Source organism: Kitasatospora cheerisanensis KCTC 2395, from assembly GCF_000696185.1.
GTDB lineage: Bacteria > Actinomycetota > Actinomycetes > Streptomycetales > Streptomycetaceae > Kitasatospora > Kitasatospora cheerisanensis.
Map to the genome: position 1 here is coordinate 1,111,695 of NZ_KK853997.1, position 225,284 is coordinate 1,336,978.

The 225,284-nt window shown below is 74.5% G+C and carries 203 protein-coding genes, 1 tRNA gene, 16 pseudogenes and 1 riboswitch (1 of these 221 only partly in view); of the genes and pseudogenes, 105 read left to right on the plus strand and 115 right to left on the minus strand.

What is annotated here, in order from left to right; translation table 11 throughout:
• Positions 1-106: 106 nt before the first annotated feature.
• The 8 genes from KCH_RS04890 to KCH_RS04925 form a co-directional block, all read right to left on the minus strand.
• Positions 107-2,539: a hypothetical protein gene (locus tag KCH_RS04890; RefSeq protein WP_157031903.1), complete on the minus strand. Its 2,433-nt coding sequence runs from the start codon at positions 2,537-2,539 to the stop codon at positions 107-109.
• A gap of 317 nt (positions 2,540-2,856) precedes the next feature.
• Positions 2,857-3,441 carry a hypothetical protein gene (locus tag KCH_RS04895; protein ID WP_035859359.1) on the minus strand — a complete coding sequence of 195 codons (585 nt, stop codon included), beginning with the start codon at positions 3,439-3,441 and terminating at the stop codon, positions 2,857-2,859.
• 195 nt (positions 3,442-3,636) lie between these two features.
• A complete protein-coding gene (locus KCH_RS36830; RefSeq protein ID WP_051652747.1) occupies positions 3,637-4,659 on the minus strand; it encodes a PstS family phosphate ABC transporter substrate-binding protein in 1,023 nt (340 codons plus the stop codon).
• A 356-nt stretch (positions 4,660-5,015) separates the two neighbouring features.
• On the minus strand, positions 5,016-5,414 hold the full coding sequence (locus KCH_RS04905) for a hypothetical protein (RefSeq protein WP_035859362.1): 399 nt from the start codon (positions 5,412-5,414) through the stop codon (positions 5,016-5,018).
• Between the two features lie 5 nt (positions 5,415-5,419).
• Entirely contained in the window at positions 5,420-5,788 is a 369-nt protein-coding gene (locus tag KCH_RS04910) for a YegP family protein (RefSeq protein ID WP_035859365.1), read from the minus strand.
• A 237-nt stretch (positions 5,789-6,025) separates the two neighbouring features.
• A complete protein-coding gene (locus KCH_RS04915; RefSeq protein WP_035859367.1) occupies positions 6,026-7,189 on the minus strand; it encodes a serine hydrolase domain-containing protein in 1,164 nt (387 codons plus the stop codon).
• Between the two features lie 80 nt (positions 7,190-7,269).
• A complete protein-coding gene (locus KCH_RS04920) occupies positions 7,270-8,364 on the minus strand; it encodes a serine hydrolase domain-containing protein (protein ID WP_341865344.1) in 1,095 nt (364 codons plus the stop codon).
• Between the two features lie 270 nt (positions 8,365-8,634).
• Complete coding sequence (locus tag KCH_RS04925) at positions 8,635-9,279, minus strand: GNAT family N-acetyltransferase (RefSeq protein WP_035859374.1); 645 nt, start codon at positions 9,277-9,279, stop codon at positions 8,635-8,637.
• A 269-nt stretch (positions 9,280-9,548) separates the two neighbouring features.
• Here KCH_RS04925 and KCH_RS04930 point away from each other — a divergent pair, with 269 nt between their 5' ends.
• Positions 9,549-10,199 carry a response regulator gene (locus KCH_RS04930; protein WP_035859383.1) on the plus strand — a complete coding sequence of 217 codons (651 nt, stop codon included), beginning with the start codon at positions 9,549-9,551 and terminating at the stop codon, positions 10,197-10,199.
• Here KCH_RS04930 and KCH_RS36835 read toward each other — a convergent pair whose 3' ends face one another.
• From KCH_RS36835 to KCH_RS04955, 6 genes and pseudogenes are all read right to left on the minus strand, one after another.
• On the minus strand, positions 10,200-10,829 hold the full coding sequence (locus tag KCH_RS36835) for a hypothetical protein (protein ID WP_051652748.1): 630 nt from the start codon (positions 10,827-10,829) through the stop codon (positions 10,200-10,202).
• A gap of 182 nt (positions 10,830-11,011) precedes the next feature.
• A pseudogene (locus KCH_RS04940) lies at positions 11,012-13,395 on the minus strand (beta-xylosidase/alpha-l-arabinosidase).
• A 174-nt stretch (positions 13,396-13,569) separates the two neighbouring features.
• A complete protein-coding gene (locus KCH_RS04945; RefSeq protein WP_244305151.1) occupies positions 13,570-14,430 on the minus strand; it encodes a carbohydrate ABC transporter permease in 861 nt (286 codons plus the stop codon).
• Positions 14,431-14,433: 3 nt separating this feature from the next.
• Positions 14,434-15,408 (minus strand): carbohydrate ABC transporter permease, encoded by a 975-nt coding sequence (locus tag KCH_RS04950; protein WP_084223273.1) that lies wholly within the window; start codon positions 15,406-15,408, stop codon positions 14,434-14,436.
• Between the two features lie 2 nt (positions 15,409-15,410).
• On the minus strand, positions 15,411-15,686 hold the full coding sequence (locus KCH_RS42305) for a hypothetical protein (RefSeq protein WP_167574002.1): 276 nt from the start codon (positions 15,684-15,686) through the stop codon (positions 15,411-15,413).
• Positions 15,671-16,681 carry an ABC transporter substrate-binding protein gene (locus tag KCH_RS04955; RefSeq protein WP_167574003.1) on the minus strand — a complete coding sequence of 337 codons (1,011 nt, stop codon included), beginning with the start codon at positions 16,679-16,681 and terminating at the stop codon, positions 15,671-15,673. Before KCH_RS04955 ends, KCH_RS42305 begins: the two co-directional genes overlap by 16 nt.
• 289 nt (positions 16,682-16,970) lie before the next feature.
• Here KCH_RS04955 and KCH_RS04960 point away from each other — a divergent pair, with 289 nt between their 5' ends.
• Positions 16,971-18,002 carry a LacI family DNA-binding transcriptional regulator gene (locus KCH_RS04960; protein WP_035859384.1) on the plus strand — a complete coding sequence of 344 codons (1,032 nt, stop codon included), beginning with the start codon at positions 16,971-16,973 and terminating at the stop codon, positions 18,000-18,002.
• Between the two features lie 326 nt (positions 18,003-18,328).
• On the opposite strand, the gene KCH_RS04965 is transcribed toward KCH_RS04960, so the two are convergent.
• The 4 genes and pseudogenes from KCH_RS04965 to xylB form a co-directional block, all read right to left on the minus strand.
• A complete protein-coding gene (locus tag KCH_RS04965; RefSeq protein WP_157031904.1) occupies positions 18,329-18,973 on the minus strand; it encodes an ankyrin repeat domain-containing protein in 645 nt (214 codons plus the stop codon).
• 202 nt (positions 18,974-19,175) lie between these two features.
• A complete protein-coding gene (locus KCH_RS04970) occupies positions 19,176-19,622 on the minus strand; it encodes a DUF6210 family protein (protein ID WP_035859386.1) in 447 nt (148 codons plus the stop codon).
• Positions 19,623-19,684: 62 nt separating this feature from the next.
• Complete coding sequence (locus tag KCH_RS04975) at positions 19,685-20,929, minus strand: ROK family transcriptional regulator (protein ID WP_244305152.1); 1,245 nt, start codon at positions 20,927-20,929, stop codon at positions 19,685-19,687.
• Positions 20,930-21,003: 74 nt separating this feature from the next.
• Positions 21,004-22,442, minus strand: a pseudogene (xylB, locus tag KCH_RS04980) (xylulokinase).
• Positions 22,443-22,741: 299 nt separating this feature from the next.
• Between xylB and xylA the strand changes: the two are divergent.
• The 5 genes from xylA to lanL all read left to right on the plus strand — a co-directional run bounded on the left by xylA (position 22,742) and on the right by lanL (position 30,253).
• On the plus strand, positions 22,742-23,908 hold the full coding sequence (gene xylA, locus KCH_RS04985; RefSeq protein WP_035859388.1) for a xylose isomerase: 1,167 nt from the start codon (positions 22,742-22,744) through the stop codon (positions 23,906-23,908).
• 656 nt (positions 23,909-24,564) lie between these two features.
• A complete protein-coding gene (locus KCH_RS43990) occupies positions 24,565-24,768 on the plus strand; it encodes a protein-tyrosine phosphatase family protein (RefSeq protein WP_244305154.1) in 204 nt (67 codons plus the stop codon).
• 256 nt (positions 24,769-25,024) lie between these two features.
• A complete protein-coding gene (locus KCH_RS04995) occupies positions 25,025-27,283 on the plus strand; it encodes an MMPL family transporter (protein WP_035859389.1) in 2,259 nt (752 codons plus the stop codon).
• A 196-nt stretch (positions 27,284-27,479) separates the two neighbouring features.
• Entirely contained in the window at positions 27,480-27,641 is a 162-nt protein-coding gene (locus tag KCH_RS42310; protein WP_167574004.1) for an SflA family class IV lanthipeptide, read from the plus strand.
• A gap of 2 nt (positions 27,642-27,643) precedes the next feature.
• Positions 27,644-30,253 (plus strand): class IV lanthionine synthetase LanL, encoded by a 2,610-nt coding sequence (lanL, locus tag KCH_RS05000; RefSeq protein ID WP_035859391.1) that lies wholly within the window; start codon positions 27,644-27,646, stop codon positions 30,251-30,253.
• Between the two features lie 46 nt (positions 30,254-30,299).
• Here lanL and KCH_RS05005 read toward each other — a convergent pair whose 3' ends face one another.
• Positions 30,300-30,707: a nuclear transport factor 2 family protein gene (locus tag KCH_RS05005; RefSeq protein WP_035859394.1), complete on the minus strand. Its 408-nt coding sequence runs from the start codon at positions 30,705-30,707 to the stop codon at positions 30,300-30,302.
• A 188-nt stretch (positions 30,708-30,895) separates the two neighbouring features.
• Between KCH_RS05005 and KCH_RS05010 the strand changes: the two genes are divergently transcribed.
• Complete coding sequence (locus tag KCH_RS05010; protein WP_167574005.1) at positions 30,896-31,849, plus strand: outer membrane protein assembly factor BamB family protein; 954 nt, start codon at positions 30,896-30,898, stop codon at positions 31,847-31,849.
• Positions 31,850-31,881: 32 nt separating this feature from the next.
• Here KCH_RS05010 and KCH_RS05015 read toward each other — a convergent pair whose 3' ends face one another.
• Positions 31,882-32,715 (minus strand): SAM-dependent methyltransferase, encoded by an 834-nt coding sequence (locus KCH_RS05015; RefSeq protein WP_035859398.1) that lies wholly within the window; start codon positions 32,713-32,715, stop codon positions 31,882-31,884.
• 349 nt (positions 32,716-33,064) lie between these two features.
• On the opposite strand from KCH_RS05015, the gene KCH_RS05020 reads away from it, so the two are divergent.
• The 4 genes from KCH_RS05020 to KCH_RS05035 all read left to right on the plus strand — a co-directional run bounded on the left by KCH_RS05020 (position 33,065) and on the right by KCH_RS05035 (position 35,683).
• A complete protein-coding gene (locus KCH_RS05020; RefSeq protein WP_035859400.1) occupies positions 33,065-33,601 on the plus strand; it encodes a hypothetical protein in 537 nt (178 codons plus the stop codon).
• Between the two features lie 258 nt (positions 33,602-33,859).
• Positions 33,860-34,063 carry a hypothetical protein gene (locus tag KCH_RS05025; protein ID WP_157031906.1) on the plus strand — a complete coding sequence of 68 codons (204 nt, stop codon included), beginning with the start codon at positions 33,860-33,862 and terminating at the stop codon, positions 34,061-34,063.
• 154 nt (positions 34,064-34,217) lie between these two features.
• The gene (locus tag KCH_RS05030) at positions 34,218-34,649 is read left to right on the plus strand and encodes a hypothetical protein (RefSeq protein ID WP_035859404.1); all 432 of its coding nucleotides are present in this window, start codon (positions 34,218-34,220) and stop codon (positions 34,647-34,649) included.
• 221 nt (positions 34,650-34,870) lie between these two features.
• On the plus strand, positions 34,871-35,683 hold the full coding sequence (locus tag KCH_RS05035) for an SAM-dependent methyltransferase (protein WP_035859406.1): 813 nt from the start codon (positions 34,871-34,873) through the stop codon (positions 35,681-35,683).
• A gap of 35 nt (positions 35,684-35,718) precedes the next feature.
• Here KCH_RS05035 and KCH_RS05040 read toward each other — a convergent pair whose 3' ends face one another.
• The 6 genes from KCH_RS05040 to KCH_RS44010 all read right to left on the minus strand — a co-directional run bounded on the left by KCH_RS05040 (position 35,719) and on the right by KCH_RS44010 (position 42,617).
• Entirely contained in the window at positions 35,719-36,594 is an 876-nt protein-coding gene (locus KCH_RS05040) for a Scr1 family TA system antitoxin-like transcriptional regulator (RefSeq protein WP_035859408.1), read from the minus strand.
• 192 nt (positions 36,595-36,786) lie between these two features.
• Complete coding sequence (locus tag KCH_RS05045) at positions 36,787-37,035, minus strand: DUF397 domain-containing protein (RefSeq protein WP_244305156.1); 249 nt, start codon at positions 37,033-37,035, stop codon at positions 36,787-36,789.
• Positions 37,036-37,329: 294 nt separating this feature from the next.
• Entirely contained in the window at positions 37,330-39,177 is a 1,848-nt protein-coding gene (locus tag KCH_RS43995) for a DUF3883 domain-containing protein (RefSeq protein WP_244305158.1), read from the minus strand.
• A gap of 1,105 nt (positions 39,178-40,282) precedes the next feature.
• On the minus strand, positions 40,283-40,441 hold the full coding sequence (locus KCH_RS44000; RefSeq protein WP_244305160.1) for a hypothetical protein: 159 nt from the start codon (positions 40,439-40,441) through the stop codon (positions 40,283-40,285).
• Between the two features lie 7 nt (positions 40,442-40,448).
• Positions 40,449-40,700, minus strand: coding sequence for a hypothetical protein (locus KCH_RS44005; RefSeq protein ID WP_244305161.1), 252 nt, complete (start codon positions 40,698-40,700; stop codon positions 40,449-40,451).
• Between the two features lie 75 nt (positions 40,701-40,775).
• On the minus strand, positions 40,776-42,617 hold the full coding sequence (locus KCH_RS44010; protein ID WP_244305163.1) for a sacsin N-terminal ATP-binding-like domain-containing protein: 1,842 nt from the start codon (positions 42,615-42,617) through the stop codon (positions 40,776-40,778).
• Between the two features lie 233 nt (positions 42,618-42,850).
• On the opposite strand from KCH_RS44010, the gene KCH_RS44015 reads away from it, so the two are divergent.
• The 5 genes and pseudogenes from KCH_RS44015 (at position 42,851) to KCH_RS05070 (ending at position 47,709) form a co-directional block, all read left to right on the plus strand.
• Positions 42,851-42,991: a MerR family DNA-binding transcriptional regulator gene (locus KCH_RS44015; RefSeq protein ID WP_244305165.1), complete on the plus strand. Its 141-nt coding sequence runs from the start codon at positions 42,851-42,853 to the stop codon at positions 42,989-42,991.
• 9 nt (positions 42,992-43,000) lie between these two features.
• Positions 43,001-43,291: a MerR family DNA-binding protein gene (locus KCH_RS05055; protein WP_244305167.1), complete on the plus strand. Its 291-nt coding sequence runs from the start codon at positions 43,001-43,003 to the stop codon at positions 43,289-43,291.
• Positions 43,292-43,480: 189 nt separating this feature from the next.
• Positions 43,481-45,681, plus strand: a pseudogene (locus KCH_RS05060) (MMPL family transporter).
• A 127-nt stretch (positions 45,682-45,808) separates the two neighbouring features.
• Positions 45,809-47,035, plus strand: a complete 1,227-nt coding sequence (locus tag KCH_RS05065; protein ID WP_051652750.1) for a sensor histidine kinase — start codon at positions 45,809-45,811, stop codon at positions 47,033-47,035.
• On the plus strand, positions 47,032-47,709 hold the full coding sequence (locus KCH_RS05070) for a response regulator transcription factor (protein WP_035859412.1): 678 nt from the start codon (positions 47,032-47,034) through the stop codon (positions 47,707-47,709). The genes KCH_RS05065 and KCH_RS05070 overlap by 4 nt, the downstream gene beginning before the upstream one ends.
• A 13-nt stretch (positions 47,710-47,722) precedes the next feature.
• Here KCH_RS05070 and KCH_RS05075 read toward each other — a convergent pair whose 3' ends face one another.
• The 3 genes and pseudogenes from KCH_RS05075 to KCH_RS46450 all read right to left on the minus strand — a co-directional run.
• Positions 47,723-48,175, minus strand: coding sequence for a universal stress protein (locus tag KCH_RS05075; protein ID WP_035859415.1), 453 nt, complete (start codon positions 48,173-48,175; stop codon positions 47,723-47,725).
• Positions 48,176-48,217: 42 nt separating this feature from the next.
• Complete coding sequence (gene adhP, locus KCH_RS44020) at positions 48,218-49,234, minus strand: alcohol dehydrogenase AdhP (protein ID WP_035870807.1); 1,017 nt, start codon at positions 49,232-49,234, stop codon at positions 48,218-48,220.
• 267 nt (positions 49,235-49,501) lie between these two features.
• Positions 49,502-50,230: pseudogene (locus KCH_RS46450) on the minus strand (universal stress protein); the annotation flags it as partial.
• Positions 50,231-50,486: 256 nt separating this feature from the next.
• Here KCH_RS46450 and KCH_RS05085 point away from each other — a divergent pair.
• On the plus strand, positions 50,487-51,341 hold the full coding sequence (locus KCH_RS05085) for a universal stress protein (protein ID WP_035870808.1): 855 nt from the start codon (positions 50,487-50,489) through the stop codon (positions 51,339-51,341).
• A 151-nt stretch (positions 51,342-51,492) separates the two neighbouring features.
• Here KCH_RS05085 and snpA read toward each other — a convergent pair whose 3' ends face one another.
• Positions 51,493-52,119: a snapalysin gene (gene snpA, locus KCH_RS05090; protein WP_035859417.1), complete on the minus strand. Its 627-nt coding sequence runs from the start codon at positions 52,117-52,119 to the stop codon at positions 51,493-51,495.
• A gap of 218 nt (positions 52,120-52,337) precedes the next feature.
• Here snpA and KCH_RS05095 point away from each other — a divergent pair, with 218 nt between their 5' ends.
• The 4 genes and pseudogenes from KCH_RS05095 to KCH_RS05110 form a co-directional block, all read left to right on the plus strand.
• Entirely contained in the window at positions 52,338-53,354 is a 1,017-nt protein-coding gene (locus KCH_RS05095; protein ID WP_051652752.1) for a LysR family transcriptional regulator, read from the plus strand.
• Positions 53,355-53,641: 287 nt separating this feature from the next.
• Positions 53,642-54,031, plus strand: a complete 390-nt coding sequence (locus tag KCH_RS42315) for a hypothetical protein (protein WP_167573914.1) — start codon at positions 53,642-53,644, stop codon at positions 54,029-54,031.
• Between the two features lie 380 nt (positions 54,032-54,411).
• Positions 54,412-55,245 carry a PP2C family protein-serine/threonine phosphatase gene (locus KCH_RS05105; protein ID WP_035870810.1) on the plus strand — a complete coding sequence of 278 codons (834 nt, stop codon included), beginning with the start codon at positions 54,412-54,414 and terminating at the stop codon, positions 55,243-55,245.
• Between the two features lie 264 nt (positions 55,246-55,509).
• Positions 55,510-56,163, plus strand: a pseudogene (locus tag KCH_RS05110) (MASE1 domain-containing protein); the annotation flags it as partial.
• A gap of 260 nt (positions 56,164-56,423) precedes the next feature.
• On the opposite strand, the gene KCH_RS39200 reads toward KCH_RS05110, so the two are convergent.
• Positions 56,424-57,128, minus strand: coding sequence for a flavodoxin family protein (locus KCH_RS39200; protein WP_084223285.1), 705 nt, complete (start codon positions 57,126-57,128; stop codon positions 56,424-56,426).
• A 102-nt stretch (positions 57,129-57,230) separates the two neighbouring features.
• Positions 57,231-59,563 (minus strand): annotated as a pseudogene (locus tag KCH_RS05120) (heavy metal translocating P-type ATPase).
• A 191-nt stretch (positions 59,564-59,754) separates the two neighbouring features.
• Here KCH_RS05120 and KCH_RS05125 point away from each other — a divergent pair.
• Both KCH_RS05125 and KCH_RS05130 read left to right on the plus strand, forming a co-directional pair.
• Positions 59,755-60,246, plus strand: coding sequence for a glutathione peroxidase (locus KCH_RS05125; protein WP_035859425.1), 492 nt, complete (start codon positions 59,755-59,757; stop codon positions 60,244-60,246).
• A 128-nt stretch (positions 60,247-60,374) separates the two neighbouring features.
• Entirely contained in the window at positions 60,375-60,953 is a 579-nt protein-coding gene (locus KCH_RS05130) for an isochorismatase family protein (protein ID WP_035859427.1), read from the plus strand.
• Positions 60,954-61,023: 70 nt separating this feature from the next.
• Here the strand turns inward: KCH_RS05130 and KCH_RS05135 are convergent, their stop codons facing one another.
• Complete coding sequence (locus tag KCH_RS05135) at positions 61,024-61,275, minus strand: hypothetical protein (protein ID WP_035859429.1); 252 nt, start codon at positions 61,273-61,275, stop codon at positions 61,024-61,026.
• 183 nt (positions 61,276-61,458) lie between these two features.
• On the opposite strand from KCH_RS05135, the gene KCH_RS05140 reads away from it, so the two are divergent.
• Positions 61,459-61,869, plus strand: a complete 411-nt coding sequence (locus KCH_RS05140) for a YkvA family protein (protein WP_244305169.1) — start codon at positions 61,459-61,461, stop codon at positions 61,867-61,869.
• A 69-nt stretch (positions 61,870-61,938) separates the two neighbouring features.
• Here KCH_RS05140 and KCH_RS05145 read toward each other — a convergent pair whose 3' ends face one another.
• Complete coding sequence (locus KCH_RS05145) at positions 61,939-62,505, minus strand: GNAT family N-acetyltransferase (protein WP_051652753.1); 567 nt, start codon at positions 62,503-62,505, stop codon at positions 61,939-61,941.
• 264 nt (positions 62,506-62,769) lie between these two features.
• Between KCH_RS05145 and KCH_RS36840 the strand changes: the two genes are divergently transcribed.
• On the plus strand, positions 62,770-63,570 hold the full coding sequence (locus tag KCH_RS36840; protein ID WP_051652754.1) for a TRADD-N-associated membrane domain-containing protein: 801 nt from the start codon (positions 62,770-62,772) through the stop codon (positions 63,568-63,570).
• Here the strand turns inward: KCH_RS36840 and KCH_RS05155 are convergent.
• Complete coding sequence (locus tag KCH_RS05155; protein ID WP_051652755.1) at positions 63,531-64,394, minus strand: metallophosphoesterase family protein; 864 nt, start codon at positions 64,392-64,394, stop codon at positions 63,531-63,533. The genes KCH_RS36840 and KCH_RS05155 overlap by 40 nt on opposite strands.
• A 323-nt stretch (positions 64,395-64,717) precedes the next feature.
• On the opposite strand from KCH_RS05155, the gene KCH_RS05160 reads away from it, so the two are divergent.
• Positions 64,718-65,572, plus strand: a complete 855-nt coding sequence (locus tag KCH_RS05160; RefSeq protein WP_035859431.1) for a lysozyme — start codon at positions 64,718-64,720, stop codon at positions 65,570-65,572.
• A 66-nt stretch (positions 65,573-65,638) separates the two neighbouring features.
• On the opposite strand, the gene KCH_RS05165 is transcribed toward KCH_RS05160, so the two are convergent.
• The 4 genes from KCH_RS05165 to KCH_RS05180 all read right to left on the minus strand — a co-directional run bounded on the left by KCH_RS05165 (position 65,639) and on the right by KCH_RS05180 (position 68,733).
• Positions 65,639-66,586, minus strand: coding sequence for a GNAT family N-acetyltransferase (locus KCH_RS05165; protein WP_035859433.1), 948 nt, complete (start codon positions 66,584-66,586; stop codon positions 65,639-65,641).
• 197 nt (positions 66,587-66,783) lie between these two features.
• A complete protein-coding gene (locus KCH_RS05170) occupies positions 66,784-67,677 on the minus strand; it encodes a YwqG family protein (RefSeq protein WP_051652756.1) in 894 nt (297 codons plus the stop codon).
• Positions 67,678-67,877: 200 nt separating this feature from the next.
• Positions 67,878-68,447: a DUF3885 domain-containing protein gene (locus KCH_RS05175; protein ID WP_244305171.1), complete on the minus strand. Its 570-nt coding sequence runs from the start codon at positions 68,445-68,447 to the stop codon at positions 67,878-67,880.
• 202 nt (positions 68,448-68,649) lie between these two features.
• Positions 68,650-68,733 (minus strand) — tRNA-Leu (locus KCH_RS05180).
• A gap of 112 nt (positions 68,734-68,845) precedes the next feature.
• On the opposite strand from KCH_RS05180, the gene KCH_RS05185 reads away from it, so the two are divergent.
• Positions 68,846-69,934: a hypothetical protein gene (locus tag KCH_RS05185; RefSeq protein ID WP_035870824.1), complete on the plus strand. Its 1,089-nt coding sequence runs from the start codon at positions 68,846-68,848 to the stop codon at positions 69,932-69,934.
• 68 nt (positions 69,935-70,002) lie between these two features.
• Here the strand turns inward: KCH_RS05185 and KCH_RS05190 are convergent, their stop codons facing one another.
• The 3 genes from KCH_RS05190 to KCH_RS05200 form a co-directional block, all read right to left on the minus strand.
• The gene (locus KCH_RS05190; protein ID WP_035859436.1) at positions 70,003-70,899 is read right to left on the minus strand and encodes a Gfo/Idh/MocA family protein; all 897 of its coding nucleotides are present in this window, start codon (positions 70,897-70,899) and stop codon (positions 70,003-70,005) included.
• Positions 70,900-70,901: 2 nt separating this feature from the next.
• Positions 70,902-71,585, minus strand: a complete 684-nt coding sequence (locus tag KCH_RS05195) for an O-methyltransferase (RefSeq protein ID WP_035859438.1) — start codon at positions 71,583-71,585, stop codon at positions 70,902-70,904.
• A 149-nt stretch (positions 71,586-71,734) separates the two neighbouring features.
• Entirely contained in the window at positions 71,735-72,400 is a 666-nt protein-coding gene (locus KCH_RS05200; RefSeq protein ID WP_035859440.1) for a DedA family protein, read from the minus strand.
• Positions 72,401-72,741: 341 nt separating this feature from the next.
• Here KCH_RS05200 and KCH_RS05205 point away from each other — a divergent pair, with 341 nt between their 5' ends.
• The gene (locus tag KCH_RS05205; protein ID WP_035859442.1) at positions 72,742-73,644 is read left to right on the plus strand and encodes an aldo/keto reductase; all 903 of its coding nucleotides are present in this window, start codon (positions 72,742-72,744) and stop codon (positions 73,642-73,644) included.
• A gap of 2 nt (positions 73,645-73,646) precedes the next feature.
• On the opposite strand, the gene KCH_RS05210 is transcribed toward KCH_RS05205, so the two are convergent.
• The 4 genes and pseudogenes from KCH_RS05210 to KCH_RS36845 all read right to left on the minus strand — a co-directional run bounded on the left by KCH_RS05210 (position 73,647) and on the right by KCH_RS36845 (position 78,047).
• Positions 73,647-74,588 carry an ADP-ribosylglycohydrolase family protein gene (locus tag KCH_RS05210; RefSeq protein ID WP_035859444.1) on the minus strand — a complete coding sequence of 314 codons (942 nt, stop codon included), beginning with the start codon at positions 74,586-74,588 and terminating at the stop codon, positions 73,647-73,649.
• A 56-nt stretch (positions 74,589-74,644) separates the two neighbouring features.
• Positions 74,645-75,472 carry an alpha/beta fold hydrolase gene (locus KCH_RS05215; RefSeq protein WP_035859446.1) on the minus strand — a complete coding sequence of 276 codons (828 nt, stop codon included), beginning with the start codon at positions 75,470-75,472 and terminating at the stop codon, positions 74,645-74,647.
• 210 nt (positions 75,473-75,682) lie between these two features.
• Positions 75,683-76,258 (minus strand): annotated as a pseudogene (locus KCH_RS05220) (glycosyl hydrolase 2 galactose-binding domain-containing protein); the annotation flags it as partial.
• A 118-nt stretch (positions 76,259-76,376) separates the two neighbouring features.
• A complete protein-coding gene (locus KCH_RS36845; RefSeq protein ID WP_051652757.1) occupies positions 76,377-78,047 on the minus strand; it encodes a cellulose binding domain-containing protein in 1,671 nt (556 codons plus the stop codon).
• Positions 78,048-78,332: 285 nt separating this feature from the next.
• On the opposite strand from KCH_RS36845, the gene KCH_RS05230 reads away from it, so the two are divergent.
• Both KCH_RS05230 and KCH_RS05235 read left to right on the plus strand, forming a co-directional pair.
• Entirely contained in the window at positions 78,333-80,300 is a 1,968-nt protein-coding gene (locus KCH_RS05230) for a HEAT repeat domain-containing protein (protein ID WP_035859448.1), read from the plus strand.
• Positions 80,297-81,589 carry a polysaccharide deacetylase family protein gene (locus tag KCH_RS05235; protein ID WP_051652758.1) on the plus strand — a complete coding sequence of 431 codons (1,293 nt, stop codon included), beginning with the start codon at positions 80,297-80,299 and terminating at the stop codon, positions 81,587-81,589. The genes KCH_RS05230 and KCH_RS05235 overlap by 4 nt, the downstream gene beginning before the upstream one ends.
• 18 nt (positions 81,590-81,607) lie before the next feature.
• Here KCH_RS05235 and KCH_RS05240 read toward each other — a convergent pair whose 3' ends face one another.
• Entirely contained in the window at positions 81,608-83,551 is a 1,944-nt protein-coding gene (locus KCH_RS05240) for a transglycosylase domain-containing protein (RefSeq protein ID WP_244305172.1), read from the minus strand.
• A gap of 337 nt (positions 83,552-83,888) precedes the next feature.
• Here KCH_RS05240 and KCH_RS36850 point away from each other — a divergent pair, with 337 nt between their 5' ends.
• Positions 83,889-84,416, plus strand: coding sequence for a hypothetical protein (locus tag KCH_RS36850; RefSeq protein WP_051652760.1), 528 nt, complete (start codon positions 83,889-83,891; stop codon positions 84,414-84,416).
• Positions 84,417-84,423: 7 nt separating this feature from the next.
• Here KCH_RS36850 and KCH_RS05250 read toward each other — a convergent pair whose 3' ends face one another.
• Positions 84,424-85,437 carry a LacI family DNA-binding transcriptional regulator gene (locus KCH_RS05250; protein ID WP_035859519.1) on the minus strand — a complete coding sequence of 338 codons (1,014 nt, stop codon included), beginning with the start codon at positions 85,435-85,437 and terminating at the stop codon, positions 84,424-84,426.
• Between the two features lie 107 nt (positions 85,438-85,544).
• A complete protein-coding gene (locus KCH_RS05255; protein ID WP_035859523.1) occupies positions 85,545-86,171 on the minus strand; it encodes an SGNH/GDSL hydrolase family protein in 627 nt (208 codons plus the stop codon).
• 352 nt (positions 86,172-86,523) lie between these two features.
• Here KCH_RS05255 and KCH_RS05260 point away from each other — a divergent pair.
• Positions 86,524-87,488, plus strand: a pseudogene (locus KCH_RS05260) (ROK family protein).
• 952 nt (positions 87,489-88,440) lie between these two features.
• The gene (locus tag KCH_RS05265; RefSeq protein ID WP_051652761.1) at positions 88,441-90,753 is read left to right on the plus strand and encodes an ATP-binding protein; all 2,313 of its coding nucleotides are present in this window, start codon (positions 88,441-88,443) and stop codon (positions 90,751-90,753) included.
• A 37-nt stretch (positions 90,754-90,790) separates the two neighbouring features.
• Here the strand turns inward: KCH_RS05265 and KCH_RS05270 are convergent, their stop codons facing one another.
• The 3 genes from KCH_RS05270 to KCH_RS05280 all read right to left on the minus strand — a co-directional run bounded on the left by KCH_RS05270 (position 90,791) and on the right by KCH_RS05280 (position 92,746).
• On the minus strand, positions 90,791-91,450 hold the full coding sequence (locus KCH_RS05270) for an NAD(P)H-binding protein (RefSeq protein ID WP_035859526.1): 660 nt from the start codon (positions 91,448-91,450) through the stop codon (positions 90,791-90,793).
• Positions 91,451-91,625: 175 nt separating this feature from the next.
• Positions 91,626-92,021 carry a winged helix-turn-helix domain-containing protein gene (locus KCH_RS05275; RefSeq protein ID WP_084223289.1) on the minus strand — a complete coding sequence of 132 codons (396 nt, stop codon included), beginning with the start codon at positions 92,019-92,021 and terminating at the stop codon, positions 91,626-91,628.
• Positions 92,018-92,746: a hypothetical protein gene (locus KCH_RS05280; RefSeq protein ID WP_035859529.1), complete on the minus strand. Its 729-nt coding sequence runs from the start codon at positions 92,744-92,746 to the stop codon at positions 92,018-92,020. The genes KCH_RS05275 and KCH_RS05280 overlap by 4 nt, the downstream gene beginning before the upstream one ends.
• 172 nt (positions 92,747-92,918) lie before the next feature.
• Here KCH_RS05280 and KCH_RS05285 point away from each other — a divergent pair, with 172 nt between their 5' ends.
• The 4 genes and pseudogenes from KCH_RS05285 (at position 92,919) to KCH_RS05300 (ending at position 95,844) form a co-directional block, all read left to right on the plus strand.
• A complete protein-coding gene (locus KCH_RS05285; RefSeq protein ID WP_035859533.1) occupies positions 92,919-93,317 on the plus strand; it encodes a DnaJ family domain-containing protein in 399 nt (132 codons plus the stop codon).
• 54 nt (positions 93,318-93,371) lie between these two features.
• Positions 93,372-93,857: a GNAT family N-acetyltransferase gene (locus tag KCH_RS05290; protein ID WP_035859535.1), complete on the plus strand. Its 486-nt coding sequence runs from the start codon at positions 93,372-93,374 to the stop codon at positions 93,855-93,857.
• 234 nt (positions 93,858-94,091) lie between these two features.
• Positions 94,092-95,236 (plus strand): annotated as a pseudogene (locus KCH_RS05295) (Cmx/CmrA family chloramphenicol efflux MFS transporter).
• 116 nt (positions 95,237-95,352) lie between these two features.
• Positions 95,353-95,844: a hypothetical protein gene (locus tag KCH_RS05300; RefSeq protein ID WP_035859537.1), complete on the plus strand. Its 492-nt coding sequence runs from the start codon at positions 95,353-95,355 to the stop codon at positions 95,842-95,844.
• Between the two features lie 46 nt (positions 95,845-95,890).
• Here the strand turns inward: KCH_RS05300 and KCH_RS05305 are convergent, their stop codons facing one another.
• The 3 genes from KCH_RS05305 to KCH_RS05315 all read right to left on the minus strand — a co-directional run bounded on the left by KCH_RS05305 (position 95,891) and on the right by KCH_RS05315 (position 99,601).
• Entirely contained in the window at positions 95,891-96,667 is a 777-nt protein-coding gene (locus KCH_RS05305) for an SDR family oxidoreductase (protein ID WP_035859542.1), read from the minus strand.
• A complete protein-coding gene (locus KCH_RS05310; RefSeq protein ID WP_244305174.1) occupies positions 96,664-98,019 on the minus strand; it encodes a cytochrome P450 in 1,356 nt (451 codons plus the stop codon). Before KCH_RS05310 ends, KCH_RS05305 begins: the two co-directional genes overlap by 4 nt.
• A 91-nt stretch (positions 98,020-98,110) precedes the next feature.
• Entirely contained in the window at positions 98,111-99,601 is a 1,491-nt protein-coding gene (locus KCH_RS05315) for a hypothetical protein (protein ID WP_051652763.1), read from the minus strand.
• Between the two features lie 222 nt (positions 99,602-99,823).
• On the opposite strand from KCH_RS05315, the gene thrS reads away from it, so the two are divergent.
• The 4 genes from thrS to KCH_RS05335 all read left to right on the plus strand — a co-directional run bounded on the left by thrS (position 99,824) and on the right by KCH_RS05335 (position 103,625).
• Entirely contained in the window at positions 99,824-101,035 is a 1,212-nt protein-coding gene (thrS, locus tag KCH_RS05320) for a threonine--tRNA ligase (protein ID WP_035859546.1), read from the plus strand.
• 357 nt (positions 101,036-101,392) lie between these two features.
• Positions 101,393-102,163, plus strand: coding sequence for a hypothetical protein (locus KCH_RS36855; protein WP_051652764.1), 771 nt, complete (start codon positions 101,393-101,395; stop codon positions 102,161-102,163).
• A 48-nt stretch (positions 102,164-102,211) separates the two neighbouring features.
• Positions 102,212-103,006 (plus strand): DsbA family protein, encoded by a 795-nt coding sequence (locus KCH_RS05330; RefSeq protein ID WP_035859549.1) that lies wholly within the window; start codon positions 102,212-102,214, stop codon positions 103,004-103,006.
• Between the two features lie 4 nt (positions 103,007-103,010).
• Positions 103,011-103,625, plus strand: coding sequence for a vitamin K epoxide reductase family protein (locus KCH_RS05335; RefSeq protein ID WP_035859551.1), 615 nt, complete (start codon positions 103,011-103,013; stop codon positions 103,623-103,625).
• 58 nt (positions 103,626-103,683) lie between these two features.
• On the opposite strand, the gene KCH_RS46455 is transcribed toward KCH_RS05335, so the two are convergent.
• The 4 genes and pseudogenes from KCH_RS46455 to KCH_RS05350 all read right to left on the minus strand — a co-directional run bounded on the left by KCH_RS46455 (position 103,684) and on the right by KCH_RS05350 (position 106,633).
• Positions 103,684-104,109: a TetR-like C-terminal domain-containing protein gene (locus tag KCH_RS46455; RefSeq protein ID WP_341865471.1), complete on the minus strand. Its 426-nt coding sequence runs from the start codon at positions 104,107-104,109 to the stop codon at positions 103,684-103,686.
• A pseudogene (locus KCH_RS44035) lies at positions 104,094-104,294 on the minus strand (TetR/AcrR family transcriptional regulator); the annotation flags it as partial. The pseudogene KCH_RS44035 and the gene KCH_RS46455, both read right to left, overlap by 16 nt.
• A gap of 43 nt (positions 104,295-104,337) precedes the next feature.
• Positions 104,338-105,192: an alpha/beta hydrolase family protein gene (locus KCH_RS05345; protein ID WP_063750119.1), complete on the minus strand. Its 855-nt coding sequence runs from the start codon at positions 105,190-105,192 to the stop codon at positions 104,338-104,340.
• 139 nt (positions 105,193-105,331) lie between these two features.
• Positions 105,332-106,633, minus strand: coding sequence for a tetratricopeptide repeat protein (locus KCH_RS05350; RefSeq protein ID WP_244305176.1), 1,302 nt, complete (start codon positions 106,631-106,633; stop codon positions 105,332-105,334).
• A gap of 301 nt (positions 106,634-106,934) precedes the next feature.
• Here KCH_RS05350 and KCH_RS05355 point away from each other — a divergent pair, with 301 nt between their 5' ends.
• Together KCH_RS05355 and KCH_RS05360 are read left to right on the plus strand one after the other, a co-directional pair.
• A complete protein-coding gene (locus tag KCH_RS05355; RefSeq protein ID WP_035859565.1) occupies positions 106,935-107,441 on the plus strand; it encodes an SRPBCC family protein in 507 nt (168 codons plus the stop codon).
• Positions 107,442-107,572: 131 nt separating this feature from the next.
• A complete protein-coding gene (locus KCH_RS05360) occupies positions 107,573-108,007 on the plus strand; it encodes a hypothetical protein (RefSeq protein WP_051652767.1) in 435 nt (144 codons plus the stop codon).
• A 230-nt stretch (positions 108,008-108,237) separates the two neighbouring features.
• Here the strand turns inward: KCH_RS05360 and KCH_RS46460 are convergent, their stop codons facing one another.
• The 4 genes from KCH_RS46460 to KCH_RS05385 form a co-directional block, all read right to left on the minus strand.
• The gene (locus tag KCH_RS46460) at positions 108,238-109,626 is read right to left on the minus strand and encodes a GNAT family N-acetyltransferase (protein ID WP_341865346.1); all 1,389 of its coding nucleotides are present in this window, start codon (positions 109,624-109,626) and stop codon (positions 108,238-108,240) included.
• Between the two features lie 230 nt (positions 109,627-109,856).
• On the minus strand, positions 109,857-111,314 hold the full coding sequence (locus tag KCH_RS05375; RefSeq protein WP_035859569.1) for an endo-1,4-beta-xylanase: 1,458 nt from the start codon (positions 111,312-111,314) through the stop codon (positions 109,857-109,859).
• 237 nt (positions 111,315-111,551) lie between these two features.
• Complete coding sequence (locus KCH_RS05380; protein WP_035859571.1) at positions 111,552-112,058, minus strand: GNAT family N-acetyltransferase; 507 nt, start codon at positions 112,056-112,058, stop codon at positions 111,552-111,554.
• A 21-nt stretch (positions 112,059-112,079) separates the two neighbouring features.
• Positions 112,080-112,481: an ankyrin repeat domain-containing protein gene (locus KCH_RS05385; protein WP_035859572.1), complete on the minus strand. Its 402-nt coding sequence runs from the start codon at positions 112,479-112,481 to the stop codon at positions 112,080-112,082.
• 352 nt (positions 112,482-112,833) lie between these two features.
• On the opposite strand from KCH_RS05385, the gene KCH_RS05390 reads away from it, so the two are divergent.
• The 3 genes from KCH_RS05390 to KCH_RS05400 all read left to right on the plus strand — a co-directional run bounded on the left by KCH_RS05390 (position 112,834) and on the right by KCH_RS05400 (position 115,419).
• Positions 112,834-113,028: a hypothetical protein gene (locus KCH_RS05390; RefSeq protein WP_014134294.1), complete on the plus strand. Its 195-nt coding sequence runs from the start codon at positions 112,834-112,836 to the stop codon at positions 113,026-113,028.
• A 131-nt stretch (positions 113,029-113,159) separates the two neighbouring features.
• Entirely contained in the window at positions 113,160-114,812 is a 1,653-nt protein-coding gene (locus KCH_RS05395) for a membrane protein (RefSeq protein ID WP_035859573.1), read from the plus strand.
• 232 nt (positions 114,813-115,044) lie between these two features.
• The gene (locus KCH_RS05400) at positions 115,045-115,419 is read left to right on the plus strand and encodes an RNA polymerase-binding protein RbpA (protein ID WP_035859576.1); all 375 of its coding nucleotides are present in this window, start codon (positions 115,045-115,047) and stop codon (positions 115,417-115,419) included.
• A gap of 186 nt (positions 115,420-115,605) precedes the next feature.
• Here KCH_RS05400 and fxsA read toward each other — a convergent pair whose 3' ends face one another.
• The 4 genes and pseudogenes from fxsA to KCH_RS05420 form a co-directional block, all read right to left on the minus strand.
• Positions 115,606-116,175: an FxsA family membrane protein gene (fxsA, locus tag KCH_RS05405; protein WP_051653884.1), complete on the minus strand. Its 570-nt coding sequence runs from the start codon at positions 116,173-116,175 to the stop codon at positions 115,606-115,608.
• Between the two features lie 192 nt (positions 116,176-116,367).
• A complete protein-coding gene (gene lnt, locus KCH_RS05410; protein WP_425268734.1) occupies positions 116,368-117,972 on the minus strand; it encodes an apolipoprotein N-acyltransferase in 1,605 nt (534 codons plus the stop codon).
• Positions 117,973-118,018: 46 nt separating this feature from the next.
• Positions 118,019-119,655 (minus strand): annotated as a pseudogene (locus KCH_RS05415) (amidohydrolase).
• A 31-nt stretch (positions 119,656-119,686) separates the two neighbouring features.
• The gene (locus tag KCH_RS05420; protein WP_035859581.1) at positions 119,687-120,127 is read right to left on the minus strand and encodes an Lrp/AsnC family transcriptional regulator; all 441 of its coding nucleotides are present in this window, start codon (positions 120,125-120,127) and stop codon (positions 119,687-119,689) included.
• 207 nt (positions 120,128-120,334) lie between these two features.
• Between KCH_RS05420 and KCH_RS05425 the strand changes: the two genes are divergently transcribed.
• From KCH_RS05425 to KCH_RS05440, 4 genes are all read left to right on the plus strand, one after another.
• Positions 120,335-120,736 (plus strand): hypothetical protein, encoded by a 402-nt coding sequence (locus KCH_RS05425; RefSeq protein WP_035859584.1) that lies wholly within the window; start codon positions 120,335-120,337, stop codon positions 120,734-120,736.
• Positions 120,737-120,810: 74 nt separating this feature from the next.
• Complete coding sequence (locus tag KCH_RS05430; protein WP_035859586.1) at positions 120,811-121,434, plus strand: uridine kinase family protein; 624 nt, start codon at positions 120,811-120,813, stop codon at positions 121,432-121,434.
• Between the two features lie 313 nt (positions 121,435-121,747).
• Complete coding sequence (locus tag KCH_RS05435) at positions 121,748-123,556, plus strand: AAA family ATPase (protein WP_244305616.1); 1,809 nt, start codon at positions 121,748-121,750, stop codon at positions 123,554-123,556.
• Positions 123,557-123,618: 62 nt separating this feature from the next.
• On the plus strand, positions 123,619-124,257 hold the full coding sequence (locus KCH_RS05440) for a DUF4230 domain-containing protein (RefSeq protein WP_244305178.1): 639 nt from the start codon (positions 123,619-123,621) through the stop codon (positions 124,255-124,257).
• A 39-nt stretch (positions 124,258-124,296) separates the two neighbouring features.
• Here the strand turns inward: KCH_RS05440 and KCH_RS05445 are convergent, their stop codons facing one another.
• Both KCH_RS05445 and KCH_RS05450 read right to left on the minus strand, forming a co-directional pair.
• Positions 124,297-124,860: a hypothetical protein gene (locus tag KCH_RS05445; protein ID WP_035859592.1), complete on the minus strand. Its 564-nt coding sequence runs from the start codon at positions 124,858-124,860 to the stop codon at positions 124,297-124,299.
• Between the two features lie 219 nt (positions 124,861-125,079).
• On the minus strand, positions 125,080-125,745 hold the full coding sequence (locus tag KCH_RS05450) for a TetR/AcrR family transcriptional regulator (RefSeq protein WP_035859595.1): 666 nt from the start codon (positions 125,743-125,745) through the stop codon (positions 125,080-125,082).
• Positions 125,746-125,813: 68 nt separating this feature from the next.
• On the opposite strand from KCH_RS05450, the gene KCH_RS05455 reads away from it, so the two are divergent.
• Together KCH_RS05455 and KCH_RS36860 are read left to right on the plus strand one after the other, a co-directional pair.
• A complete protein-coding gene (locus KCH_RS05455) occupies positions 125,814-126,701 on the plus strand; it encodes an SDR family NAD(P)-dependent oxidoreductase (protein WP_035859596.1) in 888 nt (295 codons plus the stop codon).
• A gap of 181 nt (positions 126,702-126,882) precedes the next feature.
• Positions 126,883-127,404 carry a hypothetical protein gene (locus tag KCH_RS36860; protein WP_051652769.1) on the plus strand — a complete coding sequence of 174 codons (522 nt, stop codon included), beginning with the start codon at positions 126,883-126,885 and terminating at the stop codon, positions 127,402-127,404.
• A gap of 46 nt (positions 127,405-127,450) precedes the next feature.
• On the opposite strand, the gene KCH_RS05465 is transcribed toward KCH_RS36860, so the two are convergent.
• From KCH_RS05465 to KCH_RS05505, 9 genes are all read right to left on the minus strand, one after another.
• On the minus strand, positions 127,451-128,500 hold the full coding sequence (locus tag KCH_RS05465; protein WP_035859598.1) for a hemolysin family protein: 1,050 nt from the start codon (positions 128,498-128,500) through the stop codon (positions 127,451-127,453).
• On the minus strand, positions 128,497-129,840 hold the full coding sequence (locus KCH_RS05470) for a hemolysin family protein (protein ID WP_035859602.1): 1,344 nt from the start codon (positions 129,838-129,840) through the stop codon (positions 128,497-128,499). Before KCH_RS05470 ends, KCH_RS05465 begins: the two co-directional genes overlap by 4 nt.
• Before the next feature lie 216 nt (positions 129,841-130,056).
• Positions 130,057-130,500 carry a PH domain-containing protein gene (locus tag KCH_RS05475; RefSeq protein ID WP_035859606.1) on the minus strand — a complete coding sequence of 148 codons (444 nt, stop codon included), beginning with the start codon at positions 130,498-130,500 and terminating at the stop codon, positions 130,057-130,059.
• A 60-nt stretch (positions 130,501-130,560) separates the two neighbouring features.
• Positions 130,561-131,409 carry an ATP phosphoribosyltransferase gene (hisG, locus tag KCH_RS05480; RefSeq protein ID WP_035859609.1) on the minus strand — a complete coding sequence of 283 codons (849 nt, stop codon included), beginning with the start codon at positions 131,407-131,409 and terminating at the stop codon, positions 130,561-130,563.
• 41 nt (positions 131,410-131,450) lie between these two features.
• Positions 131,451-131,723, minus strand: a complete 273-nt coding sequence (locus KCH_RS05485) for a phosphoribosyl-ATP diphosphatase (protein ID WP_035859611.1) — start codon at positions 131,721-131,723, stop codon at positions 131,451-131,453.
• 139 nt (positions 131,724-131,862) lie between these two features.
• Positions 131,863-132,348, minus strand: coding sequence for a 6,7-dimethyl-8-ribityllumazine synthase (gene ribH / locus KCH_RS05490; protein WP_035859614.1), 486 nt, complete (start codon positions 132,346-132,348; stop codon positions 131,863-131,865).
• A gap of 46 nt (positions 132,349-132,394) precedes the next feature.
• On the minus strand, positions 132,395-133,678 hold the full coding sequence (locus tag KCH_RS05495) for a bifunctional 3,4-dihydroxy-2-butanone-4-phosphate synthase/GTP cyclohydrolase II (RefSeq protein WP_035859617.1): 1,284 nt from the start codon (positions 133,676-133,678) through the stop codon (positions 132,395-132,397).
• The gene (locus tag KCH_RS05500; protein ID WP_035870850.1) at positions 133,675-134,304 is read right to left on the minus strand and encodes a nicotinamide mononucleotide transporter family protein; all 630 of its coding nucleotides are present in this window, start codon (positions 134,302-134,304) and stop codon (positions 133,675-133,677) included. Before KCH_RS05500 ends, KCH_RS05495 begins: the two co-directional genes overlap by 4 nt.
• 5 nt (positions 134,305-134,309) lie before the next feature.
• Complete coding sequence (locus tag KCH_RS05505) at positions 134,310-134,969, minus strand: riboflavin synthase (RefSeq protein ID WP_035859619.1); 660 nt, start codon at positions 134,967-134,969, stop codon at positions 134,310-134,312.
• Between the two features lie 187 nt (positions 134,970-135,156).
• Positions 135,157-135,284: riboswitch (FMN riboswitch) on the minus strand.
• A 148-nt stretch (positions 135,285-135,432) separates the two neighbouring features.
• Here KCH_RS05505 and KCH_RS05510 point away from each other — a divergent pair.
• The 3 genes from KCH_RS05510 (at position 135,433) to KCH_RS05520 (ending at position 137,968) form a co-directional block, all read left to right on the plus strand.
• Positions 135,433-135,681 (plus strand): SCO4226 family nickel-binding protein, encoded by a 249-nt coding sequence (locus KCH_RS05510; protein ID WP_035859620.1) that lies wholly within the window; start codon positions 135,433-135,435, stop codon positions 135,679-135,681.
• A gap of 72 nt (positions 135,682-135,753) precedes the next feature.
• A complete protein-coding gene (locus KCH_RS05515; protein ID WP_035859624.1) occupies positions 135,754-136,392 on the plus strand; it encodes an MSMEG_1061 family FMN-dependent PPOX-type flavoprotein in 639 nt (212 codons plus the stop codon).
• Positions 136,393-136,579: 187 nt separating this feature from the next.
• On the plus strand, positions 136,580-137,968 hold the full coding sequence (locus KCH_RS05520; protein WP_035859628.1) for an FAD-dependent oxidoreductase: 1,389 nt from the start codon (positions 136,580-136,582) through the stop codon (positions 137,966-137,968).
• Between the two features lie 700 nt (positions 137,969-138,668).
• Here the strand turns inward: KCH_RS05520 and KCH_RS05525 are convergent.
• Both KCH_RS05525 and KCH_RS05530 read right to left on the minus strand, forming a co-directional pair.
• Positions 138,669-139,139 (minus strand): NUDIX domain-containing protein, encoded by a 471-nt coding sequence (locus tag KCH_RS05525; protein ID WP_030458344.1) that lies wholly within the window; start codon positions 139,137-139,139, stop codon positions 138,669-138,671.
• A gap of 4 nt (positions 139,140-139,143) precedes the next feature.
• Positions 139,144-139,887, minus strand: coding sequence for a helix-turn-helix transcriptional regulator (locus tag KCH_RS05530; RefSeq protein ID WP_035859632.1), 744 nt, complete (start codon positions 139,885-139,887; stop codon positions 139,144-139,146).
• Positions 139,888-140,028: 141 nt separating this feature from the next.
• Here KCH_RS05530 and KCH_RS05535 point away from each other — a divergent pair, with 141 nt between their 5' ends.
• From KCH_RS05535 to hemC, 5 genes are all read left to right on the plus strand, one after another.
• Positions 140,029-140,499, plus strand: coding sequence for a DUF7848 domain-containing protein (locus KCH_RS05535; RefSeq protein ID WP_035859637.1), 471 nt, complete (start codon positions 140,029-140,031; stop codon positions 140,497-140,499).
• A complete protein-coding gene (locus KCH_RS05540; RefSeq protein WP_035859640.1) occupies positions 140,496-140,732 on the plus strand; it encodes a hypothetical protein in 237 nt (78 codons plus the stop codon). Before KCH_RS05535 ends, KCH_RS05540 begins: the two co-directional genes overlap by 4 nt.
• 217 nt (positions 140,733-140,949) lie before the next feature.
• Positions 140,950-141,120 (plus strand): hypothetical protein, encoded by a 171-nt coding sequence (locus KCH_RS40975; RefSeq protein ID WP_157031908.1) that lies wholly within the window; start codon positions 140,950-140,952, stop codon positions 141,118-141,120.
• 102 nt (positions 141,121-141,222) lie between these two features.
• Positions 141,223-141,714, plus strand: coding sequence for an NUDIX domain-containing protein (locus KCH_RS36865; protein ID WP_051652770.1), 492 nt, complete (start codon positions 141,223-141,225; stop codon positions 141,712-141,714).
• Positions 141,665-142,636, plus strand: coding sequence for a hydroxymethylbilane synthase (gene hemC / locus KCH_RS05550; RefSeq protein ID WP_035859645.1), 972 nt, complete (start codon positions 141,665-141,667; stop codon positions 142,634-142,636). Before KCH_RS36865 ends, hemC begins: the two co-directional genes overlap by 50 nt.
• Positions 142,637-142,684: 48 nt before the next feature.
• Here hemC and KCH_RS05555 read toward each other — a convergent pair whose 3' ends face one another.
• Complete coding sequence (locus KCH_RS05555) at positions 142,685-143,335, minus strand: ABC transporter ATP-binding protein (RefSeq protein ID WP_035859648.1); 651 nt, start codon at positions 143,333-143,335, stop codon at positions 142,685-142,687.
• Complete coding sequence (locus KCH_RS05560) at positions 143,332-144,444, minus strand: ABC transporter permease (RefSeq protein WP_035859650.1); 1,113 nt, start codon at positions 144,442-144,444, stop codon at positions 143,332-143,334. Before KCH_RS05560 ends, KCH_RS05555 begins: the two co-directional genes overlap by 4 nt.
• 106 nt (positions 144,445-144,550) lie before the next feature.
• On the opposite strand from KCH_RS05560, the gene KCH_RS05565 reads away from it, so the two are divergent.
• Together KCH_RS05565 and KCH_RS05570 are read left to right on the plus strand one after the other, a co-directional pair.
• The gene (locus KCH_RS05565; RefSeq protein ID WP_035859652.1) at positions 144,551-145,144 is read left to right on the plus strand and encodes a TetR/AcrR family transcriptional regulator; all 594 of its coding nucleotides are present in this window, start codon (positions 144,551-144,553) and stop codon (positions 145,142-145,144) included.
• Between the two features lie 17 nt (positions 145,145-145,161).
• A complete protein-coding gene (locus KCH_RS05570) occupies positions 145,162-146,133 on the plus strand; it encodes a phosphotransferase family protein (protein ID WP_035859655.1) in 972 nt (323 codons plus the stop codon).
• A gap of 6 nt (positions 146,134-146,139) precedes the next feature.
• Here KCH_RS05570 and KCH_RS05575 read toward each other — a convergent pair whose 3' ends face one another.
• Complete coding sequence (locus KCH_RS05575; protein WP_051652771.1) at positions 146,140-147,567, minus strand: FtsW/RodA/SpoVE family cell cycle protein; 1,428 nt, start codon at positions 147,565-147,567, stop codon at positions 146,140-146,142.
• A 152-nt stretch (positions 147,568-147,719) separates the two neighbouring features.
• Between KCH_RS05575 and KCH_RS05580 the strand changes: the two genes are divergently transcribed.
• The 4 genes from KCH_RS05580 (at position 147,720) to KCH_RS42320 (ending at position 151,707) form a co-directional block, all read left to right on the plus strand.
• Complete coding sequence (locus KCH_RS05580; RefSeq protein ID WP_035859658.1) at positions 147,720-148,670, plus strand: cytochrome c oxidase assembly protein; 951 nt, start codon at positions 147,720-147,722, stop codon at positions 148,668-148,670.
• A 139-nt stretch (positions 148,671-148,809) separates the two neighbouring features.
• Positions 148,810-149,202: a DUF302 domain-containing protein gene (locus KCH_RS05585; RefSeq protein ID WP_035859662.1), complete on the plus strand. Its 393-nt coding sequence runs from the start codon at positions 148,810-148,812 to the stop codon at positions 149,200-149,202.
• 135 nt (positions 149,203-149,337) lie between these two features.
• The gene (locus KCH_RS05590; RefSeq protein ID WP_035859665.1) at positions 149,338-151,506 is read left to right on the plus strand and encodes an MMPL family transporter; all 2,169 of its coding nucleotides are present in this window, start codon (positions 149,338-149,340) and stop codon (positions 151,504-151,506) included.
• A 30-nt stretch (positions 151,507-151,536) separates the two neighbouring features.
• Entirely contained in the window at positions 151,537-151,707 is a 171-nt protein-coding gene (locus KCH_RS42320; protein WP_167574006.1) for a hypothetical protein, read from the plus strand.
• A gap of 59 nt (positions 151,708-151,766) precedes the next feature.
• Here KCH_RS42320 and KCH_RS05595 read toward each other — a convergent pair whose 3' ends face one another.
• The 3 genes and pseudogenes from KCH_RS05595 to KCH_RS47060 all read right to left on the minus strand — a co-directional run.
• Positions 151,767-152,426, minus strand: coding sequence for an HhH-GDP family DNA glycosylase (locus KCH_RS05595; RefSeq protein ID WP_035859669.1), 660 nt, complete (start codon positions 152,424-152,426; stop codon positions 151,767-151,769).
• Between the two features lie 97 nt (positions 152,427-152,523).
• The gene (locus tag KCH_RS05600) at positions 152,524-153,219 is read right to left on the minus strand and encodes an HAD family hydrolase (RefSeq protein ID WP_035859672.1); all 696 of its coding nucleotides are present in this window, start codon (positions 153,217-153,219) and stop codon (positions 152,524-152,526) included.
• Positions 153,220-153,644: 425 nt separating this feature from the next.
• A pseudogene (locus KCH_RS47060) lies at positions 153,645-154,492 on the minus strand (ADP-ribosylglycohydrolase family protein); the annotation flags it as partial.
• A 155-nt stretch (positions 154,493-154,647) separates the two neighbouring features.
• Here KCH_RS47060 and KCH_RS05610 point away from each other — a divergent pair.
• Both KCH_RS05610 and KCH_RS05615 read left to right on the plus strand, forming a co-directional pair.
• Positions 154,648-155,439, plus strand: coding sequence for a phytanoyl-CoA dioxygenase family protein (locus tag KCH_RS05610; protein WP_051652773.1), 792 nt, complete (start codon positions 154,648-154,650; stop codon positions 155,437-155,439).
• Positions 155,440-155,572: 133 nt separating this feature from the next.
• Positions 155,573-155,782 (plus strand): hypothetical protein, encoded by a 210-nt coding sequence (locus tag KCH_RS05615; RefSeq protein WP_035859674.1) that lies wholly within the window; start codon positions 155,573-155,575, stop codon positions 155,780-155,782.
• Positions 155,783-155,815: 33 nt separating this feature from the next.
• Here the strand turns inward: KCH_RS05615 and KCH_RS05620 are convergent, their stop codons facing one another.
• Positions 155,816-156,559, minus strand: a complete 744-nt coding sequence (locus KCH_RS05620) for an SOS response-associated peptidase (RefSeq protein WP_035859678.1) — start codon at positions 156,557-156,559, stop codon at positions 155,816-155,818.
• A 61-nt stretch (positions 156,560-156,620) separates the two neighbouring features.
• Positions 156,621-157,592 (minus strand): aldo/keto reductase, encoded by a 972-nt coding sequence (locus KCH_RS05625; protein ID WP_035859681.1) that lies wholly within the window; start codon positions 157,590-157,592, stop codon positions 156,621-156,623.
• A gap of 259 nt (positions 157,593-157,851) precedes the next feature.
• Between KCH_RS05625 and KCH_RS05630 the strand changes: the two genes are divergently transcribed.
• Positions 157,852-158,421, plus strand: coding sequence for a (2Fe-2S)-binding protein (locus tag KCH_RS05630; RefSeq protein ID WP_244305180.1), 570 nt, complete (start codon positions 157,852-157,854; stop codon positions 158,419-158,421).
• A 19-nt stretch (positions 158,422-158,440) separates the two neighbouring features.
• Here KCH_RS05630 and KCH_RS05635 read toward each other — a convergent pair whose 3' ends face one another.
• Together KCH_RS05635 and KCH_RS05640 are read right to left on the minus strand one after the other, a co-directional pair.
• Positions 158,441-159,544, minus strand: coding sequence for an EstA family serine hydrolase (locus KCH_RS05635; protein WP_035859685.1), 1,104 nt, complete (start codon positions 159,542-159,544; stop codon positions 158,441-158,443).
• Positions 159,545-159,648: 104 nt separating this feature from the next.
• Complete coding sequence (locus KCH_RS05640) at positions 159,649-160,425, minus strand: helical backbone metal receptor (RefSeq protein WP_244305182.1); 777 nt, start codon at positions 160,423-160,425, stop codon at positions 159,649-159,651.
• Between the two features lie 275 nt (positions 160,426-160,700).
• Here KCH_RS05640 and KCH_RS36870 point away from each other — a divergent pair, with 275 nt between their 5' ends.
• Positions 160,701-161,204 carry a hypothetical protein gene (locus tag KCH_RS36870; RefSeq protein WP_051652774.1) on the plus strand — a complete coding sequence of 168 codons (504 nt, stop codon included), beginning with the start codon at positions 160,701-160,703 and terminating at the stop codon, positions 161,202-161,204.
• A 133-nt stretch (positions 161,205-161,337) separates the two neighbouring features.
• Here KCH_RS36870 and KCH_RS05650 read toward each other — a convergent pair whose 3' ends face one another.
• Positions 161,338-161,691 carry an ATP-binding protein gene (locus KCH_RS05650; protein ID WP_035859687.1) on the minus strand — a complete coding sequence of 118 codons (354 nt, stop codon included), beginning with the start codon at positions 161,689-161,691 and terminating at the stop codon, positions 161,338-161,340.
• 146 nt (positions 161,692-161,837) lie between these two features.
• Here KCH_RS05650 and KCH_RS44050 point away from each other — a divergent pair, with 146 nt between their 5' ends.
• Positions 161,838-162,065, plus strand: coding sequence for a hypothetical protein (locus KCH_RS44050; RefSeq protein WP_035859689.1), 228 nt, complete (start codon positions 161,838-161,840; stop codon positions 162,063-162,065).
• A gap of 46 nt (positions 162,066-162,111) precedes the next feature.
• On the opposite strand, the gene KCH_RS47620 is transcribed toward KCH_RS44050, so the two are convergent.
• A complete protein-coding gene (locus tag KCH_RS47620; RefSeq protein ID WP_482793288.1) occupies positions 162,112-163,764 on the minus strand; it encodes a PucR family transcriptional regulator in 1,653 nt (550 codons plus the stop codon).
• Between KCH_RS47620 and KCH_RS05665 the strand changes: the two genes are divergently transcribed.
• Positions 163,645-164,079 carry an SsgA family sporulation/cell division regulator gene (locus tag KCH_RS05665; RefSeq protein ID WP_035859692.1) on the plus strand — a complete coding sequence of 145 codons (435 nt, stop codon included), beginning with the start codon at positions 163,645-163,647 and terminating at the stop codon, positions 164,077-164,079. The genes KCH_RS47620 and KCH_RS05665 overlap by 120 nt on opposite strands.
• A 146-nt stretch (positions 164,080-164,225) precedes the next feature.
• Here KCH_RS05665 and KCH_RS05670 read toward each other — a convergent pair whose 3' ends face one another.
• From KCH_RS05670 to KCH_RS47065, 3 genes are all read right to left on the minus strand, one after another.
• Positions 164,226-165,020 (minus strand): hypothetical protein, encoded by a 795-nt coding sequence (locus tag KCH_RS05670; protein WP_035859694.1) that lies wholly within the window; start codon positions 165,018-165,020, stop codon positions 164,226-164,228.
• Positions 165,021-165,121: 101 nt separating this feature from the next.
• The gene (locus KCH_RS44055) at positions 165,122-166,129 is read right to left on the minus strand and encodes a transglycosylase SLT domain-containing protein (RefSeq protein ID WP_051652776.1); all 1,008 of its coding nucleotides are present in this window, start codon (positions 166,127-166,129) and stop codon (positions 165,122-165,124) included.
• A gap of 244 nt (positions 166,130-166,373) precedes the next feature.
• Positions 166,374-168,062 carry a tetratricopeptide repeat protein gene (locus KCH_RS47065; RefSeq protein ID WP_425268735.1) on the minus strand — a complete coding sequence of 563 codons (1,689 nt, stop codon included), beginning with the start codon at positions 168,060-168,062 and terminating at the stop codon, positions 166,374-166,376.
• A gap of 210 nt (positions 168,063-168,272) precedes the next feature.
• On the opposite strand from KCH_RS47065, the gene KCH_RS05690 reads away from it, so the two are divergent.
• The 4 genes from KCH_RS05690 to KCH_RS05705 are packed head-to-tail and all read left to right on the plus strand — an operon-like array spanning position 168,273 to position 172,495.
• Complete coding sequence (locus tag KCH_RS05690; RefSeq protein ID WP_035859704.1) at positions 168,273-169,391, plus strand: S-adenosylmethionine:tRNA ribosyltransferase-isomerase; 1,119 nt, start codon at positions 168,273-168,275, stop codon at positions 169,389-169,391.
• Between the two features lie 10 nt (positions 169,392-169,401).
• Positions 169,402-170,517 (plus strand): hypothetical protein, encoded by a 1,116-nt coding sequence (locus KCH_RS42325; RefSeq protein ID WP_051652777.1) that lies wholly within the window; start codon positions 169,402-169,404, stop codon positions 170,515-170,517.
• A gap of 53 nt (positions 170,518-170,570) precedes the next feature.
• On the plus strand, positions 170,571-171,611 hold the full coding sequence (locus KCH_RS42330; protein WP_167574007.1) for a polysaccharide pyruvyl transferase family protein: 1,041 nt from the start codon (positions 170,571-170,573) through the stop codon (positions 171,609-171,611).
• On the plus strand, positions 171,608-172,495 hold the full coding sequence (locus KCH_RS05705; RefSeq protein ID WP_051652779.1) for a glycosyltransferase family 2 protein: 888 nt from the start codon (positions 171,608-171,610) through the stop codon (positions 172,493-172,495). Before KCH_RS42330 ends, KCH_RS05705 begins: the two co-directional genes overlap by 4 nt.
• 327 nt (positions 172,496-172,822) lie before the next feature.
• Here the strand turns inward: KCH_RS05705 and KCH_RS05710 are convergent, their stop codons facing one another.
• Positions 172,823-173,620 (minus strand): NmrA family NAD(P)-binding protein, encoded by a 798-nt coding sequence (locus KCH_RS05710; protein WP_035859706.1) that lies wholly within the window; start codon positions 173,618-173,620, stop codon positions 172,823-172,825.
• A 105-nt stretch (positions 173,621-173,725) separates the two neighbouring features.
• Here KCH_RS05710 and KCH_RS05715 point away from each other — a divergent pair, with 105 nt between their 5' ends.
• On the plus strand, positions 173,726-174,145 hold the full coding sequence (locus tag KCH_RS05715) for a winged helix-turn-helix transcriptional regulator (RefSeq protein ID WP_035859709.1): 420 nt from the start codon (positions 173,726-173,728) through the stop codon (positions 174,143-174,145).
• A 40-nt stretch (positions 174,146-174,185) separates the two neighbouring features.
• On the opposite strand, the gene KCH_RS05720 is transcribed toward KCH_RS05715, so the two are convergent.
• Positions 174,186-178,898: a multicopper oxidase domain-containing protein gene (locus KCH_RS05720; protein WP_208865923.1), complete on the minus strand. Its 4,713-nt coding sequence runs from the start codon at positions 178,896-178,898 to the stop codon at positions 174,186-174,188.
• Between the two features lie 302 nt (positions 178,899-179,200).
• Here KCH_RS05720 and KCH_RS05725 point away from each other — a divergent pair, with 302 nt between their 5' ends.
• The 15 genes and pseudogenes from KCH_RS05725 (at position 179,201) to KCH_RS05780 (ending at position 195,204) form a co-directional block, all read left to right on the plus strand.
• A complete protein-coding gene (locus KCH_RS05725; RefSeq protein WP_035859710.1) occupies positions 179,201-179,869 on the plus strand; it encodes a response regulator transcription factor in 669 nt (222 codons plus the stop codon).
• A complete protein-coding gene (locus KCH_RS36885) occupies positions 179,856-180,953 on the plus strand; it encodes a sensor histidine kinase (RefSeq protein WP_051652780.1) in 1,098 nt (365 codons plus the stop codon). The genes KCH_RS05725 and KCH_RS36885 overlap by 14 nt, the downstream gene beginning before the upstream one ends.
• Positions 180,954-181,307: 354 nt before the next feature.
• A pseudogene (locus KCH_RS46475) lies at positions 181,308-181,835 on the plus strand (AfsR/SARP family transcriptional regulator); the annotation flags it as partial.
• Between the two features lie 215 nt (positions 181,836-182,050).
• A complete protein-coding gene (locus KCH_RS46480) occupies positions 182,051-182,947 on the plus strand; it encodes a hypothetical protein (RefSeq protein ID WP_341865347.1) in 897 nt (298 codons plus the stop codon).
• A gap of 75 nt (positions 182,948-183,022) precedes the next feature.
• Positions 183,023-184,105, plus strand: a complete 1,083-nt coding sequence (locus KCH_RS05740; RefSeq protein ID WP_035859713.1) for a radical SAM protein — start codon at positions 183,023-183,025, stop codon at positions 184,103-184,105.
• A 394-nt stretch (positions 184,106-184,499) separates the two neighbouring features.
• Positions 184,500-184,832, plus strand: a complete 333-nt coding sequence (locus KCH_RS44065) for an iron-containing redox enzyme family protein (protein ID WP_244305186.1) — start codon at positions 184,500-184,502, stop codon at positions 184,830-184,832.
• A complete protein-coding gene (locus KCH_RS05750) occupies positions 184,829-185,041 on the plus strand; it encodes an aroma-sacti cluster domain-containing protein (RefSeq protein WP_035859716.1) in 213 nt (70 codons plus the stop codon). Before KCH_RS44065 ends, KCH_RS05750 begins: the two co-directional genes overlap by 4 nt.
• Positions 185,028-188,093 carry an adenylate/guanylate cyclase domain-containing protein gene (locus tag KCH_RS05755; protein WP_051652784.1) on the plus strand — a complete coding sequence of 1,022 codons (3,066 nt, stop codon included), beginning with the start codon at positions 185,028-185,030 and terminating at the stop codon, positions 188,091-188,093. The genes KCH_RS05750 and KCH_RS05755 overlap by 14 nt, the downstream gene beginning before the upstream one ends.
• Complete coding sequence (locus tag KCH_RS05760; protein ID WP_035859717.1) at positions 188,093-188,947, plus strand: S8 family peptidase; 855 nt, start codon at positions 188,093-188,095, stop codon at positions 188,945-188,947. The genes KCH_RS05755 and KCH_RS05760 overlap by 1 nt, the downstream gene beginning before the upstream one ends.
• 40 nt (positions 188,948-188,987) lie before the next feature.
• Positions 188,988-189,566, plus strand: coding sequence for a GAF domain-containing protein (locus tag KCH_RS05765; RefSeq protein WP_035870874.1), 579 nt, complete (start codon positions 188,988-188,990; stop codon positions 189,564-189,566).
• Between the two features lie 113 nt (positions 189,567-189,679).
• Positions 189,680-189,841: a hypothetical protein gene (locus tag KCH_RS40985; protein WP_157031910.1), complete on the plus strand. Its 162-nt coding sequence runs from the start codon at positions 189,680-189,682 to the stop codon at positions 189,839-189,841.
• Between the two features lie 100 nt (positions 189,842-189,941).
• Positions 189,942-190,094, plus strand: a complete 153-nt coding sequence (locus KCH_RS40990) for a hypothetical protein (RefSeq protein WP_157031911.1) — start codon at positions 189,942-189,944, stop codon at positions 190,092-190,094.
• 106 nt (positions 190,095-190,200) lie between these two features.
• Positions 190,201-192,777, plus strand: coding sequence for a class III lanthionine synthetase LanKC (lanKC, locus tag KCH_RS05770; protein WP_035859719.1), 2,577 nt, complete (start codon positions 190,201-190,203; stop codon positions 192,775-192,777).
• Positions 192,778-192,781: 4 nt separating this feature from the next.
• Complete coding sequence (locus KCH_RS05775) at positions 192,782-194,188, plus strand: MFS transporter (RefSeq protein WP_051652785.1); 1,407 nt, start codon at positions 192,782-192,784, stop codon at positions 194,186-194,188.
• A complete protein-coding gene (locus tag KCH_RS05780) occupies positions 194,110-195,204 on the plus strand; it encodes a helix-turn-helix transcriptional regulator (protein WP_063750123.1) in 1,095 nt (364 codons plus the stop codon). Before KCH_RS05775 ends, KCH_RS05780 begins: the two co-directional genes overlap by 79 nt.
• A 21-nt stretch (positions 195,205-195,225) precedes the next feature.
• On the opposite strand, the gene KCH_RS05785 is transcribed toward KCH_RS05780, so the two are convergent.
• Complete coding sequence (locus KCH_RS05785) at positions 195,226-195,900, minus strand: TetR/AcrR family transcriptional regulator (RefSeq protein WP_244305188.1); 675 nt, start codon at positions 195,898-195,900, stop codon at positions 195,226-195,228.
• A 108-nt stretch (positions 195,901-196,008) separates the two neighbouring features.
• Here KCH_RS05785 and KCH_RS05790 point away from each other — a divergent pair, with 108 nt between their 5' ends.
• The 3 genes from KCH_RS05790 (at position 196,009) to KCH_RS05800 (ending at position 199,231) form a co-directional block, all read left to right on the plus strand.
• The gene (locus KCH_RS05790; protein WP_035859723.1) at positions 196,009-197,004 is read left to right on the plus strand and encodes an aldo/keto reductase; all 996 of its coding nucleotides are present in this window, start codon (positions 196,009-196,011) and stop codon (positions 197,002-197,004) included.
• Between the two features lie 85 nt (positions 197,005-197,089).
• Positions 197,090-197,641, plus strand: a complete 552-nt coding sequence (locus tag KCH_RS05795) for a GNAT family N-acetyltransferase (protein WP_035870880.1) — start codon at positions 197,090-197,092, stop codon at positions 197,639-197,641.
• A gap of 186 nt (positions 197,642-197,827) precedes the next feature.
• Entirely contained in the window at positions 197,828-199,231 is a 1,404-nt protein-coding gene (locus KCH_RS05800; protein WP_035859725.1) for a uracil-xanthine permease family protein, read from the plus strand.
• Positions 199,232-199,262: 31 nt separating this feature from the next.
• On the opposite strand, the gene KCH_RS05805 is transcribed toward KCH_RS05800, so the two are convergent.
• Both KCH_RS05805 and KCH_RS05810 read right to left on the minus strand, forming a co-directional pair.
• Positions 199,263-199,913 (minus strand): response regulator, encoded by a 651-nt coding sequence (locus KCH_RS05805; protein WP_035859728.1) that lies wholly within the window; start codon positions 199,911-199,913, stop codon positions 199,263-199,265.
• Complete coding sequence (locus KCH_RS05810; protein ID WP_244305190.1) at positions 199,910-201,040, minus strand: sensor histidine kinase; 1,131 nt, start codon at positions 201,038-201,040, stop codon at positions 199,910-199,912. Before KCH_RS05810 ends, KCH_RS05805 begins: the two co-directional genes overlap by 4 nt.
• A 132-nt stretch (positions 201,041-201,172) precedes the next feature.
• Here KCH_RS05810 and KCH_RS05815 point away from each other — a divergent pair, with 132 nt between their 5' ends.
• Positions 201,173-201,838, plus strand: a complete 666-nt coding sequence (locus KCH_RS05815) for a class I SAM-dependent methyltransferase (RefSeq protein WP_035859733.1) — start codon at positions 201,173-201,175, stop codon at positions 201,836-201,838.
• Here KCH_RS05815 and KCH_RS05820 read toward each other — a convergent pair.
• Positions 201,835-202,944 (minus strand): LLM class flavin-dependent oxidoreductase, encoded by a 1,110-nt coding sequence (locus KCH_RS05820; protein WP_035859737.1) that lies wholly within the window; start codon positions 202,942-202,944, stop codon positions 201,835-201,837. The two genes, KCH_RS05815 and KCH_RS05820, sit on opposite strands and share 4 nt — an antisense overlap.
• A gap of 372 nt (positions 202,945-203,316) precedes the next feature.
• Here KCH_RS05820 and KCH_RS05825 point away from each other — a divergent pair, with 372 nt between their 5' ends.
• Positions 203,317-204,027, plus strand: a complete 711-nt coding sequence (locus KCH_RS05825) for a lytic polysaccharide monooxygenase (RefSeq protein ID WP_035859741.1) — start codon at positions 203,317-203,319, stop codon at positions 204,025-204,027.
• Positions 204,028-204,130: 103 nt separating this feature from the next.
• On the opposite strand, the gene KCH_RS05830 is transcribed toward KCH_RS05825, so the two are convergent.
• The 5 genes and pseudogenes from KCH_RS05830 to KCH_RS46485 all read right to left on the minus strand — a co-directional run.
• On the minus strand, positions 204,131-205,576 hold the full coding sequence (locus KCH_RS05830; protein ID WP_208865924.1) for a cytochrome P450: 1,446 nt from the start codon (positions 205,574-205,576) through the stop codon (positions 204,131-204,133).
• A gap of 40 nt (positions 205,577-205,616) precedes the next feature.
• Positions 205,617-206,233: pseudogene (locus KCH_RS05835) on the minus strand (GTP-binding protein).
• Positions 206,214-206,567: a DUF742 domain-containing protein gene (locus KCH_RS05840; protein ID WP_035859743.1), complete on the minus strand. Its 354-nt coding sequence runs from the start codon at positions 206,565-206,567 to the stop codon at positions 206,214-206,216. The pseudogene KCH_RS05835 and the gene KCH_RS05840 overlap by 20 nt, the downstream one beginning before the upstream one ends.
• Before the next feature lie 133 nt (positions 206,568-206,700).
• Entirely contained in the window at positions 206,701-207,108 is a 408-nt protein-coding gene (locus KCH_RS05845) for a roadblock/LC7 domain-containing protein (RefSeq protein ID WP_084223303.1), read from the minus strand.
• Between the two features lie 547 nt (positions 207,109-207,655).
• A pseudogene (locus KCH_RS46485) lies at positions 207,656-208,834 on the minus strand (ATP-binding protein); the annotation flags it as partial.
• A gap of 611 nt (positions 208,835-209,445) precedes the next feature.
• On the opposite strand from KCH_RS46485, the pseudogene KCH_RS05855 reads away from it, so the two are divergent.
• A pseudogene (locus KCH_RS05855) lies at positions 209,446-210,895 on the plus strand (CehA/McbA family metallohydrolase).
• Between the two features lie 27 nt (positions 210,896-210,922).
• Here the strand turns inward: KCH_RS05855 and tyrS are convergent.
• Positions 210,923-212,332 carry a tyrosine--tRNA ligase gene (gene tyrS / locus KCH_RS05860; protein ID WP_035859747.1) on the minus strand — a complete coding sequence of 470 codons (1,410 nt, stop codon included), beginning with the start codon at positions 212,330-212,332 and terminating at the stop codon, positions 210,923-210,925.
• Positions 212,333-212,697: 365 nt separating this feature from the next.
• Between tyrS and KCH_RS05865 the strand changes: the two genes are divergently transcribed.
• Together KCH_RS05865 and KCH_RS05870 are read left to right on the plus strand one after the other, a co-directional pair.
• Positions 212,698-213,504, plus strand: a complete 807-nt coding sequence (locus KCH_RS05865) for an alpha/beta fold hydrolase (protein WP_035859751.1) — start codon at positions 212,698-212,700, stop codon at positions 213,502-213,504.
• Between the two features lie 106 nt (positions 213,505-213,610).
• A complete protein-coding gene (locus tag KCH_RS05870) occupies positions 213,611-214,279 on the plus strand; it encodes a DUF5995 family protein (RefSeq protein WP_035859754.1) in 669 nt (222 codons plus the stop codon).
• 108 nt (positions 214,280-214,387) lie between these two features.
• Here KCH_RS05870 and KCH_RS05875 read toward each other — a convergent pair whose 3' ends face one another.
• The 7 genes from KCH_RS05875 to KCH_RS36910 form a co-directional block, all read right to left on the minus strand.
• On the minus strand, positions 214,388-215,827 hold the full coding sequence (locus KCH_RS05875) for a GuaB1 family IMP dehydrogenase-related protein (RefSeq protein WP_035859755.1): 1,440 nt from the start codon (positions 215,825-215,827) through the stop codon (positions 214,388-214,390).
• Between the two features lie 204 nt (positions 215,828-216,031).
• On the minus strand, positions 216,032-216,661 hold the full coding sequence (locus tag KCH_RS05880) for a hypothetical protein (RefSeq protein WP_035859758.1): 630 nt from the start codon (positions 216,659-216,661) through the stop codon (positions 216,032-216,034).
• Positions 216,662-216,726: 65 nt separating this feature from the next.
• A complete protein-coding gene (locus KCH_RS05885; RefSeq protein ID WP_035859761.1) occupies positions 216,727-217,371 on the minus strand; it encodes a response regulator in 645 nt (214 codons plus the stop codon).
• Positions 217,362-218,591 carry a sensor histidine kinase gene (locus KCH_RS05890; RefSeq protein WP_425268736.1) on the minus strand — a complete coding sequence of 410 codons (1,230 nt, stop codon included), beginning with the start codon at positions 218,589-218,591 and terminating at the stop codon, positions 217,362-217,364. Before KCH_RS05890 ends, KCH_RS05885 begins: the two co-directional genes overlap by 10 nt.
• A gap of 46 nt (positions 218,592-218,637) precedes the next feature.
• Positions 218,638-219,300, minus strand: coding sequence for a DedA family protein (locus KCH_RS05895; RefSeq protein ID WP_035859764.1), 663 nt, complete (start codon positions 219,298-219,300; stop codon positions 218,638-218,640).
• 209 nt (positions 219,301-219,509) lie between these two features.
• Positions 219,510-219,731, minus strand: a complete 222-nt coding sequence (locus KCH_RS36905) for a transglycosylase SLT domain-containing protein (RefSeq protein WP_244305192.1) — start codon at positions 219,729-219,731, stop codon at positions 219,510-219,512.
• Positions 219,728-220,303, minus strand: coding sequence for a hypothetical protein (locus KCH_RS36910; protein WP_051652789.1), 576 nt, complete (start codon positions 220,301-220,303; stop codon positions 219,728-219,730). Before KCH_RS36910 ends, KCH_RS36905 begins: the two co-directional genes overlap by 4 nt.
• A gap of 634 nt (positions 220,304-220,937) precedes the next feature.
• On the opposite strand from KCH_RS36910, the gene KCH_RS05905 reads away from it, so the two are divergent.
• The 3 genes from KCH_RS05905 to KCH_RS05915 all read left to right on the plus strand — a co-directional run bounded on the left by KCH_RS05905 (position 220,938) and on the right by KCH_RS05915 (position 223,949).
• Positions 220,938-221,879 carry an AEC family transporter gene (locus KCH_RS05905; protein WP_051652790.1) on the plus strand — a complete coding sequence of 314 codons (942 nt, stop codon included), beginning with the start codon at positions 220,938-220,940 and terminating at the stop codon, positions 221,877-221,879.
• Positions 221,880-221,979: 100 nt separating this feature from the next.
• Positions 221,980-223,479 carry an SDR family NAD(P)-dependent oxidoreductase gene (locus KCH_RS05910; RefSeq protein ID WP_035859771.1) on the plus strand — a complete coding sequence of 500 codons (1,500 nt, stop codon included), beginning with the start codon at positions 221,980-221,982 and terminating at the stop codon, positions 223,477-223,479.
• Positions 223,476-223,949: a nucleotide triphosphate diphosphatase NUDT15 gene (locus KCH_RS05915; RefSeq protein WP_035870888.1), complete on the plus strand. Its 474-nt coding sequence runs from the start codon at positions 223,476-223,478 to the stop codon at positions 223,947-223,949. Before KCH_RS05910 ends, KCH_RS05915 begins: the two co-directional genes overlap by 4 nt.
• A gap of 13 nt (positions 223,950-223,962) precedes the next feature.
• Here KCH_RS05915 and KCH_RS05920 read toward each other — a convergent pair whose 3' ends face one another.
• Positions 223,963-224,616 carry a DUF6348 family protein gene (locus tag KCH_RS05920; RefSeq protein ID WP_035859774.1) on the minus strand — a complete coding sequence of 218 codons (654 nt, stop codon included), beginning with the start codon at positions 224,614-224,616 and terminating at the stop codon, positions 223,963-223,965.
• Positions 224,617-224,852: 236 nt separating this feature from the next.
• Between KCH_RS05920 and KCH_RS36915 the strand changes: the two genes are divergently transcribed.
• Positions 224,853-225,284: the beginning of a WXG100-like domain-containing protein gene (locus tag KCH_RS36915; RefSeq protein ID WP_482793289.1), read on the plus strand. 1,236 nt of this gene lie beyond the right edge of the window; 432 of the gene's 1,668 nt are visible here — the first part of the coding sequence; its start codon is at positions 224,853-224,855; its stop codon lies beyond the right edge, outside the window.

Here is a 225,284-nt window from a genome sequence, read left to right on the forward strand (position 1 = left end):
GGTCAGCCGTTGCGGCCGAACAGGCGGGCGCGGATCCGGCCGGTCCGGCGGCGCAGTTCGGCGCCGGCGGGGGTGCCGCCGAGGAGCAGGGCGGCGGGTCCGCCGATCAGCAGCACGGCGCCGGTGGCGAGGACGACGGGAAGCAGCAGCCGGGCGAGGCCGGCCCGGTCGGCGGCGGTCCGGCCGACCGCACTGGCGCCGAGGGTGGGCGAGGCGCTGGCACTGCCGGCCTTGGCGCCGTTGCCGGTGCCCGGGCCGCCCGTCGGGTCGGCGCCGGAGCTGCCGGCGGGGCCGTCGGCGAGGTACGTGCCGCTGCCCGTACCGGAGTTGCTGCCGCCGCCGTCGGTGCCGGCCCGGCCGCCCGAGCCGGGCCGGTGGTGCCGTTCCCGCCGCTGCCGGGCGGGGTCTGGTTGCCGGGCAGGGCGCCGTCCTGGGCGGCGGCGTGACCGGCGGCGGCCTTCGCGGCGGCGACCTGGCTGTTCGTCAGCCCGGCAAATCCGGCGGCGAGTTGGCCGGGCTGGCGGCCGTAGATCTGGCCCTGGGCGGGGTCGGTGACGGTGCGCAGGAAGCGGGCGACGGCGTCGGCCTTGCTCTGCGGCAGGCCCTCGGTGGGCACCATCGCGTACTGGACCATGGTCAGCGGGTAGGCCTTGGCGTCCTTGGCGTACGCCGAGTCGGCGTTGCCGTACGGGAGTTGCTGGGTGCCGGTGGCCGCGTCGAGCGGCATGTCGTTGACGGCGGCCTGCATGGCGCCGATCGTCGGGGTGGTGAACCCGCCGGCGGGGTTGGGTAGTTCCGCCTCGGGCAGGCTCATCGCCTGGGCCTGGCCGGTGTCCATGACGGCGAACAGGGCGCGCTTGCCGTTGTCCTGGCTGATGCACTTGGCGTGCTGGCCGGCGACCTCGTCGGGGTTCAGGCAGGACGGCCGGGTCTCCAGGGTCATCCGCAGCACCTGGCCGAGTCCGCCGAGGACCGGGTTCCACTCGTACTGCTTCCAGTTCTTCGGACCGGTGAAGTCCTGCGGCTGGAAGGCGTCGACCGGGAAGCCGGGGTAACTGGAGCGCAGGTACTTGGTGTTGAGGTGCATGCCCCACGGGTCGGCGGCGCCCTGGAGGAACTGGGCGGCGTCCGGGTCGGCGGCGATCCAGCTGGTGAGCCGGTTGACCAGGTCGGTGGTGCCGCCGACCACGACCGGGGCGGTGGCGGCGAAGGTGCCGCCGGCCAGGCAGCCGGGCCAGGTCGGGCCGTTGTCGGTGCTGGGGTTGAGCCGCAGGAACTCGGGGTCGGCGAACAGGCACACCGGGTTGCCCTTGACGCTGTCGGTGTCGTCGCCGGTGTCGAGCCGGTAGCTCTGGGTCAGCATCTTGGCCAGCAGCCGCTGATTGAGCCTCAGTTTCCGGATCTGCCGGTGGCTCTCGCCGTCGTCGACCAGGTAGACCACCGAGATCGCGCTGTTCGCCAGCGGCGCGTACACGTACGGGCGGGTCGGCACCTCGCGGTCGGGCACCGAGGTGAGTGCGAGGTCGCCGCCGGAGCGGCGCAGGAACGCGGCCCGGGCCTGCGGCTCGCCGCCGCCGGAGGTGTACTGCACGGTGAGCGGGTTGCTGCCCTGGCACAGGCCGGTGCGCCACTGCTGGACGGCGCGGTCGGCCATCTCCAGGCCGATCGCGGAGAAGTCGGCGTTCTTGGCGGCGCAGGCCGCGGGGGTCGGGCCGAAGGACAGCGGCACCACGACGTGGTTGCCCCAGGAGCAGGCCTCGCCGCTGGCGTAGCGCTTGCCGCCGGTGTTCTCCACCGCCACCACGTTGTCGCTGGCGGTGTTGAACAGGCCGTCGGAGTCGGCCGAGTGGTCCTCGCAGTTGATCTCGCCGGGCGTCGCCTGGTAGGCGCCGACCGAGTCGCCGCCGTAGTTCGCCTCGATCACCAGCGAGCACTTGTGGGTGGGGTCGCAGCCCAGGGTCTGGCTCTGCTGCGCGGTCCACACCTCGATGTCGGCCTCGCCGGTGCCGTCGGGGCGGGTCGCGGCGATCACCATGTTGGACGGGAACTCGGGCGTGGTGGTGCCGGGTGCGGGGAACGGCTGCAGGAAGCCCTTGGCCGGGTCGGCGTTGTACAGGCTGGAGCCGTAGCAGTCGGTGACCTTCGGCTGCTCGCCGCGGCACTGGTAGACCCGCACCGGGTAGCGGGCGACCTTGTCGAAGCCGGAGTTCCCGTGCGGGTTGAGCACCACCGGGACCGGCTGGAAGTCGGCGTCCACGGTCGGCGTGAACCCGGACCAGCTGACGTGCAGCACCTGGTTCCCGAGGCCGCTGGTCGGCGACACGGTGACGGAGCCGAGCGGGCCGCTGGACCAGGTCAGCGGATCCCAGCGGGCGGGCCCGGGCACGGTGGTGCCGGACGCGGCCTGTGCCGGCCGGACGCCCGGCCCCGCCAGCGGCAGGAACACGGCGGCGGCGCCCAGCGTCCACACCAGGACGGCCGCCAGCCAGGCCTGCCACGGGCGTGATCCGGTTCTCGGCCCCGACGGGCGGACTCTCATGGGCACGGCACCTCCGGCGACGGGCGCACCGGAGCAGGCACGCACGGATGACAGGGAGCGGAGCTGCGGCGTTCGGCGGCTCCGACGATATTCGGCCAGTGACGTCTGACCGGGTGCTGTCCACCAGGTGTACGAGGCCCCAATTGGTGCTCGAATCAAGAGAACTGACGCTCCATCAGTCATCGGAACGCGCGCACCGCCCGACCGGGAGGGTCGGGCGGTGCGGGTGTGGCGCCTGGTGCTGGGGCGGTCCGGCGCCGACCGGTGCCGGGAGTGCCGCCGGGGCGACGGCGGGGCGACGGCGGGGTGATCGGACGTCAGGAGGCGGGGGTGTAGCTGACCCTGAAGGAGCCGACGCTCTGGCCCGCGGCGAAGAAGGAGGTGCGCAGCTTGCCGTCCAGGAACTGCGCGCCGGCCGGGTCGAGGGCGAGCGAGGCGGCGGACAGGTTCTGGGTGGCGCCGGTCCGGGTGACCACGGTCTCGCCGGCCGGGGCGAACAGCGCGACGGGGGTGGTGGTGCCGTCCGGGACGCCGGTGACCTGGTAGGTCTCGGAGGAGAACGCCAACTGGTGGAAGGCGACCGCGCTGCCGGTGCGGGCGTCGACGAACAGCAGGCCGCCGCCGAACTGGACGCTCCCCCAGAACTCCGCGATGCTGCCGGAGCCGTCCGTGACGGGGAAGCTCGCCGACAGGCCGGTGCTCGGGTCGTACCCGGCGGTCGCGGTGGGCAGCGGCACGGCCACGATGCCGGCCTGGGCGGCCTGCTGGAAGAACGCGTTGCTCTCGTGGATCACCGCGTTGCCGGCGGCGGGCGCGGCCGAGGCGGTGGTCGCGGAGGCGGCGGTGAGGGCGAGCGCGAGGCCGGCGGCAGCGGCGGCGATCCGGGCGAACGTGCGGGACATCGTGGCTCCTTCGAGCTGGGTGCGGGGCTGGTCGGTGCGAGGTGCGGGGTGCGGGGTGCGTCGGGCGGGGTGCGTCGTACGGGGCGCGGGGTGCGTCGTGCACGGCGGGTGTGCCGCCAAGGGGCCGCCGCCCGTCCCCGGTGACTGCGGGACGGGCGGCGGGGTGGCGCAGGGAAGGGCGCGACTGACGGGACGTCAGTGGATGATCACGCCACAGCCGGTGGTGGGCAGGTTCAGGAAGCCGAAGCTGGAGATGTCGTTGCGACCGGCGGTGGAGCAGATCCAGCCGGTGTTGCTGAAGATGTTGCGCAGCGCGGTGCCCTGGGTGGTGGCGGCGGTGTAGTCGGCGTCCCGCACGACGTTGAACAGCACGCGGCCGAAGCTGCCGCCGGCGAACGCCGGGTTCAGGGTGTTGGTCGCGGTCAGCGGGGAGACGCCGTTCAGGTTGCGCAGCGTCAGGTTGCCGGGGGCGTCGGTGGCGGTGGTGTGGCCGTTCAGCTGGCCCACGTAGTGGCCGACGGAGTACGGGATGACGGCGTCGACGTTGGTCAGCAGCAGCGGGTCGGTGCCCTCGTTCTCCTCCGGGCCGGAGACCACGCAGGAGCCGGGGGTGATGTTGCCGAGGGCCTGCAGGAAGAACGAGCGGGTGCCGGAGCCGCTCTGCGGCAGGAACGGCTGGATGGTGCCGGCGGTGCCGCCGAACTGCGACCAGTTGGTCTTGGCGCAGGTGTAGATGTCGACCAGGTTGGCGGTGGTCAGGTTCGCCGGGGCGTGGCCGCCGCTCACCGCGGACCAGGTGACGGCGTCCTTGGCGAAGGCGATGAAGTCCAGGCCGGTCGGGTCGGTAGCCTGGGCCGCGCGGGAGGACCGGGCGAAGTCCAGCGTGGTCTTGGTGGTGGTGTTCAGCGCGCCGATGCCGGCGCCGGAGCCGTTGGGGCGGGCGATCGTGGAGCCGCCGGCCTTCGGGGTGATCGGGCTGGTGCCGGTGGCGTCCCAGCTGTACAGGCGCGGCGTGGTGGTGTCGCCGGCCGGAATGGTCGCGTTGTAGTCGGCGGAGAACTTGGTGAACAGCGCCTGCGTGGTGTCCGAGCCGACGCCCACGATGTCCTTCGCGGCGGGCAGGGCGGCCGGGTCGGCCATGGCGGGAACGGCGGCGACAGTGGTCAGGGCGGCGGTGAACGCAACGGCCGCGAGCGCCTTGGCAGCGGTGTGACGCATGGTCCTCTTCCTCCGAGGGGGATCGTGCCTCGCTGGACCGGTCCTGGCGGGGTCCGGTACCGGGAGGCTCCGCGGCGTCCCGGCGGAGCGATCCTGCATGCCGCCGCCCGCCGCCCGGAAGGCTCGTCCCGCTCCCCCGGCTTCCCGCCCACCCGCCTGCTTCGGCCTCAACCCCGCTGGTGGGGCGGCGGATTGACCGCCCTTCACGCGCTCTCCCCGCCATGGACACGTTCTTCTCCAGGTGTGCTCACGGGGGCACCTCGGCCATCTCCGCTTCACCCCCGCACCACCCGCCACCGCTCGGACGTGTACGAACCCTCCGGGCCGGGGCCCGCCGCCTTGGGAGGGGGTTCGACTCACCACGGGCTGCCGGGCGTTCGCCGCATCCGCTGGACGTGCTCGACGCCCTGGAGGAACCCGGTCACGCTCTGCCGGCACTGGTCCCGGCGCAGGTAGCCGCGGGCGCTGCGGGCGACCGCCTCGCCGCCGCCCGCCCCCGCCCGGGTGCTGCGGGCCGGCAGGTAGGCGGTCCAGGTCCACTGCCGGTCCTCGCGCTGACTCAGCACGAACCGCAGTGCGGCCCGCTCCGCCAGCAACTCGGCCACGCCCGAGACGAGTTCATGCTCCGAGCGGTAGCCGCGGACGGCGGCGGCCAGCCGCCGCCCGTTGGCGGCCACCAGCGACCAGCCGGCCCGCCCGTCCGCACCGCGCAGCGGCACCAGCCGCGGGCCGCGCCCGGCCTCGGCGCCGCCCACCGCCCTCACCGCCCGGCCCCGGGCGCGCCGCCGGCCACCGCCGCGGCCTCCGACAGCCGGGCCAGCAGCGCCATGAACCGGCGGAACGCGTTCTGGCAGGTCGCGTAACGCTCGTACGCCCGGCTCGACTTGACCAGCGGATTGCCGCGCGCCCCGGGCACCACCCAGGTCCAGCCCAGCCCGTCCCGGACATGGGTGATCCGCGCCACCAACGCCGGTCCCAGCGCGAGCAGTTCGGCGAACGCGCGCTCGGCGTCCCCGGCGCTCTCGTAGACGGCGGCGGACACCGCCACCACCCGCCCGTTCATCGCCTTCAGCTGCCACTGGAACCGTCCGTTCGGCGCCCGCTCCGTGAACAGGCCCTCCCCGCGCACCGCCCGCTACCCCCCGGGTCTCCGCCGGCCCGAGGCCCGTCCTCGGCCGCAGCACCGCATGCCCGACCGGCCCGGGCACTTCACGATCCGGACGCACATCGTCACGCCGCGAACGCTATGTGTGCACGGACAATGTCCGGAAGTGGAATCCGTCCCGAGCTGCCTCTGTTCGCCCCGAAGTTCTCCCTTGTTAATGCACCGCCCCTGCCCGCCTCCTGACGCCCCGTCGGCACGCTCTCAGCGGCAGAGGGCCGCGTCGACCGCGTCGGTCATGTGCTGGGCGGTCTGGGCGTCCGGGATGGTGGTGACGGTGATGTTGACGGCGCGGCCGTCCTCGGTGACGCCGCCGCGGGATCGGTAGCTGACGATGGTTCCGCCGTGGCCCCAGACCAGGCCGCCGCAGGAGAGCGGCCTGCTCTGGAGACCGAGGCCGTAGCGGACACCGGGGCCGAGGAGCTCGGTGGGGACGGTGGTGCGCATCTGGGCGAGCTGGGCGGCGGGCAGCAGACGGCCCGTCAGGAGCGCGCTGTAGAAGGCGTTGAGGTCGGTGTTGGTGGACACGACCATGCCGGCGGCCCAGGCCATCGAGGTGTCCATCTCGGTGTAGTCGATCAGCGGCACGTCCGGCCCGGTGGTCAGGTAGCCGTGCGGGTGCGGCTCGCGGAGGGCGGTCTCCCCGGTGGCCGGGACGTAGGTGTGGCGCAGGCCGATCCGGTCGATGATCCGCTTGGTGACCTCCTCGCCGTAGGGGCGGCCGGTGACCTTCTGGATCAGCAGGCCGGCCACCAGGTAGTTGGTGTTGCTGTACATCCAGTCGGTCCCGGGGGCGAACAGCGCCTTCTGGGCCAGCGCCCCGTCGAGCAGTTCGCGCGGTTCGAAGTAGCGGTACTGGATGGTGGTGAAGTCGGCCATCGCCGGGGCGTCCATGTAGTCGGGCAGACCGCTGGTGTGCTGGAGAAGCTGACGGACCGTGATGTTCCGGCCGTCGATGCCCTCGCCGCGCAGGAGCCCCGGCAGGTAGGTGTCGACGGTGGCGTCCAGGCCGACCTTGCCCTCGGCGACCAGTTGCAGGACGACGACGGCGGTGAACGCCTTGGTGTTGCTGCCGGCCCGGATCTGCCCGTCGACCGGCACCTTCACCCCGGTCGCCAGGTCGCCGACGCCCGCGGTGTACGTGCGGCTGCGGCCGTCGCGGCCCTTGACGGTGGCGAGGGCGGCGGGCATCCCGTCCTGCTTCACCAGCGCGTCCAGACGCTGCTGCACCACGTCCGGGCGCGGGGCCGCGGAAGCCGCGGTCGGGGTGAGGGCGGTCAGCGCGAGCCCGGCGGCGACCGTGGCCGCCGTGGCGTACCGCGCGGTGCGGGTGCGGCGCGCCGTGCGCCGCTGGGTGTGTTCGTGCATCGGAACTCCAACTGCTCGGAACTGAAGGGGAGGCGGTGCGGCCGGGTGGCCGGCGACCGGCGCGGGCCACCCGGCGGCGGTCAGCGGCAGAGCACCGCGTCCACGGCCTGGTCCCCGTGCTCGCTGGCGCCGCCCTTGCCCGGGAACGCGGTCACGGACAGGCTCACGGTGCGGCCGTCCTCGGTGGCGCCGCCGAAGGTCTCGTAACCGGGGATCGCCCCACCGTGCCCCCAGGCGACGCCGCCGCACGAGAGCGGGCGGCTCATCAGGCCGAGACCGTACCGGACGCCGGTGCCGAGCGCGTCGGCGGCGACGGTGGTGCGCATCTGGGCGAGCTGGGCGGCGGGCAGCAGCCGGCCGCCGAGCAGCGCCTCGAAGAAGCGGGTGAGGTCGGTGTTGGTCGACACCATCGCGCCGGCCGCCCAGCCCCAGGACGGGTCCAGCTCGGTGTAGTTGCGCAGCGACCCGTCCTCGGCCCGCAGGTAGCCCTGCGGGTGGGCCTCGTGGATCGTCATGTCCCCGGGGGCGGGGAAGTAGGTGTGGCGCAGGCCGACCCGGTCGACGATGCGCTTGGTGATCTCCTCGCCGAGCGGGCGGCCGGTGACCTTCTGGACGATCAGGCCCGCCAGCAGGTAGTTGGTGTTGTTGTACTCCCACTGGGTGCCGGGCGCGAAGTGGGCCTTCTGCACCAGTGCGGCGTCGAGGAGTTCGCGCGGCTCGAAGTACCGCTTGGGCTCGCGGAGCACGGCCGCGGTGTCCACGTACTCGGGCAGGCCGCTGGTGTGCTGAAGCAGCTGACGGACCGTGATGTTCCGGCCGTCGAAGCCGTCGCCGCGCACCAGGCCGGGCAGGTAGGTGTCCACGCTCGCGTCCAGGTCGACCTTGCCCTCGCCGACCAGTTGCAGGACGACGACGGCGGTGAACGGCTTGGTGTTGCTGGCGATCCGTAGCTGCCCGTCGACCGGCACCTTGGCCCCGGTCGCCACGTCGCCGACACCGGCGGTGTAGGTGCGGGCCCGGCCGTCGCGGTCCTTGACGGTGGCCAGGGCGGCGGGCGCGCCGTCCTGCTGCACCAAGGCGTCCAGCCGCTGCTGCACCACGTCCGGCCGCGGCCCGGCGGACGCCGTGGCCGGCGCCAGCACCCCGGCCACCACGGCCGCGGCCACGGCGGTCACCGTCGCCGCCACCGCGCGCCGGCGACCGCGGAGACGGCTCGGACGGTCGTGCTGCGATGCGTTCACGTTCACAGGAATGCCCCTCTGGGTAGGGCGCCGGAGTCTTCCCGGCGCCCTCCAAGACCATCACCTGACGCCCCGTCAATCCGTCCGCGCGGAGGACGAGATCGCCCCCGGGAACCTGCCCCGCCCCGGCCCCGCACCCGGGACCGTGCTCCCAGGGCCCTGCGGCTCCCGAACGCGGGGGCGAGCAGGACCGGCGGGCGGCTGTCAGGCCAGGCCGAGGACGGGGAGGCACTCCTCGACGCCGAGCAGCTCGATGTCGGTGCGGCGGGCCTGCTCCCAGGCGGCGCGGGTCAGCAGCCAGCGTTGGATGGGCGCGGCCTCGCCGCGGCGGGTGTCCCAGGTGGTGCCGTTGGGGCGGTAGCCGAGGCTGCGGGAGACCTTGTTGGAGGCCCGGTTGTCGGCGAAGGCGTCGCTCTCGGCCTCGCGGGCGCCGAGCCCGGCGAAGGCCAGGTGCAGGACGGCGGCGCGCATCTCCGCGCCGAGTCCGTGGCCGCGGTGGCCCGGGGCGAGCCAGGAGAAGGAGGTGACCGTCCCGTACTTGGCGAAGTCGACGCCGATCAGGTCCTGCATGCCGACCGGCTCGCCGTCCAGCAGGACGACGAAGTACAGCCGCCAGAAGCTCTCGTTCACCCGGCCGCGGCCCGCCCAGACCGCCCGCAGCCAGCGCCACTCGCGGTCGGGGCTGTCCTGGTAGAACGAGCTGGGGTCGTCGAACGGCCACGGCTCCGCGTCGGCGACTCCGGCCCGGACGGTCGGGACCAGCCGCTCCAGCAGTTCGTCGCTCGCCCCGGCCAACGTCAGCCGCGGGGTGCGCACTTCGAGGTTCAGCGGGGGGTAGCTGTGGCTCACCCCCGGACCGTATGCGCGAGCAGCGCCCGCCGCCACCGAATTTCCCGTCCGGCAGAGCGACTTCAGGACGTCACGGAACTCTCCTTGATCACGGGCGAACCCGCTCCCTAGGGTGAGGCCATGACCGGGGACACGGGGGAACGTTCAGGCGCGCGCGGCCGTCCGGCGGGGCGGGCACGCACCACAACCGTCCGGGCCGGTGCCGCCGCCGGCGAACGGCGGCTCGCCGTAGCGTTGCCACCCGCCCCGACCAGCCCCGCGGAGAAGCCGTGACCATCCGGATCCTGCTCGCCGACGGCCACCCGGACCTCCGTTCCGGGTACCGGACCGTCCTCGACGCCCAGCCGGACCTGCGGGTCGTCGGCGACGCGCCCGACGGCCGCACCGCGCTCCGACTCGCCCGCGGGTTACGGCCGGACGTCGTCCTCGCGGACATCCGCCTGCCGCAGCTGGACGGCCTGGACCTGACCCGGCAGCTGGCCGGCCCGGAGGTCGCCGACCCGCTCCGGGTGGTCCTCCTCACCACCTTCGAGCTCGACGAGTACGTCCACGCCGCGCTCGGCCACGGGGCCGCGGGCTTCCTGCTCAAGCGCTCCGGTCCGGCGCTGCTCGTCGAGGCGGTCCGTGCCGCGGTGGCCGGCGACGCCCTGGTCGGCCCGGAGCCGACGCTCCGTCTGCTGCGCCAGTACGCCCCGCCGGAGCCCAGCCAGCAGGCCCCGCGCGAGGCGCTCAGCCCGCTGGAGCGGCAGATCGCGGCACTGGTCTCGGACGGCGCGACCGACCCGGAGATCGCGGCCGAGCTGCTCCTCTCCCCCGGCGCGGTCGCGAGCCACCTGGCCGCCATCGAGCGCAAGCTCGGCACCCGCAACCGGGTCGGCGTCGCCGCCTGGTCGCTGGCGCACCGCAGCCGGCTCGGGTGATCAGTCGAACAGCTTCCGGCCGGCCGGGGTGAGCGCCCAGTCGCCGAGCGGGTTCTCGCCGATCCGCACCGCGTACAGCACGCCGCGCGCCCCGAAGTGGAACGCGACGACGGGGGCCTCGCGGTCCCCGCCCGCGTAGCCGAGGGTCTTCGGGGCGTCCGGCGCGGGGTCGCCGTACACCACCGAGGGGTCGCCGAACTCGGCCAGCACCTCCGCCAGTCGGCGGCTGTCCTCGGACCAGTCGAGGGCCCGGTCGAGCAGCGCCCGCAGTTCCTCGCCGCTCAGCGTCCGGTCGAGTCGCAGCCAGCCCCGCCGGTGGGCGTCCTCGCCGTACTGGGAGGCGACCAGCGGCGGGTCGGCGTCGCCGAAGCTGCCGCGCAGCAGGGCGGAGACGGTGGGCGCGTCGGTGCCCGGGGTCCACGCCGGGCTGCGGTCGCCGTCCGGGTCGGCGGCGGCCAGCGCGTCGAGCAGTTCGACCACGGCCGCCGGTCCGCCGAAGCGTTCGGGCTGCCGGACGGCCTCGTTGAGCGAGTCGAGCAGCTCGGCCCGCCGGGTGTCGGTGAGCGGCCGGCCGTCCGGTCCGGTGGTCGGGGCGGGCTGTTCGGCGGCGGCGCTGGTGACGGAGCTCATGGGGTCCAGTCTGCCTGCTCGCCGTCCGGCGGGCGGCAACGGGGCAGCTCATCGGCCTTCTAGGCGCCATCTCCCGGCGGGCGGCCCGGAGTTGGCGCGGGGCGGCGCGGCGGCCGGGAATGGGCCCGCCGGGCCTCGGGGAGCGGCTCCCGGGGCCCGGCGGGTGCACGGGCGGCGGGCTGTCAGTCCACCGTCACGGCGCAGCTCATCCGCCGCCGGTGGTCCAGTTGCCGTTCCGGGCCGGTGAGTTCGAGCGTGACGGTGTGTCGGACGTCGGCGCTGGACGCGGCCAGCCGGAGCTGCAGCTCGCCGGGTTCGACGATCCGCCGGCCGTCCGGGCCGGTGTACGAGGCGAGGTCGGCGTGGAAGCGGAACCGGACCCGGCGGCTCTCGCCGGGCGCGAGCGGGACGCGGGCGTAGCCGACCAGCCGGGCGTCCGGGCGGGTGGTGCGGGCGACGGGGTCGTGCAGGTAGAGCTGGACGGTCTCGATGCCCGCGCGGTCGCCGCTGTTGCGGACGGTGAGCTGGAGGTCCGTGCTTGCGTGGGTGGGGAGTTGGGGCAGCGGGTCGGGCCCGGGCGTCCACTCGAAGGCGGTGTAGGACAGGCCGTGGCCGAACGGGTGGAGCGGCGTCGGGTCGAGGTTGCTGACGCCGCTGGCGAGGCCGAGCGGCGGCTGCAGGTACGTCCAGGGCTGGCCGCCGGGCTCGCGCGGGATGCTGACGGGCAGTCGGCCGGACGGGTTGACGGCGCCGGTGAGGGCGGCGGCGAGGCCGGCCCGCCCTCCTCGCCGGGGAAGAACGCCTGCACGGCGGCGGCGCAGCGGCCGTCCCAGCGGCCGAGCGCGTAGGGGCGTCCGGTGAGCAGGACCAGGACCACGGGGGTGCCGGTGGCGAGCAGGGCGTCGATCAGTTCCCCCTGGACGCCCGGGAGTCGGAGGTCGGCGGCGTCGCAGCCCTCGCCGGAGGTGCCGCGTCCGAACAGTCCGGCGCGGTCGCCGAGAACGGCCAGGCACAGGTCGGCGCCGGCAGCGGCCCGGACGGCGTCGGCGAAGCCGTCGGTGGCCGTCCCGTCGACCTCGCAGCCGGGGGCGAAGTCGAGTTCGGCGTCCGGGAGTTGCTCGCGCAGGGCGTCGAGGACGGTGGGGATGTCGAGGCCGAGCGGCACCTCGGGGTGGCTGGTGCCGACGTGGCTGGGGAAGGAGTAGCAGCCGAGCATGGCGAACGGGTCGTGGGCGCGCGGGCCGACCACGGCGATCCGGCGGGTGCCGGGGGCGATCGGCAGCGCGCCTGCCGGGTTGGCGAGCAGCACCACGGACTGTTCGGCGATCCGGCGGGCGAGCGCGCGGTTGACGGGCGGGTCGAGGTCGATGCTGCCGCGGACGTCCTCGGGCGAGGTGTCGGTGCCGCAGTCGGCGGGCAGGGCGGCCGGCAGCGGGCTCCAGTCGGGGTCGAGCAGGCCGAGCCGGCACTTCTGCAGCAGGACGCGGCGCAGCGCCCGGTCGACCAGCCGTTCGGGGATCCGGCCGTCGCGGACGGCTTCGACCAGGGTCTCGCCGTAGGCGCGGACGGTGGGCAGTTCGACGTCGATGCCGGCGGTGAGGGCGAGCCGGGCGGAGTCGGCGCGGTCGGCGGCGACCCGGTGCAGGGTCTCCAGGAAGCCGATGCCGAAGTAGTCGGCGACCACGGTGCCGGTGAAGTTCCAGGTGTCGCGCAGGAGTTCGGTGAGCAGGGCGGGGTCGGCGGCGACCGGCAGGCCGTCGATCTCGGCGTAGGAGTGCATGACGGAGTCCGCGCCGCCTTCGTGCACGGCCATCTCGAACGGGGGCAGCAGGACGTCGGCGAGTTCGCGGGCCCCGGCCCGGACGGGCGAGAGGTTGCGGGCGCCGGCGGAGGCGGAGTAGCCGACGAAGTGCTTGAGGGTGGCGACGATGCCGGCCGAGCGCAGTCCGTGGACGTAGGCGGTGCCGATGGTGGAGACCAGGTAGGGGTCTTCGCCGATGGTCTCCTCGATGCGGCCCCAGCGCAGGTCGCGGGCGACGTCGAGGACGGGGGCGAGGCCCTGGTGGATGCCGACGGCGCGCAGGTCGCGGCCGATCCGGTGGGCCATCTCGGAGATCAGTGCGGGGTCGAAGGTGGCGCCCCAGGCGAGCGGGACGGGGTAGGCGGTGGCGCCCCAGGTGGTGAAGCCGGCCAGGCACTCCTCGTGGGCGAGCGCGGGGATGCCGAAGCGTCCCGCGTCGGCGAGCTGCTGCTGGGCGCGGGCCAGTGCGAGGGCGCCGACGGCGGGGTCGACGGGGGCGGTGCCGAACGGGCGGGTGAGCTGGCCGAGACCGTGCGCGGAAAGCGCTTTCAGGTCGACCGGGTCGCACATCTCGTTCTGGTGCGGGGCGACGCCGTCGCCGCCCGCGTCGGCGCCGACCCACACGCCGTACAGCTGGGCGGTCTTCTCTTCCAGGGTCATCCGGCCGATCAGGTCCTCGACCCGGAGGTGCGGGGCCTGCGCGGGGTCGCGCCAAGGGGCGGCCCGGTGCGGGTCGGTGGCGGCCGGGGCGGGGTGGGTCGTCATCGGACGGCTGGTGTCCTTCCTGTGCTGGGTGGTTGACGTCGCGTCGGTGCGTCGTCAAGGGCGCCGCCGGGCGGTTCGGCGGGCGGGCCGGGGGCCGCCCTCGGGCGGTTCCGCGGGCGGGCCGTGACGCGCCGTCGGGCGGCGGCCCGGCGGGCAAGGCCGCCGGCCGGGTTCTCAGCCCTTGACGGCGCCGGCCATGCCGCCGACGATGCGGCGTTCGGCGAAGACGAAGAAGCCGAGCGCGGGCAGCATCGACAGTGCGGTGTAGGCGAGGATGCTGGCGGTGTCCTGCGAGTACTGGGACTGGAAGGTGGCGACGCCGAGCGGCAGGGTGAAGTGCGACTGGTCGTTGAAGACCAGCATGGGCAGCTGGTAGGCGTTCCAGGAGCCGAGGAAGGCGAGCACGGCGACGGTGACCAGGGCGGGGCGGGCCAGCGGCAGCATGATCCGCCACAGGAAGCCGAGCCGGGTGCAGCCGTCCACGGCGGCGGCGTCCTCCAGTTCCGCGGGGATCGCGGCCATGAACGGCCGCAGGATCACGATGGTCACCGGCAGTCCGAACGCCGCCTCGGCCAGTGCCACGCCGAACCAGCTCTCCAGCAGGTTCAGTTGACGCAGCAGCAGGTACACCGGCAGCGAGGCGACGCCGAGCGGGAAGAGCAGCCCGGCGGAGAACAGGGTGTAGACACCCTCCCGGCCGCGGAAGCGGTAGCGGGCCAGCGCGTACCCGGCCATCGCACCGAGTCCGCAGGTGAGGACGGTGGCGGTGACGGCGATCAGGGCGCTGTTGCCCATCAGCCGCCAGAACAGCGAGGAGCCGAGGATGGTGCGGTAGTTGCCGAGCACCCAGGGGTGCGGCAGCCCGGTCGGGTCGGCGTTCAGCTGCGCGTTGGTGCGGAAGCCGCCGAGCACCACGAAGGCGATCGGCACCAGCGTCACACCGACCACCAGCAGGGCGGCCAAGTACCGCCCGGGGATCGCCAGTTGCCGTCCCGACAGCTTGCGCGGCCGGGTGGTCGCGGGGTGTGCGGTCACAGGTCAGTCCACCCTTCCGGTGAGCGCGCCGTCGGTGTCGCGGCGCAGCGCGAACCGCTGGTAGGCGAGCGCGAAGGCGAAGCAGACCACGAACAGCACCACGGCGACGGCGCTGCCGTAGCCGAACTGGTAGCGGCGGAAGCCGCGGTCGATGACGTAGGTGGCCATGGTGGCGGAGGAGCCGGCCGGCCCGCCGAGCGTCATGATCCAGACCAGTTCGAAGAGTTGCAGCGAGCCGATCACCGACAGGAAGATCCAGATCCGGATGGTCGGGCCGAGCAGCGGCAGCACCACCTTGGTGGTGGTCTGCCAGGCGGAGGCGCCGTCCAGGGCGGCGGCCTCGCGCAACTCCGTCGGCACGCCCTGGAGTCCGGCGAGGAACAGGATGATGCCGAAACCCAGGTACTTCCAGGTGGAGACCACGAACAGGGTGTAGAGCACCAGGTTCTGGTCGGCCAGCCACTGGTGGACGAGCCCGTCCAGGCCGACCGAGCGCAGTCCCTGGTCGACGGCGCCGCCGGGCTGGAGCATCACCAGCCAGGCAACGGCGGTGATCGCCTCGGAGAGCACGTACGGGGTGAAGGCGATCAGCCGCAGCACGGCCCGGCCGCGCATGCGGCCGTTGAGCAGCAGGGCGAGCGCGACGGTCAGCGGCAGTTGGACCGCCACGGACAGCAGCGCGAACACCACGTTGTGCCGGATCGCACCCTGGAAGACCGGATCGGCCAGGGCCTTGCGGTAGTTGGCGAAGCCGACCAGCTTGCTGGGCGGCCCGAAGCCGTTCCACTCGAAGAAGCTGTAGTAGAGGGCGGCGGCGATCGACACCAGGACGAACAGCGAGAACAGCGCGAGCGCGGGGCCGAGCAGCAGGGTGAGTTCGGCCCGGGTGCGGGTGCTGGTGCGCCGCCGGACGGGGCGCTTGCGGGGAGGTTCGGCGGAGCGGGCCGGGGTGGCCCGCTCCTCCTCGACGGTGCTCACGGTCAGCCTGCCGAGTTCACCGCGCGGGCCACCGAGCCGGCGTCGCCCTTGCCCGCGAACAGGTCCGCGGCCGCGTCGTTGAGGGCCTGGCCGGCGGCGGTCGGCAGGGCGACGTCGAAGTACACCTGCACGTAGCTCGCCTTGGCGTTGTAGTCGTAGATCTGCTTCACCAGCGGGTCCTTGATGGCGCCGACGGCGGCCGGGTTGACCGGGATGGTGGCGGCGCCGGAGTTGAGCAGTTCGGTCTGCACGTCGGCGCTGGTCAGGTACTTGAGCACCTGGGCGCAGTCGGCGGCGCGCTTGACGGTGCAGGAGAAGCCGTCGCCGCCGCCGAGGGCGACGCTCGGGTCTCCGGCCCGCCGGTGACGGCCGGGAACGGGAACCAGCCCAGCTGGTCCTTGTAGGACGGGTCGGTGGCCAGCGCCTGCATGACGCTGGGGTTCCAGTCGCCCTGGAGTTCCATCGCGGCCTGCCCGGCGGCGACCATGCCGGCCGAACTGCCGGTGCCCTGCTGGGCGGGCGTGCCGTTGAAGCCGTCCTGGAAGGGCTTGAGGGCGATCAGGTCGAGCACGTCCTGGCCGGCCTTGGTGAAGCACGGGTCGGTGAACTTGGCGGCCTTCACCGAGGACTTGAGGGTGTCGACGGAGCACTCGCGGACGGCGAAGTAGTCGTAGTAGAAGGCGTCGGGCCAGCGGTCCTTGCCGCCGACCGCGATCGGGGTGCTGCCGGCCGCCTTGAGCTTGCCGATGTCGGCCTTCAAGTCGTCCATGGTGGCGGGCGGCTGGGTGATGCCGGCCTTGGCGAAGAGGTCCTTGCGGTACCAGAAGCCGACCACGTGCGAGTCGTAGGGGACGCCGAGCTGCTTGCCGTCGGCGGCCCAGCCCTGGGCGGCGGGGCCGAGGTCCTTGATCCAGTCGGCGGTGAGCGCGGTCAGGTCGGCGACCCGGCCGGACTGCGCCTGGGTGGCGAGCAGGCCGCCGCCCTGGTTGAAGTAGATGTCCGGCGGGGTGTTCGACTGGAGGGCCAGCGGCATCTTGGTGGGGAACTGCTCGTTCTGCATCGGCACCACGTCGATCTTCGAACCGGCGTGGTCCTTCTGGTAGTTGGCGGCGGCGTGGTCCCAGACGGTCTTCAGCGGGTCCTGGTTGCCGTTGTGCCACCAGGTCAGCGCGCCGCCGCCGCTGCCCGAGCCGTCACTGCCGCAGGCGGTGAGCAGGGTGAGCGCGGTCGCGGCGGCCAGCGCGGCAATGGGCAGGCGTCTGCGGACGAACATGGTGGGGGCCTCCAGGGCAGGGAGCTGCTCGAAAGTTTCGGTGACGGCGACGCGGGCGGTGCCGGGCGGGACATCGCCGACGTCGGCGTGGTGGTGCTGAGCTGCGGAGAGTCCCGCCGCGCGGGGGCGCAGCGCGGGACGGGTCGAACGAGCCGAATGTTTCGGTTGTTGTTCGAATGTTGCGAGGAAGCTACGGCGGCCCGGCAGGCAAGTCAAGGCTTCCGACCGAACCGGTCTCCGCGCCCCGTGCCGCTCCGCGCCGACGGCCGGGGGCGCTACTATCCGTGCCATGAGCGCCGCAGAACTCGAACCCGACCCCGCGCCGACCCTCTCGGAGATCGCCCGGGCGGCCGGCGTCTCGGCGCCGACAGTTTCGAAAGTCCTGAACGGACGATCCGACGTCGCGCCCGCGACCCGCGCCAAGGTCGAGGCGATCCTGCGCCGCACCGGCTACCAGCGCCGCCGCACCACCGCGCCGCCGTCCCGGCTGCTCGACCTGGTCTTCCACCAGCTCGACAGCGCCTGGGCGGTGGAGGTGATCCGCGGCGTGGAGAACGTCGCCCGGGACGAGGGCCTGAGCATCGTGCTGTCCGAGTCCGCCGGGCGGCTCACCCCCGGCCAGACCTGGGTGGACGGCGTGCTCGCCCGCCGCCCCGCCGGGGTGGTGCTGGTGCTGTCCGACCTGGACGCCGCCCAGCGCGACCAACTCACCAGCCGCGACATCCCGTTCGTCGTCCTCGACCCGGCCGGCGACCCCGCCGACGGGGTGCCCGCCGTCGGCACCGGCAACTGGCAGGGCGGCCTCGCCGCCACCCGCCACCTGCTCGACCTCGGACACCGCCGGATCGCGATGATCTCCGGCCCGTCCGGCATGATGTGCAGCCGCGCCCGGGTGGACGGCTACCGCACCGCGCTGGAGACCGCCCGGCTGCCGGTCGACCCGGAGCTGATCCACGAGGGCGACTTCCACCACGAGGCCGGGTACGCCGCGGCCCGGACGCTGCTGGCCCGCCCCGACCGGCCCACCGCGGTCTTCGCCGGCAACGACCTCCAGGCGCTCGGCGTGTACGAGGCCGCCCGCGAACTCGGCCTGCGGGTGCCCGAGGACCTCTCGGTGGTCGGCTTCGACGACCTGCCGCTGGCCCGCTGGGTCGGCCCGCCGCTGACCACCGTCCGGCAGCCGCTGGTGGAGATGGCCGAGACCGCCGCCCGGCTGGCCGTCGAACTCGGCCGCGGCGAGCACCCCGCCACCACCCGCGTCGACCTCGCCACCAGCCTGGTCGTCCGCGCCTCCACCGCGCCGCCGCCCGAACTGCCCTGACCGCCGGAACTCCCCGACCGCCGGAACTCCTCCGACCGCCCGAGCTTCCCGACCGCCCGGAGCCTGCCGATTCGTCAGCTCCGGCAGTCGCCGAACGGTTGACGCCACCGCCCGCCTCCCCTACCGTCGTCGTCCGGAGCCCGCCGGAACATTCGCCGACAGCCCGAAACTTTCGTCCCCGCAGCCGGCACCCCGCACCCGGCGCCCCGCTCCCCACCCGCTCCGGTGGCCGGGCACACCCGCCCGGCACGACGCCCGGCCACCGGCAGCTCTGCCACCCGACCGGCCGTCAACCCGGCGTTCTCGTACGGGAGTCGACCGGACCGCTACCAGCCGGACTCGATCAGCGCGCAGCCGTCCGCGGTGATGTGATGGGTCTGGCCCGAGTAGCCGACCACCCGGCAGTGGCTGCTCACCCGCAGCCGCGGCGAGGTCGCGGCCTCCTCCAGGACGATCGCGAAGCCGCCGTACATGCCGGGCACCGCGAACCAGAGCTTCCCGTCCGGCAGTTCCGTCAGGACGCCGATCTGCGGGAGGTTCAGCTTCAGCTCGACCCCGAAGTCCGCGGTGCGGATCCGGACCAGGGCGTGCAGGTACTGCTCCATCGCCCGCTGGGCCCTGTCCTGCAACGGGTGCACCGGCTCCGGCTCCAGCAGCGGCACCAGGTCGCGGCGGCCCAGCCGGGTGGCGACGTCCACCGGACGCTCCCCGTCCGCCGCCCGCAGCGTCCGCCAGCCACCGGCGTCCACCAACTGCCGGACGACCGCGCCCGGAGCACCGTGCCAGGCGGCCTGGTGCAGCGGGGCCCAGCCGCTGCGCCCGCCGGTACGACGGGTGTTGACCAGGCCGGGCGACTTCTCGACGGCGGCCAGCACCGCCGTCCAGTCGCCCCGGTAGGCCGCGTCGGCCACCTCGTCCAACTGGGCCTGGTGCTGCTCCTTGTACTGGCCCGCTCCGCCACGCCGTCCCACTCGGCCATCGGCCCCCCTCGCTCCGCAGTCGCCCCATGCTAGGCCCTGCTGCCCGCCCCCGGCCGGGCCTGCGGGGTCGGCCGGGCGAGATCATGAACCCCGCTGCCGCAGGCGCGAGTTCTCCTTCCGGCGGGCGGCGAGTTCTCGTTCCCGCAGGCGCCTCGCTCCGGCAGGCCCGGGCCGGGGTTCGGCGGGGCGGGCGCTAGTCGGAGTTCTCCCACACGAGCACCCCGGGTCCGTCCGGCGTCAGTACCGGCACCCACGCCTCGTCGACCTCGGAGAGGCGGGATTCGTCGAGCACCAGCGGCGTGGGGAAGGTGTCCTCGTGGCGCCCGGAGCCGTACACGCCGTACTGGTCGACCGCCATCCGCAGCCGGTCGAGCAGGGCGGGCGGCCAGTCCAGGCGCCTGGATCCGCAGCCCTTCAGCTCGCCGACGAAGATCTCCTGCAGCGCCTCGTCCAGGTCCGGCCCGAACAGCGGTATCAGGTAGCCCTCCTGCTGATACTGGAGGCACCCGTACCCGCCGCCCTGGTTCTGGTAGACCACGCCGGTCGGGGCGGCCACGATGACGAACATCCAGCCCTGGTCCGCCCCGCAGCCGTCGGGGTCGAGGACGATGTGCCGCTTGCCGGCCTCCGCTTCGGTCATGGGCGTGAGCGTCGCACAGTCCGGCCGAATGATCGCCCCGTTTTCGAAGCGGCCCCGGATCCTCAGGCGGCGTCCGGCTGCCAGAGCGAGGCGGGGTCGGTGCGCAGCCGGTGGACGGTGGTGAGCGCGGCGCCCAGGACGGGGCCGCGGCGGGCCAACGGCGAGGCGCGCAGGGCGTCTTCGGGCCAGGGGCGGACCCGGATCAGCGCGGCGAGTTCGGTGCGCATCGCGGGCAGCAGCCAGTGCGCGAGGTCGGCGTAGGCGCCGCCGAGGACCAGAGTGGCCGGGTCGACCAGGTTGACGGCCGCGGCGAGCGCGGTGCCGAGGGCGGTGCCGGCGTGCCGCAGGGCGCTCAGCACCACCGGGTCGCCGGCGGCCGCGCGGGCGGCCAACGCCGCCACGGCGTCCTCGGGTTGATGGTCCGTCAGTTCCGCGGCGTGCAGGACGGCGGCGAGGCCCGCGTACGGTTCGAGGCAGCCGCTGGCGCCGCAGGAGCAGGCCCGGCCGCCCGGGCGGACGGTGAGGTGGCCGAGTTCGCCGGCGAAGCCCAGGACGCCCCGGAACAGCCGGCCGTCCAGCACCAGCGCGCCGCCGATGCCCTCGCCCGCCGAGATGTGCACGAAGGTGCCGGTGCCGACGCCCTGCCAGAGTTCGGCCAGCGCACCGAGGTTGGCCTCGTTCTCGAGCGCGGGCGCGGTGCCCGGGCCGGGCCACGCGGCCGGCAGGTCGAGCTGGTGCCAGCCGAGGTTCGGGGCGTGTTCGAGGTACCGGCCGGGCCCGTCCACCGGGACGCGCACGCTGCCCGGGACGGCGAGCACCCGGCCGACCACGCGCAGTCCGAGCGCGACGGCCTCCGCCTCGGCCTGCGCGGCGAGTTCGGCCAGTTCGGCCAGGGTCTCGTCCGCAGACCGCTCGGTGTTCGGCGCGCTCCGGTGCAGTTCCACCCGGACCTCGCCGCGCAGGTCCAGGACGCACGCGCCGAGGTGCTCGACGCCGACCTCCAGGCCGAGCCCGGCCGGCCCGCGGTCGTTCAGGACCAGCGCCCGGCCGGGCCGGCCGACCCGGCCGCTGCGCTCCAGCTCGCCCTCCACCAGCAGCCCGCCGCCGATGAGTTCGTCGACCAGGCTGGACACGGCGGTGCGGGTCAGCCCGGTCCGCCCGGCCACGTCGGCGCGCGACAGCGGGTGGGCGTCGGCGACCGTGCGCATCACCAGGGCCAGGTTCTGCCGCCGCATGTCCTGCTGGGACGCGGGGCCGCGCCGCGCCGCCGGCCCGCTGTCGGCCGGCTGCTGCCCGTCCGCTGCCACGATTCCCTCGTCTCCGCTCCGCTGCCGCCCGGGCCGCCTGGTGTGCGGCCCGGGGCTGTCCGACCTTCAGCCGTTCACTGCCGCGGACCGCTGCCCAGCAGGTCCGCCGCCTGCGAAATGGTAGTCGCGATCCGTTCGAGCGCCGCCTCGTCGCGTTCGAGCGCGGGCAGCACGGGGCCGTCGGCGGTCCCCCAGCGGCGCGCGACGGCGTCCGCGCGCTCGCCGGTCAGCAGCGCGGCGGCCTGCGCGGCCGCGCCGAGGGCCACCAGCTCGCCGGCGGCGGGCAGTTGGACCGGCCGGCCGGACAGCCGCCGCACCGTGTCCTGCCAGGCCCGGCCCTGCGCGCCGCCGCCGATCAGCAGCAGCGGCTGCGCGACGTCGGGCGCGCCGGCCGCCGGGCCGGCGTCGACGGCGAGGACGTCGTCGAGGGCGGCGAGCAGCGAGTACGCGGCGCCGTCGTACGCGGCCTGGAGCAGCTGGCCGGCGGTGGTGTCGTGCCGCAGGCCGTGCAGCAGTCCGCTGGCCTGCGGGAGGGCGGGGGTGCGTTCGCCGTCCAGGTAGGGCAGCAGGACGGCGGTGCCGCCGGGTTCGACTGCCTGGCGGTCGCGGCCCAGCAGGGCGGCGATCCGGTCCACGGCCAGCGTGCAGTTCAGGGTGCAGGCCAGCGGCAGCCAGCCGTCGAGGGCGTCGGCGAAGCCCGCCACGGTGCCGGTGGGGTCGGCGGGGCGGTTGCGGGCGACGGTGTAGACCGTGCCGGAGGTGCCGAGGCTGAGCACGGGCGTGCCGGCGGCGAGGCCGAGTCCGAGCGCGGCGGCCATGTTGTCGCCGGTGCCGGTGGCGACCGGGGTGCCGGGGCGCAGCGGGCCGCCCGGGCGGGCCAGGCCGCGGCGGAGCCGGCGGGGGCGACGGCGGGGAGCAGGGCGGGGTCCAGTCCGATCCGCTTCAGCACGGTGGCGTGCGGGCCGTCGGGAGTCCACCAGCCGGTGCCGGAGGCGTCGCCGCGGTCGGTGACGGCGTGGCCGGTGAGGCGCTCGGTCAGGTAGTCGTGCGGGAGGCGGACAGCGGCGGTGCGGTCGGCGTTGGCGGGTTCGTTGGCGCGCAGCCAGGCCCACTTGGCGGCGGTGAAGGACGCGCCGGGGACGCTGCCGAGCTCGGCCGCCCACCAGTCGGCGCCGAACTCGCCGACCAGCTCGGCCGCCTGGGGTGCGGAGCGGACGTCGTTCCAGAGCAGCGCGGGCCGGACGGGGCGGCCCTCGGCGTCCAGGGTGACCAGTCCGTGCTGCTGACCGCCGATCGACAGCGCCTGCGCGCGGTCGGCCCAACCGGTGGCGGCGACGGCGGTGTTGAGGGCGTCCCACCACTGCTCGGGGTCGCTCTCCTGCCCCTGCCGGGAGTCGACGCGGTGCGGGGCGCGGCCTTCGCCGAGGACCTCTCCGGTCTCGGCGTCGACGGCCAGGGCCTTGGTGGACTGGGTCGAGCTGTCGACGCCGATCACCACCTGGGGGTGTGCCATGGGCGTGCTCCTGTTCTCGCGTCTGGTGCTGCGGCTGGTGCTGCGGCTCTGTGCTGTGGCCCTGTGCGGCGGCCTGGCGCTGTGGCCTTGTGCTGCGGCCGGTCGGGTTTGTTCTCGGCGGGCGGTGCTTGCCGGGACTGGCGGAAAGCGCTTTCCGGAGACTGGTTCCGGAGCGGGCTTCCGCGCGGGGCTTCCCTCGCGGGCCGACCCATATTAATTTGTCTTCCGGCCTGACGAATAGACTCTTCGTCGAACCCCTTGTCGATCCCCTGGTCGACTCCCAGCGTTTGGAGTACGCGATGAGCCCGCTCACCCCCACCCCCGCCGACAAGTTCACCTTCGGCCTGTGGACGGTCGGCTGGCAGGGCCGCGACCCGTTCGGCGACGCCACCCGCCCGGCCCTCGACCCGGTCGAGACGGTCGAGAAGCTGGCCGCGCTCGGCGCCTACGGCGTGACCTTCCACGACGACGACCTGATCCCGTTCGGCTCCTCGGACGCCGAGCGCGAGGCGATCGTCAAGCGGTTCGCCGCCGCCCTGGAGTCCACCGGCCTGCGGGTGCCGATGGCCACCACCAACCTGTTCAACCACCCGGTCTTCAAGGACGGCGCGTTCACCGCCAACGACCGCGACGTCCGCCGCTACGCGCTGCGCAAGACCATCCGCAACATCGACCTCGCGGTCGAGCTCGGCGCCACCGTCTACGTCGCCTGGGGCGGCCGCGAGGGCGCCGAGCACGGCGCGTCCAAGGACGTCCGCACCGCGCTGGACCGGCTGAAGGAGGCGTTCGACCTGCTCGGCGACTACGTCGTGGAGCAGGGCTACGACCTGCGCTTCGCGATCGAGCCGAAGCCGAACGAGCCGCGCGGCGACATCCTGCTGCCGACCATCGGCCACGCGCTGGCGTTCATCGAGCGCCTGGAGCGCCCCGAGCTGGTCGGCGTCAACCCGGAGGTCGGGCACGAGCAGATGGCGGGCCTGAACTTCCCGCACGGCATCGCGCAGGCGCTGTGGGCGGGCAAGCTGTTCCACATCGACCTGAACGGCCAGTCCGGGATCAAGTACGACCAGGACTTCCGGTTCGGCGCGGGCGACCTGCGGCAGGCGTTCTGGCTGGTCGACCTGCTGGAGTCGGCCGGCTACCAGGGCCCGCGCCACTTCGACTTCAAGCCGCCGCGCACCGAGGACTTCGACGGCGTGTGGGCCTCCGCGGCCGGCTGCATGCGCAACTACCTGCTGCTCAAGGAGCGCGCCCTCGCGTTCCGCGCCGACCCCGAGGTCCAGGCCGCGCTGCTCGCCGCCCGCCTCGAGCAGCTCGCCCTGCCCACCGCCGAGGACGGCCTGGCGGCCCTCCTCGCCGACCGCACCGCGTTCGAGGACTTCGACGTCACCACCGCCGCCGAGCGCGGCATGGCCTTCGAGCGCCTCGACCAGCTCGCCCTGGAGCACCTCCTCGGCGCCCGCTGAGCCGCGGCGACGCGGCTGGCCGGCGCCCGCCGACCCGCCGCTACGCCGCTACGCCGCTGCCGCACGACTCCCGGACTGCACTCCGGCCCACGGACCACTCCCCCGGGCCGGGGCGCAGCACCGCATTCACGCCCTCGCCACGCGCGCCTCTCGGCCCGGGACTGCCTGACGGTCGGGCAGTTCCCCGAGTCGGACCGCCCGCACGTCCGCTGACCTTCCGTCAGTCCGGGTGCCCCGCCGGGGCGCGTGGGCCGGCCCCGATGGCGTCTGCGTCACCCGGCCCTGGCATGCTGGTGCGGTCGATCCGATGCCCGACGGCATCGGTGCGCACCGCGCGGTGCGGACCCCACCCGTCTCTCCGGGTGCCCGTCCCCCGGGACTCCTGCTGCCGGCCGGCGTTCTCGCCCCGGCCGAGCCCGCCCGGCCGTCCGCGCCCGCAGTGCCGAGAAAGCCGCCCAGCCGAGTCGTCGGCCCAGCCGAGAGGTTCCGTATGCGTCCTGCCCTGTTCACCGTTGAGCGGTCCGGGCCCGGTCGGGTCAGTACGATGGCCCGGCCGCGCGGCGGCGACTGGTTGGCCGAGGAGTTGGCGGGGCTGGCCACGGTCGGGGTCCACGGATCTGGTCAGTGCGCTGACGCCGCCGGAGTGCGCCGAGCTCGTGCTGGCCGAGGAGCCGGAGCTGGCCGTCGCGGCGGGGCTGCGGTTCCACTCCCTGCCGATACCGGACCGGACCGTTCCCGCGCATGCCCAAGTCCGCCCGGCGCTGGACGTGTTGACCGGAAGGCTGCGGGCCGGCGGCCACCTGGTGTTCCACTGCCGGGCGGGCATCGGCCGGTCCTCGCTGCTCGCGCCGCCGTGCTGATCCTGGACGGCATGGACGGCGACACCGCCTGGGAGCGGATCGCCCGCCGCCGCGGCCTGGCCGTCCCGGACACCGCCGAGCAGCGCGCCTGGACCACCGCCCTCCCCGTCTGAGCGCCGCTTCCCGGTCGCGGACCCGGCGTTCGGGTGGTTCGGGAGTGTCGCACCGCAGGCACACGCGGGGGCGCGGTCCCGGTCCGCCTACCGTGAGGCTCCCGGTCACTGCGCGTGGTGACGGTGCGCCCATGGGAGGGTTGATGTCCGCGTCGGACCGGTCCGAGCACCGTGCGGCGGCGCCGCGCCGCGGGTGGCTGTGGCGGGTGGGCGGGTGGTGCGCGCGGCATCCGGTGCTGGTGATCGTCGGGTGGCTGCTGGTGCTGGCGGGTGTGCAGGCCGCGAACCGCACCGTGGGCGGCGGGTATTCGGACGACTTCTCGCTGCCGGGCTCCCAGGCGCAGGACGGCCGGGACGTGCTGCAGGCGCACGAGCCGGCGGCGGGCGGGACGAGCGCGCAGGTGGTGCTGCACGACGGCCAGCCGCTGACGTCCTTTCAGGCGCAGGTCGACCAGGCGGTGACGTCCCTCCAGCACCTGCCGCACGTGCTGTCGGCGCAGGATCCGCTGCCGCCGCCGGGGCAGAGCGCGCCGCCGGGCGGCGCCCTCTCCTCGGACGGACGTACGGCGTACATCACCGTCCGGTTCGACGAGAATCCGTCCACCCTCGGCACCGGCTACCTGTCGCAGGTGGATGCCGCGGTGGCGCCCTTGCGGCAGGCGGGGGTGCAGGTCGAATACGGCGGCCCGCTGGGCGAGTTGGCGCGTCCGGCAGCGGACGACCGGGTGAGTGAGCTGATCGGGTTCGCGGTCGCGGTGCTGGTGCTGCTGGCCGGGTTCGGCAGTGTCGTCGCGGCGGGGCTGCCGCTGGTGAGTGCACTGGTCGCGGTGGTGGTCGGCCTCGGCCTGCTGGGTCTGCTGGCGGCGCTGACCGCGTTCGCCACGGTCGCGCCGACCCTGGCGACGATGATCGGTCTGGGCGTCGGCATCGACTACGCGCTGTTCCTGTTGACCCGTCACCGGCAGAACCTGATGGACGGCGCCGATCCGCCGGCGGCGGCCGGTCACGCGGTGGCGACCAGTGGCCGGGCGGTGCTGATCTCCGGCTGCACGGTGGTGATCGCGCTGGCGGGCCTGTCGGTGTCGGGCATCGGCTTCATGGCGAAGCTCGGCCTGGCGGCGGGCGTCACGGTGGTCACGGCGGTGTGCGGCGCGCTGACGCTGCTGCCCGCGATGATGGGCCTGATCGGCCGCCGGATGGATCGTTTCACCGTGCGCACTCCGGTCGCCGAGGGCACGTCCGCCGGGGCGAGCACGGATTCTGACGGGCCGTCGGGGGGCGGCATGTGGCACCGCTACGCGCGGCGGGTCGAGCACCGGCCGTGGTGGTACCTGGCGGCGGGGCTGGCCACGGTGGTGGTCCTGGCGGTGCCGCTGCCGTCGATCCAGCTGGGGCACATCGGCGACGGCGCGGACCCGACCTCGTTCACCGACCGGCGGGCGTTCGACCTGATGTCCGCCGCGTTCGGCCCGGGTTCCAACGGTCCGTTGACGGTGGTGGTCGACCAGACGGCCGTCCCGTCCGCGGACCGGCCGGCGCTGGCCTCCTCCGTGCAGCAGGCGCTGACGGGCGTGCCGAACACGGCGTCCACCGCGCCGTTGCAGACCAGCGGCGACGGCGCGGTGCTGTTCACCACCGTCGTCCCCGCCCGGGCGCCGCAGGACCGGGCCACCACCGACCTGGTCGGGCACCTGGCGGACACCGTGCTGCCGGACGCCGTCAAGGGCACGGCCGCCGCCACGTACGTCACGGGCACCACGGCGGCGCAGGTGGACTTCCTGGACCTGGTGGCGAGCCGCCTGCTGCTGATCATCGCGGTGGTGGTGGCGCTCGCCTTCCTGATCATCCTGGTGGTGTTCCGGGCGCCGCTGGTCGCGTTGAAGGCGGCGGTGCTCAACCTGGTGTCGATCGCCGCCTCGTACGGGGTGCTGGTCGCGGTGTTCCAGTGGGGGTGGGGCGGGCCGGCGCTGGGCGTGTCGGGGAAGGTCCCGATCGAGAGCTACGTGCCGATGATGATGTTCGCGATCGTGTTCGGCCTCAGCATGGACTACGAGGTGTTCCTGCTGTCCCGGGTGCACGAGCGCTGGCAGGCGACCGGTGACAGCCGGGGCGCGGTGGCGCACGCGTTGGAGACCACGGCGCGGGTGATCGGTTGCGCCGCGCTGATCATGGTGAGCGTGTTCGCGGCGTTCGTCGTCAGCGACAACGTGGTGATCAAGATGATGGGCCTGGGCCTGGCCGTGAGCGTGCTGATCGACGCGACCGTGGTGCGGCTGCTGATGGTGCCCGCCGCGATGACGCTGCTCGGCGGGGCCGCCTGGTGGACGCCCCGGTGGATGGACCGGATCCTCCCCCACATCGACGCCGAGGGCGACAACACCGCGCCCGTGGAAAGGAGTTGACGCGCCGCATCCGAACGGCACGCCGGCCTCCCAGTTGTGAGCGTTCTGTGAAACGGATGCGGCCCGCCCTCTTGTCAGCCCCACCGTTGCTCCCTACCTTCGTGGTCCAGGACGCCTGCCCCCACCCGGGCCGGCGGTCCGCGGCGGCCGCCCACCCGCGGCCCCGACGGAGCACCACACGATCTGGAGGCGTCACATGCCCGTTGCCACCCTCGCCGAGATCCGCGACGCCGGTCCGCTGCTGGTCGACGACGAGATCCTCGTCTTCGAGGACGACGACCGCGCCGACCACGACCCCACCGCCTGCCTGGTCGAGCCGTGGGTGACCGCCACCACCCGCATCGCCTGCGACCGCTGACGGTGACCGGGCCCATCGCCGGCCGCCGCCCCTGGTCCGACGACACCTGGTCGTACCTGCACGATCCGCGGATGCCGGCGATGGAGCACGGCTGGAAGCTGCACGTCTCCGCCCGCCCCGACTCCCTGGACGCCGTCACCGCCGCCGTCCTTCCGGTGCTGGAGCGACACGTCTGCCACGCCAAGTGGGCCCGTGACGCGGCCACCCTGCGCGCCCTCAACTCCGGTACGGTCAACGCCGCTTCGGTCGGCAAGGCGCTCACGCTCTACCCGGCGCCGGAGGACCTGGTGCCGCTGGCCCGGGCGTTGGTCGCCGCCCTGCGCGGCCGGCCCGGCCCGCAGATCGTCAGCGACCGCCGCCTCGACCCCGACGCCCCGGTCTACTACCGGTACGGCCCGTTCACCGGCGACTACCGCACCGGACGCAGCGGACGCCTGGAGTCCGTGATGACCGGGCCGGACGGCCGCGTCTTCGACGGCCTGGCCGGCACCGCCTACCGCTGCCCGCCCTGGGCCGAGGACCCGTTCGCGCCGTCCGCCCGGCCGACCGACTCCGGTTTCGGCGGCGGCCGTTACCGTGTCACCGGCGGCATCACCCGCAAGCCGCAGGGCAACCTCTACCGGGCGCTCGACCGGGCCACCGGCGCGTCCGTGGTGGTCAAGCAGGCCCGGGCGTACGTCGCCGAGGACGAGCACGGCGCCGACACCCGGGACCGCCTGCGCCACGAACACGCCGTCCTCGCCCTGCTGTCCGACACCCCCGGGGTGCCGCGCGCGCTCGACTACTTCCGGCACCGCGACGACGAGTACCTGGTGATGACCAGCTGCGGAGACCGCGACCTGCGCCGCGAGGTGCACACCCACGGGCCGTACCGCGACGCCGAGTTCGGGCCGCGCGGCGCGCTGCCGCTCGGGCGGGAGCTGCTCCGGGTCCTGGACGGGATCCACCGGCGGGGCGTGGTGGTCCGCGACCTCAAGCCCGACAACGTGGTCCTCGCCGCGGACGGCCGTTGCCGGCTGGTCGACTTCGGCACCAGCGCCGTCCACGGCACCGGCCCGGCCGGCTCCACCCCGGGCTACTCCGACCCCGTCGTGCACCCGGGGGTGCCGGCCCGAGCCGCCGACGACTACTACGGCTTGGGCATGACGCTGTCCTTCGCGGCGACCGGCCTGGACCCGGTGATCCTCGACCCCGACCCGGCCGTCAACCGCGAACGCACCCTCGCCGCGCTGGAGTTCGCCCTCCCCGGGCCGGAACACCGCCGGCTCCGCACGCTGATCGCCGAGCTGACGGACCTCGACCCGGACGCGCGCACGGCGGGCGCCGAACACCTTCGCGCCTCGGACCAACGACCCTCCCCCGCACCCGGATTGATCCGCCCAGGGCCGCGCCTCTCCCCCGACCTGCTCGCCGAGCTGACGGACCTCGACCCGGACGCGCGCACGGCGGGCGCCGAACACCTTCGCGCCTCCGACCAACGCCCCTCCCCCGCACCCGGATTGATCCGCTCCGGGCCGCGCCTCTCCCCCGACCTGCTCGCCGAGGTCCTCGACCACACCGCCGCGTACTGCCTCGCCGAGGCCCGCCGGATCGCCGATCCCGAACTCGCCGCCCGCGCCGCCGTCCCGACCCCGATCGACCTCTACGGCGGCAGCGCCGGCCTCGGCCTGGAACTCCTCCACCACCTCGACCGCCCCGGCGCGCCCGAAGCCGTCGCCGCGCTCGCCGCCTGGACGGCCCGCCAATCCCGCACGCTGTCAACGGGGTTGTACTCCGGCCGGACGGGCGTCGACCTGTTCCTCGCCGCCGCCGGACAGCCGCCCGCCGCCGCCCTCGCGCTCCCCGAGTGCGGCCCGGACGGCGGCCCGCCGGAGGCCGACCTGATCGACGGCCTCGCGGGCATCGGCCTCGGCCACCTGCTGCTCGCCGAGTTCGACGAACGCCGGCTCGCCACCGCCACCGCCTGCCACCAGCTGCTCACCACCGGCCGCGCCCGGCTCACCCCGACCACCGCCCCGCGCCCCGGGGACGCCGCCCTCGCACAGGGCCTGGCCCACGGGGACGCCGGGGTGGCGTACTTCCTCCTCGCGTACGCCCGCACCACCGGCGACCCGACCGCCCTGGCCCACGCCCACCGGGCCTGCGAACGGCTCGCCGCCGCCGTCCCGGCGATCATCGACGCCGCCAACCACCCCGCGGCCACCCGCCGTTACGGCTCCTGGTGCCGCGGCCTGGCGGGCATCGGCACCGTCCTGGCCCGCGCCGCCGACCAGCTCGCCGAACCCGCCTACCGCACCCTCGCCGAGGGCTCCGCCCGCACCTGCCTCGCCCTCGCCCCGCGCATGCCCCTGGTGACGAGGTGCTGCGGCCTGGCCGGCGTCGGCGAGCTGATGCTCGAACTCGCCCCCGCCGACGAGGAGTTCCGGAATGCCGCCGGCACCGTCGCCACCCTCCTCCTCACCCGCGCCGCGGGCCCGCCGTCCCGCCCCGTCTTCCCGGACGCGGGCCTCACCCGGCAGTCCTTCCCCCACGCGACCGGCACCGCCGGCGTCCTCACCTTCCTCCGCCGCCTCGCCGACCCCACCGACCCGCGCCCCTCCGTGCTCCCCTGACGCCGCGAATCCCCCGCAGCCTGGTCCCGAAAGGCCCGCCGACCGCTCAGCCCCGCGCCGCCGCGATCATCCGCAGCAACCCGGACAGGTCCTTCTCGAAGGTGAACTCCCGGAGCAGGGTGGTCCATCGGCCGCCCTCCCAGCGCCACACGTAGCTGTAGCGGGCCTGGATCCCGCCCTCCTCGCGGTACATGACGACCGTTCCCTGGTCGCCGTGCCGGCTGGTGGCCACGAACCGGACGTCGTCCGTGCTGTCGCCGACGCGCGCGCCCCGCTCGCGCAGGCCGCGGAAGCGGGTCATGAAGTCGGCCTTGGTCAGCACCACCACCTGCCCCGCCTCGTCGACCCGCACGTTCTCGAACTCCGGGTCGTAGAGCGCGTCGAGCGTCTCGACGTCCATCTCCAGCCCGGCCGCCAGGTACTCCCGCATCCGCCCGACCAGTGCCTCGTCCATGGTGTCTTCCCCTCCCTCGCGGCCAACCACCCGGTGCGGTCGTCCCGTTGACCGGAACGATGCCGCCCGCCGCCGTCAGCCCGCCGTCACGCCACCGTCAACTCGCTCTCACGGTCTGGCGTATCCTGTCCGGTTCGCCACTGGGGCGCACGCCGACGGGAGTGTCGGCCGAGTGGCGGGAGGCCGACGTGGTCACGGAACTGTGGGACCGGGTGCTGCACCAGCGGGGCGAGCAGGCGGCGCTGGCGGTGACGGACGGATCGATCCTGGTGCACGAGCGGCGCACCCGGCTGGTTCGCCTCGACCCGGCCGACGGTTCGGTCGCCTGGGACGTTCCGGTCCGGACGTGGCCGCGTGCGCTGGTGGCGGCCGGCTCGCGCGTGCTGGTGCTGCCGCAGGACCGGTCGGCGCTGTCCTGCCTCTCCCTCGCCACCGGGGCCACCCGCTGGCAGGCGGACCTGGCGAGGTTCACCGGGCACGTCACGGTCGCGGACGGTGCGGTGCTGACCGGCGGGTGGCGCGGGTACACGCCGCTGCGCGCCTTCGACCTGACGGACGGCCGGCTGCTGTGGCAGACGCCCGAACGGGCCGTCACCCAGCGCCCGGTGGCCTGGGCCGGCGGCCTGCTGCTCGGCGACGGCGCCCGGGCGTGGCTGATCGATCCGCGCACCGGCCACGAACGGCAGTCCTGGCAACTGGCCGAGGCCATGGCGGACGCCGACCTGCGGGGCCTGTTCACCGTCCTCGACGCCGACCGCTGCGCCGTCCGCTGCGGACCCTCCGCCGTCGCCGTCCTCCGACGCACCACCGGCCGGGCCGAGTTGCTGATCGCCGACGAGAACCCGCTGCACCCCGAGGCGCCCCTGCTCGCCCACGGCCTGCTCTGGCTGCGCCGGTACCGGACGCTCGGCGGTCTCGCGGTCGACCCGGCCGACGGCTCGACCGTCCACCGGGCCGATGCCCGCATCCACCTCGCCCGCGGCGTCCTCCCGCCGGCCTCCTTCGTCACCGCGGCGGGCACCGCCGTCCGGCCCGACGGCAGCACCGTCCGCCTCGGCACCCGGATCACGGCCGTCCGTCCGCTCGGCCCCGGCCGCGTGCTGGCCGTCACCCGCAACAGCCTGCGCGCGTACCGCCTTTGAGCAGCTCCGCCGGATCCGGGCCGCAGGGCGGACTACGGCTTGCGGGCCACGCCGCCGGCGATGCACCGCTGGGCCGTGGTGAGCTCCCGGCCCGGCGGGCGGTCGGGCCGCCAGTCGACGCACCGCACCAGGCCCGGCTCGACCGGCTCCAGACCGTTGAACATCCCGGCGATCTCGGTCGCGGTGGAGAAGGTTCCGCTGCCCATCATGCTGTGCAGGAACATCTCCTCCATCGCCCGGGCGGCGGCGCTGTACTCGTCCTCCGGGTCCAGGAAGTGACTGAGCGCCAGGTAGGAGCCGGGCGGCAGCGCGTCGGTGTAGGCGCGCACGATGTCCCGGCGGGTGCGTTCGGCCTCGCCGTTGTAGTGGTGCAGGGTGCCCAGTTGGAGCAGGGCGATCGGCCTGCTCCAGTCCAACTCGGTCCGCACGACGGTGTTTTCCAGCAGGTGCTCCGGCCGGAAGATGTCCGCGGAGACGATGACGGCGTTCCGGTCGTGCGCCAGCAGCGCGCGGCTGTGCGCCACCACCATCGGGTCGTTGTCCACGTAGACGACCTTCGCGCCGGGGTTGGCCCGCTGCACCACGTTGTGGGTGTTCTCCGCGGTCGGCAGGCCCGAGCCGCAGTCCAAGTACTGGGTGACACCGGCCTGTTCGGCCAGGTAGCGGCAGGCGCGGATGAGGAACCGGCGGTTCTCCACCGCCAGGTCCGGGGCGTCGGGCGCGACCGTCCGCACCCGCCGGACCACCTCGCGGTCCACCTCGTAGTTGTCGGTGCCGCCGAGGAACGCGTCGTACACCCGGGCGATGCTGGGTCTGGTCGGATCGACGTACGGGGGAACGGAGTTGTCGGACTTCGCACCGGACATGGCGCCTCACAGGCAGTCTCGACGAAAGGGAGCGGACGTCGGAGCGGAACGGGCGTCGACAGGGGACGGGCACAGTGGCGCCGGCCCGACCGCCCGGTCACGGACTCTAGCCCGGCCGGCGCCCCGAAAGCCCCGGAGAGCGCGGGACCGGCGGCGGATCCCACTCGTTCGTGGGACCGCGACGGCGCGCCGGAGCCGGGGACGGGCGGCGGCCCCGGCGGCCCGCCCGTGCCGCCGATCGGCCCATTCCGCCACCCGTACGGAGGAGTTCCGGAAACCGGCGCCCGCGAACGCCGTTGTTGCTGCGAATCCGCCACCCCCGAACCGGGACCTCAGGAGGCCTCCGTCGATGAAGACCGCTGCCCGCGGCACCCTGTTGGTCACCGCTCCGCTGTTCGCCGCCGCGCCGATGATGGTCGACGCCTCGGCCCGCTTCGAGGCCTTCGTCCCCACCGTTGACGCCACTTGCGTCCTGCACGCCCACCGGGCCGCCGCCGGCGGTGCCCACCGCGCGGACACGTCGACCACGACCGGGACGGTGACCTGCCTGGACGCCGCCGGCGCACCCGGCCTCACCGGGACCTTCGAGCCGGCCGCGGTGCCCGCCGACGCGTGCACCGGCGACGGGTACGGGGACGAGTACGGGGACGGCACCGCCATCCGCTGGAGCGACGGGACCGCCTCCACCCTCCGCTTCGCGGACCCCGAGCCCACCAGGGTCGGCGGCACCGCCTCACTCGTCGTCAACGGCCGTGTCACCGACGAGAGTTCACGCTTCCCGGCCGACACCGTCCACGCGGTGGGCACCAGCTCCGCGACCGGCTGCGGCACCCCGGCCGGCGCGACCGCGCTCGACTCGACCCTGGTGCTCAGGCTGACCCACTGAAGACCCGGACAAGCCCGACATTCCGGGCCTTCTTTTGCCTGCGTTTGCACGGGAGGCCTTTTCGCGCGATCGGCCGAGGCGCCGGAGGTAGCGTTCCGTGTCCGGGCCGCGACTCACCGCGTGGGTGGGTTGTCGTGGCCGGTGATGCGAACACCGACCACGACGAAGGGCCGATTCGAAGCAAGGAATCCGAAGATGCTTGAACGACCCGCTCGGGATCGAGCGATCATGCCGTCGATGGCTCCCCACGCTAGCAGGGTGTGGAGGTTGCGTGACGACCTGCCCCGGCTGTGCGCGGCCGGTTTCTCGGCGCGGCTGGGCGCGCTGCTGGTGGTTCCGGTGCTGCTGTGGGCGACCCTCGGCGACGGGCCGATCGGCTGGGAGCGCGTGGCCTTGATCCTGGCGCTGCTCCGGATCGCGCAGGACGCGCAGGTCAGCGGGGTGCTGCTCGGCCGGCGCTGACCGGTCCGGCGGCCGGCCGGGCCTCCCGCCCGGCCGGCCCTGCGCCCCGGCATGCCCGGAGCGCGCCCGCCGCCGCTCGCGCGCCGGTCGTGCACCCCCGCGCCCCGCCCGAACGGCGGCCCCGTCCCACCGAGTTGACGTCGAAGGAGTCACGGTGCCCGGTCACCGGCCCGCGATAGCAATCGGGTACGCGGCGTTCGTCCAGCTGCGCCGCCGCCCCTACGAGCAGTACGTCCGCGCCCGGCTGGGCGACTGCGAACTGAGCCGCCGGGTCGTCGAACACGCCCTGCGCCGCACCGAGTTGAGCTGGCCCGCGGTGCTGGCCGCCGATCCGGCGGTGTTCGCCTGGCGGGTGCTGGGCGAGAGCGTCGCGGACGCCCTGGCGCGCTCGGCCCGCCAGGGCGCGGACGCGCTGCACCGCGCCCTGCCCGCCCGCGCGGCGGACGCGGCGCTCCTGCACGAGCGGCTCGGGATGCCGGCCGGCGCCGCCGCCGAGCTGATGGGACTCGCCGAGCCCGAGCTGCAGGTCGAACTCCGCACCGCCCGCCGCCTGCTGGCCGCCACGAGGAGCCGCCCCACCCCCTGACCCGCGACAACAGCCCCCGCCGGACCCGCCCGTCGCCGCGCGCGCCCTCCGCCCCCGGAGGTGCGCCGGCGCGGAACGCGCCACCGTCCGCCCCGGGCGCGCCATGCTTGCGCCAGGCACCACCTCAGCGGGTGATGCCGCTGCGCCATGCCCTGCCGCTAGCATGACGGACCGTCACATTCGACGAGGGCGGCGCACCGGGGCGACGCGAAGGGGGACGCGTGAGCGAGTCAGTGCCCGCGGGGATCGACGTCAGCAGACCGACCGCCGCCCGGATGTACGACCATCTGCTGGGCGGGCGCTTCAACCACCCGTCCGACCGGGCCGCCGTCGAGCAGCTGCTGAAGATCGCCCCGAGCACCAAGGAACTCGCCCTGAACAACCGGGCGTTCCTGTGCCGCGTCGTCGAGATCATCGCCCGCGAGTACGGCATCCGGCAGTTCGTCGACCACGGCTCCGGGCTGCCGACCCAGGACAACGTGCACCAGGTCGCCCAGCGCGTCGACGAGTCCTGCCGGGTCGTCTACATCGACAACGATCCGCACGTCCACGCCTACGGCGGCCTGCTGCTGGACGAGAACCCGCGGGTCGCCCTGGTGCAGGCCGACATGACGCGGACCGAGGACATCTTCGCCGACCCGGGCTTCCGGAACCTGATCGACCTGCGCGAGCCCGCCGCGGCGCTGTTCGTGTCGGTGACGCACTGCCTCACCGACGAGCAGGATCCGTTCGGCATGATCCGGCGCACCGTCGACGCGCTCCCGGCCGGCAGCGTCGTCGTGGTGTGCCAACTCGTCAGCGAGGACGCGAAGGTGCGCGAGGACGTGACCCGGCTGATGCGGGACGGCACCGGCAACAGGTGGGGCCGGGTGCGCACCGAGAGCGAGGTGCGGGCGTTCTTCGACCTCGACCGGCTCCGGATCGAGGACCCGGGCCTGCTGGACGTGACCCACTGGCGGCCGGACCGCGAGGTCTACCCGCGGCAACGCACCGACGAGTGGATCGAGTTCGGCGGACTCGCCACCGTCCGGTGACCCCGCACCGCCGCCCGCCGCCTCCCCGCCGCCGCTCACTGCGGCGGCCGGCCCCGCATCCGCTCGGTGTGCCAGACGATCGCCGCCCGGATCAACTCCCGGCTGGGCTCGCGGGGTCGGGCGCTCAGCACGACGTCGTTCAGGATCTCCTTGTAGTCCTCGAACCCCGTCGGGTCCTCCTCGCGGTCCGGGTAGTAGTAGTGCCCCTCGCGGTCCCCGGTCTCCACGTAGATCAGCTCCGTGATCGTGCCGGGCGCCTCGAAGTCCAGCTTCGTCAGGTTCGTCACGTGCAGCGCCAGCGGCAGCTCGACCGGGACGATCCGGACGCCGATGTTCGGCGTCTCGGTGTACTCCAGCAGCTTCTCCAGCTGCTCCACCATCAGCTCGTGACTGCCCATCACCCGGTACAGCGCGGCCTGCTGCACGCAGAACACCGCGCGGATCCCCGATTCGAGCACCACCCGCTGCCGCACCAGGCGCGACCTGATCACCCCGGGCGCCTCGTGCTGCCGGCTGCGCACCAGCGTGGCCCTGGTGACGGCCTCCATGTACGCCCTGGTCTGCAGCGCCCCGGAGATCACCTGGGAGTCGACCGCGATCATCCGGCAGGCGTGCTGCACCATCCCGGACAGCCGCTGCTGCGCGCCCGCCCCGGCGTCCCGGTGGAAGCCGGTCTGGTTCTTCTGCGACGCGGCCGCGGCGAGTTCCATCAGCCGCGCCCGGTGCGGCCCGCGCTCGACCTCCAGCGCGTCGAGGATGCGGGCCACGTCCTGCGGGTTGTGCAGCCGGCGCTGGCCGTTCTCGATCCGGCTGAGCTTCGACACCGAGACGAGGGCCCGCGTCGCCACCCACGACAGCGTCTTCCCGCCGCGCAGGTCGCGCAGCTCGTTCCCGAGCTGCGCGGCGGGCACGGACCACTCCGGCGCGCCCGGGTCACGGCCCCGGCGAATCGCGATCACATTCTCGTTCGAATATTCGCCGTCGGAGACGTCGACGACCACGATGGCCCCCCTTGCAAATAACCGATCAGTTCGGTCAGCTTGGCACAAGGAGGGCCACTGCGTCATGCCGGGGGTTTCCCGGAATTGGGAAACCCCCGTCGATCAGGCCAGCAGGTGGTCGAACTCGGCACGCTTCGCACCGTCGAGCCAGGCGTCGATCTCTCCCCTCGTGAAGATCAACGCCGGGCCGGACGGATCCTTGCTGTGCCGCACGGCCACCCGACCGTCCGTCAGGCGGCGCAGCTCCACGCACTCGCCTGATCCCTGGCTCTTGCGGGCCACCTGCCAGGGGTGGGGCGAGTCGATGCCGTCCGCCGGCATCCCGTTGTAGAACTCGTCAGCGACATCCACGCCCGTCTCCTCGTCCACGAAAACCGACCGCCGGCCCACCGGTCATACTTTTTTGGGCCCCCGCAGGTCAGCGGCCCGTGCAATCCCACGTGCAATTGCCCGGGGCGGCGAAGTGAATCATTGCGCCCAGAAATCGAACAATGCCACTCCCCGATCGGGTGATCCCGGAAAGAAGCCGAAAAACGACGATCCCATTGCTGATATCACCGTCATTACCCGGCTCCGGCTCCGGCGCTCCGTCGTCGAACCGCCGCCCCCGCCGCGCACCGCACAGGCCTTCCGTGCGCGGCGCCCTCAGGTCCGGTAGGAGAAACGCAGCGCGCCGCCCTCCTCGCGGTAGCGGCCGCGGCCGCGCGGGCCGTACGGATTGGGCAGGACGTCGACCCGCAGCGCGGCGGGGTCGAGGACGTTGGTGACGGCGAGGATCCGCCAGCGGTCGCTGCCGCAGTAGCGCTGGGCGGCCTTGACCTCGCTGGGGCCCAACTCGAAGTCGCCGCCGTCGCCCTGGGTCGCCTTCACCTCGAAGAGCAGGGGGTGGCGGCCGGTGCCGACGGAGAAGTCGTAGCCGAGCGTGTCGTCACCGGGCGCGCCCGGGAACACGTTCCGGCGGTTGGCGGACATCCAGCTGTCCTCGGTGGTGGTCGGGTGGTTCTCCCGCAGCCACCGGTAGGCGATCCACTCGCCGACGAAGCCGATGGCCTCCCGCTGGGCGGCCGACAGGCCCCGGTCCGCCGCCGCGAACCCTCCGGGCCGGGCGGGGCCGGCCGCTCCCCTCCGGCGCGGGGCCCTCGGCTCCTGGAGCACGGCGAAGGACCTGCGGCCGCGGACGCTGCCCGGGTCCTGCGCGACCATGCGTTCCAGCGCCTCCACGAGTTCGGTGAAGTCGCCTGCGGCGACGTCGAATTCGGTACCGGCGAAGGTGATGACGCGCTGCCGGCGGACCCGTTCGGCCCGGGCCTGGGCGGCGCTGTCGCGGGCCCGGTCGAGGTCCTCCTGGGTGAGCCCGTGGTCCGCCGGGTCGAGCGACTCGGGCATACCGGCCGGCCAGTGGCCGAGCACCGCCAGCCAGGGCGCCAGGTCCGTCTCGTCGAGCTGCCGGAAGTCCAGGGCGCCGGCGCCGTCCAGCAGCGCGAGGACGTCCGCGGCGGGGTCGGCGGCGGCCAGCGCCGGCGGCAGCGGCTTGCCCGCGGCTTTCAGCAGCGTGGCGATCGGCGCCGCGAGCCGCCGGGCCAGGGCGCCGTTGCGGGTGCGCAGCGCCTCCAGGGCGGGCAGGCGCTCGCCGCTGCCCGGCGCGGGGCGGCCGAGCCTGGCGGTGAGCTCCGCCTCGACGTGCGCGCGCAGGGCCGCCGCGTCCACCTGATCGACCGTCAGGGCCCACTCCTCGGGGGCCGTCAGCCAGGCCAGCGAGCGCAGGTCGGCCCAGCCGGGTATCGGCTCGCGGCGGTCGAAGGCCGCCAGGTGCGCCCGGCGCAGGCGGTCCACCAGGCCGGTCCGGTGCAGGTCCACGTGGCTGCGGACGGCTTCCTCGTGCTCCTCGGCCCGGCTGGTCGGGCGGTACTGCGGGGCGAGCGCGGCCAGCGTCCGGTTGAACTCGGCGAAGCCGATGCCGAGGGCCGCGCGCAGCTCGTCGACGCCCCGGGCGGTGCGCACGGCGGCGAGCAACTTGTCGGCGTCGACCGGGAGTTCGTCCTCGTGGGCGGCGAACAGGGCGCGCAGGTCGCGGAGGTCGGCGGGCGGCGGGTCGGTGAGCCCGCGGGCCCGCTGCTCGCCGAGCAGGTGGACCAGCACGGGCAGGCAGCGCTCCAGGAGTCCGGCGACCGAGCCGTCCAGCCGCTGCCGGGTCTCCTGGAGTTGAGCGGTCGTCAGGTGCAGGGCCGCCGCGAGGGCGTGGTCGTCGGGTGCGGCGAGGTCGGCGTGGGCGGCGCGCAGCTCGTGGGCGGCCAGCCGCAGCCGGACGGCGAACGGCTGCCGCCGGACGGCGTGCGCGGCGGCGTCGGCCAGCGCCCCGACGCCGTCCCACTCCAGCGGGTCGGCGAGGGCGGCGGGGGCGAGGATCAGCGGCCGTCGGCGGTCGGCGAGCGGCAGCACTCCGGCGAGGCGCCTGGGCAGCTCGATCGGGTGGCCGTCGAAGGCGAGGGTCATGTCGCGGTAGCCGTGCAGGCGGACGGCGCGGACGGCCGTGACCAGGGGCGGTCAGGGTGGCTGTCGGGTGGGCCCGGATGCCGCCGCCGGCGTGGTCGGCGAGGGCGGCCAGGGCCAGCGGCAGCCAGGGCAGGCGCTCGGCCAGCGGGCGGCCGAGCTGCCGGAGGGCGGCGGCGCCGTCCACGTCGACGGCGAGCCTGGCCTCCTCGACCAGCAGGGCGGCCTTCGGGTCGAGGTGCCGCAGCAGGCCTGCGGCCTCCTTGGCCGCGCCGGGGGGACGACCAGCAGGCTCGTGCTCGGTCTCCGCGGAGCAGCTGGACCGTCAGGGACTCGGTCCGCTCGGTGACGTAGATCCGCCGGTCGCCGCTGCGCAGTTCGTCGACGGGGACGGCGCCATGCCCCGGCCGGTCTCGATCAGCAGGGATTCGCCCCGGATCCGGCGAACCAGCGTCTGCGGGCGCGCGGTGCGCCTCGGGCAGCCCGGTAAGCGCTTTCCAGGCACGCTGGTTGGCGCGCTGGGCGACCGGCCGGTCCTCCGCGCCGAGCTCGCCCGCGGCGGCCAGCCGGCCCAGTTCGGTGAGCATCCGGGCGCTGTCCTCGGCCCGGTCCAGGTGGGCAGGCCGAGCTTTCCGCAGCCGGTCCAGGACGGTGCCGTGTCCAGCCGGCCGCGCAGCGGGCGGGCCACGGTCCGCAGGAACGCGGGCTCCTCCTCCGGGGCGCGCCCCGGTAGTGCCAGGCGTCGGCCGGGCGGGCGAACGCGGTGGCGCGGTCGCGGCCGCGCACGGGGAGCCACGGCTGTTCGCGGACGAACGCGGCCAGCGGGTGAGCACGTGCTGCGGGTCCTGGTTGCCGGAGCGGTCGCGGGTCCACCGGCTGGCGAACCTCTCGTCGTCCCAGTGCGACAGTCCGTGCAGCACCAGCCGCGCGTAGGCGAGCCGGCCGGGTTCGCTGAACTGGGCCCACCACGTCCTGACCGGGCAGCCGCCAGGCGGGAGTTCCGGTGTACGGGGTCTGCGGGTACTGGGCGTCGTAGCGGCTGTTCGTGAGGTGCGGGGCCCACCTGCTCGACGATCTCGGCGGTGGACCTTCGCCATCCGGACCAGGTTCACCAGGGGCAACTGTTGCCGTTCGCGGTGGTGGTCGCCCCGGCGGTGCGCACCGGCAGCAGGCCGTCCCGGACGCCGACGGCGGTGAGGAAGGCGCGCCACTCCTCGGCGGTCCCTCCTTGCGGCCGACGAACTCCGACGGCGGCGCGAGCAGCCACCCGGCCGTCAGGCGCAGACTCGGCGAGACCTCCGCGTCCCTCCTCCCACCACCGCGGCCAGGTCGTCGCCGTGGGTGCCCTCCAAACCGGCCCCGAAGACCGCCGTGTTGGCCGCGACGGTGGGGCCGGCGGCGCTGGGGACGTGCAGTCCCAGGCCCGCGAGCAGGTACCGGGTGGACGGGTGCGCGCGGTGCAGTCGGAAGACGAACTTGAGCGCCTGGGCGCGCAGGCGCTGGGAGTTGCTCTCGGCGAGCGCCAACTTGACGTGTTCCAGCAGCTGGTTGGGGGTCGAAGGCGCGCACCAGGTCGTGCCACGTCAGGAACTCCCGGACGCTCAGGGCGCGTTCGCCGCGTTCCGTGACGCAGGCCAGGCCCGGGTGCAGGTGGAAGAGCCGTCTGCGCAGCGCGTCGGGCACCGTGATCCCGCCGTCGGCGCTCGGCGCGGGCGGGAGGAAGGCCTCGCGGCGGGCGCTGCCCTTGCCGGTGGCGGCCCGCCGTTGCAGCGGCCGAGCCTTCCGTCGTCGGTGAGCAGCAGTCTGCGCCCGCGCAGGGCGGCGTGGTCGAAGCGGAAGAGCGACGCCAGGTCGCCGTAGAGCCCGTCCCAGATCTCGACGGACTCGCCCTCGCCCGGCAGCGGCAGGGTGGCGGCGATGCGTTCCACGTGGTCGGCGCGGTCTCTGGTGCTGGGCTCCAGCGGGCACTTGAGCTGCGCGCAGATCCGTGCCAGGCGGCGCAGCCGGCCGGGCCGACGCCCGGGTCGGCGACGGGTATGCCGGCGGCGCCGGCGGCTGCGGCGGTCAGCGTGGTCAGTTCGTCGGCGGGCCAGAGCACCGCTTCCTCGGGCTGCGCCAGGCGTCGGCGGTGTCCCCGTCCAGCACCGGGACGAGCGGGACCTCCGCGAAGGGGCGCCGGTGGACGTGGCCGGCGGCGGTGGCGAGCAGGCCGGCGGACTGGGCGTTGGGCTCCCAGCCGAGGATGTCGACGGCGGCGTGGCGGTGGCCGTCGCCGGGGGTCGTCCGCCACAACTCGGCAGCCAGCAGGCAGGTTTCGGCGAGGGCGTGGAGCAGCATCGCGTTGAGCGGGTGCTCGCGGTCGAGCGCGGTGCGGTCCATCTTGGTGAAGAACGGCGCGTTGACGTGGGCGCGCAGTGGTGCGGCGACGTCGTCGCCGAGCGGCAGGAAGGTGTAGTAGTGGCCGCGGCGGTCGCTGTCGGCGCCGATCGGGAGGGCGATCTCGACGGCCGCCTCCTCCTGCCAGTCGAGCCAGGTCTCGTCGAGGCTGCCGTTCTCGACGGCGTCGGCGAGGGTGCGGCGCAGTCTCCGTTCGGGCAGCGCGCCGCGGGCGACCAGGAACTCGCCGAGCGCGCCGAGGCTGACCCGGGCCGTCGAGAGCGCGGGGGTGAGCGGGGCGTTCGGCCGCGTCGGCTGCGCGGTGACCGGCTCCTCGTGGCGGAGCAGTTCGGTGAGGTCGGTGGTGCCGTCGCCTGCCGGTGTTCCAGGACGAGTCGGCCGAGGCGTCCGAGGAAGAGCATGACGGGCGTCCGGGCGCGGGCCATCTCCTTCAGCCGCCGGGCGGCCTGGTCCCGGGCGGCCTTGGAGCGCAGCGCCAGGCGGATCACGGTGACGTGCCCGGCCTCGCCCAACTCTCGGCAGGTGGGCGGGAGTTCGTCGATCGGGAAGGGCAGTTGGAGCGGCGGGAACTCCTTCTCCGCCTGGGCGGCGAGGGCTTCGTCGCCGAGCAGGGTCCGCAGGTCGGCGGGGGTGGCGAAGCGGAACCGGTAGCCGTCGAGGCGTCCGGCCGGGCCGTCGGGCCGGTCGTCGCTGTAGATCTCGGGCGACTCGGTGATCTCCAGCACGCTGCGGAAGCCGAGGCCCTTGTTGCCGATGCCGTCGCCGACCCGCTTGTCGCTCTGCGCGAGCTTGCAGACCCGGGTGACCTGCTCCCAGCCGAACAGGCGGCCGGCGTTGGCGACGTACAGGGTGCCGTGCGGCCCTTCGCGTTCGTCGAGCAGGACGTGCACCCGGCCGTCGGTGCGGTCGGCGGGGTGCGCGTCGTGGCCGTTCTGCAGGAGTTCGAGCAGGAACCGGCCGGCGTAGTCCCGGGAGCTCATCAGCGAGACGGCGCGCAGTTGCTGGCCCGGCCGCCAGGTGGGCGTTCCCTGCCACTCGCGAAGCACGGTCTCGCTGTACGTCCGCAGTTCGCGCGCGTGCCGTCCGTCCGGACGCCCCTCGTCACCTTGCACCGGCAAGTCCGCCGCCCTCCCACGAGCCCGGGCCCCGCCCGCGGAGGCCCCGGTTCCACGCTAGTCGGACGGTCCGACAGGCCCGTTCTGACGCCGGCTCAGCTCCCGCGGACGGCGGGGAGACCGCCGTGGGGCCTCCCGCGGGGTGGGCGCCGAGGGGGGATCCCATGACGGGCTTTCGACCGGACGACCGGCTCGGCATCGGCGAGGTCAGTGCGCGGACGGGGGCGGCGGTGTCCGCGCTGCGGTTCTACGAGGAGCCCGGGCTGATCGCCTCCGAGCGCGACGCCCGCAGCCGGCGGCGCTAGCCGCGGCACATGCTGCGCCGGATCGCGCTGATCTCGGTGGCCCGGCACATCGGCATCCCGTTGCAGGACCTGCGGGAGGCGTTCGCGGACGTGCCGCCGGCCCGTCCGCCGAGCCGCCAGTGGCAGTCGGCCTCGCGCGGCCGGAAGCTCCGCCTGGAGGAGCGCCGGCGGACCGTCGAGCGGCTGGAGGCCGAGCTGACCGGCTGCATCGGCTGCGGCTGCCGGTCCATGCGGGCCTGCGCCCTGCTGAGCCCGGGCGACGCCCTCGGCGAGGACGGCGCCGGCCCCCGGCGGCTCTGACCGGGCGCGGCCGCCTGCCGGGGGCCTACTGCGGATGCAGTACGCGGCGGCCTGCACAGGGACGACGACGCGGGCGGGGCCGGTCACCAAGGATGGGGATGCTGCGGGCGGACCGCGCCGGATCCGGCGCGGGGCCGCCCTCGGCGTGTTCCGCGACCGTGCACCGAACCCGAAGGAGGCCGCTCCCCCGTGGCCACGTTCCTGTACCGCCTGGGCCGATGGGCCTTCGACCGGCGCAAGCTGGTGACCCTGCTGTGGGTCGCCGTGCTGGCCGTCGGCGGAGTGCTGGCCGCCAAGGCGCCCGCCGCGCCCGACGACGGCTTCGCGATGCCCGGCACCGAGGCGCAGCAGGCCTTCGACCTGATGAACGAGCGCTTCCCCGGCGGCCACGCGGACGGCGCGCAGGCCCGGATCGTGTTCGTCGCACCCGACGGCCAGCAGATCACCGCCGGGCCGAACCAGCAGACGGTGCAGCGGACGGTCGGCGAGCTGGCGCACGCCGACCAGGTCACCGCCGCGGTCGACCCGTTCCAGGCGCACGCCGTCTCCCAGGACGGCACCACCGCGTACGCGACCGTCAGCTACTCCGTCAAGGGCGGCGAGCTGTCCGACAGCGCCAAGGCCACCCTGGAGCAGGCCGCCCAGCACGGCCGGGACGCCGGGCTGAAGGTCGAGATCGGCGGCACCGCGCTGATGTCCAAGGGCGAGGCCGGCGGCAGCAGCGAGGCGATCGGCATGGCGCTGTCCGCGGTCGTGCTGGTGATCACCTTCGGTTCGCTGGTCGCCGCCGGGCTGCCGCTGCTGACGGCCGTGGTCGGCGTCGGCCTCGGCATGGCGCTGATCACGGCGCTGGGCAGCACCCTCGGCCTGTCCGCCACCACCGGCACGCTGGCGATGATGCTCGGTCTGGCGGTCGGCATCGACTACGCGGTGTTCATCGTCTCGCGCTACCGGGCCGAGCTCGCCGAGGGCCGGGCCCGCGCGAGGCGGCCGGGCGGGCGGTGGGCACGGCGGGCTCGGCGGTGGTGTTCGCCGGTCTGACTGTGGTGATCGCGCTGGCCGGCCTGTCGGTGGTGGGCATCCCGATCCTGTCGAAGATGGGCCTGGCCGCGGCCGGGACGGTCGTGATCGCGGTGCTGGTGGCGCTGACCCTGGTGCCGGCGCTGCTCGGCTTCATCGGCCGCCGGGTGCTGCCCCGCAAGGTGCGCAAGGCGCCCGCGGGCGGCGCCCGCCGGGCGGCCGGCGACAACGGCGGCGCCCGCTGGGCCCGGTTCGTGCTGCGCCGCCCGCTGCTGGTGCTGGTCGGCGGCGTGGTCGGCCTGGGCGTGCTCGCCGCGCCGGCGCTGGACCTTCGCCTGGGTCTGCCGGGAGACGAGGCGAAGCCGACCTCGACCACCGAGCGGCGCGCCTACGACCTGCTGTCGGAGGGCTTCGGTCCGGGCTTCAACGGCCCGCTGACCGTGCTGGTCGACACCAAGGGCACGCCGAACCCGAAGGCAGCCGCCGACAAGGTCGTCGAGACGGTCCACGGCGTGCCCGGCGTGGTCGCGGTCACCCCGCCGGTGTTCAACCCGGCCGGGGACACCGCCCTGGTCAACGCGATCCCGGCGACCGGCCCGGCCGAGGCGGCGACCACGGACCTGGTGAAGACCATCCGCGGCCAGGCGGCCGGCCTGAAGGCCGACACCGGCGCGACCGTGCTGGTCACCGGCACCACCGCGATGAACATCGACGTGTCGCAGAAGCTCAGCGACGCGCTGCTGCCCTACCTGGCGCTGGTGGTCGGCCTGGCCGTCGTCCTGCTGCTGCTGGTGTTCCGCTCGGTGCTGGTGCCGCTGAAGGCGGCGCTCGGCTTCCTGTTCTCGGTGGCCGCCGCGCTGGGCGCCGTGGTCGCGATCTTCCAGTGGGGTTGGCTGGCCGGCCTGATCGGCGTGGACCAGACCGGCCCGGTGATGAGCATGATGCCGATCTTCATGATCGGCGTGGTGTTCGGCCTGGCCATGGACTACGAGGTGTTCCTGGTCACCCGGATCCGCGAGGCGTACGTGCACGGCGAGAGCCCGGCCGAGGCGATCGTCACCGGCTTCCGGCACAACGCCCGGGTGGTGACCGCCGCCGCGCTGATCATGATCTCGGTGTTCGCCGGCTTCATCGGGATGAACGAGCCGATGATCAAGATGATGGGTCTGGGCCTGGCCGCGGCCGTCGCATTCGACGCCTTCGTGGTCCGGATGGCACTGGTCCCGGCGGTGCTGGCGCTGCTCGGCCGCCGCGCCTGGTGGCTGCCGAAGGGCCTCGACAAGGTCCTGCCGGACGTCGACGTCGAGGGCAGCAAGCTCCAGGCCCTGGACGCCGAACCGGCCGCGGAGCGGGAGCCCGTGACCGTCTGACCTGCGCCGCCGCGCTCCGGGCCCGGACGGTCGTTCGGGCCCGGACCGTTACCGTTGCAGAGCGGGGCCGCCCGGCCGGGCGGCCCCGCCGCCGCACCCCCTCCGCTTCGAGAGCCAAGGCCCCGTGATGACCGATCTGTGGCAGCGCCTGCGCCGCGACCACCCCCGGCTGCTGAACGCCGCCGGCGGCGTCGCCCTGCTCGCGGTCGTCACCCAGGGCGTCTATCCGGACCAGCACGGCGCCGTGCCGACCCTGTCCACCCTGCTGCTCGCCGCAGCCTCCACGGCCGCCGTCTTCTTCCACCGCCGGCACCCGCGCGCGGTGGTCGCCGTCACCCTGGTGTGCACGGTGGCGCTCGCCGCGACCGGCGTGCGGCTCACCGCCGCGCTGGCCTGGCCGCTGCTGGTGACCCTCTACTGCCTGGCCGTCCGCACCGACCGCACCACCTCGTTCCGGGCCTCGGTCGCCTCGGCGGTGCTGCTCACCGCGACCACGCTGGTCTTCGGCCCGGACGGCTCGATCGGCGAGCGGATGAGCGTGCTCGCCTGGGCGCTGCTGCCCGGGGCGCTCGGCGACTCGGTCCGCAACCGCCGCGCCCAGCTCGCCGCGATCGAGCGGCGCGCCGAACGCGCCGAACGGACCCGCGAGGAGGAGGCCCGCCGCCGGGTCGCCGACGAGCGGATCCGGATCGCCCGCGACCTGCACGACGTGGTCGCCCACCACATCGCGCTCGCCAACGCCCAGGCCGGCATCGCCGTCCACCTGATGGACCGTCACCCGGACCGGGCCCGCGAGGTGCTCAGCCACCTCACCGACGCGACCGGTGCCGCCCTCCAGGAGCTGCGCGCCACCGTCGGCCTGCTGCGCCGCGCCGAGGAGCCCGCCCCGCTGGAGCCGGCCCCCGGCCTCGACCGGCTGCCGGACCTGGTCAACGCCTTCGAACAGGCCGGGCTGCCGGTCCGGCTGACCGTCACCGGCGAGCCGCGCCCGCTGTCCCCCGGCGTCGACCTGACGGCGTTCCGGATCGTGCAGGAGGCGCTGACCAACGTCGCCAAGCACGCCCGCGGCGCCGAGGCCGACGTCACCCTCGCGTACACCGGCAGCCGGATCGCGCTGTCCGTCGCCAACGGGCGGACCGGCAACCGCCCGCTGCCGGCCGCGCCGCGCCGGGACGGTCCCGGCGGCTTCGGGCTGATCGGCATGCGCGAGCGGGCGGGCGCGGTCGGCGGCCGGCTCAGCGCGGACCGCCGCCCGGACGGCGGCTTCCTGGTCACCGCCGACCTGCCGCTGCGCACCGGCAGCCGCGACACCCCCGCCTTCGCCGAACCCGAGGACAAGGACGCCCTGCGATGACCATCCGCGTGCTGCTCGCCGACGACCAGGCCCTGCTGCGCGGCGCCTTCCGGATGCTGATCGACGCCGAGGACGACATGGAGGTGGTCGGCGAGGCCTCCAACGGCCGCGAGGCGGTCGAGCGGGCCCTCGCCACCCGGCCGGACCTGGTCCTGATGGACATCCGGATGCCGGGCGGCGACGGCCTCGCCGCGACCGCCGAGATCTGCGGCAGCGAGGAGCTGTCCGGCACCCGGGTGCTCATCCTGACCACCTTCGAGATCGACGAGTACGTCGCGCAGGCGCTGCGCGCGGGCGCCGACGGCTTCCTCGGCAAGGGCGCGGCCCCCGCGGAACTGCTCGCCGCGGTCCGCGCGGTCGCGGCGGGCGACGCCCTGCTCTCGCCCGCCGCGACCCGCGCGATGATCGACCGCTTCCTGGCCCGGCCGGGCCCGGCCGCCGACCCCGCCGCGGCTGGGCGGCTGGACGTGCTGACCGCCCGCGAGCGCGAGGTGATGGCGCTCGCCGCGACCGGCCTGGCCAACGAGGAGATCGCCGAGCGCTTCTTCGTCAGCCCGTTCACCGTCCGCACCCATATCCACCGGGCGATGGCCAAGCTGGACGTCCGCGACCGCGCCCAACTGGTCGCGCTGGCCTACCAGTGCGGCCTGGTCCCGCCCGGCCCGCCCGCCTGACCGCGGCCGGCGGTCAGCCGCGGTGCTCGGTGTCCCGGACGACGACGACCGGGCAGGGGGCGTGCTGGACGCAGTGCTGGCCGACCGAGCCGAGCAGCGCGCCGGTGAAGCCGCCGTGGCCGCGGCTGCCGATGACCAGGAGTTCGGCGCCCTCGGCGGCGTCCAGCAGGACGCGGGCCGCGTTGCCGCACTGCACCCGGCGGCTGATCGTGACCGGGTGGGCGGGGTCGTTCTCCTCCTCGACGAGCTTGGCGAGGGTCTGCTCGGCGGCGGCGGTGAAGTCCGCGTCGGTGAGGGTCAGGCCCCAGCCGTAGACGGCCGGGTACTCCCAGGTGATCACCGCCTCCACGGTCGCCCCGGTCAGGGCGGCCTGCCGTACCGCCCAGCGCAGGGCGGCCCGGGACGAGTCCGAGCCGTCCACGCCCGTCACGATGCGCCGCTCCGCGGTGCTGCCGGTCCCGTTCATGGTGGTGTCCTTCCGATCGGTGGGGTGGTCGGGTGGCGCGGTTCAGCCGCGCAGGTCGAAGACGAGGCGGGCGGCGACCTTTCCGTCCAGCACCTCGGTGATGCAGGCGTTGACGTCGTCCAGGCGGCGGCTCTCCCGGATCACCCGGGTGCGGCCGAGCGCGTGCAGGGCGAAGACCTCGGCGAGGTCCTGGCGGGTGCCGACGATCGAGCCGACCACGCCGGTGCCGTTCAGCACCGTGTCGAAGACCGGCAGGGTCAGCTCGCCCTCGGCGGGCAGCGCGACCAGCACCAGGGTGCCGCCGCGGCGCAGCGCGGCGTAGGCGGCGCGGAAGGAGTCGTTGCTGACGGCGAGGGCGATCGCCGCGTCGGCGCCGCCGAGCTTCTGCACCTCGGCGGCGACGTCCTGGGTGCGGGCGTCGATGACGTGGTCGGCGCCGAGGTCCCGGGCGAGCTTCAGCTTGTCGTCGGTGACGTCGACGGCGACGGTCTCGGCGCCGAAGATCCGGGCGTACTGGAGGGCGAGGTGGCCGAGGCCGCCGATGCCGGAGACCAGCACCCGGGTGCCGGGGCGGGCGCCGGAGACCTTGAGCGCCTTGTAGGCGGTGACGCCGGCGCAGGTGAGCGGTGCGGCGTCCAGCGGGTCGATGCCGTCGGGGACGGGGACGACGTAGTCGCCGTGGGCGACGGCGTACTCGGCGTAGCCGCCGTCGACCGAGTAGCCGCTGTTGTGCTGGGCCGGGCAGAGCGTCTCCCGGCCGTCGACGCAGTGGTCGCAGCGGCCGCAGGCGTCGGCGAGCCAGGGGATGGCGACCCGCTCGCCGACCCGGACGTGCCGGACCAGCTCGCCGGTCGCCTCGACGACGCCGACGCCCTCGTGCCCGGGGACGAACGGCGGGGTCGGCTTGACCGGCCAGTCGCCGCGGGCGGCGTGGATGTCGGTGTGGCACAGTCCGCAGGCCTCCAGCCGGACCAGCACCTGGTGCGGCGCGGGAGTCGGCACGGGCCGGTCCTCGATGACGAGCGGTGCGGTGAAATCGCGGACGACGGCGGCCTTCATGGTGTTTCCTGCCCTTCGTACGGCGCCGCGGAGGTCTCCCGTCCGCGCCGGCTTCGCTGTGTCTCCATCCCACCGCCCGGGCCCGGCCGTGCGCAGGGGCCGGGCGGGGCATCCGCGGCGGGCTGAAGGTCCCCGGCCCGCGGGCCTTCGGTCACCGCGCCGGGTCGTGCGGGACGACCGCCACCGGGCCGCGGGCGTGGTGCAGGACGGCGTGGGCCAGGTGTCCGAGGTGCGGCGCGGCCATCGGGAGGCCGGGGCGCGGCGGCCGAGGACCACCAGGGCGGCGCGCTGCGAGGCCTCCAGCAGGGCCCGGGAGGCGCCCCAGCCGGTCGCTTCGGCGACGGTGCGCACCGCGGGGTACGTCTCCTGCCAGCGGGCGAGGGCGTCCTGGAGGCGGACCGTCTCCGCCTCCACCAGGGCCCGGCGGATCTCCTGCGGTTCGATCGGGGCGTCGGTCCGCAGCGTGCCGTGCGGTTCGGCGCCGCCCTCCAGGGCCCGCAGCACGGCGCCGCGCCGGGCGGCCTCCGCGAAGGCGAAGCGGAGGACGGCGCCGGACGGCCGCTCGGCCCGCATGCCGACCACGACCTCGCCGGGGCCGTCCGGGGCGGCGGCGCCCTCCGGCACCAGGACGACGGGGCAGCGGGCCTCGGCGGCGGTGCGCAGCGCGACGGAGCCGAGCAGCCGGCCGGCTAGCCGGCCGGTACCCCGGGTGCCGAGGACGAGCAGCCCCTGCTTCTCGCCGACGGCGGCCAGCACGGACCACGGCTCGCCGGGGAGCGTCTCGCACTCGACGTCCAACTCGGGCAGGGCGTGGGCGAGTTCCGCGAGGAGGGCGGTCGCGGGCGCCGGCTGCCCGGCGGCTCCGTGCCGCCCGAGCGGTGCGACGTGCACCAGCCGGAGGGCGACGCCGCGGCGCAGCGCGTCGGCCGCCGCCCAGCGGGCCGCGGCGGCGCTCTCCTCGGAGCCGTCGACGCCGGCCACGACGGAATCGCACATGGGGGACCTCCAGGGGGTGCGGGTGGTCCGGGCGGTGGGCGCCCGGCTCGTACTCCGAGCAGCGTCGTCCCCGCCGGGGGCGCCGGACAGGGGCCGGGCAGCCCTCGACCGGTCCCGAAGGTCCCGCGGCCGGGGCTTCGGGACCTTCGGCCCGGCGGGCGGGCCCGCCGGCCCTGGGGCCGGGGCGCTCGGGCGGCGAGGCTGGAGGCGAGCCCCGGCTGGCGTGCCGGGGCCGCCCGAGCAGTGGGAGACCGCGATGAGCACGTTCGTCCTGGCCGGCACCGACGGTTCGGCCGAGAGCACCGCCGCGGTCGGCTGGGCCGCCGAGGAGGCACTGCGCGGCGGCCACGCCCTGCACCTGGTCCACGCCTGGACCTGGGAGGACGACCTGCACGTCGACGCCGACCGGTCGGCGTCCGTGCGGAGCCTGGCGGAGCGCGCGCTGGCCGACACCGCGCGGCAGGTGCGGGAGGCCCGTCCCGGACTGGAGGTGCGCACCGGCATCCTGGCCGGCCGCGAGCCGGGGGCCGCGCTGGTCGCCGCCGCGGCGGAGGCCGAGCTGCTGGTGCTCGGCTCGCTGGGCCTGGGCGCCTTCGAGGGGCTGCTGGTGGGCTCGGTCGGCCTGTTCGCGGCGGCGCGCTGCGAGGTTCCGGTGGTGCTGGTGCGGGCCGGGCAGCCGGCCCGGCAGGACGGGCCGGGCGCGGCGGAGGTGGTGGTGGCGGTCGACGCGCACGCCCCGGCGGACCAGGTCCTCGACTTCGCGTTCCGGCAGGCCGCGGCCCGCGGCGCGGTGCTGCGCGCGGTGCACGGCTGGACGCCGCCCCCCGTCTGGGGCTACGCGGGCTGGGTGGCGCCGGCGGCCGAGGCGGAGCAGTTCCGCGTCCTGGAGGCCGGGCTGCTGCGGCAGGCGCTCGGCGTGTGGCGGGCCAAGTACCCGGAGGTCGCGGTGGTGGAGGACAGCCGGACCGGCGGTGCGGCCGGCGCGGTCGTGGCGGCCTCGGCCGGCGCCGCGCTGGTGGTGGCGGGCCGCCGCCGGCGCCGGCTGGGCCCGGTCGCGCACGCGGTCGTCCAGCACGCGCAGGCGCCGGTGGTCGTCGTCCCGCACGACTGAGCGCCGGACGCGCGCGGGCCCCGGACGTCGATTCGCGGCCCCACCAACGGACTTGACGGGCCGCCGGACGCGCGCGGGCCCCCGCCGACCGGGGGCGGTCGACGGGGGTCCTGGGCTGCGGGTCCTGCGCTGCGGGGCGGGTGCTCCGGGATCAGCCGGCGACGGCGACGCCGTACAGCCAGAGGCTGTTGACCCGGCTCCGCTCGGTGCTGTTCGGGTACGGGTTGGTGCACGAGGTGCCGGGGCCGCCGCCGGACATCAGCTCGCTGCACGGGCCGGAGTAGTGGTCGGGCAGGCCGAGCACGTGGCCGGTCTCGTGGGCGGTGACGCGCAGCGAGCTGTACTGCTGGTTCTGCGCGTAGTCGAGGAAGATGTAGCCGCGGCCGTGGCCGTCGGTGGAGGCGTAGGAGCCGCGGGAGTCGCTGCCCTCGTAGTAGCGGAAGTCGGCGTTGGTGCCGGAGCGGAGCTGGACGTTGGCGACCGAGGAGTTCCAGATCTGCGCGCTCTGGGATATGACGGTGCGGAAGGTCGGGGCCTGGCTGGCGTCGTAGGTGACGGTGACGGCCAGCAGGTAGGGGTTGGCGGCCTGCTTGGCGCGGGCCGACTTCATCACGGCCTCGAAGAACGCCTTGTTGTTGGCGTCCTCGGTGGAGTTGGCGGCGATGCCCGCGGACGGCGTGTAGCCCTGGGTGGTGGCCGCGGCGGCGGGGACGGCGGCGGTGCCGGCCGCGAGGACCAGCCCGAGGGCGGCGGCGAGCACGGTCATGGAGCGGTTCATGTGGGGACTCCATTCGCGGGTCCCGGGGCCGTGGGGAGGCCGGCCGGGACGCGGTGACGAGGTGTTGCACCGAGCTTGGGGCAGGGCGGGCGGGGTGCGGAGATGGCAACCGGCGATAGCCCGGGGCAATACCCTTGCGCAGCCCTTGAGTTGACGGAACGTGGACAGAATTTGACATGCTCTTGGCAGTTCATGGAAGCCCTGGCTATCCTCCCGTGATGGAGCTCGACGTCCGACACCTCCGGGTGCTGTGCGCGATCGCGGACACCGGCAGCGTCCGGAAGGCCGCCCGTCGGCTCGGCATGACCCAGCCGTCGCTGACCACCCAGCTGCTCCGCATCGAACGCTCCGTCGGCGGACGGCTGTTCACCCGCGAACAGACCGGCAGCCGGCCCACCGCGCTCGGCCATTCGGTGCTCTCCCGCGCCCGGCCCGTGATCACCGGAATGGACGCCCTGGTCGCCGCCGCCCGCGCCGAGGCCGCCGGACCGGGCCGCCGCCGACTGCGGATCGGCAGCGTCGGCAGCCGCGCGGTCGCCGCCTGGCTGCGCCGCATCCACGAGCGGCTGCCGGAGACCGACACCACCATCCACATCGACATCTCGGCGATCGCCCTGATCCAGCTGGTCGCCGCCGAACAGCTCGACATCGCCTTCGTCCACGAGAGCGAGGGCTTCCCGCTCCAGGTGCCGGCCGGCACCGAGCAGCGGGTGCTGGTCGCCCGCGAACCCCAGTTCGTCGCCCTCGCCGAGACCCACCCCGCCGCCGGCCGGCCGGTGGTCGCCCTCGCCGACCTCGCCCAGGACACCTGGATGGTCGACCCCACCGCCGACCACGAGTACGCCGCGCTGCGCCGGGTCTTCGCCGAGGCCGGACTCGACCCCCACGTCGTCCAGGTCCGGGACAACGCCACCGCCGCCGAACTCGTCGCCTCCGGCGAGGCCGTCCGCCCCTGCCAGCCCACCTCACCGCCCGGCCCCGGCACCGTCCTGCGACCCGTCCACGGCGACCCGCTCGCCGTCCGGCTGCTGCTCACCTGGCGCCCCGACACCGTCGGCAGCCCGACCCTCGACGGCCTCTGGGTCGACCTCTGCCGGGCCTACCTCGACCTGGCCTCCGGCAACCCCGCCTACCGCGCCTGGCTGGACCGCCACAACCGCTCCCTGCACACCCTCCTCGCCCCGCCGGGGCCGCCGGCCCTCTCCCCCACCCAGCCGGCGTCCGGACGGTCATGAGCGAAACCGGACACCTCCTCCGTCCGGCCGTGGGCGAGTTCCGGATCACCTGCGAGGACCCGCTCGCACAGCGCGGTGAACTCCCGACCGGCTCTACCGATGATCTTGTCGGTCACCCGAGGCGCGTGCACCGACAACAGCGCCCAGCGGGCTCCGATCCGGTGGACCGTGCCGAGGAGGAAGATCCGACACGGACGGACCAGCCTCGGGCCCGGTCGGCGCCCGACGCCCCCCTTGGGACGCGAAAATGCCCGGACGGCACCATCCGGCGCCCTCGGAGGAACTGAATGAATCTGCATCGCCCGGCCGCGACACTCATGGCGGCCACTGCCCTGCTGCTCTGCAGCCCCGCCCACGCCTCGGCGGACGACGGGAAGGCGCAGCGGGAAAAGGTCGTCACCTGCGTCAACGCGGAGATGGAGAAGGAGAACGCCGCGCGGAAAGGGGAAGGGCACCTCACCGCTGCCCAGCTCAGGGCGCTCGAGCGGATCGTCGACGCCGAAGTCATGAACGGCCCGCTGGGGAAGACCTCGGCCGAGGAGCAGCAGAAGCTCCTGAAGCGGATCGAGAGCGCGGCCAAGCAGGACAAGGACCTGAAGGACATCCCCACGGCGACCATCGACAGGATCCTGCTGGAGCTCAAGGAGAAGGGGGCGTACTGCGAGAACCAGAAGTGACGTCGGCGGCTTCGCGCCCGGCGGCATCCACAACCGTCCGGCGGCTCGGCGGTGCCCGGGGGCTCGAAGTCGAAGCGGCAGCCGGCGTCCCACTCGGAGCGCTGGTTGCCGTGGGCGGGGATGCCGCCGACGAACCGGTGCCGAGGACGACGTCGCGGCCGGCCGAGCGCAGCCGTTCGCTCGCGTCGACGGCCGCGGGGATCTCCCGGACGCCCGTCATGCCCCCACGGCCTGCCGCCGCCTCCCCCTCCCGCCCCCGGTAGGCCGCCGGCGATCGCGGGGGCGGGTCCGATCGGGTGAAGGGACAATGGATGCACGCGGCGGCAGGACCGCCGCCCGCTGTCCGCCGCCCGTCAGCCGAGGCCGTGCTGGAGCCGCCCGTGAGCCGTCGCCGTCCCCCGTCGCACCCGGCCGGTGCGCACGAACTGCTGGGCAAGCTCGGCGAGCTCACCGCCCGGGCGCTGGAGCACGCCGAACTCCAGCGGGCCCGGGTCGAACTCGCCATGGCGCTCCAGCGCGAGCTGCTCCCGGCCGCGCTGCCGAGCCTGCCCGGGCTGCGGACCGCCGCCCGGTACGCGCCCGCGCGCAACGGCCTGGACATCGGCGGCGACTGGTACGACGGCTTCCGGCTGCCGGACGGGACGCTCGGGCTGACCATCGGCGACGTGCAGGGCCACGACGTCGAGGCGGCCGTGTTCATGGGCCAGGTCCGGATCGGCCTGCGGGCGCTGGCCACCGCGGCGAGCGACCCCGGCGAGGTGCTGGCCCGGACCAACGAACTGCTGCTGTCCCTGCCCGACAGCCTCTTCGCCACCTGCTGCTTCCTCCGCTTCGACCCCGCCACCCACGAACTGTCCGTCGCCCGGGCCGGCCACGTCCCGGCGATCTGGGCCACCGCCGACGGCCGGTCCGGGATCGAGGACACCGAGAACGCCGACGAGGTGGGGCTGCCGCTCGGCATCGAACCCGGCGAGGTGTACCCGGTGACGCGGCGGCGCCTGTCGGGGACGGAAGCGGTCGTCCTGGTGACCGACGGCGTGGTGGAAGGGCCCGCGTTCCCGCTCGACACCGGGCTGGAGCACGTCCTGCGGCGGGTGCGCGCGGGAGTGGGTGCGGAGCCCGGGGAGCTGGCCGGCCAGGTGCTGGAGGTCGCCGACCTCACCGGGCACCAGGACGACGCCGCCGTCCTGGTGCTCTGCCACGGCGGACCGTGACGGCGCCCGGCAGCGGCGGGTGACCGCAGCGGATCCGACCGTCCCGGCCCGCCCTCCGGGCGTGTCACGGCCGGGCCCGGCGGCGGCGTGCGATGAGATGGCTGCTGTGCTGCGCAACGCGAAGGCCCGAGAGACCGCGGTGGCCGGCTTGTCGATCCTCGGCGTCGCGCTCGTGTACTGGGCGGGGGCCGGCTCGGCCTGCTGACGCAGGTCGTCGTGGGCGGCGTCCACGTCACCCCGCTGTGGCCGCCGACCGGCGTCGCCGTGGCCGGCCTGCTGCTGCTCGGCCTGCGCGTGTGGCCCGGGATCGCGCTCGGCGCCCTGCTGGTCATCGCGGGGTTCGGAGCGATCACCCCCGCCTCCTTCGGCATCGCGGCGGGCAACACGCTCGCCCCGGTGGTGGCCGTCCTGCTGCTGGCCCGGGTGGGCTTCCGGGTCGAGCTCGACCGGCTGCGGGACGGGGTGGCGCTGGTCTTCCTGGGCGCGCTCGCCTCCACGCTGATCAGTGCGAGCGCCGCCTGCCTGATCCTGGTGTCCGAGGGCGCGCTGGCCGCGCACCAGTTCTGGCCCGCCTGGACGGCGTGGTGGACGGGTGACGCGATGGGCGTGCTGGTGGTCACCCCGCTGCTGCTGGCGGTGCGCGCCGCCCGGATGCCCCGCGACGTACCGCTGCGCCGCTGGGCCGAGGCCCTCGGCCTGGTGGCGGTCACCGCCGTCACGGTGTTCACGGCGACCCGCAGCCCGCTCTCCCTGCTCTTCCTGGTGCTGCCGGTGGTGATGTGGGCGGCGCTGCGCTTCCAGTTGCTCGGCGCCGCGCCGTGCGTCCTGGTGGTGTCCGTCTTCGCCGTTCCCGCCGCCGTCGGTCACGTCGGCCCGTTCGCCGACCACAGCCTGCTCGCCGTGATGGTCCAGTTGCAGGCCCTCAACGGCGTCGCCGCCCTGACCGGACTGCTGCTCGCCGCGGTCACTGCCGAACGCGAGAACACCCTCGCCACCATCGAGCAGGCGTGCATCGCCCTCGCCGAGGTGGTGAACCGCCTCGCCCCGGCGAGGCCGACGTCCCCTGGCCGCCCCCCGCCGACCGCCGCCGCCCCGACTGACGGCCGACCGCCGTACGACGCCGTCCGGCCCGCCGACCGCCCGGGCGGGCCGGACCACCACAGGTCCGGCGAAGGGCCCTACCGGTGCTCGGGGTTCTCGAAGTCGAAGCGGCAGCCGGCGTCCCACTCGGAGCGCTGGTTGCCGTGGGCGGGGATGCCGCCGGCGTCCTTGAGCAGGCGGGCCAGGTGGAGCTGGTTCCAGGTCATGAAGGTGGTGTTGCGGTTGGTGAAGTCGTTCTCCGGCCCGCCGGAGCCCTCGTCCAGATAGGACGGGCCGGGGCCGGCCGGCCCCACCCAGCCGGCGTCGGCCTGCGGCGGGACGGTGAAGCCGAGGTGCTGGAGGCTGTAGAGGACGTTCATCGCGCAGTGCTTCGCGCCGTCCTCGTTCCCGGTGATCAGGCAGCCGCCGACCCGGCCGTAGTAGGCGTACTGGCCGCGGTCGTTGAGGATCGCCGAGCAGGCGTACAGGCGCTCGATCACCTGCTTCATGACGGAGGAGTTGTCGCCGAGCCAGACCGGTCCGGCCAGGGTGAGGATGTCGGCGTTCATGATCTGGGAGTAGAGGACGGGCCACTCGTCGGTGTCCCAGCCGTGCTCGGTCATGTCGGGCCAGACGCCGGTGGCGATGTCGTGGTCGACGGCGCGGATCTCCTCGACCTGGACGCCCTGGCGGCGCAGGATGCCGGCGCTGATGTCGATCAGGCCCTGGGTGTTGCTGCGCTCGGGCGAGCGCTTGAGCGTGCAGTTGAGGAAGACCGCCCGCAGGTCGGTGTAGGTGGTCATCGCCGTCCGTTCCGTGCGCCCGTGACAGGGGGGAACCCATCGCACCACGCCCGCGCCGGGGCGGCGGCCCCGGCGCGCCGGACGGCGGCGGATGACGGCCCGTCAGGCGGCGGCCAGCGAGAAGTAGTTCTCCTCCTCCTGGGCGAAGTGCAGTTGCAGGACGGAGTGCAGGCCGTACAGGCAGGCCCGCAGGTCCTCATGCTGTTCGGGGGCGAGGGCGCCGGTGGGTTCCGTGTGGGCGAGGTGGGTGGTGATTCGGCGGGCGAGGCGGTGGATCTCGGTGTGGGCGCGGCTCATGGTGGCGGTGGTCTCGGGCCGCCGAGGGCGTCGGCGAGGGCCGGGTAGAGCTCGCGCTCCTCGGCCTCCTCGTGCGGGAGCAGCCGGGTGGTGAGCAGGTGGTCGACGTGCCGGACGGCGTCGAGCGCGTCGGCGGAGTCCGCTTCGGTGAGCCGGTCCGCAGCTTCCCGGACGGCTTCCAGGACGTCGCGGAGGTCGTCGTGCTCGGCGGCGAAGCGGCGCACCAGTTGCTCGGTGCCGGCGTCGATCTCGGGGCCGGTGCCGCGGCCGGGGCGCAGCGCGCGCAGGGCGTTGAGGATGACGGCGACGTCGATGAGCTGCTGGAGCAGGGCGCCGGCGGCGGGCGGGAGCAGGCCGAGCGCGGCGAGCAGCATCGCGGCGAGGGAGAGCAGCATGCCGCCGAGCGCGGACTGGACGGCGATCCGGCGGGAGCGGGTGGCGATCTGGGCGGCGTCGGCGAGGCGGTCGACGCGGTCGGTGGTGAGGACGATGTCGGCGGCCTCGGAGGAGGCGCTGGCGCCGCGGGCGCCCATGGCGACGCCGACGTCGGCGGCGGCGAGGGCGGGTGCGTCGTTGACGCCGTCGCCGACCATGACGGTGACGGCGCGTTCGCGTTCGGCGCGGACGGCGGCGACCTTGTCGGCGGGCGTCTGGCGGGCGCGGACGTCGTCGAGGCCGACCACGGCGGCGATCTCGCGGGCGGGTTCGGGCCGGTCGCCGGTGAGCATGACGAGCCGGGTGACGCCGGCCTCGCGCAGGCGGCGGACGGTGCGCGGGGCGTCGTGCCGGACGGGGTCGCGGAGCAGGACGGCGCCGATCGGCCGGTCGTCGACGGTGACCCAGGCGATGGCGGCGCCGTCGAGGGCGGCCCGGTTGTCGGCGGCGCGGGCCCAGGCGGGCAGGTCGGTGGTGTCGTGGTGGCCGACGGTGGCCGTGCGGCCGTCGGCGAGTGTGGCGGCGGCGCCGTGGCCGGGCTGTTCGGTGACGTCGTGGACCGGGGGGAGCGTCAGTCTGCGTTCGGCGGCGGCCGCGGTGATGGCTTCGGCGAGGACGTGCGGGGAGTACTGGTCGACGGCGGCGGCGAGCGCGAGGACCTCGGTGGGGGTGCGGCCGGGGGCGGTGGCGATGTCGAAGGCGCGGGGGCGGCCGGAGGTGAGGGTGCCGGTCTTGTCGAGGGCGACGGTGCGGGCCCGGCCGAGGGTCTCCAGGGCGGCGCCGTCGCGGACCACGACGCCCTTGCGGGCGGCGCGGGAGATGCCGGACACGATGGCGACGGGTGCGGCGAGCAGCAGCGGGCAGGGGGTGGCGACGACCAGGACGGCGACGGCGCGGACGGCGTCGCCGGTGAGGATCCAGGCGAGGCCGGCGGCGCCGAGGGCGACCGGCAGGAACCAGGCGGCGTAGCGGTCGGCGAGGCGGATCACGGGGGCGCGTTCGGCGCCGGCCTGCTGGGTGAGGCGGACGATCTCGGCGTAGGTGCTGTGTTCCTCGGTGGCGGTGGCGCGCAGTTCGAAGGCGCTGCCGGCGTTGACGGCGCCGCTGCGGGCGGGGTCGCCGGGTTCGCGTTCGACGTGGACGGATTCGCCGGTGAGCACGGATTCGTCGAGGACGGCGCGGCTGCCGGTGATCCGTCCGTCGACGGGGACGGTCTCGCCGGGGCCGACGACGAGGCGGTCGCCGATCCGGACGTCGGCGAGCGGGACGGTCTCGACGCCGTCGCCGGTGCGGCGGCGGGCGCTGCGGGGGGCGTGGCGGAGCAGGGCGCGCAGGTCGCGGGTGGCGCGGCTTTCGGCGGCGGCGTCCAGCCAGCGGCCGCTGGCGAGCATCAGGGCGATCAGGGCGCCGGCCAGGTACTCGCCGGTGGCGAGGGTGCCGGCCAGGGCGAGGACGGCGATCAGGTCGACGCCGGCCCGGCCGCGCCGCAGCGCCTGGACGACCCACATCAGGGCGGGCGGGATGGAGGCGGCGGTGGCGGCGATCCAGGCCTGGTCGGCGAAGCCGTGGGCGCCGGCCGCCCAGGCGAGGAGTCCGACGGCGGTGGCGGCGGCGACCACGCCGAGCAGCACGGGTTCGATTCCGCCGCCGCTCAACAGCCGTCGGGCGCCGCCCTGTTCGCTGGGTGCGGTGTGCGGTGCCATGGGGGTCTCCTCCGCTCGCTCGGCGGCTCCTCCTTCCAGTGCACCTCTGCCGCGCCGGTCCGGCCAGGGCCGTCGGTCCCGGGCGGTGGGGTCCCCCGGCCCGGGGGCGGGCGGGGTAGGTTCGGGGTGTTGGTGTTCCCGTCCGGTGTCCCGGGGTGTCCGGGGTCCGGCGCACAGAAGGCAGGTGGGGCATGGAGTCGCTGTTCGAGCTTCCGATCCGGACGCTGGCGGGCGAGGAGTCGTCGCTGGCGGACTACCGGGGCAACGTGCTGCTGCTGGTGAACGTGGCGTCCAGGTGCGGCCTGACGCCGCAGTACTCGGGCCTGGAGCGGTTGCAGAAGGCGTACGGGGAGCGCGGGTTCACGGTGCTCGGGTTCCCGTGCAACCAGTTCGCGGGGCAGGAGCCGGGCTCGGCGGAGGAGATCCAGGAGTTCTGCTCGACCACGTACGGGGTGTCGTTCCCGCTGTTCGAGAAGGTGGACGTGAACGGGGCCGGCCGGCATCCGATCTACGCCCGGCTGACCGAGGTGGCGGACGCCGCGGGCGAGGCCGGGGACGTGCAGTGGAACTTCGAGAAGTTCCTGATCGGTGCGGACGGCGAGGTGGTCGGGCGGTTCCGGCCGCGGACCGAGCCGGAGTCGGCGGAGCTGGTGGGCGCGATCGAGGCGCAGCTGCGCGGCTGACGGGACGGAGGGGCCCGGGTTGTCCGGTGGCCGCCGCGGGGCGGCCGAAACTGTACAGGTAACCTGCGCAGTGGAACTGGACAGTCCGGGCCCCTCCGGCTGCCCCCGTCACGACGAAAGGCACTTCCGTGTCCGTCACCGCGCTCGACCCGGCCACCGCCCTGGTGGTCGTCGACCTCCAGCAGGGCATCCTCGCCGCCCCCGGCGACCCGTACCCCACGAGCGAGGTGCTGGCGCGCAACGTCCGCCTCGCCGCGGCGTTCCGCGCCGCCGGGCTGCCGGTGGTGCTGGTGCGGGTGTCCTTCGCGCCCGACGGCGCCGACCTGGTGCCCGGCCGCACCGAGCTGGCCCGGCCCCGCGCGACCCCGCCGGAGGGCTGGGACACGCTGGCCGCCGAGCTGCACGACCCGTCCGACACCGTGGTGACCAAGCACAACTGGGGCGCCTTCCACGGCACCGACCTGGACGTGCAGCTGCGCCGCCGCGGCGTGACGCAGCTCGTGCTGACCGGCGTCGCCACCAGCATCGGCGTGGAGTCCACCGCCCGGGCCGCGTTCGAGCACGGCTACCACGTGACGCTGGCGGTCGACGCGATGACCGACATGGACGCGCAGGCGCACCGCAACAGCGTGGAGCGGATCTTCCCGCGCCTCGGCGAGACCGGCACCACCGAGGAGATCCTCGACCTGCTGGACAAGTCCCGCTGACCCGCCGGGGCGTGCCGGAACCCGCCGGAACCCGCCGGAACCCGCCGGGCGGGCGGGTTCCGCTCCCGGCTCAGGCCTCGCCGGGGTGCCAGCTGGGCCACTGCCAGGGGCGGTCGTCCCAGTGCACCCGGACCGGGTCGTGCGGGTCGAGGTCGGGGAAGTGCCGTCTCACCTCCGGTTCGAACTCCTCGGGGGCGAGCGGCATCCAGCCGCTGTCCTTGAAGTGGACGAGGCGGTAGCGGCTGTCGGTGCGGAACTCCGCGATCCGCACCAGGGGTTCGTCGGCCGCACCGCCGGTGCCGGTGTTGCTGCTGGAAGTCATGCGGCCAGCTTCGGACCCGCTCCCCCGCCGTGCACGGCGCACCGCCGGTGCCGGCGCAGATGTCACCGTTCGGCGGCGGGCGCACCGGGCGCGTCACGGATGGGTAGCGGTCCGGTACGGGACCTGGTGCCACCTGCCCGGTCCCGTACCGTGGAAGCACGTCGAAGGTTCCGGGAGGACCGCGTGGGCAAGGGCAGGGCGTCGAAGGGCACGGCGGCGGCGCGGATGCGCGGGCTGGACGGCCTGGCGGTGTCGCGTTCCGCATGGGGCCTGTACCGGGAGACCCGGCGGCCGGGCGCGCCCGGGCTGGCGGCCCGGGTGTGGGCGCTGCCGCGCCTGTGCCGGGACGTGCTGCTGCGCCGCTACCCCGGGGTGGGCCCGGGCAAGCTGCTGGTGTTCGCGTTCGCGGTCGCGGTGTACCTGGTCAGCCCGATCGACGCGATCCCGGACTTCATCCCGGTGCTCGGCTGGAGCGACGACACCGGCCTGCTGCTGTGGTTCCTGATGGGCCTGACCCGGGAGTCCGGCCGGTACGTCGAGTGGGCCCGCCGGGGCGAGGGCGGCGCGATCGGCGAGCTGCCGGCCGACGGCTGACGCCACCGCGCTCGCCGCCGACCCGGGCCGTCCCCAGACGGCCGACGGCCGGTGCCACCGCCCTTGCGGTTACAGCGACTTGAGCAGCTTCTCGAAGCGCAGGTCGGGGCGGAGCGGGATGCCGAAGCGCTCGTCGCCGTACGGGAAGGGCTCGTACACGCCGGTGCGGGCGTAGCCGCGGCGCTCGTACCAGGCGATCAGGTCGGCGCGCTGCTCGATGACGGTCATCTCCATCGCCGTCACGCCCCAGGCGTCCCGGGCCCACTCCTCGGCGCGGGCCAGCACCCGGCGGCCGAGGCCGCCGCCCTGGGCGGTCGGGGAGACCGAGAACATGCCGAAGTAGCCGGTGGCGCCGCGCCGTTCGACGTGGCAGCAGGCCAGCAGCCGGCCGTCCTGCTCGGCCAGCAGGACCACCGACTCGGCGCGGCCCAGCAGTTCGGCCACGGCGGCCTCGTCGGTGCGCTGCCCGTCCAGCAGGTCGGCCTCGGTGGTCCATCCGGCCCGGCTGGCCTCGCCCCGGTACGCCGACTCCACCAGCGCGACCACGGCCGCCACGTCCCGCGCCCCGGCCGGGCGGAAGGTCGGCACGGGGGCGGCCGGGTCGGCGGTGCGGGCGGCGGTCGGCTCGGCGGTCATCGGGTGCGCTCCTTCGGGCCGGTCGGCCGCGGCGGTTCGGGTGCTCGAACGGCCATCGTGCCACAACGGCCCTGGCGCGCCCGAACGTCGGGGCGCCGGCCGGGCCGGTACGCGCGTCCACCGGGAGCTCGTCCGATGGGGGGTCCTGTTCCGCGAACTCCGCCTGCCGGGGCGGGGTTTCGATCCCCGGGTCACCGGCAATGTCCCGGCTGAGGCGCGCCGGGCTGCTGTCCGTGCGGCGTTCGCAGGCGACCAAGGAGGGGCATGCCCGGATTCTTCGGCCGGCGCCGGGAGAGGGCCGTCAATCGGGCCCCCGGGATCCGCGTGGAGGCCGACGCGGACGGCACGGGTCTCGCGGTCGGTCGCGACCTGGGGATTCACGCGGCCGGCGGGAGCGTCGCCGTCGGTGGCGACATCCGCGGGGACATCATCGTCAACCACGCCCCGCACCACGAGACGGCGGCGGCCGTCCGATCGAGTCTCGCCGTCGAGCGCCAGCGGCTTCGCATGTCCGCCTACCGGCAGGCGCTCCGGCACAACGAGATCATGTTCCTGCTGAGCGTGGTGGCCATGGCGAGCGGTGCGGGCGTGGTGCTCACCGGGGCCGTCCTCACCGTTCTGCGCGCGAGCAACGGGGAGGCCGTCTCGGTGCCGCTGGTCACCAGCCTCGCGGGCGCGCTGATCACCACCGTCGGCGGAGCGCTGGCCGTCCACACCAACCGGAGTCGCCGGCACCTCGCGGAGCAGGACGACCGGCTCGACGCCCAGATCGAGCGGGACCACGTGATCGAGAAGCTGCGGGGCTGGATCGACCGGGTCGCGGATCCGCAGACGCGGGACCGGCTCAATGCGGCGGCCGCGATGCGCGAGATGGGCCTGGAGCCCGATTCGGCGGTGGTGACCGACCGGGTGCTGCCCGAGCCGGGCACGGCCCTGCCGGTCCTGGAGGCCGGCGGGCGCCTCCCGGAGCCCGCGTCACCGGACGGGCAGGCGGGCGCCGATCCGCTCCTGCGCCCCGGGGACGGTCAGGGGGCGGGGACGGGCCGCTCGGGCGGGCCCGGGTAGGGGAAGATCTGGCGGAGCAGTCCGCGCGGGTGGCCGCGGCGGCGCCACTCGCGGGGATAGCCGAGCGAGACCTCTTCGAACCGGACGCCCTCGTACCAGGTGGTGCGCGGGATGTGCAGGTGTCCGTAGACGACGGCGGCGACGTTGAAGCGGCGGTGCCAGTCGGCGGTGAGTTCGGTGCCGCACCACTGGGCGAAGTCGGGGTAGTGCAGGACGTCGGTGGGGCGGCGGTCCAGCGGCCAGTGGCCGACCAGCACCAGCGGCAGTTCCGGATCGTGCGCGGAAAGCGCTTTCTCGGTGGCCGCGACGCGCTCCCGGCACCAGTCCTCGACGCCCGCGTACGGGCCGAGGTCGATCCGGAACTCGTCGGTGCAGATCACCCCGTTGTCGCGGGCCCGGGCCAGCGACTCGGCCTTGGTGTGCACGCCCGGCACCCGGAAGCTGTAGTCGTACAGCGTGAACACGGGGGCGACGGCGTACGGGCCGTCGGGGCCCTGCCAGACCGGGAACGGGTCCTCGGGGGTGGCGACGCCGAGGGCGCGGCAGCGCTCGACCAGCAGGCGGTAGCGCTCGGGCGCGTCGACCGCGACCGGGTCCTGCGCCGTGGTCCACAGTTCGTGGTTGCCGGGGGTCCAGATCACCTTGGCGAAGCGGTCCGCGAGGACGCGCAGGGCGGCTTCGACGGCGTCGACGCGTTCGGCGACGTCACCGGCGACAATCAGCCAGTCGTCCGGGCCGGTCGGTTTCAGCTGGTCGAGCACCGGCCCGTTGTCGGCGACGCCGACGTGGAGGTCGCTGACCGCGAGCAGGCGTCCGTCCGTCATCGTTCCCCCCAGGTTCCGCCTCCGCCGGCGCGCCACTTCCGTCCGCCGCTGGAGCGGTTCCGTCCGCCGGCGCATCCCGGCAGTGGGACGCGCGTTGACACGCTACCTCCGGGCGCCGCCGCGGCGCCAGCGGACGTGCTTTCTGTCGCTCCGTCAACGTCCGTCGGAACCCCAGGTGTTCGGTGGACGCACCTATGTCTGTTCGCTCTACATACTTTCTGACGATGTGTTGATTCAACACTCTGTTGACTGACGGGTCCATGACTATATCTTCTCCGCAGCGGCCGAAACCCGGCCGCTCTTCACCCCACTGAGGACCCGTCATGCCTGCTTACGGCACCAGCCGCATGCTCCGCCGCACCGCCACCGCGGTCGCGTCCGCCGCCCTGCTGGTCGGCGCGATCGCCGCCGCCGGCCCCGCCCAGGCCGCCAAGCCGAGCACCCCCGCCAACTTCCACCCCGAGCTCGACTACGCGGGCTCCACCGTCGCCGCGCACGAGGGCAAGGACACCTCCGCCTCCACCGCGAACTCCCTTGCCGCCCTGGCCGTCACCCAGACCAAGGGCATGGACGTCTCCAACTGGCAGGGCAGCGTCGCCTGGAGCACCGCCTACGCCAACGGCGGCCGCTTCGCCTACGTGAAGGCCACCGAGGGCACCACCTACACCAACCCCTCGTTCGCCCAGCAGTACAACGGCTCCTACAACGTCGGCATGATCCGCGGCGCCTACCACTTCGCGCTGCCCAACGCCTCCTCCGGCGCCACCCAGGCCGCGTACTTCGTCGCCCACGGCGGCGGCTGGTCCAAGGACGGCAAGACCCTGCCGCCCGCGCTGGACATCGAGTACAACCCGTACGGCGCCACCTGCTACGGCCTGAGCCAGGCCGGCATGGTCAGCTGGATCCGCGACTTCTCCAACACCGTGCACACCAAGACCGGCCGCTACCCGGTGATCTACACCACCACCGACTGGTGGACCACCTGCACCGGCAACAACAGCTCCTTCGGCGCCACCAACCCGCTCTGGATCGCCCGTTACGCCTCCGCGGTCGGCACCCTGCCGGCCGGCTGGTCCTACCAGACCATCTGGCAGTACGCCGACTCCGGCACCCTGCCCGGCGACCAGAACTACTTCAACGGCGCCCTGGACCGCGTCCAGGCCCTCGCCAACGGCTGACGTCCCGTCAGCACTCCCGCCCGCGGCCGGAATCCACCCCGCTCCGGCCGCGGGCGGCCCCGCGTCTCAGCGCGCCGGGACCACCAACTCCCAGGTGTCGACGGCGAAGTCGAGCTCCATGCCGTTGTCCCGGTACAGCGCGGGCGCGCCGGTCGCGTTCTCGGTGTCCACCCCGAGGCCGACCCGGGTGTGGCCGCGCTCCGCGTACACCGCGAAGAAGTACCGCAGCAGGTAGCCGCCGATGCCCCGGCCGCGGTGCTCCGCGAGCACCCCGATGTGGGAGGCCCAGGCCTGGTCGGCCCGGTCGGCCCGGGTGCGCAGCACGGCGACGTCGCCGTGCCCGTCGAGGCCGGCGATCCACACCAGCGACCAGTCGGCGCTGTCCGCGCCGGTGTCCTCGCACCACTTCTCGTAGCTGCGCGGCTGGAAGTCGTAGTGCTCGGCGAAGGTCTCGTGCAGCAGCCGGTGCACGGTGCGCCGGTCCTCCTCGGTGGCGCAGGACCGCAGCCGCAGGCCCGCCGGGGCCTCCGGGAACGGGTCGGTCTTCGGGTCCACGGCGCGGGTCAGCACGTGGTGCCGGCGCTCCAGCCGCCAGCCGCGGCCGGCCAACGCCCCGGTGTCGATGGTCGGTTCGGTCGTCAGCATCAGGTGCAGCACGGCCCGGTCGGCACCGTTGCCGCGGGCGAGTTCGGCGCCGCGCGCCTCCATCAGCCCGAACAGGTGCAGCCCCGACGCGGTGTGGCCCGGCAGCAGGTACTGGTCCAGGTTGATCCGTTCCCCCGCCGAGCGGTCCCGCACGATGCCGTACCCGACCAGCTGCCCGGCGGCGTCGTACAGCAGCCAGGAGTCACGCTCCAGGTCCACCGACGGGTGGCCGAGGTCCTCCTCGACCTCGTGCAACTCGGTGAACGCGCGGCCCACTTCGATCTCGTCCACCTGGTTGAGCAGCGCGCACACGGCCTCGGCGTCGCCGAGCACCGCCGGCCGCACGGTCATTCCCTCCGGGAGTGCCATGTCCCCCTCCTTCACAGTCGACTCCGGTGGCAAACCTGGCCTTTCTACCCGTTTCAACGCCCTTGCCCCAAGCGGTTTTTCACGGCAGCGGCGGCGCGGCAGCAAGGCCGCCCTTGCGTCCGGACGACGGGAGCGGCAGGGACGACCTGCCAGGACCGTACCGGCCTCGTGCCCGCTGCCCGCCGAGGACCGGCCGGTCAGGCAGTGGCGCGGTGGGCGTACGGACGGTCGGGGCAGTGCGGGCAGGCGAACAGGTGCAGGCCGCCCATGTCCCCGATCATCAGGCCCGCCGCGCTCTGGACCGAACTCCGCTCCTCGTACGGCAGGTCCCAGATCTCGCCGGTGGCCGGGGTGTCCTCGACGGGGAGCCAGGTGCGCCAGCTCTCGCCGTCGAACTCGGCGGCGGCGACGGACAGCAGGTGGTCCATCCGCCGCCCGCACCCCGGACAGTCGGGCCAGTCCGGGTCCTGACCCCAGGCGGGGTAGCCGCCCGCCTTCGTCCCGTCGGCGACCGACAGGTGGTACTCGTACGACCAGCCGGTCTCCTCCTCGACCTGCTCGAACCGTTCCTCCAACTCCTCGGACAGGCGCTCCGGCAGGTCCCAGGACGGGTACTCGGCGATCCGCTCCGGGTGCAGCACGCACGGCTCGGGCAGGTAGCAGGAGGGTGCGCCGTCCGGGCGGGGCGGGTCGGCCGGCCCGAGGTCGGCGCGGGAGCCGTCCCACCAGTACACCTCCGGCCGCGGCGCGTACCCCTGCTCGTGGTCGAACGGGCACCACAGCACCTGCAGCACGTCCGCGCCGTCCGGCCACGGCAGTTCGGGCACGTCGGCGGCCAGCAGCTGCACGACCGGCACCAGCGGGACGGGGCCGGCCCCGCGCGGCGGCGCGTACGCGGTCCGCGGGTGCTCGTCCGCACAGTGCGGCCACGCCTCGGCCCGCGGCCACCGCACCGGGCCGCCCAGCGAACTCTCCCCCGCCCCCGGCCTCCCCCGCCTGGGATGCAGGCGCACCGCCTCCCGCCGCAGCGCCCGCAGCTCGGGGAACAGCGCCTCCACGTCGACCGGACGGGGCGGGGTGGTGCGAACCATCGGAGCGTACTCCCTCGGTCGGGCCGTGACACGAGGTCAGGACACGGGCGGCGGATCCGGCAGGGCAGCGTATCCACCGTCCCCCGCACCGTCGCCGAAGCCCCCTCGACCACCGGGTTCCGGCCCGACGGCGAGGAACCGAACGGGGCGGCTACCTGCGGACGTTCGGCGCGGTGAGCATCTCCGCTCTCTCGGCGGGGTCAGAGACCGGCCGGGTGGCGGGAGAGCCAGTCGGCGTGCCGGTCCCGTAGCCGGTCGCGTTCTTCGGGCGTGGTGAGGAAGACGTCGGCGCCGCCGTCGTAGGGATGGTGGATGCGCCGGAACCGGACGTCTGTGATCAGGACGTCCGCCGTCTCGTCGTCGGCGACGGCGCGCAGCAGGTCGTCGATGCAGCCGCGCTGCCAAGGGCGCCTGGTGGTGAAGAGGTGGTAGTACGTGCGGTACGCCGGGTCGGGGTCGTCCTCCGCCAGGAAGCTCTGCCAGTAGCCGGCGTCCGGTCGGTGCGGCGGGACGCCGGGCTCGGTGGTCCACGTCGGCACGATCACGTACACGTCCGTGCCGGCGAACAGCTCGTCGAGGACGGTGTTGTAGCGGTCCAGGACGACGGCGTACTCGCTCTCGTCCTCCGCGTACCGCTTCGACTCCGGGAGGCTGTGGAAGCGCACCCACACTCCCCCGTACGGGCCGCGCAGTCGGTACCCCACCGGAGGGCAGTCCGGCCACTGCTGCTGCCACAGTTCCGTCAGTGCCGCCTGCTCCGTCCCGGCCACCTGCCACGCCCTCTCACCTTGCCGACGTCCGGCGGACCATGATGCCCGGGCACCGCCGACCAGGAGAAGCGATTTCTGACGCCGCATCAGCAGCCCGAGCAGGAACCTCTCGACCGGATGCACTGCCTCCCGGCCCGCCGTCGTGCCCCGGCCCGGGGAACGAGAAAGCCCCGCAGATCCGAGGATCTGCGGGGCTTCGCTGTGCGCGAGGGGGGAGTTGAACCCCCACGCCCTTTCGGGCACTGGAACCTGAATCCAGCGCGTCTGCCTATTCCGCCACCCGCGCATGGGTGTTGGTCGTTCTCCGCCGGTTCGCTTCGTTCGACCTGCTGAGAAGCTTACCGCATTTCTCGAGGGCCTCCGCGCACCCCTTCCTGCGGGGCGTCACAATGGCCGACATGAGAGTGATCTTCACCGTGGCCGGGGCGGCGGTGCTGGCCGCGACGGCGGGCAGCATTCTGCGGACGCTGGTGGTGCCGCGCGGGCTGTACTCGGTGCTGGTGATCCGGCTGTGGTCGGTCCTGCGGCGGCTGGTGCGGACGGTCGCGGCGCCGTTCGGCGGGTACCGGGCGATCGACCGGGCGCAGACCTGGCTGGCGCCGCTGATCCTGCTGGGGATGCTGGGGTGCTGGCTGCTGTCGACGCTGGTGGCGTACACCATGCTGCTGGTGGGGACGTCCGAGCTGCCGTGGAGGGTGGCGTTCCGGGAGGCCGGGTCGAGCCTGTTCACGCTGGGTTTCGCCAGCGGCGACCGCCTGCACCTGTCGGTGATCGACTTCCTCGCGGCGGCCAACGGCCCGCTGATCATCGCCCTGCTGATCGCCTACCTGCCGACCCTGTACGGGGCGTACAACCGGCGGGAGTTGGAGGTGACGCTGCTTCAGTCGCGGGCCGGCGAGCCGGCCTGGGGGCCGGAGCTGCTGGCCCGGCAGACGCTGGTGGGGACGGAGAGCGAGCTGCCGGAGCTGTACCGGGACTGGGAGCGGCTGGCCGCGGACCTCGGCGAGGGCCACTCCAACTACCCGGTGCTGATCTCGTTCCGCTCCCCGCAGCCGTACCGCAGCTGGGTGGTGGGCCTGATCGCGGTGATGGACGCGGCGGCCATGCAGCTGGCGCTGAACCCGCGGTCGGCCCCGCCGGAGGCGCGGCTGCTGCTGCGCGCCGGGTTCACGGCGCTGCGGGACATCGCGACGGCGCTGCGTATCCCGTTCGAGGCGGACCCGGAGCCGGACGAGCCGATCCGGCTGACCTTCGAGGAGTTCGACGCGGCGGTGGCGATGGTGACGGCGGCCGGGCTGCGGCCGGAGCGCCCGGTGCGGGACGCCTGGCCGCACTTCCGCGGCTGGCGGGTCAACTACGAGGCCGTCGCCTACGAGTTGGCCCGCCGCGCGGACGCGGTGCCGGCGCTGTGGACGGGGCCGCGGGACTTCCCCGCCACCCCGATCCCGCCGCGCCGCCCGGCCGACCGCCGCCCCGCCAACCCCTGACGGAGCCGGACCCTGACAGGGCCGGCCCCGAGGGTGCCGGCCCTGAGGGTGCCGACCCTGACGGCCGGTCAGTTCCGTCCGGACACACCCAGCAGCTGCTCCTCCGCCTGCGCCAGCACCTCCACCACCCGCCGCCCGAAGCGGACGTCGCACGGGTGCGGGGTGCCGGTCGCGGCGGCGGCCAGCAGCGCGTCGATCGCGCGCCCGAACGCCGCGGTCGGCGGCCCGTCCCGGTCGGGCAGGCGGGTGACGCCGGCCGTGCCGCGCAGCTCGGCGCCCGCGCCGTCCGCGGCGGCTTCGCCGGGGGCGGTCAGGCTGAGCGTCACGGTGCTGGACGCGCCGCCGGTGTGACGGAGGATCAGGTGCGCGGTGTCGCCGGGGCCGGGGGCGGCGGTGACCCGTTCGACGTCTCCGAGGACGGGCAGCAGGACGGACAGCGCGTGCGGGCCGACGTCCCAGAGCGCGCCCTTCTGCTGCCGCCAGGGGGAGGCGGCGAACGGGCTGTCGGTGGTGAACACCGAGCCGATCCAGTGGCAGTGGGCGGTGAACCAGCCGCCGCGGTCGGACTGTTCGTCGATCCACTCGGCCTGCTTGCCGCCGAACCGGACGGTGAAGAACACCACCGAGGCGACGCCGGACGCGGCGGCCGCGTCCTCGACGGCGCGGGCGGCGTCCACCGTGGCGGCGACCGGCTTGTCCAGCAGCAGGTGCTTGCCGGCCGCGGCGGCGCGCGCCGCGTACTCGGCCTGGACGTCCGGCGGCAGCGCGATGGCGACGGCGTCGACCGCGGCGAGCAGCTCGTCCACGGTCGGGTACGCGGGGACGCCGTGCGCGGCGGCGAGTTCGGCGGCGGCCTCGGGGCGGCGGCCCCAGACGCCGGCGAACTCGACGTCCGGGTGGGCGGCCAGCGCCGGGGCGTGCACCAGGCCCGCCCAGGGGCCGGTGCCGAGCAGTCCGATCCGCACGGTCAGCCCTCGACCCGGATCAGGGTGAAGCCGTCGTAGCCGCGACTGCCGACGGTCTGCACGGTGGTGGCGTCCAGCCGCTTGTCGCCGGCGATCAGCTCGTGCAGCTGCTGGACGCCGCGGACGGCCGCGTCGGTGCTCTGCTCGTCGGCGAGTTCGCCGTCGCGCACCACGTTGTCGACCACGAACACCGAGCCGGGCCGGGTGAGGGCCAGCGAGGCCTCGACGTAGTGCGGGATGTTGGCCTTGTCGGCGTCGACGAAGACCAGGTCGTACGGTTCGACGCCCTCCTCGGTGAGCTGCCGCAGGGTGTCGCGGGCCGCGCCGATCCGGACCTCGACGCGGTCGCCGAGGCCGGCCCGCTCCAGGTTGGCGACGGCGACCTCGGCGTGCGCCGGGTCGAGTTCCAGCGTGGTCAGGGTGCCGTCGGCGGGCAGTGCGCGGGCCAGCCAGATCGCGCTGTAGCCGGCCAGCGTGCCGATCTCCAGGATCCGCCGGGCGCCCTGCATGCGGGCCAGCAGGTTCAGCAGCTTGCCCTGGTTGGCGGCCACCGCGATCTGCGGTAGCCCGGCCCGGTCGGCGGCCTCGACGGCCGCGTCCAGCACCTCGTCCTCGCCGATCAGCCGGGCGGCGACGTAGTCGTCCACCGCGGTCCACAGCTGCATCGGGTTCTCCTGCACGGTCATTCCCCACCTCCGTGATCGCTTGGCGGTGCGACCCTACTCCCTGCCCCGCGTCCGGTGGCCCCGAACACGACGAGACCGCCGCGTCCTCGGGGACGCGGCGGTCTCGATCGGGCTCTCGACCGCGGTCCGAACCGGGGTCTCGCCGGCGGTCAGTCGGTGAGCGTCTCGGCGAGCGGCTCGCCGCTCTTGCCGCCGGACTGCTCGGGGTGCGCGGCGCGCGACTTCTTCGCCCGCCACTTGAGCACCAGCGCCGAGCCGACGCCGAACACGGCGGCCGCGCCGAGGCCGATGTACGAGGCGCCCTTCAGGTACTCCTCGGCGACCTTGCCGACCTGGTAGACCAGCAGCGTGGTGCCGCCCGCCCAGACCACGCCGCCCAGCACGTTGGCGATCAGGAACTTCCAGTACGGCATCCGCAGGGTGCCGGCCAGCGGGCCCGCGAAGATCCGCAGCAGCGCGATGAAGCGGCCGAAGAAGACCGCCCACATGCCCCAGCGGTGGAACGCCCGCTCGGCGGTGGCCAGATGGTCCGGTCCGAAGTGCTTGGGGAAGCGGCGGCCGAGTTTCTCGAACAGCGGCCGTCCGCCCTTGTGGCCGATCGCGTAGCCGATCGAGTCGCCGATGATGGCGCCGGCGATCGCGCAGCCGGCGACGCCCCACGGGCTGACGATGCCCTTGGCGGCGAGCAGCGCGGAGGAGACCAGGGCGATCTCTCCGGGCAGCGGGATGCCGAGGCTCTCCAGGCCGATGATCAGTCCGATGATCACGTACACCGAGGTCGGCGGAACGCTCTCGATCCACTGGTCGAGGTGCAAGGCGGAGTACCTCCGTCGGGGCAGGAACAGTCGGGCAGGAACAGGCGGGCAGGGACGGGCGGCCGGCGCGCGGGCGGCGCACGGGAAAGCTTCGGTAAAGAGCCGAGGCCGGGCCAGCCTAGCCGCTCCCGGCGCGCACGCCGAGCGTCTCCCCCGGCCGCCCTCGGCGGCCGCTTCCACCGGGTTCCCCACCCGCTCACCCGCTCTGGATCCAACTCCCGACCCGGCCCGGTTCGTTCCCGGTCCGCGGGTGACGTTCGGCGCACCCGCCGGGCCTGTTCCCGAGCCCCGGGCGGACCCCATACTCCGTCACCGGACAGCACGGATCTCGGGGAGGAACCATGACCACGGCAGCGGCGGCGGCAGGCACCTGGCGGCTCGGCGACCTGACGGTGAACCGGCTCGGCTACGGCGCGATGCGGCTCACCGGCAACGGCATGATGGGCAACTCGGACGGCCCGCCGATCGACCGCGAGCACGCCGTCCGGCTGCTGCTCACCGCGTTCGAGCAGGGCGTGGACCACGTCGACACGGCGTCCTTCTACTTCTCGCCGCTGCGCTCCGCCAACGAGTTGATCAACCGGGCGCTCGCCTCCTGGCGCGGGCCCGCGGTGACGGTGGTCAGCAAGGTCGGCCCGGGGCGCGCCCCGTCCGGCGAGTGGCTGACCATGGCGCGGCCGGACGAGCTGCGCGGCCAGGTCGAGGAGAACCTGCGCCAGCTCGGCCGGGACTGCCTGGACGTGGTCAACCTGCGCCGCAACGGGCCGGACTGCGACTCGGTGGCCGAGCACTTCGGCGCGCTCGCCGAGCTGCGGGAGGCCGGGCTGGTCCGGCACCTGGGGCTGTCCAACGTCCGGGCCGAGCACGTCCGGGAGGCGCGGGAGATCGCGCCGGTGGTGTGCGTGCAGAACTCCTTCGGCCTGGACTGGCGGCGGGCGGAGGAGAACGGGGTGCTCGGCCTCTGCGCCGAACTGGGCATCGCCTTCGTCCCGTTCTTCGCCATCTCCGGCCTGCACCGGGAGGCCGCGGCGGCCGCCGAGCGGGACCGCCGGGTCGCCGCGGTGGCCGCCGAACTGGACGCCACCCCGGCGCAGGTCCGCCTCGCCTGGACGCTGCACCGCGGCCCGCACGTCCTCGCCATCCCGGGCACCGTGAACCCCGCCCACCTGGCCGAGAACCTGGCCGCGGCGGCGCTGCGCCTGACGGACGCTCAGCTCGCGCTGCTGGACGGCCCCACCGGCTGAGCTCAGCCGGCCGACACCCACTCCGGGAGGGCCTCGCGGCGGCGGAGCCAGTCGGCGGGGACGCCGGCCAGGCCGGTGCGGGCGGCGACCACGCCGCCGGTGATGGCGCAGGTGGTGTCGACGTCGCCGAGGCCCTCGGCGGTGGTCCACAGCGCGTCGGTGAGGCTGTCCAGGTGGTGGGCGGCGGACCACAGCGCGAACGGGACGGTGTCGGAGGCGCGGATCCGCTGCCCGTTGCCGAGCAGGTCGGCGGCGCGCCACGGCGCCGTCCCGGGCGAGAGGGCGACGGCGGCGAGCACGCCGTCGCGGATCGCCCCGTCCGGGGTGCGGGCGGCGACCTCGCGCAGCAGGTCCGCGCCGCCCGGGCCCTCGCCGGGCAGCCGGCCGCGGGCGGCGAGCGCGGCGGCGACCGCGACGGCGACGGCTCCGGCGACGCCCTCGGGGTGGGTGTGGGTGACCTCGGCGGACCAGCCGGCCTGTTCGACGGCCTCGTCGAGGTCCTCGGCGAACCAGGCGCCGAGCGGGGCGACCCGCATGGCGGCGCCGTTGCCCAGGCTGCCCTGCCCGTCGAAGAGTTCGCGGGCCTCGGTGGCCCACCGCTCGGGGTGCTCGGCGAGGACGGGCAGCAGCCGGATCATGCCGTGGCCGTAGCCGCGGGCCGGGTCGGCGAGGAAGGTGGCGCCGAACATCGCGGCCAGCTGGGTGCGGTTGATGCCGTCCTGGTCGATCAGGGCGCGGTGGACGGCGAGCGCCATCGCGGTGTCGTCCGTCCAGTGCCAGTGCGGTTCCTCGGGCGTCCGGCGGGCCTTGATCTGCTCGATCGCCTCGGCGGGCGGGCGGAACCGCTTGAACCAGCGTTCGCCGAAGGCGTCGCCGAGCGCCACCCCCTCCAGGGCGTCGCGCGCAGCCTGCCGGGCGGTGGTGGTGGTCGTCATACGGGTCATCCTGGCACCCGTTCCGCCGCCTCCCCACCGGATTTCCGCCGCTGCCCGACGGGCCGTCAGATCTTCAGGAACTCGAGCAGGTCCTGCTGGAAGCGGTCCTTGTCACCGGCCACCATCGCCAGGCCGTGCGAGCCGCCCTCGTACACCTTGAGCTCCGCGCCGGGGACGAGGGCGGCGGCCTTCCGGCCGGTGGTGTCGATCGGGACGATCTGGTCGTCGTCGCCGTGCACCACCAGCAGCGGGACGTCGAACTTCTTCAGGTCGGCGTGGAAGTCGGTGTGTCCGAACGCGTCGACGCACGCGACGGCGCCCTGGACGGTCTGCGACTGCGCCATGTGCCAGAAGGCGTCCAGGTTGCCCTGGGTGGCGCGGCTGTTCATGCGGTTGGCGGAGAAGAAGGCGACGGCGGTGTCCTTCCAGAACTGGGAGCGTTCGCGCAGGATGCCGGCCTTCAGCTCCTCGAAGGTGCTGTCGGGCACGCCGCCGGGGTTGTCGGGGCCCTGTCCCATCAGCGGGGTGACGGCGGAGAGCAGGACGGCGGACCTCACCCGGGAGGTGCCGTGCCGGCCGATGTAGCGGGCGAGTTCGCCGCCGCCCATGGAGTGCGCGACGAGTGTGACGTCCCGCAGGTCGAGGCTGGTGAGCAGGTCGTTGAGGTCGTCGGCGAAGGTGTCGAAGTCGTAGCCGTCCCAGACCGGGGTGGACCGGCCGTGGCCGCGCCGGTCGTGGGCGATGCCGCGGTACCCGGCGTCGGCGACGGCCTTCAGCTGGTCCTGCCAGGCGTCGCCGTTGAGCGGCCAGCCGTGCAGGAAGACCACGGGGCGGCCGCGGCCCCAGTCCTTGTAGTACAGCTCCACGCCGTCGCGGGTCGTGCAGGAGGGCATGCGGGTCTCCGTTCCGGGGCCGGGGCCGGCCGGCGGCGCCGGCGGCTTCGACGGGCCCGCGCGTCCGGGGACGGCGCGCGCCCAGCCCATCAAGGCACAGCCGGCCCCGGCGCGCACGGCGGCGGGCCGGGGCCGGACGCACCGTCAGCTCTTCGGCGGCACCGGCCGGTTCAGGACGGCTCCACGCAGTACAGCGCGGCCCTGACCCGCTCGGGTCTCGGCGAGCCGGGCGACGGACCAGTGTTCGAGCCGGGCGGGCTTCCAGATTCCGGCGGTGGGCAGGGTCGGGCCCCGGTCCCAGCCGAAGCTGCTGGCCGTCTTGCGGAGGTACTGGAACGGCTCCGGGTACGCGTTCGGCCGCTCGCCGACCAGTCCGCGCACCCGCTCGGCCTCGGTGCACGCGCTGGTGAAACGGACCGTCAACTCGCCCGTCAGGCCGGTCGCGTCGAAGCGGTGGCGGCGGTGCATGGTGCGGGTGGTGCCGAGTTCCGTGCCGCCGAGGGTGACGGTGGCGACGGTGTCCAGGCCGTCGAAGACCAGGTCGGTGCGCTCGTGCTCGCTGCCGTGCGCGGGCAGGTCGAGCGTGTAGGTCCAGTCCTGCCGGCCGACCCGGGCCACCTCCAGCTCGTTGGCGTTCAGGTACGGGTCCGGTATCAGGCCGGCGGCCAGCAGGTCGGTGTGGACGCAGCCCGGGACCGTCGCGGGCACCGGCTCCCCGTCGTGGTGCAGGCTCCAGCCCTGGTCGAGCGGGGTGGTGCCCTTCGTCCGGCAGCTCCTCGGTGGCAGGTGTGCGGCGCGAGCGGCCCCGTAACCCCGCCCGGAAGGGCGTGTGCACGAACCGGTTCGGCTGCCGCCCGCCCCGCCCCGCCGGGCGGGGCGGGGCAGGTCGCGGCCCGATCGGCCGTCAGTACGTGGTGCAGGCCGAGCCGTTCAGCGTGAACGCGGCCGGCACGCCGTTGGTGCCGGCCGTGGAGCTGCCGCTGAAGCCGAAGGCGACGCTGCCGCCGGCCGGGATCACCGTGTTGTACCCGCTCGGGTTGCTCGCGGTGACCTGCTTGCCGGACTGCGTGCCCACCGCGTTCCACATGTTCGTGACCTGCTGGGCGCCGGGGAAGGAGAACACCAGCTTCCAGCCGTTGACGGCGCTGCTGCCGGTGTTCTTGATCGTGACGTCCCCGTTGAAGCCGCTGCCCCAGTCCGCGAGTCCGTAGTGCACCGCGCAACTCCCGTTCGGCGCGGGGCTGCTGGCGCTCGGGCTCGGGCTGCCGCTGGGGCTGCTGCTCGGGCTGCTGCTGGGGCTCGGGCTCGCGCTGGCCGACGGGCCGGGGCTGGAAGTGCCGCCGCCCAGGCCGGACTTGGCGCGCATCCGGTCCGAGTGGGCGCGGAACACGGAGAGTTCGGCCGCCCCGGACTGCACGCCGAACTTGCCGTCCACGTTGCTGTCCTCGTACCACCAGAAGGCGCTGCCGTCGCCGCCGGCCGCCTCGAAGTCCGGGTAGAGCTGCGACCACCAGGCTGACCGGTCCACCCCGTTCACGTTGAACTCGCCCAGGAAGAACGGCTTTCCGACCTTGTCGTGCGAGTCGGAGATCCAGGCCCGGATCAGCGTCTTGGTCTGGTCGACGCTCAGGTTGGCCCAGGACTCGGTCGGGTACGGGTGCGCCGAGGTGTAGTCCAGGTACGGCGACTGCTGCACGTAGACGAACGGGTTGCCCTCGTTGCCGCCGAAGCCGTACGCGCTGCCGTGGCCCTCCAGTCCGGCGCCCAGCAGGTGCTTGGAGTCGATGGACTTGACGTACGCGCCCATCTCGTCGACCCAGGCGCGCAGCGTGGTGCCGTTGAGGTTCTCGGCAGCGCTCTGGTCCTGGTAGCGCGGCTCGTTCATCAGGTCCCAGGCGAAGATGGTCGGGTCGTCCTTGTACTTGACGCCGCTGTAGTGGTTGACCCGGTTGAGCGCGTAGTTCAGGTAGTTCTTGTACGAGGTGAAGCAGCCCGGGCAGCGGGTCTTGTCGAAGAACGCGGCCCGGCCGGGCTGTCCGCCGGTCAGGCCCTCCCACTGGAGGCGGGTGTCGATGCCGCCGTACGCCTCCCAGTAGTTCTCGAACACCGGGACCAGCCGCACGTTGTGGGCCTTGGCGGACTGGATGATGTAGTCGAACTCGGAGAACTCCTGCTCGTCGTAGACGCCCTTGGACTTCTCGAAGCCGTGCCAGTCCTCGTGGCTGAACATCCACAGCCGCAGCACGTCGATCTTGTCGGCCTGCAGGTGCGCGAACTGGGCGTCGATCCGCGCCTTGTCCATGAACTGCGTCTCGGTGTCGCCGTAACTGCCGCCGTAGGTGAACACGTCGTAGGTGTTGGCGCCCGCGAAGTAGTACTCCTTGCCGTTCAGGCAGAAGTGGATGCCGCAGCGGGTGGCGAAGGCGTCCGCCGTGTCCGCCTGCGCGGTCCCGGCGCGGCCGACCGCGAGACCGGTGACGGCGAGGACGGCGGCGAGCAGGAACGCCAGCGGCGCGAGGCGCCCGGCGCGCGCCCCGCGTCGAACGGGCGGTCGGGGTCGGAGTCCGTGGTGCACGCTTGTCCCTTTCGTCCCTGGGGTGGGGTGGGGGTGCTCCTGCGGCTCCGGCGGGGCGGCACGAGGCCCCGACAGGCCCGACCGGTCGACCGAGGAAGAGGTGCGCCGACCGTACGGGCGCCCTCCGGCACTGTCAACGAGACCCGACGGCCCGTCAGGGCTCCTGCCCGGTGACGGGCTCGGAACTCGGCCGCGAGCCGGGCCCGCCGTGCCCGGCGGTGAAACTTTCACTGTCCTGACCTGCGGATAGGGTCGTCGGCATCCGATCCCCGAGGAGCACGCCGCATGCCGTCGCCGGACGAACTCGACCAGGTCGACTGGGCCGCCCTCTCGCACGCCTACGGGCCGGCCGAGGACGTCCCCGACCTGATCCGCGCCCTGTACCTGCCGGACGCGGCGGCGGTCGACGAGGCGGTGCACGACCTGTTCGGCACCGTTTACCACCAGGGCACCGTCTACCCGGCCTCCGGCCCCGCCGTGCCGTACCTGGCCCACGCCGCCCGGCACGCCACCGCCCGCCGGGCGGACCTGCTGCTGCTCCTGGCCCTGATGGCCGATCACGAACCGGACCAGGTCGGCCCGGCCCGCTGGGCCCGCAGCCCGGTGTCCGCCGTCTGCACCGAACTGACCGGCGCCCTGCCCGAGTTGCTCCCCTGCCTGGCCGACCCCGACCCGGAGGTCCGGCAGGCCGTGCTCCGGGTGGTCGCCTCCGTCGCGGACCTGCTGCCGGACCTCGACGGGACCGCCTCCCGCGTCTCCGCGCTGCACGCGTCCGACCCGGTGCCGTCCGTCCGGGCGGACGCCCTGCTGACCCTCGGTGCCCTGGGCCGCCCCGTCGCTTCTCCTCACGACGCTTCCCTGCACGACCCGCTGCCCGAAGTACGGCTGGCCGCCGCAGTGTTGCTCGCTGAGCAGGGCGGGCCGCCGTACCCGTCGGAGCTCGTCGAGATCCTGTCCGCCGACGGCGCGCGCCCGCCGTGGACCATGCCGTGGGCGGACGGCCGGGACGTGGACGCCCGGCTGACCGAACTGCTGGCCCTCGACCCGGACGCGGCGCTGACCGTCGCCGCCCGCTGGATCGCCGCCGGCGACCAGGGCACCCGGGGCTGCTGGCTGGCCGAGCGGATCGTCGAGACCTGGCGCGACCGCGAACTCGAGGTCCTGGACCTCCTGTTGGCCGCCCTCCCGCACCAAGGCGACGGCGGCGGCGCCCGCCTGCGCACCATCGCCCACTGGATCGAGCACCTGCCCGCCCCGCACGCGGCCCTGCGCGACACCCTGCACGTCCGCGCCGCCACCTCGCCCTCCGCGCTCCTGGGCCTGCTCCGCGCCCGCGACCCCCGCGCGATCGACCTGCTGCCGGAGGATCCGGAGCCGCACCTCCTGGCCGAGGCGGCCCGGTTGCTGCCCTCGGCGGCCGACCGGCTGGTCCCCCTGATCCGGCGTCACCTGGCCACCGCGGACCACCCCGACGCGTCCGTGATCGCCCTTCTCCCCACGCTCGGCGAGCCCGCCCGCGCCGCCGTACCCGAACTCCTGCACTGCGCACGCCACCGCTCCGCCGTCGCCGCCGTCCGCGCCCTCCGCCGACTCGGCGTCGCCATACCCGAGCTGCTCCACTCCGAGCGCCTCGACCTGCGCCTCGCCGCCGCCGTCACCCACCACCGGCTCACCGGCGACGCCGGCCCCGCGCTCGCCGCCTTCCACGAGCTGCTCACCGCTGCACCCCAACCCTCCTGGGACCCTGCCGAGTTGGCCTCCCTCGGCCCGGCAGCCGCAGGTCTCCTCCCGCTGATCGAACCGCTCCTCACCAGCCGCCGCGCGTACCAACGCCTCGCCGCCGCCGACACCCACCAACGCCTCACCGGCTCCCCCGACCGTGCCGTCTCCGTCCTCGCCACCCTGGTCGCCCCCGACGACCTCGGCCTCGCCGCCCTCCGCGCCCTCTCCACCAGCGGGCCCCTCCCCGACCCGCTCCGCCCCCACCTGCGCGCCCTCGCCTTCTCCCCCCACCGCCTCGCCCCGACCACCCCCTCACCCCCACCGGCGGCGGCCACACCGACCGCGAACTCCGCACCCTCGCCCTCACCCTGCTCGCCACCTGACCGGCGGCTCGGCAGGAGCCGACGGTGCCTCAATTCCCGTCTATTGCAGCCATCTCGCAGTAACCAATCCGATCATCCAGATCGTCATACTGTGCGAACGGTCCGCCATCCGGCCGGCCGTACGGCGGAGGGGAGCGGCGAGCGATGACGGACGAGAGGCGCACGGGCGGCGGGTCGCGGAGCAGAGCCGTCAAGGTCGCGGCGGGCGTGGTCGCGGCCGGCGCGGTCACCGCGCTCGCGGTGAGCCTGACCACCGGCGGCAGTTCCACCCCGGCGCAGCAGTCCCTCTCCGCCGCCGATCCGGCTCCGACCGCCACCCCGAGCGGCTCCACCGGTCCGTCCGCACCCAGCGGTTCGCCCTCCCCCGGCTGGGACGGCAAGGTGAAGGTGCTGGGCGACGGCTCGACCTCCGACACGGGGCCGCAGCCCAACCAGCTGAAGATCGAGAAGCTGAAACCCGGGGAGAAACCCCCGCAGTTCGTGGTGTTCTCCTGGGACGGCGCGCTGGAGAACGACGACCACCTGTTCTCCCGGTTCCGGAAGCTGGCGAAGGAGAACGACGCGACGATGACGTTCTTCCTCACCGGGATCTACCTGCTCCCGCAGGAGAAGCACGACCTCTACCGACCGCCGCAGCACGACAAGGGCAGCGCCGCCATCTCCTTCCCCACGGACCGGCACGTGAAGGAGACACTGGAGCAGCTGCGGCTGGCCTGGCAGGACGGCGACGAGATCGGCACCCACTTCAACGGCCACTTCTGCGGCCCGAAGGGCGGCGGCGAGTGGAGCGTGGACGAGTGGCGCAGCGAGATCGAGCAGGCGTACTCCTTCGTCACCAACTGGAAGACCAACACCGGCTTCGCCGGCGAGGCCCCGCTGCCGTTCGACTTCCGGAAGGACCTCGCGGGCGGCCGGGCCCCGTGCCTGGAGGGGCAGAAGAACCTGATCGCGGCGGCGAAGGACCTCGGCTGGCGCTACGACGCGAGTTCCCCGGGCGAGTTCCAGGTCTGGCCGTCGAAGACGAACGGGGTGTGGAACTTCCCGCTCCAACTGCTCCCGTTCGGTGACCAGCAGGTGCTGTCGATGGACTTCAACTTCCTTGCCAACCAGTCCGGCGACAGCACCCAGGGCGATCCGCGGAAGTACAACGCCTGGGAGAAGCAGACCCGTGAGGGCTACCTCGACGGGTTCGAGCGGGTCTACAACGGCAGCCGGGCGCCGCTGTTCATCGGGAACCACTTCGAGACCTGGAACGGCGGCATCTACATGCAGGCGATCGAGGACGTGGTGAAGACCGTCTGCAAGAAGGACGGCGTGCACTGCGTCTCGTTCAAGGAGCTCGCGGACTGGCTGGACGCCCAGGACCCGAAGGTCCTGGAGCAGCTCCGCCGGCTCGACCCGGCCCAGGCACCGGACTGGCCGACCTACCTCAAGTAGCCGTTGCGGTAAGCGACTTCACCCTGCCGCCTTCATGTAGGCGGCCCAGATCGCGGCGGGCAGGGCGGAGTCGGGGGTGGCCGGATCGGCGCCGGCCACCCCGGTCAGCGGGAGCAGGTCCAGGTTCTTCGGGTCCATCCGGAAGACCGTGACGGAGGTGCTGACGGCGCCCCGGTAGCCGACGAACCAGCCGGCGGTGCGGGCCTGGTTGACGCCGGTCTTCCCGGCCGCGTCGGGGACGGCCTGTCCGACGGCCCTCCCGGTGCCCTCCTTGACGGCGCCGCGCAGCGCGCCGTCGACGTTGGCGGCCACGGCCTCCCCGGCGGCCCGGACGGCGGCGGGCCGCTGCACGGGGACGTCGGTGCCGTTGCGGCTGACCCGGGTGACGGAGTACGGGTCGGTGCGCATGCCCTTGCCGCCGCCGAACGCCGTGTAGGCGTCGGCCAGCCGGATCGCGCTCGGGGTGGAGTTGCCCAAGGAGAAGGCGGGGACGAGGTCGCCGATGCTCTCCGGCAGCAGGCCGAAGCCGAGCGCGCTGCGCCGGACGTTGTCCAGGCCGACGTCCATGCCGAGTTGCTGCATCGGGCCGTTGACGGACTGTTCGATCGCGGTCCGCAGGCTGATCGGCCCCCAGCTCCGGCCTCCGTCGTTGGCGGCCTTCGCCTTCTTGCCGTCCCGCCCCCAGTACGGTCCTTCGGGGGTCTGGAGGTCGACGCCGTTGTCCCCGTTGTAGCTGGTGGACGGCTGGACGGGGGTGCGCTTGCCCTGGCGTTCGCGCTGCACGCCCTGGTCCAGGCCGGCCGCGTACACCAGCGGGGTGAACGCCGAACCGGCGGGCACGTTCACGGTGTTGGCGTTGTTGAAGCCCTGTTTCAGGTAGTCGGGTCCGCCGTAGACGGCGAGGATGCGGCCGTCCACGGCGACCGAGGACGCGCCGAGGTGGACGTTCTGGTCGGCGGGCCGGTGCTCGGGGTCGAGGGTCTTCGCGGCGTCCTGGACGGCCTGGGTCAGCGCGGTCTGCCGGGGCTTCTCGAAGGTGGTGTAGATCTGGTAGCCGCCCAGGTCGAACTGGGCCGGCGAGATGTCGGCGTGGCTCTGCGCGTAGCTCCGCGCCAGGTCGACCAGGTAGCCGGTCTGCCCGCTCAGGCCGGCCTGCTGCGGCGGGGCCTGCGGCTCCGGGAAGACGGTGTAGCGGGCGCGATCGGTGGCGGACAGCTTCCCGATCTCGACCATCCGGTCCAGGATCCACGACCACCTTTCCACCGCGCGGGCCCGGTTCTCCGCGCCGAGCGCCGGGTCGTACAGCGAGGCCCCCTTGAGCACCGCGGCGAGGAACGCCCCTTCGCTCGGGTCGAGTTGGGACACGTCCTTGCCGTAGTAAGCCTGCGCGGCGCGCTCGATGCCGTAGCTGCCGCGGCCGAACCAGCTGATGTTCAGGTAGCCGCTGAGGATCTCGTTCTTGCCGACCTGCCGGTCCAGCTTGAGCGCGATGAACGCCTCGTCGATCTTGCGGCCGAAGCTCCGGTGCTGGTTCAGGTAGGCGTTCTTCACGTACTGCTGGGTGATGGTCGAGCCGCCCTGGGTGTCGCCGCCCGAGCCCATCTGGTAGACCGCGCGGCCGATGCCCTTCACCGAGATGCCCGGGTCCGAGTAGAAGGTGGCGTTCTCGGCCGCGAGCACCGCCCACCGGACGTGCTCGGGCACCTGGTCCAGCGGCACGTCCTGCCGGTTGACCAGGCCGGTGCGGGCCATCTCGGTGCCGTCGGCCCAGTAGAAGACGTTGTTCTGCTGGGTGGCGAAGGAGTTGAGGTCCTTCGGGATGTCCGTCGCCGCGTACATCGCCAGGCCCGCGGCGACCAGCACGCCGAGCCCTCCGGTGGCCAGCAGCACCAGTTGACGCCACGACGGGATCCAGCGGCGTAACCCGCGGCGGCCGCTGCGCGGGTAGTCCGGGCGCAGCACGGACAGCCGGCGCTTCCCCTCCGGGCGCGGTCTCCTTCCGCCCGTCCGGGCGGGCCACCGCCTCGTGCGCCCCGCCGGCCGGTCCGCTGCTTCTTCCCCGGCCGCGTTGCCCGGTCGGTCCGCTGCTTCTTCCCCGACCGCGTTGCTCGGCTCGTCGGACACCATGCGTTCCCCGATCTGCTCGACTGGCAAATCTCTCCCGCAGACTCTCGACGTGTTGAACTCGGCGCGCGTATCACCCCAAGCGGTGTGATCATCAACACGCCGCCTTCCGGGAACCTCTGGTAGCGTCGCGCTCTTCGCCGTCCGCGGCGGCGGAGTACCCCTGGCAGGAGCCGTGACGACCGCTCAGCAGCGCCTCCACCACGCCTTGGACGCCCTCGACCGTGCCGGTACCGCCCGCCCCGGCCCACCGGTGCACGGCTGCGAACACTGCTGGACCGCCGAGGAGTTCACCCTGCTGGCCGGGCCGCCGGCGCTGCTTCCGGACCGGCTGCTGCAGTCGGCGGCCGCGAAGAGCGCCGACCTCTGGGACGACTTCCCGGCCCTGTACCGGCGGCTCACGCCGGTCGTCCTGCGCAAGCTGACGACCGGTCGGTCCCTCGTGGAGGGCTGGGTGGTCGCCACCCGGCTGCGCACCTGGGCCGACACCGCGACCCCGACCACCGACCGGCACCTCGCCGACGCCGCGGACGGGTGGGTGTACGAGGGCGCTCTCGCCGAGCTGAGGTTCGGTCTGCACGGCGAACTCGAGGTCGGGGCCGAGCTGACGGAATGGCTGTTCGCCCTCCCGGTGGAGCGGATCGGCGCGGATCGTCAGCAGACCCTTGTGTACGTCAACTCCCTCTCCACCACGACCTTGTGATGGGCTGTCAGGGCGAGACTTCGCCCGAGCCGCGGACGATCAGCGTGGTCGGCAGCTCCAGCCGCGCCGGCGCTCCGGCGTCTCCGGCCAGGCGGGCGAACAGGCGCTGCGCGGCGAGGGCGCCGAGGGCGGCCGGGTTCTGCGCGACCACGGTGAGGGCGGGGGTGAGCAGGTCGGCGAGTTCCAGGTCGTCGAAGCCGACCACCGCCGGGCGGCGGTCGGCCGGGAGGTGGTGCAGGGCGGCCAGCGTGACGCGGTTGTTGGCGGTGAACAGCGCGGTGACGGCGTCCGGTCCGGTGGTGAGGCGGCGCACCGCCTCACCGACCCTGGCCCGGCCGGTGGGGCCGCGGTCCACCCACCGCTCGTCGACGGGGAGTCCGGCCTCGGCCATCGCGGTGCGGTAGCCGCGTTCGCGTTCGACGGCGGTGTGGATGCCCGGCAGGTCGCCGACGAAGCCGATCCGGCGGTGGCCGTGGGCGATCAGGTGCGCCACGCCCGCGCGGGCGCCGCCCGCGTTGTCGCTGAGCACCACGTCCGCGTCGATGCCGCCGGCGGGCCGGTCCAGGAACACCACGGGCGTGCCGGAGGCGATCTCCGGCAGCAGGTAGCGGTGGTCGTCGCCGGCCGGCACGACGATCAGCCCGTCCACCCGGCGGGCGCAGAAGGCGAGCGCCAACTCCCGCTCGCGGTCCGCCTGTTCGCCGCTCGATCCGGTGAACAGCAGGCAGTCCTGGGCCGCCGCGACCTGCTCGACGGCCCGGGACACCGCGGACGAGAACGGGTCGCTGATGTCCTCCAGCACCAGCGCGACGCTGGCCGTCCGCCCGGTCCGCAGCAGCCGCGCGCTGTCGTTGCGCCGGAACCCGAGCGCCTCGATCGCCGCCCGCACCCGCCCGGCCGTCTCGGGCGTCACCCCGCTCTCCTCGTTGACCACCCGGGAGACGGTCTTCAGCCCGACCCCGGCCGCCGCGGCGACGTCCTTCATGGTCGGTCGGGCACCGGTACGGAGGCTGCTGGTCATGGCAGGGAGAATAGTGCGGGTACTCCCGGCCCCTCCCGCCCGGGCCGCGGCCCGGCCCGTCCGACGCTCCGCCCGGCGCTGCGACCGACGCTCCGCCCGGCGCTCCGTCAGCCGCCCACGGCGTCGTCCACCAGGCGCAGCCACGCCTCGGCGAGCAGGCGGTGGCCGAGGGCGGTGGGGTGGACCCCGTCGGCGGCGATCAGGGTCGGGCGGCCGGCGGCGCGGGCGGCCTGGTTGAGCAGTCCGTCGGCGGCCAGCAGCAGGGCGTCGTGCTCGGCGGCGAGGCGGCGCACGGCATGGATCCGCGGGTCGAGGTCGCCGCGCCAGGTCCACTGCTCGGGCGTGACCGGGACCAGGAACGGCTCGATCAGCACCAGCCGGGGCGCGCAGTGCCCGTGCAGCCGGGCGAGCAGCCCCCGGTACTCCTCCTCCCACACCTCGACGGGACTGTGCGGACCGCCCTCGTAGTAGTGCCAGGTGTCGTTCACGCCGATCAACACCGTGAGCAGCGCGGGACGGTGGGCGAGGGTGTCGGCCTCCCAGCGGTCCCGCAGGTCGCCGATCCGGTTCCCGGCGACGCCCCGGTTGAGCACCGTCAGGTCGGGTCGGCGGGAGCGCAGCGCGGTGGCGGCGAGGGCGGCGAAGCCGTGGCCGAGATCGGCGGGGCACGTGCGGTCGCGTGCGGCGTCGGTGATGCTGTCGCCCTGGAACAGGACGATGGCCTCGGGCTGCATGCGCTCTCTCCTCGCGGGGCGGGCCGGCGGTCGATCGGTCCGCCGGTCGGTCGTGCGGTCAGTCGGCCTCTCGGCTGTGCGGTCTTTCGACCGTGCGGCCGGTCGGCAGGCGGTGCGGCCCGTCAGCAGGCGGACCGTGGTGGCGGCGTGGCCCGCCGACCGGTCGACTACCCGTCCCGGAGGCGTTGACACCGCGCCGGGCCGGTTCCGACCGGAACTGCCGCTGAGCTGGGCGGGGCGTGTCGGGCCCTGCTGGACAACGTTGTCAAAGCGGGCAAGAATCACAGGACCGATCCGACGGCGCCCTGCCACGCACCACGGCGCTCCCCGTCCCACCTGCGGAGACGTCACGATGAACCAGCACCGGGCCGACCCCGACGGAGCGCTCCTCGCCGCCCTGGACATCGGCGGCACCAAGATCGCCGGCGGCCTGGTCGACACCCGCGGCACCCTGCTGCACCGCCTCCAGGTCCCCACCCCGGCGGACGGCGACCGGCACGAACTGATGGCCGCCGTACGGGGCGTGCTCGACGAACTGTCCCAACTGCCGGACTGGCACCGGGTCCGCGCCCTCGGCATCGGCAGCGCCGGACCGGTCGACATCGCCGCCGGCACCGTCAGCCCCGTCAACCTGCCCGGCTGGCGCGAGTTTCCGCTCTGCGCGGAGACCGCCGCGCACCCGGCCGTCCGCGGCCTGCCGATCGTCCTCGGCGGGGACGCGGTCGCCATGACCGCCGCCGAACACTGGCTCGGCGCGGCCCGCCCCTACCGCAACGCGCTGTGCCTGGTGGTCTCCACCGGCGTCGGCGCGGGCCTCGTCCTGGACGGCCGCCTGCACACCGGCACCACCGGCAACGCCGGCCATCTCGGCCACATCAGCGTCGACTTCGAGGGCCGCCCCTGCCCGTGCGGCTCCCGCGGCTGCGTCGAAGGCCTCGCCTCCGGCACGGCCATCGCCCGCACCGCCGCCGAGAGCGGCTGGCGCCCCGGCCCCGACGGCGACACCACCGCCGCGGCCGTCGCCCGCGCCGCGAAGTCCGGCGACCCGCTCGCCCTCGCCGCCTTCGACCGCGCCGCGCGCGCCCTGGCGGCGGGCATCGCCGCCACCGCCACCCTCGTCGAACTCGACGTCGCCGTGATCGGCGGCGGCGTCGCCACCGCGGGCGAGATCCTCTTCACCCCCCTCGCCCGCCACCTCTCCTCCTACGCCACCCTCCCCTTCACCCGCCACCTCACCCTCACCCGGCCCACCTCGCCACCAACGCCGGCCTCGTCGGCGCCGCCGCCCTCGCCCGACCGACCCTGCCCACCCCCTGACAGCGAACCCCACCACCACCGCCACCAACTCGCCCCCGGCCACGGCCCCTTCGACCACCGAAAGCCCGCCCCCGACCCGCCTCGTCAGCGCCTGACGGCGAGCAGTCGGCGCTTCCGGCAGCAACTGGCCGCCGGCAACCGCCAGTTCGGCCGGCCAGGGCTGCCGCTGCTACGCGTCACCCGCTGCCCCGGCTGCGTCCGGGCCCACCTTCGCTCCATCTCTCGCCCGCGCAACGGCAACCGCCTGGCCGCCAGCACCGACTTGCCCTCGGCACAGGCCTCTTCGACCACCCGCGGCTACGCGCCACCGCCTGCGCTCGGACCCACCCTGCACACAAGCTGCGGGCCGCATCCCCTTCACCGTCCCACCCTCGCCCCGCTCGTCTCGCCCCCACCGCCTCCGTCGCTCGACAGTGACCGGCGCCTGTCGGCAAGTGCCCACCACCTCCGGCACCAACTGGCCCTCGCAACAAGGTCGTTCCACCGGCAGCCACGGCCCCGTGTCCCGCCCCGGCGATCGCCCGGCACACCCGCCGCGCGCGACAGGCCCACGGCCCCTTCGACGGTCAGGACTGCCGCAGCGGCACGTCGCCTCACACCGGCCCGCTGATCCGCCCCACCCGCAGCGCGCTCGTCACCATCGCTGCTGTCGCCTGTCCGGGACCCGCCCCTCCGGCCGGCAACGGCTCTCGCGTCACCGCCCCGCACCCAAGGCCGCCCGCCTCGCACATCGGCCCCGCGTTCCGCAACTCTTGCCGTGAATCCGTCATTTGACGGCATCTCGGCGTGGTGGCGCGACTAGCCTGGCCGCCCAGGGGTCGTTCGAGGGCGATCCCGGCTCTCGGCGTTCCCCCGGACGACCGCACGGACCCGCACCTTCCGCAGCAGCGGCCGCCGACCGCGGCCTGCCCGAAACACCGACCGTCTCGCTCGCGGTCGGGAAGGCAGCACGATGACCGAACAGCCAACGCCGTCCGCCCCTGAGAATCGGGAAGCCCGGGACTACCGCGTCGACATCGGCGGCGACGCCCACCGCAGCGTGGTCGTCGGTGACCACAACCTGCTGGTCGATGCGCAGCACGGCTCCTCCGTGACTCTGCTGGTCCAGGGCCGGCGGCCGACTCCCACCCGGCGGGAGCAGATCTCGTTGCTGCCGCGCCGCCTGCCCGAGCCGATCGGCCGGTCCGCCGAACTCACCGCGCTGGAACGGGCGGTGCGGGACGGAGGCCTGGTGCAGCTGTTCGGCCCGCCCGGCATCGGCACCAGCGCGCTGCTCCGGCACGCCGCGCACCGCCTGCCGTCCGGTCGGCACGGCGTGGTCTATCTCAACGCGGCCGGCCGCGAACCCGCCGACCTCGCCCAGGAGATCTTCGAGGCCTGCTACGACTCCGCGGGGTACGCGCCGTCGGAGACCGAGCTGCGCCGTCTGATGACCGGCGTCCGCGCCACCGTCTACGTCGACAACGCCGATCTCGGCCGTGAGCAGCTGACCGCGCTCGCCGACACCGCCCGGGACGCCACCTTCGTGTTCGCCGGGCATCACCGCTCGCTCACCAGCGGCGACGGTACGGCACTCGAACTCACCGGCCTGGACCGGGAGTCCGCGGACCTGCTGCTCACCCGTGAACTCGACCGCCCGATCGGCGCCGACGAGCGGAGCACCGCCGAGGACCTGTGGCGGACCGCCCAGGGCAGCCCGCTGCATCTGCTCCGGGCGGCCGGCCTGGCCCGCTCCGACCGGTCCGGCAGCCGGCTGCCCCGCCCCGGCGGGATCGCCGAGCTGCTGCCGCCGCTGGTCGCCGGTCTCGACGAGCCCGCCACCGCCGTGCTGCACCTGCTGGCAACGCTGGACGGCGCGGACCTGACGCCCCGCCACCTCGATGTGATCACCGGCCGGACGGACACCGCCGCCGCGTGCGAACGGCTCACCCGGCTCGGCCTGTTGCTCGCCGAGGACGACGGCTTCCGCTGCGTGCCGGACGCCGCGCAGGTCGCCCTCGACCGGGCCGGCGGCCTGTACTCCCTCGACCTGATCTGCGAGCACTTCACCGAGTGGATCGCCCGTCCGGCCACCACGCCGGCCGAAGTCGCCCGTCACAGCGCGGCGTTGGAGCGGGTCGCCGCTCTCGCCGAGGCCACCGATCGTCCCGAGCTGGCCGTCGCCGTGGCCCGGGCCGCGTCGCCCGCGATGGCCGGGTCGCTCCGTTTCGGCGCCTGGGGGCGCCTGCTCGGCCACGGCTGGAACGCCGCCCAGCAGACCGAGGACCGGCAGGCCGAGGCCTACTTCACCCATGAGGAGGGCATCCGCAGCTTGCTGACGGGCCGTCGGGTGATGGCGGGCGTCCTGCTCGGGCAGGCCGTCCTGCTCTGGCAGCGGCTCGGCGACACCCACGCGGCCTCCGCCGCGCTGAACGCCCAGCACTACGCCCCGGCCGCCGTCCAGCCGCTCGCCGCACCGGCGGCGCCCGCGGCCCCGCACCTCGCGCTGCCGACCCCGACGCCGGACCCGGCCACCGCCGCGCACACCGTCTCCACCCACATGAGCGGCCTCGCCCCGGCCCCGCACACCGGAACCGCAGCGCTCCCGCACCAGGCCGCGAGCGCCGCCCACCACGCCGCCACCCCGATCGCCCACACCGGCCAGGCCGCGCACGCCGGCACCACCCACGCCGCAACCACCCACGCCACCACCACCCACGCCACGACGGCCCACGCCACCACCGCGCACACGGCGACCCACACGGCATCCCACACTGCGGCCCATACGGCGGCCCACACCGCCGCGCACACGGCCGGTGCGGGCGCGGCCACCGGCGCGGCCGGGACGGCCACGGCCGCGGCGGGGCTCTCCGGGGCGAAGGTGCTCCTGGTACTGGCCGTCCTGGTCGGCGGCGGGTACCTCGCCAGGGAGGCCCTGCCCGAGCTGCTCCACGACCTGTTCGCCAAGTCCCCGGACAGCATCGCCGGGACGTGGTCCACGCCCGCCGGGGCCGCCGTCGTCGACTCCTCCGGTTCCGGTTTCACCATCACCGACTGCGGCACCCCGATCCGGATCACCGGCAGCGGCAGCAGCTACCGGGCCACCTTCCCGGTGCACAACACGAAGTACGGCTCGTGCGGCCCGGCGATCGGCAACAGCACGCTGAGCCTGGAGCTCTCCGCCGACTTCCGCACCGTCCGAGCGACGGCCTCCACCCCGGTCGGCGGTGACGCGGGCAGCTTCGAGTGCTCGGTCTGCGGCACCTGGACCCGCATCGACCAGTGACGACCTCCGGCCGTCCGCCCGGGCGGCGCGCGTCGGGTCAGCCGACGAGCGCCGCCAGGGCGGCGGTCAACTCCGTGTCGCCGCCGATCAGTTCCAGTGTCATCCCGGCCGTCCTCGGCTCGTCGAGCAGTCCGAGGAGGGCCGCCGCCACGTCGTCCCGCGGGATCTCCCCGCGGCCGGTGGACTCGGCGATCCGCACCCGGCCGGTGCCCGGGTCGTTCGTCAGGCTTCCCGGGCGCAGGATCGTCCAGTCGAGGCCGGGGCGGGCGCGCACGTCGTCGTCCGCCGCGGCCTTGGCCCGCAGGTAGGTGGCGAAGACCGGGTCCGTGCCCTCCGGCGGCCGGCTGGACGCGCCCATGCTGGAGACCACCAGGAAGCGCCGCACGCCCGCGGCCTCGGCGGCGTCCGCGAACAGCACGCAGGCCGCGTGGTCGACGCTGTCCTTCCGGGCCGCCCCGCTGCCCGGTCCCGCCCCGGCCGCGAACACGGCCGCGTCGGCGCCCTCCAGGTGCCGGGCGACGTCGGCGACCGTCGCCGACTCCAGGTCGCACAGGACGGGCTCGGCCCCCGCCGCCAGCAGGGCGCCGGCCTGGTCCGGCTTGCGGATGATGCCCGCGACCTCGTCCCCCCGTGCGCTCAGCAGCCGTTCGAGCCGCAACGCGATCTGACCATGACCACCAGCGATGACAATGCGCATGCCCCGACCGTATGCGCCACCGCCCGCCGCTCCCCGGACAACACGTCCTCCCCCGGCCGTTCGAGTGAGCCACCCGCGCCACGCCAGCCGGTCGCTGACGGCCCGTCGGGTGCGTCGCCGCAGGCATCGTGCCGCGCTTGCGCGCTCCGCACCCGAGATCCGCAGGGCGACCGCCTCAGGAGGCCGGGGCCGGGCCTTCCTGCTCGAACTCATGGATGAGGCGCTTGAGTTGGGCGACCTCCGCACGGAGGGCGCGGTCGCCGTCGGGGGTGAGGGTGAGCCAGGTGCGGGCACGGCGGCCCTCGTAGCCCTTCTCGACGGCGATCAGGCCGGCCTTCTCCAGCACGGTGAGGTGCTGGCTGAGGTTGCCGGCGGTGAGGCCGAGGGCGGTGCGCAGGAAGCCGAACTCGACCCGGCGGGCCTGATGGGCGACGGTGAGGATGCCGAGCCGCACGCGCTGGTGGACCACGTCGTCCAGCGCGGTGACGGGGTGCTGTGCAGTGGCGGGGTGCTGTGCAGTGACGGGGTGCTGTGCGGTGACGGGGTGCTGTGCGGGCTGATCGTTCGTCACGCGGCGCGTCCCCGGGTGCGTTCGGCCAGCGCGAAGCCGAGCGCGCCGAGCAGCAGGACCGCGCCGGGGAGGGCGTACTGCGGCAGGAACGCCCAGGGCGAGGTGATCGCGATCCCGGCCCAGCCGGTGCCGGGGGGCAGCAGTTCGACGGCCAGGTACAGCACGGCGAGCAGCAGCAGCGCGCGGCTGCGTTCCACCCGGGCCAGCACCAGGAGCGGGAGTCCGACGGCGAGCGCTCCGCCCGTCAGCCGCGCGACGAACCGCGTCGCCGGGGAGGCGGGGTCGAGGTGGAGGCCCCAGAGGTCGAGCGGTTCGCCGGGCTGCGGCATCCCGTGCCGGGTGACCCACAGCGAGGTGGCGGCGACCACCGCGAGCAGGGCGATTCCGGTGAGGACGTAGGGCCGGACGGCCGTGCCGACGCCCCGGCGCCGGGCGCGGCGGACGTAGAACACCGCCGTCGCCAGGTAGGCGAGCCCGAGGCCGATCGGCCAGTAGAGCGGGGAGCCCTGCCTGACCAGGGTGCAGCCGCCGGGGTCGGGGCACGGGACGGTGAGCATCCGGTAGGTGAGGCGGCTGACCAGGATCCCGCCGAGCGTGAGCGCGCCGAGCAGTAGCAGCGGGAACCAGGTGCCGCGCTGGGCGGCACGCACCTTGCGGGTCAACTCGCCCAGTCCGGCGAGGACTTCGTGCGGGGTGCCGTTCGCGGGCACGGAGGCGTCTGTCATGCCGTCAGGTTTGCACAGCAAACCAGTTGCGGCAAGAGACCGTTGCCCCATCTCGGCCCCGCGGTCGGCGAGTTGGCCGGTGACGTAGGCTCGTGGGTACAGCCGTCCGTGCGCGGAACGACTACGGAAGGCCTGCGAACGGACCGCGGAAGGACCACGGGAGGAGCACGCCATGACCGACCGCAAACCCCCGGGCGTCAGCTTCGAGAGCTGGGTCGACCGGCAGATCCGGGAGGCCACCGAGCGCGGCGCGTTCGACGACCTGCCGGGCGCGGGGAAGCCGCTCGCGCACGAGAACCGGCCCTACCACGAGATGTGGTGGATCCGGGAGAAGCTCGAACGCGAGGGGCTGAGCTTCCTGCCGCCCTCACTCGTGCTGCGCAACGAACTGCACGAGGCGCTCGACGCCGCCCGCCTCGCGCCCACCGAGGCGCTGCTGCGCACCCGGCTCGCCGAGGTCAACTCCCGCATCGAGGCCGCCCTGCGCCGCCCGATCGAGGGCCCGCCGCTCGGAGTCGCGCCGGTCGACATCGAGGCCGCCGTCACCGAGTGGCACCGCAAGCAAGCCTGACGCCTCGTCAATAACCCCTGGCAGGAGCACGGTTGCGCGGACGATGATGAACGGATGGACGACGCGAAGACCGTACGGCTACGCCGGATGACACCCGCCGAGTACCGGGCTTCGACCGAGCGCCGCGAGGCGGAGATGGCACGCGAGCTCGCCGCGTTCCTGCCGGAGGACCTGGCACTGGAGCGGGCCCGGCAGGGTTCCGCCCAGTTCCTGCCGAACGGGGCCGACACCGCCGGCCACCACCTGATGGCCGCGGAGGACGCCGACGGCCGAGTGGTCGGCGAGGCCTGGATCGGGCCGGACCCGCGCCAGGCCCTCACCGGCGGCAACTCGGCCTGGCTGTACGACCTCTACGTGTCGCCGGAGGTCCGTCGCCGCGGCTACGGCTCGGCCGTCCTCCGGGCCGCCGAGGCCCTCACCGCCCGCGAGGGCTGGACGGCCCTCGGCCTGAACGTATTCGGCGGCAACGAGGCGGCCATCGCGCTCTACCGCGCGAGCGGCTACCGGGTGGCGGCGATGTCGCTGCACAAGGAGATCTGACGGGCCGTCGCGGAAATGCGGGCGACCGGGCGGGCGGAGTCCGGTAGCGTGCGGAGCGTGGTGAGCCCCGAGTCGGACGAGGTGGGGGTCTTCGGCCCCGCCGTCGGCCCCTGAACACCTGAGTCCGCCCTTCTCTGCCGCACCGCCCCGTCGCGGGCCGTGCGGTGCCGGTGCGTGCCCTCCTGGTGTCGAGACGGCTGTCCGTTTCCGCTCCTCACCCCGGAGTTCCGTGCGATGCCTCTCGCTCTGTACCTGCTCGCCCTGGCCGTGTTCGCCATGGGCACCTCGGAGTTCATGCTGTCCGGCCTGCTGCCGGACCTCGCCGCCGACCTGGACGTGCCGGTCGGCACGGCCGGCCTGCTGACCTCGGCGTTCGCGGTCGGCATGGTCGCCGGGGCGCCACCGATGGCGGCGCTGGCCCGCCGGTGGCCGCGCCGGTCGGGCCTGCTGGCGTTCCTCCTCCTGTTCGCGGCGGCCCACGTGGCGGGCGCCACGACCGGCTCGTTCCCCCTGCTGTGCGCCTCCCGGGTGGTGGCGGCATTCGCCAATGCCGGGTTCCTGGCGCTGGCGGTGACGGCCGCGGCGGAGCTGGTCGCGCCGGACCGGCGGGGCGCGCGGTCGGTGTGCTGCTGTCGGGGACGACGGCGGCCACCGTGGCGGGCGTCCCGGCGGGGGCGCTGCTCGGTCAACTGCTGGGCTGGCGGGCCTCGTTCTGGGCGGTGGCGGTGCTGTGCGCACCGGCGGCCGTCGGAGTGCTGCTGGGCGTGCCGGGCGGGCGCGGGTCGGAGGGCGGCCGTCCGGCGCTGCGGGCCGAGCTCGCCGAACTGGGTCGGCCCCGGCTGCTGCGGGTGCTGCTGCTGGGCGCCCTGGTGAACGCGGGGACGTTCGCCGCGTTCACCTTCCTCGCCCCGGTGGTGACCGGCCCGGCCGGGCTCGGGCGGGGCTGGGTACCGCCGGTGCTGGTGCTGTTCGGCGCCGGCACGATGCTGGGCGTGGCCGTCGCCGGACGCCTCGCGGACCGGCATCCGGGCCGACTGCTCGCCGTGGCGGGCCCGTTGCTGCCGCTCGGCTGGACGGCGCTGGCCGCGTTCGCGAGCCGTCCGGCGGCGCTGCTCGTGCTGGTGCCGCTGCTCGGCGCACTGTCCTTCGCGGTCGGCGGCACCCTGATCACCCGCGCCCTGGCCACCGCGACGGGCGCACCCACCATGGCCGGCGCGTACGCCACCGCGGCACTCAACCTGGGCGCCGCCACCGGCCCGCTGCTCGCCGCCGCCACCCTCCCCTCCCCCACGGGCCCGCTGCGCGCGGCCGCCGCGCTCACGGTGGCCGCCGTGCTGCTCGGGCTGCTGCCCCGGGCAGGGGCACCGGCCAAGGGCTGAGCGTCGCCGCCGGTCAGCGGGCTCACCACCGTCCGGCTGAACCTTCTGATTTCGTTTCAGCCGGGGGAGCCCGTTGCCGCCACTGAGCAGCCGCCAGCCTCGGTGGCGGACGGCCTGTGCTCGGCGTCGGCTTCGGCTTCGGCTTCGGCGCACTGCCGGCCGTCGCCCTGCCGGCGGAGTTCTCGGATCTGGCCCGAGTGACGGAGGATCAGGGCCTGACGCGCCTCCGGACCGAGTACGTACCGCAGAACGCCAAGCGGTACGTTCCACGCAGCATCGAGGGGGCGGGGTACAGGCAGCCGGGCGCGACCGGTCTCGCCGGGGCGCAGCTGCTGGCGGTGGCGGTGAACGGCCCCGTGCCGGATGCCGCACAGGCCGCCACCCGGCTGCTCGGCGGCTGGTCCCCGGGCGGGGCGGCCACCCTCGCCGACGGCACCGGCGTGACGGGCCTGCGCACCTTCGACCCGGGTCCGCTCAGCGGGACGCTCGCCTCTGCCACGCTCGATGTCGCCGACCCCGGCCTCCCGGCCTGCGCACGGGCGGACGGCTCCACCCGGGGCAGCCTGACGGACGGCACCGAGACCCTCACCCTGGACGAACTGGCGTAACGCACTCGGGAGTTGCGCGCACGGTCCGAGAGCCGGAGCCAGCCGCCTACTGGAATCCGCCGCTGCTGTGCAGGAGTTGGCCGTTGATCCACTGACCGTCCGGGGAGCAGAGGAAGTCGATCAGGCGGGCGGCGTCCTGCGGGGTGCCGAGGCGGGCGAGCGGCGTGTGGGCGAGCACTTCGGCGCGGACGGCGTCGTCCATCCAGCCGGTGTCGGTGGGGCCGGGGTCGACGGCGTTGGCGGTGATGCCGAGGTGGGCGAGTTCCCGGGCGGCGGCCAGGGTGATCCGGTCCAGCGCGCCCTTGCTGGCGCCGTACGGGAGGTTGCCGACGGTGTGGCCGCTGGTCAGGGCGACGATCCGGCCGGTGCCGAACGCGCCGGTGAAGCGCAGCGCGAACTCCCGGATCAGCAGCCAGCTCGCCCGGGTGTTGACGGCGAAGTGCCGGTCGAAGCTGTCCACGCTGGTGTCGAGCAGGCCGGAGTCGACGGATTCGGCATGGCTCATCACCAGCGCGGTGACGGGGCCGAGTTCGGCGGTCACTCGGTCGAACAGCCGGGCGGGCGTCGCCGGGTCGGTGAGGTCGGCGGGCAGCGCGAGCTGCCGGGCGCCGCGGGCGCGGATCGCCGCGCCGACGGCCTCGACGTCGCCTTCCTGCACGCCCCAGGGCATCCGGGCGTCGTAGGGCGTCCAGTGGGTGTGGGCGATGTCCCACCCGGAGGCGGCGAGTCGTTCGGCGACGGCGGCGCCGATGCCGGCCGTCCGGCCGACCCCGGTGACCAGGGCGAGCGGACGGGCGGCCGGGGCGTGCGGTTCAGGCTTCATCGGCACCGATCCTGACCACCCGTCACCGCCTCGCGCAATCGGATATCCGCGCCACCGGCCCGCGGCTCGCGCGAACGGACGTCAGCCCTCGTGCAGCACGGCCCGGACCGGGCCGTCGGGTGCACGGTCAACCGGTAGCCGGCCTCCGCGGGCTGCTCCCGGATCTCCGGCCGGAACGCGGGGAGCACCTCCTCCAGCAGCAGCGTCATCTCGCGGACGGCGAACTGCGCGCCGATGCAGGCGCGCGGACCGAGCCCGAACGGGAAGTAGGTGCCGGGCGCGGGGCGCCGCTCGGCGGCCAGGAAGCGCTGCGGGCGGAAGGTCTCCGGATCGGCCCACAGCGCCGGGTCACGGTGCGTCAGGTACGGGCAGAGCAGCACCGTCGCCCCGGCGGGGACGGGCACGCCGCCGACGGTGTCGGCCTCGGCGGCGTGCCGGGGCATCAGCCAGGCGACGGGGTACAGCCGGAGCGTCTCGTCGATCAGCGCGCGGATCGCGGCGGCCCGTTCGGCGGAGCCGGCCGGGCCGGCGGCCAGCGCCCAGGCGCGCTGCTCGGGGTGGGCGTCCAGCAGCAGGAACAGCCAGCCGAGGGTGGTCGCGGTGGTCTCGTAGCCGGCCACCATCAGGGTGAGCAGCTCGTCGCGGACCAACTTCTCGTCGTACTCGGGCAGTTCGCGGGCCGCCCGGAGCAGCACCCCGATCAGGGTGGGTTCCTCGGCCTGCCGGGCGAGCGCGATGGCGTGCTCGGCGGCCGTGTCGGCATCGGCGACGGCCCGGCTGAAGTCTGCGGTGGTCTCGCCGGTGGCGGGGGCGAACGCGGGGATCGCGGCCAGGCTGTCGCCGGCGGCGACCAGCCGGCGGTAGGTCGGCTCGTCCAGGGCCTGGGCGGTGAGCGAGCGCCAGATCACGTCCAGCGAGAAGAACCGCAGGTCGGCGTCGATCTCGCGGGCCTCGCCGTGGTCGGCGGCCGTCCGCCACCGCTCGGCGAAGGCCGCGACCGCGGCCCGCAGCTGCGGCTCGTAGGTGCGGATCCCGCGGACGGTGAACTGCGGCTGGAGCAGCTTGCGTTGACGCCGCCACGGCTCGCCGGCGGCGCACAGCAGGCCGTCGCCGAGCAGCACCTTCGCCCGGTGGCCGTGCTTGACGTACGTGTCGGGGTTCCGGGCCAGCACGCGCTGGACCTCCTCCGGCCCGGTGACCAGCACCACCTGCCGCTCGCCGAGCCGGAACCCGGCGACCGGGCCGAGCCGCTGAGCGGCCGTCAGCAGGTCGACCAGCCGCCCGCCGCCGGCCCGCCAGCGGACCAGCTCCTCGGCGTCGAGTTCCGGAAGGGTGCTGTCCGCTGCCGTCACCACTGCGATCTCCCCTGCTGCGCTCGCCTGCCCGATCGGACGGCGCCCAGCCTAACGGAGAGTGCGCACCCGACGGCGGTCGGCGATCGGCTCAGCGCGGGACGCCCAGCCGGTCCAGCAGCGCGTGCAACTGATCGCCCGTCAGGTGGGGGCTGGCGGCAGCCCCTTCGCGCAGGTCGGGGTCGGCGTCCGGGTCGGCGAGCAGGTCGTGGACGGTAGTGGCGGGGGTGCGGGGGTTGGCAGCGGCGGCGCGCCGGACGTCCGGGGCGGGGTCGGCCCGCAGTGCGGCCAGGTCGCCGTCGAACTCCGGCTCGGCGGCGACGAGTTCGCGTACTTCGGGGTCCTCGTGGGCGGCCAGCGCGGCGGGCAGTCCGCGGGTCGGGAAAGCGGCTCGCAGGCGCAGCCGACGGCGGTGGCGCGGGCGGGCGAGGTGGGCTTCCAGGAGCAGGGCGGGCGGCGCGTCGGGGTGGTGCAGGGCGAGCAGCAGCCGGACCTCGCGGTCCTCGTCCGCGGCCAGGCGGCGGACCGTCGGGGCGTCGAGTTCGCGGCAGGTGGCGGCGGCGCGGCGCAGCAGCGGGTGCGGGGAGCGGGCGCAGGCGTGGTACCAGTCGAGGCCGGGGTGGTCGACGGGTTCGCGGCCGACCCAGGGGCTGTCGCTGGGTTCGCTGCCGTCGACACCGTTGAGTGCGGCGGTGCGGGCGGGGTGACGCGGGGCGGGTTCGGCGCCGGCGCGGTGGCGGACGCACGGTTCGGGGTCGGCGGCGAGCAGGGCGGCGACGTCGGGGGTGAGGTCGCTGCGGTGGGCGAGGCGGTGGCGCCCCTCGTGGTCGGGGTGGGAGGCGAGGCGGCGGACGGCGTCGGGGTGGAGGTGCGGGTTGCCGGCGAGGTACCTGGCCCAGTCGGCGAGGCCGGCGTCGAACAGGTCGGACGGAATCCGGCGGATGCCGTGGAGGTGGGCGCGGTCGCGGTCGGAGCCGGCGGCGGCGAGTTCCTCGGCAGTGAGGGTGGCGGGAGTGAGGGTGTGACGGGCGGCGGCGCGGACGTCCGGATCGGGGTCGTCGAGCAGCGCGGCGCGTCGTCCTTCGTCGAGGGCGGTGATGAACGTGCAGGCCCAGCGGCGCAGTTCGGGTTCGCGGTGGGTGGCCATCCGGCGCCGGAAGCCGCCGGTGACGCCGCCGTGGAGCCCGTGGAGCACCTCGCCGAGGATCTCGTTGGCGCCGAGGAGTCCGCCGGTGCGGCGGCCGGCGCCGAGCAGGACCAGTTCGAGGGCGGCGTCGGGCAGCGGGTGCGGGCGCTCGGCGACGAGCGGGCCGGCCACGGTCTTGACGGCGACGAGGTCGTCGGGGTCGGCGGCCAGCCGCAGGCAGTGCGCGTCGCTCAGCCACGGGTTGGAGGCGATCGCCCGTCGCACGCCCGGGTCGGGGCTGTTCAGCGCCGCGTCGACGAACGCGTCCGGGAACGGCCGCTGTGCGAACACCCGCCAGGCGGGCCGGGCTTCGGGGGCGAGCAGGCGGCGCAGCACGGCGGCGGGCGCGCCGGGGTTGGCCGCGAGTCCGCGCAGCAGCGGCTCGGTGGTGGTCACCGGCCCATGGTGGCACGCGGGTTGGCGCGTAATTGCGGTGCGGCGGGGCGGCGGCGCTGTTACCGTGGGGGGCATGAAGCGCGCTGCGATGCTGACGACGACGCCGGAGAGTGTCCCGGCGCGCTGACTGCTGTTCTGATTCAAGCCCCGGGCCGAGCGCCCGGGGCTTTCGCGTGTCTGCGGCCAGTGGCGGCTCGTCCCCCTTCCGGTGAGGAGACCGCCGTGTTCGACCATCGCAGACTGGGCCGCGAGCTGGGCCTGTTCGACACCGATCCGCTGATCGGCGCGGGCCTGCCGTACTGGCTGCCGGACGGCGCCGTGGTGCGGCAGAGCCTGGAGGACTTCGTCCGCACCCTGGAGCGGCGGGCGGGCTACCGGCACGTGTACTCGCCGGTGCTGGGCAAACGCGAGCTGTACGAGCGCTCGGGGCACTGGGCGCACTACCGGGAGGACATGTTCCCGCCGCTGTCGATGGGCGGGGAGCAGCTGGTCCTGCGCCCCAGCCTGTGCCCGCACCATGCGCTGATGTTCCGCTCCCGCTCCCGCAGCTACCGCGAACTTCCGCTGCGGATGGCCGAGTTGGGCGGCATGTACCGCTCGGAGCGGTCGGGGGTTCTGGGCGGGCTGACCAGGGTGCGGGCGATCCAGCTGAACGACGCGCACATCTTCTGCACCCTCGACCAGGTCGCCGAGGAGGCGCGCGGCGCACTGGAGTTGATCGCGGCGGCGTACCGGGCGATGGGCATCGTCCCGTCCCGCTACCGGCTGTCACTGCCGGGCCCGGGCGGCAAGTACGTGGCCCGCCCGGAGTTGTGGGAGCGGGCGACCGCGCTGCTGGTGCGGGTGCTGGACGAGCTGGGCGTGCCGTACGAGGAGGGCGTCGGCGAGGCGGCGTTCTACGGGCCGAAGATCGACGTGCAGGTGGTGGACGCGGCGGGCCGCGAGTCGACCCTGTCGACCGTGCAGGTCGACTTCCACCAGCCCGAGCAGTTCGACCTGCATTACATCGGGCCGGACGGGGCGCGGCACCGGCCGGTGATGGTGCACCGGTCGATCGTCGGCAGCGTGGAGCGGGCGGTGGCGCACCTGATCGAGCGGCACGGCGGGGCGTTCCCGGCCTGGCTGGCGCCGGTGCAGTTGGCGGTGCTGCCGCTCGGCGAGGAGCAGGACGGCGCGGCGCGGGAGCTGGCGGCCCGCTGCCTGGAGCTGGACCTGCGGGCCGAGGTACTGGGCGCGGAGCGCGGCTCACTGGGCGCGCGCGTCCGGGAGGCCCGGCTCGCCCCCTACCAAGTGGTGCTCGGCCCCCGCGAGATCGCCGACGGCGCGCTCGCGGTGCGACTGCGCGACGGCCGCCGACTCGCCCCACTGCCGACCGGCGAGGTACTGGAACGGATCCACGCGAACGTACGCGCGCACGCAGTCGACCTGTGGTGACCCCACCCCCACCGGACCGGGGATATGGCACGGCCCACGGCACGGACACGACAGGCCCCACGCCCCCCGACCGGGACGCTGCCGGCGCGGGCCCCATCCCGTCGACCTGCTGCGGTCGCCGCTCATCCCCCGTCGTGAACTCCCGTCCGCCCGACCCAGGGTGTGGCGCGGGCCACAGCGGGTGCGTGACAAGTCCCACGCCGCGTTCGCCGCCGGGTGGGCGGGCTGCCGGCCCGGCGGCGCTCCACTGCGGGCCGAAGTCCCCTTTATCCAGGGCTTATCCGCAGGTGGGACGGGCCGGGCGGGGGCCGGGCGGCCCTCGTGCCCGGGACCTTCGGCGTGACATACTCCGGAGCCATGACCGGCATTCACGCGACCAGGGCCCTGCGGGGCGCGGTGTTCACCGCGCTCGCGGTGCCGCTTGCCGCGTTCGGCCAGGTGGTCATCACCGGCCGTGCCCTGCCGCTCACCCTGGTCGCCGCGGCCTGCGTCGCGGTGTTCCTGCTCGCGGTCCTGCTGGACGGCGCTCGCCGCCGCTTCCTGCTGCTGTCCGCCGTCCTCGTACCGGTGGAACTGCTGCTGAACACCGCGTTCAACCTCGGCCAGGACGCCTGTTCCCGGCCCGTCCACGGCGTCGACCTGCTGGTCTGCGGCGGCGACCGGGTCAGCGGCTCCGAGCTCTTCGCGCAGTGGACGCACAACTCGGCGGGCACGCTGCGCCTGCTGGTGCTCGGCGTGCACCTGGCGGTGGCGCTGATCGCCGCGGCCTGGCTGCGGCTGGCCGACGCCGCGCTCGAAAGCGTCGGCGAGGCGCTGCGCACCATGGCCCGGGCGCTGCCCGGCCGTTGGCGTGCCCTGCTGCTGGCCGCCCGTCCGGGCTGCCCGGCGGCGCTGCTGCCGTCGGCGGGCACCGAGCCCGCCCGCGCCGCCCGCAGGACGCCGTCCACTCCCCCGCCCCGCGTCGCGGACCGCCGCAGCCGGCCTTCGCCTGCTGACGGCCCGTCACTCCGCTCGACGCGCGTATCGCGGCCGTCTCCGGGCACCCCGCGCTGCCCACTCCCTTTCTTCATCGACCCCGCATCCCGCCGGGCCGCCCGCCGCCGTTCCCGTCCAGGTGAGTCCACCTGACGGGTGCCGCGCCGCGCTGGCCGCCGGGTGCAGAGGAGACGGATCACCATGCCCAGCACCCACAAGTCCGCCAAGACCGTCACCGCCCGCGAGCGCCTGAAGCAGGCCCAGCAGGCGGAGGCGCTGCGCGCCAAGCGCCGCCGCGCGATCACCATCGGCGTGTCGGTCGTCGCGGCCGTCGCCGTGATCGCGGGCGGCGCCACGCTCGCCGTGAACGCCTCGAAGGACTCCGATTCCGGCAGCTCCACGGTGGCGATCCCGGCCAACACCAGCGGCCCCGACAACACCGTGATCGTGTACGGCAAGGCGGACGCGCCGCACACCCTGGCCGTGTACGAGGACTTCCGCTGCCCGGTCTGCGAGTCCTTCGAGACCGCGGCCGGCCCGACCGTGAAGGAACTCGCCGACCAGGGCCAGTACAAGATCGAGTACCACCTGGCCGCGTTCCTCGACAACAACCTCGGCGGCAAGGGTTCGAAGACCGCGCTGGCCGCGGCGGGCGCCGCGCTCAACGAGGGCGTCGACAAGTTCAAGCAGTTCCACGACGTGCTGTACGCGAACCAGCCCGCCGAGAGCGAGGACGGCTTCGGCGACGTCAACCACATCCTCGAACTCGCCGATCAGGTCCCGGGCCTGAAGACCGAGGCGTTCACCAAGGCGGTCACCGAGGGCACCTACAAGGGCTGGGCGAACAAGGTCGCCACCGCGTTCAACAAGAGCGGCGTCTCCGGCACCCCGACCGTCAAGCTGGACGGTCAGACCCTCAACGTGATCGGGCAGAACGGCAAGGCCCTCACCGGCGAGCAGTTCGGCGCGCTGGTCAAGCAGACGATCGGCGGGTGACGCGATGACCACGGCCCGCACCACACCGAGCGCCCCCGTCGGGGCGAGTCGCGGCCTGTCCTGGCTGATCCTGCTGAGCGGACTGATCGGCCTGGCCGCGTCCGCGCAGCTCACCCTGGACAAGATCCGGCTGATCGAGAACCCGGCCTACCAGCCGAACTGCAACATCAACCCGATCATCAGCTGCGGCTCGATCATGCGCACCGACCAGGCCGAGGCGTTCGGGTTCCCCAACCCGATCATCGGACTGGCCGCGTTCGGAGCCCTCGCCGCGATCGGCGCGGGCCTCCTCGCCGGCGCCTCCTACCGCCGCTGGCTCTGGCTCTCCCTCCAGGGCGGCGCCCTCCTCGGCCTCGGCTTCGTCGCCTGGCTGATCGACCAGGCGCTGTACGAGATCGGCGCGCTCTGCCCCTACTGCATGGTCGTGTGGGCCGTGGTCATCACCCTCTTCTGGTCCACCACCGTCCACAACCTCCGCACCGGCGTCCTCCCCGCCCCCGCTTCCGTCCGTCGCCTCGCCGCCCTCCCCCACCAATGGCTGGTCCCGGTCGCGGGCTTCCTGGTGATCGCCCTGCTGATCCTCACCCGCTTCTGGTACTACTGGTCGACCCTGCTCTGATCCGCTTCCCTCTCTCGTCAGGGCCGGCCCGTTCGTTCGGGTCGGCCCTGACGGGGTTTCAGGGGAGGCGGGGCGGGGAGTCCAGGGCGGCCGTCACCAGGGCGCGGACCGTGCGGTCGTCCACCCCGCCGGAGAGGACCACGCCGCGGAAGAGCATCAGGCCGGCCCACAGGTCGAGCAGGGTGAGCACGTCGGTGTCGGGCGGGAGGACGCCGCGGGTGACGGCGCGGCGCAGGACGGTCGCGGAGCGGTCGCGGCGGGGCTCGACCAGCTCGGTGCGCAGCCGGAGGGCGAGTTCGGGTCGGTGGCGGCGTCCGAGATCAGCGCGGGCAGGATCGCCCGCACCTGCGGGGCTCCGTACAGGCCCGCCAACGCCCGGGCGACGGCGAGGATTTCGCGCGGGCTGTCGTCGAGGTCGTCCACCGGGATGTCCGGCAACCGGGTGCGGACGGCGTCCAGCGCGAGTGCCGCCTTGTGCGGCCAGGACCGGTAGACGGTGGCCTTGCCGACGCCCGCCTCCTGCGCGATCCCGCCGACCGTCGCCTTCGCGTAGCCGACCCGGGACAGCACCCGCAGCGTGGTGGCGAGGATCCGCTCGCGGGCCGCCAAGTCCCGGACCGGCGCGCCCTGTTCGTCCGTGACCGGGGTCAGGGTCCGCTTCTCCCCCATGGTGTTCTCCTCCGTGCGTGTCGGTCGGCTCCGTGCGTATGGATCAGCGGCCCGGCAGCCAGCCGGCGATCAGCTCCGCGATCCCGCCGCCGGAGCGGGCCCAGCGGACGTGGTCGGCGGACTCGCCGTCGGCCGGGGTGTGGTGGTGGCGGTCCACCGAGGCGGCGGGGAGTTTGGCCACCAGGCGGTCGACGGCTCCGGGCGGGGCCAGCCGGTCTCCGGGCAACGAGACGGCGAGGACGGGGAGTTCGAGCGCGGCGAGGGCCTGCTCGTAGTCCAGGTCGGCCCCGGCGGGCGCGAAGCGGCCGGTGCGGCCGAGGCGGGCCCAGTCGCGCATCAGCCGGGCCGGCTGGCGGCCGCCGAAGCCGAGCCGGTGGCCGGGCCAGTAACCCCACAAGGTCGCGATCAGCGCCAGGGCTTGACTGCTCGCCAGCACCCGCCAGCGGCCAACGCCCGGAAAGCCCCGGAAGTCCACCGACCCGGACGCGACCAGCACCAGCCCGTCCACCGCCTTCGGCTCCCGCGCCGCCGCCAGCACCGCGGCCTGCCCGCCGATGCTGTGCCCCAGCAGGAACAGCGGCACGCCCGTGCCGAACCGCTCCCGCACCGCGGCCGTCACCGCCGGGAAGTCCCGGGACGCCAACACGTGGTAGCCGTGCGTCGAGCGCCGCGAGGGGCGCGGCCCGCTCTCCCCCTGCCCGCGCAGGTCCACCGCGACGACGGCCACCCCGCGCGCCGCCAACTCCGCGCAGAACGGCGCGTAGTAGCCGGCCGGCACCCCGAGCGCGGGCCACAGCACCAGCACCGCCGCCGGCTCCCCGTCCGGCGCCGTCACCGCGGCGGCCAACGCCTCCGCCCCCGATACCGGGATCCGCACGCTCTCCGCCCCGCTCGCCATCGCTCCTCCGGTCCGTCTCCGCACTGGCCGCAGGTCGGAACGACCTGTCTCGACCGCATTCGATCAAACTCTGCGCCATTTGGCCATGCCCCGACCGGAACCGGACCGGTTCGCGCGGGAAACCGGTCGGAACCGGAAGTCAGAACGGCGGCTCGACCGAGCACTCGCCCGACCAGGGGACTTCCACCGGTACCGCCTTCTCCTCCTGGTGGACGCGGACGGCCTCCTCGATCCGGCCGAGGTCGACGAGGTACTCGGCGCGGAGGGAGCGCAGCGAGTTCGGGTCCTGTTCGAGCAGGGCGAGTGCCTCCTCGGTGCGGCCGACCTCGGCGAGCAGGCCGGAGCGGCTCCACACCCCGTACCAGCTGTCGCCCTCGGGGTGCCGGCGGGCCAGGTCGATCGCCTCCTCGTGCAGTCCGAGGCGGCCCATCAGCCAGAGCCGGATCCTGAAGAACTCCCAGTCCTCTGCCCGCCCTTGACGCGCCGCCACGGCATCGAGCCGGGCCAGCGCCTCCCGGGCCCGGCCCTGGTCGGCGTACAGGGTGCAGAGCGTGTCGACGATCCAGTCCTCCCAGCCGCCGGGCGAGTCCGCGAGCGCGCCCATCACCTCGATCGCCTCCTCGCCCCGCCCGTGCCTGGCCAGCAACTCCGCCAGCGGAACGGCCACGTGCCACCGCCCGCCCGGCACGGCCCCGAACGTCCGGTACACGTCGATCGCCGCCTCCAGGTCGCCGCGCCCCTCCAGCACCTCGGCGAGGCTGCGGACGGCATGACCGTGGTGCTCCGTCGCCGCGTACGCCCGCAGCTCCTCGATCCGACCGTGCCGGGCGAGCAGGTCGGCCAGCTGGTCACGCCCGTTGACGGAGGTGACGCGACGGGTGTGCAGCAGCGCGACCGCCTCGTCGATCCGGCCCTGCCGCTCCCGGACGGCAGCCAGCAGGTCGATCGCGTTGGACGGCTCCACCCGCACGTTGCCGCACTCGGGGTCGTCGCAGGCCGGCACCGCCGCCGCGATCCGCGCCTCCAGCAGCGCCGCAACCTCCTCGTCCCGGCCCGCCTCCGCGGCGACCTCGACCAGGCACGCGGCGAGGTACCACTCCCCGATCCCGCCCTTCAACAGCTCGAACGCCTCACCGCCCCGGCCGTGCCGGGCCAGCAGACGCCCGACGGACACCAGCGCCAACCGGTCGCCGGCCTCCGCGAACGGGAGCACCAGCGCGATCGCCTCCTCCGCCCGGCCCCAGCCCTCCAGCAACTCCGCCTGTGCCTCGGCCGCCCGCCACCACCCCGTCGCCAGGTACGGCGCGAGCACCTGCAACGCCTCCTCGCACCGCCCCTCGCCACCGAGCCGCCGCGCCCACCCGAGCGCGCAGAACCACTCCCCGCGGCCGGCCTGGAACTCCACCTCCCGCTCGTGGCCGAGCGCGAGCAGGCGCTTCACCAGCGGCGGAGGAACACAGCCCGTCAGCGTCCGGGCCCGGTAGTCAAGATCAGCAGCATCCACAGCGGCGCACCCTAGCCCCCGTTCCCGACAACAGCCCGGCCGCGGCCCGCGAGCCGCCCGAGTGCCGCCCGCCAGGACGGAACGAGTCGTCTCGTTCCACGCTAGCGAGCCCCCTCACGAGCCGTCAAGTACCGCCCTGACGAGCACTTTTGTCGTCCACGGGCCCCTTGCGCCGCGTTCCGCGGCCCGGCTACAGTCCGGGACTCCCAGGACCCGGACCGTCGAAGCGAGGCAGCGCGTGGAACGCCAATGGACCCTTCGGGAGAGCGTGACGGTGCACGCCTCCGCCGAGTCGGTGTACGCCGCGCTCCGCGACCTCCGGAACATGGCCCGCTGGAGCCCCGAGTGCATCGGGATACGCCGGCTCGGCCGCGGACCGGTCGCCGAGGGCACCCGCTTCCTCGGCTTCAACCGCAAGGGCCTGTTCCTGTGGTTCACCGACTGCCGCGTCACCACGGCCCGCGCCCCGCACGAGTTCGCCTTCCGGGTCGTCGTCTTCGGGCTCCCGGTGGCCCGTTGGGGCTACCTGGTCGAGGCGGCCGGGACGCCCGACGCCGTCCGCGTCACCGAGTACTGGGAAGACCTCCGCACCGGCCCCGGTTCCCGCGTCACCGAACTCCTCGGCCGCGTCTTCACCGGCACCCGCCCCACCGACCGCGCCGCCCTCAACCGTGACGGCATGCGCGCCACTCTCGCCCGCCTCCGCGCCACTGTCGAACAGCCCGAACCCCCTGCCCGGCCCTGAGCGTTCGGCCTGCCCGGCCCTGAGCGTTCGGCCTGCCCGGCCCTGATCAGTCGGCCACGGCCTGCGAGATCGGCGGAGCCGGCGCGAAATTCCCGGGCACTCCGGCCCGTTCATCTGCCATCCTCGGGCGCGTGCCCGCTCGTAACCGCCGCCTGCCGCGGCACCTGTCGTGGCCTCTCACGTCGACGGACCTCGCCTCCGGTCTCGGAGAGGCGCCGTCCGACGCCCTCCAGTTCGACTTCGGCAGTCTCGCCCCGACGGACGGGACTCTCCTCACCGCCTCCTGGACGCCGCCCCTCGGCTCGAACTACGGCAACGGCCCGCACCCCCGCTGGTGGTCGAGCGTCTGGATCCTCGTCGCCCCCGTCCCGAGCGGCGAGCGGGCGGCCGCCCGGAAACTCCTGCGCGAGCAGGCCCTCCCCGGGCTCCGGCAGTGGATCGACGAGGCCCGCACCGGATCCGAAGCCTGGGCGCTGAGCCGGCACACCATCTCCTGGAAGCTCCCCGGCCGCCGCCTCCACCTCAGCCACGACGGGCAGCCGTACCGCCCGGTCGAACTCCCCTGAGACGAACCGGCGTCGGCCGGACCTCGACGAGCCCGGTCAGCTCCCGTAGTCCCACTCCTCCACGCAGAACCGGACCGCGCCCGCTCACCGGGCTCCCGGTTCCACCAGCCCATCCCGATGCCCCACCTCTCCAGCAGCCCGCGCCCGTGATCGCGCACCCCAGACGCCCGCTGCGACCGGGCTCGGGCCGGAGGACAGAAGTCGACGGCCCGGCACGGGAGTCGGGGAGGTCATCGAGCGATGCGGTAGACCACCGTGCGGCGGGAGGGCCCCGGGGGGAGGGTGGGGTCGTCGAAGTCCCTGGCCGGGTCGTGGGTCATGCCGAGGCGTTCGGCGACGGCGCGGGAGGGGGTGTTGGGGGCGGCGATCAGGGCGAGGATCTCGGGGAGGGCCAACTCCTGGAAGCCGTACTGGAGTACGGCGCGGCCGGCCTCGGTGGCGTAGCCGTGGCCCCAGGAGTCGGGGTGCAGGCGCCAGCCGGCCTCGATGCCGTCGAAGGGGGTCTCCTCGTCGACCGGGTCGAGGCCGGCGAAGCCCAGGAAGGTTCCCTCGCTGCGGAGTTGGACGGCCCACCAGCCCCAGCCGCGTTCGGCGAGCTCCTCGCGGAAGGCGGCGAGCGAGCCGGCGGACTGTTCGCGGGTCATCACGGGGCCGAGGTGGCGGCGCACCTCGGGGTCGGCGTTGAGTGCGGCCCAGCGGTCCAGGTCGCCGTCCTGCCACTGGCGCAACAGCAGCCGGGGGGTGGTGAGTTCGACAGCAGCACTCATCTCAGTTCTCCGCTCCGGCGAGGACCTCGCCCGCCAACGTCTCCGCCGCGTCCAGCACCGCACCGAGCGCCGCCGGATCCGTCGACCCCGGAGCGAACAGCTCTTGCGCCCGGCGTTCGAAGTCCCTTGGTGTGCAGCCCAGTTCACCGGCCGAGGCGATCGCGCCCTTCTCGTTGACCAGCCACCGCCCGGCCGCGCGTGCAGCGCGTGCACCAGCAGGCCGACGGCGCGGAACAGGCAGCCCTGCACGTATCCGGCGTCGCCCCGCCGCGCGCCCTTCCGCGCGTTGGCCAGCGTGAACGGCACCTCCCACGCCGCGTCCGCCTCCAGTCGGCGCGCCAACTCCTGCGGGTAGTCGACCAGTTCGGCCCGGAGGGCGGTCAGCGCCCCGGTCGGGTCGGCGAGCACCCGCCCGAGTGCCAGCTCCCCCGCGTACGCGTACGACGGGACGCCGTACGGGTGCCCGGGCTGCTGGCCGCTGAGGTAGCGGCCGGCCCGGGCCTCGGCGGCGTAGTCGCGGACGCGGGCGACGTCCCGGTAGATCCAGTCGACGCGGGCCGTACCGAGGTCCAGCCAGGCGCCGCCGTCCACCCAGGGGCCCCAGCCGCCGGGTTCGGTGACGTCGACGGGGTGGCCGCAGAGTTCGGCGGCGAGGCGGCGCAGCGCGGCGGTGTCCAGTTCGCCGGCCCGGTAGTAGAGGCCGAGGTCGTAGTCGGAGCCGGGGGCGTGTGCGCCGCGGGCCCGGCTGCCGCCGAGGCAGACGCCGACGATGCCGCCGATCTTCGCCAGGTGCGAGGCCAGCTGCCCGAGCTCGGCCTCGCTCGGTCCGCCGTTTCCACTGTTCTCGTTCATCGTCCGCCACGATGCCGCACCGGCCCGGCCCCCGCCAGGCGTTTTCGACGGGATCCGGGCCGGTGCGGCAGGGCAGAAAGGGCGCGGTGGGGGCACCGCTCCACCCCCACCGCGCCGGCCGGCCGCCGCCCGCTCCGGCGGCCGGCCTTCTCGGCATCGGCCGGTCCCCCGCGGGCGGTCGGCCCGTGCCCGGCCGGCTCCGAAGACGGTCGGCCGTTGCCGGCGGCGGGTCAGCCGATGCTGCAGGCCACCCCGTTGAGGCTGAAGCCGGTGGCGGCGGCGGTGTTGCCGGTGTGGTTGGCGTTGAAGCCGAAGCTGGTGCTGCCGCCGGCGGGAATGGCCGCGTTGTAGGTCAGGTTGGTGGCGGTGACCTGTCCACTGGCGGGGCTGACGGTGGCGTTCCAGGCGCTGCTGACGGTCTGTCCGCCGGGCAGCGTGAACTTCACCGACCAGCCGTTGACGGCGCTGCCGCCGGTGTTGGTGACGGTGATGTTCTCGGTCAGGCCGGTGTTCCAGGAGCTGACCTGGGTGCTGACCTTGCACGCCGCGCCGCTCGGCGGGGTGGACGGCGAGGACGAGGAGGACGGCGACGAGGACGGGGACGAGGACGGGGACGGCGAGCCCGCGGTGCCGCCGAGCGCGGTGACGGCCGAGTTGTAGGAGGCCTTCGGCTGGTAGTTGTCGTCGTACATGGTGGCCGCGCCGTAGCCGCTGAACGCGCCGGGGATCCACGAGTCGGCGTCGCCGACGCCCCACTGGGAGACGCCCACGCAGCCGCTGACGGCCAGGCAGTTGCTGATCACCGTCGCGTAGTCGGTGGCCTGCTGGGCGAGGTTGGCGGCGCTCGCGGGCACCTGCATCCGGTCGTCGAGCTCGGTGATGGCGACGTCGAGGCCGAGCGCGGTGAAGCGCTGGATGTTGGCCTTCATGGTGCTGGGGACCTGGCCGACGATGAAGTGGGCCTCCAGGCCGACGCCGTCGATGGGCACGCCCTGCGACTTGAGCGAGGACACCAGCTGGTACATGGCGTCGCTCTTCGCGTTGACGCCCTCGATGTTGTAGTCGTTCAGGTAGAGCTTGGCGTTCGGGTCGGCGGCCCGCGCGGTGCGCAGCGCGTCGGCGATGTAGCCGCTGCCCATCGCGTTGTAGAAGACGCTGGTGCGCAGCGAACCGTCTTCGTTGAAGGGCTCGTTGACGACGTCCCAGGAGTAGACCTGGCCCTTGTAGTGGGTGGCCTGGGTGGTGACGTGGTTCTCCATCGCGGCCTGCACCTGGGCGGTGGGCAGGCTGCTCACCCAGGACGGCAGCTGGCTGTGCCAGACCAGCGTGTGGCCGCGGACCCGCATGCTGTGGGACTTCGCGAAGCTGACGATCTTGTCGCCGGGGCCGAAGTTGAAGTTGTTGGCGGAGGATTCGGTGGTGTCCCACTTCATCTCGTTGCCGGGGGTGACCATGTCGAACTGGGTGCCGGCGACGGCGGTCAGCGCGGAGTTGTTCAGGTCGTTCTGGGTGACGGCGGTGCCGAAGTAGCTGCCCTTGGCCTCGGCGAGGTCGCGCAGGGTGGTGCCGGCGGCTCCGGCGGGGCCGCTGCCGAAGGTGGCGGCGGCCAGCAGGCCGCCGGCCGCGGCGACGGCGAACGCCGCGAGGGCGCGCCCGCGCCGGTTTGCTGCGCGCAACTGTGCAGCCATGGTCCGTCCTTCCGGGGGGTGGGTGGGGTGCACGGACCGTACGGTCGGGTGCGCGCCCCGGGCAACGGACCGCCGGGGCGGTCGGCGGCGGCGGCCACGGGCGCGGTTTCCAGGGGGTTGGCCGGTGCGCGGGCGCACCGGTGTCCCGACCTGCGGCGGGTGGGGGAACGACGGAGCGGCCGCCGCCCGGTGGTGCCGGGTCGGCGGCCGCTCCGAGGGGCCTGCCGGGTGCGAAAGTTACAGTGCGTCAGCAACCAGTTCGGCTTCGGCGCCGACGAGTTCCTTGCCCATGCAGATGCTGAGCTCGTGGTCCTTGTAGTAGCCGAACTTGCGGATCTCGGCGTACCCCTCGGACTGGTACAGGCCGACCGCCTCGGGCTGCAGGGTGCCGGTCTCCAGCACCAGCCGGGTGCGGCCGGCGGCGATCGCGGCCTGCTCCAGGTGGCGCAGCAGGATGCGGGAGTAGCCCCGGCCGCGGGCGGCGGGGACGACGTACATCCGCTTGAGTTCGGCGTCGCCGTCGCGCAGGCCGTCCTCGTCGCGCTCCTTGACGCGCCATCCGCCGCAGGCCACCGGCTCGCCGTCCTGGTAGCCGATCACGAACAGCCCGACCGGCGGGTCGAAGTGGTCGGCGTGGATGACGGTCTGGTCGCCGTCGCCGTACCGGACGACGTACTCCTGCTGGACGTCGGCGGCGAGCTTCTGGGCGTCGGGGTGTCCGAAGCCGGTGGTGCGGATCTCCATGTCGGTCAAGGGTACGGGCCGCTAGCGGGCGGCCGTGAGGCGGGCGACCAGGTCGCTGCGGCCGAACAGGAGGGCGGCGTCGAGTGCGGAGGGCGTGCCGGCGTGCGGGTCGGCGCCGTGGGCGAGCAGGGCGTCGACGACGTCGGTGGAGCCCTTGAAGACGGCGCCGGCCAGCGGGGTCTGGGCGCGGTCGTTGACCCGGTCGGGCTCGGCGCCGCGCTCCAGCAGCGCGCCGACGGTGGCGGCGTGGCCGTGGTAGGCGGCGAGCATCAGCAGGGTGTCGCCGCGGTCGTTGGTGAGGTCGGCGGGCACCCCGGCGTCGAGGTGGGCGGCGAGCAGTTCGGTGTCGCCGGCCCGGGCGGCGTCGAAGAGCCGGCCGGCCAACGCGATGACGTCGGCGTCGGGCGTGGTGGGTTCGGTCATGGGGTGGTCCGCCTTCCGATGGAGTGTGGCCCGGGGTGCCGCCGGGTCGTGTGAACGTGCCGCGCTCCCGGGAGGTGCCGGGGATGCCGGGGCCGGGGCCGCCCGGGGGTGGTTCCGGCCAGCCGTTCGGGCGAATTCCGGGCGTTCGGGTCGCGGGCGCACCGGGCGCGGGGACGCCTGAGTGCGCCGGTGCGATCCACCGGCGCTGCCCCGCGGGACACCCCGGAGGTCCACTGCCCACCCGGCCGGCCCGGTGAGAACCACCCGTTCGCCGCACCCCATCCCCATTTACTTTTTGTCACCATAAAGGCACTTTCTGTCACCTTGTCCCCCGCCCCGTGAGGAGCATCCCGTGATTCTCTCCATCTCCGGCATCGTTCTGTTCGGCGTCATCGCCTTCCTGTTCTTCCGCCGGGACGGGCTGAAGATCTCGCACGCCCTGGTGTGCGCGCTGTTCGGCTTCTACGTCGCGGGCTCCTCGATCGCCCCGAGCATCCAGGCGGGCGGCGCGAGCCTGGCCAGCCTGATCGGCGGGCTCAAGTTCTGAGCGGCTCCGGCCCGGGCGCGGAGTTCCCACCGCCCCGGGCCGTTCGCCCGTCCGGGCCGTCCCCGCCCGGCGCCCGTCCCGCCCGCACCTCCTGATCCCCCGTCAGCACCCCTCCCGCCTCCGGAGTCCGCATGTCCCTCAACCGCCACTTCAACCGGGGCCGCGACCTCGCCCGCACGGCCGGCGACCACGCCGCCGACGTGTTCGCGCCGCTGACGCTGATCGGCCGCGGCCTGCGCCGCCACGCCGACTGGGCCAGGGGCCGCTGGACGGCCCTGCCGAAGGAGCGGCGCGGCCCGACCCTGCTGGTCGGCGCGGCCACCACGGTCGGCATCTTCCTGCTGCCGCACGGCCCGCTGCTGGCGATCGTCGCCCTGGTCGCCTCGGCCGCCTGGGTCGGCCGCAGCCCCAAGTCCGCGCCCGAGCCGGAGCCGGACCTCGCCGACGTCAAGCTGACCGCGCTGTACGCGGCGCTCACCCCGTACTTCGGCGGCTTCGACGACCCGTTCGCGCTGTACCGGATGGACGGCGAGTGGCGGGCGGCGTTCTCCGGCTGGGAGTTCGACGCGGACGGGCGGCTCGCCACCCTGGAGATCTCCTACCCGGCGTACTTCACCGACACCGAGCCGGCCGCCCGGGCCCGGATCGAGCAGGTGGTGCAGGGCAAGGCGGGCCGCTCCCGGGAGTACCGCTTCGACTGGGACGAGGAGATCAACCGGCTGCGGGTGAGCGCGCTCGCCCCGCTGCCCGCCGACATCGTGGCGCAGCGTTTCGTCACCGCGCCGGGCGAGATCGTGCTCGGCTTCACCGACGGCGAGGGCAGCCACCGCACCATCCCGGTCGAGCAGGGCGGGGTGACCGAGCAGCAGCCGCCGGTGGTGTGGCGGGTCGGCCCGCGCTCCGCCGAGCCGCACCTGCTGGCGCTGGGCGCGGCCGGGTACGGGACGTCGACGCTGCTGCGTTCGATCGCGCTGCAGGCGCTGCCCCACGGCGACCTGGTGGTGGTGGACGGGGCGAGCACCGGCGAGCACGCCTGCCTGGTGAACCGGCCGGGCGTGTACACCGTGGAGACCAGCCTGCACGGGGCGCTGGCCGCGCTGGAGTGGGTGGCGAAGGAGACCGAGCGCCGGCTGATCGCGCTGAACTCGGCCCGCCACCACGGGGTGGCCGCGCCGGCGGACGTCACCCGGCCGCTGTGGATCCTGCTCGACCACCTCACCGAGCTGTCCGAGCTCGCCCACGCCGAGGACCGCACCGACCCGCAGGCGCTGCTGGAGGTGCCGCTGCGGCACGGCCGGGCGGCGCGCGTCACGGTGGTGTTCGTCGACGACCTGGAGGCCCGCGACCGGATCTCCCCCACCGTGCACACCTGCACCCGGGCCCGGGTGGTGCTCGGCCCGGTCACCGCCGACTCCGGTTCGGCGGGGCTCGGCGTCCCGCTGGACATCGCGCCCGCCGCGCACACCCCGCCCGGCCGCGGCTACGCCCGGATCGGCACGGCCGCCCCGGTCCGGGTCCAGGTCCCGGTGACGGTCGACCCGCTGGACGAGGACGCGGCGCCCGCGCTGCGCGAGGCCGTGATCGCGCTGCTGCCGCACCGCGACACCCGCACCGAGGCGCCCGCGCCGGTCGACGCGGTGGACGCGGCCGTCGCGGCCGGGGCGGTCGACCCGGTGGACGCCGTCGGGGCCCTCGCCCCGGAGCCGGTGGCCGCCGAGGCGGAGCCGGCCCAGGTCGAGCTGTCCAAGGACGTCGCCTCCGCCCAGCCCCGGCCGGCCTGGTGACGGGGATCGCACCCGCCCCATCCCGCCGACCAGAAGTGAACAAAATGTGACACGCCGGGTGATATCACCGCTCAGATGTGACAAATCGGGCGACCATGGGTACAAACAGGGGCGGCACGACAGGCGACGTATGTCCCGGACGGGAATCTTCGTCGGAGGTCGAGCGTTGGACCCATCGACGAAGAACAGCGACCACTAGTCCTGTGGGCAAGAAGCCCGGGAGGCACGATTCATGAGCGAGCGAGCTCTCCGCGGCACGCGACTCGGGGCGACCAGCTACGAGACCGACCGCGGCATTGATCTGGCACCGCGCCAGACCGTCGAGTACGCATGTCAGAACGGACACCGTTTCGAGGTCCCGTTCTCGGTCGAGGCGGAAATCCCCATGGTGTGGGAATGCCGTTTCTGCGGCCAGGAGGCCGCGCTCCTCGACGGTGAGGAGCCCGAGGAGAAGAAGACCAAGCCCACCCGCACCCACTGGGACATGCTGATGGAGCGCCGGACCCGTGAGGAACTGGAGGAGGTCCTGGCCGAGCGCCTGGCCGTTCTCCGCTCCGGCGGGATGAACCTGGCGGTCCACCCGCGCGATTCCCGCAAGTCCGCCTGACGGACCGAAGGACCGACGGGCGGAAACCCCGCACCACTGCCGAAGGGCCCCGGAAGTTCCGGGGCCCTTCGGCTGCCCGCGTGCGGTACCGCTGAACGGAAGGAGAAGAGGAAAGGGGACGGCCGCCGGGCCGTCCCCTTTCCTCTTCCTACTGTCTGTCAGGCGTCGTGCCCCGCCCGGCCCCGGTCAGGGAGCGATCGGCGGGCGGTACTCGGTGTCCGGCCCGCTCGGGCGGGTCGGCGGGTCGACGACCTCGCCCTGGACGACCTTGCCGTCGGGGCGGTGGATGCGCAGCTGCTCCTGCAGGCGCATCGCGTCCGCGAAGCGGTCGGCGCCGACGGGGGCGGTGGAGCGCAGCACCGAGCCGGTGATCCGGCGGCCGGCGGCGCGCCACAGGGCGCGGGTCGGCGGGATCAGCAGGGTGGCGGCCAGCAGGTCCGACAGGAAGCCCGGCAGGATCAGCAGCACGCCGGCGAGCACCGTCATCGAGGTGCCGGTCTGCGGCTGCGCGGACTGCGGGTCCTTGGACAGTTCGACGGCGGCGCGGAACGCCCGGGCGCCGGCCCGCTTGATCACGGTGCCGCCCAGGAACACTCCGGCCAGCAGCAGCACCAGGGTCAGGAACCAGCCCACCCAGCCGGCCACCACCGTGACCAGCCAGATCTCCAGCACCAGCCAGGCGGCGATCAGCAGCGGCACGGCCCGGGCGATTCGCCCGCGACGGGCCTGGGGGGCCGGGGTTGCTTGCTGGGACACGGTACGGATCCACTCCATCGCGGTGCTCTCAGCGGCGGCCGGCGGCTCCGGCCGCGTTCACGGCACCACCCTGCACAACGGCCCGCCGCGCCCGCGTGTTCCGCCGCCCGCGCGCGGACCGGCCGGCACCGGGTACGACGGGGCCCCGGACCGCCGCCGTCGGGTGGCGGTCCGGGGCCCGGTGCTGCCGTGTCAGGAGCGCTTCGCCGCCCGGCGGCGCTGCCACCCGGCCGCGGCGGCGACGCCGCAGGCCAGCAGGCCGCCGAGGGCGAGCACCCACTCGGGCCCGGCGCCGACCTTGTCGGCGACGGTCTGGCTGTCGCGCAGCGGCACCACGGCGTTCAGCACTTCCTGGTCGAGCTCCTCGGTGCGCTGCTGCACCTCGCCGTCGGGGGTGATGACGGCGCTGACGCCGCTGGTCGCGGCGATCAGCACGGCGCGGCCGTGCTCGACGGCGCGCAGCCGGGACATCGCGAGCTGCTGCTCGGTCTGGCCGGTGCGGTTGTAGGTGGCGTTGTTGGTCTGCACGACCAGCACCCGGCCGCCCTGGTTGACGGTGTCGCGGACGATCTCGTCGTAGGCGACCTCGAAGCAGATGACGTCGCCGATCCGGGCCGGGCCGAGGTGCATGACGCCGCTGCCGGTGCCGGGGTAGAAGTCCCGGGCGACCCGCTGCAGGCGGGTGATCACCTTGGAGAGTTCGGAGCGGAACGGCACGTACTCGCCGAACGGCACGGGGTGCTGCTTGGTGTAGGACTCGCCGGGGCCGGAGCTCGGGTCCCAGACGATGCCCTCGTTGCGGACGTGCTGCTGGTCGGGGCCGTCGACCAGGGCGCCGACCAGGGTGGGGACGCCGATCGCCTTGACGGCCTGGTCGATCCGGGCGTAGGCGGCGGGGTCGGTGAACGGGTCCAGGTCGGAGGCGTTCTCCGGCCAGATCACCACGTCGGGCTTGGGCGTCCGGCCGGCGGCGACGTCGGCGGCGAGCCGTTCGGTGGTGCCGGCGTGGTTGTTCAGCACCAGCATCGGCCGGCCGAGGAAGTCCATGCCGGGGCGGTCCACGTTGCCCTGGACGATCGCCACCCGGACGGTGTCGGCGGCCGTGGTCGGCACCGGCACCGCGTAGCCGATCAGCACCAGCGCGACGGCCGTCAGGCCGCCCGCGACGGTGCGCCAGGGCAGGACGGCGGTGCCGGCCCGGCGGGCCCGCAGCACGCACAGCGGCGCCCAGGCCAGCAGGGTGCCGCAGGCCGCCACGGCGAAGGTCACCAGCGGGGCGCCGCCGAGCGCGGCGAGCGGCGTGAACGGGCTGGCGGTGTTGGCGAACGCCAGCCGGCCCCACGGGAAGCCGCCGAACGGCAGCCGGTCGCGCGCCCACTCCTGGGTGACCCAGAGCATCGCGGCCCACAGCGGCCAGCCGCGCAGCTTGGAGGTGAGCGCCAGGCCGGCGCCCATCAGCGCGAGGAACAGCGCCTCGATGGCGGAGAGCCCGACCACGCCGTCCCAGCCGACCACGCGCAGCCAGGACAGCAGCACCACGAAGAACGGCACCCCGAACACGAAGCCCAGCCAGGCGCCGTGCCGGGCCCGCCGGCCCCGGGTCAGCAGCGTCAGCGCCGCCACCCCGAGGATCGACAGCGGCCACACGTCGTACGGCGGGAACGCGAAGGCCATCACCGTCCCGGCCAGCGCGGCCAGCCCGGTGCGGGCCCACCACGCGCCGCGGCCGCGGCGCTCCGGCGCCTCGTCCGGCTTCCCCTCGGCCACCGGGCGCTCCTGCGAAACGGGCAGTGCCACCTGCGCACCACCTCTCTACCTCGTACGACGTCCCCCGAAAGGTACCTCACTCGCCGGGGCGGTCCGCCGGGTCCCGGTGGGTGTGGACGGTCCGGCCGCGGACCACGGTGCGCAGGCAGGTGGGGAGGGGTTCGCCGGGGGTGAGGTCGGGCAGGCCGGGGGTGCCGGAGCGGGGGTCGGTGGACCAGTCGGCGATGCGGGTGTCGGGGGCCTGGACGACCAGGTCGGTGGTGGCCCAGATCGCGTAGGAGGCGACCGCGCCGGGCACCAGGACGCCGTCCTGGTCGTGGCCGAGGGCGCGGTGGCCGCCGCGGGTGTGGGCGGTGAACGCGGCGCGGACCGAGATGCGGTGCTCGGGGGTGCGGTGGAAGGCGGCGGCGCGGACGGCGCCCCACGGGTCGAGCGGGGTGACGGGCGCGTCGGAGCCGAAGGCCAGCGGGACGCCGGCCCGCAGCATCGCGGCGAACGGGTTGAGCTGCGCGGCGCGTTCGGCACCGAGGCGTTCGACGTACATGCCGTCGGGTCCGCCCAGGCGGCGTCGAAGGCGGGCTGCACGGAGGCGGTCAGGCCGAGTTCGGCGAACGCGGCGATGGTCTCGGGGGTGAGGGCCTCGGCGTGCTCGACGCGGTGCCGCATCGCCTTGACGGGTTCGGCGCCGAGCTTGTCGGCGGCGGCGCGGACGCCGTCCAGGACGGCGCCGATCGCGGCGTCGCCGATGGCGTGGAACCCGGCCTGCAGGCCGGCCTCGGTGCAGGCGACGACGTGCTCGGCGATCTGATCGGCCGTCAGGTAGGCGACGCCGGTGTGGTCGGTGTCGGCGTAGGGGTCGTGCAGGCAGGCGGTGTGCGAGCCGAGCGCGCCGTCGACGAACAGGTCGCCGCCGGCGCCGACCGCGCCGAGGCGCTTCGCGGTCTCCACGCCCTGCGCGCCGAGTTCGCCCCAGTAGCCGAAGACCTCGGGGCCTTCGGTCTCGGCGGCGAGGGCGAGCAGCGCGGCGAGGTCCTCGGCGGAGGAGATGTCGGGGCCGGCGCACTCGTGCAGCGCGCCGATGCCGAGTTCGGCGGCCCGGCGCAGGGTGGCGTGCTGGGCGTCGCGTCGCTGGGCGGGGGTGAGGTGGGCGAGCGCGGCGCGGCGGACGGCGTGGTGGGCGTCCTGGGTGAGCGGGCCGTCGGCGGAGTAACCGGCGCGGTCGGCGAGCGCCGGGACGAGGGCGCGCAGGGCGCTGGTGGCGAGGCCGGAGTGGACGTCGGTGCGGGAGAGGTAGAGGGCGGCCCCGCCGGCGGCGGCGTCGAGTTCGGCGAGCGAGGGGGCGCGGTGCTCGGGCCAGCGGGTCTGGTCCCAGCCGTGGCCGAGCAGGATGCCCTCGGTCGGGCCGGCGGCGGTGAAGGCGGTGACGGCGGCGAGCGCGTCGGCGAGCGAGGCGCTGTCGGTGAGGTCGAGGCCGGTGAGGGCGAGGCCGGTGGAGGTGGCGTGCACGTGGGCGTCGACGAACGCGGGGGTGACCAGGGCGCCGTCCAGTTCGACGATCTCGTCGGCGACGTCGGCGTAGGCCTCGGCGGCTCCGTCGCTGCCGACCCAGGCGATGTGTTCGCCCTCGACCAGCATGGCGGTGGCGAAGGGGTCGGCGGGGCTGTAGACGTTGCCGCCGCGCAGCAGGACGGTCCGGTCGGTGCGTTCGGTCATGGCGTCCAGTCTCGCACCACGAACACCGGGGTCAGAGCTTCGGGGGGCGGGCCTCGTACGGGGTGGAGAGGACGACGGTGGTGCGGGTGGAGACGCCGGCCGCGGAGCGGATCCGGGCGAGCAGGTCCTCCAGGTCGCCGGGGCCGGGGACGCGGACCTTGAGGATGTAGTTCTCGTCGCCGGCGACGCTGTGGCAGGCCTCGATCTCGGGGAGGGCGACCAGGCGTTCGGGGGTGTCGTCGGGCGCGCTGGGGTCGAACGGCTTGACGGAGATGAACGCGGTGAGCGCCAGGTCGACCGCCTCCGGGTCGACGATGGCGGTGTAGCCGCGGATGACGCCGCGCTGTTCGAGCCGCCGCACCCGCTGGTGCACGGCCGAGGTGGACAGGCCGGTGGCCTTGCCCAGGTCGGTGTAGCTCATCCGTCCGTCCTGCAGCAGCAGCTGGACGATGCGCTGGTCGAGTTCCTCCACAAGTCGTCAACCTACTCGATGACGGCGGGGCTGTGCAGACAGCTCACTGGGGGCGCATCCGGGGGGCACATGCCAATGGAATGTGGCGAGGAACACACGCGGTGCATCACCGTGCGCCCGAGTGCAGGGTTATGACGTGTCGTCAGGGGGAAGTGCTGCTGGTGGCCCGGACAACGAGTGACTCCGGCCCGATCCGAGGGGGATCAGATGCCTTCCACCGACCAGCGTCCCGACGTCGAGGACGAACCCGGCGCGCTCGAGCCGTCCCTGGGGACGGACCCGGGCGCGGCCGACAGTTGGGAGATCGTCCGGGTGCACTGCCCGGCCTGTGACCGCCCGATCGCGCTGATCGGGGACGAGGAGCGGCTGCCGCAGCACGCGGTGCTGCCGTCCGCGTGGAACCCCTTCCAGTCCGCGATCTGCCGGGGCACCGGCGCGCCGACCGCCGACCTGCCGGAGTGCGTGGAGCAGCCGGAGCAGGACGGCCTGGACAACCTGGTGGCGCTGCCGACGGCGCTGGACTGGCGCACCCAGCCGTTCTCGCACGCGGGCGCCCACCGCGCGGTGCGGGCACTGCTGCCCGCGCAGCGCGACCGCCGGGCGGCCTGAGCCGCACGTCCTGTCGAGGGCGCCGCGTTCCGGTGCCCTCCGGGTGCTCCGCCCGGTCCACGTAGGCTGGCCGGATGACCGCTGCCTTCCCCGACCTGTCCGCGCTGTCCGCGGGCCTGCTCGCGCTGCCGCCTTCCCTGGGCCCGGTGCGGCTGGTCGCAGTGGACGGGCACGCCGGGTCCGGCAAGACCACGTTCGCGGGGCGGCTGGCGGCGGAACTGGGCGGAGCCCCGGTGGTGCACCTGGACGATCTGGCGACCCATCAGGAGCCGTTCGGCTGGGTGGGCCGGCTGCGCGAGCAGGTGCTGGCGCCGCTGTCCCGCGGCGAGCCGGCCCGGCACGGCGTGTACGACTGGACGGCGCGGGAGTTCCGCGGCGTCCGGCAGGTGCCGCCGGCGCCGGTGGTGCTGCTGGAGGGGGTGGGCGCGGGCCGGCGGGCGGTGCGTCCGGCGCTCGCGGCGCTGCTGTGGATGGAGCTGGACGCGGCGGCGGCGCGGGCCCGCGGGGAGCTGCGGGACGGTCCGGAACTGGCCGAGTTCTGGGCGGGTTGGGCGGCGGCGGAGCGGGCGCACTTCGCGGCCGATCCGAGCCGTCCGCACGCCTCGCTGCGGGTCGACGGGATCACCGGGCGGATCGCCGGGGACACCCTGAGTGAGCCGTTTGAACCGGTCTTGACCTGCGACGTCGTCAGGATCTAAGTTCAGCCTGTCGCGGAAATCAGTTGAATCCGCAACCACAGACACGGCGTCTCCGGCTTGTTCCCCCGTGAGCCGGAGGCGCCGTTCCCCTTCCCGGCGGGGTCCGTTCAGCACCCCAACACCCGATCGTCTCGCGCCATTTGACCCGCGCGGCACCCTTACGGATCAGCTCTGCGCCGGTACCATGCCCGCAGGCGCGTATCAGCGCCCCGAGGTCTGGCGGGGGGCGTCAGTGACGGTGGAGAGTTCCGGCGGCAAGGGGTCCGCCGCGGCGGGGCCGGATCCGGAGGCCGACCGCGCCTGGTCGCGTGCCATGGACGCCTACACGGCCGGCTCGTACGCCCGCGCCGAGGAGGAGTTCCGGGACGCGGTGCGCGTCGACCCCGGCATGGCCGACGCCTGGCTGGGCCTGCACGCGCTGCGCAGCGACACGGCCGGCGCGCTGCTGGCGATGCACCGGCACCGGGAGCGGTTCGGCGAGCAGCGCGAGCGGCACCGCCGTCCGCTCAGTTCCTGGTACTGGCTGGGCTGGTGGGTGCAGCCGGTGCTGGAGAGCGCGCAGGACCTGGCCCTGGCGCACGCCTCGCACTGGCTGGACGGCCGTCATCTCAGCGAGCTGGACCAGGCGTTGGCGGCCTGCCCGGCGCCGGAGCAGGAGCCCGCGGTGCGTTTCCTGCACGCCTGCCGCTCCTACCTGTTGAAGGACTGGGAGCAGCTGATCCGGGACACCGACCGGCTGTTGGACGATCCGGTGCTGGGCATCGAGGCGGGCCTGTTCGCGGGCATGGCCCGGGTCCGGCTCGACATGTGCGCGCAGGCGCAGCGCCCGCTGGCGGCCTCGCTGGCCCGCTGCCGCTCCGAGCAGCCGCAGCGCAAGGAGCTGCGGTACTGGCTGGGCCGGGCGTACGAGGGCGCGGGGCGGACGGCGGCGGCGCTGCCGCTGTACCGGGCGGTGCACCGGGCGGATCCGGCGTTCATGGACACCGAGCAGCGGCTGGCGGCGATCTCCGCCGAGGACGGGCTGCTGGACGGCACCGGCTACGGCGAGTCGTACGGGGAGTACCGGGGCGCCGCGGTGGAGACGGCGGTCGACCTGGTGGAGGACGGGGCGCCGGAGCCGGAGCGGGCGCAGCCGCCGGGCGGGGAGCCGCGCGGCGGGCAGCTGGCCGAACGGGCGTCCGGCGTCTCGCCGTTACCCCTGCGGCTGGGCAACTGGCCGGCGGCGGCGGCGATTCCGCCGACCGGGCCGAACCCGGCGCCGGCCGCCCGGCTGGAGCTGGACCAGGCGCTGGCGGAGCTGGAGGCGATGGTCGGCCTGGACCCGGTGAAGCGTCAGGTCCGGGCGCTGTCGGCGCAGTTGAGGATGGCCCGGCTGCGCGCGGACCGGGGGCTGCCGGTGCAGCCGCCGAAACGACACTTCGTGTTCTCCGGCCCGTCGGGCACCGGCAAGACCACGGTGGCGCGGATCCTCGGCCGGGTGTTCCACGCGCTGGGCCTGCTCTCCGGCGACCACCTGGTGGAGGCCCAGCGAGCAGACCTGGTGGGCGAGTTCCTCGGCCAGACCGCGGTGAAGGCGAACGAGCTGATCGACTCGGCGCTGGACGGCGTGCTGTTCATCGACGAGGCCTACTCGCTGGCCAACTCCGGTTACAGCAAGGGCGATGCGTACGGCGACGAGGCGCTCCAGGTGCTGCTGAAGCGCGCCGAGGACAACCGGGACCGGCTGGTGGTGATCCTGGCCGGCTACCCGGAGGGCATGAACCGGCTGCTGGCGACCAATCCGGGCCTGAACTCCCGGTTCACCACCCGGGTCGACTTCCCGTCCTACCGCCCGGCGGAACTCGCCGACATCGGCGTCCAGTTGGCGGAGGCGGACGGCGACGGCTGGGACGTGGACGCGGCCGAGGAGCTGGCGTCGATCTGCGGGCACGTGGTCGCCGAGGGCTGGATCGACCAGCTCGGCAACGGCCGCTTCGTCCGCACCCTGTACGAGAAGTCGTGCGCCTACCGGGACTTGAGGCTGTCCGGGCAGCGCGGCGTGCCCTCCCGGGAGGACCTGGCCACCCTGCGGCTGCCGGATCTGCTCCAGGCGTACGGCGAACTGATCGACGGACGTCAGTGACGGGCGATAGCGTGCCGCGCGAGGGTCGGGTGGAGGACCCGTCCCCGCGAGGAGGAGCGGCCGTGCGTCGTGTGCCCTGGTACCTGTCCCTGCCGATCACCCTGGCCGTGATCGCGGCCGTGTTCCTCGGGGCGGCGAAGCTCGGCTGGCTGCCGGGCGTGGTCGACCCGTTCGAGGAGCGGACGGTCGACCGCAGCCAGCCGGTGGTCCTCAAGTCCGTGCAGAACATGAGCCGTTACACCGCGGCGACCGGCAACTTCCAGGTCGTGGTGGACCTCGCGCAGGAGGCGAAGTTCCTGCCGTCGGCGCTGCTCGGCACCCGCTCGCTGTACGTCGGCGCGGGCAGCGTCGGCGCGTACGTGGACCTGAGCCGGCTCGGGCCGGACGCGGTGAAGGTCTCCGAGGACCGGCGCACCGCGAGCATCGTCATCCCGCACGCCCAACTCGCCGACGCCGCGCTGGACGTGAAGCGCTCCTACCTGTTCTCGCAGGAGCGCGGCCTGTTCGACCGGATCGGGGACTTCTTCTCCTCCGACTCCGGCGAGGACCAGCACAAGGTGGAACTGCTGGCCGTCGACAAGATCCAGCAGGCGGCGAAGGACACCGAGTTGACCACCACCGCCGAGAACAACACCAAGGCGATGCTGACCGGCCTGCTCGGCTCGCTGGGCTTCACCTCGGTCACGGTGACCGTGGCCTGACCGGCGCCCTCCGCCGCCCGGCGCTCCCCCGGCGGACCGTCAGCCGTGCACGACGGTGCGGCCCCCGATCACCCAGGCCGAGGCCGGGACGGGGGTGCACTTGGTGCCGCGCGGCGGGTTCTCGGGGTGCAGCAGGTCGGCCCCGGCCCAGCCCACCCGCAACTGGCCCTGCGCATCGGCCGGGTAGAAGGTGAGCCCGGTCTCGGGGTGCCACCCGGCCGGGCCGGTGGTCGGCGCGCTGCCGTCGGCGCGAGTGACGACGGCAGCGGCGACCGGACCGGTGACGGTCACCGCACCCCCGTCCATGACCAGGCAGTCCACGTCGAACTCCACCCGGACGGTGCCCTCGCCGTCGAAGACGTGCTGGACGACGGCGTGGCCGCCGGTGCGGCCGTTCTCGGTGCGGGCCTCCACCTGCGCGGTGAACCGCTGCCCGGGATTGGGGCCGGGGCCGCTCTGGTTGAGCAGGGTCCAGCTGTGCACGCTCAGGTGCCGCCCGGCGGCCGGCGCGGCGACCGCGCTGCCCGCCGCCCCGACGGTTCCGGCCACCAGCGCCACGGTCGCCACGCCCACGGCGGCGGCCGCACGGTTGACCTTTCGCATCGTCAACTCTCCATCACCCAAGAGGACTTCGGACGTTCGCCCGACGTCCTTCATCCTTCCGTCCGCGTCCCCTCCCGCCGTCCGCCGGGCGGACGAGCCCGGGTCCGCACGCCGGACGAGAACGATCTCCTCCGTGCGGACGGCCGGGCCTGACGAGACGTCAACTCGCAGGAGGAGGGCCGGTGCCCGCAGCGGCGAAGGCCGCCCCGTTGACCGCCGTCAGGGGGTCGGGGCGTCCGCTTCGAGGCCGAGGAGGAAGGCGGTGAGGACGCGGCGGAGGCGGGGCTCGACCTCGACGACGGCGTGGCCGAGGCGGGGGTCGGAGGTGTAGAGGGCGCGGATGGCGGGGCCGGGAGTCGCGATCTGCCAGAGGGCGCCGGCCATGCCGGTGGCGGTGGCGGCCAGGTCGAGCACCTGCTGCTCCGTCAGGCCGAGCAGGCGGTGCAACTCGGCGCCGATCAGGGCGACTTCGTCCAGGGTGACGAGCTTGAAGGTGCGCACCGCCTCCAGCGAGACGTTGCGTTCCAGGTTGAGCGGGGCCTGGGCGAGCAGGTCGCAGAACATCGGGCGGGCCGACAGCGTCGCGGCCAGCAGCCCGGCGACCTCCGCGGGGGTGGCGGCGGTGCGGGCCGCGAGCTCGGCGCGCAGGGCGGCGGACCACTCGCGCCAGCCCTGGGCGGTGAGTTCGAGGAAGATCTGCTCCCTGGTCTCGAAGTACCGCAGCAGCGCGGACTTGTGCATGCCGACCTCGGCGGCGATGTCGGTGAGGGTGACGTCGCGGATGCCGCGCCCCTCGCCGAGCGTCCGGGCCGCGTCCAGGATCGCGCCCTCGCGCGCCTGCTTGGCCTCGGCACTGCGGGCCCGTCGGAAGGCTGGCTCAGTCATGGGCCCATCATAGAAGCCGCTAACACAACGGCGTTGCGCTATTAAGAGAACGGTGTTGTACTAAGTGCATGAGCGAAGAAGCGCGCACCACCCAGCAGCAGGTCTGGTTCATCACCGGTTCGTCCCGCGGCTTCGGCCGCGCCCTGGTCACCGCCGCCCTCGACGCCGGCGACCTCGTCGTCGCCACCGCCCGCCGCCCCGAGCCGCTCGCGAAGGAACTCGCCGAGCACGGCGACCGCGTCCTCACCCTCCCGCTGGACGTCACCGACCCGGCGGCCGCGCGGACCGCGATCGACGCCGCCGTCGCCCACTTCGGCCGCATCGACGTCCTGGTCAACAACGCCGGCTACGCCAACGTCGCGCCGGTGGAGACCGCCGACGACGCCGACGTCCGCGCCCAGTTCGAGACCAACTTCTGGGGCGTCTACCACGTCACCAAGGCGGCGCTGCCCGCACTGCGCCGCCAGGGGTCGGGCACCGTCGTGCAGTTCTCCTCGGTCGGCGGACGGGTCGGCGGCTCCCCCGGCATCGCCTCCTACCAGGCCGCCAAGTTCGCGGTCGACGGCTTCACGCGCGTACTGGCCGCCGAGACCGCGCCGTTCGGGATCCGGTACCTGGTGGTCGAGCCGAGCGGCTTCGCCACCGACTGGGCCGGCTCCTCGATGACCGCCCACCCCGTCCCGGAGGCGTACGACGCGACGGTCGGCGCGATGAACCGGCGGGTCCGCCAGGGCGAGTCCGGCGCCGCGGGCGACCCCGCGCGAGCCGCCGGGATCATCGTCCGCACGGTGAAGCGCGGCGACGTCCCGAGCCACCTGCTGCTCGGCGTCAACGCCGTGACCATGGCGCTCGACTACTCCCGCCGCCAACTCGCCGAGGCAGGCGCCTGGGAACAGGTCAGCCGCTCCGCCGACTTCGCCGAGCCCTACCCGGTGGAACTGCCGACCGCGGTGTGACAGTTGCCATGGCGGATCCGTGAACGACCGGGCTGCGGCGCCGCCCCGCACGGGGTCGGGCTGTACGCGGGTGCCGCGCCGGTGGTCGGCGCCGGGCTGCGCACCTGGCCCTGGCCGCCCCGGCGGCCCGGACGCCGGCCCGCCCGAACCGGCCGCCGCGCTGACCGGGCGGCAGCCGTGGGTGACGCTCGCACCGTTCGCCCTGCCGGCGGTGGCGGCCGTGGTGCAGTACGCGACGCCGGGCGTGATCGACGGACCGGGCCGCCGGCCCGGCGCGCTGACGGACGGTCAGTGCAGGCGGGCCGGGACGGCGCTGCCGGTGCAGTCCTCCGGCGCGACGCAGATCGCCGTCGACCTGCCGGCGCTGCCGGTGGTCGGCGCGGTCGCCGAGCCGGTGCTCGGACGGTGGCGCACCCTGGCGGCCTTCCTGGTCCCCGGCGTCCTGGCGCAGGCCGTCGGCCCGGCCGGCCGGTCCACCCGCGGCGGCGGCTCGGTGGCGGTCTGCGGCCTGCCGGGCGCGCTCGCCGTCGCCTGCCTGGCGGCCGGCCCGGTCCGGGAGGCGTGGTGGGCGCCGCCGGTCCCCGCCGGGGGCGTCCTGCGGTGCGTCCGGCACGACGACCACGGGGCGGGCCCGCCGGCACGAAGCCTGTTCGGCCTGGCGCTGCTCCCCCGCACCCGCCCGCCGCTCCGGCCGACCCGGTGACACGCGTCGGCCCCGCCGCAGTGGCTGCGGCGGGGCCGGGGGTCGGTCAGCGGGCGGTGGCGGCCGGCGGGCGGTGGTCGGGGTCGTGGACCTCGCCGACCAGTTCCTCCAGGACGTCCTCCAGGGCGACCAGGCCGAGCTGGCGGCCGTCCGCGTCGACCACGGCCGCCAGGTGGGCGGCGGCGCGGCGCATCGCGGCCAGCGCGTCGTCCAGCGGCAGGCCGGAGCGCAGCACGGTGATCGGCCGCCACAGCCGGTCCGGGACGGGCGCGGTGAGGTCGTCGACCTCCAGCGAGTCCTTCACGTGCAGGTAGCCGAGGACGGCGCCCTGCTCGTCGGCGACCGGGAAGCGCGAGAAGCCGGTGCGCACCGCGAGCTGCTGGATCTGCTCGCCGGTGACCGCGCGGTCGACGGTGACCAGCTGGTCGGCGGGCAGCATCACCTCGGTGACCGGGCGGCTGCCCATCTCCAGGGCGTCCTCCAGCCGTTCGCGGCGGGTGTCGTCCAGCAGGCCGGCCTCGCCGGAGTCGGCCAGCAGGTGCAGCAGCTGCTCGCTGGTGAACACCGAGTTGACCTCGTCCTTGGGCTCGACCCGGAACAGCCGCAGCACGCCGTTGGCGAAGGCGTTCAGGAAGGCGATCACCGGGGCCAGCCAGCGGGCGAGCCGGTCCAGCGGCGGGCCGAGCCAGAGCGCGGCCTTCTCCGGTCCGGCCAGCGCCAGGTTCTTCGGCACCATCTCGCCGATCACCATGTGCAGGAAGACCACCAGGCTCAGCGCGATCGCGTAGCTGAGCAGGTGCATCGCCGAGGCGGGCACGCCGAGCGCGTGGAAGGCCGGCTCCAGCAGGTGCGCGATGGTCGGCTCGGCGAGCGCACCGAGCAGCAGCGAGCAGACGGTGATGCCGAGTTGGGCCGCGGCCAGCATCGCGGAGACGTTGGACAGCGCGTGCAGCACGGTGCGGGCGCGCTTGTCGCCGGCCTCGGCGAGCGGTTCGATCTGGCTGCGGCGCACCGAGATGACGGCGAACTCGGCACCGACGAAGAACGCGTTGCCGAGCAGCAGGAGCAGCGAGAAGGCGAGTTGCAGGGCGCTCATCGGTGACCGTCCTGGTCGTCGTCATGGTCGTGCTCGGGGCGGGTGCGGCGCACCTCGACCCGGCTGGTGCGGTGGCGGTCGACGGCGGTCACGGTCATCTCCCAGCCGGGCAGTTCGGCGCTCTCGCCGACCGCGGGGAGCTTGCCGAGCAGGTCGGAGAGGAGCCCGCCGAGGGTCTCGTACGGGCCGTCGGGGGCGTTCAGGCCGATCTTGGCGAGCTGGTCGAGCCGGGCCCGGCCGTCGGCGTCCCAGACCGGCAGTCCGTCGCGCGGGGCGAGCGGGCGCAGGTCGGGGGTGTCGGCGGGGTCGTGCTCGTCCTGGACCTCGCCGACGACCTCCTCGACGATGTCCTCGATGGTGGCGACGCCGGCGGTGCCGCCGTACTCGTCGACCACCACGGCCATCGGTTCGCGGCGGCGCAGCAGGTCGAGCAGCCGCTCGACGGGCAGCGTCTCGGGGACCAGCAGCGGCGGCGACGCCAGGTGGCGGACCTTGGTGTGGTCGCGCCGGTCGGCGGGGACGGCGAGCGCGTCCTTGAGCGTGACGGTGCCGGTGACCTCGTCGAGGCTGTCGCTGTACACCGGGAAGCGGCTGAGGCCGGTGGCCCGGGTGAGGTTGAGCACGTCGCTCGCGGTGGCGTCCTGCTGGAGCGCGGCGACGTCGATCCGCGGGGTCATCACGGATTCGGCGGTCAGCTCGCGCAGGCCCAGGGTGCGGACGAACAGCACGGTCGACTCCTCGTCCATCGCGCCGGCCTGGAAGGAGTGCCGGGCGAGGGCGACCAGTTCGTCGGCGGTGCGGGCGTGGCCGAGCTCCTCCTGCGGTTCCACGCCGAAGGCCCGGACGATCCGGTCGGCGGAGCCGTTCAGGAACGCGATCAGCGGGCGGCAGGCCGCGGAGAACACCCGCTGCGGGCCGACCACGGCGTGGGCGACCTGCATGGGGTGGGAGATCGCCCAGTTCTTCGGGACGAGTTCGCCGATCACCATCTGCAGCACGGTCGCCAGCACCAGGCCGACGATCAGTGCGGTGCCGCGGGCCGCCGAGTCGGGCAGGCCGAGGCCGGTGAACACCGGCGAGAGCAGCGTGGACAGCGCCGGCTCGGCGAGCATGCCGACCACCAGGGAGGTGATGGTGATGCCGAGCTGGGCGCCGGAGAGCTGGAAGGACAGCTTGTGCAGGGCCTTGGAGAGGCTCTTCGCGCGGCGGTCGCCGGCGGCCGCCGCGCGTTCCACGGCGCCGCGGTCGGCGGTCACGAACGCGAACTCGGCGGCCACGAAGAGGCCGTTGGCGAGGATGAGCAGGAAGGCCGCGAACAGCATGAGCCAGGCGGTGGTCATCGGGCCGCCCGCCTTCCCTGGCTCGGGATGGGCATGGCGGCGCGGGTACTACCGGACGGATCGTCCATCGAGGGGAGGTGTCACTCCTCAGGTCGCGGGTCGGCGCGGAAAGCCGGACACTGGTGGGCTTTGCCGCGGTTTTACCAGCGTAGACGATACCCGAACGCTTTCCCGGGGCCTGTTCGACCCGGCCGTCCCGAACGGGGCGGAGCGCGCTCAGCGCCCGGTGGCGCCGCGTTCCTCGACCAGGTCGCGGAGCGTGCGGGCCGCGGTGACGGCCTGCTCGCGACCGCCGGCGGGCTGGATGCCGACGGCGGCCAGCGCGGTGCCGTCGGCGAGGTCGAGCATCACCCACGGGTCGCCCTGCTTGAGGTTGACCCGGACCACCTCGGCCCAGGCCAGCCGGCGGCTGCGGACGAAGTTGACCACGGTCAGTCCGTCGGCGTCGGCGACCACCTTGGGGCGGGCCAGCATCAGGCCGACCGCGGCGAACAGCAGCCCGCTGATCACCATCATCACCCGGTCCCTGAGCTGCCAGTTCTCCGGCAGCGCCACGGCGAGCACGGTGAACAGCAGCACCATCACGCCGCACAGCGTGAGCAGCACGGCGCGGTTGCGGCGGGGCGCCCAGGTGACGGGGAGGGCGGCGGGGGTGGACATGCGGTGGCTCCCGGAAAAGGCGGGGCCGCCGCGGCGGGCGGCCCCCGTTCTGACGGAGGGTCAGAGGCGGCAGGCGTGGATGTTGGTGACCAGGATGGCGCGGGCGCCGATCGACCAGAGGTCGTCCATGATCCGCTGGGCCTCCTTGCGGAGCACCATGGAGCGGACCGCGACCCAGCCCTCGGTGTGCAGCGGCGACACGGTCGGCGACTCCAGGCCGGGGGTGAGCGCGACGGCCGCGCCGACCTTCTCGGCCCGGATGTCGTAGTCCATCAGCACGTAGCGGCGGGCCACCAGCACGCCCTGCAGGCGGCGCAGGAACTGCTCGACCGCCGGGTCCTCGCCGGCGCCCTTGGGGCGGATCACCACGGCGTCCGAGATCAGGATCGGCTCGCCGAACACCTCCAGGCCGGCGTTGCGCAGGCTGGTGCCGGTCTCCACCACGTCGGCGATGACCTCGGCGACGCCCAGGTGCACGGCGGTCTCGACCGCGCCGTCCAGCTTGGTGACGGTGGCCTTCACGCCGTGCTCGGCGAGGTGCTGCTCGACCAGCCCGGTGTAGGAGGTGGCGATGCGCAGCCCGTCGAGGTCCTGCACGGAGGAGATCTCGGCGCCGACCGGCTTGGCGAACCGGAAGGTGGAGGCGGCGAAGCCGAGCGCGAGCACCTCCTCGGCGTCCGAGGCGGAGTCGAGCAGCAGGTCGCGGCCGGTGATGCCGACGTCGAGGCGGCCGGAGCCGACGTAGACGGCGATGTCGCGCGGGCGGAGGAAGAAGAACTCGACCTGGTTGTCCGGGTCGACCAGGACGAGTTCCTTGGCGTCCTTGCGCTGCCGGTAGCCGGCCTCATGGAGCATCTCCGCCGCGGGACCCGAGAGCGAACCCTTGTTGGGGACGGCGATGCGGAGCATGAGAGGCGGGCCCTTCGTCGGTTGTGCGGTACGGGGTGGAATTACAGGTACTTGTAGACGTCTTCGAGCGTCAGTCCGCGAGCGACCATCATCACCTGGACGTGGTACAGGAGCTGGGAGATCTCCTCCGCCGCCTCCTCGGGCGACTGGTACTCGGCGGCCATCCAGACCTCGGCGGCCTCCTCGACGACCTTCTTGCCGATGGCATGAACGCCCTGCTGCACGAGCTGGGCGGTGCGGGAGGTCGTGGGGTCGCCGGTGGCGGCCTTCTGCTGGAGCTCGGTGAAGAGCTCCTCGAATGTCTTGGAAGCCATGATGACCTCACCTTACGGGGTGCGGACGGACGGGCGGTAAACGGTTCCGCACCGTGGACAGTCCGCTGGACATCCGGCGGCCCGTCCGCGGTGCGGTCGTCCGACCGGCGCCGGGCCCGCGGGCCCGGCGCGGCGCGGCTCAGCGCCAGGGCTCGGAGACCTCGCGCAGCGCGGCGGCGGTGGCGACGGCGGCGGTGACCGCCTCGTGGCCCTTGTCCTCGGCGGAGCCGGGCAGCCCGGCCCGGTCCAGCGCCTGCTGCTCGGTGTCGCAGGTGAGCACGCCGAAGCCGACCGGGACGCCGGTGTCCACCGACACCTGGGTCAGGCCGAGCGTCGCGCCCTGGCAGACGTAGTCGAAGTGCGGGGTGCCGCCGCGCACCACCACGCCGAGCGCCACCACGGCGTCGTACCCGCGGCTGGCCAACTGCTTCGCCGCGACCGGCAGTTCGAAGGTGCCGGGGACGCGGACCACGGTCGGCTCCTCGATCCCGAGTTCCTTCAGCGCGCGGTGCGCGCCGTCCAGCAGTCCGTTCATCACCTGCTCGTGCCACTGCGCGGCGATCACCGCGACCCGCAGGTCGGCGCAGTTCTTCGGGGACAGGACGGGGGCTCCGTGGCCGGCCATGGCTCGATCCTCTTTCGACGGTGCGTCGGAACGCTTGCGGGGGTGGCTACTTGGCGTCGTCGTCGAGCCACGGCAGGTCGTGGCCCATCCGGTCGCGCTTGGTGCGCAGGTAGCGCAGGTTGTGGGCGCCGGCCGCGGTGGGCAGCGGGCGGCGGGCGGCGACCTTCAGGCCGTGCTCGGTGAGCGCGGCCTGCTTCGCCGGGTTGTTGGAGAGCAGGGTGAGCGAGCGCACCCCGAGGTCGGCGAGCATCTGCGCGCCGATCGAGTAGTCGCGGGCGTCGGCCGGCAGCCCCTGGTCGAGGTTGGCGTCGACGGTGTCGCGGCCCTGCTCCTGGAGTTCGTACGCGCGCAGCTTGTGGGCCAGGCCGATGCCGCGGCCCTCGTGGCCGCGCAGGTACAGCACCACGCCGCGGCCCGCGTCGGCGACGGCGCGCAGCGAGGCCTGCAACTGCGGGCCGCAGTCGCAGCGCAGCGAGCCGAACACGTCGCCGGTCAGGCACTCGGAGTGCACCCGCACCAGCACGTCCTCGCCGTCGGGGAGCCTGCCGTCGGCGCCGAGGCCGCCGGCCACCAGGGCCAGGTGCTCGACGCCGTCGATGGTGCCGCGGTAGCCGACGGCGGTGAACTCGCCGTGGGCGGTGGGCAGTCCGGTGACGGCGGCGCGGTCGACGTGCAGTTCGGTGCGGCGCCGGTAGGCGATCAGGTCCTCGATGGAGATGATCGCCAGGCCGTGCCGGCGGGCGAAGGCGTGCAGTTCGGGCAGCCGGGCCATGGTGCCGTCGTCGTTGACCACTTCGGCGATCGCCCCGGCGGGGGCGAGGCCGGCCAGCCGGGCCAGGTCGACGGCGGCCTCGGTGTGGCCGGGGCGGACCAGCACGCCGCCGTCGACGGCGCGCAGCGGGAAGACGTGGCCGGGCCGGGTGAGGTCGCCGGGCTCGGTGCCGGCCGAGGCCAGCAGCTTGACGGTGCGGGCCCGGTCGGCGGCGGAGATGCCGGTGTCGACGCCGTCGCGGGCGTCCACCGACACGGCGTAGGCGGTGCCCTTGCGGTCCTCGTTGACCTGCGTCATCGGCGGCAGTTTGAGCCGGTCGAGCTCGGCGCCGGTCATCGGGGCGCAGATCACGCCGGAGCTGTACCGGACGGTGAAGGCCATCAGTTCGGGGGTGGCGGCGGACGCGGCGAACACGATGTCGCCCTCGTTCTCGCGGTTCTCGTCGTCGACCACGATCACGGCGCGGCCGAGCCCGATGTCGGCGATCGCGCGTTCCACCGGGTCGAGGGCCAGCGGCTCGCCGGCGGCGGGCGGTTCTTCGGACCGGTCGGAGCTCATGCGGCAACTCCCTGGGCGCGCGGGGCGGTTCGGACGGTGCGGGCCTTCGTCCACCAGCTGACCAGGCCGGCCAGCACCAGGACGAAGTAGATGCTGAAGGTGAGCGCGGAGAACACGTAGCCGTGGGCGTAGCTGTACGGCACGCTGATCACGTCGACGGCGATCCAGGCGAACCAGAACTCCACCCAGCCGCGGGCCTGGGCGTACATCGCGGCGAGCGTGCCGGTGAAGATGTACGCGTCCAGCAGCGGGTTCCAGGACAGCTTCGGGTAGGCGGCGAACAGCGCGGCGACGGCGGCGGTGCCGGCCGCGAGGGCGAGCACCAGCACGGCCCGCTGGGTCCAGGAGGCGAACCGGACGGTGACCTCGCCGGTGTCGCGGCGGCCGCGGTTCCACTGGGTCCAGCCCCAGAGCGCGGTGACGATGACGATCACCTGCTTGCCGATCAGTCCGGGCATCTGGGCGCCGAGGTACGCGGTGATCAGCACGGCGCCGGCCAGCAGTTGGGCGGGCCAGGTGAGCACCGAGCGGCGCCAGCCGAGCGCGAGGGCGCCGAGGCCTATCAGGTTGCCGACCATGTCGGCGATCTTCACCTGCTCGCCGAAGGCGGTGAAGCTGTCGGTCATCACGCTCACTTGGACTCCCCCAGGGTGTCGGGCAGGGCACGGGTGTCGAGCAGCCGCTCCACGTACTTGGCGAGCACGTCCACCTCCAGGTTGACGGGGTCGCCGACGGCCTTCGCGCCGAGCGTGGTCAGCGCGAGGGTGGCGGGGATCAGCGAGACGGTGAAGGTGTCGTGGGCCGCCTCGACGACGGTGAGGCTCACTCCGTCCACGGTGATCGACCCCTTCTCCACCAGGTAGCGGGAGATCGGCTGCGGCAGGCTGAAACGCAGCACCTCCCAGCGCGGATTCCCGTCCGCGTCGAGGTCGCCCGGGGCGCGGGAGAGCAGGGTGCCGGTGGCGTCGACGTGGCCCTGGACCAGGTGGCCGCCGAGCCGGGCGCCGAGCGCCATCGCCCTCTCCAGGTTGACCCGGGAGCCGGGGCGGAGCGCGCCGAGGCTGGAGCGCTGGAGCGTCTCGCGCATCACGTCGGCGCTGAACTCGCCGTCGCGTTCCGCGAGTCGGTCGTTGTCGTCGAGCACGGTCAGGCAGACGCCGTTGACCGCGATGGAGTCGCCGTGGCGGGCGTCCGCGGTGACCAGCGGGCCGCGCAGGCGGATTCGCGAGGATTCGCCGATCTCCTCGATGGAGACGACCTCGCCGAGCTCTTCGATGATGCCGGTGAACACCCGGGTTCTCCTCGCGCTTGGGGCGCGGACTCCGGGGCGGCGATCGGGAGTTGACTGCGGACGCGGCGTGCCGGGAGCGCCCCCGCGAAGCCCCGACCGAACGGTCGTGGCACGGGTTCCGCTGCCGGAATGCCGTGCTTCCGCACCCCGGCCCTCGGGTGGGCCGTGGTGTGAACACACCTGTCCGCGCGCACGCCTCCCATCCGGACTTTAACCGTCGGTCCAGGAATTTCACCTGGTCAACCGGCCGCTGGCTGCGGACGGGTCGCGGACTGTAACCGCCGGCTCGGAATTTCACCGACCCCGGAGTGCGCTGAACGTCACTGCTACTGCACCAGCATTGTTGCACGCGCATCCGCTCCGATGGCAAGGACGCGTCCTGTGGCCTGCTTCACGCGGCGGTCGCAGGGTGGAGGGGAGCGGGCTCCCGTACGGGGGCTCCCGGCCGAGGAGTTGAGCAGCGATGGCGATCTTCATGGACGTCCACCACGGGATGGCCGGCATCACCGCCGAGCAGTTGAAGGCCGCGCACGAGGCGGACCTCGCGGTGCAGGCCGAGGAGGGTGTGGAGTTCCGGCAGGCCTGGGCCGACCCCGACTCCGGCACCGTGTACTGCCTGTCCTCCGGCCCGTCCCGGGAAGCCGTCCAGCGCGTGCACGAGCGCACCGGGCACCCGGCGGACGAGGTGCACGCCGTTCCGCTCCAGGTCTGACAGGGCCGAGAATTCAGCGAGGTGCGATCCCGCTGCCCGCCGGGGCGGTGAGCGCGGGTAGGGTCGGGCCGCGTGATCTTCGATGCCCTCGCCGCGGAGGCGATCCACGACCCGGCCCGGCTGCGCGAGTTGTACGAGCAGCCGAGCCCGCTGGTGCAGCGCAAGCAGGTCGACCACCTGCACGACGCGGCGCGCCGGTTCATCGGCTGCTCCTCGCTGGTCTTCGTCTCCACCGCCGACGCCGACGGCAACTGCGACGCCACCCCGCGCGGCGGCCCGCCCGGCTTCGTCGCGGTGCTGGACGAACGGACCCTCGCCGTCCCCGACGCCACCGGCAACCGGCGGCTCGACTCGCTGCACAACATCGCCGCGACCGGCAAGGCCGGACTGCTGTTCGTCGTTCCCGGCCGGGAGGCGACGCTGCGCGTCAACGGCCGGGCCTGCGTCAGCGCGGACCCGCGACTGCTGGAGCGGCTGACCCCGGTCGGCAAGCCGCCGCGCACCGCGATCGTGGTGTCCGCGGACGAGGTGTACGGGCACTGCCCGAAGGCCTTCCTGCGCGGCTCGGCCTGGCGTCCCGCGCAGTGGCTGCCCGCCGACGCGACGCCCAGCTCGGCCGAGATCACCCTCTCCCACGTGGGCGACCCGTCGCTGACGCTGGATCACATCGTGGCCGCGGAGGAGGAGTCGCTGCGGCTGCGCTACGAGTGATCCGCCGGTCCGCCGGGAGGGGCCGGGGACTCGTGCATGCTGGAAGGCACGGGAACGCCGCATAGGCGGAACTTTGAGGGGTCATAGCTTCGACTTATGACGACATAAGCCGGAGCACCGTACCGGGCGCGTCCGTCCGCCGGAAGGCTGGCGGTACGCGCCCAGAGCCGAACAGGAGTACCTGCCCATGTCCCGCCCCGTCCGGGTGGCCATCGTCGGTGCCGGCCCCGCCGGGATCTACGCCGCCGACGCGCTGCTGAAGTCCGAGCTGGCCACCGCCCCCGGTGTCTCCATCGACCTGATCGAGCGGCTGCCCGCCCCCTTCGGCCTGATCCGCTACGGCGTCGCCCCCGACCACCCCCGGATCAAGGGCATCGTCACCGCGCTGCACCAGGTCCTGGACAAGCCGCAGGTCCGGCTGCTCGGCAACGTCGACTACCCCGGCGACCTCTCCCTGGACGAGCTCCACCGCTTCTACGACGCCCTGGTGTTCGCCACCGGCGCCGAGGCCGACCGCGACCTGAGCATCCCCGGCATCGAACTCGACGGCTCCTACGGCGCCGCCGACTTCGTCTCCTGGTACGACGGCCACCCCGAAGTCCCGCGCGAGTGGCCGCTGGAGGCCGAGCAGGTCGCCGTCCTCGGCGTCGGCAACGTCGCGCTCGACGTCGCCCGGGTGCTCGCCAAGACCGCGGACGAGCTCCTGACCACCGAGATCCCGCCGAACGTGCACGCCGGCCTGGCCGCCAACCGCGCCGTCGAGGTCCACGTGTTCGGCCGGCGCGGCCCGGCGCAGGCCAAGTTCTCCCCGATGGAGCTGCGCGAGCTCGACCACTCCCCCACCATCGAGGTCGTCGTCGACCCCGAGGACATCGACTACGACGACGCCTCGATAGCCACCCGGCGTGCCAACAAGCAGGCCGACATGGTCGCTTCGACCCTCGAGAACTGGGCGATCCGCGACATCGGCGACCGGCCGCACCGCATCCACCTGCACTTCTTCGAGAACCCCGTCGAGATCCTCGGCGAGGACGGCCGCGTCGTCGCCCTGCGCACCGAGCGCACCGAACTCGACGGCACCGGCAACACCGTCGGCACCGGCGCCTTCCGCGAGTGGCCCGTCCAGGCCGTGTACCGCGCGGTCGGCTACCGCTCCGACGAGCTGCCGAAACTGCCGTTCGACGCCCTCTCCGCGACGGTTCCGCACGAGGCGGGCCGGGTCCAGGAGAACGGCGCCCACCTCCCGTCCGTCTACGTCACCGGCTGGGTCAAGCGCGGCCCCGTCGGCCTGATCGGCCACACCAAGGGCGACGCCAACGAGACCGTCGCCTGCCTCGTCGCCGACCACGCGGCCGGCGCGCTCCGGCCCGCCGCCGAGCCCGCCGAATCCGCCGTGATCGACTTCCTCCGCTCCCGCGGCGTCGACTTCACCACCTGGGAGGGCTGGCACCGGCTCGACGCCCACGAGAAGGCCCTCGGCCAGTCCCAGGGCCGCGAACGCGTCAAGGTCGTCGACCGCGTCGCCATGCTCGACGCCTCCGCGAGCGACCGGGCGACGGAGCGCAACCCGCGGTAGCAGTTGAGCTGCGCCACCAGGCGCGCGGGGAACCGCGCCCGCCGAGTGATTCGGGTCCACACCTCTGGAGTGAGCCCCGGGTCGACCACACCCGCGCCCCTGACCAGCGGAAAGCAATCGTCCCCCTCTCTTACTTACGTGGAGAACTTCAGCAACGGGGAATCTCTGGCCTCCCCAACCAGTGTGACCATTTTCAGCGACGGGAGATCGTCCCACTCCCACCGCAGCGTGGGGACTTTGAGCAGCAGCAGCCTTCCCGGTAACGAAGTTCAAACTGCGGGTGGCGCGGGTACGACGCCCGGCACGGCCCGAGGCGTCGCCGATCCGGACGCTTGGCACCGTCTCCGCCCGCTCTGTATGCATTGTCACAACCGCGAGACGGCACAGCACCAGCCCGGAGGCTGGGCGAGCGAGCGCGTCAAGCCCGTCCGAGGCCCTGACCTGCGGTGATGCCCAGGGGGGTGACTCTCCTCCCGGGGCCAAAAGACCGGCAGGGAGGGAAAACCCTGATGGCTAATAAAGCCATTCTTGCGGAGAGTGACTTGCTTGCCCATGCCAGGTGGGGTCTCTTTCCGAGAATCCGGCCTGCCGCTGAGCCACCGGAGTCGGGCGACGAATCCGACGTCTGGACCGGATACCCGCCCCGCCCTGCCCTCCCCTCGCCGGGTGGCCGGGGCGGGGATTTCGTTGTTGGTGCCTGTTACCCGAGATAAGGAGTTGCTCGCTTCTCCAGGAAATGCTGAAGTCTGAGCCGCTGGGTGTGGTGCATCGGCAGGTCTGCGAAGCCGCTTGGTGCTACGAACTGGAGATCGGTCGACTCGTCAGAGATTCGGAGCGTCCCACCCGTGATGCGCGCGGTAAAGCAGACGTTGAACTGCTGCCGCACCTCGCCGTCCGAGTAGGCGATCACGTGGCGGGGATCGGTGTACGTGCCGACCAGCCCGGTGATCTCCACATCGAGGCCGGTCTCCTCACGGACCTCCCGGACGGCTGTTCCCGGAAGCGACTCGCCGAGATCCATGGCGCCACCCGGCAGCGCGTACAGGCCGTTGTCGGTCCGCCGCTGGAGCAGGACGCGCCCCTCACTGTCGGTCACCACTGCGGATGCCGCCACCACCAACCTGTTCGGCTTGGGTGCGTCGGGGTCGTCGTAGAACTCGGTACGTGCCATGTGATCAGCTCTCCTCCACTGGCAGGGCGGCGTTCCATACTGCGTCGAAGCTGGCAGCGTAGGTGTCGAACAGCTTGCCCGCGCCGGTCCGCCGCAGATGCCAGACAGGGGCCGCGAAAGCATTGGCTCCCCATACGTGCGCGTTCACCAACACTTGGTCGTCTGCCCGGTAGAGGCTGTTGTAGAGCGTGGTTCCGTGGGTGCGGATCTCGATCCCCGGCGTGCCGAGCAGTGGTCGGTAGTGCAGGAGAGCGAGCCTGCAACGGGATTCGATACCGTGACCGAACTTCTCTTCTTCCCCACGTTGCCTCACGTTCTCGCTGTCGGGGTCGCCAAGTGCGATCCGGACCGCGCACCCTTCGGCAGCGCGCTCCCGAAGTAGGTCGTTCAGGCGTGGATACGCCTCGTGAAGGAAGACCGCGGCGTAGACCAGCACGTCGATGCGCTCCGTGGCACGCTCCATCAGTTCCACGAACACGGACACGGGCAGGTCGGCACGCTGCTCGTAGAGCGCCACCAGCTCGGGGCTTATCGCCCTGGCAGCACGTGGTTGCCGCAGGCTCGGCCACAAGTCGAACATGTCCGCTCCCAGTGCCTCGCCGGCCAGACGGGCCGCTCTCAGTCGGGGTGTCCGGTTTTGATTGGCCCATCGTTCGACCGACTTGGTGTCCACGCCGGCTCTCTCCGCCAGGGCGGAGCACGTCCAACCGCCCGACGCCATAACAGCTTTCAGTCTCTCGTTCGGCATTCCGCTTGTCTCCCCGCACGACCCGGACCCGTGTAGGGACGTTCTACCGCGCATGGGACGTTCTGAAGTGTCCTTTGCGGGAGGTTTCACCGTCCTGAGTGGCTGCCAGATCTTGGTGCTACTTGGCGGGAGGAGCTACCAATGGCGGCAGAGGCGGGCGGTGCAAGGGCGGTGCCCGAGGGTATGGCGGTTCGTCACCAGGCGGCAGAAACGCAGGCCGCCGGTCGCAGCCCGATGGACGACTACGACCCGGAGATCAAGGCACGGGTTGGTGCTCGGCGGCCGGTCGGCCGGCCCGCGCCGGTGCTCCCGGCCGAAGTGCCCGCACCGGTCGGAGTCGGCGGCGTGACGGGCGCGGTTCCGGCGCCCGTCATCCTGGCCGAGCTGGTCCCGGACTCCGGCAGCGACGTCGACCCGCCGATCTACACTCTGGTCTGCCAGGGTGAGGACGAGGACGGCACCCGGTGTGTGGCCGTTTCCGTCGAACTCAACGGCCTTGCAGAGGTGCAGGGTTGGGCGTGCGTGCACATGATGCGCCACCCGGACCGCCGGTCGTTCCGCATGATCGCGGACGTGCCGATGGTGGCGGTGCCCGAGACGGAGCCGGAATGACCCGGGTGACGCTGGTGACGGGCGTGCTGGTGCTCGGGGTGTGCGCGGTGCCGTCGGGCGTGGTGCTCGGGCTCGCACTGGCGGCGCCGAACGACGGTCGCCGATGGGTGGCGTTCTTCGTCGCCCTGGCGCTCGCCATGATCGGCGGCGCGTTCGGCCCGGATTGGGTGGAGGGGTGGCAGCGCCGGCGGCGCGCAGCACCGCGACGCCGAACTACGACCGACTGCCCCTGATCTTCCGGGGCGACCACCGCGCTTCGAGGCCCTGCCGGTCCAGATCCCGGCAGGAAGGGTGTGCCCGAAGGGGCGCACCAGGCCGTCCCGGTTCCCCGGCAGATCGGACCGGGGCGGCCCCTCCCGTCTCCCTGTCCCGGTCGAGCGCCAATTCGGCGGCACTCCATCACTCGACCGGGGCGGGGCCCACCCGGTCACGACTCTGTGAAGGACCTCAATGGGTATTCGAGGCCAGCGCACCAAGCAGGCCACCACGAACAAGGTGGACCAGAAGGCCAGCGAGAACCAGAACAAACAAGCGTGCGGCCGCCGGGAGTTGCATCAGGCGTTATACGACAAGACGCGCCCCGCATCCGAGCCCGACGGCGACGACAAGAGCGCGGCGTAACGCGCTCCCACCTCCCGCCCCGGCCGTTGCCACCTCTCCGGCCGAGGCGGGCATGTCCGTTCGATCCGAGGGAGTGAGATGAGCAGAGCCCCCGGACACCCCGTGACGTCCTACGTGCTGTGCACCGACCCCGCGTCGCGCCTGCTGATCGTGCAGGCAGCCGGGATCGGCACGTGGCACCTTCCCGGCGGCGTGGTGGAGATAGGGGAATCCCCGCTCGACGCCGTTCGCCGCGAGACGCGGGAAGAACTCGGCCTGGAACTCCACCTGTTGTCCGATGACCTATTGGGGATCGAGTGGGCCCAGGGCCGCCGCGAGGGCGCCAGGAACCGAATCGTGTTCCTGTGGTCCGGGCCGATGCTCAGCAGCGCTGACACTGATCAAATCGCATTGCAGTCAGGAGAGTTGACGGCGTGGCGCTGGGCCGGTCCGGATGACGCCCGCCGACTGCTCCACCCCTCGGTTGCTGCCCGGATCCGGGCGCCTCTCCAGTGGCCCGGAAGCGTTACCTATCAAGAGACCCGAACCGAGAGGACGGCCCGCCATGACGACGGCCGAGTACCCCGCCAGGACGCTGCGGATCGGCACCCGTAGTTCGCCGCTCGCCCTCGCGCAGGTGGACATGGTGATTGCGGCACTTCGGGAGCACGTCCCCGACCTGGTGCCCGAGGTGGTGCCCGTGACCACGGAGGCCGACCTGTGGCAGGGCGACCTTGCGCAGCTCGGCGGCAAGGGCCTGTACACCAAGCAGATTGACGCCATGCTGCAAGCGGGTGCGGTGGACATGGCCGTCCACTGCGTGAAGGACGTGCCCGGCGACGTGCCATTGCCCAAGGGCCTGGTCTTCGCCGCGTACATGGAACGGCCGGACGTACGGGACGTGCTGCTGTTCCCCGAGGGGTCCGAGTACCGCACGCTGGCCGACCTCCCGCCGGGCGCGGTCATCCTGTCGTCGGCCGTCCGCCGCAAGGCGCAGATCCTGCGGGCCCGCCCCGATCTCAAGGTGGTGCGGGTGCGCGGCGCGATCGGCAGCCTGCTGGAGAAGCTGGACGGCGTGAAGAAGATCGACGTCCACGCGGACGGCATGATCCTCGCCGTTGCCGGACTCGCCCGGCTCGGCATCGAGCGGTCCGGCTACGTGCTCGGCATGGACGAGATGCTGCCCGCCGTCGGCGCGGGCGTCCTCGGGCTGGAGTGCCGCCAGGAGGACCACGCCACGGCGGCGCTGCTGGAGAAGATCAATCACCCGAGGACACAGCGGGAGGTGACCGCGGAGCGCGTCTTGCTGCACAACCTGCGCGGCCACTGCAACAGTCCCATCGCCGCATACTGCACCACCGAGGCAGACGGACAGATGTCGCTGCGCGGCATGGTGTTCGACCGCGAGGGCAGCAAGTTCGCCAACGCGATGATGTGGGACGAGCACCAGGGCGACCCTGCCGTCCTCGGCGCCCGCGTCGCCGCCGAACTCCTCCGCCAGGGCGCGCGGGAGATCATCGCCGGTATCCCGCACTGACCGACGGCGCACCGGCCCCGTTCGCACGAGCAGTAGCGCTGTTCGCCCTCACATCGAGATCGTCGCCCCCGCCGCGTCCACCACCACCGGGTCGTGGGTCGCCACCAGCGCCGCGCAGCCACGGGCGGTCGCGGTGCGGGCGATCAACTCGGTGAGGGCGCCGGCCTGTTCGCGGTCGACGGCGGCGGTGGGTTCGTCGATGAGGAGGAGCTCGGGTTCGAGGAAGAGGGCCCGGGCGAGCGCGACGCGCTGCCGCTCGCCGCCGGAGAGCCGGTCGGCGCGGTGGCGGAGCCGGTGCCCGAGGCCGACCTCGGTGAGCGCCGCCTCCGCCGCGGCGCGCAGCCGCCCGGCGGGGCGGCCCGCGACGGAGGCCGCCGCGAGCAGTTGTTCCACGGCGGTGAGGCCGCCGAGCAGGTTGCCGCTCTGGAACATGTAGCCGATCCGTTCGCGCCGGGCCCTGGCCCGTTCGCCGTCGCCCAGCGCGGCCAAGTCGGTTCCGCCGAGCAGCACTTGGCCGCTGTCGGGCCTGAGCAGGGCGCCGGCGACGGCGAGCAGGGTGGACTTGCCGGAGCCCGAGGGCCCGACCAGGGCGGTGAGGACGCCGGGCCGGCAGGCCGCGTCGACGTTCCGCAGCACGGGTGTCCTGGCGTCGCCGTGGCCGAGCGAGACGGTGATGCCGCGCAGGGTGAGTGAGGTCATCGTCCGGCTCCCAGCATGGTCATCGGGTCGGCGGTGGCGACCCGTCGGAGGGTGAGGGCGGCGCCGGCGAGGGCGGCGAGGGCGACGGCGCCCATGGTGGTGGTGAGGGTGGACGCGGGGAGGCTGAACGGGACTTCGGCGCCGACCAGCAGTCCGACGGCGGAGGCGAGGGCCGCGCCGGCCAGGGTGCCGCCGAGGACGACGGCCGCGGCTTGGGCGAGGGTGTGTCCGAGGAGCCGGCGCCGGGAGGCGCCCATCGCGCGGAGCAGGGCGAGTTCGGGCTGCCGCTGGACGGTCCAGACGCCGAAGAACGCGCCGACCACCAGCGGGGCGATCAGGTACAGGAAGAACTGGATGGACGTCATGGTGACGCGTTCGCCGGTGTAGCCGGGCGCGGCGGCGTACGCGTCGGTGAGGGCGACGGTCCGGGTGCCGAGCTCGCGGTCGGCGGCGGCGAGGTCGGCGGCGGAGGCGGCCCGCAGGGCGATCGCGCTGTACTGCTGCGGGAGTTCGGCGGCGGGCGTCTTCGCGCCGGGGGTGGTGAAGCGGATCCGCTGCCAGGTGCCGAGGGTGGTGTACCCGGCCGGGACGTGGCCGTAGGAGGCGCGGTCGGTGATGCCGGTGACCTTGAGGGCGATGCCGAGCCGGTCGACGGTGAGGGTGTCGCCGATCGCGACGCCCTCGTCGGCGAGCTTCCGGGAGATCACCAACTGGTCCTCGCCGCCGAGGCGTTGGCCTTCCGCCGCGCCGGGGTCGAGGAAGGAGCCGGGTTCGACGCCGAACGCGGCGAGGTCGACCTCGGTGTGCCGGTCGGTGGTGCCGCGGGTGATGGCGACGCCGAGCGGGGTGGCCCGGACGCCGGGGCGCTGCTGCCAGCCGGTGAGGGTGTCGGCGGGGACGAGGCTGCGGGCGAACTGGTCGGACTTGGCGTCCGGGGAGAACGCCAGGTGGGTGGCGGGCAGGCGGCGGAGGGCGGAGACGGTGTCGTCGCCGAGTCCGGTGGTGAACCCGGAGACGATTCCGACCAGGGCGGCGACCAGCAGGACGACGCAGCCCATGAGCAGGAAGCGGCCGCGGGCGGCCTTGAGTTCGAGCAGGGCGAGGTACACCGTGCTCCTTCCGACGGGGGACAAGATGGGGACAGTGCGTCCCCAAGATAGAACATGGCGACGCGGCGTCCCCAACCTGGGGTGGCGGCGCTCCTAGACTGTCGGGGTGCCGAAGATCAGTGCCGCCACGGTCGCCGACCACCGCGCCCAGCAGCGCCGGGCCCTGGTCGCGGCCGCCCGTGCGCTGCTGGAGAGCGAGGGCGGCGCCGCGGTCACCTTCGCGGCGGTCGCCCGCGAGGCCGGCCTGGCGCGCAACAGCGTCTACAAGTACTTCGCGGACCGCGCCGACCTGCTCTCGGCGGTGGTGCGGGAGTCCGCGCCGCGCTGGACCGAGCGGATCGCCGCCGCGATGGCCGCCGCGACCACCCCCGAGCAGCGGGTCGCCGCGTACGTCCGCGCCCAGTGCGAGCTGGTCCGCGACGGCGAGCACCGGATCGCCCGCGCACTGGCCGGCGACCGGGACGCCGCCGCGCTCCGCGCGGCCGCCGGTGACGCGCACCGCGAGCTGCTCACCCCGCTGGTCGCGGCGCTCGCCGAACTCGGCGACGACACCCCGGAGTTCACCGCACAGCTGATCCAGGGCCTGGTGAACGCCGCGGTCACCGCGCTGGAGTCGGGCGCCCCGTACGGGCCGACCACCGCGCGCGCCGCCGCGCTGGCCGTCGCCTCCCTCACCGCCCTGCGGCCGTCCGGGAGTTGACGCGTAGTCTGCTCCCCATGAACCGGAGTGCGGACACCGAGGACGTCGACGGCGCGAGCTGGGCGGCGACCCGGGCCTGGGCGGAGCGGGCCCTCCCCCCGTCGGAGCGGATCGAGAACGCGGAGCGCCTGCGCGGAGGGTGGACCTCGCAGATGCGCCGCCTGGACGTCTCGGGCCCGGACGGAAAGCGCTCGCTGGTGCTGCGCTCCTTCGTGGACGAGTTCTTCGTCCAGCACGCCGAGGGCCTGCTGACCCGCGAGGCGCGGGTCCAGGACCTGCTCGCCGGCGCGGGCGTGCCGGCCGCCCGGCCGCTGGCGGTCGACGCCACGGCGGAGCACTGCGACCACCCCTCGCTGCTGATGACCCTGCTGCCCGGGACGGTCCGGCTGGCCGACCTCGGGGCGGACCGGCGCGCCGACCTGCTGGCCCGTCAACTGCTGGACATCCACCGGGTGCAGGTCGACGAGCAGAGCCGGCCGCGGGCCTACCAGGCGTGGACCGGGCCCGAGCGGGTGCGGGTGCCGGAGGCGACCGGGCGCCCCGGGCTGTGGCGGCGCGCGGTGGACGTCATCCGCCGCGAGCCCCCCGCCCACCGGCCGTGCTTCCTGCACCGGGACTTCCACCCGGGGAACGTCCTGTTCGACGGGGAGGGCGCGGAGCTGCGGATCAGCGGCGTCGTCGACTGGGTGGAGACCTCCTGGGGCCCGGCCGACCTGGACGTCGCGCACTGCTCGACCGCGCTGGCCCTGCTGCACGGCGTCCCGGCCGGCATGGAGTTCGTCGACCGCTACGTCGCGGCGGGCGGCGCCCCGGCCGAGGACCCCGCCGCGCACCTGTACTGGCGGCTGCTGGACGCGCTGGCCTTCGCCCCGGACGCGGAGAAGGTCGCCGCCCCCTGGCGGGAGCTGGGCCGCACCGACCTGACGCCCCGGCTGGTGGCCGCCCGGCTGGAGGACTACCTCCAGGCCCTGCTGGAGCGCTACGCCTAGAGAGCGCTACGCCCAGCGGGCCTGGGCCGGCCCGCGCCCGCTCCGCCCCGGCGGCGGAGCGGGTTCCAGCTCGGCCCGGCCGGCCGCGTCGGAGAGCTTGATCAGCACGGCCGTGAGCAGCCAGTTCGCGGTCAGCGAGGAGCCGCCGGCGGCGAGGAACGGCAGCGCCTTGCCGGTGAGCGGGATCAGCCCGGAGACGCCGCCGACGACCACGAACACCTGGAGCGCGACGGCGGAGGCCAGGCCGGTGGCGAGCAGCTTGCCGAACGGGTCGGTGACGGCGACGGCGGTCCGCAGGGCGCGCTGCACGAACAGGCCGTACAGCAGCAGGACGGCCATGCCGCCGGCCAGGCCGAGCTCCTCGCCGATGGTGGTGAAGATGAAGTCGCTGCGCCCGGCGAACCCGATCAGGAACGGCCGGCCCTGGCCGAGTCCGCTGCCGAGCAGGTGGCCGCTGCCGAGGCTGAACAGCGCCTGCGCGGGCTGCTCGGAGACGATCGCGGGGTCGTGCACCGGCTCGTAGTAGTCCAGCGGGTGCAGCCAGGCGGCGACCCGGCCGTGCACGTGCGGCTCCAGGTCGCCGACCACGGCCGCGCCGACGACGGCCATCAGCAGGCCGATCAGCACCCAGCCGGTGCGTTCGGTGGCGGTGTAGAGCATCACCACGAACACCCCGAAGAAGATCAACGAGGTGCCGAGGTCGCGTTCGAAGACCAGCACCAGCAGGCTGACCACCCAGATCGCCAGCACCGGGCCGAGGTTGCGGCCGCGCGGCAGTTGCAGGCCCCACACCTTGCGGCCGGTGAGCGCGAGCGCGTCCCGGTTGGCGGTCAGGTAGCCGGCGAAGAACACCGCGATGGCGACCTTGACGAACTCGTCGGGTTCGAAGGAGAGTCCGCCGATCCGGATCCAGCGCTTGGCGCCCAGCACGTCGCCGGGGAAGAACGCGGGCGCGGCCAGCAGGATCATCGCGCCCGTCATGGTCAGGTAGACGTACTTCTGCAGCAGCCGGTGGTGCTTGACCACGACCAGCAGCACCACGGCGACGGCCGTGGCGATCACCGTCCACTGCACCTGGCTGGGCGCGGCGGGGATCTTCTGCCAGTCGCCCTTGGCGGCGTGCCAGATCGCGTACGAGTGGTCGAGCCGGTCCAGCAGCACCAGGCCGAAGCCGGTGAACAGCACCGCGAGCGCCAGGATCAGCGGGTCGGCGTACGGGGCGAACCGGCGCACCGCGAGGTGCAGGACGAGGGTGAGGGCGGTCAGGCCGGCGCCGTAGGGCAGCAGGCCGGGCGGCAGGGAGCCGCGCAGGGCCAGGCCGGCGGATCCCCAGCCGGCCAGACACACCGTCACCGCGAGGGCCAGCAGGCCCAGTTCGACGTTCCGGCGGTGCGCGGCGTGACGCCGGCCCGCGCTGCGCGCGGCGAATGTCAACCGGGCCCCCCAACTCGGCGGTTTCTACATGCGTGTAGAACTTTGTGGTCGGATCCTCGCACGGACCCGACGCTGCGACGACGCCGGGTGCCCGCCACCGGTTCCACCGGCGGGCGGCGCGGCCGGATCCCGTCCGAAGGAGAGCCACCCCCATGCCACACTCCGCGGCCGTCCCCTGGCACTGGTCGGCACTGGCCGACACCTGGACCCTGGAGCCGGCGGTCGCCGCGCTCACCGTGCTGCTGGCGGGCGGCTACCTGGTCGGTGCGCGCCGCCGCGGCGGCTGGCCCTGGTACCGCACGGCGGCGTTCCTGGGCGGCCTGGCGGTGTGGGTGTGGACCACCTGCTCGGGCCTCGGCGCGTACGAGCGGGTGCTGTTCACCGACCGGGCCGTGCAGCTGGTGCTGCTGCTGATGCTGGTCCCGCTGCTGCTGGCGCTCGGCGCCCCGGTGTCGCTGCTGGCGGACAACCTGCCGGCGGCGGGCCGCGCGCGGCTGCGGGCGGCGCTCGGCGGGCGGGTCTCCCGGGTGCTGATGTTCCCGCTGGTCTCCACGGTGCTGCTGATCGCCCCGCCGTGGCTGCTGTACTTCACGCCGTGGTACGGGAAAACGCTTTCCAGCACCGCCGGGAACATCGGCTTCCACCTGCTGCTGGTGCTGCTCGGCCTGCTGTACTTCTGGCCGCGGCTGCAACTGGACCCGGTGGCGCACGCGTACCCGCTGCTGATCGGCGTGGTGATCGGCTTCGTCGAGGTGGTGTTCGACGCGGCGCTCGCCCTGGTCCTGCTGTACGGCGGCCACGTGGTCGCCGAGCCGTACTACGCCTCGCTGGCCCGCGACTGGGGCCCGTCGCTCGCCCGGGACCAGTTCGTCGGCGGCAACGCGATCTGGATCCTCGGCGACCTGGTCGGCGTGCCGTTCCTGGCGGCGCTGATCCGCCGCCTGATCGTCACCGGCCGGGCCGAGACCGCGGCCGTGGACGCGGCACTGGACGCCGCCGAGCAGGCCCGCACGGTCGCCGCCGCGCACGGCGAGGAGCCTCCGGCGGGCGAGCGCCCGTGGTGGCTGGACGACCCGAACCTGCGCCACCGCTACGGCGGCTGACCCGCGCCGGCGGCGGGCCGGCCGGCACTGAGACGGAGGTCACCCGCCGCGCCCGGGAATGGACCTCCCACCGGCCGGGTTCCAACCGACGTACGCTGAAATACCCAGGGGGGTATCGACCGGAGAGGCTTGGGACGACATGACCGACGACTTCACCGCCACACTGACCGGCATCCCGTTCGCGGACGCCGCCGACCGGGTCCGCGCGGCGCTCGCCGAGCAGGGCTTCGGCGTCCTCACCGAGATCGACATGACGGCGACCCTGCGCGCCAAGCTCGGCGTGGAGCTGGAGGACTTCCTGGTCCTCGGCGCCTGCAACCCGCCGATCGCGCACCGCGCGCTGGAGGTGGACCGCCGGGTCGGCCTGCTGCTGCCGTGCAACGTGGTGCTGCGCGCCGTGGACGGCGCGGTGCGGGTCGAGGCCATGGACCCGCAGCTGATGATGCAGTTCACCGGCCGGCCCGAGCTCGCCGAGGTGGCCGACCAGGCCGCCGTGAAGCTGCGCGCCGCGATGGCCGCCCTGACCGCCTGACCCCACCCCCGGCAGGGGCGTCCCCGGACGCCCCCCGTTCGCCGCACCCCCTGGCCCCCGCCTGCGTCCGCATATACCCCCCTAGGTATTACCCTTGGATCGGCGGACCTCCCGCCCGCTTGGAGAGAAACACCCGTGAACCGCTCCGCCCCCGCGCCGGCCGCCCTCGCCCCGGCCGCCGCAGCTCCACCCCGGCCCGGGTTGCTCGGCCGCCTCGGCCTCTGGTCGGTCCACCACTTCAAGACCGTGCTGGCCGGCTGGCTGATCGTGGTGATCGGCCTCGGCGCCTTCGCCCCGCAGGTCACCTCCGCGCTGTCCGGCGCGGGCTGGCAGGCCAACGGCTCCGACTCGGTGAAGGTCCGCACCCTCGCCGAGGAGCACTTCGCGGGCAACGCCTCCTCCGCGATCCAGATCGTGGTCTCCGCCGACCGCCCCGTCGGCGACCCCGCCGTGCAGCAGGTGGTCGACCGGGCCGCCGCGCTGGCCGCCGCCGACTCCCGGATCTCCACCGTCGTCCCGCCGCAGCCCGGCGCGACGATCAGCCAGGACGGCCGCACCGCCGTGCTGCTGGCCGGCGCCGCCGCCTCGCCGGACGACATGGTGCGCGCCGCCGACGATCTGAAGGAGCCGCTGCACGCACTGTCCGGCGGCGGCGTGGACGTCACCGCGACCGGCGCGTCCGTGCTGTGGAGCGACTTCAACACCGCCAACCACGACGCGATGATGAAGTCCGAGATCATGTCCTGGCCGGTGACCCTGGCCATCCTGGTGCTGGCCTTCGGCTCGCTGGTCGCCGCCGGACTGCCGCTGCTGCTCACCATGGCCGGCCTGGCCGCCTCGGCGGGCTCGCTGGTGCTGATCAGCCACCTGTTCCCGGTCTCCATCTGGGCGATGAACTTCGCCATGATGTTCGCCCTCGCACTGGGCATCGACTACGCGCTGTTCCTGGTCGTCCGCTTCCGCGCCGCCCGCGCCAAGTCCGAACGGGGCAGCGACAGTTCACGGGCCGTCGCGGAGACCATGGACACCGCCGGCAAGGCCGTGCTGCTGTCCGGCGCCACCGTGCTGGTCAGCCTGTCCGCCGTGATGCTCGTCCCGTCCCCCGCGTTCCGCTCGATGGCCGGCGGCATCATGCTGGCCGTGCTGTTCGTGCTGGCCGCCACCCTGACCCTGCTGCCCGCCGTGCTCGGCCGGCTCGGCCACCGGGTCGACGCCCTGTCGCTGCCGTGGGCCAAGCGCGAGGCGCAGACCTCGCCGCGGTTCCGGGCCTGGGGCGAGCGGCTGTGGAAGCACCCGCTGCGCTGGGGCGCGCTCGCCCTGGTCGCACTGCTGGCGCTGGCCGCGCCGGTGATCGGGCTGCGCACCGCGATGCCGTCGATCAACGTGCTGCCCGAGGACGCCAGCGCCCGATCCGGCTACACCGCCGTCCAGCAGGCGTTCGGCGACGGCGCCCCCGGCACCCTGCAGATCCTCACCCCCACCGACCAGGCCGCGGCCACCGCGCAGACCGTCGCCGCCACCCCCGGCATCGCCGGCGTGATGCCCGCGATGCCCGCCGCGGACGGCGCCGACTGGTCGATGATCCAGGCCGTCCCGTCCGTCGACCCGTCCGACCCGCAGCTCGGCCACACCGTGGACACGCTGCGCGCCGAACTGCCCGACCACACCCTGGTCGGCGGCGCCTCGGTGGAGAACCTCGACCTGCAGCACCTGCTGACCGAGAAGACCCCGCTGGTGATCGGCGTGGTGATGGTGCTCGGCTTCGTGCTGCTGCTGTTCGCGCTGCGCGCCCCGCTGATCGCGGCGCTCGGCACCGCGGCCAGCCTGCTGTCCACCGGCGCGGCCTTCGGCGTCGCCCGGCTGGTCTTCCAGGACGGCCACGGCTCGGGCCTGCTGGGCTTCACCCCGCAGGGCTTCCTGGACGGCTGGGCGCCGGTGTTCTTCTTCGCGATGATCTTCGCGATCGCGATGGACTACACCGTCTTCCTGCTGGCCTCGGCGAAGGAGCAGTACGAGCGCACCGGCGACCCGCGCAAGGCGATGGTCGGCGCGCTGGCCCACTCCGGCCGGGTGATCTTCGCGGCGGCCGCCGTGATGGTCGCGGTGTTCTTCACCTTCGCCATCTCCGGCCCGCTGCCGCCCAAGGAGATGGGCATCGTGCTCGGCGTCGCCGTGCTGCTGGACGCCGCGCTGGTCCGGCTGGTGCTGCTGCCCGTGCTGCTCCGGCTGACCGGGCGGGCCGCCTGGCACACCCCGCGCTGGCTGGACCGCATCCTCCCGAACATTCCGTTCTCGCACTCCTGACACCCCCTCACCCCGGAAGGACCCACCACCATGTGTCGTCGCGTCACCTGCAAGACCTGCAACAAGCCCTCCTACGCCGGCTGCGGCATGCACGTCGAGCAGGTCCTGGCGGGCATCCCCAAGTCCCAGCGCTGCTCCTGCACCCTGGCCGACAAGGCCGCCTCCGGCTCCTGGCTGAACCGCCTGTTCGGCCGCGGCTGACGGCCCCCGCACCGAGCGCCCCGCCCACCGTCAGGGCGGGGGCGCCCGCGCGTCCGGGGTCAGACCGGTGCGGTCTCCGCGCTGTCGGCGAGGATCCGCTCGACCATGGCGGGGTCGAGGGCGGCCCGGACCAGGGCGTCGGCGAGCCGGTGCAGGTCGGCGGGGTCGACCAGGGCGGCCAGTTCGGCCGGGTCGGCGGGCAGCCCGAGGCGCTCGGCGCCGGTGAGGGCGCGGGCGTCCACGGCGGGGCGCAGGTGCGGCCAGACGGCCTGGGCCTCGCGGCAGAACGCGGCGGCGCCGGCCGGGCCGATGCCGGGGAAGCGCTGCAGCAGGGCCCGGGTGCGTTCGGGGCGCCCCTGTGCGGCGGCGGCGAGTTTTCGCAGGTCGCCCCCGTATTCGTCCTGGGCGAGCCGGGCGCACTCGCCGAGCCGGGTGGCGGTGCCGTCGGCGAAGTGCTGGTAGCGGCCGGCGATCAGCGCGTCCTTGCGCTGCTGCCAGTCGAGTTCCAGCGTGCCGGCGGGGGTGCCGGCGCCGGCCGCGACCAGCGAGGCCGTGCCGGTGACGGCGATGTCGGCCTGGATGCGGGCCGACACCAGGTTGCTGAGCATCAGCAGCTGCCAGAGTTCCGCGGGCCGGTCGGCGATGTCGATGCCCGCCTGTTCGGCCAGCGTCGTTCCCGCCTCCGCCACCAGCACTGCCACCCGCCGTCGTGCGTCCATACCGGCCTCCCTCAGTCGCTTCGCTGACGAACCGTCAGCCTCCGGGCCGACGGTACGCGGAGCTGGGCCCGGGCCGCCCGCACCACGCCGGACGGGTTCAGGCCAGCAGCGCGGCGACCTCGGTCAGCGTGCGGACCCGGGGGACGGCGGTGCTCGCGCCGGTGGGCTCGCGCTCCAGCCAGATGCCGAGCAGGCCGGCCTCGGTGGCGGCCTGCGCGTCCACGTCCAGCCGGTCGCCGACGTAGGCGGCGCGTTCGGGGGCGACGCCGAGGGCGCGGCAGGCCAGGTGGAAGATCGCCGGGTCGGGTTTGGCGCAGCCGGCCTCGGCGGAGGCGGTGGTGGTGTGCGCGGCCAGTGCGCCGAGGCCGACGGCGTGCAGCTTCTGCCGCTGCATGTCGCCCTCGCCGTTGGTGATCACGCCGAGCCGCCGGCCGGCGCCCAGTTCCCGTACGGCGCGCGGCACTTCGGGGTAGGCCCGCCAGGAACGGCGGTAGCGGCGGAGGTAGCCGGCGAACCAGGCGTCGGCCCGCTCGTCGGGCCACTCCCCCAGGCCGAGGTGGCGGGCCAGGCCGGCCGCCCGGACCCGGCGCATCTGCTGCACCGTCAGTTCGCCGGTCAGGTACCGGTCGTACTCGCGCTGCTCCAGTTCGCGCCAGAACCGCAGCACGCCGTCCCGGTCCAGCGGCTGTCCGGCGAGTTCGGCGGCGGCGCCGGCCAGCACGGCGGCCTCGGCGGCGCCGTCGTGGTCCAGCAGCGTGCCGTCGAGGTCGAACAGCACCACCTCGATCCGCATCCCGCTGCTCCTCCGCCGTCCTGCTGGGAACGTTCAGCCTACCTCCGTCACCAGGGGCCGGAGGGTTCGCTGCCCCTGGTCTGGATGGTGCCTTCGAGCTCCAGGATGTTCGACAGCAGGGTGCCGCTCCGGTGGGCGCCGTTGTAGTACGCGGGATGGGCCTCGACCTCGGCGGCGACGGCCCGTTGGCCGCTGCCCTCGGGGGCGACGCGGACCGCGAACGCCTGGTGGCCGGAGACCGCGAAGTGCAGGCGGAGGACGCCCTCCTCGGCCCGGGCCACCCAGCGGGCCGCCCGGTACCCGGCCCGGTAGCGGTTCCACTGCTCCTCGGTGAAGTGCATCCGGCCCAGGAAGGGGTAGGACCGGGGCAGCCGCATCGGGGTGAGGTGCGGCAGTGCGGGCGGGATGCTGCCGGGGGCGGGGAACGCCCAGTCGGGCAGCGGTTCGCGGGCGGCGAGCCAGGCGGCGGGGATGCCGCCGCGGCCGCCGGTGCCGGTGCGGGCGGCGACCACGCCGCCGGTGATCGCGGCGACGGTGTCCATGTCTCCGCCGCCGCTGATCGCGGAGCGGACGGCGGTCGGGTAGTCGTCGAGCCAGCGGGCGGCGCACCAGAGGGCGAACGGCACGGTGTCGAGGGCGCTGGTGCGGCTGCCGTTGCCGAGCACGGCCGCGACCTCGCGGGCGTCGGTCCGGTCGAGCAGCGAGACCGCCCGGTGCAGGCCGTCGTGGACCACGCCGTACGGGGTGAGCCGGGCGACGGCGCGCAACCAGGCTGCGGGGCCGAGCGGTCGGGTGCGGCAGCGGACCGCGAGGGCGGCGGCGACGGCCACCGCGATCGCCCCGTCCACGGCGTCCGGGTGGGTGTGGGTGATCACGGCGGTGGCGGCGGCGGGCCGACCACGGCCGCGGGGTCGTCGGCGTACGCGGCGCCGAGCGGCGCCACCCGCATGGCCGCGCCGTTGCCGAACGAGCCCTGGCCGTCGAAGAGTTCGGCCGCCAGCCGGGGGGCGTCGCCGCCCTCGCGGATCAGTCGCAGCAGGCGGTTCGCGGCGGGCCCGTAGCCGCGGTCGAAGTCGTGGCGGACGGCGAAGGCGTGGGTGAGGTCGTAGCTGTCGACGGCGCCGCGCTCGGTCTGGGCGGCGTACACCGAGCAGGCCATCTCGGTGTCGTCGGTCCACGGCCACGGGCCGGGCGGTTCGGTGCGGGCGGCGAAGTGGGTGCGGGCGGTCTCGGGGACGAAGAACTGGGCGCCGAGGGCGTCGCCGACGGACAGGCCCTGGAGGGGGAGTCGAGCGCGGGCCCGACGTGCGAGAGCGGAACGTTCATATGGCCACCACCGAAGCGCGCGGGGTGTCGCCGCGTCAAGTCGCGTTCTCCCTCGGTTTATTCGTTTGCCGGGGTCGGGTTCCCGGCCGACAATCCGTCCTCATGGGTGCCGTTCTTTCGCAGCAGCAGATCGAGGCTTTCGTCACGGACGGCTTCGTCCGGGTGGAGCGCGCCTTCGATCCCGAGGTGGCCGCCGAGTGCCGGGAGTTCCTGTGGCGGGAGATGGGCCTCGATCCGGACGACCCGGCGGGCTGGACGCAGCCGGTGGTCCGGCTCGGCGGGTACGGGCAGGAGCCGTTCCGGCGGGCCGCGACCTCCGAGCGGCTGCACGGCGCGTTCGACCAGCTGGTCGGCGAGGGCCGGTGGAGTCCGCAGCCGTGGCTGGGCACCTTCCCGGTGCGCTTCCCGCACCCGGACGAACCGGGCGACGACGGCTGGCACCTGGACGCGAGCTTCACCCCCGAGGGCGAGCAGGGCTACTGGCTCAACCTGGTCTCCCGCGGCCGGGCGCTGCTGATGCTGTTCCTGCTGTCCGACGTGGACGAGGCGAACGCGCCGACCCGGATCAAGGTCGGCTCGCACCTGGACGTGCCGCGCCGGTTGGAGCCGGCCGGCGACCAGGGCGTGGAGATGTTCGCGTTCTGCGCCGAACTCGACCGGGCCGGGCTGCTCGACCACCCGGAGCGGGAGACCGCGCTCGCCACCGGCAGGGCCGGTGACGTGTACCTGTGCCACCCGTTCCTGATCCACGCCGCGCAGCCGCACCACGGCACCGAGCCGCGCTTCCTCGCCCAGCCGCCGCTGCTGTCCGGCGCGGACCTGGTGCTGGACCGTCCCGACGGGGCGTACTCGCCGGTGGAGCGCGCCGTCCGGCTCGGCCTGGGGCGCGGCTGACCGCCCCGGGGGCCGCCGCGCGCCGCTGAACCCCGCACGAGCTGCTGAACTTCACTGAACTGCCGTCGCGCCGCCCCGTTCCGGGGCCGCTTGCTGCGAGGATCGGCAGCGAACGTCGGGGAAGGGGAATCTCATGACCGGTGCGGTGCTGGTGGTGGTGCTGCTGCTCGTGACGGGCGGCTGCGTCTGCGTGGTGTGGGCGGATCGCGGCGGGCCCGGCTGGGTCCGGGCGGTCTCCCGGGTGACGCTCGGCCTGGGCGAGTTCGTCCGGCGGGACGCGCGCCGTCGCCGGCGGGAGGATCGCCGGCGGATCCACGACGCCGGACTGGGCGACGGCGGCTGACGCCCCGTCAGCCGCCCTTCCCGAGCCGGCCGGTCAGTCGGCCAGCCCGAGCGGGTCGGGGGCCTCGGCGAGCAGCCGGGGCCCGTTCTCGGCGACCCGGTTGACGGCGGTGGGCACCGCCCGGACCCGGATGTTGCCGTCCGCGGGGCGGTGCAGCAGGTGGTGCAGGTCGGCCCGGTCGGAGTGCGCCGGGTCGAGCCAGCCGTCCAGGTCCGCGCGGGCGATGGTGAGCGGCATCCGGTCGTGCACCCGCCCGGCGCGGTCGGTGGCGTCGGTGGTCAGGATGGTCGCGGTCGCCAGCCAGGCCGCCGGGTCGTCCTCCGGCAGGCTCGCGTCCCGCCAGAACTCGTACAGCCCGGCCATCAGCATCAGTTCGCCGGTGCTCAGGTAGTACGGCTGCTTGTACGCCTTGCGCCCGTCCGCCGCCGGGACGGGCCGCCACTCGTAGTAGCCGTCGGCGGGGATCACGCAGCGCCGGGCGGCGAAGGCCTTGCGGAAGGCCGGCTTCTGGTCGACGGTCTCCGAGCGGGCGTTGATCATCCGCGCCGCGCCGGACCGGTCCTTCGCCCAGGACGGCACCAGGCCCCAGCGCAGCGGCCGCAGTTGGCGCACCACCTCGCCGGTGTCGTGGTCGACCCGCTCCAGCACCGCCGGGACCGGGTCGGTCGGCGCGACGTTCCAGCTCGGCGCGAGCGCCTCGGTGGGATCCCAGCGCGCGACGTCGAGCAGGGCGACCAGGTCACCGGGTTCGGTGGTGGAGACGAAGCGACCGCACATGCGCCCCACCCTGCCACCGAACCCCGACAACCGCACGCACCCCACGCGGCGCCGCAGTGGCTCAGGAGTAGAAGTTCCGGTCCCAGCGGTGCCCGGCCAGGATCTTCAACTCGCCCTCGGACAGCGGCACTCCGTCCCCGACGGCGGCGTTGCGCTGCACGTTGCGCACCGAGCGCATCCCCGGGATCACGGTGGACACCGCCGGGGCGCTGAGCACGAACCGCAGCGCCGCCTCGGCCAGCCCGTCGGTGCCGATGCCCAGGTCGGCGGCGATCGCGGCGGCCCGCCGCTCCACCTCGGCGAGCCGGTCGCCGCGGAAGTAGCGCTGCCGGAAGTCGCCGTCCGGGAACACCGTGTCGGCGGTGAGCCGCCCGGTCAGGCCGCCCTCGTCCAGCGCGACCCGGACGATCACCCCGACGCCGTGCTCCTCGCAGGCCGGGAACAGCTCCTCCAGCGGCGACTGGTCGAAGACGTTGAAGATCACCTGTACCGCGTCGACCACCCCGCTGCGCACCAACTCGACGGCGGTGTGCGGCTCGTGGTCGTTGACCGACACGCCGAACAGGCCGATCAGGCCCTCCTGCTTCAACCGGCCGACGGTCTCCAGCCAGTCGCCGCGGCCCAGCCACTCGTCGTGCCAGACGTGGAACTGCACCAGGTCGAACCGCTCCAGCCCGCTGACCCGCAGCGAGGTCTGCACGCTCTCCCGGATGTGCGCGCCCGGGAAGGTCTCCGCCGGGTCCACCCCCGCCCGGGCCGGCCACTGCCGGTTCAACGGCGGCACCTTGGTCGCCACCCGCACCTGCTGCCCGGCCGCGGCCCGCTCCCGCACCACCTGCCCGACCAGCCGTTCGCTCTCCCCGTAGCCGCGCGCGGTGTCGACGAAGTTCACCCCCAGGTCGATGGCCCGGTGCAGCGCCGCCAGCGACTCGTCCTCGCGCGCCCCGATCCACCCCGAGGCGCCGATCCCCCAGGCGCCGAACCCGATCTCCGAGACCTCGATCCCGCTGCGCCCCAACGTCCGGTACTCCATGGGCCGTTCCTCCCGGTCTCCGTGGTGGGTGTACGTCCTTCGCCCGCGACGATAGGCGGCGCGGGCACCCGGTGGCCAGAGCCTCCGGGGTCCGGTAGCGGACATCCGCGCCCGCCCCGCCCGACCTGCGCCGGGCTACACTCCGCGCCATGACCGACCGACCGCCCTGGCCGCGCTGGGCCCCTACTTCGCCACCCGCACCGGCACCCCGCCCGCCGGCTTCCGGCCGCTGCGCGAACTGTCCGCCCCGGACGGCCCCTTGACGGGACGGATCGACGAGGTCGCCCGGGTGCTGCGCACGGACGAGCCGCGGGTCGCCGCGTCCACCGCGCACCTGGGCCTGGCGGCCCGCCTCTGGTCGGTCGCCCTCGGCACGGTCGTCACCACCGGCCGGCTCCCCGACCTGGACGGCGCCCGCTTCGCCCTCCCCCCGCAGGGCCCGTTCGACCTCTGGCTCCCCGCGGAGCCCGGTCCCGAGGCCTCGCCCGCCGCCCTGCACGCGCTGGTGATGACCCGTCAGCTGCACCCGCTCGCCGACGCCGTCCGCGCCCGCACCCCCCTCGCGGCGGGCCTGCTGGCCGGCAACGCCGCCTCCGCGCTGGTCGGCGCCGCCCGCCAACTCGGCACCGTCCCGTCCCTGCGCGCCCCCGCCGCCGCGCTGGCCCGCGCCCTCCTCGCCTTCCCCGACCTCGCCCCCACCGGCGCCCCCACCCCGCCACCCCGTCCCCTCGCCTTCCGCCGCACCTCCTGCTGCCTCTACTACCGCACCCCCGCCGGCGGCCTCTGCGGCGACTGCGTCCTCCCCCGCGCCCCGAAGCCCCGGCGCTGACGGGGAAGTTCACCCGGGCTCAGCCCGCGACGGCCTCCGCCACCAGCGCGCCGAGCCGGTCGGCCGTGGTGGCCGGGCCCGGGAAGAAGCGGTTCCGGGTCACGGCGAACGCGGTGCCCGTCGCGGTGTCGGCCCAGGCGGTACTGCCGCCCATGCCGGGCATGCCGAAGACGGTCGGGGTTCGCCCGGGGTCGGCGCCGGGGCGGCCGAGGTTGTAGCCGAGGGCCCGGGGGAGCGGAAAGCCGACCATCCGGTCGAGGTCGGCGGTGGCCAGGGCGGTGGCTTCCCGCAGCCGGGAGGCCGGGAGCAGGCGGACGCCGTCCACCTCGCCGAGCAGTGCCGCGTACATCCGGGAGACCGCGCGGGCGGACATCGTGCCGCCGGAGGGGATGTCGGAGGTGAGCACGGCGGGGTTGTTGCCGTAGGCGGCGCACGGGGTCACGGCGGGCGGGGTGGCCCTGAACAGCGGGAGGTCGGCGGGCATGGCCGCCAGCAGCTCGGCGGCGCCGGGCGCGTCCTCCAGCCTGGCGACCCGTCCGAGCGCGGACTCCGGTACGCCGAAGAAGAGTTCGTCGGCGATGCCGAGCGGCCCGGCCAGCTCCTCGCGGAGCACCCGGGAGATCGGTCGCCCGGTGGCCCGGCGCACGATCTCGCCGAGCACGTAGCCCCAGGTCACCGCGTGGTAGCCGGTCCCGGTGCCGGGCTCCCACCAGGGGACGGTGTCGGCGATCAGCGCGCACATGCCGTCCCAGTCGGCGAGGTCGGCCACGGTGAGGCCGGCGGGGACGGCGGGGACGCCGAGCGAGTGGGTGAGCGCGTGCCGCAGGGTCGCGCCGCCCTTGCCGTGGGCGCCGAACTCCGGCCACAGGTCGACGATCGGCTCGTCGTAGGCGAGCACGCCGCGGTCCGCCAGGACGTGCACCAGGGTCGCCGTCACGCCCTTGCCGGTGGAGGCGCTGAAGAACGGGGTGTCCGAGGTCACCGGGCGGCCGGTGGCCGGGTCGGCGAGGCCCGCGACCGCGTCCACTACCAGCTCGCCGTGCCGGTGGACCGCCACCTGGATGCCCGACTCCTGCCCGGATTCCACCAGTTCGTCGATGATCCGCTGCACCTGCTGCTGCATGACTGTCGCACCTCTCCGCTGTCCGGCGGCGACGCCGGTGGGCGCCGCTCACCCGACGGTCGGCGCCGGGGGCCGCGTTCTCGACATCCCCGCCAGGAGAGTTCTCAGCGCCGGGCGGCGAGTTGCGCGGTGAGGACGGCGGGCGCTTCGGCGAGCGAGGGCCCGTACCAGGTGAGGTGACGGCCGCTCAGCAGGGCGTACGGGAGGCCGGGGAAGGCGTCGGGCCCGTCGGTGTCGGTGAAGCGGTAGGGCTCGTCGGGCAGGGCCAGCAACTCCGCTCCGGACTCCAGGAGTTCGGGCAGTGGAACCGACGGGTACCGGCCGGGGTGGCCGGCCGTCAGGACGGTGACGCCCAGGCGGCGGAGCAGGTCGGCGGCGAAGGTGTCCGCGCCGAGGACCATCCACGGCCGCCGCCAGATCGGCACCACCGCACCCACCGCGGCCGCCGGGCCGGGCACCTCGGCCCAGGACTGCCGGGCGGCCGCCAGCCAGTCCGGCCGGGGCAGCCGGCAGGCGTCCACCAGCAGCCGGCGCAGCGAGTGGAGGGCCTGGTCGAGGTCGCGGATGCGGGTGGTCCACACGGCGGCGCCGCCGGCCCGCAGCGCGGCAAGGTCGGGGGCCCGGTTCTCCTCCTCGTTGGCGATCACCAGGTCGGGGCGGAGCGCGAGGATCCGTGGCACGTCGGGGTTCTTGGTGCCGCCGATCCGCGGGACGTCGAGGCCGGCGGGGTGGGTGCACCAGTCGGTGGCGCCGGCCAGCAGGCCGGGGGCGGTGACGGCGACGGCCTCGGTGAGCGAGGGAACCAGGGAGACGATCCGGCGGACCTCGCCGAGCCGTACCGGGTGGCCTTCGTCGTCCGTCAACTCGCGTGTCGCGCCCATGACTCCACGCTACCGCCCCCGTGACGGCCGGCCGGCCCGTCGTGCCCCGCACCGGCCGGGGCGGCGCGGTCCGGACGGGTCGCGGGCCGGGTTCAAACCGGCCGTAGAGCCACTGGAGCGTATACGGAGGGAAGTCCGGGTTCTGGTGATGCCGAGCCCCGGCGGCTGACCTAACGTGACTCTCGGCCCCGGCGATCCGGGGCGAATCCGCAGGCGGGCGCCCCCCTGTCAGACCCTCCCAAGCAGTAGTTCCGACTCAGCGAAAGTGGAATGACATGGCATTCGGAAAGATGCTCGCCGCCGTCGGCACCGTCTCGGCGCTGGCCTTCACGGCCGTCGGCACGGTCGGCTCCGTCGCGTACGCGAACACCACGATCAAGCCCGTCGCGCTGAACAACGCCCCGGCCATCGGGAACAACGCTCCCGCCCTCGGGGAGTCCGCGACCACGCCCGTCGTGACGAACAACGCGTCCGCGTCCGCGTCCGGGGAGACCGTGATCGAGGCCTCGGTCACCATGGCGAAGCCGTCCAACCTGCCGGCCGTGCACTCCGACGGGACGGTCACGAGCATCAGGCCGCTGAACCTCTCCTGCGGGAACTTCTCGTTCAGCGGGGCCAGCTTCACCGAGACCTGCAACGGCCCGCTCTGGCAGCCGTTCGTCGACTGTTCCGACGGCTACCGGTACGTGTCGACGGTCGAGTTCTCCGGCCTGTTCCGCGTGCGCCTGACCTGCCCGGTCGGCACGGCGGTCGGCGGCGGCGCCTACGACCTGTCGTAACCGCCGCAGCAACCCCGCTCGACGCCAACCGCGGTGCCTGTGGCGCGCGTTGGGGTGAGCGGTGCATCCGGGCCGCCGGCCCGCCCCCACCGGGGCGGCGCCGGCGGCCCGATCGCGTTCCCGCTCCGCCCGGTCAGCCGCCGTCGGCGAGCGGCAGCCGGACCACCAGCCGTGCGCCGGGCAGCCGACCGGGTGGCTCGGCCGTCGCGGTCCCGCCGAGGCTGTGGGCGATGGTGCGCACCAGGGCCAGGCCGAGGCCCGCGCCGCCGGCGGCCCGGTCGCGGGCGGTGTCCAGCCGGACGAAGCGTTCGAAGACCCGCTCGCGGTCGGCGGCCGGGATGCCCGGCCCGTCGTCCTCCACCGTGAGCCGCGCCCACCCGTCGGCGGCCGTGAGGGTGACGGCGACCCGGCCGTGCGCGTACCGGGCGGCGTTGTCGAGCAGGTTGCGCACCAGCCGGGACGGCAGCTGTTCACGGCCCGTCAGCACGGCGTCCGCGAGCTCGCCCTCGAAGAGCAGCGCCGGTTCGCCGAAGGCGCGTTCGGCGAACTGCTCGGCGATCAGCCCGTGCAGGTCGACGGTGCCGGCGGCGCGCTCGGGGCCGCGCTCGGTGCGGGTCCAAACCCTTCTCCTTCGTGGTGCTCACCGCCCGCCTCCGCGCCCTGCTGCGCCGCGGCGGCGCCGGCCGCCCCGCCGCCCTCGCCGTCGCCGACCTGCGGATCGCCACCCTCGACACCCCCGACGGCTTCCCCGTCTCCCCCGCCCAGGAACTGGCCGCCCAGGCCGCCCTCCCCGCCGCCGGCTACCACCCCGTCGCCCACGGCGGGGGTGTCACCATCTGGCAGTGGCGGCCGAACAGTTGACGGCGGGTGCGGTCGTCCTTCGCCCGCCGCCGGCCGCCGGGCGGGCTCACTCCAGCGGGTCGCGCACCACCTCGGGCAGGTGGAGCACGGCTTGCAGGGCGATGTACAGCTCGGCGGAGTCCAGGCGCCGTTCGAAGGAGCGCCCGGAGAGCTGCTCGATCCGGCGCAGCCGGTAGCGGATGGTGTTGGGGTGGCAGTACAGCAGCTTGGCGGCCTTGTCGGCGGAGCCGTCGACGGCGAACCAGGTGGACATGGTGGTGAGCAGCTGCTCGCGCTGGCTGTCCGGGAGTTCGATGACGGGGCCGAGCACCTGGTTGCCGATCCGGGAGGCGGTGGACGGCGCGGAGGCGACCAGCATCGGCAGCGGGTTGGCGTCGAACAGGGTGACCGTCTCGTCGGGGCGGGCCGAGCTGGCCAGCGCGACCTGGGCCAGGTGCAGGGCCTGCGGGGTCTGGTCGAGCCGGGTGTAGCAGGGGCTGACGCCGGCCCGGCGGACGGTCTGCTGCCGCAGCGTGTCGACGAGTTGGTCGATCGCGGCGGCGGCCCGCATCGAGACGATGCCGATGTGCGCGTCGGGGGTGAGCCGCCAGGCGGAGCCCATGTCGTGTTCGCGGAGCGTGGGTTCGATGTCGGGCAGCGCCTGCCGGGCGAGCCCGGGGGCGTGCGCGACGACCACGGCGAAGGTGCCGTCGTACGGGAGGGTGAGCATGTCGGCGGCCTCCAGCACGGAGCCGGGGTTGCCCATGCCGCCGCGCAGCACCACGTCCACCAGGGCCGAGCGCTCCTGGTCCCGACGGACCATCAGCAGGGCGGTGGCCCGGTTGAAGGCGTTCATCATGGCGGTGGTGGACTCCTCGTTGAACCGCCAGACGTCGGTGGCCATCTGCACCAGCTCCCCGCTGGTGGCGAGCCCGTGCCGGAGCGACTCGGCGGCCATGGTCTCCCAGAGGTGGGCGAAGCCGATCCGGAACGCGGACTGCACGGTCGCCAGCGGGACGCCCTGTTCGGCGCGCAGCCGCCCGGTGCGCCGGGGGCCTCCAGGCTGAGCCCCTCCTCGTGGGCGAGCCGGCGCAGGGTGAACTCGATGTTGCTGCGGACGGATTCGCTGAGGTCGCCGGCGGGCAGCGGCCCGGCGGAGCGGTAGACGCTCATGTTGTCGCGGATCCGCCGGACCGTTTCCTCGGTCAGCCACGGGAGTCGCTCCAGCAGGTGGCCGGCCAGTCGCGCGGCGGAATCCACCGGCGCGTCGGTGAGTCGGGTGCCCATGCGGTGAGCCTAGGCGGCGCACAGCGGCGCGTTCGCTCGGCGCGGGGGCGCAGGCGGAGCCGGGCACGCCCTCAAGTGCCACGACGGGCGACCGCCGCACGGACGTTCCACGGGTGAGCGCGGCGGCGCGGATTGACCGTGCGTCAGGCGCTCGGCTCAACGTTTTGTTGCGGCCCACAGGCGGGGCCGGGCCGGGGCTGTCGGCCGCGACAGCGTTGGTGCTCCGGGGCGCGTCGGGCGCACCGGGCGGCCCTACGCTCGGTGCAGTCCCGCCCGGAGCCGCCGGCGCGGACCGAGTGGAAAGGCACTCGCGATGGAGAGCCCCGCCGAGCTGTGCCTCGATCTGGTGATGGATCTGCTGCTGTCGCCGGAGGAGGCCTTCCCGGTCCCGGCGCGGCTGCGGTACTCCGTCGACGACCCGTACGCGGTGCACATCGCGTTCCACGTCGACGCGGCGCAGCCGATCGGCTGGTACTTCGCCCGGGAGCTGCTGGTGCAGGGCCTGCTGCGGCCCACCGGCCTGGGCGACGTGCGGATCTGGCCGACCGCCGCGGACGGCCGCCGCACCGTCACCCTGATGCTCTGCTCGCCCGACGGGGACGCCTTCCTGCAGGCCCCGGCGGCCCGGCTGGCGGCCTGGGTCCGGCACACGCTGCGCCTGGTCCCGCCGGGCAGCCCCGCCGAACGCCTCCGGGTCGACCGGGCCCTCGACGCCCTGTTCGCCGCCAACGGCGCCCCGGACGCCTGACGCCGCGGGCTCCTGCCACCGCGGGCGCGGCCGTGCGAACGGACCGTCAGCGGCACCGGCCGGCCGGGCAGTCGGGAGCCGTCGGGGCGGCCCGACGCGCAGAACCCCGGCCGGGAACGCGCCGTGGGCCTGCCCGACGGTGCCGGTCAGCAGTCCTTGTACGCGGTGCAGACCGGCTTGGCGAGCGCGCTCAGCACGGCGCCGTCGGCGGGCGCGGACCAGGCGGTCTTCGGGTGGCCGCCCTTGGCGAGCCGGGCGTGCAGGGTGAGTTCGACCAGCGCGCCGCCGGAGGTGGTCAGGTACTCGTGGACCTGCACGGTGCCGCCGTCCGGCTGCGGCAGCGTCACGGTCGCCACCAGGAACTCGCTGTCGTCGCCGGTGATCTCGGCCTTCGCGCCGGACGCGGTGGCGGCGCAGGCGCGCACCTCGTCCTTGACGGCGCCGAGCAGGCCGAACGCGGACTGCGCGGCCGCGCTGCTCTTGCTCGCGTCGCCGAAGCTGACGATGCTCTGGTCGGCCTTCCAGTCGCCGTCCGCGCCGCCCAGCGAGGCGGTGTCCACGCCCGGGACGGTGTCCGTCCAGTCGGCGGAGCGCGTGCCGTGGCAGAGCTGCTCGATCAGGAACCGGCCCTTGGCGCCGAGGCTCTTCGCGGACGAGGCGGGCGCCGTCCAGTGCAGCGCCGCGTTCAGCGGCACCTGCTGCGGCGCGATCCACGCCGCGGCGGGCACCGCCGAGCCCTTCCCGCCGCCGCCGGTCGCGCTCGGCGCGGGAGCCGGCGCGGACGCCCCGCCGCCGGAGGACGGCGCCCCGGAGGCGGCGGGCGGCGCGGCGGAGGTCTTCGCGGCGGAGCCCCCGTCCGCGCCCTCGGGGTCGCAGGCGGTCAGGACGGCGACGGCGGACAGGCAGGCCACCGCGGCGGCGGCGAGGCGGAGCGGACGCACGTGGATCCCCGGGTTCTGGGCGGACGGTGGGAGGGGGCGGAGCGCCGCGTGCCGCGCCCGCCCGGCGAACGGACGGACGCGGCACGCGGGGTGACGGCCGGTCAGTAGCCGCGGGCCGGACGGTTCGGGTCGGCCTGCTGCACCTTGGACGCCAGGTCGTGGCCGTCCGCCGAGACGTGGTACCGGCTGCGGATGTAGTTCATCGACGCCGCCACGTTCGCCACCGGGTCGTAGATGTCGGTGGAGGTGCCCTTGACGTGGTACGCCGCGAAGGTCGGCGGAATGGTCTGCCAGCCGCCGCGCGAGCTGTTCAGCGGCGCGCCGTCGGCCTGCTTCGCGCCGTGCGCGTTGCTGTCCCACATGTTGACCTGCGAGCCGGCCGCGTTGTACGTCGACTCGCGCTTGGCGATGGTCAGCATGCCCTTGGTCCACGCCTCGCGGGCCGCCGGGTCGGTGACGCCCATCGCGTCCAGCGCCTGCGCGATGTACTCGCGGCAGGCGGCCTCGCCGCTCTTGTACTTGCCCTTGCCGCCGTACGTGACCTCGCTGGTCTTGATCGCTCCGGCGTGCGAGATCTCGGTCTTCGGGTCGTTGCCGTTGTTGTTGCCGCCGCCGTGGTCGCCGCCGCCGTGCTGGCCGGGCTTGTTCGGGCTCTTCGGCATCGACGAGCCGGGCTTCTTGCTGCCGGGCTTGTTCGTCGGCGTGTGCTCGCCGCCCTTGCCGGGGCTCTTCGGCGCGGGCTTGGTGGAGCCGGGCTTGCTGACGCCCTCGTGGGCGCGCTTCTCGGCCTCCTGGTACCGCTTGATCACGGTGCCGATCTTCTGGGTGTCCTCGGCGAGCCCCTTGGTGAGCTTCTCCTTGGTCGCCTCCAGCGCCGCGACCTGCGCGTTGATCGCGCTCACCTGCTGCTCGACCTGCGCCACCACGGCGCCGAACCCGATCACGTTGCCGAGCGCGCCGGCCGCCAGGTCGGTGGCCACGGCCTTGGCCATCACGTCCTTGATCCGACCGGTCTGCTTGGTCATCTCGTTCATCCGCTGCTGGAGCGCGTGGAAGTCCCGCTGGATCTTCGCGAGCTCGTCCAGCCTGACGCCGAAACCAACTGTCATGTTCTGTCTGCTCCCCCGTCGAACCTGACGCCCGTTCAGTCGTTTATCCCACCACACGGCCCCCCGGGGCAATCACCGGCCCCCGCCGCGCGCGCAGCTACCCGCCGGACGGCCCCGGCAAACCACCTGAGCGGGCCTTTCGCCGAGATGCCGGGGCCCGCCGGGCGCGCGATCATGGCAGGTGCGGACCGCCCGAAGGCGGTACCGCCCCGGATCGCGCTGACCACCCGATCGACCGGCGCCCTCACCGGAAAGGCTGGGATTCGATGTTCCAACTCCTCTGGATTCTGCTGATCGGCTTCGTGCTGGGCGTGCTGGCCAAGCTGATCCTGCGCGGACCGCAGGCCATCCCCTGGTGGCTGACCATGCTGCTCGGCGCGGCCGGCGCCCTGATCGGCAACCTGGTGGCCGGCTGGATCGGCGTCCGCCACACCTCCGGCATCGACTGGATCAGGCACCTGCTCCAGGTCGCCTTTGCGGTCGCCCTGGTGGCCTTCGTCGCCCCCGCCTGGAGCAAGTCCCACCCAGGCAGGTGACACCCCCGGCACCGCCCCGCCGCCGCCCGTCGAGCAGTCCGCCCGGCGGGCGGCGGCGTGTCCGGCGGCGCCCCGTCAGGCGAACCGGGAGCTGCGCACCGGGCCCGGCGAGCGGACCCGGTCCCGGCTGCCGGTCGCCCAGGTCGCGGCGGCCCGGGCGGCGAAGGCGGCCAGCGCCTCGTCCGGGTCCGGCGGGGTCCGCCCGTCGCCCTCGTCCGGCTCGGCGGACGCGGCGCGGATCCGCTCCGCGAGCTCCGCCGGCGGGCCGTCGTCGGCCGGCCCCGCTCGACCTCGCCGTCCTCGCCGACCCGCAGGTTCGGCTCCCACGGCGCGACCACGTGCTGCACCAGCAGCCCCGAGACGTCCGCCGAGACGGCCGGCGGGTCCGTCCAGCACGTCGCGTGCTCGTACAGCACCTCGCCGGGCGCCCGCTCGTACAGCGCCCCCACCAGCTCCTGGTCGCACTCGTTCAGGTCGTACGCCACCACCAGGGCGTCCGCGACGCCGCCGCCCGGGCGGTACGGGGCGGCGGGGATCCCCAGCAGCGCCGCCGCGGCCAGGCCCAGCGCCTCGCTGCCCCGGTCCGGCAGCAGCGCCACCGAGCTCGGCCGGCGGCCGGCGGCCTCCAGCACGGTGCGCAGCCGCTCCAGGCCGCGCCGGCAGTTGTCCCAGCTGTCGCCGAGGTACGCCCAGCGGCCGGTCATGCCCTGCTCGTAGCCGTGCGGCGAGAGGGTGGCCAGCAGACCGCCGGTCAGCGTGTAGTGCCAGCCGCGCAGGTCCTGCGGCCCCGCGGGCGGGACGGCGGCGGCGCGGGCCAGCGAGCGGCGGATCCGGTCGGCGGCGGGCTGCCAGGTGTCGCCGTCCGGCGCCGCCAGCCCTTCGAACACCTCGCGGGCCAGCTCGACCCGGCCGTCCATCAGCGCGTTGTGCGCCAGCAGGTAGCCGTCCGGCCAGTCGCCGCCGATCGCCCGGTGCTCCTGCAGCACGGCGACGGCCTCCGCGTGCCGCTCGCCGTCCTCCAGTGCGACGGCCAGCTCCAGCAGCACCTGCCGCGGGGCGGCCTGCGCCGCGCCGCCGCGCCCGAACAGCTTCCGCTTCACCGGAGCGGCCCCGGCGGCCAGCGCCTCCCGCAGCGCCGGCACCGCGAACTCGGACAGCCCGTGCTCGATGCAGGCGTAGCCGTACGCGTACAGCGCCCCCGCGTCCGCCGGGCGCGAGGCGAGCGCGGCGGCCGCCCCCGCGAGGTCCTCGATGCCGACCGCCTCCGCCAATCTGCGTGTCACCGGGGCGACTTCACCCGCCGTCAGTCCGTCGACCACCCGCCGCAACTCCCGCACCGCCCCCTGCGGGTCGTCCGCATCGAGCAGTTCCCACGCCTTGGCGAGGTCCGCATGCACGCAATTTCCTCCGGCTCGAACGGTGCCGCCGGCCCACCCGGTTCGCACACCCGCCCGATCATCGCTGGCGCCGGCCCGCCCCGCGAAACCATTTTCCGCGGGCCCGCCGCCCGCACCCGGCGGACTGCGCGTGTCACAGCACGGCCCGCGCCCCCGCCCGGGATACCGTCGATCCGTCCGCATACGTCCTTCCGCCGCTGCGAGGCCACCGTGGAGAACACGCACGACCCCGGGGACTACGAGTTCGATCTCCCCGACACGCTGGTGGCGCAGGAGCCGCCCGAGGCGCGCGGTGGCCGGCGCACCGACGCCAGGCTGGCCGTGCTGCGGCGCGGCACGGAGCAGGTGGACCACCGCGGCTTCCACGAGATCGCCGAACTCTTCGAGCCCGACGACGTGCTGGTGCTCAACAATGCGCGGGTGGTGCCGACCCTGCTGCACGGCGAGGACCAGGACGGCCGGGTGGTCGCGGTGAGCATCCACTCGCCGAACGAGGACGGCACCTGGCACTGTCTGGTGGCGCCCGAAGCGGTCTGCCGGCCCGGCGCCCGGTTCGTGCTCGGCCCCGGGCGGCAGGTCACCGGCCGGCTGCTCGCCGAGGCCGACCCGGGCGTCTGGCGGATCGAGCTCGACCCGGCCGACGGCGACACCCTCTACCGGCTCGCCGAACCGATCTACCCGGGCTACCTCAAGCAGGCCCCCGCCGACCCGGAGTACTACCAGAACACCTTCGCCTCCCGCCCCGGCGCGGTCCTGTTCCCCTCCGCCGGACGCCACTTCACGCCCGCCGTGCTGGACGAGCTGCGGGCCCGCGGCGTGGCGGTCGCCGAGGTGACGCTCCTGCTCGCGGCCCGGTCGCACCACTTCGTCCGGCAGGTGTTCCGGCAGCAGGTCGCCGCCGGCGGGGCCGGTGACGTCGAGGCGGAGGACCGGGTCGAGCGCGCCACCCGCACCAAGGGCTTCGACTTCCCGCAGGCCGAGCGCTACGAGGTCACCGCCGAGACCGCCGGGACCATCAACGAACGCCGCGCCCGCGGCGGCCGGATCATGGTGTGCGGCACCTCCGCGCTGCGCACCCTGGAGAGCGTCACCGGCGAGGACGGGCGCGTCCCGGCGGCCACCGGCTTCACCCGGCTGCACATCGTCCCCGGCCACCGGTTCCGCGCCTGCGACGGGTTCCTGACCAACCTCCACCGGCCGAAGAGCTCCGAGCTGCTGCTCACCTCCGCGTTCACCGGCCGGCAGCCGCTGCTGGAGGTCTACCGGCGGGAGCTGATCCCCCGGAAGTACCGCTTCCACGAGTTCGGCGACTCGATGCTGATCGTCTGAGCGGGCCGTCGTGCTGATCGCCGAGGACATCAGGCGGACCGCGACCGCGCACGGCTGGGAGCTGTCCGCGCGGGTGCGCGCCACCGCCCCGCTCGACGTGGACCGGCTGCGCTTCACCGTGCGCGGCGGCGGACCGGACCGGGTGCCGGAGCGCGGCGACGCGTTCCTCGCCGCGCTCGTCATGCCCGCGATGAGCCTCGGCGAGGAGCTGCTGATCGACGCCCCGGTCTCCCCCCGGCTGCTCAGGTCCGCCCGCACCGTGATGGAGATCTACTCCGCCTGGTGGGAGCGGCTCCGCGAAGTCCGGGTGACCGCCACCGAGACCGCCGCCCCGACCGGCGGCGAGGACGCCGTCGGACTGTTCTTCACCACCGGAGTGGACTGCTTCTACAGCCTGCTCAAGGACGGCGAGCGCCGCGCCGAGCCCGACCACCAGCCGGTCACCGAGCTGCTGTTCGCCAACTTCGAACAGCACTCCGGCGCCGACCACGACCGGCTGGTGGAGCGGATCGGGCAGGTGGCCGACCGGACCGGGTGCCGGGCCGTGGTGGTCGACACCGACATCCGCTCCCTCGCCAACCCGCTGGCCGCGTGGGGCACTTACCACGGTGCGGCGCTCGGCGCCGTCGCGCTGGCCGTGCAGGGCCTGCTCGGCCGCTGCCTGATCGCGGCCAGCGACCAGTACCGCCACCTGCCCCCGCTGGGCTCGCACCCCCTCCTGGACCACCTCTGGTCCACCGAGCGCCTGGAGATCGTCCACGACGGCGCCGAGGCCACCAGGACGGGCAAGGTGGAACGTCAACTCACCCGCTCCGCACTGGCCCTGGACAACCTCGGGGTGTGCTGGCGCAGCCGGCCCGGGCACAACTGCGGCACGTGCGAGAAGTGCCTGCGGACCATGGCCGCGCTGGAACTGGCCGGCGCGCTCCGGCACTGCCGCACCCTGCCCCCGGTGCTCGACCTCCGGCAACTGCGCACCGTCCCGATCGAGTCGGAGGACGCCCGGGTCTCGATGCGCGAGGTGGCGCTCGACGCCAGGGCGCGCGGGCGGCACGACATCGCCGACGCCGCCGAACACGCCCTCGCCCGCCCGCTGCCCGACCCGTCCGGGACGGCCGCCCGGTGACCGCCCCGGCCGGTTCCAACCCCGGACTCCGACTGCGCTCCGCCGTAAGGGAGTTGATCGAGCCCGGGAGCCGCTGCGCGCTGATCGACTTCCCGCACCACGCCAACGTCGGCGACAGCGCGATCTGGCTCGGCGAACGCACCCTGCTGAACGAACTGGACGTCGACCTGGTCTACACCGCCGACCTGGACAGCTTCTCGGAGACGGCGCTGCGCGAACGACTGCCCAGCGGCACCGTCCTGCTGCACGGCGGCGGCAACCTGGGCGACCTCTGGCCGCACCACCAGCGGCTGCGGGAACGCGTCATCGGCGCCTTCCCCCGGCACCGGATCGTCCAACTGCCGCAGTCCGTGCACTTCGGCGACCCGGACGCGCTCGACCGGGCCCGCCGGGTCTTCGACGCCCACCCCGACCTGACGCTGCTGCTGCGCGACCACCGGAGCCTGCGCGCGGCCCGCCGGGCGTTCCGGACGCCCGCCGTGCTCTGCCCCGACGCCGCCTTCGCGCTCCCGCCGCTCCGGCCCCGGCCCGGTCGGCCCGAGCGGCGGATCCTCTGGCTGAGCCGCACCGACCACGAGGCCGCGCCGCACCCCGGCCCGGACCTCGGCGCCGGCACCGGCACCGGCCCGGGCATCGAGGTGCACCGCACCGACTGGCGGGCGCAGGAGGGCGCGGACGACAGCTGGATCGCGGCGCTGCGAGCGGTCTCCCGCGACCTGGACGCGGCCACGACGGGCCTCCGCCGCACCGCGGACCGCACCGCCGACCGCACCGCCGACCGGTCGGCCGACCGCACCGCCGCCCGCACCGCCGCCGAGCTGCTGCGCTGCTACGACCGGCACGCCGCACTCCAACTGCTGCGCGGCTGCCGGCTGTTGAGCAGTGCCCGCGCCGTGGTCACCGATCGGCTGCACGCCCATCTGCTGTCCGGACTCCTCGGCCTGCCGCACGTCCTCCTCGACGACCGGTACGGCAAGGTGCGCGGGTACTGGGAGACCTGGAGCCGGCACCGGTGGCCCGAGGTGCACTTCGCGTCGACACCCGGCCGGGCGATCCGGGAGGCCGAACTGCTGGCGGGCGGGCGGCCCGGATGAACGGCGCCCCGTGGACACCGGAACTGGTCAGCGTGGTCATCCCCGCGCTGAACGCCGCCCCGGTCCTCCCCGACCAGTTGACGGCCCTGGCCGGGCAGGACTACTCCGGCCCCTGGGAGGTCGTGGTGGCCGACAACGGGTCCACCGACGGGACGGCCGCCGTGGCCCTGCGCTGGCAGCACCGGCTGCCCGGGCTGCGGGTGGTCGACGCCGCCGCACGCAAGGGCATCAACCACGCCCGCAACGCCGGGGCGGCCGCGGCCCGCGGTGACTACCTGGTCTTCTGCGACGCCGACGACGCGGCCACCCCCGGCTGGCTGCGGGCGATGACCGCGGCGGCCCGCGAGGCCGACCTGGTCGGCGGCTACCCGGAGCCGTACGCCGTCGGCCACCACCGCGCCTGCTCCTGGCGGGCGCCGGTCCACCCGCCCGACCGGCTGCCCGAGAAGATGGGCTTCCTTCCGGTCGCCCTGGGCGCCACCCTCGGCGTCCGGGCGGAGGTGCTGCGGGCGCTCGGCGGTTTCAACGAGGAGTACGCCGGTGGCGGCGACGAGGTCGAGTTCTGCTGGCGGGCCCAACTCGCCTCGTACACCATCGACTTCGCACCGGACGCCGTGATGCGCTACCGGGTCCGCGAGCAGGCCCGGGCAGTCGCCCGCCAGGGCTTCGGCTACGGCCGGGGCGACGCCCTCCTGATGCGCGACTTCCGCACCCACGGCCTGCCCCCGGTCACCGTCCTGACAGCCGCCCGCACCTGGTACCGACTGGCCCGGCGGATCCCCGAGATCGCCTCCCCCGAACTCTACGGACGCTGGTGGTTCGACGCCGCCTGGCGCGCAGGCCGCCTGGTCGGCAGCATCCACCATCGCGTCTTCTGCCTCTGAGCAGCCAGACCGATTGCCGCCGCCCCGGCCCAACCCGGCTCTCGCCCACCGGAGTTCACACCCGCCGCATCTTGCGGGCCCGGGCCGCGGTCCGCACCTGGTACCGCCCGGCGAACGCGGCCTGACGGGCGGCCCGCCGGTCGGCAGCATCCGCCGTCGCACCCGCTACCAGTGAGCAACCAGACCGATTGCCGCCGCACCGTGGCCCAACTCGCCTCCCACCCAAGGGAGTTCACACCTACTGCAGCTGCGGGCCCGGGCCGCGGTCCGCACCTGGTACCGCCCGACGAACGCGGCCTGATGGGCCGACTGATCGGCAGCGCTCGATCAGCCGCGCGCGGCAGTTGCGGCTACGGGGAGCGGGTCGGTGAGGGGGCGGCCGAGGAGCTTCTCCAGGGTCGGGTCGGTGGCGGACAGGAAGTCGTGGCGGATCGCGGTGGCGAGGGAGCTGAGCATCGGGGGCTGGAAGGGCAGGAGGCCCGGGGCGGCGAGGATGCGGGTGCGGTAGGTGGCGAGGTCGACGTCGTGGTGGGTGAGGTCGAGGGCCGCGGCGACCTGGGCGGCGGTGATCGGGGTGCCGACGAGGTCGTGGACGAGTCCGGTGTGCGGGGCGGGGTCGGCGGCGACCCGGGCGGCGGCCTCGGCGAGGTCGGCGCGGGCGACGGCGGCCAACGCGCCGTCGGCGAAGGGGGATTGGAGGCCGTCGGGGGTGGGGGCCAGCAGGCTGCCGAAGAGTTCGGCGTAGAGGCCGTTGCGGAGGATCGTCCAGGGCAGGCCGGTGTCCCGGATCAGTCGTTCGGTGGCGCGGTGGGCCGCCGCGAAGGCGAGGTGGTCGCCGGCGGTGGTGAGGCTGGTGTAGACGACGTGGGAGACGCCGTCGCGGACGGCCGCGTCGAGGACGGCGGCGTGGCGGGCGAGGACCACGTCGTCCTCCGCGTAGCCGGCCGAGATCAGCAGCAGGGTGCCGGCGCCGTGCAGGTCGAGGCCGGCGGGGTCGTCGAAGTCGAGGTGGCGCATGCCCTCACCGGGGGTGCGGCTGCCGCCCTCGGCCGGGACGCCCGCGGCGTGCAGCGCGGCGAGGGCCGCCGCACCGAGGTTCCCGCTCGCTCCGGTCACCAGAATCATGATCAGTCCCAGCCTTTCGCCGTCGTCCGCACTGGTTCTCTTCGGTAACCAGTGGCTACGGTTGATCCTCGACCGCGCGCCGATCGCCCACAAGGAGGCAGTTCGATGTCACCGACGCACACCGGAGTAACCACCCCGGCCGCGCTCGACCCGTGCGGGCGGCACGACCATCCGGACTGCGGGATCCGGGACGTGCTGGACCGGATCGGCGACAAGTGGTCGGTCCTGGTGATCGTCGAACTCGCGGGCGGGCCACGGCGGTTCAGGGAGTTGCAGCGCGCCGTGGAGGGCATCTCGCAGCGCATGCTGACGCTCACCGTCCGCCGGCTGGAGCGTGACGGGCTGGTTCGGCGCACCGTCTACCCGACCGTCCCGGCGCAGGTCGACTACCGGCTGACCGAGACGGGCGCGGGCCTGACGCACCTGGTGAAGGCGCTCGCCGACTGGTCGCTGGCGCACCGCGGGGTGATCGCCGAGGCCCGGCACGCCTACGACGCGGCGCACCCGGAGAACGGGATCCGCTGAGGGCCCGGGAGGGCGGGGCCGCCCTCCCGGACGCGTGGGCTCAGTCGGGGATCCGGCGGAGGCCGGTGCCCGCCGCTGGGACCTGGAGCGGGTCGGAGACGGACTTCGCGGTCAGGCTCGGGAAGGGGCCGCCGTGGCCGACGGTGTTGAGCGCGACCACCCGGTAGGTGTAGGCGTTCGCCGGCGAGGAGGTCATGTCGACGAAGACGCGGTCCTGGTGGGTATTGGGCTGGTCCAGTGGCGAGGCGATCGTCCCGACGTCGGTCCAGGTGGTGCCGTCGGCGGAACGCTGGACCGTGAACGACGTCTCGGTGATCGAGTTGTCCCGCCACCGGAGTTGGACCTTGGCGTTGCCGCCCTGGCCGGCCACCGTAGCGCTCAGGCCGTCGGGTTTGGCGGGCGGCAGGGCGAGCGATTCGGGCCGCATCATGTCCATCTCCTCGTGGCTGAGGATGTGGCAGTGGATGACGTACTCCCAGCCGTAGTTGACCAGTTGGTTGGTGATCGCCGGCGTCGGGTTGCCCTGCGGGTCGACGTTGTTGAACATCGAGGTGTCGCCGGCCGGCATCGCCGGGTCCAGCAGCCGTACCGAGTTGGGCACTTCGAAGGGCGTGGTGGGCACCACCGGGCGCAGCGCGACGACGGTGTCCTCCAGTGGGCTCATCCGCACGGTGTCCTTCCAGCCGAGTTCGTTGGCGTCCGGCCGGAGGACGATGTTGTCCCAGGTGACCCGGTTGAGCAGTTGGACGTCGTAGAGGTGGAAGTGCATCGGGTGGGTGTCCACGCCGTTGTGGGTGAAGCGCCAGATCTGGGTGCCGTCGGCGGTGGATCCGATCGGGGTGACCTTCATGTCGCCGCGGGGCAGATTGGTGCCGTCGACGAGTTCGGTCGGCGGGTTGATGTAGGGGTAGAGGGTGACGTTCTGGGCTCCGGGGGTGGGTGGTTGGGCCTCGACGCCGAGGGTGGCCTGCATGCGGCCGTAGGCGTCGAAGCTCGTGGCGTTCATCTCGTCGTGGATGGCCTTGGGTTGCAGGGGAAGCGTGCTCCTCGCGGTCGGCGCCTTGAGGGTGTTGAAGTTGAAGCTCGTGGTGTCGTTGACCCGGACCAGTCCGTCGCAGGTGTTCACGGTGGAGTTGGCGGTGTTGCAGTTGCTGCCGTTGGCGAACCCGGTGCCGTAGGCGGAGTTGTACGCGGCCTGGCCGACGATGATCGGGTTCTGGCCCGATTCGAAGACGCCGGAGCCGTCGGCGTGGTGCCGGAACGCGGCCTGGAGCTTCGCCAGGTTGAACGCCGGGGCGGGCGCGGTGTTCGCCACGGTCACCTGCATCACGGTGCGGGTGTTGGGGCCGTAGCCGGGCATGGTGGTGGGTGCGCCGGCGGGGGCGAGGTCGGGCCCGCCGGTGTAGTAGTCGTAGGAGGCGATGCGGGCCGGGTAGGCGGCGGGCGCGTCGTTGTAGAGGATCAGGGTCTTGCCGGCGAACTTCGAGAAGTCGACCAGCACGTCGGCCCGTTCGGCGGGGGCGACGACCAGGGAGTGCTTGTCGACGTTGCCGACGTCGAAGCGGGTCGGGTCGGTGATCCAGGTGGTCGGCTGCTGGCCGTCGATGACGGCGGGGGCGGGCAGGAAGCCGCCCTCGTTGGCGATCTGGATCCAGCTCGGTCCGGCCGCGGCGTTGTGCGCGTCGACGGGGGTGGGTGACACGTTGGGGTCGGTCCGGGCGGCCTTCAACTCGTCCGGTTTGAGGGCGACTTCGGTGGTGCCGTCGCCCTGGTTCGGGTCGGCGGTGTACCACTGGAAGTTGAAGAACCGGTCGTTGGCGGCGTTGAGCAGCCGCAGCCGGTAGGTCTTCGGCTGGACGGTCAGCCTGGGGTAGGCGACGCCGTTGACCAGGGGCGTGTCGTTGAACTGCTCCATGCCCATGGAGATGTTGGGGGTGCCGGGGATCTGTTCGGGCTCGCAGTACGGGGCGGCCTGGTACTGCCAGGTCGTCGGGTCGTCCAGCTTGCAGTGCGGGTCGTGGTACGGGTTGGGGATCGGCCCGTAGGTGGTGTCGCCGGCCGGCGGCCAGAACCAGGGCCCGTACATCCAGCGGCCGTAGGAGCTCATGCCGCTCGGGTCGCCGGGGTTCTGCGCGGGCATGTAGACGTGGTGGTACCAGAAGCTGCCCTTTCCGCCCCAGCGGGCGGCGTCCCAGGTCGGGTCCTGGCCGTAGGAGACCCGGCCGCCGCCCGCGTCGAACCGGTCCTTCAACTGGGAGTCGTCGGGCACGAAGGTGCGGTCCTGGACCAGCAGGGGGAGGGTCGACGCGGCGTCGGGGATGGTGCCGCTGCTGATCAGCGCCTTCTCGGTGTCGTCGGTGATGGTGTAGCCGGCGGCCTCTCCCGCGTACACGTTCAGGCGGGTGATGCCGTAGGAGTGGTCGTGGTAGAACATCAGCCGCGCGCTCTGCTGGTTCGCGTAGTAGAACGTCGAGCAGCCGTCGTCGGCGGCGGCGCACAGGGTGGCGCCTGCGCCGTCCACCATGTCGGGCACGTTCTGCACGCCGACGCCCTGCGGCCAGTCGGTCTGCTCGCCGGCGGGGGTGATCCACTGGTGCGGGGTGCCGTCGCTGATCCACGGGGTGATGCCGCCGTGCAGGTGCAGGGTGGCCCGGTTGTCCTGGTAGCAGCCGGACTTGGCGCCGGTGCAGGGCGGGTTGCGGACCTGGTCGGTGACGGTGGAGTCGTTGCCGGGGGCGGGCATCGCCATCGGGCCCATGCCGGCGCCCATGCCGGTGCTGTCCACCGGGAGGAACAGGTCGCCGGCGGCGCCGGTGGGCAGCAGGTTGCGGAACACGATCCGCACCGGCCGGTCCTTGGTCGCGGCGATCAGCGGGCCCATCCACTGCGGTGCGGCGACGCCGGTGTACGGCAGTTGCTGCCGGGTGCCGTCCATCAGCTCGTTGTACAGCGGGACCTGACGGCCCGGCACGGCGTCCGTGGACAGCTGGACGTAGCCGCGGACCAGGGTGGGCGGCAGGTCGGAGGAGAACCGGGTGCGGTACTGGACCAGGCCGATGACGTACTGGTCGGCCTGCTTGCCGCCGGTGGTGACGGTCTCCGGCACCGCCTCGGGGATGAACTTCGCGGCCGGGTCGGTGGTCGGGTCGGCGAGCTGCCGGACGTCCGGGCAGCCGGTGCCGTTCGCACCGGGGTTGCAGGTGGTCGGCAGCGCGTCCTGGAACTTCTTGATGCCGGGCGACAGGTATCCGGCGCCGGGGCTGGTGACGGTGATCGCGCTGATCGCCCCGATGTTCGTCACGGCGGTCACCGCGGCCCCCGAACCGCCGTTGCCGGTCGGGTCGTTGACGGTGACGTCGGGCGTCGAGGCGTAGCCTGAGCCGGGCGTGTCGACGGCGACCGAGAGCAGCTTCAGTCCGCTGGCGGCGGCGGCCGGCGTGGCGCCGGGGATCGGGTCGGCCAGCGTGCCGTTGCGGACGGTGACGCCGGGCGCGGCGGTGTAGCCGCTGCCGGGGTCGTCGACCGTCACCTTGGCGATACCGCCGCCCGGCGTCAGGTCGGCCGGTTCGACGTGGCCCTTGGCGACGGTGCCGTCCGGCTGGGACGGCAGGTCGAAGTCGACGGTCGGCATGGTGTATCCCGCGCCGGCGTCGGTGACGGTCACGGCGGCGACGCCGCCGGACGCGGTGGCCGCGGCCCCGGTCCCGCCGCCGCCGGTGACGGCGACCGCGAAGCCGCCGTAGCCGCTGCCGCCCGCGCCGACGGTGTAGCCGACCACGCTGCGGGAGGACTGGACGGCGGCGGTGGCGGTCGCCTCGGTGGTGCCGCCGCGCACGGTGACGGTGGTCGCGCCCTCGACGTAGCCGTGACCGGGCGCGGTCACCTCGATGGCGGAGATGCCGCCGGTCCGCGGGTCGACGGTGGCGGTGGCCTCCGCCCCGCTGCCGCCCGCCAGGGCGAGCTGCGCGCCGAAGGAGTACGTCCGGTCCTGCACGGCGTAGCGCTCCCAGCCGGGCGCGCCGACGGTGACGGTGGCGCCCTGTGCGGGGGCGGTGCCGGTCGGCGGGCTGCTGCTGCCGTCCGCGCCGGCCGGGTACACCAGGGTGTCGGTCGGGTGCGCCACGCCGGTGTCCACGGGGACGCCCTGGCCGTAGAAGCCGATCAGGTCACCGGCCTGCACGGGCGTGTCGGGCATGTCGTACGCGGTGACCTCGCCGCCGGCGGCGCCCGGCGCGGGGACGGTGCGCAGGCCGCTGTCGGCGACCACCGTGTACTGGTCGGCGGTGCCGGTCGGGCGCAGCACGTAGCCGTGGAACAGGCCGCCGGCGGAGGTGCCGGGGCTGCCGCCGGGGGTGGTCTGGTTCCAGGTCCGGAAGGCTTTGAGGGTGCCGGCGGGCAGCGGAGTGCCCGTCAGCAGGACGAACACCGGCGCGAGTTGGCCGGCCGGGGTGGCGTAGTCGGTGGCGTAGGCCCGGGCGGTGAGCGGGTTGCCGACCTGCTGGGCGGTGTCGCTGCTGATGGCGACCTCGGCCCGGGACAGCGTCAGCGGGCTGTTCGCCCAGTTCGGCCAGGGCCCGAAGTAGTGCGGGACCTTGCTCTCGTCGGTGGGCCCGGCCGGCGCGGCGGCGGCCGCCTGCTGGGGCTGCGTCGGCGGCAGCCCGAGCAGGGCCGCCACCACCGCCCAGACGCCGGCCGTCGCGGCGAGGCGCCGTCGCGTCCGGCCCGGCGGCCTCGTGGTGTGGCGCGTGAACACGCCGTTCTCCTCCCTGTCGGCACCCGGCCGCCCGGGCGCGGGTCCGTCCCTTCCGGCGCGGCGGGGACGGCGGGGGCCGCGGGGGTGTGCGGGGCCGTGCCGCCGGCCGGCCTCGGGCTGCGGCGGATGCGGCCCCCAGTGTGCGGACGGGGGGTGGGCGAGCCGGCGAAGATGACAGTCCTGTCATGAAGGCGTCATGACGGCACATCAGCTCCGCAGTGCACACACAAAGTGCGATAATCATCCGCAACTTGGGGCGCGTGCCCCGGTCCGTTTCCGGGGCGCGGGGAGGCAGCACCAGCATGGCCCGACTGCTGGTCGTCGAGGACGAGGCACGCCTGCGCGCCTACCTGATCCGCGCCCTGGGGGCGGACGGCCACCTGGTCCGGGGCGTCGGCTCCGGCCCGGAGGCCGTCCACCGCCTGCGCGAGGACGCCTTCGACCTGGTCGTGCTCGACCTGATGCTGCCCGGCTTCGACGGCTTCGAAGTGATGCGCCAGGCCTTCGAACTCCGGCCCGAGCAGCGGGTCCTGGTGCTGTCCGCCGTGGTGGACGTCGCCACCCGGGTGCGCTGCCTGCGGATCGGCGCCGTGGACTTCCTCGGCAAGCCCTTCGCCACCGCCGAACTGGTCGAGCGGGTCCGCTCCCGGCTGCGCACCGCACCGGCCGGCGCACCCCAGCGCTGGCTGCGCGTCGGCGACGTCGCGCTCGACCTCGAACGGCAGGCGCTCGGCATCGACGGGCAGCAGATCCCGCTCTCCCACCGGGAGTTCATGCTGCTCGGCCACCTGATGCGGCAGGCCGGCCAGGTCTGCAGCCGGCACGAGCTGCTGGCCGGCGTCTGGGGCTACGACGACGACCTGGCGAGCAACGTGGTCGACGTGACGGTCCGCCGGATCCGCGGCAAGGCCCCGCGCCCGATCATCGAGACGGTGCGCAACGTCGGGTACGCGTTCAGTGCCGCCCGCTGACCGGCCGGGCCCGGGCCGCCACGCTGCTGACGGCCCGTCGGCCCGCCCCGCCGGCACGCCCCGCCCTCCCGGACTCCCCGCCTGCCCGGACTCCCCGCCCGCCGGGCGGGGCCGGCTGCTGTTCGCGGCCTGGGTCGCCTTCGCCGGGTGCAGCCACCTGGCGCTGCTGGTCGTGCCCGACCTGGAGACGGTGGCCTTCCACCTGGTGTGGATCAGCATGTCCGTGGTCTACGGCTTCCAGGCCTGGTCGCCCCGCCGGACCGCCGCGGTGCTCGCCGCCGTCACCCTGGTCACCGGCAGCACCCTGGCCGACTACGCCCGCCGCGGCCACCTCGGCTGGGACGAACTCGCCGAAGTCCCGCTGATGGCCCTGGTGTTCCTCGCCATGGTCTGGCACGTCCGCCGCCGGGCCGCCGCCCTCGCCGAACTCCGCGCCCTCGCCGAACGGGAGCGCCGCGCCCAGCAGGACAAGGAACTGTTCGTCCGCACCTGCTCGCACGAGATGCGCACCCCCCTCACCGTGGCCCGCTGCTACGCCGAACTGGTCCGCGACGGACTGCCCGCCGAGCACGGCCGGGAGGACCTCGACGTGGTGCTCGACGAACTCGACCGGCTCGGCCGCCTCGCCGGCCGGCTGCTGCTGCTCGCCGACGCCTGCCGTCCCAACGAGCTCGACCGGGGCCCGGTCGAGCTCGGCGCACTCGTCCACCGCACCGCCCAGCGCTGGCGCCCCGCGACGGACCGCCGCTGGCAGCTGGACGCGCCGGCCGTCCGGGTCGACGGCGACGAATCCCGGTTGGAGGCCGCGCTCGACGCCCTGGTGGAGAACGCCGTCAAGTTCACCTCGCCCGGCGACACCATCACCCTCCGCTGCCGGTCCACCCGGCACGGCGCCGAACTCGACGTCGAGGACACCGGCATCGGCTTCACCGACTCCCCCGCCGCCGGCCTCTCCGGCACCGGCCTCGGCCTCCCCATCGTCCGGGCCGTCCTCGACGCCCATCACGGCGCCCTCACCATCTCCCCCGCCCCGCACGGCGGTTCGCTGCTGCGCATGCACCTTCCCGCCTCGGCCGGCGCCTGACCGTCCGTCAACTCCCGTGCCCCGCCCGGCCGGGCGTCCCGCCGCCGGACCCGCGGCCGGTCGCCGACATCCCCCAGAAACCTGGGATATCCCGGGTCCGGGCGGCTCTGACAGGCTGACCTGTCATGGACGCGCGCAGCGAGTGCGTCGTGCGTACGAGGAGGTTTCGTGGTCGCCGGGCTGAATGGCCGCTCCGTCACCGTCTTCCCCGCCGAGGGCCGGAACCTGCGGTTCCGGCTGCTGGGCGAGCTCGCCGCCGACGGCGATCGCGGGCCGCTCGCGCTCGGTTCGCTCAAGCAGCGGTCCGTGCTGGCGGCGCTGCTCGGCCACCCCAATACGCTGCTGTCGACCGACGTGCTGACCGAGGCGGTGTGGGAGGACGAACCGCCCCGCTCGGCCCGGAAGAACCTGCAGGTGTACGTCTCGGGGCTGCGCGGCACGCTCGGCGCGGAGCGGCTGCTCCACCGCCCGGGCGGCTACGAACTGCGGGTCACGGACGAGGAGCTGGACTCGCTGCGGTTCGAGCGGCTGGTGCGTTCCGGGCGGGAGGCGGCGGCCCGGCAGGAGGACGGGGCGGCGGCCCGGCTGCTCGGCGAGGCGCTCCGGCTGTGGGAGGGGCCGCCGCTGCCGGAGCTGCGGCACTCCTCGGTGCTGCGGGGTGTCGCCGAGCGGCTGACGGGCCGCTACCTCGGCGCGGTCGAGGACTGGGCGGAGGTGGAGCTGCGGCTCGGCCAGGCCGGCCAAGTGGTGCAGGTGCTGGGCGACTTGGCGGAGCGCCACCCGCTGCGCGAGCGCCTGCAGGCCGTTCACCTGCTGGCGCTGCACCGGTCCGGACGGCGGGCCGAGGCGCTGGCGGCGTTCGCCGAGCTGCGGCGGCAGCTGTCCCGGGAGCTGGGCCTGTCGCCGGGCCCGGAGTTGGCGGCCTGCCACCGCGAGCTGCTGGCCGACCGGGCCGCGCAGCCGCCGGCCCGGCGGCCGGGGCGCACGGTGCTGCCGCCGGACACCACCGCTTTCGTCGGCCGGGAACGGGAGTCGGCGGAGCTGCTCGGCGCGCTGCGGCGGCGGCCGGGCCGGTGGTGCTGGCCGGTCCGGTCGGGGTGGGGAAGACCGCGCTCGCGGTCCGGGCCGCGCACGCACTGCGCGAGGAGTTCCCGGACGGCCGCCTGTTCGTCCGCCTGCGGGACGCGTCCGGCCGGGCCCGCGCCGCGCGGGAGCTCGCCGCCGACCTGGCCCGCCTGCTGGACGGCGACCGGCCCGCCGCGCCCGCCGACCCGGTGCGGACGGCGGCGCGCTGGCGGGACTGGCTGGCCGAGCACCGGGTGCTGGTGGTGCTGGACGGCGTGCCCGACGAGCGCACCGCCCGCGCCCTGCTGCCGCCGGGCGGCCCGGCCACCGCCCTGGTCACCGGCCGCACCCCGCTGGCCTGCCTCGGCGCCGCGCACCGCGTCGACCTCGCGCCGTTCGGCGTCCCCGAGGCGCTGGCCCTGCTGTCGCTGCTGGTCGGCGCGCGCCGGGTGGACGCCGCCCCGGCCGCCGCCGAACGGATCGTCACCTCCTGCGGCCTGCTGCCCTCCGCGGTCCGGCTGGCCGGGTACAAGCTGGCGGCGCTGCGCCACCTGCCGCTCGGCGAGTTCGCCGACCGGCTCGCCGACCCGGACCGCGTCCTCGGCGAACTCGCCGCCGGCGAAGCCCGGTTGAGCGACCGGCTGGACGCCCAGTGGCAGGCCCTGGACGACGGGCAGCGCCGCACCCTGGCCCGGCTGTCCGGCCGCCCGTGGACCGGCGCCTTCGACCTGGACCAGGCCGCCGACGCCCTCGGCCTGCCCGCCGGCCCCGCCCTGGACGCGCTGGAACGGCTGATCGTGGCCGGCGTGCTGCTCTGCCCCGCCGAGGAGGTCTCGGCCCACGCCGCCCGCTACACCCTGCCCCGCCTCACCCACCTGCACGCCCGCCTCCGCGCCGGATCGCCGGACACCTCCTGTACCGCCCTTTAGGCAGCGGTGTACCGGGTCGCAAGCGGCCGCCGCCACAGTCGGAGCCGACGGGTGCTCGGACCGGGAGGGACGGACGTGGAACTGTCGGAGATCGTCGATCTGCGCCCCGAGCCCGCGGCCGGGCTGCTGGTCGCCCTGACCCGCCGCTGCCCGCTGGCGTGCGCGCACTGCTCGACCGCCTCCTCGATGGACTCGCCCGACCACCCGGACGGCACCCGGCGCACCCAACTGCTGCGCTTCGTCCGCTCGTTCACGCCCGCGCAGCGCCCGGAGGCGGTGCTGCTGACGGGCGGCGAACCACTCCTGCTGCCCGGCCTGGCGCACGAGTTGACGCGCGCCGCGCAGGCCGCCGGGTCACGGGTCGCACTGCTCAGCGGGCTGTTCTTCGCCCGCGACGGCGGGCCCGTCCCGGCGACGATCCTGCGGGCGATCACCGCCCTCGACCACTTCTCGGCCAGCCTGGACGCCCCGCACGAACGCGAGGTGCCGCGCGCCGCGGTGTTCCGCGTGCTGGCGCAGGTGCTGGACGCGGGCGTGCCCGTCAGCCTGCACCTGACCGGCACCGGTCCAGAGGACCCGTACCTGGCGGAGGCGACGGACGCGGTGCTGCGCGAGTTCGGCGCCCGGGTGCCGATGCTGGTCAACGAAGTCCGCCCGGTCGGCCGCGCAACAGGCCTGCTGCCGACGGCCGTTGGGCCTGATCGCGCCTTCGCGCCGGGGCCCGGCGGGCCGTGCGCGATGGCCGCCTGGCCGGTGATCGCCCCCGACGGCACGGTGGTCGCCTGCTGCAACCAGCGGGCCGTCGACCGGCGGCCGGTACCGCCGCACCTGAGGCTCGGCCACCTCGCCGAGGACGACTGGCCGACGGTCCGCCGCCGGACCCTTGACTCGCCCCGCCTGCGGCTGATCCGCACCCTCGGCCCGGACCGGCTGCGCGCCCGCCACGGCACGGAACCCGCCCCCGGCGGCTACTGCGGCGGCTGCCACGCCCTCCCGGACCGGCCGGGCGCGGACGACCTCGCCGCCGCCGGCCCGGCCGGCCGGCTGCTGGACCAGCTGACGGCCGCCCGCCGCCGCGCCGAGGGCCCGGCCGCCCTGCTCCGCCACCACGGCTGCGCCCCGTACGCGCACCTGGTGCGGCCCGGAGCTGCGACATGAGCCACGAGGCCGACCAACTGATCGTCGGCGAACCGACGGTGACGGCACATCAGGACCGACCGGGCTTCTCCCGTGCGCTGCGCACCCGGCTCGCGCTGGCCGCCCCCGCGGTGGAGCGTGCCACGGCCCAACTGTGGCGCACAGAAGGCGATCTGACGGGCCGTTACCGGCGCTACCTGTGGGCGATGCACGCGCTGACCACCGCGTCCGTCCCACTCCTTGAACGGGCCGCCGCCAACTGCGCACGGCTGGACGATGATTGGGCGCCGCGGCTGGCGGCCTACTTCGCCGGCCACGCACAGGAGGAACGCGGTCACGATGCCTGGCTGTTGGAGGACCTGGTCGCGGCGGGCGGCCGGCCGGGCGGGCGCGGCCGCTGCCGCCGCCGCTGGTCGTGGAGCTGGCGGGCGCGCAGTACTACCGGATCGAGCACCGGCATCCGGTCGCGCTGCTCGGCTACCTCGCCGTGCTGGAGGGCCACGCCCCGTCGCCCGCCCTGGCCGGGGTGCTGGCTACCCGCACGGGGCTGCCGCCGGCCGCGTTCCGCACCGTCCGCGAGCACGCCGACCTGGACGCCGGGCACGTCGCCGAACTCGAACGCCAGCTCGACCGGCTCCCGTTGACGGCCGCTCAGCAGACCGAGGTGGCCGTCAGCGCCCTGCACACCGCGGGCATCCTCGCCCGGCTCTTCCACCAGCTCGCCGCGGACCCCGGAGGACAGCGATGACCGACCGCACCATCGGCCCCGACCCGGCCCTGGCCGCCCTGACGGCGGCCGGGTTCGACCTGAGCGGCCTCACCGAGGAGCAGCACGCCGTGCTCCGCTCGCTCACCGACCAGGAGTTGAGCCTGCTGGCCGACCTGAAGGCGCGGCTGGAGGAGGCCGGGCCCGAGGTCCAGGGACACGCGGAGGTGGCGGGCGGTGCTCTCTTCTGACGGCTTCGGCCCCGGGCCCGACGAGCGCTGCCCGGGCTGCCGGCGTCCACTGCCCGGCGACGCCCGGTTCTGCGCGTCCTGCGGCACGCCGCGCGCCGACCCGCGGGGCGCCGACGCCGCCGGCCGCAAGATCGTCACCGTGCTCTTCTGCGACCTGGTCGGCTCCACCGCGCTGTCCGGGACGCTCGACCCGGAGGCGCTGCGCGGCGTGACGCTGCGGTACTTCGACGCGATGCGGGCGGCGATCGAGCAGCACGGCGGCACGGTGGAGAAGTTCATCGGGGACGCCGTGATGGCGGTGTTCGGCGTGCCGTCCGTCCGCGAGGACGACGCCCGGCGGGCGCTGGCGGCGGCGCTCGGCATGCTGGCGGCACTGCGCGCCCTGAACGAGGAGCTGGACGCCGAGCTGGGCATCCGGCTGGCCGTCCGGATCGGCGTCAACACCGGCCGGGTGGTGACGGGTTCGGACGCCTCGGCGCGGCAGGCGCTGGTCTCCGGCGAGGTGGTGAACGTCGCCGCCCGGCTGGAGCAGAACGCGGGCGCCGGCGAGGTGCTGATCGGCCCGGACACCCTGCGGGCCGCCGGCCCGGGGGTGCGGACGGCCGAGGTCGGCCCGCTGCACCTCAAGGGCAAGGCCCGGGCGGTGACCGCGCACCGGCTGCTCGGCCTGGACGGCGGCGACGCCGGCGGCGGGCCCCGCGCCGACCTGCCGTTCGTCGGCCGGGACGCCGAACTGGCCGTGCTGGACGCCGAGTTCGGGCTGGTCACCGGGCACCGCTCGGCGCGGCTGCTGGTGCTGGGCGGCGAACCCGGCCAGGGCAAGACCCGGTTGCTCCGGCACTGGCTCGAACGGCCGGGCCCGGAACGGGCGGTGGGCGTCGGCCGGTGCCGGCCGCCCGGCGAGCGGGCGGGCCTGCAACCGCTGGCCGACGCCGTCGCGGCAGTGCTCGCCGCCTCCCCCGGGCGCCCGCACCCGCCCGGCCTGGACGTGCTGGGCCAGGGCCTGCTCGCCGACGGCACGCCCACCCCGTCCCTGGCGGACACCTGCGCGGCCCTGGTCGAGTTGCTCGGCGCGCTGGCCGCCGCCACGCCGCTGGTGCTGGTGATCGACGACGCGCACCGGGCGGCGGCGCTGCTGCTCGACCTGCTGGAGCGGGTGGTGGCCGCGCTCGCCGGCGCCCCCGTGCTGGTCGCCGTCCTCGGCCGGCCCGAACTGCTGGACGCCCGCCCGGCCGGCGCGCACCGGGTGCTGACCCTCGGCGGGCTGCCCGACCCGGAGGCGCTGCGGCTCGTCGCGGCGCTCGGCGGCTCCCCGCCCGCCCACCTGCTGGAGCGGGCCGGCGGCAACCCGCTGCACCTGGAGCAGCTGCTCGCCGCCCCGGCCGGCGCGGGCGGCGACGGGGTGCCGCTGACCCTGCAGACGCTGATCGGGGCCCGGCTGGACGCCCTCGACCCGGCCGAGCGGCGGGCCGTCGACCTGGCCTGCGTGCTGGGCCGGGAGTTCGCGGCGGAGGAGCTGGCCGCGCTCGACACCGGCGGGCCGGACCTGTCGGCGGCGCTGCGCCGGCTGGGCCGCCACCGGCTGGTGGTGCCGGACGGCGCGGCGTTCCGCTTCGCCAGCGGCGTCGTCCAGGAGGTGGCGTACGAGTGCCTGTCCAAGCAGGGCCGCGCCGAACGGCACGAGCGGGCGGCCGGGCTGCGCTCGGTCCGCTCCGGCGGCCCGGCGGCCGTCGGCGGGCACCTGGAGCGCGCCCACCGGTACCGGGCCGAGCTGGGCCTGCACGGCGAACGCACCGAGGGCCTGCGGGTGGCCGCCGCCGGCTCGCTCGCCGAGGCCGGCGCCCGGGCCGCCGCCCGCACCGACCTCGGCTGGGCCGTCGACCTGCTGACCCGGGCCACCGGCCTGCTGCGCCCCGGCGAGGACGGCCGGCTCCCGGCCGCCCGCCGGCTCGGCGAGGCGCTGCTCGGCCTGGGCCGGATCGAGCCCGGCCGGGCGCTGCTCGCCGAGGTCGGCGCGAGCGCCGACGACCCGGTGGAGGCCGCGCACGCCCGGCTCAGCCTGGCCGCCGTCGGCCAGCAGCAGGCGCCCGCCCCGGTGGCCCGGCAGACCCTGCCGGTGTTCGAGCAGGCCGGCGACGAGCTGGGCCAGGCCCGGGCCTGCCTGCGGCTCGCCCAGCAGGAGCAGACCGACGGCCGGCACGCCGCCGCGACCCGGCTGCTGGGCCGCGCGGTGCGGCACGCCGAGCGGGCCGGCGGCGAGCAGGAACGCGCCTCGGCGCTGGGCGCGATCGGCGTGTCGCTGTGGCGCGGCCCCGTCCCGGCGCCGGCCGCGGTGGGTCGCTGCCGGGAACTGCTGGCCGCGCAGGGCCCGGGCCGGCGGGCGGTGGCGGTGACGCTGAACTGCCCGCTGGCGGTGCTGCTGGCGCTGGCCGACGACGAGCCCGGCGCGGCGGCCTGCCTGGCGGAGGCCGGGCACCACGCGGAACGCCTGGGCTACGCGGAGGCGGCGGCGTTCCTGCCGCTGTTCGGCGCGACCGTGGCGGCGCTCGGCGGTCGCGCCCGGGAGGCGCTGGAGCTGCTGGGCGCGGCGTCCGCCGCCGCCCGGGAGCTGGGCGGCGGCGCCCTGCTCAGCGGCGCGCTGCTGGACACCGCCCGGCTGCACCTGGACCTCGGCGAGCCGCGCGCGGCCCGGTCCGCGCTGGCCGCCCTGGAGCAGGAGCGGGCCCGCACCGGCGGGCGGCTGTCGTTCGCGGCGCTGGCGGAACGCGACGGCCTGCGGGCCCGGCTCGCGGCCGCCGACGGCGACCGGGACGGCGCGCTGGAGCTGGCCCGCGGCGCGGTCGCCGAGGCCGGGCGGACGGACTCGCCGATCCTTCAGGGCCTGGCCGCCGCCGACCTGGCCCGCACCGCCGCGCTGCTCGGCCTGGACCGGGAGCGCTCGCTGGCCGCGGCCGCGGCCGGCGGCCGATTCGCGGCCAAGGGGCACGGTCCGGGCGTGCGGCTCGCCGGCGCCCTGGCCGGCCACCACTCCCGCAGAGAGGCAGTCTCCTGATGACGACCGTGCCCGACGCCGCGCCCCCGCGCGGCCTGACCTGGCGCCTGAGCGGCAGGACTCCCGAGGACGTCCGGCTGGAGGCGGACGCGCTGCCCGCCCGGCCCGCGCCGGGCACGCTCGTCGGGGGTTCCGGCCGGGGGGTGCGGGTCTGCGTCGTCGACTCGGGGGTGGAGCTCGCGCACCCGCTGGTCGGCGGCGTGGCGAGCGCGTGGGCGGTGCGCAAGGACGAGGCCGGGAGCATCCGGGTCGAGCCGCTGGACGACGCCGACCCGGGCGACACCTGCGGCCACGGCACGGCCTGCGCGGGCATCGTCCGGCGGGCCGCGCCGGACTGCGAGATCCACAGCGTCCGGGTGCTCGGCGAGCGCTTCTCCGGCACCGGCGACGTGCTGCTGGCGGGCCTGCGGTGGGCGATCCGGCAGGGCTTCGACGTGATCAACCTGAGCCTGTCGACCACCCGCGCCCGGTTCTTCGAGGACCTGCACGTGCTCGCCGACGAGGCGTACTTCGGGCGCAGCGTGATCGTCGCGTCCGCGCACAACACGCCGGTGGAGAGCTTCCCCTGGCGGTTCTCCTCGGTGGTGTCGGTGGGCAGCCACCCGGAGGACGACCCCGATCTGCACCTGTACAACCCGGAGCCGCCGGTGGAGTTCTTCGGCCCCGGCGTGAACGTGGAGGTGGCCTGGCTCGGCGGCACCACCGTGCGCACCAGCGGCAACAGCTTCGCGACGCCGTTCGTCGCGGGCCTGTGCGCGCGGATCCTGTCCGAGCGGCCGCGGCTGACGCCGTTCCAGCTGAAGCACGCCCTGTACCTGTCCGCAGCCAACGTCCATGTCGGCGGCGCCCGGTGAGCGCCGGCCCGCGCGTCGTGAGAAAGGGACCGTGGTCGAGATGACCCAGTCAACCGCCCCCGCTGTGCCATCGACCGATCCGGTGGTGGCGGAGCTCCTGCAGTCGGTGGTCGATGTGGCCCGCGCCATCTTCGGCGCGCAGGCCGGCTCGATCCTGCTGCTCGACCACCAGTCCTTCGAACTGGTCTTCCAGGCGGTGTCCGGCCAGGGGCAGGAGTTCCTGATCGGCCGCCGCTTCCCCGCCGGCCAGGGCATCGCGGGCTGGGTGGCCGGCTCGGGCGAGCCGATGATCGTCGACGACCTGCGGCGCAGCGCGTCCTTCGACCGGACGGTCGCCGAGTCCACCGGCTACGTCCCGGACGCGCTGATGGCCGCCCCGCTCATCCACGGCGGCCGGATCCTCGGCGTCCTGGAGGTCCTCGACCCGGCCCCCGGCCCGCTCCGCACCGGTCTCCTCCCCGAACTCGAACTCCTCGCCCTGTTCGCCCGCCAGGCCGCGGTCGCCCTGCGGGTCGCCCTGGACGGCTCCACCACCGTCCTCGGCACCGACGAACGCGACCGCGCGGTCCGCCTGCTGACGGAGGTCCAGCGCCTGATCGGCGACCGCGGCGACTGGTGAACCACCGGGCTGTACCGGCCCTGAACCGGGCTCGTACCGGGCCTGAAGCGACGCCAACTAGCTTTCTTTCAACGGCAGTTGAGCCGCACACCCGAAGAGAGCAGGAGACCGCCATGAGCGCCGACCAGACCCCCGAGGACAAGGCCGCCGAGACCGAGGCCGTCCTCTCCCTTCAGGAGGCACCCACCGCGCAGACCGAGGACGAGGTCCAGGCCCACATCAGCACCGCCAGCCTCGAGCAGTGCAGCAACCAGGGCACCAAGACCCGGATCTGACCTGCCGGACACGGGCCCGCGCCGGACACGGGGCGGGCCCGATCGGTTTTTCGCCCCGGCGACGCGCCGGGGCCCGTCCGACCACAGACAGGAGACCGCCGTGAGCAACACCCCCGAGGACAGCGCGACCGAGACCGAGGCCGTCCTCTCCCTCCAGGAGACGCCCACCGCGCAGAGCGAGGACGAGGTCCAGGCCCACATCAGCACCAGCAGCGTCCACATCTGCAGCCCCGTCGGGGACAAGACCGAGTAGGACCGCACGGAGCACGCCCGCACCGGCCCGCCCGGTGCGGGCCGCACCGCCTCCCCACCCGCCGGCCCAGGACGGGTGTGCCGCCACCACCCGACAGGAGACGCCCATGGCCGACGCGCTGGCGGAATTCGCCGTAGCCGACCCGGAGTACTACGCGCCGCTGGACAGCGCCGCCCCGGAAGGGGTCGTCCTCGCGCCCGGCCGGCCCGCCGCCGGGTGGCTCGGGAACCCGGGCGGAGTGTGGACCATGTGGCACCGGCCGGGGATGCCCGCCCTCCCCGAGGACGGCTGGAAGGTGCACGTCTCGGCGCGGCTGCCGCGGCTCGGGGCGGTCCTGGACACCGTGGCGGAGATCTGCTTCGCCCAGGACGTGGCGTTCAAGCACCTCTCCACCGACCGGATCTACTGGTGGACGCACCGCAAGCACGCCTCGCGGCCGCAGAGCGGGAAGTTCATCGCCGCCTACCCGGTCGACGCCGGGGCCGCCCGCCGGCTGATGGAGGCGCTGCGCGAGGCGCTGGACGGAGAACAGGGGCCGCTGATCCTCTCCGACCGCCGCTACCGGGGCAGCGCGACGGTCCACTACCGGTACGGGGCGTTCCGCGGGGACGACCTGCTGGAGGCCGACGGCACCCGCACCCCGCTGACCCGGGACGGCAGCGGCGCGGCGGTGCCGGACCGGCGCGGCGTGTCGTTCCGGCTGCCGGAGGGCATCACCGATCCGTTCTCCGACGGTGCGCCCGGCCCGGCCGCGCGCACCGAAGGCCCGGTCGTCGTGCGCGGGTTCGCGATCACGACCGCGATCGTGCACTCCAGCGGCGGCAGCACCTATGAGGGCGAGGAGGTCGCCACCGGCCGCCGGGTCTTCCTCAAGGAGGCCCGCCCCCACCACGGGCTCGGCAGCGGCGACACCGACTCGGTGGCCCGGCTGCACCGCGAGTGGCGGACCCTGACCGCCCTGCACGCCCTCGCACCGGGCCTCGCCCCCGAACCGATCGCCCGGTTCCGGGCCGGCGGCCACGAGTTCATGGTGACCGAGTTCATCGAGGGCAAGCCGCTGAACCACCTCCCGCCGACCTCCCACCCGCTGCTGAAGGCCGGGACCGGGCCGGCCGAGTACGCGGCCTACTACGCCCGCTGCGAGCGCGTCGTGACGGCGCTCGAGGACGCCCTGGACCGGCTGCACGGCCTCGGCTGGACGTTCATGGACGTCAGCCCGACGAACGTGATCGTCACCCCCGGCGACGGCATCCGGCTGATCGACTTCGAGACCGCCCACGGCCCGGGTGACGCCCCGGTCCACATGGGGACGCCCGGCTTCTACCCGCCGCAGGAGGTCGTCGACCGCGACGGGCCCTCCGCGTACGACGACTACGGGCTCAGCAGCCTGGTCCAGTCGCTGCTCGGATCGGTCCTCCACACCGTCGGCCACACGCCCGACGCGCTGACCCACTTCCACCGCGACCTGACCGAGCGGGCCCCCGTCCCCGACGCCCTGTGGAAGCGCAGCACCCGCTACCACCCGCCGAGCGAGGCGCCGGTGCTGCCGTCGCCCGAGGAGGTCGCCGCCGATCCGCTGCGCCACCTCGCCGACCTGCGGCAGGCCGTCGCCGCCGGGGTGCTGGCCGCGGCCGACGCCGCGCACCCGCTGCGGACCTTCCCGACCGTCCCGCTCGGACACTCCACCAACACGCTGTGCGTGGCCCACGGCGCGGCCGGCGTGCTGCACGCGCTGAACCGCTGCGGCGTCCCCGCGCCCGAGGGCGCGCTGGAGCGGCTGCGCCGCGACGCCCTCGCCAGCGCCGGGGAGCTCGCTCCCGGCCTGCACGTCGGCCTGGCCGGGATCGCCTGGGTGCTGGCCGAGCACGGTCTGCCGGAGGAGGCCCGCAGCCTGCTGGACACCGCCGACCGGCACCCGCTGGCGCAGCGGAGCGCCACCCTGTTCGGCGGCGCCGCCGGCCTCGCCATGGGCCACCTCGCGCTGTACCGCCGCACCGGCGACCCGCACCACGCCGACCGGGCGCACGCGCTGCTGACCGCCCAGCCGGCCGGGGACGAGCTGGTGCCCCGGCTGGGCCGCGACGACGCCACCGGCCTGCTGCACGGGCGGGCCGGACTGGCCCTGGCGTACCAGCAGTTCGCCGAGGTCACCGGGGACCGCTCGCTGCTCGGGCGGGGCGTGGCACTGCTGCACGCCGAGCTCGACCGGGCCACCGACCCGGACGCGGCCGGCCTGCTCTTCCCGGTCTCCACCGAGGACAGGCGCGCCATGCCGTACCTGTACTGCGGATCGGCCGGCCTGGTCCACGTCGCGACGCGCTACCTGCGCACCGTCGCCGACGAGCGCCTGAGCGCCGTGATGCCGCGCCTGCTCGCCCCGCTGCACGGGACGTACACGGTGCTGCCCGCCCTGTTCGCGGGCACCGCCGGGTACGCGTTCACGCTCGCCGAGCACGGCCTGCTCACCGGGGACGGCACCTCCCGCACGGCGGCCGTCCGGGCCGCCCGCGCGCTGTACAAGCACGCCGTCCCGCACGAAGGCACCGTGCGCTTCCTCGGCATGGGCCTGCTGCGGTTCAGCACCGAACTGTGGAGCGGCGCGGCCGGCGTCCTGCTCGCGCTCGACCAGGTCCTCGCGCCCCGCGCCGACCTGCTGTTCACCCTCGACGCACCGGTGGAGTGAGCCCGTGGCCCGCGATCTGACGCTCTACTGGTGGGGGCAGACCGCCTCCACCGTCGGCTCCCTGTTCACCGCGGTCGCCCTGCCCGTGGTGGCGGTCGTCCACCTCGACGCGACGCCCGGGCAGATCTCGCTGATCGGTGCGGCGGCCACCCTGCCCGCCCTGCTGTTCGGCCTGCCGGCCGGCGTGCTGGCCGACCGGATCAGCCGGCCCCGGCGCACCCTGGTGCTGCTCGACACGGTCTCCGCGCTGGCCATCGCCGCGGTGGCCGCCGCGGTGGCGGGCGACGTGGTGTCGATCCCGTGGCTGATCGCCCTCGCCCTGGTCACCGGCTCGGTGTCGGTGGTCACCGAGGTCGTGTACTTCCTGCACCTCAACCAGCTCGCCGAGGCCGGCGAGCTCACCAGGGCCCGGGCCAGGTTGCAGGCCGGCCAGTTCGGCGCGGGCCTGGTCGGCCGCCTGGCGGCCGGCCCGGCGATCGTCGCCTTCGGCACCGCGACCGCGCTGGCGGTCGACGCCGCCAGCTACCTGCTCAGCGCCACCGCCCTGCTGGTGATGACGCCGGTCGCACCGCTCGACCGGACGCCGCGGACCGGGCCGTCGGCCTTCGTCCGGGACGCGCTGGCCGGCGCCCGGATCCTGTTCGACACGCCGTTCTACCGGGCCCTGATGCTGCTGCTGGCCGTCCCGGTCTTCACCAGCGCGGGCACCGGCGCGCTCGGCGGCATCTACCTGCTGCACACCCTGCGCGTCCCGACCGGCGTGTTCGGCCTGGTCGGCATGGTGGCCGGCCTGCTCGGGCTACTGGGTTCGACGCTGGCCGGGCGGGTCCTCGCCCCGCCCCGCGACGCCCGGCGGGTCGTCGTGCTCTGCTACGCGGCGAGTTCGCTGGGCGCGCTGCTGTACCCCGCCGCCGGCGGCCCGCTCCCGCTCGCGCTGGTTCTGGCCGGTCTGGGCCTCGGTGTCCCCGCGCTGTTCGGCGCCGTCGCCAATGTGGCGCTCAGCCCGGTGCTGGTCGACGGGACCAGCGAGGAGGCGCTCGGCCGCGTCATGGCGACCCTGCACGTCTACGCCGGCGCGCTCGGCCTGGTCGGCGCGCTCACCGGCGGCCTGCTCGGCGACCGGTTCGGCATCCGCCCCGCGATCTGGATGCTGGCCGGCGTCTCCGCGGCCGTCATGCTGCTGACCGCGCCGCTGGCCCTGCGCACGATCCGCCACGCACCGCCGCGCCCGGAGCCGGGCCCGGCCCCGCCGAGGAGGCCACCGCCGCCGCGCCGTGAGCACCCGGGCACACACCGTCGCCACAACCCGAACACAAGTGCTAGCGTCCGCGCATGGGATTACGCGGAACGCACCGCGCCGCCGCACGCGCCGCGATCGAAGGACTGCGGGAACTCTCCGCCCAGCGCCTGACCACCAGTCAGCTCTTCCGACGCGCCGACGAACTCCTGCGCCCTGTCCTGGAGTTCGACGCAGTCTGCTGGCACACCACGGACCCGGCCACCGGGCTGGTGAACTCGGTGCAGAGCGACGACCTCAACCTCGGCCAGTTCCAGGACGCCGTGCACCTGGAGGTGTGGGCGGACGACCTCGCCACCTTCCCGAAGATCCGCCGCAGCGGGGTGCACGCCGAGACCCTCAGCCGGGCCAGCCGGGGCGCGCCGCAGCACAGCATCCGGTTCCGCGAGCAGATCTCCCGGTACGGCTTCGGCGACGAGCTGCGTGCCGTGTTCGACGCGGCGGGCGGCATGTGGGGGTGCGCCGCCTTCATGCGGGCCACCGACCGCGGGCCGTTCCCGGCGCGGCAGCGCGAACTCGCCGACACCGCGGCCCGGTTGCTCGGCCAGCTGCTCCGGGCCAGCCACCTGCCGCCGGAGGAGCCGGCCCGCACCGACCCGACGCCCGCGGTCTTCCTGCTCGACCGGCACAACCGTCCGCGCGCCCTGTCCGGCCCGGCGGAGGAGCTGCTCGCCCGGCTCGCCGACCCCTCCCCCACCTCGCTGCGCGTGCCCACGGCGATCGCGATGGCCGCCGAGCACGCCCGCCGCGCGGCGCACGGCCTGCCGACCCCGCACGTCCCGGTGCGGATCCGCACTCACGACGGGCACTGGTACCTGCTGCACGCCGCGACGCTGCGCGAGACGGCCGGCGGCGGCGCAGCGGACGAGGTCACCGTGGTCGCCACCCCGGCGTCCCCGGCGCACGTGATCCCGCTGCACCTCGCCGCGTACGGGCTGACGGCCCGTGAGCAGGAGGTCGCACTGCTGCTGATCCGGGGCGCCGACACCCGGGAGGTCGCGCAGCAGTTGGCGATGACGCCGTACACGGTGCAGGACCACCTGAAGGCGGTGTTCACCAAGACCGGGGTGACCCGCCGTCAGGAGCTCACCGCCCGCATCATGCTGGCGCTCAACCCGCCGCCGGACTGACGTTCTCGTCCATCAGGCGGTTCAGCCACTCGCGGAGCAGGGCGGTCTCGGCGGCGGTGAACCCGGCGGGCTCGCCGGGCAGGGCGGCGTCCAGGGCGATGGCGAGGGCGGCGGGGGTGTGCACCTCGGGGCGGGGGCACCGGTGATCGCCGCGAGGACGGTCTCCCGGGTGCGGGTGGACAGCGCGAGGTCGCGGGCGGCGGGCGGTTCGGCGATCAGCGTCAGGGTGACGCCGAGGGCGGTGGCCCGGATCATCTGCGCGGCCATCGGCACCGGCACCAGCAGCCGGCCGTCCCGGGCGGCGCGCTCCAGCATCGCGGTGAGCACCCGGCCCGCGCGCTCGGCGGCCTCGACGGCCGTGCCGGGGCGGTCGGCGCTGTGCATCAGGACGTAGAAGGACGGGTGGGTGAGCCCGAACTCGACGTGCAGGTCCCAGCCGCGGCGCAGGTCCTCGACCGGGTCGGGGCCGGGCGCGCGGGAGGACTTCTCCGCGAGGTAGCGCTCGAAGCCGTAGCCGACCACGGCGTCGATCAGGCCCTGCTTGTCGCCGAACAGCCGGTACAGGGTCGGCGCCTGCACGCCCGCGGCCGCGCCGACGGCGCGGGTCGACATGGCCTCGCTCCCGCCCCGGGCGAGGAGTTCGGCGGCGGCGGCGAGGATGCGCTCGCGCGGGTCGGTGGGGCTCTCTGCGCTCATGCGGAGCAACGTTACCGGATTCTTGTTAGCACCGGATTATCAGTGCTACTGTTCTATCAATAGCGCCGCTAACAGCGCGGCGCCACCGCCACCCGGACGGGGAACCCCATGGACACGCGCACCCTCGGCACCGACGGACCCGTCGTCTCCGCCCTCGGCCTCGGCCTGATGGGCATGTCGGACGCCTACGGCACGGCCGACGACACCGAGTCGATCGCCACCGTCCACGCCGCCCTCGACGCCGGCGTCACCCTGCTCGACACCGGCGACTTCTACGGCATGGGCCACAACGAACTGCTGCTGCGCGAGGCCCTGCGCGGCCGCGACCGCGACAGCGCCGTGATCAGCGTCAAGTTCGGCGCCCAGCGCGACGCGTTCGGCAACTGGCTCGGCTACGACGCCCGCCCCGCCGCGGTCAAGGCCTCGCTCGCGTACTCGCTGCGCCGCCTCGGCACCGACCACATCGACGTCTACCGCCCGGCCCGCCTCGACCCGGCCGTCCCGATCGAGGAGACCGTCGGCGCGATCGCCGAGATGGTGCAGGCCGGCCTGGTCCGCCACATCGGCCTGTCCGAGGTCGGCGCGGAGACCCTGCGCCGCGCCCACGCCGTCCACCCGATCGCCGACCTGCAGATCGAGTACTCGCTGCTCTCCCGCGGCATCGAGGCCGAAATCCTGCCCACCGCGCGGGAGTTGGGCATCGGCATCACCGCCTACGGGGTGCTCTCCCGCGGCCTGCTCTCCGGCCACTGGAGCAGGCAGCGCGAGCTAGGCGCCCGCGACTTCCGCGGCTTCAGCCCGCGCTTCCAGGGCGAGAACCTCGACCACAACCTGGCCCTGGTCGAGGCGCTGCGCGCCGTCGCCGACGCCCGCGGCGCCACCGTCGCCCAGGTCGCCGTCGCCTGGGTCGCCGCCCGGGGGAAGGACGTCGTCCCGCTGGTCGGCGCCCGCCGCCGCGACCGCCTCGCCGAGGCCCTCGCCGCCGACACCCTCTCCCTCACCGCCGCCGACCTCGCCGCCGTCGAGGCGGCCGTCCCCGCCGGCTCCGCCGCCGGCACCCGCTACGCCGCCGCCTTCATGGACCAGCTCGACAGCGAACGCTGACCCCCGGCCGGCCGGGCCGCATGCCCGCCATAGCAGTGGAGGGAACTCGGTTGATCAACTGCCGCCCCTCCGATAGCAATTGCCCGTGATTCACGGTGAAACGATCGGGCTGCGCGCCCGGCACGAGGACGACATCCCGGTCCTGCACTCCGAGCTGTACGAGGACGTGGCCACCCGGTCGCGCGCCGACTCCCGCCCCTGGCAGCCCATTTCGGCGGCCTCGGGCCACTCGCCCTTCGTGGTGGCCGGGCCCACGGACGAGGCGGCCTGCTTCTCCGTCGTCGAACTGGCCTCGGGGGACCTGGCCGGCGAGGCCCTGCTCTGGGGCATCGACACCCACAACCGGACGGCGCACCTCGGCCTCGCGCTGCGCCCCGCCTTCCGCGGCCGCGGGCTCGCCGCCGACGTCCTGCACGCCCTGTGCGCGTACGGGTTCACCGTCCGCGGCTTCCAGCGCCTGCAACTGGAGACCCTCACGGACAACGCCCCGATGCTCGCCGCGGCCGCCCGCGCCGGGTTCACCCGGGAGGGCACCCTGCGGCGCTCCGCCTGGGCCTGCGGCAGCTGGGCGGACGGCGCCGTCCTCGGCCTGCTCGCGGAGGAGTGGAAGCCCCGGGAGGCGACGGCCCGGCCGTGACGGAGCGGCCTCGCGAGCGACCCGGGACGCTCCCCTGCGGAGCGCCCCGGTCGCGCTGGGTGACTCGGCCGGTCGGGTGATCCCCCGAGGTCAGGGCGGTGCGGGCGGTAGGAGATCATGGCGCGACCGGTTGCATGGTCGCCCACCAGGGTTTCGCACGGCAGAGCACAGAGACGAGGCAGGGACATGAAGGTCGCGTTCGGGTGGAAGCTGCACGGGGACGGTCGCTCCCCGCAGCCCGGGGCGGTGGTGAAGCCGGACGAGCGGCTGTCGTGGGGGCGGACGATCGGGCTGGGCGCACAGCATGTCGTGGCGATGTTCGGAGCCACCTTCGTGGCGCCGGTGCTGATGGGGCTGGACCCGAACCTCGCGGTGATGGTCTCCGGTGTCGCCACGATCTTCTTCCTGCTGGCGACCAGCGGCCGGATCCCCTCGTACCTGGGGTCGAGCCTGTCCTTCGTCGGCGTCGCGGCCGTGATCAAGGCGCAGGGCGGGGACGCGGCGACGCTGACCGGTTCGCTGCTGGTGGTCGGCGCGGTGCTGGCGGCCTGCGGCGCGGTCGTGCAGGGCTTCGGCGCGAAGGTGATCCACACGGTGCTGCCGCCGATCGTCACCGGCGCGGTCGTCATGCTGATCGGCTTCAACCTGGCGCCGGTCGCGGCCGGCACCTACTGGCCGCAGGACCAGTGGACGGCGCTGCTGACGATGTTCTTCACGGCGCTGGCCCTGGTGGTGCTGCGCGGCTTCTGGTCGCGGATCGCGATCTTCCTGGGCCTGGTCTTCGGCTACCTGGTGTCCTTCCTGCTCGACCGGATCTTCGGCCGGATCAACTCCCCGGTGGGCGGCGGCGCGGCCGTCGACCACTGGCGCCTGGACCTGTCGGGCGTCGGCAAGGCCGACTGGATCGGCCTGCCCTCGCTGCACGCCCCGAGCTTCTCGCTGTCGGCGATCCTGGTGGCGCTGCCGGTCGTGGTCGCGCTGATCGCCGAGAACGCCGGCCACGTGAAGGCCGTCTCCGAGATGACCGGTGACCCGCTGGACGACAAGATGGGCACCGCGATCATGGCGGACGGCGCGGCCACCGTGCTCTCCACCGCGGTCGGCGGCCCGGCGACCACCACCTACGCGGAGAACATCGGCGTGATGGCCGCGACCCGCGTCTACTCGACGGCGGCGTACTGGTGCGCGGCCGGCTTCGCGATCCTGTTCGGCCTGTGCCCGAAGTTCGGCGCGGTGATCGCGGCGATCCCGGGCGGCGTGCTCGGCGGCATCACCGTGGTGCTGTACGGCATGATCGGCCTGCTCGGCGCGCAGATCTGGATCCACAACAAGGTGGACCTGACGAACCCGCTGAACCTGGTCCCGGTCGCGGCGGGCGTCATCGTCGGCATCGGCAACGTCAACCTGAAGATCACCGACAACTTCGAGCTCGGCGGCATCGCCCTGGGCACCCTGATCGTCCTGATCGGCTACCACGGCCTGCGCGCGATGGCCCCGGCGCACCTCAAGCACCCGAGCCCCGCCAACGGCAACGGCCCGCTGCTCGACGAGGGCACCAGCGCCTACGACGACAGCAGGCCGGAGAGCTGAGCCGACGCCCCGCGCCCGGCCTGACGGGCCGTCAGCCGGCGAGTCCCGCGTCGCGGGCCAGCAGGGCGGCCTGGACGCGGTTGGTGACGGCGAGGGCCGTGAGGATCCGGCTGACGTGCGCCTTGACGGTGCTCTCCCGCATCGTGAGGCGCTCGGCGATGTCGGCGTTGGCCCGGCCCTCGGCGAGCAGCGCGAGCACCTCGCGCTCGCGCGGGGTGAGCCGCTCCAGGCGGGCCCGGGCCGCGCTCGCGGCGGGCCCGCCGCTCGCGTGGTAGCGGTCGATGACCCGGCGCGCGGCGGCGGGGTGGAGCATCGCGGAGCCCGCCGCGACCAGGTGGACGGCGCGCAGGATCTCGGCCGGGTCGGTGTCCTTGAGCAGGAAGCCGTCCGCGCCGGCGGCGAGCGCGTCGTAGACGTACCGGTCGAGGTCGAAGGTGGTCAGCGTGATCACCTTCGGCGCGTCCGGCAGCGCCCGCAGCCGGGCGGTGGCGGTGATGCCGTCCATCACGGGCATCCGGACGTCGACCAGGGCGACGTCGACCCGGAAAGCGCTTGCCCGTTCGATCGCCTGGAGCCCGTCGGCCGCCTGCGCGACCACCTCGATGCCGGGGTCGCCGCCCAGCAGGTCGGCCAGGCCGAGGCGGACCAGCGCGTCGTCGTCGACGATCAGGGTGCGGATCATGCGGGACCGTCCTTCGGGGCGGGGTGCGGGAGTCGGGCGGAGAGCCGCCAGGAGCCGGTGCCGGCCGGGCCCGCGTCGAGGTGGCCGCCGAGGGCGGTGACGCGTTCGCGCAGGCCGACCAGTCCGTAGCCGGAGTCGACGGCGGCGGGCCCGGCGGCGCCGGCCGGGTTGGCGACGTGGACCAGGGTGGTGGGCGGCCGGTAGTCGACCCGGACCTCGACGGGCGCGCCCGCGGCGTGCTTGCGGGCGTTGGTCAGCGCCTCCTGGACGATCCGGTACGCGGCCAGCCGGTGCGTGGTGGGGGCGTCGGGGGCGCGGCCGGTGACGGTCAGTTCGACCTGCTGGCCGGCCTCGCGGGCGTCCTCGACCAGCGCCCGGAGGTCCCGGACGGCGGGTGCTCCGGCGGGTGCGGCCCCCGGGTCGTGGAGTGCGCCGAGCACCTCGCGCAGGTCGGTGAGCGCCTCCACGGAGGCGGTGCGCAGCAGGGCGAGCCGGTCGGCGACGGGGCCGGGCAGCCCGCCGCCGCGGGTGGCGAGGACGCCGGCGTGCAGGGCGATCAGGCTGAGCCGGTGGGCGAGGACGTCGTGCATCTCGGCGGCGATCCGGGTCCGTTCGGCGGCGCGCGCCGCGTCCTCGCGCAGCCGGGCCTCCACCCGGAGCTGTTCGACCTGTCCGGCGAGGGTGTGCACCAGGCGGCGCCGGTTGCCCTGCCACAGGCCGACCACCAGCCCGAACAGCAGCACCGTCAGGGTGGACACCCAGCGCTGCCCGACCCAGACCGAGGCGGCCCGCACCCCGGCAAGGTTGCCCGCCAGCGCGAGTGCCGCGCAGAGCACGGCCGTCCGGGTGCGGCGGGCCACGGCCAGGTCGAAGAGGACCACGGCCAGCAGCAGGTCGAGCAGCCAGCCCCAGCAGGCGGTGGCCGCGGAGACCAGCAAGGGGGCGGCGGACAGCCGCAGTTGAGGAACCGTCAGGACCGCTGCGCACAGCGCGGCCGCGACGGTGACCGCCCACTGCCCGCCCGGGTCGTCGAGCCGGGCGCTGTTGTGGTGGATCGTCACCACCAGGAAGGCCAGGAACGCCGCCCGCCCGACGGTCGCCCACGCCGGGCTCCTCCACCATGTCACGCCGTCCATGCTAGGCAGCGTTCCCGGCCCGCCGGAGCGACGAACGGCCTTGTCCACCACCGACTTTCGTAGCGGCGGAGGAGCGCCGGACGGCGGTTCGAAGCCGCGCGCCCGGTTCCTAGCGTCGAGGGCATGAGCGAGCAGACCACTCCCCCGCCGCGGCTCCGGGCCGACGGCTGGGCGTTCCTCCGCGAAGCCGTCCGCGACCTGCGCACCACGGGTGCGGTCGCCCCCAGCGGACGGGCCCTGGCGCAGGCCCTGGCCGCGCCCGTCTGGGCCCGCGCCCCGCATCCGATCGACGTGCTGGAGGCCGGCGCGGGCACCGGCGCCGTCACCCGCGTCCTGCTGCGCCAACTGCCGCGCGGCGCCCGGCTGGACGTGGTGGAGGCCAATCCTCGGTTCGCGGCCCGGCTGCGCGAGCTGGTGGCCGGGCACCCGGCGAGCCGGGTGACGGTGCATCAGGCGTACGTGGAGGAGCTGGCCACCGAGCGGCGGTACGACGTGATCGTGTCCGGGCTGCCGCTGACCAACTTCACGCCCGCGCAGGTGGACCGGATCATCGCCCGCTACCTCGAACTGCTGCACCCGGGCGGCACCTTGACCTGGTTCGCCTACCTGGGCACCCGGCGGGCCCGGGCGCTGGTCGCCACCCGGGCCGAGGTCCACCGGCACGCCATGGTCGAACGCGCGCTGGCCGCCCGCCTGCGCGGCCGCACCACCGAGTGCCGGACGGTGCTGGCGAACCTGCCGCCGGCCCGGGTCTGGCAGCTGCACACCGAGGGGCCGGAACCCACCTAGCCGGCGGCGGCCAGCAGGGCCCGCACCCGGGGCACGACCTCCTCGCCGACCCGGTAGGCCTCCTCCAGGTGCGGGTAGCCGGAGAGCACGAACTCCTCGATGCCCAGGGCGTGGTACTCGGCGAGGCGGGCGGCGACCTCCTCGTGCGAGCCGACCAGGGCGGTACCGGCGCCCTCCCGGACCAGGCCGATGCCGGCCCACAGGTTCGGGGCGACCACCAGGTCCGCGGCGGTGCCGTTGCCGTGCAGGGCGGCCATCCGGGCCTGGCCGGTGGAGTCCATGGCGGCGAACCTGGCCTGGCTGGCCCGCACCGCCGCCGGGTCGATGCCGGCCAGGATCCGGTCGGCCTCGGCCCAGGCCTGCTCGGCGGTGTCCCGGCTGATCACGTGCAGCCGCAGCCCGTACCACAGGGTGCGGCCGTGCGCGGCGGCCAGGGTGCGCAGCCGTCCGACACGTTCGGCGATCGCCGCCGGCGGTTCGCCCCACAGGAGTTGGACGTCGGCGCGGCGGGCGGCGACCTGCTCGGCGGCGGGCGAGGCGCCGCCGAAGTACAGCGGGACGGGGTGCTCGACGGCCGGGTCGACCAGCCGGGCGTCCTCCAGGCGCAGGTGGGCGCCGTCGTGGTCGACCCGCTTGCCGTCGAGCAACTCGCGGAGCACGCCCATCAGTTCGTCGGTGCGGGCGTAGCGGTCGTCGTGCGCGAGGTGGTCGCCGTAGGCGCGCTGCTCGGCGGGGTCGCCGCCGGTGACGACGTTCAACCGGAGCCGGCCGCCGGCGAACCGCCGGAACGCGTCGGCCTGTTGGGCGATCAGGGTGGGGCTGGCCAGGCCGGCCCGGAAGGCGATCAGGAAGCCGATCCGGCTGGTGTGCCGGGTGAGCGCCGCGCCGAGGATCCACGGGTCGACGCAGCCGAGTCCGACCGGCGCCAACAGCGAGACGAATCCGGCCTGTTCGGCGGCCGCGGCGACCTGGGCGAGGTAGCCGACGTCGGCGGGCCGCCGGGTGGCGGCGCCGGTGCGGGCCTGCACGGCGGTGACGCCGCCGGGGTCGCGGCCGTCCCCTCCGGTGGGCAGGAACCAGTGGAACACGGGGGCGTGGCGGGACACGGGCTCGATCCTCTTCTGCGAAACGAGACTTGGCACGGCCGTGGGGCGGCCAAGGGGACGCCGCCGCGGACGGTCGCGCGGCAGGCGGGGGGAAAGGGGGTTGGTCGCTCAGGAGCGGCGACAGGCAGCGGAACACACCCGGAGGAGGTCGATGTGACCCCGGGTGGTCAGGAAGAGTCGCTGCGGCACGCCCGGAAGCTACCACGTTCGGCCGCTCGCCGCGCACCCGTCCTGCGCGCCCCCTTGACCGTGACCGGTACACCGCTATCGTCTCCCTCGGCATCCGGTCTAGACCTATGGCCGCCTCCCCGAGCCGCCCCATCGGCCGTCGGGAGGATCGCCCTGACCCCACATCAGGAAAGGCACACGGAAATGAAGGCAAACAGAAAGGTGACCGCCGCGATCGGCGCGCTGGTCGCCCCGCTGCTCGGGCTGACCCTCTCGGCCGGCACCGCCAGCGCCCACGGCTGGGTCACCGACCCGGCCAGCCGCCAGGCGCAGTGCGCCAACGGCGTCGTGGTGTGCGGGCAGATCAAGTACGAGCCGCAGAGCGTCGAGGGCCCGAAGGGCCTGTTCAGCTGCAGCGGCGGCCACTCCGAGTACGCCGAGCTGGACGACGACTCCAAGGCCTGGCAGGTCGCCAACGTGACCTCCACCCAGACCTTCAGCTGGCACCTGACGGCGCGTCACGCCACCGCCAGCTGGCAGTACTTCATCGGCAGCCAGCTGATCGCCCAGTTCTCCGGCAACAACGCCCAGCCCCCGGCGGACGTCAGCCACCAGGTGAACTTCGGCAGCTACACCGGCCGCCAGAAGGTCCTCGCGGTGTGGAACGTCTCCGACACCAACAACGCCTTCTACTCCTGCATCGACGTCAACATCGGCGGTACCGGCGGCGGCAACAACGGCGGCGGCAACGGCACCTGCACGGCCGCGGCCTGGGATCCGGCCCGGGTCTACAACGGCGGCGAGAGCGTCTCCTACGGCGGCCACAACTGGCGCGCCAAGTGGTGGACCCAGGGCGAGCAGCCCGGCTCCACCGGCCAGTGGGGCGTCTGGGAGGACCTCGGGGCCTGCAAGTAGCCCCGGGCAGCACCCCGGACACGCCCGTAGCGGCGGGAACACGCGACCGCCCGGCGGCTCCCTGTGGGGGAGGGCCGCCGGGCGGTCGTTCGTCGACGGGGCGTCAGCCCTTGAGCTTCGCCACCAGGTTGCCCCACCAGCCGCGGCTCTGCTCCGGCACGGGGCGCGCGGGCGCGGACGGCGCGGTGGCGCCGGCGGACCGGACGAAGGCGGTGGGGGCGGGGGTGGAGACCACCGGGGCGCTGGCCGTGGTGGTGCGGTCCTGCGGCTGGAGCGCGCCGCGCGGCGTGAAGCGGGCCGGCAGCTCGGTCAGGTGCCGCGACATCCAGTTCCCGCGCCAGACCAGCTCCTCCTCCGGAACCGAGAGCTGGAGGTCGGGCAGGCGGGTGAGCAGGATGTCGATGCCGGTCTCGGCGATGGCCCGGCCGATCTCCTGGCCGGGGCACTCGTGCGGGCCGCTGCCGAACGCCAGGTGCGAACGGTTGCCGAACAGCGGCTTGTTCAGGTCGGGCCGCACCGCCGGGTCGGCGTTGCCGGCGGCCAGACCGATCAGCAGCATGTCGCCGGCCTTGATGTGGCGGCCGCCGAGCTCGGTGTCGCCGGTCGCCCAGCGGCCCGGGACCAGCATGAACGGCGGGGAGTCCCACAGCACCTGGTCGAGCGCGTCCGGCAGGGTCATCTGGCCGCCGGACAGGTGGGCGCGGAAGCGGCGGTCGGTGAGGACCATCTTCAGCGTCTCGGAGATCAGGTTGATGGTGGTCTCGTTGGCGGCCAGCAGCACCGAGCGCAGGTGCTGGAGCACCTCGTCCTCGGTGAGGCCGGACTCGTGCTGCATCAGCCGGGTGACCAGGTCCGGGCCGGGCTCGGTGCGCTTGCGGTCCATGGTGCGGCGCAGCGACTCGACCACGTACTCGTTGGAGGCGACGGCGGTCTCGGTGCCGCGGACCAGGTCGCGGGCGGCCTCGACCAGCCGCGGCCCGTACTCCTCGGGCATGCCGACGAGCTGGGTCATCACCAGCATCGGCAGGTGCTCGGCGAACTGGGAGACCAGTTCGACCCGGCCGGCGGCGCCGAACTCGGCGATCAGCTGGTCGGCGAAGCGGGTGACGTAGCGTCGCATGCCGCGCCGGTCGAAGCTGTTGAGGCCGTCGGTGACGGCGGTGCGCAGCCGGCGGTGCTCCTCGCCGTCGACGAACGAGCAGGTCGGCTGCCAGGCGATGACCGGCAGCACCGGGGAGTCGGGGGCGACCCGGCCCTCCTGGAACTCGGTCCAGCGCCGGGAGTCGCGGGAGAACCGGGACGGGGTGCGCATCGCGGTCAGGTTGGCGGAGTAGCCGAGCACCAGCCAGGCCGGCAGGTCGCCGTGCAGCAGCACGGGCGCGACCTCGCCGTGCTCGGCGCGCAGCTTCTCGTACAGGCCCGCCGGGTCGGCCTCGGCCTCGGGCCCGAACAGCCGCCGCAGGTCGTCCTGGTGGAGGGGGGTGGCGCCGTGGGCCGGGCAGCCGGGCGGGGGGACGGCGCCGTGGTACGTGCGCTCTTCGGGGATCACGGAGGGCTCCGGGGGAGGAAGGTCGGGCGGTGAGGGGGCGTCAGCCGACGGGCTGCGCAGCCAGTTCGTACAGGTAGCGCATCAGCGCCATCAGCACGTCGCGGCTGGAGTCCCGGGAGCGGGCGTCGCACTCGACGATCGGGACGTGCGGGGCAGGTCGAGTGCCCCGCGCAGTTCGTCGAGCGGGTAACCGGGCGACTCCGGGAAGGAGTTGACGGCGACGACGAACGGCACGCCGCGGTCCTCCAGCCGGCCGAGGACGTCGAAGCTGACCTCCAGGCGGCGGGTGTCGACCAGCACGACGGCGCCGAGCGCGCCCTCGAACAGGCCGTTCCACAGGAACCAGAACCGCTCCTGGCCCGGGGTGCCGAAGACGTACAGCACGAGTTCGTCGCTGATGGTGATCCGGCCGAAGTCCATCGCGACCGTGGTGGAGCTCTTGCGCTCCACTCCGGCCAGGTCGTCGATGCCGACGCCGGCCTCGGTCATGGTCTCCTCGGTGGTCAGCGGGCGGATCTCGCTGACCGACCCGACCAGGGTGGTCTTGCCGACCCCGAAGCCGCCGACGATGACGACCTTGACGGCCGTCGCCACCGTCGCCGGGAGCAGTTCGGCCTCGCGCGGCCCGCGCACCGGTTCAGAGCCGCTGAAGTCCATGGATCACTGCCTCCAACAGGGAAAGGTCGGGAAGGGTGGCCAGCGGGATGGGCGCGCGGGCCTCGATCTTGTGGTCGGCGAGCAGATCGGCCAGCAGGACGATGACCAGGCTGTTCGGCAGCCTCAGGTACGCGGAGATCTCGGCGACCGACAGCGGGGATCCGCAGATCCGCAGGATCGCCGCGTGTTCCGGCTGCATGGTGGGCACGGGCCGGGACCGGGCGACGATCAGCGTGACCAGGTCGAAGGTCGCCGCGGCCTGCTGTCGGTCGCGGCCGCGCGTGATCACGAAGAGCCGCTCGGGCCCGCCCTCTTCCCAGTCCTGGTTGCTCATCCCCGCACCTCGTTGTGGCCGGCGTCCGGTCGGCGCGCCGGCGGCGTTCCGGTTGTCGGACGATCCGCCCGACAGTCCGTCTGACCGGCTGCTAAGCCGCTCATCTGAGGGTCCGTCGGGTGGGATCCCCGACTCACGCGAACTGCTCGCCGGTCCGGGCCGGCGTGGTGAGGTGCTCGCCGATCCGGGCGACCAGGTCGCGCATCCGCTGTCCGACCAGTCCGGCGTCCACGCCCTCGTCGGCGAGGACCGCGAGGTAGGCCCGGGAGCCGGCCGCCATCAGGTAGAAGAAGCCGCCGCCCACCTCGATCACCACCAGCCGCATCCGGCCGTCACCGTGCGGGAACTCGCTGCCGACGGCGTGCGCCAGGCTCTGCAGGCCGGCGCAGGCCGCGGCCAGCCGGTCGGCGGTGTCCGGGTCGGTGCCGTGCTGGGCCAGCCGGAGGCCGTCGGCCGACAGGACGATGGCGTGCCGTGCGTGCGGGACGCTCTCCGCGAGGTCCCTGAGCATCCAGTCCATGTTGGTCCGTTGCTGAATCACTTCTCGCCTTTCCCTGCTGAATCTTCACTGGCGTGGCGGCCGGTCGACGGGGCGCCCGGCGTCGAGCCGTTGACCCCTTCGGTGAACGCGGCGAGCCACAGGCCGGGCTGGACCGGCTCGGGGGCGGGTGCGGGTGCGGGTGCCGGGGCCTGTCGCGGCCGCGGGCGGCCGGCGTGCTCGGGCGCAGCGGCGCGGCGTGGCGGCGGCGCTGCGGCAGGCCGTTGGCGGTGCGTTCGGTCACCACCGGGTAGTCGTCCTCGGCCGGGGCCGGCGCGGGCACGGTGCGCTGGTGCGCCCCGGCGGACGGGAAGGCCGCGGCCGCCGCGAAGCCGCCGGACGGGGTGTGGGTCGCGGCCGGCTCGGCCGGCTCGGTCCACAGCCGGTTCTCCGGCTCGGTGGGGTGCTGCTTGACCGCCGAGGGGTGCTCGGTGGCCATCCGGCCGATGCCGTGGGCGCGGCTGGGCGCGGGCGCGGTGGTGATGTAGCGCTGCGGGACGATCAGCACCGCGCGCACGCCGCCGTACGCGGACGGGCGCAGCGAGACCTGGAAGCCGTAGGCGCGGGCGAGCCGGCCGACCACGGCCAGGCCGAGCCGCGGGGTCTCGCCGAGGTCGTTGAGGTCGATGCCGGACTGGGCCTCTTCCAGCATCCGTTCGGCGCGGGCCCGGCCCTCCTCGCCGAGGCTGAGGCCGCCGTCCTCGATCTCGATCGCGATGCCGGTCTGCACCTCGACCGCGGTGAGGTGGACGTCGGTCTGCGGCGGCGAGTAGCGGGTGGCGTTGTCGAGCAGTTCGGCCAGCGCGTGGATGAGGGGTTCGACGGCGGGGCCGACGATGGCGACCTCGGAGACCGGGTGCAGTTCGACCCGGCGGAAGTCGAGGATCCGGGAGATGCCGCCGCGCAGCACGCTGTACAGCGGGACGGGCCGGTTCCACTGGCGGCCGGGGCGGGCGCCGCCGAGCACGGCGATGGAGTCGGCGAGGCGGCCGATCAGCGCGTTGCCGTGGTCGAGGATCAGCAGGTCGTCGAAGACCGCGGGCAGGTCGCCGTGCCGGTCCTCCATCTGCCGCAGGTCGACGGCCTGGCGGTGGACGATCGCCTGCACGCGGCGGGCGATGTTCACGAACGCGCGCTGGGCGGACTCGCGCATCGCCTCCTCGTTGTCGACGGCGTCGAGGGCGGAGCGCAGCACGGCGTGCCGGGCCTCGTGGAAGTCCTCGCCGACCTCGGCGACGTGGCGCTGCTCGTAGGAGCGGAGCACGTCGGTGATGAACTCGCCGCGCTGGAGCCGGTTCACGGCCTCGGGCAGCTCGTTCTTGGCCAGGTCGAGCATGCCGGCCTGCTGGCGGGCGAGGCGTCGGCGCAGTTCCTCCTCCTGCTGGACGCCGGCCGCGCGGGCCTGGTCCAGGGCCCGGCCGCGGCGCGCCGCTTCGAGGCCGGCCGCCGCCACGGCCGCGGCGCCGACCAGACCGCACAGCAGGATTCCCGAGATCGCCTGCCCGGGCCCGGCGGAGGCGGCGAGGGCCACCGTCGCGCCGATCACGACCGCGGGCAGCAGGCCGACGAGTACGGCTGCGGGCAGCCGGTTTCCTGGCGACGATCCGGGTCGAAGCATCAGTGTCCTCATACGGTCAAAGGGATGGGAACGCGGGGCCGGGCGGTGCGGCGGGGCCCGGGCGCGAAGCAGCATAGCCGGTGCACGACAGCTCCGACGGTTCGTCAGCATCCTTTCTCACCAGCGAAGTTGCCCTGGTGAAGGGAGGTGTCGAACACCCTGCGGGACGGTCCGACCCTCCCGCGCCGGACTCTTAGGCTTGTCGCATCAAGCACCCCACAGCGGCCTCCCGCCCCGGATTCACCCGGACGAGCGGCGGTCGCGGCGATCCTCCGGCCCCGGCCCGCGGATGGTGCTAGGGCCCGGGTCGGGGACGGCAACGACGTGGCCCGCACCCCCCGAAGGAGGAACGGGCCGTGGTCACCATATTACTGACGGTGCCTCAGTTCGTCATATTCGCTCAGAATATTCACTCGGCACGCGAAGCACCCGCCCGAGACGTCCGGACGACTTTCACCGATCCTCCGCCCGCCGGTGGGCCGCACCTCATCGCCGGTTCACCGCACCGGGTAGGCAGCCGGTCGACCCGCCCGCCGACCCGACGGAGACCTCGCCGTGCCCAGGAACGACCAACACCCGGCCGAAGAACCGAACCTGACCGACCGTCGCACGCTGCTTCGCACAGGGCTGGCCACCGGCGCCACCGCCGCCGTCGCGCTGGCCGGCGCCGCCGGCCGGCCCACGCCGCCGACTCCGCCGACTCCGCCGCGCCCGCCGACCGGGTGATCACCCTGACCGGCCGACTGCCCACCGGCTGCCCCGACTTCGTCCACCTCCCGTTCGAAGTCCCGCGCGGGGTGCGGGAGATCGCCGTCTCCTACCAGTACGACCGGCCCGCCGTGCCGGCCGGCACGCCCGGAAACTCCTGCGACATCGGCATCTTCGACCAGCGCGGCACGGCGCTGGGCGGCGACGGCTTCCGCGGCTGGTCGGGCGGGTTCCGCACGGAGTTCAGCCTGTCCCGGGAGGCGGCCACGCCCGGCTACCTGCCCGGGCCGGTCGACCCCGGCACCTGGCACGTCGTCCTCGGCCCGTACCAGGTCGCCCCGGCCGGGCTGTCCTACACCGTGCAGGTCACCCTGCGCATCGGCGCGCCGGGCCCGGCGTTCACCCCGGCCTACCCGCCGGAGCGGGCCCGCGGCCGCGGCCGGGCCTGGTACCGGGGCGACTGCCACCTGCACACCGTGCACTCCGACGGCCGCCGGCTGCCCGCCGAGGTGGCCGCCGGGGCCCGCGCCGCCGGCCTCGACTTCATCGTCTCCACCGACCACAACACCTCGTCCTCGCACGGCGCCTGGGGACCGCTGGCCGGCCCCGACCTGCTGATCGTGGCCGGTGAGGAGGTCACCACCCGCAACGGGCACTGGCTGGCCCTCGGCCTGGAGCCCGGCCAGTTCGTGGACTGGCGCTACCGGGCCCGCGACGACCGCTTCCCGCGCTTCGCCCGCCAGGTCCGCCAGGTCGGCGGCCTGGTGGTGGCCGCCCACCCTCCCCCAGCCCTGGCGGGCCGGGAGGTGCCCCCAACGCCCGTACGTGGCCTGCCAGTGGAAGTTCGGCTACCAGGACGCCGACGGCGTGGAGGTCTGGAACGGCCCGTGGACGTACGACGACGAGTCCGCGGTCGACACCTGGGACGCCGGGCTGGCCGCCGCCCTGCGCGAGGGCCGCGACTGGCTGCCCGCCCTCGGCAACAGCGACGCGCACAGCGCCCCGCAGGTCGTCGGCGCCCCGCACAACGTGGTGCTGGCCGACGACCTCAGCCGCACCGCGATCCTCGCCGGCCTGCGGGCCGGCCGCACCTGGCTGGCCGAATCCGCCTCCGTGCAACTGGAGTTCACCGCCACCGGGCACGGCCGCCGGGCCGGCATCGGCGAGCGGCTGACCGTCCCCGCCGACGCGCCGGTCGACGTCACGCTCACCGTCGCCGGCGTCCCGAACGGCACCGTCCGGCTGATCACCGACGAGGGCCAGCTCCACCAGGAGTCGCTGCCCGCCGACGGCTCCGGCACCGTCGTCTGGCGCACCACCGCCTCGCTCGCCGCCTACGTCCGCGCCGAGGTCCGCCACCCCCGGCCCGACGGCACCCCGGGCAAGGGCAACGCCATGGGCCCCGACCTGCCGTGGGGGCCCATGGCGGCGCTCACCAATCCGATCGTGCTGCACGCCTCCTGACCGGGCGTCGGGCCGGCGGCGGGCCCGTCAGGTCAGTTCCAGCACCTTCCGGCCGCAGCGCAGGAACACCCGCCGGGACGCACTGGCGCGCGTCAGGTCGTGGGCGCCGAGGAGCACGAGCAGGCGCTCGTCGGCGTCGCCGCGGGTCAGCGGGAGGGTGCGCTGCCCGCCGTCGGCGGTCTCCACGACCAGCTTCAGGCCACCGGCCTCCGCGACCCGGCGGACCTGGTTCAGGCTGGGCAGTTCGCCGCTGACCCGCACCAGCAGTTCGGCCGGGGTCGCCGCGCCGTGCCGGCCCGCCTCCACGCCCGGGAGCGGGCCGGCCTCGGAGAAGCGGCGCCTGGAGAACCGGGCCCGGAACGCGTCCCGGGCGGCCAGCGCGGCGGGGACGCCGTGCACGGCGGCGGTGACGGCGGCAGCCAGCAGGGTCTTCACCGCCATCGGGTGGCGGCGGCCGTCCGCGGCCTGCGCGAGCAGCAACTCCACCTCCCCGTCGAGGAGTTCGGTGAGCAGCCGGAGGTAGTCCGGCAGCAGCCGGTCCGCGCAGGCCATCAGCCGGCCGAACATCTCCTCGGCGGGGAAGGCCAGTCCGACGTAGTTGTTCTTCGACTTGCTCATCTTGGCGCCGGTGCCGTCGGTGCCCTCGATCAGCCCGGTCGCCAGCACCACCTCCGGCTGCTGCCCGTGCGCGCTCTGCACCCGGCGGCACATCTGCAGGTTCAACAGCTGGTCCAGTCCGCCGAGTTCGACGTCCGCGACCAGCTCGACCGAGTCCAGCGCCATCACCACGGAGTACACCAGCTCGGCCAGCGTCAGCCCGCTGCCCTCGGCCAGCCTGGTCCGGAAGTCCTCCCGCTGGAGCGCCGCCGAGGCGGGCAGCCGGGACAGCACGCCGAGGAAGTCGGGCAGCTCCATCGAACCCAGCCACTCGCTGTTGAAGCGGAACTCGGCGCGCTCGAAGTCGAAGAACGGGCCGACCTGTTGGCGGTACGTCGCGACGTTGCGCGCCACGTCCTCCGCGGTCAGCGGCGGCCGCTCGGCGCTGCGCCCGGAGGGGTCGCCGATCCGCGCCGTCACGTCGCCGACCAGGAACACCACCCGGTGGCCCATCCGTTGCAGCCGGCTGGCCAGGATCATCGGCACCGCGTGCCCGAGGTGCACCTCCGCGCCGGTCGGGTCGATGCCGTACTTCACCGTCAGCACCCGGCCCTGAGCGAGCAGTTCGGCGAGCTGACCGTCCCCCGGCAGCACCGCCGCCGCGCGCGCCCCGAGCAGTTCGGCCTGCCGCTCGGGCGCCAGCCCCGACAGGTCGGCGCGCTGCCGCTCGGCCAGCACCTCCAGCCACCGGCCGAGCGCCGGCCCCTCCCGCAACTCGCGGTCCTCTTCGATCAGTTCACTCATCAGCTCGATGCTGCGGTCGAATGCGGCGGCGGCCATGGCCATCCTCTCGGGCGTACGGGAATAACGGGACGTCGGACACACCCGCCCGGCACAAGGCACCACCAGCAGAAACGACGACCGGGCCCGCACAAGGGCGGGCAGCACCACGGGTCGTCCAGGGGAATCCGGAGGCCCGGCCGCCGTCACGTCAGGCAGGCCGGAGGGCGGTGGGGACCGCCACTAATATCGCTTCACCACGCGAAACCTCCGGGAACAGGAAGCGGCAGGACCCCTCGGCGCCACCACTGACCCCATGCTCCCCCACCCGGCCGCTCCGCCGCACCCGGTTTTCCCGCACGCCGCCCCGCCGCCGCGGACATTCGTCCAAGACCGGCCGCCGGCCGGCCGCGCATCCTGCCGTCATGACCGACTACCTGTCCACGCAGGCGTACGGCCTGCACGTGGCCCTCGACGGCCCGCAGCAGGCGCCGCCGATCCTGCTCGTCCACGGCTCCGGGGCCTCCGGCGCGTTCTGGCAGCCGATCGTCCCGGCCCTCGCCGCCCGCCACCGCGTGATCACCGTCGACCTCCCCGGCTGCGGCCGCTCCCCCGCCGCGCCGCCCTACGACGTGCCGGTGCAGGCCGGGCGGGTGGCGGCGCCGCTGGACGGGCTCGGCCTCGGGCCGGTGCTCGTGGCCGGGCACTCCAGCGGCGGCTACCTCGCCACCGCGCTCGCCGAGCAGCGCCCGGACCTGGTGCGCTCGCTCGCCCTGGTCAGCACCGGCCCGGGCCTGGACGCGCTGCTGCCGGAGCCCTTGCTGCTGCGGCTGCTGCTCGCCCCGCCGCTGGGCCCGCTGCTCTGGGCGGTCCGCTCCGACGCGGTGGTCCGCCGGAGCCTGGCGTCCATCACCGCGCGCCCGGTGCAGATCCCGGACGAGGTGGTGGCCGGGGTGCGGCGGATCGGGTACCGGACCTTCCGGGCGGTGATGCGCGCGAACCGGGCGTACCTCGCCGAGCGCGCCGTGCCCGAGCGGCTCGCCGCGCTGGGCCTCCCGCTGCTGGTGGTCTTCGGCGCCGCCGACCCGCGCTGGGACCCGGCCTCGGCGCACCGGTACGCGGCGGTGCCCGGGGCGCGCGTCGAGCTGCTGCCCGGCGTCGGGCACGCGCCCATGCTCGAAGCGCCCGCTCCGACCGCGGACCTGCTGCTGGGCTTAGCCGCCGCCGGCTGACGCGGCTTCAGGTCCCCGGCACGCGCCTCGCCTTGGCAGTCCCCCGGCCCCCTGCCATCGTTGGTCGCATCATCTTTTTGTCGGATCGTCACCGAGGGAGATGCCCATGACCGCACCGGTGCTGACGGTGGACCAGGTGGTCGACCGGATGGCGGAGCTGGCGGCCGGGTGGCCCGCCGCCGACGGGGTCGCCGTCTTCAACGCGATGTACCTGACCGTGACCCGCCTGGTCCAGGAGCGTCTCGCGGGCGCGTACTTCGAGGACCCGGCCACCATGGCCGAGCTCGACGCGGTGTTCGCCGCCCGCTACCTGGCCGCCGTCGACGACGACCGGGCGGGCCGGCGGCCGGCGGCCTGCTGGCGGCCGCTGTTCGAGCTGCGGGCCGCCCCGAACGTCCACCCGCTACAGTTCGCACTGGCGGGGATGAACGCCCACATCGAGAACGACCTGCCGCTCGCCGTCCTGGAGACCTGCCGGCTGACCGGCCGGGCACCCGAGCGGCTGCACGCCGACTACCTGCGGATCAACAGCCTGCTGGCCGAGGTCGAGGCCCAGGTCCGGGCCGCCCTGCTGCCACTGCCGGCCGGCGACCCGCTACTGCACATCGTCGGCGTCTGGAGCATCGACCGCGCCCGGGACGCCGCCTGGGCCTCCGTCCTCGCCCTGTGGGAGCTGCACCGCCTGCCGCCGGCCTTCCGCCTGGTCGCGGACGCGCTGTCCGGATCCGTCGGCATGGTGGGCCGGGCACTGCTCACCCCGCTCTCGCCCAACTGAGCCCCGCTGAGCCCGCTGAACCCGCTGAGCCCGCTCGGGCCGCTCGGGCCCGGACGAACGGGCGGGCTCCCCGGCCGGGGAGCCCGCCCGCAGCGGTCCGACGGACCGTCAGGACCAGCTGGAGTGGAGCGGCTTGCCCTCGGCGTAGCCCGCGGCGCTCTGGATGCCGACGATCGCGTTCCGGTGGAACTCCTCCAGGTCGGACGCGCCCGCGTAGGTGCAGGAGGAGCGGACGCCGGCCACGATCGAGTCGATCAGGTCCTCGACGCCGGGGCGGGCCGGGTCGACGAACATCCGGGAGTGCGAGATGCCCTCCTCGAACAGCGCCTTGCGGGCGCGGTCGTAGGCGGACTCCTCGGCCGTCCGGTTGCGCACCGCGCGGGCCGAGGCCATGCCGAAGCTCTCCTTGTACTGGCGGCCGTCGGCGGTGGTCTGCAGGTCGCCGGGCGACTCCAGGGTGCCGGCGAACCAGGAGCCGATCATCACGTTGGACGCGCCGGCGGCCAGCGCCATCGCCACGTCGCGCGGGTGCCGGACGCCGCCGTCGGCCCAGACGTGCTTGCCCAGGCTGCGCGCCTCCGCGGCGCACTCCAGGACGGCGGAGAACTGCGGCCGGCCGACGCCGGTCATCATCCGGGTGGTGCACATCGCGCCGGGGCCGACCCCGACCTTGAGGATGTCCGCGCCGGCCTCGACCAGGTCGCGCACGCCGGCCGCGGAGACCACGTTGCCCGCGACGATCGGCACCTGCGGGTCGAGGGCGCGCACCGCGCGCAGCGCGGAGATCATCGACTCCTGGTGGCCGTGCGCGGTGTCCACCACCAGCACGTCGGCGCCCGCCGCCAGCAGCGCCTCGGCGCGGCCGGCCACGTCGCCGTTGATGCCGACCGTGGCGGCGATCCGCAGCCGGCCCTCGTCGTCGACGGCGGGGGTGTAGAGGGTGGCGCGCAGCGCGTTCTTGCGGGTCAGGATGCCGACCAGGGTGCCGTCGGGGGCGACCACGGGGGCGAGCTTGCGGTGCGCCTCGTTGAGGCGGTCGAACGCGGCGCGCGGGTCGATGCCCTCGTCGAGCAGCAGCAGGTCGCGGGACATCACCTCGGACAGGCTGGTGAACCGGTCCACGCCCTGGCAGTCGCCCTCGGTGACCACGCCGACCGGCCGGCCGCCGTCGACCACGACCAGGGCGCCGTGGGCGCGCTTGGGCATCAGCACCAGCGCGTCGGCGACGGTGTCGCCCGGGGTCAGGGTGAGCGCGGTGTCGTGCACCAGGTGGCGCTGCTTGACCCAGCCGATCACCTCGGCGACGACCTCGATCGGGATGTCCTGCGGGATGGCGACCAGCCCGCCGCGGCGGGCCACGGTCTCCGCCATCCGGCGTCCGGCGATCGCCGTCATGTTGGCGACCACCAGCGGGATGGTGGTGCCGGTGCCGTCGTGGGCGGAGAGGTCGACGCCCTGCCGGGAGCCCACGGCGGAGCGGCTGGGGACCATGAAGACGTCGTCGTACGTCAGGTCGTACGCAGGCTTGAGGTCGTTCAGGAAGCGCATGGAAAGGGCTCTCTGGCTGGGGAGGAACGTTTCACCGGGGAGCGGGTGATGGAGCGGGAATACAGCTGTGCCGTACGGCCTCTCGGGCGCGCCGCACCCAACGTTCAATCCTCACCGATTCCCCGGTCGGGGGCCAGCCCGCGGGGGAATCCTGAAGATCGACACAAGCGGACGGAGTCCCGTCCGGAACCGGCTTGGAGGAAGCTACAAAGCCGTCCCGGCGAGCCGCCGCCCCTCCGCCAGGAACGCGGTCGTCCCGGCGAGTCCGCCCAGCTCGGCGAGGGTCCGGGCGGCCCCGAACGGGGCGTTCCAGAACGCGCCGGCGCGCGGCGCCGGCAGGCCGACGTACGCGTACGGCTCGGGCCGGAAGGCGTCGCCGGGCGAGAGTCCGTAGGTCACGCCGTCCACGCTCACCGCCAGGTCGAAGTGCTCCGGCCACAGCACCGGGTCGGCCTGCGCGAACAGCGCCCGCAGCGCGGCGTCGCCGTGCGCGAAGCAGGCGGCGACGGCGTCCGCGCCCTCCGCGTCCAGCTCCAGCGGCTGGTCCACGGCCACGCCCGAGCCGTCCCGGTACAGGCCCGGCGGCCGGCCGGCGGTGATGCCGGCGGCCGCGCCGAGCTGCGCACAGCTCACCCCCGGAAGGTCCAACGCCCTTCCCGCGCTCAGCAGTTGGGCACCGCGGACGCGCAGCCGGGGCTCGAAGCGGGTGGCGAAGCCGCCCGGATAGGCGCGCAGCCGGATGGTGCCGGCCGCCCGGTACTGCGGGCCGGCCAGCAGGTGCTCGGCGACCGCGTGCAACGCGGTGCGGGCCCGGGCGAAACGCTGCGCGTCCATACCGCCATCCTCCTGCGCGGTGCCGCCCGGGGCCAGGGGCGGCGACCGGCCCGGTGCGGCCGGTCTCAGGCCCCGAGGTAGCGGAGCACCGCCAGCACCCGGCGGCTGTAGCCCGCCGTGCGCGGCAGGTCGAGCTTGTCGAACAGCGAGTTGAGGTGCTTCTCGACGGCGCTCAGCGACAGGTGCAGGCGGGCGGCGATCGCGGTGTTGGTGTGGCCCTCGGCGAGGGCCTCCAGCACCTCGCGCTCGCGCGGGGTCAGCCGGGCCAGCGGGTCGGCGTGCTCGGTGCGCACCACCAGCCGGCGCACCACCTCGGGGTCGATCACGGTGCCGCCGGAGCCGACCCGGGCCAGCGCGTCCAGGAACTCGTCCACTTCGGCCACCCGGTCCTTCAGCAGGTAGCCGACCCGCTCCGCGCCGGACGCCAACAGCTGGGCGGCGTAACCGCGTTCAATGTGCTGGGAGAGCACCAGCACGCCGATCTCCGGCCGGGCCGCCCGGATCCGCACCGCGGCGCGCACCCCCTCGTCGGTGTGCGTCGGCGGCATCCGGATGTCGACCACCACCACCTCCGGCGGGTCGGCCTCGACCGCGGCGAGCAGCGCCTCGGCGTCGCCGACGGCGGCCAGCACCTGGTGCCCCTCCTCGGCGAGCAGCCGGACCAGGCCCTCCCGCAGCAGGGTGGAATCCTCGGCGACGATCACCCGCATGGCAGCTCCGCAGTGACGACGGTGGGGCCCCCGGCGGGGCTGTGGACGGTCAGGGTTCCGTCGAGCGCGGCGACCCGGCCGCGCAGCCCGGACAGGCCGCCGCCCGCCGGATCCGCACCGCCCCGCCCGTCGTCCTCGACCCGGACGGTGAGCCGCGCCGCGTTCCGCTCCACGGCGACCTCCACCCGGCCGGCGGCGGAGTGCTTGGCGGCGTTGGTGACGCACTCGCTGACCACGAAGTACGCGGCCGTGAGCACCGGCCCGGGCAGCTGCCCAGCCGCCGAGCAGCGCACCCGCAGCGGGACAGGGCAGCGTTCGGCGAGGCCGGCCAGCGCCTCGTCCAGGCCCAGCGTGTCCAGCGCGGACGGGTAGACCCGCCAGGCGACCTCGCGCAGCTCGGTCAGCACCTCGGCGGCCTCCCGGTGCGCCTGGCGCAGCAGTTCGTCCGTGCGCTGCGGGTCGCCGCCGCGCCGGGCCCGGCCGAGCAGCAGCCGCAGCGCGACCAGGCGCTGCTGGACGCCGTCGTGCAGGTCGCGCTCGATCCGGCGCCGCTCGGCGTCCACGGCGTGCAGCACGGCGGCCCGGCTGTCGGCGAGTTCGGCGATCCGGTGGCGCAGCAGCTCGGCCTCGGACGGGCCGAAGCAGTCGCGGGCCAGCCGGGCGTCCAGCTCCGCCAGCGAGGCCAGGCCCTGCACGGCGAGGAACAACAGGACGCCGCCGAGCAGCACTTGGCCCAGCAGGTCGGCAAGGCTCAGGGTGCCGCGCAGCACCCCGGCCGCGAGCAGCACCGCCAGCACCAGACCGAACCCGATCAGGCCCAGCACCAGCCCCGCCACCAGCCCCGCACCGGTCCGCCGGGCCAGGTAGCGCAGCAACTCCCGCTCCCCCGCCCGGTACCGCTCCGGGAACCGGTCGCCGAACCAGACCGCCCGCCGTGCCCGCTCCACCCCGGCCAGCCGGGCCGCACCCCCGTACAGCGCCCGCCGCGCCCGCGGCCCGACCCCCGGCCACGGCGCCAACGGCCCCAGCAGCAGTCCCGCCACCGCCAGGTACCCCGCCCCGACCGGCGCGCTCAGCATGCCCAGCACCCCGCCGACGGCCCGCCGCCCCCAGGGAGCCGGCACCGCGGCGTGCTCCGCGAGGACCGGTGCGGCACTGTCGTCCGTCATCCCGCCCGGTGCGGCGGTCCGCTGCCTCGCGGCGGTGTCGCTCTCCCCCATGGGCGAGAGCCTACTGGCCGTCATGATCCGCTCCTGGGTCGGTGGTTCAGCGGGTGCGGCGGTGCCGGGAGCCGCGGCTGCGGAGGCGGACGGCCAGGTAGGCGGCGATGGCGATCAGGGCGAGGACCAGGACGACCTTGGAGAAGATGCCGACGTAGCTCTCGACCACGTCCCAGCGGTCGCCGAGGACGTAGCCGGCCAGGACCAGGACGCTGTTCCAGGCGAGGCTGCCGACGGCGGTGAGGGCGAGGAAGCGGGGCAGGGCCATGCGTTCGACGCCGGCGGGGACCGAGATCAGGCTGCGGAAGATCGGGATCATCCGGCCGAACAGCACGGCCTTGGTGCCGTGCCGGACGAACCAGGCCTCGGTGCGCTCCAGGTCGGAGACCTTGACCAGCGGCAGCCGGGCCCACAGGGCGTGCATCCGGTCGCGGCCGAAGACCGCGCCGAGCAGGTAGAGGGCGAGTGCGCCGGCCACCGAGCCGGCGGTGGTCCAGCCGAGTGCGGAGAACAGGCTGAGGGTGCCGCGCCCGGCGGCGAAGCCGGTGAGCGGGAGGATCACCTCGCTGGGCAGCGGCGGGAACAGGTTCTCCAGGGCGATGGCGAGCCCGGCGCCGGGCCCGCCGAGGGTGTCCACCAGGCCTGCCGCCCAGCCGGCCACGCCTTCGGTCGGCGCCTGCTCGGCCGCCAAGGAAATGAACTGCGTCACGGGATTCCCCTCCGGTCGGACACTCCCCGGAGCGTTCGTCCGGGGTCGTCACTCATCCTGGAATCCGCAGCTCAGCGGCGGTACGCGGTTTCCCGCCCGACCCGGTTACGGGTTTCCGCACCCCGCCCTTCCCCACCCCGGGCACGCCTCGGCCCCCGGTGGGATCCGTGGGATCCGCCGGGGGCCGGGAGTGGCAGTGGGGCTGCTCTTTAGTAGCCGCGCCAGTAGGCGCCGTAGCCGCGGGCGGCGGCCATGTTGTCCATGCTGCCGTAGCGGGCGTCGCAGTAGCGCGAGCTGGCGATCAGGTTGTCGACGGGGTTGCGGATGTCCTTGTGGCCGGGCAGCGCGTAGGCGCGGAAGGTCGGCTCGATCATCTGGGTCAGGCCGATCGAGGGGGTGCCCTTCTTGGCGTTGGAGTCCCAGTTGTTCACGGCGTTCGGGTTGCCCGAGGACTCCGCGATCGCGGCGGCGCGCATCGCCTTGGCGGACGGGACGGGCTTGCCGGCGGCGGCCAGCACGTCGCGGGCCTCGGCGATCCAGCCGTCCAGGTTGTTCGCGTAGGTCGGCTTGGCCGGCTCCGGCGCGGGCTCCGGCTGCGGCGCCGGGGCGGGGCCGGCTCGGGCTGCGGCTGGGGCTGGGGCTGCTCGGCGGGCTGCGGCTGCTCCTGCTGCTGGGGCTGCTCGGCCGGCTGCTGCTCCTGCGGCTGCGCGGCGGGCTGCTCCTGCTGCGGCTGCTGCTCCTGCTGGACCGGCTGGCGGTCCTCGCTGCGGGAGGCGGCGGCGTCGGTGCCGTGCTCGGCGTTCTGGCCGTCGGTGGCGACCGCGGCGCTCTCGGCGCGGGCGTGCGACGGGCCGGCGATCGCCTGGGTCGCGGGCAGCAGGGCGCCGACCGCGATGGCGCCGGCCAGGCCCACGCCGAGGAAGGCGTCCGGCATCCGGTGGTGGCCCATCCGGATCTGGCGGATCTGCGGAAGTCGGCCCAGGTTGTGCTTGATGCGTCGCATGTCGAGTACCTCCGAGAGTCGTGTTCCAGGTCACGCCGAACCCGGTTCCGGCAAGGGGGGACCGCCGCAGCACTGCGGGGTGTCCATCGGCCCGGGTCGGCCGGCCCGGCGGCTCGTGCTCACCGGGGACGCTGCGCCGCGTCGGTCACGCGGCCTGCTGCGCCGTGAAGCCCCGTGAGCACTCGGAACGGCTCGGGGCACAACCACGAGATTGCCGGAGCCCCAATCCGGCGGCAAACACCCCGAGATGGGGCGGATCGGACCCCTCGACCGGCCTGCTTCCCTTGTGCGCCAAGGGATTCGGCCCGCCGCCGGGGCCGCCGCCGGCCGCCGCCTATGAGGGACCTCACAGCTGGCTCCCAGGAAGCGCCAACCCCGCCCGGTGCCACGGAATTTGGGCCTGCGCCCAGTCCCCGCAAGGCCTCCGGGCCGCCGCCGGGCGGCCGTCGGCGCGCCGCGCCGCGGCCGGCCCTGTGACCCCGACCACCGGCCGTCCGCTGTGACCCGGCTCTCGCCCCGGCCACCCACCGCAGCCGCCCGGCCACCGGCCGAGGCCGGGCTGTGACGGGGCCACCGCCGGACCCCGCCGAACGACCGTTCGGGCACGCCTGGTTGACTGCGCCGGGAGGTCAGGGTGGAAGCGTTGGTCGCGGCGTTCGCGCCGATCTGGGTGCTGACGGCGGTCGGGTGGCTCGCCGCGCGGACCGGGCTGCTGGGTGCGGACGCCGAGTCGGTGCTCGGCCGGTTCGTGTTCCACGTGGCGATGCCGGCCGCGCTGTTCACGGTGGTCGCCCGCACCGACCTGGCGGGGTTCGCCAACACCTCGATGCTGGCGTTCGCCGCCGGGACGCTGGCCGCCTCGCTGCTGGGCCTGCTGGCGGGCCGCCGCCTGTTCCGGCGCACGCCGGCCGAGCGGACCGTGGCCGTGCTGGCGGCGGGCTACGTGAACTCCGGCAACCTCGGCATCCCGGTGGCGGCGCAGGTGCTCGGCGACGCCTCGTTCGTCGCACCGGTGCTGCTGTTCCAGGTGCTGCTGGTCACGCCCGTGATGCTGGCGCTGCTGGACTCCGCGACCGGCTCCGCGGCGCGGCCGGCCGAGCGGCTGCGGCGGCTGGCGCTGCTGCCGCTGCGCAACCCGGTGATCCTCGGGGCGGGCCTGGGCGCGGTGTTCTCGGCGGCCGACTGGCACCTGCCCGGCCCGCTGGCGCACTCGGTGGACCTGCTGGGCGGGGCGGCCGTGCCCGCCGCGCTGGTCACCCTCGGCCTGTCGCTGCACACCCCGCCGGGCGCGGCGGCGCAGCGCCCGGACCGCACCGAGCTGGCCGTCACGGTGCTGCTGAAGACCGCCGTCCAGCCGCTGGCGGCGCTCGCGGTGGGTGCGCTGCTGCTGGACCTGCCGGGGCCGCAGCTGCTGGCGGTGGTACTGCTGTCGGCGCTGCCGACGGCGCAGAACGTGTACGTGTACGCGCGGCTGTACGGGGCGGCGCCGGCCCTGGCGCGGTCCTCGGTGCTGGTGTCCACGGTGCTGTCGATGCTGACGCTGTCGGCCATCGCCTGGGCGCTGGGCGGGCGTTGACCCGTGGGGGCCTGTGCGGCAGATCACAGGCTTCGCCCCGGCCGGGCCCGCTCACGTAGAGTTCGGCGGTACCCATGGGGAGATTGAGGAAGCATCCGCAGTGACGAACGCGCAGACCGAGCCGGGCGCCGCCCCGGTCGAGGACGACATCGACTACGGCAAGGGCATCGACCCGGAACGCCTGGAGCTGTGCCTCAGCGTGATCGCCGAGCTCGACGAGATCCACGTGGACCACCCGGACGCGATCCGGGTCCGGATGGCCGTCGGCGGGCTCTTCCGCACCCTCAAGCAGCGCCGCCGCCAGGAGACCCGGGCCCGCAAGACCGCCAACGACCGTGCGGTGACGGCCCGGACCGCGACCGGCGCGCCGGGGCGGATCGACGACGAGACGGCCGGCGTGTTCGGCCTGAGCACGGAGACCACCACCGAGCTGGCGGGCATCCTGGAGCGGGCCCGCTCCTGCTACATGTGCAAGCAGCGGTACACCGAGGTGGACGCCTTCTACCACCAGCTGTGCCGCAACTGCGCGAAGCTCAGCCGGGAGCGCCGCCACGCCCGCACCGACCTGACCGGCAAGCGCGCGCTGCTGACCGGCGGCCGCGCCAAGATCGGCATGTACATCGCGCTGTGCCTGCTGCGGGACGGCGCGCACACCACCATCACCACCCGCTTCCCGAACGACGCGATCCGCCGCTTCTCGGCGATGCCGGACAGCGCCGACTGGATCCACCGCCTGAAGGTGATCGGCATCGACCTGCGCGACCCGGCGCAGGTGATGGCGCTGGCCGACGAGGTCGCCGCGGACGGCCCGCTGGACATCCTGATCAACAACGCGGCGCAGACCGTGCGCCGCTCCCCCGCCGCGTACCGGGAGCTGATCGCCGCCGAGTCGGCGCCGCTGCCCGCCGGGGCGCTGCCCGCGTCCACGGTGATCGGCCGGTTCGGCTCGGGCGCGGTGGACGTGCCGGCGCTGCCCGGGCAGAGCCGCGCCGAGCAGCCCGCGGTGAGCGCCGAGGAGGTCACCTCGCTGGCGCTGGTGACGGGTTCGGCCTCGCCGGAGCGGATCGCGGCGGGCACCGCGATCGACGCGGGCGGCCTGGTGCCGGACCTGGCGGACACCAACAGCTGGGTGCAGACCGTCTCCGAGGTCGGCCCGATCGAGCTGCTGGAGGTGCAACTGTGCAACTCCACCGCCCCGTTCATCCTGATCAGCCAGCTCCGCCCGGCGCTGGCCGCGTCCACGGCGCGCCGCAAGTACGTGGTGAACGTGTCCGCGATGGAGGGCGTGTTCGACCGCGGCTACAAGGGCGCCGGCCACCCGCACACCAACATGGCGAAGGCCGCGCTGAACATGCTGACCCGCACCAGCGCGCAGGAGATGTTCGAGAGCGACGGCATCCTGATGACCGCGGTGGACACCGGCTGGATCACCGACGAGCGCCCGCACCCGGACAAGATGCGCCTGCACGAGGAGGGCTTCCACGCCCCGCTCGACCTGGTGGACGGCGCGGCCCGGGTGTACGACCCGATCGTCCGCGGCGAGCTGGGCGAGGACCTGTACGGTTGCTTCCTGAAGGACTACCAGAAGGGCAAGTGGTGACGGACGCTCAACTCCCGGCCGGCCCGCACCCGTTGCCGCCGCTGGTCGGCGCGGGCGTGATCGTGCCGACCGGGGACGGCCGGGTGCTGATCGGACGGCGCACCACGGCCGGTGAGTCGCCGAGCTGGAGCCTGCCGGGCGGCAAGGTCGACCACCCCGGCGAGTCGTTCGAGCAGGCCGCGGCCCGGGAGTTGGCCGAGGAGACCGGCATCGTGCTGCCCGCCGAGCGGATGCGGGTGCTGGCGGTGCTGCTCGACCACGAGCTGGGCCGCACCCGGGTGACGGCAGCCGTGCTGGCCCCGCCGAGCCTGGCCGAGGCCCTGGTCACCGAGCCGCACGCCTGCGCCGGCTGGGAGCGCGTCGCGGTCGACGCGCTCCCCGAGCCGATGTTCTACCCCTCCGCGCAGGTGCTGTCCGCCTGGCTCCCCGACTACCGGGCCCCGGGCGGCACTTCGCACTACCGCCTCTGACCCGCCGCCCGGTTCACCGCTCCCGGCGGACCAGCAGGACGAAGGTGCGGGCGTAGGCGTGGCCGGCGGCGACGCGGGGCCAGTCCAGGGCGGCGAGGGCCGCGGAGGCGGCCGGGTGCGGTTCGCCGTTCACCCGGACCTCGGCGGTCTCCTCGCCACCGCCGCTGCCGAACAGCGCCTTGACGCCGACCAGTTGGTCCCGTCCGAGGTCCCCGCCGAGCGCAGGGGCGAGGGCCGGCGGCAGCGGGTTGCGCACCAGCCAGTCCTGGACGGCGTGGTAGCGGTCGCCGGTGCCCCAGCCGACCATGCCGCCGTGGATGGCGTGCCAGCCCGGCATGCCGTCCGGGTCGCGCGGGTCGAGGTGGCCCGCGAACCGGCCGTTGTGGGCGACCAGTTCGATCAGCGACACGCCCGTGGTGGCCGCCCACACCTCGACGCCGCGGCGCACCGGGTCGTGGTCGCCGCCGTCGATGCCGACCACGCAGTCCGGGACGGCCGTCTCCGGACGGTCACGATCGGCCAGGAACACCAGATCGAAATGGTGCGGATGCGTATTGTGCGGTTTTCCGAGCCGGACCGCCATGGCCCCGGGCCCGCGCACTTCCGGCTCGTCCCCGCCCTCGACCCGCCACACCTCGCCGTGCAGCGCCGACAGTTCGTCTGCCACCGCACCCAGCACGACCTGCGCGGACTGACGTTCAGCGCTGCGTACGGCGGCCTCCGGTCCGGTCCCCGACCGGCCGCGCCACCAAGATCCCCATGCCATGCGCACACCGTAACGAGGTACCGGTTTGCCGACAATGCGTCAAACAGTCGGTTTGGCAGGTGGTCGGCGGCGTGCGGTATGTGTATCGTCGCAATGCGCTATCAGGGACTTACCACGGGGAACAGCTGGGGGCGGCCATGGCAATCCAACTACCACCGGGGCTCAATGCCATCGTAGGCCTGCTGGGCGTACGTTTTCCCGGTGCCAACGAAGACGAACTGAACCGGCTGGCAGACCAGTTGGAGAAGTTCTCGGGCGCTTTGGACTCCGCCCAGATGACGGCCGACAAAGCTCTGACGATGCTTCACGAGGTCTACCAGGGTGCCTCGGCGGACCGGCTGGCCGAGCTGTGGAGCACCATCACCAAGTACTCCAAGGTGATCGTCGAGGCCTGCCAGACGATCGCCAAGGTCCTGCGGGCCGCGGCCCTGGTGATCGAGGGCGCGAAGACCGCGTCCATCGTCCAACTGGCCAGCATCCAGGCGAGCTTCGCGGCCGCCTCCTCGACCGGTCCGTGGAGCTCCGCGGCGGTCCTGCGGCTCGGCCGCGAGCTCATGAACCAGCTGCTG

Coding starts and splice junctions, on each gene's coding strand:
- KCH_RS05020 (WP_035859400.1), top strand. CDS start 33,065: ATGAAGACCGCTGCCCGCGGCACCCTGTTGGTCACCGCTCCGCTGTTC.
- KCH_RS05510 (WP_035859620.1), top strand. CDS start 135,433: ATGGCGATCTTCATGGACGTCCACCACGGGATGGCCGGCATCACCGCC.
- KCH_RS05540 (WP_035859640.1), top strand. CDS start 140,496: ATGACCCGGGTGACGCTGGTGACGGGCGTGCTGGTGCTCGGGGTGTGC.
- KCH_RS05620 (WP_035859678.1), bottom strand. CDS start 156,559: ATGTGCGGTCGCTTCGTCTCCACCACCGAACCCGGTGACCTGGTCGCC.
- KCH_RS05525 (WP_030458344.1), bottom strand. CDS start 139,139: ATGGCACGTACCGAGTTCTACGACGACCCCGACGCACCCAAGCCGAAC.
- KCH_RS04895 (WP_035859359.1), bottom strand. CDS start 3,441: ATGTCCCGCACGTTCGCCCGGATCGCCGCCGCTGCCGCCGGCCTCGCG.
- KCH_RS05400 (WP_035859576.1), top strand. CDS start 115,045: ATGAGCGAGCGAGCTCTCCGCGGCACGCGACTCGGGGCGACCAGCTAC.
- KCH_RS05435 (WP_244305616.1), top strand. CDS start 121,748: ATGGACGCCTACACGGCCGGCTCGTACGCCCGCGCCGAGGAGGAGTTC.
- xylA (WP_035859388.1), top strand. CDS start 22,742: ATGAGCCCGCTCACCCCCACCCCCGCCGACAAGTTCACCTTCGGCCTG.
- KCH_RS05380 (WP_035859571.1), bottom strand. CDS start 112,058: ATGGAGATCCGCACCACCGGCTTCGGACACCCCGACGCCCAGAAGCTC.
- KCH_RS05535 (WP_035859637.1), top strand. CDS start 140,029: ATGGCGGCAGAGGCGGGCGGTGCAAGGGCGGTGCCCGAGGGTATGGCG.
- KCH_RS42315 (WP_167573914.1), top strand. CDS start 53,642: ATGAATCTGCATCGCCCGGCCGCGACACTCATGGCGGCCACTGCCCTG.
- KCH_RS04890 (WP_157031903.1), bottom strand. CDS start 2,539: ATGAGAGTCCGCCCGTCGGGGCCGAGAACCGGATCACGCCCGTGGCAG.
- KCH_RS05610 (WP_051652773.1), top strand. CDS start 154,648: ATGGGTGCCGTTCTTTCGCAGCAGCAGATCGAGGCTTTCGTCACGGAC.
- KCH_RS05250 (WP_035859519.1), bottom strand. CDS start 85,437: ATGACCAGCAGCCTCCGTACCGGTGCCCGACCGACCATGAAGGACGTC.
- KCH_RS05470 (WP_035859602.1), bottom strand. CDS start 129,840: ATGACCACCGCCTGGCTCATGCTGTTCGCGGCCTTCCTGCTCATCCTC.
- KCH_RS05710 (WP_035859706.1), bottom strand. CDS start 173,620: ATGATTCTGGTGACCGGAGCGAGCGGGAACCTCGGTGCGGCGGCCCTC.
- KCH_RS05520 (WP_035859628.1), top strand. CDS start 136,580: ATGTCCCGCCCCGTCCGGGTGGCCATCGTCGGTGCCGGCCCCGCCGGG.
- KCH_RS05800 (WP_035859725.1), top strand. CDS start 197,828: ATGAAGGTCGCGTTCGGGTGGAAGCTGCACGGGGACGGTCGCTCCCCG.
- tyrS (WP_035859747.1), bottom strand. CDS start 212,332: ATGGCCGCCGCCGCATTCGACCGCAGCATCGAGCTGATGAGTGAACTG.
- KCH_RS05095 (WP_051652752.1), top strand. CDS start 52,338: ATGGAGCTCGACGTCCGACACCTCCGGGTGCTGTGCGCGATCGCGGAC.
- KCH_RS05570 (WP_035859655.1), top strand. CDS start 145,162: ATGAACCGGAGTGCGGACACCGAGGACGTCGACGGCGCGAGCTGGGCG.
- KCH_RS04915 (WP_035859367.1), bottom strand. CDS start 7,189: ATGCACGAACACACCCAGCGGCGCACGGCGCGCCGCACCCGCACCGCG.
- KCH_RS05750 (WP_035859716.1), top strand. CDS start 184,829: ATGACCGACCGCACCATCGGCCCCGACCCGGCCCTGGCCGCCCTGACG.
- KCH_RS05615 (WP_035859674.1), top strand. CDS start 155,573: ATGACCGGTGCGGTGCTGGTGGTGGTGCTGCTGCTCGTGACGGGCGGC.
- KCH_RS05715 (WP_035859709.1), top strand. CDS start 173,726: ATGTCACCGACGCACACCGGAGTAACCACCCCGGCCGCGCTCGACCCG.
- KCH_RS05640 (WP_244305182.1), bottom strand. CDS start 160,425: ATGGGCGCGACACGCGAGTTGACGGACGACGAAGGCCACCCGGTACGG.
- KCH_RS05305 (WP_035859542.1), bottom strand. CDS start 96,667: ATGAAGCCTGAACCGCACGCCCCGGCCGCCCGTCCGCTCGCCCTGGTC.
- KCH_RS05195 (WP_035859438.1), bottom strand. CDS start 71,585: ATGACCGTGCAGGAGAACCCGATGCAGCTGTGGACCGCGGTGGACGAC.
- KCH_RS05160 (WP_035859431.1), top strand. CDS start 64,718: ATGCCTGCTTACGGCACCAGCCGCATGCTCCGCCGCACCGCCACCGCG.
- KCH_RS05495 (WP_035859617.1), bottom strand. CDS start 133,678: ATGAGCTCCGACCGGTCCGAAGAACCGCCCGCCGCCGGCGAGCCGCTG.
- KCH_RS05625 (WP_035859681.1), bottom strand. CDS start 157,592: ATGGAGTACCGGACGTTGGGGCGCAGCGGGATCGAGGTCTCGGAGATC.
- KCH_RS05215 (WP_035859446.1), bottom strand. CDS start 75,472: ATGCCCTCCTGCACGACCCGCGACGGCGTGGAGCTGTACTACAAGGAC.
- KCH_RS36835 (WP_051652748.1), bottom strand. CDS start 10,829: ATGAGCTCCGTCACCAGCGCCGCCGCCGAACAGCCCGCCCCGACCACC.
- KCH_RS05015 (WP_035859398.1), bottom strand. CDS start 32,715: ATGTCCGGTGCGAAGTCCGACAACTCCGTTCCCCCGTACGTCGATCCG.
- KCH_RS46460 (WP_341865346.1), bottom strand. CDS start 109,626: ATGAACGAGAACAGTGGAAACGGCGGACCGAGCGAGGCCGAGCTCGGG.
- KCH_RS05430 (WP_035859586.1), top strand. CDS start 120,811: ATGACCGCTGCCTTCCCCGACCTGTCCGCGCTGTCCGCGGGCCTGCTC.
- KCH_RS39200 (WP_084223285.1), bottom strand. CDS start 57,128: ATGACCACCTACACCGACCTGCGGGCGGTCTTCCTCAACTGCACGCTC.
- KCH_RS44055 (WP_051652776.1), bottom strand. CDS start 166,129: ATGACAGTTGGTTTCGGCGTCAGGCTGGACGAGCTCGCGAAGATCCAG.
- KCH_RS05600 (WP_035859672.1), bottom strand. CDS start 153,219: ATGCGGATCGAGGTGGTGCTGTTCGACCTCGACGGCACGCTGCTGGAC.
- KCH_RS05465 (WP_035859598.1), bottom strand. CDS start 128,500: ATGAGCGCCCTGCAACTCGCCTTCTCGCTGCTCCTGCTGCTCGGCAAC.
- KCH_RS05450 (WP_035859595.1), bottom strand. CDS start 125,745: ATGACTGAGCCAGCCTTCCGACGGGCCCGCAGTGCCGAGGCCAAGCAG.
- KCH_RS05870 (WP_035859754.1), top strand. CDS start 213,611: ATGACCGCACCGGTGCTGACGGTGGACCAGGTGGTCGACCGGATGGCG.
- adhP (WP_035870807.1), bottom strand. CDS start 49,234: ATGAAGGCCGCCGTCGTCCGCGATTTCACCGCACCGCTCGTCATCGAG.
- KCH_RS05865 (WP_035859751.1), top strand. CDS start 212,698: ATGACCGACTACCTGTCCACGCAGGCGTACGGCCTGCACGTGGCCCTC.
- KCH_RS05475 (WP_035859606.1), bottom strand. CDS start 130,500: ATGTCCACCCCCGCCGCCCTCCCCGTCACCTGGGCGCCCCGCCGCAAC.
- KCH_RS36870 (WP_051652774.1), top strand. CDS start 160,701: ATGGCATTCGGAAAGATGCTCGCCGCCGTCGGCACCGTCTCGGCGCTG.
- KCH_RS05725 (WP_035859710.1), top strand. CDS start 179,201: ATGGCCCGACTGCTGGTCGTCGAGGACGAGGCACGCCTGCGCGCCTAC.
- KCH_RS42310 (WP_167574004.1), top strand. CDS start 27,480: ATGCCCGTTGCCACCCTCGCCGAGATCCGCGACGCCGGTCCGCTGCTG.
- KCH_RS05665 (WP_035859692.1), top strand. CDS start 163,645: ATGGAGAGCCCCGCCGAGCTGTGCCTCGATCTGGTGATGGATCTGCTG.
- KCH_RS05585 (WP_035859662.1), top strand. CDS start 148,810: ATGACCGACGACTTCACCGCCACACTGACCGGCATCCCGTTCGCGGAC.
- hisG (WP_035859609.1), bottom strand. CDS start 131,409: ATGCTCCGCATCGCCGTCCCCAACAAGGGTTCGCTCTCGGGTCCCGCG.
- KCH_RS05500 (WP_035870850.1), bottom strand. CDS start 134,304: ATGACCGACAGCTTCACCGCCTTCGGCGAGCAGGTGAAGATCGCCGAC.
- snpA (WP_035859417.1), bottom strand. CDS start 52,119: ATGAACCGCTCCATGACCGTGCTCGCCGCCGCCCTCGGGCTGGTCCTC.
- KCH_RS05075 (WP_035859415.1), bottom strand. CDS start 48,175: ATGAACGGGACCGGCAGCACCGCGGAGCGGCGCATCGTGACGGGCGTG.
- KCH_RS04970 (WP_035859386.1), bottom strand. CDS start 19,622: ATGACCGAAGCGGAGGCCGGCAAGCGGCACATCGTCCTCGACCCCGAC.
- KCH_RS05485 (WP_035859611.1), bottom strand. CDS start 131,723: ATGGCTTCCAAGACATTCGAGGAGCTCTTCACCGAGCTCCAGCAGAAG.
- KCH_RS05885 (WP_035859761.1), bottom strand. CDS start 217,371: ATGCGGGTGATCGTCGCCGAGGATTCCACCCTGCTGCGGGAGGGCCTG.
- KCH_RS05555 (WP_035859648.1), bottom strand. CDS start 143,335: ATGACCTCACTCACCCTGCGCGGCATCACCGTCTCGCTCGGCCACGGC.
- KCH_RS05760 (WP_035859717.1), top strand. CDS start 188,093: ATGACGACCGTGCCCGACGCCGCGCCCCCGCGCGGCCTGACCTGGCGC.
- hemC (WP_035859645.1), top strand. CDS start 141,665: ATGACGACGGCCGAGTACCCCGCCAGGACGCTGCGGATCGGCACCCGT.
- KCH_RS05270 (WP_035859526.1), bottom strand. CDS start 91,450: ATGCGCATTGTCATCGCTGGTGGTCATGGTCAGATCGCGTTGCGGCTC.
- KCH_RS04955 (WP_167574003.1), bottom strand. CDS start 16,681: ATGTTCGTCCGCAGACGCCTGCCCATTGCCGCGCTGGCCGCCGCGACC.
- KCH_RS05455 (WP_035859596.1), top strand. CDS start 125,814: ATGAGCGAAGAAGCGCGCACCACCCAGCAGCAGGTCTGGTTCATCACC.
- KCH_RS05280 (WP_035859529.1), bottom strand. CDS start 92,746: ATGACAGACGCCTCCGTGCCCGCGAACGGCACCCCGCACGAAGTCCTC.
- KCH_RS05445 (WP_035859592.1), bottom strand. CDS start 124,860: ATGCGAAAGGTCAACCGTGCGGCCGCCGCCGTGGGCGTGGCGACCGTG.
- ribH (WP_035859614.1), bottom strand. CDS start 132,348: ATGGCCGGCCACGGAGCCCCCGTCCTGTCCCCGAAGAACTGCGCCGAC.
- KCH_RS05135 (WP_035859429.1), bottom strand. CDS start 61,275: ATGACTTCCAGCAGCAACACCGGCACCGGCGGTGCGGCCGACGAACCC.
- KCH_RS05065 (WP_051652750.1), top strand. CDS start 45,809: ATGACCGATCTGTGGCAGCGCCTGCGCCGCGACCACCCCCGGCTGCTG.
- KCH_RS36830 (WP_051652747.1), bottom strand. CDS start 4,659: ATGCGTCACACCGCTGCCAAGGCGCTCGCGGCCGTTGCGTTCACCGCC.
- KCH_RS05425 (WP_035859584.1), top strand. CDS start 120,335: ATGCCTTCCACCGACCAGCGTCCCGACGTCGAGGACGAACCCGGCGCG.
- KCH_RS05335 (WP_035859551.1), top strand. CDS start 103,011: ATGACCACGGCCCGCACCACACCGAGCGCCCCCGTCGGGGCGAGTCGC.
- KCH_RS04995 (WP_035859389.1), top strand. CDS start 25,025: ATGTCCGCGTCGGACCGGTCCGAGCACCGTGCGGCGGCGCCGCGCCGC.
- KCH_RS05705 (WP_051652779.1), top strand. CDS start 171,608: ATGAACGGCGCCCCGTGGACACCGGAACTGGTCAGCGTGGTCATCCCC.
- KCH_RS05265 (WP_051652761.1), top strand. CDS start 88,441: ATGACCGAACAGCCAACGCCGTCCGCCCCTGAGAATCGGGAAGCCCGG.
- KCH_RS05385 (WP_035859572.1), bottom strand. CDS start 112,481: ATGACCGAACCCACCACGCCCGACGCCGACGTCATCGCGTTGGCCGGC.
- KCH_RS05005 (WP_035859394.1), bottom strand. CDS start 30,707: ATGGACGAGGCACTGGTCGGGCGGATGCGGGAGTACCTGGCGGCCGGG.
- KCH_RS05815 (WP_035859733.1), top strand. CDS start 201,173: ATGAGCGAGCAGACCACTCCCCCGCCGCGGCTCCGGGCCGACGGCTGG.
- KCH_RS43995 (WP_244305158.1), bottom strand. CDS start 39,177: ATGACCCTCGCCTTCGACGGCCACCCGATCGAGCTGCCCAGGCGCCTC.
- KCH_RS05085 (WP_035870808.1), top strand. CDS start 50,487: ATGAGCACGTTCGTCCTGGCCGGCACCGACGGTTCGGCCGAGAGCACC.
- KCH_RS44015 (WP_244305165.1), top strand. CDS start 42,851: ATGACGGGCTTTCGACCGGACGACCGGCTCGGCATCGGCGAGGTCAGT.
- KCH_RS40985 (WP_157031910.1), top strand. CDS start 189,680: ATGAGCGCCGACCAGACCCCCGAGGACAAGGCCGCCGAGACCGAGGCC.
- KCH_RS05230 (WP_035859448.1), top strand. CDS start 78,333: ATGCCGTCGCCGGACGAACTCGACCAGGTCGACTGGGCCGCCCTCTCG.
- KCH_RS05330 (WP_035859549.1), top strand. CDS start 102,212: ATGCCCAGCACCCACAAGTCCGCCAAGACCGTCACCGCCCGCGAGCGC.
- KCH_RS05780 (WP_063750123.1), top strand. CDS start 194,110: ATGGGATTACGCGGAACGCACCGCGCCGCCGCACGCGCCGCGATCGAA.
- KCH_RS05580 (WP_035859658.1), top strand. CDS start 147,720: ATGCCACACTCCGCGGCCGTCCCCTGGCACTGGTCGGCACTGGCCGAC.
- KCH_RS05395 (WP_035859573.1), top strand. CDS start 113,160: ATGTCCCTCAACCGCCACTTCAACCGGGGCCGCGACCTCGCCCGCACG.
- KCH_RS05595 (WP_035859669.1), bottom strand. CDS start 152,426: ATGGACGCACGACGGCGGGTGGCAGTGCTGGTGGCGGAGGCGGGAACG.
- KCH_RS05790 (WP_035859723.1), top strand. CDS start 196,009: ATGGACACGCGCACCCTCGGCACCGACGGACCCGTCGTCTCCGCCCTC.
- KCH_RS40975 (WP_157031908.1), top strand. CDS start 140,950: ATGGGTATTCGAGGCCAGCGCACCAAGCAGGCCACCACGAACAAGGTG.
- lanKC (WP_035859719.1), top strand. CDS start 190,201: ATGGCCGACGCGCTGGCGGAATTCGCCGTAGCCGACCCGGAGTACTAC.
- KCH_RS05635 (WP_035859685.1), bottom strand. CDS start 159,544: ATGCAGCAGCAGGTGCAGCGGATCATCGACGAACTGGTGGAATCCGGG.
- KCH_RS05255 (WP_035859523.1), bottom strand. CDS start 86,171: ATGCAGCCCGAGGCCATCGTCCTGTTCCAGGGCGACAGCATCACCGAC.
- KCH_RS05880 (WP_035859758.1), bottom strand. CDS start 216,661: ATGGACGCGCAGCGTTTCGCCCGGGCCCGCACCGCGTTGCACGCGGTC.
- KCH_RS05210 (WP_035859444.1), bottom strand. CDS start 74,588: ATGACCCGTATGACGACCACCACCACCGCCCGGCAGGCTGCGCGCGAC.
- KCH_RS05165 (WP_035859433.1), bottom strand. CDS start 66,586: ATGGCACTCCCGGAGGGAATGACCGTGCGGCCGGCGGTGCTCGGCGAC.
- KCH_RS05890 (WP_425268736.1), bottom strand. CDS start 218,591: ATGGGGGAGAGCGACACCGCCGCGAGGCAGCGGACCGCCGCACCGGGC.
- KCH_RS05285 (WP_035859533.1), top strand. CDS start 92,919: ATGACCGACCGCAAACCCCCGGGCGTCAGCTTCGAGAGCTGGGTCGAC.
- KCH_RS05170 (WP_051652756.1), bottom strand. CDS start 67,677: ATGGTTCGCACCACCCCGCCCCGTCCGGTCGACGTGGAGGCGCTGTTC.
- KCH_RS36855 (WP_051652764.1), top strand. CDS start 101,393: ATGACCGGCATTCACGCGACCAGGGCCCTGCGGGGCGCGGTGTTCACC.
- KCH_RS05205 (WP_035859442.1), top strand. CDS start 72,742: ATGACCACGGCAGCGGCGGCGGCAGGCACCTGGCGGCTCGGCGACCTG.
- KCH_RS05825 (WP_035859741.1), top strand. CDS start 203,317: ATGAAGGCAAACAGAAAGGTGACCGCCGCGATCGGCGCGCTGGTCGCC.
- KCH_RS42320 (WP_167574006.1), top strand. CDS start 151,537: ATGTGTCGTCGCGTCACCTGCAAGACCTGCAACAAGCCCTCCTACGCC.
- KCH_RS05530 (WP_035859632.1), bottom strand. CDS start 139,887: ATGCCGAACGAGAGACTGAAAGCTGTTATGGCGTCGGGCGGTTGGACG.
- KCH_RS05375 (WP_035859569.1), bottom strand. CDS start 111,314: ATGGCTGCACAGTTGCGCGCAGCAAACCGGCGCGGGCGCGCCCTCGCG.
- KCH_RS05070 (WP_035859412.1), top strand. CDS start 47,032: ATGACCATCCGCGTGCTGCTCGCCGACGACCAGGCCCTGCTGCGCGGC.
- KCH_RS05125 (WP_035859425.1), top strand. CDS start 59,755: ATGGAGTCGCTGTTCGAGCTTCCGATCCGGACGCTGGCGGGCGAGGAG.
- KCH_RS05345 (WP_063750119.1), bottom strand. CDS start 105,192: ATGGCGAGCGGGGCGGAGAGCGTGCGGATCCCGGTATCGGGGGCGGAG.
- KCH_RS05785 (WP_244305188.1), bottom strand. CDS start 195,900: ATGAGCGCAGAGAGCCCCACCGACCCGCGCGAGCGCATCCTCGCCGCC.
- KCH_RS05805 (WP_035859728.1), bottom strand. CDS start 199,913: ATGATCCGCACCCTGATCGTCGACGACGACGCGCTGGTCCGCCTCGGC.
- KCH_RS05145 (WP_051652753.1), bottom strand. CDS start 62,505: ATGACCGCCGAGCCGACCGCCGCCCGCACCGCCGACCCGGCCGCCCCC.
- KCH_RS04960 (WP_035859384.1), top strand. CDS start 16,971: ATGAGCGCCGCAGAACTCGAACCCGACCCCGCGCCGACCCTCTCGGAG.
- KCH_RS05765 (WP_035870874.1), top strand. CDS start 188,988: ATGACCCAGTCAACCGCCCCCGCTGTGCCATCGACCGATCCGGTGGTG.
- KCH_RS36840 (WP_051652754.1), top strand. CDS start 62,770: ATGCCCGGATTCTTCGGCCGGCGCCGGGAGAGGGCCGTCAATCGGGCC.
- KCH_RS05290 (WP_035859535.1), top strand. CDS start 93,372: ATGGACGACGCGAAGACCGTACGGCTACGCCGGATGACACCCGCCGAG.
- KCH_RS05055 (WP_244305167.1), top strand. CDS start 43,001: ATGCTGCGCCGGATCGCGCTGATCTCGGTGGCCCGGCACATCGGCATC.
- KCH_RS05185 (WP_035870824.1), top strand. CDS start 68,846: ATGAGAGTGATCTTCACCGTGGCCGGGGCGGCGGTGCTGGCCGCGACG.
- KCH_RS05840 (WP_035859743.1), bottom strand. CDS start 206,567: ATGAGCAACCAGGACTGGGAAGAGGGCGGGCCCGAGCGGCTCTTCGTG.
- KCH_RS05875 (WP_035859755.1), bottom strand. CDS start 215,827: ATGCGCTTCCTGAACGACCTCAAGCCTGCGTACGACCTGACGTACGAC.
- KCH_RS05235 (WP_051652758.1), top strand. CDS start 80,297: ATGACGGACGAGAGGCGCACGGGCGGCGGGTCGCGGAGCAGAGCCGTC.
- KCH_RS36910 (WP_051652789.1), bottom strand. CDS start 220,303: ATGCGACGCATCAAGCACAACCTGGGCCGACTTCCGCAGATCCGCCAG.
- KCH_RS05155 (WP_051652755.1), bottom strand. CDS start 64,394: ATGACGGACGGACGCCTGCTCGCGGTCAGCGACCTCCACGTCGGCGTC.